The organism is Legionella sp. 16cNR16C (assembly GCF_021297775.1).
GTDB lineage: Bacteria > Pseudomonadota > Gammaproteobacteria > Legionellales > Legionellaceae > Legionella_C > Legionella_C quinlivanii_A.
The window spans coordinates 403700-634385 of sequence record NZ_JAJTMX010000002.1 but is presented as its reverse complement, the minus strand read 5'-3'; the positions used below and the strand labels follow the sequence as shown (position 1 = coordinate 634385).

Below are 230686 nucleotides of genomic sequence, written 5' to 3'. Positions count from 1 at the left end.
GACGAGGGATGCTTAATCAGAAATTCATTTAAGCTGACATAGGCTTCAATGTAATCATCCGCCGGTGAAGGAAATCCAGCTTTCACTTTACAGCTGTATAAAGGAATGGACGCTGGATTCGCCCCTGTAATCAAACATTTTACTTCCTCAATGCGAGACATCGGAATACGCATCGCCTTGGTGGATTCACCATACTGGTTGCTGCCCCTGGGTCGCCCGGAACCTTCACGCTTCCCGCCTCTCATCAACTATATCCGCCCAATTGATAACTGTACTTTAATCAGATTATATTGAATGCATACGGGCGTGTAAAGCAGAAAGCATTCAGGGAGTATGGATGCAATACGCACTGAACATTTCATCTGTGGCCGCCATATCGTTATCGGGCAGAACCTGATGTAAACCTTGTAATAGTGATAAATGATTTAAAACATCCAGCAGCTGATCGGCATACAGAACAGACATACCCGGATCGGTACAATAGTCAAACCGGCTTGAATTTCCATCATCAAGGCGCCAGCCCCGCGTGGTTAAATAGCATCGGAGCGATAAGGATTGCCCGTCTTTTTTATAATCGATAGTTAATACCCCTTTTAATGAACTGGTACGAATCAGCCATTCGTTCTCTTTTAATAAATGGAATCCCCGTACCCGGCCATCTTTTCCGTGGCACACTTCATGGCGGAGGCTGCTGGAGATTAAAGCTGAGGAAAAGACTAAATACTTGGTATCAGGCTCTCCATGCTCTTCTGGCTCAATGAAAAAAAATTCGTATTGGTGCCTTCTCATAATGTTTCCCTCGTCTATTAAAATATTCATTATTACAAGCAACTGATTACAAGTCGCTCTTAATGGTTCTATTTTAATCAAAAAGCAACTTTTATAGAATTAGCTGATTTGGAAACCATTTCTTTCCAAATATGAAAACAATTATTCACTAGTGTTTGTGGCTCTGACAGAGATAGCAGATTGAGAAATGTCTGGGCAGTCTCTTATTCCCTTTAATTATCAGCATTTCTGAAAACTATGCACATGCTTATCCACAGTTTTTGTGGATAAGTGAAATTGCAGGAATTAAATAGGAAAATGTAAAATAAACGAATAAATACAGGGGGTTATGAGGTTGATTTATAAAAGGAGCACTGGAAAATACAGAAGAAGAGAGCAAAATTATCCACAAGGAGAAAATAATGCTTTTCGGGCGTGCATCTTATCCAATTTTCTTATAAAGAACCAGTCTTGACATTTCATGATTATTATTGTGGCTTAATAATGTGAATACACCCGTCCAGTACGTAGCATACCTGGAGCATAAGCCATTAGACCGCCTATAATTTAATGACCGTATTTAAATCAGACTCAACATGCCAGAATCCTTAAAAATCATGATAGATGGGCCCAGCGCCGGATTGGTGGAAATAATTATCGATACTGTTTCATCTGCGATTACCGCCGCCTTCATTTACACCCCAGACACTGCAACTCCTGCCCCACATGAAATGTTATTGGGCTATCATGATGCCGCCGGAGAAGCGCATCAGCTCCCCATGACCCTCGAAAAAAATGGTCAATGGACGGCCAAAAGAACGATGGCTCCTAATGAGAGCAGCGATTTTTATATGCACCCGAATGTAAAACCGGGAAAATTAACTCAGAAACCCGATATTATCAGCAAAATAGCATTGTCGAATGCAAAAATTATAGCTTCGGTTTATGAGAATCCTGAGTTGCCCACAGAAAGCAAAGGCAGTATCCAAAGGCGAGCCCTTAACGCTGAGGGAATTTTAAGTGAACCCGTGGATGAGCATCATCAGATAAAACCAGGAGAGCAGTTAATAGAAGTTTACATTCCAGCAGGATATGAGGCTTCAGACTCCAAAGACTACCCAGTTCAGGTGATGCTGGATGGCGGCATGCATTTGCGTCAGGATGCTTTTGGAAACAGTATGGGTACTAAAACCATTCTGGATAATTTGATTGCAAACGGCCGCATGCCCCCCATTGTTGCCGTCTTTGTCTCCCCTTCCCCACCCACTCAGAAAGAGGGGCAATGGGTTTCTATGCCAAGACTTGGAGAATATGCCTGCGATTTAAAAACCGATTCGATGCTAAAAAGCATTCCAGGCGCACTGAAACAAGCAGGGATGAAAACAACTGACGATCCCAGAAAAACAGGATTATGTGGTCAAAGCCTGGGGGGCCTTCAGGCACTTTACACTGCCAGAATGCATCCTGAAATTTACGGACAGGTGATTGCTCAATCTCCGGCTGTCTGGTGGGGCCCTCCTGCCTCACGCCTGAATAATGAAGAAAATAAATCGCCTCCGCGTTATGAAGACGATGACACCTGGCGAGCTCCCCTGAACAATCAGGAAGAGCAGCAATACTTATTAAAAATGCTGGACACAGGATATGACCAGTTGTCCAGACAGACTGTTCCCCAAGGGGAGGTAAGTATTTATCTGCAGGCTGGAACCCATGAAACAGGCGATAGAAACCAGGGTGACGAACCGCTTACTCAGTCGGTTATGACTTTAGCCAGAAAATTAAATATTGGATGCAAGCTTCATAATGGCGGCCATACAGCTGAGTCCTGGGCCACGGGACTGGCAATACTTCTGCCTCAGGCACACCCTGCACAGCCGGCATTAAAGACAACTGAGGAAGTCAATGCTGTTAATGAAATCACTCGCAGCTCCACCGAAGAATTAATGCGTTCGGCAAACATTCAAGGAGCGGCTATTGCTTCTTATAGCGATGCACATATTTCAACTCTGTCGATAGGAACAACGGCCAAAACCCCTTTTGGGGTAGCCTCACTTAGCAAACCCGTTTTTGCTTATCTGGTCCTCAAACTTTTGGAAGCTAATAAGGCCGATGAGGCGATCCCCGGTTTTGGCAAGTTTAATTCATCGGATAGCCAATTTGATTTGGATACTCCGTTGTATCAAGTGTTTCGAGATGCGGGCGGTGAAACATTAGCAGATAATGACAATCCTTTTCTTAAGAATTTCAAACCTGAGGATTGGGATCTGGCTAAACAGTTGAATGCAAGGATAATTCTTTCCCATCGGACTGGCCTGCATATTGTGGAGCAAAAACCCTACTCCTTTCAGTTTACGCCAGGAGCCTATTATGCTTATTCTGGTCCAGGAATTGATTGTTTACAAACGGCGATTGAAGAACTCACTCACAGTGATCTGGAAACGCTGGCCTGGGCAAATGTGTTTGCGGCTCATGCTTTAAATATGTCTCACAGCAGTTATGGCGATGAGCCCGTTGCTGCGAATAGCTTAAAAACAACAGCTGAGGACTATGCAAGCTTTGTCAGCTCCTGGATTAATGATGATCGCCTGAATTATGCCTTCAAACCTCAGGAGCCGATTTATACGATGGAAAATGATTATTTTCCCCAATCAAAAGATATGCTGGTGGAAGAAATTAATATAGATGCAAGTGACAGAAAACAAGTGAGCTGGGGGCTGGGCGTAGGGCTTGTAATAAAAGATAAAGAGGTAGTAGGCGCTTATCACACGGGGGATATGAACCAGTGGCGCTCAGGATTTGGAGCTGAAATTGATCCTGAAACCGGGCGTTGTCAAACTACCCGGGTTTATTGTGCCAATGGCGCGAATGGGCATATTCTTGCTGAAAAGATTTTACCCAAAGCGCTAAGCCCTGCATTAAATTATTTTTTCCCAACCTATGGTTTTGCTCGAAATGTAAAAGAACTGGACGAAACCAGTTTCCATGGGATGAATCCTCAGCTTTTAAAACCCGATTTAAAGGAAGAGGCTTATCAAACAAAAAATATCAGCAATCGATACAAGGAACTCTTGCAAGGCAGTAAATCTGAGAAAACTGATGTAGCAGCGGCTGAGGTATTGGATTCAGCTCAACAGGCAAAGCCAACAACACCCAATCCATTCTCGATTGAACCTAAGCCCCACTGAAGGTTGAAACAGCCTGTACCCGGCTCGCTTCATCGCTTTCAATACCCTGCTTAAACATTTTTAAGCGTTCTTTACAATAGCTGACATTATTGGTCTTCGTAATTCCATCCAGCCAATCGCTAAATTTAGACAGTTGAATTCCAATGCTGAGCAGTATTCCGGGAGCCTGCCCTCTCTTTTCTTTCATTATTCCACGGACTCCAAAAGAAAAATCGGCGCCAGCATCTTCAAGGGCTTTTAAAACTGAATAATCAGTTTCCCTTGCAGTCTCAACACTTAAATAAATTGATTTAAACAATCTCTCGCGCGCTTCTTTGGCAAGGTTATTCGAAATGGTATCGCATAGCAATTTTACCAGATGCGGCTGATTGGTCTTCACGGCAAGCAATGTATAATGGAGCAGCACTTCATCATCAGGGAACCTGTCGGCCTTCTTCAATCGGTCAAGCAGCAAGGATACCGATTTGGTGTTGCTCATCCCACAGTTTCCTTTTTCTCCAATTGCGGCTTCAATAGCATCCTTACCCTTATATTTATTTAGAATATGATCAGCCATTTGCTCATTAGACAACATTGGGTGCGATTTTTGCTGATAGTCATTGAGTAAATCACTCAGGATTTCCGGACTACCTCCAAAGGCAGCCTGATTCAGATATTGCGTGGCATTTTGACCGGATAAAATTAAATCAAAATAATTATTCTGAGTGGCGTCATTTTCAATTAAACACTTAAAACTGCCGTATTTACCACGCATTAAGGCAAAATCAAAAAGCAGTCGGCTAATTTCAGGTCGTTTAACCAGGCTTATTAACTCCTGATTGCCACTCTCCAGCATATAATCAATTACTTTTTCATTATTACTCATTACGGCATAGGTTAATCCCTTGAGCAAATCGGTACCGACAGGATTCGACTTTTCACAAATTAATTTCACAGCCCTGGCATTATTTTTTCGGCAGGCAAAAATGAGTTGGGAAAGTTTTTCCTCTTTTTTAAGCTCATTATCCCATCGGCTACAGACGGCATCTGCATCGAGATAGCGGGAAAAAAGTTCAGCAGAAGAAGGCAACGGAGGAATTCGTATCTCAGCTATGGGGTGCCTGACTACTTCCAAATCAAGACCTAAATCCCCTTTCCAGCCGCATTTTATGGCAATTTCACGAATACCTGCTATTAAAGACTTCTCATCGGCACAGTGGATAAACCCCTCAGGATCATTAGGATCCGCCAGACGATACTGGCCATTTTCCAATCTTGAAACACTTACAGCATGATTGGTGAGGGTTAATAACATTCCCTCCCTGGGCTTAAGATCAATATCCTGAAGTACTGAAACCCACTTCTCATCTTTCGCGATCAGGCTCATTTTCAAAGAAGGTTTCAGAGGATGACCATTAATCGACAGATTGGATAGTGAATGCCTTTGTTCTTTGGTCGAATCAAAAAGATGGGGAGAAAAGGCAACGAGAGTCTCAACTACAAAATGATTTACTTCATTTATAGAGTCTTTATCGAGCTTTTCCAGATTAGCTATTTTATCTATTATTGAAAAATATTTGCTTTCACGGTTTTCAAGAATATATTTGCACCGCAGAACTGCTAATCCCCGGCATATGCCATCAATAGGCATGCGAACAGGCAAATTCTGACTTTCCAGATATTTATTCAAATTCTTAATGACATTCGCCTGATTTCTTTTGGGAATGTTGAGCTGTTTTCTGGCAACCATTTCAGTTCGCAATAAATAACGATTAGGGTTATTTTAGCGAATTTAGATTATTGAAATATTAACAAGTGAATGATAGGGCATCAGGAGATTTCAAAGCGCCAGAAAAACAAAAACCATCTAAAAAGATGGTTTCTGTTGCAGGTCCAAGAGACGCCCTTTGGCGTTTCTTTTCCTTACACTTTAAGTATAGTACAGACTAAAGACCTGTCAAATTCTGGCTATATACTCACAGGCACGGCGTCATCTCGAACGCCACGCCACGCCGTCATCTCGAACACAGTGAGAGATCTCCCAAATCTGACATGTCATGCCTCAGTTGATGAACTCTTTACTCTAGTCCAATTAATTTAGGCGGACACAAATAAGCGTTTCCAAGATTGGTAACATTAGTTTGCTCTGAACCCCCGCTCATATATCCACTGCGTCGATCAAAAGAGCCGCTCATTGAACCTGTCACTCCGGCACGATTGGTAACTAATTGAATATAGTTTGCACCTAATTTTGCAGCTCTGTTCTTAAGGTCATTCATTGCACCCTCTTCCAGGTTTCGATTGGAAGTAAAGCCTCCAGTGAAAAAGTTACCTTGATTGCCAACCACTTGTCCCAAGTACTTGCAACCCTTGGGTACAGGATTTGGCGAAGCAATGACACGGGCTGTTTGCGGGTCGGCCGGAATGGATGCACAGCTGCAAATCAAAGTGCCAAGAGCAAACAGTGACAAAATCTTTTTCATTTTTACAACCTTTGTTTTTGTTTATGAGCAATTAATGCGCACCAATCATAATTTATCTACACTGCAAATTCAATAAGCGAGTCTCGTTGTCAGTTTAATCAGTTTGTGAAAATCATAAACGAGGCTTAAGTACTATAATTATTCTTAGCTAACCATTAAGAATAACAATGAAAAATGATATTCTCGATTGTATTATCATTGGCGGGGGTCCCGCAGGTCTTACCGCAGGCCTTTATCTGAGCCGCTATCGCCGTAATATACTCATTTATGACGGCGGAATCAGCCGGGCTGAAAAAATCCCGCTCTCTCATAATTATCCCGGATTTCCGCAAGGTATCTCGGGCCCGGAGTTACTCACCCGATTAAGACATCAACTATCTCATTATGAGGCAACCATTATTCATGAATTCGTTGAATCCATTGAAGTGCTCGGTGATTACAATTTTCAGGTAAGCACTCAATCGGGATTTCAATACGCAAAAAATATTATTCTGGCAACCGGGGTAAAGGATATAGAACCTCGCCTGGGCAACATAAACGATGGTATTCAAAAAGGATTAATCAGGCATTGTCCGGTTTGCGATGCCTTTGAAATAATTGATAAAAAAGTAGCTGTTATTGGTTATAACAAATCAGGATTAGGGGAAGCATTATTCTTACGCGAGTATACACCAAAATTGTCTTTACTGACCCTTGGAGAAACAGAAGCATGGAGTACAGCAGATTTTAAAAAAATCAAAAAAGCTGATATCACTTTAGTTAACGATCATTTGCTGGAAATTCAATTAACTTCTGACTCGGCCAAAATGACTTTCGATAATAAGAAAATACTTAAATTCGATTGCCTCTATTCAGCGCTGGGTTCAGTTTATAATAACCGACTGGCGAAAGATGTGGGTGCGAAGTTAAAAGAAGGTGCGGTTATTGTTAACAAACACCAGCAAAGCTCAATCAAAGGATTCTATGCGGCAGGCGATGTAGTTCATGGACTGAATCAGATCTGTGTCGCTACCAGCCAGGCAGCCATCGCCGCAACTGATATTCATAATAGATGCAGGGAGCTAACCTAACTTGCTCAGGCCACAAACTCATAACGCTAGGGCAAAGCAGGCAAGGCTGAAGCAGCAGGGAGAGCCAGAGTGCAAGAGGCATTAATCATTGTATTTGAAATCAATGCGCAGGACTGGTTTGAAATCGCTGACCAATAATTTGGATATTGTTTAGGAAAATAACTCTCACAGTCAGCAGTCAGATCTGCGGCGACGTCTAATGATTTTTCCAGTAGTTTCTCACCTAACTGACAAACTTTTTCTTTTGCCAAAGAGAAAAAGCTATGTCTTGAACATACTATTGAGGAGTCGTTTCGGCTAAGTGTACGGCTAAAAAACTGAGGGTATTCTTTGATAAGATCTTGAACAGCCTCAAGATTTAAAAAGTCTTCTGCAAGAAAATGATTATAAAAGCCTGGTTGATATTCAATACCTGCTATTTTCGCAACTGACATGATTTCATGGGCAGTGTGAAACCCGCCTCCGCCAATGAACCCAAAGATTGCTGTGATATACTGCTTTAGTTCTTCCTTATTGAAATTTCCAATCAATAGCGCCTGCAATAACGAATCGGCTGTACTACCTGAAGGTCCGGCAAGAAATGGCTGGTTTAGCCGTGAAATTTCTTCAGCCCATGCAGAATCAGGTGGTGGAATAAAAATACCTAAAACATTGGTATGCTCCTGGATCTCAAAGTTTGTGGGACACTCTTTTGGATCAGCAATCCCTGTGGTACGGACTTTCTGTCCCTGATCCTTTACTTTAATACGCATTCGCGGTATTAAAAAATTTTCCTGAAATATTTGCTTATGAATAGCCTTTTTGCAGGCATCAATATCCTGTGGCCTTGCGCTTAATTTTTTCGCTACCCGCTGTGATACACTAAGGTTTCTAGTCTCGGTTTTCTCAACAATATGCTTCACATGTCGATCAGGTAAAAAATCAAAAATTTTTTCGCTAAAAAATTGATGCAGATGCATAATTCGCGGAAGGTTTGTTATCGGTGAAGTAGTCAGATCCTCAATAATTAATGCCATAATTTCGCTTTGCAATGGGCAATAATCAAGAGCAGGGCCAAAAGTGCCAAAATGCGTATCGCTATAAAGATCGTTAACACCCTGATCGGTTAAAATATCATTGTCCATGAGAAATCGTCGGTTTTGCGGGCGAGTCAATAAATCCGCAATGGTTTTGGACATCTTTTCTACAGCAGGCAAAGTCTGTGGATTCTTAAGAATTAAGGCAGTTAACCTGGTTTCGAGGCAGAAAATTTCTTTGTCTGATCTTGATTTAGGCATGATAGCGGCTTGGTATCTCATTTTCACCGAACAGGAATGTACATATTTTATACTGACAACATTAATTGAATATTAACTGCGAAGATGATGGCCTGATTACTCTATTAACCAGTATCTGACATTCTATTCACACAGTTATCAACAGATTTTGTGGATAAGTAGACACATGATTTAAAGTAAATTCGGGATGACAAGCCTTTGCTGGTAAGGGTTTTATAAACAGATGAGGAAATTACAGGATTTGAAACTATTCGCCAGGAATTATTTTATTCACAGGACAATAAATCCGAATAGATTTTTCGGAAATGCATTTTAACTCTTTTTTTTTGGAAGAACCAGTCTTGACATTACAATACTTTTTTAAGAAAAGAGTTGTATAAGAATAACGTAACTCCCTGGGTACGTCATCCTGAGCGTAGCCAAGGATCTCCTGAGTCTGGCTCAGCTCTAAGCAGCTTGAGATCCTTCGCATGCATGTCATCTCGAACGCAGTGAGAGATCTCCCAAATCTTGGTTTGTGCCAGCATTCGGAGATCTCTCACTGCGTTCGAGATGACGGCGGGCCTGTGAGTAATGACACAGTTAATGAACACTCCCCCCTAATATCAGAGAGCCCCCAAGTAATCCTGACCAAATTGTTCGAGATACCCCTGATAATTTCCTAAATAATTCTGCGCGCCATAACGCTCGGTTAACACAAGTACTCTAGTGGAAATATTATCGATAAAGTGCCGATTATGGCTAACAAATAATACAGTTCCCGGGTACAGGCTTAAGGCATCAATTAAAGCATCAATGGACTCCAGATCCAGGTGATTGGTTGGTTCATCCAGAATGAGTACATTTGGCTTTTCCAGGATGATCTTCGCCATAACCAGGCGTGCAGACTCCCCTCCGCTGAGCATGGCAATTTTTTTATCTACATCCGTACCACGAAATAAAACCTGGCCGAGGATATTGCGTATTTCCTGGGAAGTAGCCACCGCATTAGCTTCCATCCATTCTAATATAGTCATCTCGGGATCTAATAAAGTACGGTAGTCCTGTGAAAAATACCCCACCGTTACCGTTTCGCTCCATTCAAAGCGCCCATTATCCGCAGAAAGCTCGTTCAAAAGAATTTTCAAGAGAGTGGATTTTCCAATACCATTAGGCCCGATGATGGCACATTTATCATTACGGTAAAGTGAAAAATCAACTTGATTTAATACCTTTTTCTCACCAAATGTTTTATGAATATTTTCAACATTAATAATCGATTTACCTGAAGGCCTTCGCTGCTGGAAATTAAAATAAGGCTTCTGGATATTGGAATCTTTGATTTCAACCAATTGAATGCGATCAATCATCTTTTGGCGAGAAGCGGCCTGAGCGGCTTTGCTTGCTTTAGCACCAAAGCGATCAACAAAGGTCTGCATCGCATTGATTTTCTTTTCCTGATTCTTTAGCTCACTTTGTTTTAATATCAATTGCTCTTCTTTTGTCGTCACAAATTGATCATAATTTCCTGTGTAGTTGGATATTGTATCGTAATCAATATCCAGAATATTGGTGGATACTGCATTCAGGAAACTGCGATCATGCGAAATGAAAATAAGAAGGCCTGGAAATGATTTTAAAAATTCCTGCAGCCAGGCGATAGAAACAATATCCAGGTGGTTGGTGGGCTCATCCAATAACATAATATCTGGTTGCTGATAAAGAACCTGGGCCAGCAATACTCTTAATTTATACCCCCCGGATAAGGCACTTAGGGGCTTATCATGGTATTTTTCTGCGATCCCAAGACCAAGCAGCAAATTTTTTGCCGAATGTTCTGCATCATAACCGTTGTGATGCATTACAATTTCTTCCAGTTCACCCAGACGATATCCATCTTCCTCAGTAAACTCTTCTTTAGTGTACAATTCATTTTTTTCAGTGAGCGCATCCCATAAAACGGCGTTCCCTTGAATCACCACATCGATAAGCCTATCTTCTTCATAACGAAAATGATCTTGCTTTAAAATACCGACATTTAAATTTTTTGCCTTTTCCACAGAACCTTGAACAGGCGTTTCTTCACCAGCAAGAATTTTTAAGAAGGTTGATTTTCCTGTACCATTGGCACCTACCACACCATAGCGCTGTGAAGGCAATAAAATTAAATCCACATCCTGGAATAAGGATTTTTTACCAAAAACCATACTTAAACTGCGTACATCTAACATAGAAAACGGCCCATCTGTATTTAATCGATTACTTGTACCTGAGTAGCAAACCTGCCTCGCTCCCCTTCATTTAAGGTAAACGAAACCCTCTGACCAATGGTTAATTCTTTATATCCTGTGCCCTGCACTTCAGAGAAATGTATAAACACTTCCTGCTTATCCTTATCGGAGATAAGAAAACCATAGCCTTTAATTTTATTAAAACGTTGTACTGTACCTGTTTGAGTCATCATTTACCTTATTATTTATGGCAGACGTTGTACGCCCACTTTTTTTCCTTTTATCTTTCCTTTCTGAAACTGTTCAAAGGCTTTCCCCGCATGACTTCGCTCAATAGCCACATAGGAATGAGAACTCAAAATATCAATTTTGCCAATTGCCTCCGCCTTTAATCCAGCATCTTTGGTTAAAGCACCCAATATATCACCCGGTCGAATTTTATCTTTCCTGCCAGCCATCAGACGTAAAGTGACCATTCCAGGAGACTGACCTGAGCCAGTTTTGCCAGTTAATTCATCCTCTCTTCCCCAGACCATTTCGGTTGCCATGAGCTCTTCAATAGCACATAAGCGCCCGGCATCTTTAGGGGTTGTTATACTTAAAGCCAGACCTTTACAGCCTGCACGTCCTGTACGACCAATACGATGTATATGAACTTCCGCTTCGAAAGCCAGTTCATAATTAATGACGGCAGGCAGCTCTTTGATATCCAGACCTCGTGCGGCAACATCTGTCGCAACCAGAATAGAACGGCTGCCATTGCCAAACTGAATAATCGCCTGATCACGCTCTGCCTGTTCCAAATCGCCATTTATAAGAGCAGCGTTAAACCCTTCATGATTAAGCTCTGCAGCTAACTCCTGCGTTTTTTCCCTGGTATTACAGAAAATTAAGGTGGACGCGGGTCGATAATGAGTCAATAGCTTTTTCAATACAGAATACTTATCGTTTGGGCCGGGTACTTCAAAAAAGCGCTGCTCAATATCTTGTATGCTCTCCTGCTCCTCTGCCTTTACTTCTTGAGGATGGTGCATAAATTCTTGTGCCAGTTGTTTAATAAGTGGTGTAAAGGTTGCAGAAAACAACAGCGTCTGTCTTTTTGATGGACAGTAAGAAAGTATTTGCCTCAATGAATCGACAAATCCCATATCAAGCATTCGATCCGCTTCATCTAAAACCAGAGTATTCAGACGAGACAGGCTCAGGCTTTTCTGATCTAAATGCTTCTGAACCCTCCCTGGTGTGCCCACAATTATATGCGCTCCATGCCGTAAGGAGTCATATTGCGGTTTAATCGGGGTTCCTCCGGAAAGATTCAGAATTTTAATATTCGGTAACAGTCTGGCAAGACGGCGCAGGACCTGACTGACTTGTTCCGCCAGTTCACGCGTTGGACAAAGAATTAATGCCTGTGTAATAACTCGCTCAGTTTTTAAATGATTGAGTACTCCCAAACCAAAGGCTACTGTTTTACCACTTCCGGTTTGCGCCTGTGCAATCACATCAGTCCTATTCAGCATCAAAGGCAGGCTTTGCGCTTGAATGGGGGTCATCTGAGTAAAATCTAATGAAAGAAGATTGTCAGACAATTCTTTTCGTAAAACTAAAGAAGAAAAAGATAACTCCTCTTTCCAATCAGGGAGTACTTTTTCGGAGCTAATATCCATTTTGAGAGAACTGCGGATCGTAAACGAAGCATATAGTACCATAAATCAGCAGATTATTGAATCAATCGATCCAATTAGGCAAGCCAAATACCATCTTCTGTTTTATGCAGACAAGAACCAATTGCCCCCCTATTCTGAATAAAATAACTTGCGACCAGATTCCACAATTTCTGATATTCAATTTCTAACTCAGGCTTTATGTATGAACGGTAAATCACAGCAAACATACTATTTCCTTTAATTGTTTTAATTTATAAAATGAAGTATTAGTATTTAAAGACATTAAAATCTCAATGAAAGAAAAATACCGCCAATCGTTAATGAAATAGAAGTAGTATGAATTAAGATGAACATCTCCTCAATAATACCCAATGAAAATATAGCCGCAGATGTTGTCGCATCCATGATTAATGAAAAAGTGTTGTCTTCACATAGACTGGCAACAGGCGATCAGCATTTTGTTTATGCTGTTAAGACTTCAAACTCAGAGTATGTGCTGAGAATGACTAAGCAAACCAATAGAAAACACTTCATCTCGGCAGTGTATTGGCAGGAAAAATTGATTCCCCTGGGTGTGCCTCTGGCTCAATTTATCTGCTGCGATTTAGATGGAAAATATTCCTCATTTCCTGCTTTACTGATGATGCGTTTGCCAGGTGATGATTTATGCAATGTCTATCCGGAATTAAGCAATTCGGACAAGAAAAACCTGGCTCAGGAAATGGTGGCAATTCAGAACTGCACAAAAGCGCTGCCGGAAGGCTCAAGCTTTGGCATAACTCAGAGCTATGAAGAGAGAACTGGATTTCAATCATGGTATGACTTCCTGATACAGCGATTGCATTTATTCAAGGATATTATAAGCAAGCAGAATATTTTCGATGCAGTCTCTGTATCGAAAGCTATTTCTATTGCCACCCGTATGAAAAAAGATTTTCTTGCAATTAAAGCCACTCCCTTCTTGTGGGATGCCAGCGAGAGAAACGTGCTGGTTCACCAGGGAAAAATTTCAGGGATTGTCGATGTCGATGAGGTATGCTTTGGCGATCCCTTGTTTGTTCTTGGCCTCACCTATTCTGCCTTGGAAAATGATGGGCATGATACCCTATACACTGATTATTGGGCGAACGCCCTGGAATTAGAAAAAAAAGCAAAACGTCGACTTGAATTCTATCGTCTGTTTTATACGATTGTCTTTATGCGGAAACATTCCATGACCACGGCAAATAATCAAAAAATTGTTTTCCATGTTGATCGTTTGAAAAATATGTTTGAGCAATCGCTGAAACGAATATTAGAAATGGGAAATTAGTTGTAATAAAGTGAGTACATTAATAATGAAAAGAGAATCACATTTATTTGCCTGTCATAAATTTCTTGAAGAGCGAGGGGCTCAACTCTTGATCAGCTTAGCCAAAGTTGACTTTCGCGATACCCAGGAAGTCCAAATTATTTATCAACAGATTGAAAACTATGTGAGCACACTTGTGAATCATGCCCGATGGGAAGAAGAATTTATATTTAATAAATTCTTTCGTAAAAGTGAAGTGGTATTGCTCTTGACAAACCACTCTGAGCTTGAGAACTTTGGCATGCAAATAATTGGCGAGATGAAGGCGCTTTTAAACCTACCATCACAGGAAAGATGGCCCAATGGGAAACAGGTCTATTTAGATTTTAGAAGATTTTATGCTTCCAACCTTAATCATTTTTATGAAGAAGAAACAAGCTTTTTAAGTTTGTTGCAGGAAAGAGCAAGCGATGATGAAATCAGAGCTATTGATAAACCCATTTATCAGGATATGGGCAGCAATGATATTTTAGAAATGCTGGAACAGCTCCTGCCACCAACGAATATTTCCGAGAAAGAAGCGATTCTCAATGATATAAAACGCTTTAATAATGCTAACTTTGTATTTGCTCTTCCAGAGATTAAAAAGATTCTTAGTCCAGAGGAAGTCTCAGAGATTTTGTAACTTCCATGTACGTCATCCTGAGCGTAGCGAGGGATCTCAAACTGCTTAGAACTGAGCCAGATTCAGGAGATCCTTCACTGCGTTCAGGATGACGGAGACGATCCATAACCTGGGAGTTACGAAATTTTTTGATAGCTAGTATTTAATAATCGCTGTATTTCTTCATGGCTTTCCAGATCAAAAGAGTATGATAATGAAAATTACGCCAGACAAGTAACAAATCTCTCAGGAACTCCATTATCATATCAGGCAAACTCATTCAAAATGTTTTTAATTTTGCCATATGCATTTTCAAATAACCAACCTTTTGAGTTTAAATCCTCCTCACGTCATCCCGAGCATAGCGAGGGATCTCCCTGCATCCTGCACATAGTCGAGTTTACATAACCAATACCAGCATTTCATTCCCGTTACAGGCTGCCACCGTTATTTTCTGACCTATTCGACCCTATATAATCTATTTTTCTGATACTATCCCTGTGTTATGGAAAATCCGAGATAACAAAACAGTCCAACAAAAGAAGGAGTAGTACATGCAAATGGAATCATATGTCTACCTGCTGACAAATAAACACAATAATGTCTTATATACTGGTGTTACCAATAATTTGATACGCCGTGTATATGAACACAAGAATAAACTAGTCAAGGGATTTACACAAAAATACAATGTAGACCGCCTGGTTTATTATGAAGTTTGTTCAGGTATCATTGTGGCCATCGAGCGAGAAAAGCAAATCAAAGGATGGTCGCGAAAAAAGAAGAATGATTTGATTAATGCCTTAAATCCTGGGTGGGATGATTTGTATTCGTCCCTGCTTTAGAAAGCATGCCACTGCAGGGAGATCCCTCGCTGCGGTCGGGATGACGTGGGGACGTCTCAACGTCATCCTGAACACAGTGAAGGATCTCCTGAATCTGGCTCAGTTCAGGCAGTTTGAGATACTTGCTAAGTTCAGGATGACGTACCTGCGGAGTACAAATTGTTCTATTACAAAGCAGTGGAATTGCCGCGTGCCTCGCATCACAAAAATAATTTAATCAGGCAAAATTTTATGAATCATAATGATGAATTGCTAATAAATGAGGCTCTTGTATACCATTTGGTGGCAACTCAGTTTCCTCAATGGAAGAACCTTCCTGTTCGGCCCGTTGCGCGCAGTGGATGGGATAACCGTACCTTCCACCTGGGTAATGAAATGCTAGTGCGTATGCCAAGTAGAGTTGAATATGCCTTACAAGTTGAAAAAGAACAGAAATGGCTTCCAAAATTAGCAGCGCAATTACCTTTAGCTGTTCCAACACCAATAGCTTTGGGGCAACCCGCAACAGAATACCCCTGGCACTGGTCGGTTTATCGCTGGATTGAAGGTGAATCCGCTGCCACTGCACCAATAAATAATTTGAACGATTTTGCAATTAGTCTGGCAGAATTTCTGTCGGCCTTAGAGCAAATTGATTCACGGGATGGACCCTTGGCAGGTCCTCACAGTTTCTATCGTGGAGGCCCCCTGTTAACTTATGATGCTGAAACAAGGCAAGCCCTTGAAATTCTTAAAGACACTATTGATGTGAAAACAGCAACTGACGTTTGGGAAAAAGCGCTCGAAACCACATGGCAAGGCTCGCCCGTATGGGTTCATGGCGATATTAGCCTGGGTAATTTGCTGATAAAAAATGGGCAATTGAATGCTGTCATTGATTTTGGGCAATTGGCAGTAGGTGATCCCGCCTGTGATTTGGCAATTTCATGGACATTATTTAAAGGTGAGAGCCGCGAGGCATTTCGCTCAGCAATTAATCTTGACACAGCCACCTGGGCGCGTGGCCGGGCCTGGACTTTATGGAAAGCATTAATCTGTGTTGCAAACCTGACTAACTCAAATGCTGTAGAAGCCAGGCAAGCCTTGAACATCATTGCCGAGGTTCTTTCGGATCACCAACCAGAGTAATTCAGATAGCCTGCCTCCAACCAAAAGTACTATAATTAATCAATAAGGATAATTTGTTAACCACTAGCATCTCAGGATATTGTTCCTGGCATGCGGTCGTTACAGGAAGCTGAAATGAAATACCGGTTATGTTGTGCGATCGGTCTATTCCTGGCATTAGCCAGCACTTCGCTTAGCTATGGCTATGGATATCATCATCGCTATTGGGGAGGGCAAAAGGTTATCATCATCAATCCCAATAACCCGGGATACTACAATGGGTATTATAATGGTTATAATCCCTATTACGCTCCCAATCCCCAATATTACTATTACCCACGCTATCGTTGTATCGTAGTTCCACGCTGCTATTCTTCTGGTTCCTGCAATTATCAGAATCAGGAGTGTGGTTATTTCTAAACGCGTCTGAACTTGATTCATATCGAGTGGTGGAGGGAATAGTTTTTTCTGTGTTACTTGGTCTTTCTGCTTATAGAAGACTCATTATCACAGTCACTACTATTCTCTAGCTGCTCATAGCCATCTTTTTTATCATGATTGAAAAATTGTTTAACTTTATTATATTGAGATAATTTTTGTTGTGTGGGTATTTCACTCTCTGCCGGCCTGTTTCCCCGGCTAATGGTGGTAGAAATATCCTCAACTTTTGGCTTCCATTGCTCTTCACTTAAGTTGGCTCCTTCCGGTATGTCTTCATCAAATACTACATCTGCTGGATCAAATCCCCCAACTACTGGCGCATCTGTAAAAACAACAGAATTATATATAACCGATCCACGATCCGCTTCGCTATCCTCGGAATCATTATTTTCAGGGAGGGGATTGTCAGGAGCTACTGAGGTATCTGTATGGATAACCGAATTATTATCAGCATCACCAGAGGGCTGGTTATCGAGACTCGGTTTTTCCTCTACCGGCGGATCCTTATAAATAACTGAACTGTAAATGACTGAGTCAAGCCCCTCTTCATTGTCAGCATCAGGCCCTGGGTCAAGCCCTGCCTCCTGCTCCTGGGCAATATCGGGCATACCAACAGATTCCTGGGCTTTAGGTTTATTCAGGGTATCAACAGCAACCAGCATTTCGTTTAATAATAAACGCTGATGATTATTAAGTTTGGAGTCCTGCTTTATCCCTACGATCAAAGCTATCTGTAGATTAGAGTTCGTGTCCTGATTCATTTCTGGCAATTTGTTCTGAAGCACCAAATCTTGAACAGAGCTGACCGCAGGTACTCTGTATAACCCTCCTGTAACTGTATGCAGCAGCCGCCTGAAGAAGCCTGCCTTGTTAAAATCTTCTTGTAAAATCGCTTTTTCCACCTTGCTTAAATGCTGTTTGGCTGAGGCTATCTGTGTATCGAATCTGTCTGACTGCATTCTAGATAGCGAAGGAACTCTTGGATCGTTAATCTGTTGCAATGCCTGCACGAACATTGTATCCATTTCAGCTGTAATTTCTTCCCCGTTTAATACCTTGCTTAACAACTCAATTTCTTTACCAGTACTTAATGCTGACTGGGGTGCTAACTCTTCAATCCTGGCAAGAAATTCTTGTGGAGGGAGATTAATAAAATTCAAAAGCGTCTGTAAATGCTTAATGGGTAAGCGATCGGAAGGTTCTGAGCGAGTTAACTCCTGAATGAGTACAGACAAGTTCTGTATATCATTGACTGAGTTGCCTTCCCCCGCATCAAGGGGCTTCCAGTTTTCATATTCTTCCTCATCCTGCTGGGTCTGGATTTTACCGAAGCCATAAAACATAAATTCTTTTAACGCTTTCCCTAATTGAAACGACATGTATGCCGGCATATCTACTTTAGTCTTTCTCGCCCGAATTGGGTCAAGATCGTCACCTTCTTCGTTTAAACAGGCTTTATATTCCGGGGGGGCATAATTGGGCGAGCTTAGAATATCCATAATTGAAGGATTTTTTTTATCAGTTAATGTTTTTCTATCGCTAACAATAATCCGCTCTCCGTCGGTTAAAAAATTGGATAGTTTTATATCAGGATGATAATGTCCTGCCGCTTCCAATTTCAGGCAAAAGTCAGTTAATTGAATAAAAAAACGCTGGGCATCTGCTGCTATAGCTGTGGGCTGTTCCCCTTTAAGCGCTTGGGCGTAATTTAAGAGAGATCCTTCTTTAGCAAAATTACTAATAACTACTGGTTTATACTCAGTTTCCTCGTCTTCATTTTCAAAAGGCACCATCAAGGTGACATAATCTTCCGAAAAATATTCACTTACTTCATTGAGTTGAAGAAAAGGTTCTTTTCCCAAAGATTCTCTGTCTTCAACGCGGATAACCACTTGTTCTCTGATGCCGTCAATATCAAATGTAAAGTTCTTATTGTTCCCTGCAGGATTGCCCAGAACTTTAGTCGAATATTCGGGAAAAGCCTGTTCAACAAACCCCTGAATAGATTCTAGTTTAGCGTAACTTAAGGCTAAAAAATGTTTATGTCTTTCAATTTTTTCCTGTAATTTGGGGCTTGTCTGATAGTTTTTCATTATCGCCTGATTGGCATTTAGATAATCATTTAATGCAGTCTGTGAATAATCTTGTCTTAGGACAGCATTAGCTTGAGTCATCGCTTCATATAAAGACAAGTTTGTCTCGAATACATCAGCACCTGCATAGCGACTCACGGCTGTGGCAAATTCAATATTTTGCAATAATACCGAGGCATCGCGATGTATCCCATATTGTTGTAAATGGGCTTCCAGTCCGTCTTGAGATGATGAGTTTCGCCAGCTGGTGAGTTGAGGAGACAGAAACTGCTTGTTTCTAAGGTAAGTGGTTATTTGCTGCAAGTAATATAATTTGTCCAAAGAATTCTCATTCGCCTTGTTATAACTTTCAACAAATAGTTTGAGTTGTGTATCGGTAGCAGGTAAAGCTAAAGGCTGAGTCATGGCTAGAACCTCAAAACTAAGAACATAGATAGGTGCCAGGTATCTAATAGTGTGTATAATTATAGACCACGTTTGATGAAGTTTTCTTAAGATTACAAAGAATAAGAGATATGCATCAAATTATATCAAACACTTATGGTTTCATATATCGCCAAAAGCGTCAGAATACCTATACAATCTAAATCACCTCAATGATATAAGGATATGTCATGCCTAAACTGGGTGCCCAACAGTTTTTTGGTCAAAAAAACAACTTATTTAAATCCATTACAGCTGAAAATCAGATATTAATGGTGAACCGTTTTCAGCAATGCCAAAAACGCTTCTCAGAGGCCAACTGGTTACCCGCCTGGGTACGCTATAAATGGCAGGATCCCTATTATTTTGAGATGTTACATTTACTTTGTCTGGATGATTATTCAGCAGTTTTAAGAACCGGTAAACTGGACGCCTCGTGGATACAAATAGCGCTTTATTTGCCCGCCAATCAACTTTGTACACAATGGTTTAATGAGCATCCATATTTTGCCAAATATTTTTTGAATAGCGCCCTATCGGCAGGTAATTTGCCAATGGTTAACTATTTATTAGAGCGTTTTCCAGCGCGATTAACTAAAGAACATTTTACTCTTGCTTTAAATTCAGGCAATGTGGATTTGGTTGATTTTTTACTACAGCAATCCATTCAAGATATTGATTATTCTTTAGTATGTTATGAAGCCAGTAGTTTAAAGCTGGTTAAATTATTATATCAACATCAAAAAGCGCAGGGAGGTAATTTATCCAGTGTGGATGAGTTTGCGCTAGACTCTCTGGAATCGGGTGACCCGGAGTTATTCGACTATCTGCACCAGCGTGGTTTTCCGGCTAAAAAATTATTCGCCAGATTTTATTACTCTGGAAATGTTGAAGCAGTAAGCAAAATTGTAAAAGAGCATAATGATTGTTCACTGGAAATGATTGATTTGGGCATTCTGGCCGAAGCAGGCAAAGTAGAACTTTATGCGCATTGCCTGAATCATGGTAAATCGATTGAGGCCTATCATTTTAATCTGGCATGCCAGATTGGCCATGTTCGTCTGCTTCGATTTTTACTGGATAAAAATTGCCAGGTTACAGCTAAATCCCTCCATCTGGCACAAAATTCTGGTCATCGAATCATTATTGATTTATTACTTGAACGTTCAAACTTATCTGAAAATGAAACCAGTATTGCTCGCGCCTATCAAACAGGAGCTATGGATGTTCGCATCGCTTTTTTATATCTCTATCGCCCCTTACTTAATTCACGCCCAGAAATTTATGCAGAAATTTTGAAAAAACTCATTCCGCTCCCTTTGACAGGAGGCGAAAAAAGATTACACCAGGAAACACTTGAATATGCTGTCCAGATGGGCCATTTGGGCTTGCAATTTGAGTATTTGGAACTGCACTCCTGTCAGGAAATTTTCTTAGCTTTTGACCTTAGTTATAATAGCAGACGACGATGGGGTGATATTGCCAAAGCAGCGGAATTTTCGCGGCATTTGAATACGAGCAAAGACGGCTTTTGGAAAACTGATACGATTCCCAGGCTACTTCAGGCAATTGATATGGGCTTGGCTGCCGATGCCTATCATTGCCTGATATTCGCCAAACGCTTATTGCAAAATCAGTCCATTGCCTTTTTAAAAGCGGTACACCACCAGGCAAAACCTCCGGAGTTAAGAAAAATTCTGCAATTTCTGATTCAGAAAAAAACCTGGATTAATGATTTACAAATCCCTGATATTCTCCGTTGTGCCTGGCAAAATCCCCAGGAAGAACAATGCTTATCTCGTTTAAGTAATGATGAGTTCAGCAGCGAAGAAATCAAGACAGTCTCATTTTTAACATTTCTCGCCGCCTTACACATGCAAAAAAACAATTTTTGCCAGCAGTGGATTAAGGAGCATAACGCTGACCTCGAAACAGTCACTGAAGCAGCCGCCGAAGCGGGAAATCTTTTCCTTTTGAAATCCATAAGCCAATCACAAAAGTTTACACCCTCTGACAAACTATTGGCTAAAGCAATTCATTCAGGCGAGGTAAATCTGGTGCAATGGCTCTTGCAATCATTTCCCCAGTGTCGCATTGACACACGCATTTTAAACTTGAAAAGCTATACCAAAAGCAGTATTCAGCTCATCGATTTGCTTGCCTCTTATCGTAATACACCACAATGGCAACTATCTGAGGAAGAGTTTTTCACATTTAAACGACTATCGCTGCAATGCGGCGATCAGAATATTGTACCAAGACTCGAGGGGATCGACTGGTCCTTGGATGATGTAAATAACGCTTGTGCAGCGGGTAAAACACCTCTCTTGGAACTGGTGATTTGTAAACAGGAAAGTCCCTCGAAGGGAAGAATAAAAGCCTTTGAAGCCAGTGCCTGTTACGGTCATATTGAACTGTTTGATCACTATCGGCATAGTTGCGATTTAACCCCTTTATTTACGGAGGCAGCTAAACACGGACATCGTTTTTATATCCATCATCTGCTTGGCAATATTTATGAAAGAGGCTTCAGTTTTAATAAAACAGAAGAAGCTTTTAAAGCTGCCAAAGAATCGGTTCATCCCCTATTATGGGACGATGTATCAATATTCTTCGAAGAGGAAAAAACAGACACTGAAACTGAGTGTCACTTTGCAATCTCCCCAAACTAGCGGTTTACTATTGTAATAATGCCAATGCCTGTGACAGAAAAACAAAAACCACCCTAAGGTGGTTTCTGATGCAGGCTCAGAAATCGCTCTCGCGTTTCTTCTGCCTACACTATAAGTATAGTCTGCTCAAATAGACTGTCAAATCTGACACATGATACCAGGAGACCATTTCAGGAACCCTTAAAATTCAGGTATTACAGTTAAACACTCATTTTAGGACTGGTTATCACCTGTGGTGTGCTTTCTGTCGTGGCGCTGTCTTTCATTTTTATTAGCTGTTCCTTGAAATTATTTTTTGAGGCATCTTTGGCCAAAGAGTCCTCTTTTCTCATTTCCAACAATTGCTGTTTAAAATCCTGGCTTTTGGCTGGGGAAAATGTGGATTTCACTTCCAATTGCCTATCCCATGTAACGGTAATATCATTTGCCAGTTGTTCTTTTGCTCCGAATATTTTTTTCAGGAAAGAAAGAAAAATCCTGCTGAAGATGCTCTCTGTTTTTGAGGGAAGAGAAGGAACTGAAACCCCATGCTCTTTTAGCTCAATCAATATGTCATTGTTAACACGCTTTAAGGCATTCTGACTCAGTGTGGCCGTTTCTAGTAATTGCCTTGGGATTTCGTTTAAAAGTTTAGATACAACCAGGGCATTATTATTTTGAATAGCCGCAACTAAATAATTCATATTATCCTGAGGCTGAAACTTATATCCTGCGGATTTTAATTCATTCCAGATCAAGGTAAATGCTTCACTGTCGCCACTTTTTATTGCATTTGAAAGCACATTGACTTCGCGTCCTTGCTCAACATTGGATAAACAACGACATAGTTGTTCGTTTATAAGTTTTTCTTTTATATCCGGAGGGGCCTTTTCGTAGTATCGCTGGATCTCATTTTTCGTTATCTCCAGACACTTTTTTAGTAAAAGACCATTTCCCCCTTCTGCAGCAAAAAACAACATCGAGCCATAACCTCGCTTGAAAAGATTCACATTGGCTTCATTTTCCATCAAAAGGTCAAATGCGGCTTCTTTTCCTGAAGTCAAAGCGAAGATGAGCAGATCAGATTGATCTCCAGGCAATGTAGTTAACAAGACTGATAATGCTTCGGTGTTATTTGCATTGATTGCCATTTTTGCTGCATTACGGGAATCGTCAGCCCCTTGCCGAAGTAAATATTCAGTAACCTTCGGGTCAAAATTTATAGAGGCTGCAGCCCGAAGTGTTGAGAAAGAATTCCCTCGTACGGTTGCTGTGGCGTTTACGTTAGGCAGATAGCGATCATACAGGTCGGTAACAGCAGGATATTGTCTGGGGTTTACATCTGGTTTTCTGAAAAGATGAAGTTGCAGCCCCATATTAGCTGTTTCATAGCTAAAAACCCGTTTATGAAGCTCATTGATAACTTCTGATTCAGTAGAAAAGCTCTTTATGCCTGTTGGATATTCGGGATCATACACATGATACTGACCATTCTTTTTGCTGATTGTTATGGCATGATCAATACTGGAAACCTGGGCTATTTCATTATCATCCAGCGCGATTTCCCTAAGACAGTTCGCCCAATTTCTGTCATCCGCAACCAGAGCAAAGCTAAATGCAGGCAAAAATGCCTTGCTTTCTCCACCAGACTCAAGTCTGAGCATGCTAAAACTATTATCCTGGCTGATATTTTGGTTATATTGATTTGCTGCAAATGCTAACAATACCTGAGTTATAAATATATGGGCATTTTCAAGCGCACTATCAGATGACGGATGGGAAATATTTTTCAAAAGCCCCCAAAAATCTGCTTCTCTACCTTCCATGCAATACTTGGCATGCATCATTGCCAAACCTTGGCACACCCCTCCTTCATCAAATCTGATTGAAAAACCATTTCGTTCGAGGTATTGATTAACATTATGTATAATTCGACCTTGATCGATGCTTTCGCTCACACTCAATCCCCAAACCCAATGATTTTAGCGCCGCCATTATGATTAATGATAGGATATGATGAGCAATAATTATTCTTTCGTTCTTTTTTATTGATGTTAAATGCAATATTTACAGAAAGATAACGGCCACTGGATTCGCCACTTTCGGCAAAGAAAGAAAATATTGCCTCTATATTTATGAGCCGAGCACCCTGCTGTTTAATGAGCTAACTCACAAGCTACAAGATGAGCAGGCAAACGCTATTCAGCAAAAATTTCATGACCTTAGCATTAAATAAGCCCACCTCCCCGGAGTAAATGTATCCTGGCGACATGCGGCACTAACATTCTATACACATCGTTATCCACAGATTTTGTGGATAACTAACCCTCTTATTCCCGAAGAATCAAACGTTAAAAGCCTTGGTATTCATGGGTTTGACATGAAGAACGGAACATAAGATGACTAATAAAGAAGAGAGGCTAAAAAAACTTATCCACAGAGCGAATGAAGTGAATATAAGTTTCGGGAAGTGAATTGTATCCTCTTTTTTTTAAAAGAACCAGTCTTGACATTTTGCCACTGTTTACTTTGAAGGCATTTTTTTCGAAACCAACTGCAGATTCTAAATATGACAGGCATATTTAAGAAAATAACCAGCAGCCCAAGTTTAGCTCTGAGTGAAATTACAGCTGCCAATCTTTCCATCGGGTAGAATCGCATTGCAAAAAGAACTCAGGGACTTAAGCTGCTCCGGTGTGATCTTCGCATTGTATAAATTAGATCCAGCCAAACTGGCACCTGATAAATTAGCGCCAGAAAAATCTGAGGATGTAAAATTACTATTACTCATTCTCGCTTTTTTTAAATTTGCGAAACTAAAATCACTATAAGAAAAGTCAGCAGCCCCAAGGGAAAATTCGGTGGCCATTATGCGATTAAATTTTGAGAATTGATGATTACCCCAAATACTCAAACTGGAACGAATTAAATTGCTATCACTGAGAGTAATAGCGCCACTCTTATCGGTAAAAAGATAGAAATCATTGCTCAAATCACAAGCCTCACAAACTCCTGTCTTTTCAAATTTTTCAACCTGTAATGGATTAGAAAATTGCTGGGAATAAATTACTGTAGAAATGGAAACTAAAGATAAAAATAAACAACTTCTCATGACTCCCTCATTCAAATAACCAACTGCGTTCCTGCTTCATAAAGTATTTTACTTCATTATTCAACGAATTACACTGCGTAATTGGTATATTGTTTTACATCGGCCAGGAAATGTCTAGCAAGCTCTTTAATGGATTCAATAATCTTTACCTGTATTATACTGTGTCTTAATCATTGTAATAAGAAGCCTCTTTAAGCCCTAAAACCGCGCCAATTCTTTGAGAGGCCGAAATAAAACTACAAAAAGCTATTAACTCTACAACCTCCGCTTCTGAAAAGTAACTTTTTAATCCTGCTATTTCTTTTTCTTCAACCAGGTTGGAGACTGCAAATTTATTGGCAAATCGAAGTGCTTCGATCAAACGGTTATCCTCGGGGTTTTGATCGGGCGGGCCGGCTTTTGCCATACAGTATTGGCATTGGTTATTAAATGCTAACACTCGTCTCATTTGCTCAAGAAAATCTGGACTAAACCTAGAACTTTGAAAAAAACTCGATTCAAGCTGACTCCAATTCTCAAGTATTTCAGGCACATGGCCTAAAATACGTTCGAAGGGGGATGAACCAAACTCTGATAATTGAATTAATGCCATTTATCTCTCATTCTCTTCTATGTCGAATTTCGATACAGTGCGCCAGTCAATAAAGCGGTGTATCATGTTTTTGGAAAACTTAAAACCTATAATCAATATATTACCTGTTTGCAAGAGCTTAATTAAGAAAGCTGATGAAAAGAGAAAATTCCATAAGCAGTCTATCGCAGTTTTTACAATCTAAATGGCAATCGTTTATCGTGCTCCTTTCCCTCCTGGCTATCTGTATCTATCTTATACTACGCGCAGCTAATTCCGGGTTCGCCAATGTTCCTTTATTAGCTTTGATTATCATAGGAGGAATCCCGTTATTTCTGCAAATCTTTTTTAAACTGCTAAAGGGTAATTTTGGTGCGGATTCCCTGGCTGCAATTGCTTTAGTCACGGGGGTTATCTTGCAGCAATATTTAGCCGCATCGTTAATAATCCTGATGTTAGCCAGTGGACAGACATTAGAACGTTACGCACGGCATAAAGCATCTTCTGTCTTATTGGCATTGGTGAAACGAATGCCCACTTTTGCTCATCGTAAGATTGATGGTGATATTTCTGATATCCCCGTAGCTGACATTCATATTAATGATGAAATTGTTATTTATCCGCATGAAACCTGCCCTGTGGATGGCATAGTCATTGAGGGAAATGGTTCAATGGATGAATCTTATCTTACCGGAGAGCCTTACCAGATTTCCAAGGCACCCGGCGTGTCCGTTTTATCAGGGGCTATCAACGGTGAGTCGGTACTTGTCATTCAAGCGTCCAGACTACCAGTCGATTCACGGTTTGCGATTATTGTGAACGTTTTAGAAGAAGCAGAACAAAAACGCCCTTCGATCCGTCGATTAGGGGATCAAATTGGGGCAATTTTTGCACCTCTGGCTTTATTATTCGCAGCGCTCACCTGGTATTTTACAAATGATGCCATCCGTTTTCTTGCGGTACTGGTTATTGCCACACCCTGCCCTTTACTAATTGCTATTCCCATTACGATTATTAGCGCGATTTCACGCGCTGCAAAACAGGCTATTATCATAAAAGATCCAGTCGTTCTGGAGCGCTTACCTACCTGTAAAACTGCTATTTTTGACAAAACAGGAACACTGACCTACGGCAAACCCACTTTAACCCAAATTCATACCACTCCAAATTATACAAAAGAGCAAATTCTGCAATATGTCGGCAGTCTCGAGCGTTATTCAAAGCATCCCCTTGCCAATGCTGTAATTAAAGCAACAAAAGAACGACATATTGATTTATTAGAATCGACGGATGTATCGGAGAAGCCTGGACAGGGTTTAAACGGTATCATCAATCATCGAAAAGTAAATGTTACGAGCCGAAAAAAACTATTAGAAATGTTGCCTGATTCTCAATTATTGCTCCCTCCTGTTTCCCCAGGTTTAGAATGTATTATTTTAATTGATAGCGAATACGCGGCCACTTTACATTTTCACGATGCACCGCGGGCAGAAAGCAAATCATTTATCAGTCATTTGAAGCCAGCGCATCAATTTAAAAAAATTATGCTGGTTTCCGGAGACCGTGAGTCCGAGGTGAAATATCTTGCGGAATTAATTCCGTTTACAGAAATATATGCGTCTCAAAGCCCTGAACAAAAACTGGCTATCGTGCGCAGAGAAAGAAAAAACGCCCCTACAGTATTTATGGGAGACGGCATTAATGACGCCCCCGCTTTAACCGCAGCCACCGTTGGAATTGCTTTTGGGCAACACAGCAATGTGACTGCTGAGGCTGCAGGCGCTGTTATTATGGAAAATACCTTAAATAAAGTAGATGAATTGCTACATCTAAGTATCCATACAAGAACTATTGCCGCACAAAGTGCTGTAGGAGGAATGCTTTTAAGTCTTATTGGAATGGGATTTGCCGCAACGGGTTATATAAATCCGGTTTTAGGTGCAATTCTGCAAGAATGCATTGATATCCTTGCGATTGCTAATGCCTTACGCCTTGCATTTGGGTCCGAAATTAAAATTGATCTGCCAAATAGTTAAAAATAGGAGTACATGATTCTCCCCCATAAATTTGAACCCCCTGACTTACAAGCGATTTTGACCTTTGAGCAAATTATCGAACTCATAACCAGGCAAGATCAAGCTTAATTATTTGCGAGAATGTTGTATTCAAAGTACTTTTAAGGGTTACAATAATCGCAATATTGTGGCTCAGCTACTTTCACACCGTCTCCTCTTGGCCGCTTCTCTTGATAATCACACTGGATACAACCCCAAATCTCGTATTGGCATAATGAAGTCGGGGATGAGCATTCACCGCAAGGAAGGTAGCCTGAGACTTGTTTTAATCCAAAACCAGGAGCTAAGCAGTCAGGGCAACAGCATTGAATTCGATGAGCTAACTTTTCGGCTAGCATAGAAATCGCATTCATTCTGGTTGGATTCATCATGGCTCTCATATCCGTGGCAAGAAAGAGCTCCTTTTCGTTTTGAAACCCAAGAGAGAGGGCATTTTTCAGCGCTGTTCTGTCTCTAATTCCTTTCGCAAGCACCTTTTTATCACTATTGGTCTGCAAAGTGAGGCCATGTTCGGGGAAACCTGCTTTATCTAAAAAATCGCTTAGCTCTGTTTGTGCAGTTATTGTCATCATACGATAATTTGTTTTGGGTGTAGTATATTGCTCAGCAATCACCCAATTGTTTTTGCGATCAAGAAATACCATAATCTCATGATCAACAGGGGTAAATGGAAATGCTGGATGCGGCCCAAAACTTCCCTCACTGGCAATGACTAAATCATAACCGTAATCCTCTGCAGCACGTTTTGCCTTTAAAACACAGGTATCATAGGGGCTTAGTGTCCTTGGTATTTCACCAGTAAAGCTTCCAAATTGGTCGGTATCAAATTCGTGCACATCCAATGTGCACGAAAGTGTATCAAAAAATACCTTAGCAATTGCTTTTTCTTTCTCATGTTTTGAAGCAAGTAAAACCGACTGATTTCGATAATGCATGATTAAGCTCCAGTAATTGAGTGGAAATAATCCATTCGCGCCACATCAACATCAGAAACAAACATCACACCCGAGTTTGTCTGAAATCAGATACTATGATTTCTATTTTATTCATTGGATGTAATTCTACTAAACGCCATTCTCCAGATGGGTAGAGTTGATAAGCACTTTGACTATTCGGATCAATGACTACCAAATGCACCCACTCATTAAAAAATAAGGTTTTTAAAATGGAGTGTTTTTCAATCACTTGAGAAACCATCTTTCTGGGAGCGTAAACAACTGTCAATAAACGCTGTGGTTCATGATATGTTTTATCATCCGAGCTCATTACCGACTGCAGGGGAAGACCATGCATCAAATCGCTTCCATTGCCCTGCATGATCCCAATAGTTCCAACTACATTGTGAGTGACTTTGCTTCCACTTCCAAAAGCAACGTTATCTAAAGTAGAAAATAAGTATTGAGTATTTATCCATTCAGCCACCACCATGGGCGCAGTCAAAATCGTCTCGAGCAGTGCCCCGTCATGGTCGTGCTCAAAGCAGTATGAATGAAGAAAGCAACGGCCATCAAGGTTGATATTTTTTGTTAGATGCCGAGGTGCCACAATAAAGGCTGCATTTCGTGCCAAACCCCATTCAGGTCGTGTTTCAGACCAATCCAGGCTTCGTCGCATTATGTCTTTATGGGGCTTGTTACTCTGCAATTTTGTTCCCCGCTCCTGGTTGGTTATGCGCTTTGCTTCTTTCAAATCGGCTTGCAGTTGAGTCAGAAGTTCAGGATATATTGGTGTCTTCACTGCCTCTTCGGAATAAAGCTCAACGCAATCCGTCGTTGTATTATGCAGTGCCCCGTAAAATATCGTATCCAGGGGGATGTGCATGCCGCGGTCTTCCAGACCATTCCGAACTTCAGGCTTATTGAGAATCGCTGCCAATAAACGGGCATTGATACCGCCATGATTACCACCACAGGCCCCGCAATCCAGAGCTGATGCATAGGGATTATTTTCAGTAGTACTTCCATGGCCGCAAAGAATAATGAGCTTCGCAAAACCTGAAGTAAGTCCCATTAGACGCAATACCGTTTCAGCATAACTAATCTGCTCTTCCAGGGACAAGCCTTGCTCTGCATCAGTTTGGCTTGACTCATAAGCAACCCTGGTCGGCATACGGGGCTTTAACCAACTTTTGATGGCCGATACTGCATGGTTACTTAGTTCTGGCGATAAAGATTTAACAGTCATATTCAGACCGCACCAAAGACCTAAGGATTCAACTAAGGCAAAGGGGGTGGACACATTGTGTTTTAGTTGCGTATACAGACTTTTGCAGCGGTCAATGAAGGCCTTTCCTCGCTGATAATGCTCAAAAACATCTTTATTGGCAGCCGGTATTTCTTTAACGGCATATTTTGGTTTTAACAAGACCGGACAGCACTCTTTATTTCTATTGCTATCAAACTCATCCACACGCACAGGAAGACCAAAAAAACCGGCAAAACCAAAGGTTTCATAATGGCCCAGGGATTCAATGGCGCGACGAAAAGGCTCGGAACGTACATCAATACAAAAAACCAACTGCGCATTTCTTCGCGCAAGATGGGACTTTTCTTTTTCTACCTCCGGCAAAAGCTGGCTTAATAGCTTTTGCCGATAGGAGTTCTCGTTGCTTTTTAGTTTCGCCAACATTTTTTTAACCAAAGAACCATCGCCGAGACTTTTTTTTTCTTTAGCTGCGTCAGGCCAGAAAATACAGGTTAGCACCAGGCGCACTGCCAGAAAATCAGTGAGAGTTACATTAGTTTCTCCCGTTTTTTTTGAATTCTGCCAGTCTGTTTTCCATTTCGCAAATCCTGCCCATCCTGGTAAATAGGAAAGCGACTTTGAAAGAAATGCCTCTTCCTGCCCTTCTGGAACATGAAGTCTTTGCAGACAGATCCTGATTGCTTCTTCCGCAGACTCAGGTAATTGCTGTAGAAATTCCTTTGCTTCTTTTTTATTCTGGTGCACTTGCTTATCAAAATAAGCCAATTTTAAGAATCCAAAATAAAACCCTTTCTCCCTAAAAGGCATATCAATACTGCCTTGTCCCGCATCAAAAAAGCCTCCACACCATTTGATCATTTGAATATTGACGTCCTCCAGTTGCAGGTTACGTTCAGCCCTTTGGCGTTTAAAGTTACCTTTAACCTGAGCCAGGGCGTCTTCAAACGTTTGTCCTTCAAATCCTTGTAATGGATTACAGGCGATAAACGTTTCAAGCGGCCAGACAGGTGCGATACATTTTGCAGCATTGTGTACCAAGGCTTGAATTTCAAGCGCCTTGTTTTTTCTACCATGGAAGCTAATATCTGCATTTTTAATTTCTTTCGTCGCACTATTCTGTTTCAATGATATTTTTGCAGCGGTCATAAATACTCCTTAATATCTTTAGTAGTTGTAATCGTTTCGTAAAGCGGTGACAGTTTTTACAGAGGGCTGGCTTGAATTAAATAAGCTCATATAAAGCCAACAGCCTAATCTTGATTGGCCAATTGTTTGATGCATACCCAGATTAAAGAAGGCCCATAACGCCGCAAATGAGGTCATAATCGCCCAATGGATTATTGATAACTGCGATGCTTTCAATATTGAGATGCCTGGTATTAGCCACTGAATCAATTGGATACTCGCGCCATACATTAGGCCGGAAATCATGGCAAGAAGAAGCGCCAACACGAAACTTGACACCGTTTGGTGGGCCCTGATCCAGGTGAACATGAGTTGTGAGCCAGCTATAAAGGTAAAAAACAAAACAAAGCTGCTTGCCTCATGCACGGAGAGCGGCTTATTTGTTGCAAACGCAAAGGAAACCATTGCCACTATCCCGCCAGAAAGAGAAATCATAAGCATAATGAGAGACCCTTTAGAGCAATTGGTCTCTGATTTTCTTTGTTTCACCGCAGAGCCTGAACTTAAAAAAAGATAGGCCTTGAATAATCCATGCCAACACAGATGCGCTATAGCTGCAGCAAATAAGCCAACGCCGCATTGCATCATCATGAACCCCATTTGTGCCATAGTCGAGCAGGCCAACATTTTTTTTACATCATGCTGCATCAACTTCCAGGTAGTACCCAGTAATGCGGATATAGAACCGACTATGAATAATAGCGTTAGCAAGCCGGGGCAAAGTATCATCAGTGACGCCAATTTGACGATTAGAATTCCTCCGCCATTAACAAGGCCTGCATGCATCAAAGCAGAAACCGGGGTTGGTGAATTTAAAGAGCTGATTAACCATCGATGAAAAGGAAATAATCCGGATTGGACAACTGCGCCAACCATGATTAGGCCCATTGAAATGGAAAATAAGGATGGATTGCCGAATTGAGTTATCTGCACTAATGATGAAATAGAACTTGATCTATAATTTACAGCTAAAATAATAAAAGCGATTAATAGACTTAAACATCCTGAGGCCAGTGTATAAAAGGCCAGGCGCGCAGAGTTTTTTGCAGCCGCCCATTCAGATTTATGTACCATCAGCAGTACTAGAAATACATTGGAAGCAGATAAGGCACACCAGAATAAAAACAAATCATCGGCAAGCACCATGATAAGCGCTGTCAATGTAAGCGTTGATAACAGAAGAAAAAAACGTCTGTAGAGCCTATCCCCATGCATATACCTTAGTGAAAAGCGATGCACGATAAAGCTCACTAATAAAATTAAACAGCATAACAACAGGCCCAAGGTATTGAAGCTAATTAAGAAGTACACTGCTGAATTCTGAGATAAGGATAAATAGGAAAGCAGCCCTAGCCCAGTTAAAAAGCCGCCACCAATACTGTAACCTGCCATGCGGGCTGCAACAATTGGCCGCGAAATTAAACTGCAGTTTAAAGCAAGTGCGATAATTGGACTGGACAACATGAGACATAAAAAAAATAAAACTATAGTATTCACATCATTCCCCATTAGAGATTGTTTTGTTACAATGAGAATATATTAGATATACTGATATAAGTGAAATTAAAAATATTTATCTTTTCTATTAGGAATTCTAATGTCATTAGATACAGTAACCCTGCAATGCTTTCTGGCTGTGGCCGACACGCAAAGCTTCACTAAAGCAGCTGCCCGTGTAGGCCGAACCCAATCAGCGATAAGCCAGCAAATTGCCAAACTCGAAAATTTAATTGAAAAACAGTTGGTTACCCGTGGGCGAGAACTATCCCTTACCCCAGAGGGCGAACTTTTTTTAAGTTACGCTAAAAGGATATACGAGCTGCATCGCGAATCACTAGACCGATTTAAGACACCGGAGCTACAGGGCGAGCTTCGATTTGGCCTTCCGGAAGACTTTGCCTCCATGATGCTTTCTGAAGTACTGGTGGAGTTTTCCAGGCTTCATCCCAGAATAATGCTCAATGTGGAATGCGATTTAACATTGAATCTTATCAAACGATTTCATCAGGATGAATTTGACTTAATTCTGATAAAGACCAATGAAAAAAATCTGATTTCTGAGGGCGTCAATGTATGGAATGAGCCCGTAGAATGGGTAGGCAAAAAAGAGTTGCTGCCAGCGCTCAATGATAAAGCAGTAATCCCCTTGATTCTTTCACCCACCCCATGCGTCTATCGCGGTAATGTGATTGAGTCCCTCAATCAACATAATCTCAAATGGCGCCTGGCATTTAGTAGTCCAAGTTATGCGGGCAAAATGGCGGCTGTCAAGGCGGGCCTTGGGATCACAGCCATACAGCGAAGTATGATTCCCAATTATCTGGATAGACTCGATGATTATTTTCTTCCCTCTTTGAAAGACATTCATGTATCGTTAATTAAAAAAGAGGCTGCAAGTAAAGCGATTGATTCTCTTGAATTTTTTATCATGGATAAATTAAAACTTAAATAAAGGATTTGGAACGCTGATGAAACAGGGAATGAGTTCGATTGCTGAGGTATTAGATAAAGCGACGATTGCATCAATCGTGATGATAAGTGTGGTCGTAAGCCTGCTTAGCTTAAGCATACCTATTGCAGCCCAAACTTTAGTCAATCTGATTGCCTTCGGCAAGTTACTACAGCCGGTAGTCACACTAAGCATCATCGTACTTGTATTAATGATAGCGCTGGGGGCTTTAAATATATGGCAAACGGTTATCATCGAAGTCATTCAACAGAAACTAATGGTTAACATAAGTCTGAGCCTGACCCGTCAGTTTACTCATTTGTCACTCGATAATTTCTCTTCACATCATGGACCTGAGCTCGTTAATCGCTTTTTCGAAGTGGCAACCATTAACAAAGCATTATCAAGTCTTTTACTCTATGGAGTAAATTTGGGTCTGCAGCTTTTTTTTAGTTTAATCCTGCTCCTTTTTTATCATCCGCTTTTTCTCATATTCGATGGATTTATTATATTAAGCATTGTTTTAATCGTTTTTTTGCCCTACCGTAAAGGTTTGGAAAGTGCTGAAAAGGAATGTACTGAAAAACACCAAATAGGTGCCTGGCTGGAAGAGCTGCTGACCAATCGCTTTTTATTTCGTTTTAATCGCTATCATCGCTACGCTATTCTGCAAACGGATAGACGCCTGGTTCATTTTTTAAAGGCTCGCAATATCCATTTCAGGCAACTTATTAAACATCAGATTGGATTTTATCTTCTCTCAGCAATCGCCAGCAGTTTATTACTCGGCCTGGGCGGCTATCTTGTGATTAACAACCAGTTAAGCCTGGGCCAGCTCGTTGCAGCAGAAATTGTACTTGGCGCGTTAATTTATGCTTTCAAACGATTTGGTGTCCTTTTAGAAAATTATTACGACCTGCTGGCTTCCGAACATAAAATTGATCTGGTATTAAATCTTCCAACGGAACCTGTCAACACCGAGTTAAGCGAACTTATCAATCCCATAAAACACATCACGCTAGTCACCAAAGAACAGAAAAAAGGAGCGAGCTCGCCTGGAAACCCTCTGGTTATCTGCTTTAATGAGACACTCAACCAAGAGTCACTTGTCGATTTTATCTTGGGTTTTAAAAATAATATCGATCTCAGCGTGTATATCAATCAGACTCTCTGCCATCAGGAATACAGGCGCTCCCTTCGTGAACACACCCTGTTACTTCGAGATAAAGACTGGTTTGCCGGCAGCATTTATGACAATCTGCGCCTTAACCAGGCGCCTTTTCCGATACAGCAATTAAAAGAGCTTTTAAAATCTTTTGGAGTGATGGATAAAATTATGAGTCAGTCTCATGGCTTAAAAACCATGATTTATGATTGGGAGCAGGTGTTTACTGAACTCGAGCTCATTCAACTCATGGTGATTCGCGCATTAATTGCAAAACCCAAGCTTATTATCATCGATAGCCTCTTTGATAGACTGGCCATAAATGACATTGAATTACTGCTCTTCCATTTAGCAAACCTCAATGAGACGCTTTTGATAATAATCACTCAATATCCGAATCATATTCCCTTGTCTAACTGTCTGGTGCTTTCATGAAGCTACATGCCTATCAAATGATTGGCAAATTACCCAATCCGCGCAAAATCGCCAAGATTATCTTTTTAGTACTTTTTATCTTAATTTTACTATTGAGTTTCACCCCTTGGCAGCAATTTGCCCTGGGGAGCGGGAAAGTGATTGCATTCTCCCCTACGGAGCGATTACATACTGTCAACTCACCTATCTATGGCAGAATTAAAAAATGGTACGTCGACGAAGGGATCCGTGTTAAAGCGGGAGACCCCATTGTAGAGATTAGCGACAACGACCCAGAGTTACTCAAACGATTGGAGATGGAAAAAGAAGCGATTTTGCTTCGCATTAAAGCGGCACAGCAATCGTTAACCGCAGGAAAAGCCAATGTTGAACGCCAAAAGAATTTGTTTCTGCAAGGTATAAATTCAAAACGTCAATATGAACTGGCTCAAATAGAATATGCCAAATATCAAAATGAACTGGCACAAGCCAATATTGATAAGGTCAGCATCGATGTTCGCATTGCCAGACAACAGACTCAACTCATCAAAGCGCATGTCCCGGGAGTGATAGTCAAACGCCTGGCCGGACAACAAAGTGTTGTTGTCAGAGAAGGAGAGATCTTGGCTGAGATTATACCTGTCACCGAATCCAGAGCGGTAGCCCTTTGGATTGATGGGAATGATATTCCATTTGTTTACCTCAATCAAAAGGCACGTCTTCAATTTGAAGGATGGCCGGCGATTCAATTTAGAGGCTGGCCACAAATCGCCGTAGGCACTTTTGGCGGAAAAGTGGCCTTTATAGATCCGACAGATAATGGCATGGGATTATTTCGCGTCGTAATTGTACCTGATGAACCCTGGCCTGATCCAAACTTTTTAAGACAGGGAGTTCGTGTTCATGGTTGGGTTCAATTGGGTGAAGTACCTTTATGGTACGAGCTATGGCGCCAATTTAACGGCTTCCCGCCTGAAAGCGTAGCACAAAAGGCGAATTTATGAGGGTATCAGCATTACACGGGCTTTTCACTATACTAACTGGCATAGGCCTCTTATTGGGGTATTCATGGTCCTATGCCTCCCCCAAAACGCAGGAATTGAGTTTAATGCAAGTGTTGCAAAGTATTGACACTCACTATCCTCAAGTAAAAATAGCACGTCTCGAAGTCATAAAAGCCAGTGGGGCCTTTGTTAATGCCAATGGAAAGTTTGACCCAACCCTGGAAGTCAGTACCCGCTCACAACCCGCTGGTGGTTATATTAATAATTTTGGTGATACTCAACTCACCATCCCAACCCTCTACAACGGTTTGAAACTTTTTGCAGGCTATCGGAACGGGCAAGGCGACTGGCCCATTTATTATCAAAACTATTTGACGAACTCAGGTGGAGAATATCGGGCTGGGTTATCACTTCCCTTGCTTCGCGACCGGCTAATCGATAAAGAGCGCACCGGATTATTTTCTTCTGCTCAATTGATGCTCATGAAGGCACAGGACGTCGAAGCAATCAAAATAAAAATTTATCAGGAGGGAATTAAAGCCTATTGGCAATGGGTAGAAGCAGGCCTTCAAATAAAAACATTCAAGCAACTGCTGCGATTGGCAAAAAAAAGGCAACGGGCAATTGAAAAACAGGCAAGTCTTGGGGATTTGCCGGAACTTGCCATCAGTGAAAATTTACAGCAAATAATTCAACGAGAACAGTTACTCAATCAAGGCCAAATGATATTTGAACAAGCAGGCATTAATTTGTCTCTATATTTTCGGGACCCACAGGGAAACCCGCAGGTCCCCGGGGAACAATCCTTACCTGCATTGAGCAGCACTTCAAACAATAAAGCAGAAATACAAACATCGCTCAGAGAACACCCTGGTGTTAAAAAGCTTAACCATTATGCCAATATGATAAGGCTCAAACGCGATCAGGCACGTAACGAACTCCTGCCTCAATTAGATGCAACTGCGTACACCTTCAAACAAAATGGAACAGGAGGATACCCTTTATTAATTCCACAAGCCGCAATGGTCGGATTATCGTTTAAATTTCCCTTATTACAAAGAGAAGCCAGGGGAAACCTGATCCAGGCTGAAAGTGAATTGCGACAAATTCATGCAGAAAAGCGATTTTTTTATGAACAACTTAACAATGAATTTGCAAATATACTGATTGGTATAAATAGAAGCAGGCAGCAAGTCAGCCTGTTAAAACAAGAATTGCGCTTGGCTAAAAAGGTACAGGAAGGAGAAACAAAAAAATTTTATGGCGGCGACAGTACTTTATTTTTAGTCAATCAACGCGAGCAAATGACGACACAAATACAACTTAATACCTTACATGCTCAAGTACAATTGGAAGAATTAAAAGCCAGAGCTCGCTTTTTCAATTCAACCTGCAGAGAAAGCCGGACATAAAGTCAGCAGCGTGATTATTATATATACTATAGAAATAAGACCTGTTAACTAAATCGATTTATGTGAAAATATTAATAACTACCGCTCCTTTTGAGGCCGAAAATACAGGCGACATCAGCTACGCGCGTCAGATGGAGAGATGTTTAAGAGATTCAGGACATGAAGTAACTTATCTGCGTGCTCAAGGGCTTGGCTTAGCCGTTGAAGTGAGTAAAGCGCTTGATACCTCTATTAGGTTAAGTGAAACCTACGCTGCACTAAAAAAAATTGGCGACTCATTACTGCATTATATCTTGACCACAATTTCCAAAGACACAGTTCTTTTCATGCATTTCAGAATTCCTCATACTGGATTTAGCTTCTCAGCAAAGCATCTTTCCCAGCTAAAAGCAGCTGGATTTAAAATATGTGCATTGATTAATGAACATAGCTGCAATAGAGAGGAACCTACCGAGATAGATAGAAATTATCAGACAGCCCAATTAATTCCTTTTTTTGATCGTATTATTACATTTAATCCTATAGATAAAGCAGGCTTACTCCAGACAGCAGAAACCAAAAATTTTTATCACTGTACAGATACCAAGATGTCTTTAGCTAAAAGCAATGCATGGACTCTTTTTCAGGTCGGTGATGAATACCCTGCACAATTCTCATTGGAAGAAAGAATATCTCTTATTCCAGCCCCTATACTAAGCGCTAAAAAATATGATCCTGGTCCTGCAGACAGACCAGATAATATATTGATGTTTGGAACTATCCGACGAAACAAGGGAAACACCGCCACGCTAAATTTAGCCCGATTGCTGGCTGAGAAAGGAGTTTCAACTATTCAGATTAAAATTGTAGGTAAAGTACTGGCTGATATGAATGGTTTTAGTTCCTTCAGACAATATGTATTGTCCACTTTTCCTGACCGCCTGGGATTTTGTGCTGATTTTAAGCCTCTCGAACGCATGCTCGCTGAAAAAGAGCACAGAATAGCAAAATTATCATCCTTAGATGACTATGAAAACGAGTTCAATAATTTATGTAGAGAAATAGTCAAGGATTTGGATTCGCAGGTCACGAAAAAAAGACCTAAAGCCCTACCCATTGAATTTCATATCGATGTGAGTGAGGAAGCTTTCCGAAGATTGTGCCATCAATCTCGCTACGGTATTAAATTCGACAAAAAAGGGTTTTGCGATAATGCCTCAACTATCATTAACATGATGGGTTTCGGATTGATTGTGATTTCAAACAAGACCCGTATGCTCAATCCTGTTTTCGATGATTGTCCCGCAGAGGAATTGCCTTTAGTTTTATTGGAGACGACTGAACCCGAAGCAGAACTTCTTTTTCAAACCATCTTTTATTTAAAAAGAGATGTACCTGCAAGACAGAGGATTCAGAAAAATCTGGAACGGGTAATGACCACAATGTATGATCCAATGCGCGTGACGGCTCAGGTTGTGAGAGTGCTTGAAAAGGCATTGAATATTGAGCGTCATGCCAAACAGGAAGATGAGGAGACAGATAAAACTGAAAACAAGCTCTCATCAAACTGTGTCACGTCATCTCGAAGGCAGTGAGCGATCTCCGAATGCGGGCACAAACCAGGATTTGGGAGATCTCTCACTGCGTTCAAGATGACGGCGTGCCTGTGAGTAATGGCACAGTTTAATGAACCCTCTCTAAAAATTCCTAGCTATCAATTATCATAAACCTTCCAACCAGAGAATCATCACTCGTATTGTGTTTCTTGTTCATAGAGTTGGAAGCATAGAAGCGAGACAAACCAGGAGCTAGTTTAATAGCCCCATTTAAATCCGTCTGGGTTCTTCTGTGATATTCAGAAGAAACACGCTCCCGTAGGGCTTCTGGAACTAAAGTAGCCGAAACGCCGATATGATAATAGGGCATCTTTTCTTCGCTTAATCCTGTATCTTCACCAGGGCCTAGAGCCTCAAGATGCCGAACGGCTTCGTAGTCAATTAGACGATTATATATTTCTCCAACTTCAATTACGGAATGGTGGCCGTTATAAACAATGACTCCACATAAAACTATCGCTAGATAACCTGCGGATCGGGATTGGAAAACTCCCAATGAATCATGAAAAAAACCGAGATCAAGCAGCGCAACAAACACTCTAGCCGCAGTTGATGAGGCACTGGCAATCAAGGGTAAAGAAGATCCATTCCCTGAACCCCAGCTTGCGAGATGTTGAATATAGGGCACCGGCACTCGTTTTATAAAATCTTTTGGACGGTCCGCGGGGTTTAAAGGGATTTTGTAAAAGGCCATTTTTTCTTCAAGAGCTTTCAGCGCCTGGTTCGCTTCTGGAAGGGTTCTATGAGAGGCAGATATATCGTTTTCAAATCTTCCAGCAGCGACTGCGGCATCATATTTTTCAACGACCACCCTTGCCTTCTGATACACATCCGCAGCGGCAAAAGCAGCCTTTCCAGATCGATAAGCCCGAGTATGAAGAGCCGCACGTGGAGCGATGTCAGTGTCAATCTCCATGCCTAGGCCGCGGGTTATGGCAAGATGCTCCGGGGTGCGGCGTACTCGCATATCGAGCTCTGCCTGGGTTGGCATTATCCACCTGTAAATGCTTTCAAACTCCAGTTTGCTTTCACCAGTCTTAGTCCGTGCCAGTTGTTCTACATAGCAGAAAGAGCAATCAGTGATCATCTTCACCACCTTGCTTAAGCAATTTACATCGGTAGTTCTCCTTATTCTTTCGGGCTCCATAATTGCCGAGAATCTTATTAAAAGCTCTTTCAGCAATTCCTTACTGCTCTTGATTTCAGCAGTAGAATATTCCTGCATCACCCCGTCCCACTGCGGATCATCCGATGAATGTTCAGAGATAAGAAAATCCAGTGATTTCTCCTCTGAGGCATTCAATTTAACACTTGTCTCTAGTTTATTTAGAATGGGAGTAATAACTACGGCTCTCAATTTCTGAGCTGCGTTCGCAATCTCTATTTTACAGTCAGCATCATCTTTAATAACGTGCAAAACAGACTCTGCAAAATTACTATCTTGTTTCGCGGTAGGCAAAAGCGTCTCCCTGGTAAAAACAATTTCTTTGGTTATCAAGTCTTGGACCTGATTTTAGAGTTGTTGTACATATCCTGAAAAATGGCTATCCCGTTTAACGATAGACAAACGCGCCTCGCTAGTCATTGTCGAGCTATCTTTTTGGAAAAATGCACAATTATTCTCCCCTACTTTAGAACTTGTTGGCGATTGTAACTCGTTGACCCAGCTATTTTTGTTCGTTAATAACATGATAATCGCATCTAAACTGTTTTTTATTTTGCTGGCATCTTCATAAGAAAGGGTTGCAAGTTCGACATTTAATTTATCTTTAACATCTTTAAAAACTGTTTCATCCTGAACAAGACAACAGGATACGATAAGTTTTTTTAATATCGAATGTATGTGAGCATGAGGCCCAGATAAGGAATTCAAAATTTTATATAACGCTAAAATAGCCGCAGCAGCTTCATTTAAATTATGAACAATCCTCAGTCGAGCACCAGCAGACAATCCAGTAAATCGTCCCTGATATTCATCTAGTTCAACACGACATAAACTAAGAATTTCAGCAACATCAAGTGCTGTAGGAGTACTCCTGACTTGATAAAAATCGCTGGGCTTTTTTAACAGATCAAATAAAACATTATTCCTATCTTTTACACTGGTGGTATAGCCACTTTTATCCGTTAATTCCCGGACTTTTATTTCAATCATTTGCTTTAGTTCATCATCAATCGATTCAAAACGACATTCCTCTTTAAAATCATGAGGCGCCAAAGGATGAAGTCCTAAAGCATCCAGTTGAATTATTTTGCTTTGAAATGTTCCGCATGAATCATAAACGGCATAACAGACAGAGGAATAGTAGCCACTCTTGCTTACATCTTTGGGGTTTAAATAAACGTATATGGTTTGTTTTGAGGGGGCTTCTGGTGGAGGATAAAATTCAAACTGATACTCGCCCAACCAGTCCCCGAAAATCCAGTCTGTATACCAGCGAATACGATCTGAAAATGAGGTAAAAAACACATGCAGCATTTTAACAATATCATCTCGCCATGCGTCAGCATCGGCAACATCATAACGCCTGGCTCTTCCGTAATCGATTAAATGAGGAGTACCTTCTTCATCAACTACAATGTTTTTTCCATGGATATCACCATGTATATAAGCTGTCTGTGAAAGAGAGTTTTTTCCAGTATGTATTTCTTGCAGAGCAAGCGCAATTTTAATTGCTAGCTCATATCGCTGATCGAGCGAAGCCTTATGCCTGTCAAGGTATTCAAATAAACGGATGCCGAGAAATTGATAGGCAATATAATGCTTCAGAGGGTATTTCTTTGAGCAGCTTGTCCGTGTCGCTCTTTGGCCAGCTATTCCTAAATCCTGAGCCACTTTCGACTCCTCAGCAGAATTAGCAGCTTCCTTTTCACTCGTAACTACTTTTAAGGCAATTAAATGGCCGCTCTCCTCTTCAGCAAGCTTGGCATGCCCATTTATTCCTGCCCCTAAATAGCTCCCTTTCCCTGACATAGCCACAATCTGACGATCTATAATTATAAATGAGTGATTTAAAATATTGGGATAATCTTTCCTGCGCAGTTTATTACCGTCCGGCAATAGCCTCCCTTCTGGCATTAATATTTTTTTGGCAAAATCCCATTCAAATGCCTTTTCTTTTGCTGACCATTCAATTTCAGGCATTAAACAATTTTCCTTTAAGATGTTTCTTTGTCAAAAAAGAGCGATTAATATACCATAAGCGGCCTTATTGATCAATTTATGATCACCCAGGCTTACTCAGTCATCGCGTAAGTAATTAGCCTGAATTTTAGTGATCTGATTATAGCTCCGGGAGCTGCTTAATCCGGAAGCAAAAGAGTGAATATGGATAGAGGGGCTTATTTGTGTTTCTTTTTATTTTTTTTCTTGTCTTTCTGTTTGCCGCCACCAGTCTTCAGCCACATCTCGCTACTCCCCATGTCGCCAACCCCCAGGTCGCCGCCGCCAACCCCCCCTGAGAGTTTTTCCAGTTCAGTATCTGAAACTTTATCCAGTTTTTTATCTTTTGGTGTAGATTTTTCTGACATAAGTATCTCCTGTGGCAAGATATCTTGCTTAACTAGTATAGAAAATGTTCAAATATTTATCAACTAAACGGTGGCAATTTACTAAATAATCACAAATTCACTACTTATTGATTGGGGCAGTTTTCCGATGCTCATTCACTCTGATTTTAAGCTGCCCAAAGGCTAATGGTGGCAGAAAGAGATTAAGCAGCATAGAACATGATGATGTAATTAAAAATGTCCTGTTGAGCTTCCCATCGGTTTTGATAATTTGTGTGATTCATAGACATCGTTTCAATTAACTGATGAGATTTACCGGTCTTATGAAACAGCAAATTAAAGCTAGATTAACTTGGGTAAATCTTTATCTAGAAACTAAAGATGCAGGATATGTTTGCCGTAAATGTGGCATTACTCGCCCTACCCTGAGGAAGTGGTACAGACGATATTTAGAGGCAGGGATCGATGGATGGAATGATCAAAGCAGAAAGCCTCATTTATCACCAAATAAGAAGTTAAATTCAGAGCTGATTGGACTAATTCATATTATACCAATTGTTGGCCTTGCTCTGAAATCCCACTTTTTGTCAGTTCTTCCAGTATCTAAGAGAAGGATGGCGAACTATTTGTTTCTAATACCTCTTCAGCTGCCGAAGGTTTTACCTCCTCACATCTAATATTGCCCACAGCTTCTCGAAATCGTTGATTTAAATCCCGAGCGGATTCTAAATCAACCATTTCTTGTGTTTCATGCATAGGCACATCAACCCTATCAGTAGGTTGTACCAGCACTCCATGAGCAGTCTGATGGTCTGACAATTCTGAAAGAGCAGCAAAAAATGAAGAGTGCTCTCGAGATTCTGGTAAAGATCATTATCTACTTCATCCTGACCAGCATTTGTAGTTTTTCCAACAGCGAGTGAAGTGCTTGAAAATTCATGCCTGCTTCCTTCTTTGGGTTCGACATAAGCATAACTTACGCCTGGAATATGAGCGGGCCCAGCTATATTTTTTAATTTATCTTTGGATGGTGTAGGCATAATATGTAAATAGCTCTAAAGATATATTCATTATAGGGCATAGCTTTCTACTGGATTGATATCTTCATATGGCAAGTAAAATTTTGCTTAACCACACGCGAAGCCTAATTTGCTAATACTCCTGCACTCTGGATGGGCATTTACTGTACTTTTCCATCCATCGACATTCCACTTTTTTTCATCCCTATCTTTTAAGATAATTCATTTGCTCTAATAACGACGGATTTATGGGATTCACTTTAATGCTGAAGCTTTTACTTCTCACTTTAGCAGCGTAGCGACCACTACAGTACATTATGAATATATCACTGACCGAAGGATATCTAATTGGCTCTGGTGGTGTGGCTTTTACAAAAAAACTTAGAAATTTGTCAATTTGCCGATCAAATATAAATTCATCAAAGTATTTTTCTTGTTGCTTTATTGAATATGTATGAATTGAGTTTGGAAGCCCAATTTCATCTTGATTAAATTGGTATCTTTTCCATAGCTCATATAACCATTCTTCAGGTGTTCTGGATTTATTATAAAATTCATCGTTATACCAGCTTGGCCTTGTTAATTCTTTTGTCATACTTCATCTCTTTGCTTTGGAGTAGGCTCCATTTTGGAACCTACTGCGAACATCTGAATATAAGTCTGTGCGGGTTAATCTTACGACTGATTATTATCTCAATATTCTGCCATATGAAACCTTGATTGCGCCTGTCGGCTCCATCAAGGCTACATTTTTATTTATTTTAATTTCGATTAATGATGGTTTTTAAACTTCGACACATATTCGACACAACAATTTGAGATTTTCAGATCTTTACGTAACCCATTGATTTTATTATGCCGTTGTGCGGAATCGAACCGCGGACCTTCTGATTACGAATCCCGATCCATACTATAAGTAGCAAGCATACACCATAAATAAAAACAGTAAAATCAATTAGTTAGGTTATTGCGATTATTATGGTGTATTGCAATGAATTGCCTTTTCTTGCCACCTAGTGCCACTATAGTGCCACTAAACCACACGCTAGAAATATAACCAAATATAACCTATAATAAGCATTAAAGAATAATAACAATGGTTTTAAAGGATGTCGTACACGTTACTCATCAAAAAACAGGCTAAGAAAGCCCTGCAAAGTGTACCACAACCAGATAAAACCCGAATAACTGAAAAGATTGTGTTACTGGGAAAGAATCCTGATGACACAAGTTTGGATATTAAGAAGTTAAAAGGTGAACCCTATTTCCGATTACGTGTGGGGTCATGGCGAATTATTTTCGATAGAGATGATCAGGTGAGGATTGTTTCTATCGAAAAAATCAAACCACGTGGAGGTGCTTACAAATGAACCTACAAACGATTAAATCACTCGATGGTAAAGTGGAGTATGTTTTATTGCCTGTTGCTGCTTATAAAGCTCTGCGCCATCAGATTACTGAGCAATTAAGGCATACACAGGAAAATGAAGACTATGAAATCTTTGATCCTGCTGATTACGTGGACAATCCAGTAGCATTGGCTCGAATCCAAGCGGGACTCACTCAAGAAGAACTAGCCAAGCTAATGGCAGTAACTCAGGCTTATATTAGTAAAATTGAGAATCAAAAAAACGTGTCTGTAAAATTATTGAATAAAGTTCACGAGGCTTTGAAGGGATGATACCTTAGTGAGTTTCATTATTTGGGCTCTTAAGCTCTGAAAGTGATGGTATCAAAAATCCTACCTCTACATTCAAGGCAAATGCAATCTGTATTAAGTTCTGAATAGATATATTTTGCTCGCCCGTTCTACACGCCCATATAAGTGCGTCCCATACCAGCAGCATCCGCAATACCCTCTTGTGAATAACCTTTGGATATTCGTAGCTCTCTGATTTTATTACCTAATTTAATAAGGTTTGGATGTTTTACTTTCGTACAGAAAGTAAATGACATTGCACCCAATAGATTCCACACCTAATAGGTGGCATTAATGAATATTTGGTGTATTATTACTCAAAAGATCATATAATGTGCCACCATGGTCATTTTCTGATGGTCTATAATGATAGTTAAATTAAAACCTTATGTGGAGATTAACAATGTCAGAAACCAAAAAGAGAAAATTTCTCAAACCAATTGAAACGGCAGTAATAGCCTTGCTGGCTACATCTCCATCTTTTGCAGGAACAGTTGATGTTAATTCGGCTTTTAAGAACCAAATAGTACAAACAAGTGCGACAACACAAAATAATGGCACGGCAGAAGCATCACCAGATCCATTGTTGATTAAAAAATCAGATGCCCATTTTTCAACACAAAGCAATCATTTAATTCTAATTTTTGGCATTAGGCTTCCAGTTTGACTGGCGGAGAAGTTCGGAAAGTTATGCCCCACCGGATGACCCTATTGAGTCCAAAAACCCAGACACCCCCTCCCACCTTCTGTCAAATCTGATATTTGAATCTCAATCATCAAGCGTGGTTATTCAATATTCTGTAAGAATTTTTTACTACGCTGAATTGCCTGCCTAATCTCTTCTCTGAACGCCTTGGCCTCTCCAGTTGTTTCTCCATGCTTTAAAGCGTTGAGGTTATAGCGTGGAGCACCAGAGACCCGTGCGCCACCATGTACGCGACAACGAGCTTTTCCTCTAACAGCAGGGCAGCGACAAGGCTGACCATGATTTCCTTTTGTTTTTGCTTCACATCTAGCCGCGGATTCGAAAGCATAGCGTATTTTCTTGGTTCTTGAGGTTGTTTTCATGATTTTTCCTTATTACCCATACCCCCTTGAATATTACCTACCACAGCTTGGCCTCCTTGGTGGACGTCAGTGCGGTCCGAATTGAGAATAAATATTTAATTTGGATCGCAATGAGATCCAAATCATAAGTAAAGTTATAACATAGATTCGGAACGCACTGCGTTCCATATTTAAATCATATCTAATTTGGTACACACCGTGTACCAAATTAAATAAACAAAGAAAAATGGATAGAAAAGTTATCTAGGATTTAGCAGACACTTTCTGTCAAATTGAAAATTCCAAGCATCAGTATGTTCCATTTTGGAACTCACTGGTTAAATTTTCAAAGTGAACTCTCCGGGATTTCCGGAGTGTTCAAAATTAAAGAATATAATATTATCCAGCAGCACTATATTGAATATTAAAATCTAAGGCCTTAGCAATTGGTTTAGAATTTTTCCCAATTTTCTTCATTTCAATAATTCCGTAGCGAGCCATTGTGCTAATTGTACGACTCAAATTACCAGGTTCACGTTTACTTAAGGCAGCAAGCTCTTTAATTGACTTTAAAAGAGGTCGAAGCAGGCCGATTGGTTAAAGAGATTTGTCGAGAATACGGCATTTCTGATGCGACTTATTACAATTGGAAAGCAAAGTATGGCGGCATGGAAGCATCAGACGTGAAGCGTCTTAAAGATCTTGAGGAAGAAAATCGCCGTTTAAAGCAAATGTATGCTGAGCTGAGTCTTGACCATAAAATTCTGAAGGATGTTATTGAAAAAAAGCTCTAGAGCCGGCGGTACGGCGGGACTTGGCTCATTATATAGTGAACACTCACGAGGTAAGTTTGCGCCGTGCTTGCCGAGTTGCAGGTATCAGTGACTCTGTTTATCGGTATAAGCCAGATAAATGGCGTGATGAACAGGTTATTGTGGCACTGCAACTCGCTTCAGAACGCTACCCAGCCTATGGTTTCAGCAAGTTGCTTAAGGTTCTGGGTCGCCAAGGCCACGTCTGGAACCATAAGCGTGTTTATCGGGTGTATTGTGAGCTTAAGCTCAATATGCGTCGTAAAGGCAAAAAGCGGCTTCCCAATCGCTCACCAACCTCTGAGCGTGCCAGCAGCCATAAACCAGTGCTGGTCAATGGATTTTATGTGCGATGCATTAATGTGCGGTCGGCGCTACAGAACGTTTAATGTGGTTGATGATTTTAACCGGGAAATACTGGCAATTGAGATAGATTTAAGTTTACCAGCACAAAGAGTGATTCGGGTATTAGAACGTGTTGTTGCCTGGCGGGGATTACCTGCCAAAGTACGCATGGATAATGGTCCTGAATTTATCTCAAGTACGCTTGCTGATTGGGCAGAAAAAAATAAGGTGCAATTGGAATTTATTAAGCCAGGAAAGCCAACCCAGAATTCATTTATTGAGCGATTCAATAGAACTTATCGCACAGAAATACTGAATATGTATGCGTTTAAAAATTTACAAGAGGTAAGAGAGCTAACAGAAAAGTGGATGAAGGAGTACAACGACGAGAGGCCACATGATTCTCTAGATGACTTAACACCATGGGAATATCTGGCAAAAAAACAGGCAATGAACTCTAATTTAGGTTGCCACTAAAAATGGGGGGTTTACATTGGCCGAGTGGGATAGCGAATTGAATAAAGGATTAAATCCATCTGACTTCACTCCGCATGTAGGCAAGAAAGTATGGTGGAGATGCAAAGAAAACCACACTTGGCAGGCTACGATTTATAATCGAACGAAAAATAAGTCGAGATGCCCCCCCATCTGTGCGCAAAGAAATTCTCGAAAATATTCAATAGACTATTTCCACGAATTCGCTAGCAGACATGGTGGTATATGCTTAACAACAGAGTATTTGAACGGTAAATCCAAAATTAAAATGGTGTGTAAAAATGGTCATAAATGGGAGTCTCGTGCCGATAATATATTATATAAGGAAAAGTGGTGGAGCAGCTGCAGCAAGAATTAACAACTTTTTTTCTTCAAAACTTACATTCTCCTTTTCTTGTTGCGGGATAGTAATACCAAGAGCCGATAAAGTAGTTACCAGGCATCGGATAAATATAAAGTTTTCTACAGCCATACCTACCAGTAATGTGATTTTTTCTATAACGTCCTTTTAGCCAACCTCCACCAATCTTAGCTTTTTCAATTTCCTCCCTAACTGCAAAAACTCCAGTTTGGTCCTTAAAATTGATTTGATTTGTTCCAACAGTCTCAGGGTGTATTGGAGAGGCCAGAACTATGCCATCAAAATTAATTGCAAAAATACGACTGGACTTTTTCCGAAACTCTAAAATTGCATTTTCTTTTCCATGATGTGCAACATGGTTTTCTGCTTTCTTAACACGCTCAATTACTTTGTTTTTATTCAAATTTATAGGATTTGCTACAGCCGAAACATGAACAGGAAGTAAAACAAAAGTCAAAAATGAACAAATGCACAAGATTAGATTGACACTCATAAATGATTACCCATATTCCACATACAATTGCAACGAACATCTAATTTATTACAATATTAATGTGCTTAAACCTTCAAAATACCAAATCTGAGGCAAATAGACATTTGTTTTTACTTCTTCTTGGTTGATGGATTAATCCGATATTTCAACTGAACAAAACCCCCGCCAATACATCGTGTTTCAGAATGTTCCAGCTCAAGGTCTTGCATCAAAGGTCCAAATAATGAACGACCAGAACCAAGCAATACCGGTGCAATGGTTATTGTTAATTCATGGATTAAATGCGCAGCTATAAAATTTTGGACCGTTATACCACCATCAATATAAAGATGCTTAAACCCTTCATCAGTTAACCGCCTAACGAGCTCAGTGGGCGTTTCAGAAGAGGTTGAAACATGTTTTAGTTGAGCTGGAATTTCTATAGGGTTGCTACTCATCACCACAACCGGAAGCTCCCCATAAGGCCAAGTGTCAAATGACAATACTGTCTCAAAAGAATTCCTACCCATAATTAGTCCATCGACCATGGATATGAATTCTTTATAACCACCATCCTCACCTGAGGGCACCGGCCCATTTGCTTTCATTAACCAGTCAATAGAACCATCATCTCTTGCAATAAAGCCATCAAGGCTTGTAGCAATAAAAATAGAGCATTTAGCAAGCATCATTGGTTATATCCTTTGTATACAGACTTATTTATGGAGTTCAAGCAGCGAAACAGCATTTCCTTCAGAATCGATGATAATTGCCATTCTACAGACTGGTAATGAGAAAATACCCAGCTTGAATTTTACGCCATTCTTTTTTAATTGTTGCGTGTTTTTTTAAAATTGATTGCAAACCAGATAATAAGTCATTAAATAAATGGTGAACTACCTTAAACTCTGTATGTCGTTTATTCATTTGCTACCTCATTATTCACTAAATCTTGAGACTCTTCTTTTTGTTCATCTGGTAAAAATCCACCTACCTGCGCATCCCACAGTGTTTTGTACAAACCACCGCGATCTAGTAGTTCAGCATGGGTCCCGTCTTCAACGATATGGCCTTTATCGAATACTAAAATTCGGTCCATATGCAACAGCGTCGATAAACGATGCGCAACAACCAGTGTTGTTTTTCCTTGCATCAACTCCCAAAGACTGTCCTGAATGTTGGACTCTGTAATGGAATCCAGCTGAGACGTGGCTTCATCCAACATTAAAATGGGCGCATTTTTTAAAATCGCGCGAGCAATGGCAATACGCTGGCGCTGACCACCAGAAAGCTTCACGCCACGTTCACCGAGTAAGGTTTCATAATCTTCTGGCAAAAGACTGATGAATTCATGCGCATGGGCTTTCCTGGAAGCTGAAATGACCTCCTCATCCGAAGCTTTTGTCCTGCCATAGCGAATATTATCCATGAGGCTTCGATGAAAAAGAGTGGGGTCTTGTGGAATCATAGCAATGGCTTGCCTTAAACTCTCTTGAGTCACTTCGGATAGATTTTGACCGTCGATGAGGATCTGTCCATCCACTACCTCATAAAGTCGTAAAATCAAATTAACAAAAGTGGACTTGCCGCTTCCTGAGTAGCCCACCAACCCCACTTTTTGACCCGCTTCAATTGTTACGGACTTATTCTGGAACAGGGAGTAACCACCTTGGTAATGAAATTTCACCTTGTAAAATTCAATTCGACCTTGCGTGACCACTAATTGGGATGCATTGTTTTTATCCTGTATCTCATGAGGCATGACCAATGCATTTAAACTTTGCCTTGCTTTGCCTAAAGCTTGGTTAAATTGGTCCACTTGGTACATGGTGTACCACATCATATGCCCCAATTCCATGGAAAGCCCAAGAATCAAAGCAAAATCACCAATGCTCACTAGTCCCTTGCCATACAAGTGAATTAAGCTAATCGAGGCCAAACCCATCATTACCGCAATCATTCCACCTTGTGCGCAGCATAGCAAAACAATAAACAGCTCTTTTCTTTGAAAAGCTCGTTGTACCAAGCTAAAAAACGTGTTCATACGTTCCACTTCATAGATTTTTCGCGAAAAGATGCGAATATTGGATTGATTCGCCAGGCTATCGACTAATTGCCCAGAAAGCTGCGATTCAGAATTTGCATGGTCATCGGACAATTGAACCAATCGTGCCGACATCCAAATACTAAATGAGGCAAAGGCAATAAACCAAAGAAATAAAATATAAAAGAACAGAACATTAACAAAATAGGCTGTAATAAATGAAACCACTAATAATGAAGCACCACGAAGAAAATCAACAGACACGCGATGCAAAATAATCTCAAGATTATCAGCAAGAATGGTAATTTGTGTGGCAATTCGCCCAGATAGGTTATCCTGAAAAAATTGCGTACTACTTCCTAGCACATACTCAAACATTTGGCTAATAATTTGGTTTTTAATCACCGCTTCATATTTATAGTTCAAGTACCCGATTGTTCGCCAGGTGATATTGTCAAAAACAATAAAGTTCACTACCAGTAGCCCAGCAATCCAATACAAAGAGGAAAAGTTCATACTTGTTTTGTCCGCCAAGGTATTAATAAAGGATTTAATCAATAAACTATTAAACGGTCCCCAAAATCCAGCCATTAAAGCAAGCAGAATAAATAAAAAAACCATGCGACGATACGGTTTTAAAAAATGCCACATAAAAGGAGCTATGTGATTAGGCAAACGATTAGTCATAGTGAACACCCTCTAATTGTTCCTCATTGAAATGATGTATCTTTCGTCGATGAACGTGATACCTGGTCTCAATGTGAATGGATTCTAAAAAATCATGGTCGTGAGAAATAACCAACATTGCGCCTGGAAATTCACGTAATACTTGAATGATATGAGCACGTGTTTCCAGATCTACATTGTTGGTTACCTCATCTAAAATAAGCAGCCTGGGCGGATTGGCAGCGATTAAAGCTAAAGAAAGCTTTGCCTTTTCACCACCAGAAAGATATTTGACTTTTATTTCAACTTCTTCATTTTTACGAAATAAAAAGTCATTCAAATGGGCACGAAGTTCAGTGTAAGAAGCATGGGGCATCTGACTTTTCATCAAATCCAGAACTGTTTCGTTACGATCCAGATGTTGATAATGCTGATCGAGATACCCAACTGTATTGCGCTGAGGAATAGTCCACTCACCTGCTCTCTTAATTTGACTATCCCCCAAGAGCGCTTTAACAAAGGTGGACTTCCCTGATGCGTTGTCCCCATACACGGCCACCCGTTCGCAGCCATTCAAGTGAAAATAAATCTCTTCTAGAATTACATCTCCAGTCTCGTAGGCAATAGAAGCATCTTGGATCCTGATTAAGGATTTACGATGGTCAAGACCATTTAATTTAAATTTGGGTTTAATCGTTTCCGGAAAATTTAGAGAAGAAAGCTCTTCAAGCAAGTGTTGTTTTTTATGATTAATCTGACTTAATCGTTTATTTCCTGTGGTCATTGCATTGGCAAGCTTTGTAGGAGAGCGAATCGTTGGCCATTTACGCTGCACTATCTTTTTTTCACCCTGAACACTAGAGCGTTTATTACGCTCTTGTTCTCTCATTAGAGCAAGATGTGATTCTTTTTTCTGATGCGCAATCCGTGTTAATTCCTGTTCAATTGATGCCTTCTTATCTTCAAGCATTTGCTGATAATCACAATAAGCTCCTCTAAATACAGTCACTTGGCCTAAATCAATATGCCATAGAGTATCTGCGACTGCATTGATGAGTTCTTTATCATGAGAAGCGATAACCAACGTTCCAGTATAATGCAGGAGCTTGCGCATTAAAGAACGACGATTACGTCTATCCAGATGATTCGTCGGCTCATCTAATACCAAAACATTAGGATTTTTAGTCAATATTTTGGTCAACATTTGGTTTAATCGTTGACCACCACTTAAGTCAGGATATTCTTCAATCACTTGGGGTAGATAACCAATACGAACATCCTGAGGCATTTTAATTTCGCCATCAGAGGCCGAACAAAGACCACCAAGCATCTTAAGCAAGGTTGATTTTCCTGAGCCATTTCGGCCAATCAGTGCAATACGCTCACCAGAGCGAATTTCGCCACTGAAGTCTTGAAAACAGGTTTTATGCGGATAGATAAGACCTAGGTCTTTAAATTGAATCGGTTTATGGTGCATGGATTACTCTTAAGCATGTCTTTTAGGACAATAAAAAATAGAAACCAAAAATGGTTTTCTCTATTTGCCCTATAGATGGGCGTACTTAAGATGTAATTTTCATGGCGTCACAAACCTGCTTTTGTAGGATTTTAAAACAAATTGGAATTTTAATGCAAGATAGTTACTGACGTCAATATAATTTTTGGCTATCTAGAGAAGGTATGAAGCTTATTGAAAACATTATCACCGGCGCCCCGATAACCCTTCTGGGCCGTTTTTTTACAAGACAGTTGATGCATTAGGCCATGATATCGCTATAATTTTCAGAACAGGTTCTCATTTATTTATTAATATATGTGATTAGAGATTCAATCTAATGAGCAATAAATATGACCACTTTAAAAAAAATAATAACACTCCATTCTGACGATCATTTTGAAGTTGAACTTTACGGTAATACTCTTCAAGCTAAAACTGCAGTTATTTTTGTACACGGCTTTGGCGTAAAACGTCAATCCAGAGGATTGTTTGTAGATATAGAATCTATCTGTCTTGATACTATGCTTTCAGTGCGAGCTGAGTATTCACACGTGTTAAATGACCGATGCATTGCTTTACCTTTTCAGATTCAGCGCCAACGCTTAAATAAAATTATCCAATATATTCAGGATCATTATAATATCGATAACTTCATTTTTGTTGGTCATTCCCAAGGTTGTATTATTATTGCTCTCGAGCGCCCCCATAATGCATTAATCCTATTGTTGGCTCCGCCACTTTTCTCTCCTTTTGAAGAATTTATTAATACGAAAGGATGGAAAAATCCAGGCTCACATCTAAATATTCAAGGCAACTCTCGTTTAGTTCGTTCCGATCTAATTATTGAGGTTCCTACGCATTTTTGGTCTGAATTCAAAACCATTGATGCACAATCATTATACAGCGATCTTGCTAAACACAATGATGTTCGTATTGTTTTTGCTGAAAATGATCAAGTTCTGGGAAATCAACAGCCAATCGATCATATCCCAACCTATAGCATCAAAGAAGCTAATCATGATTTTTCTTCAACACCTCGTATGAAGTTATTGCAATTGATTTCAAAACTAATCTTGGACAGAGTCTAATCTAATTTTTTTGTAGTTGTAATCGACCTAAACTTACTTTATCGTTTACTAGCTACAAATGTTGGTTGTTCTATGCGCAATTACACAGCTTTAATTAAAGCATCTAAGAGAGGGATGGCGAACTTTTTGTTTCTAATACCTCTTCAGCTGCCGAAGGTTTTACCTCCTCACATCTAACATTGCCCACAGCTTCTCGAAATCGTTGATTTAAATCCCGAGCGGATTCTAAATTAACTACTTGTGTTTCATGCACAGGCACATCAACCCTATCAGTATGTTGTACCTGTTGAGCAGGCTGACGGCCTGACAATTCGGAAATAGCTGCAAAAAATGAAGAGTGCTCTCGAGATTCTGGTAACGACTGTTCAAATAAAAATTTCGGATTGCTATGGATAAACTCAATAGTCACTTGCTCTCCATTAATGCTAATTTTGAAATCTTGATTCTTTTCAGGTAAAAAGTCAGTGTCAGAGATTCGCACCAGTTTTATTTCACGGTCGAATTCTTTGCATATTAAAGCGCCCTCCTATTCAACCCTGGGTTACAAAAATCCCAACCAATTTGAAATGGAGTATGGAGGACGGGGTGTAAAGAAAGTTGCTTAACTGGTGTGTCTTAAATTACTTGACCACGTCAAAGAGCTTGCTCTACCACTACTTTCATAATCGGTCGGATTAGTGATTTCCCCAGGCCATTCAATATTATTCTTTAATCTTTTCTCATACTCAGGTAAAAATCTTTGCCAGTTTTTCAAATATGGCGTTTCACAAATAAGATATAGCTTTCCACCCGGTTTTAATAATTTGGCCGCAAATGAAACCGCCTTATCTATTTTTTCTCCTTTAAAAAAATGTAGGACGCGACTAATTAATATTGCATCGAAATATTTCTTGGGTAGGCTTAATAATTCATCTGGAAAATCACCTGGTATTAATATGAACTCAGAAGCATCTCCAGAGGCAGTGATGCCTTCTTTTGTCTGGTTTAGATGAAGTTGCTTAACTACAGCAAGATTTTCTGCAGAAATATCATTGCAAAAAACTTTAACACCCTTTGAACCCGCTAAAAGTGATGCAGCTCCAAAACCAGCTCCAATTTCCAATACAGCTCCATTGTTTTGATAGCATTGTCCAGCATGTAAAAGGAATTGCTCTGAAATAATGTCACATGGTTTTACAACAAAACCGCCCAGCGGATTATGGGTTTTGATAAAAGCTTCGTTTGACTGTAAAAGTTGTGGTATAGCAACTTCAAATATTGAATTAGGTTTTACCAACACCTGATTTATATGATCTATGGTATATGAGTGGGAGGCTTTGAGAGCCTCTAAATTGACAAGTGTTGAACCTCCTGACCTGAGAGAGTTGCAAACTTGATTAATCTGAGAGCTAAATGTAAGAAGAAACGGGACTGTTGGCGTTCCATAATGATTAGACCATCTTATCATTCTAAGATTATTTAATTGTTCAGGAGAAAATAAAGTCCAAGAATGTTTATATAATCCCTCCAGTAAAATAGTAAGACTTGTCATTTTTTCAATGGAACTAGTCAAATTACAGTCCAGAATCCGATTAATTGAATCCATTAAAAGATTGTACTTATTCTGATGATAGGCTGATATGATTTCTTCTATAATGTATTTAAACTCATACAATGTCATGAACTACATCCATTTACTACAGCTAGCGCAATCATAAATTCAAAGAAATGAATTTTCAACAAACACGAGAAAAATAATCCCCGGGCCGAGATATTTAGATCGTATTTTTTTCAATCTTTATGCTAATCCTATATTCTTTCACCATTTTTTAATGCAATTAAGCAACCCGTTCTTAGTTACTAATTTTCATTCTTTTACTGAAGTGAGCATTAATTTATATTAAAAATAATTTTATATGACATAACCCTGTGCAGGATGTTTGCGATAAACTTTAATCGCACTTCAGAAAGTACAATCTAGCAAGGCTGATCAAATCTTTCTAATAAAGCTAACTTCAATTTATCATAATACTCAAAGTTTTCGCTCATATAGATTTTTTTCTTATTTTGAAGTTTAATCAATAAATGATTCTTGTCCTGCATAAACAGATTTGAGTCTTCTGTGAAAAACCTAGTATTTTTTACTTCCTGGATTGAGTTAATTTCGGAAAAAAAATACTTCTTAGTACATCCTGAAAAAAATCTAATTTTTATTGAGTTATTATCAATGCTCACATTCTGTGCCGTTTTAGTTGCAAGAAATATTGTGCGCATACTTAGTACAACAAAAGCCATCGCCAATAGAATACCCAAAATAATCACAATACGTTCAACAGCATTCAAGCTGCTAGTAGAAAAGCATACGATTCCGCAGAAAAAGACGAGAATAAAAAATACACAAGAGGGGAGGGCCAGCCAAATTTGCCTACCTTTTGAACCATAAATATGGTCAACAAAGTTTAATTCCTGATAGTCTAGTTTCAACCTCTGATTAATTTTTTCACCTAAAATAGCTTTCAGCTTACTGTATCCATCTAGGTTATCCCCTATGTAAACTGTCGATTTAGGCTTGAATAATAATTCTATGTGTTCACCACCAACTTTAAAAATAGGTGATTCTGTAAACAACCAATTATTTTTTAAATAGGTTACGTCCAATAGTGCATCGATGTGGAGTCGATTCTTCTTTCCCAAAAAAGATCTTAGACAGATGTAATCTCCATCAATTATTATTTCTTGGGCACTTTTCAAAGCGAATAACAACGCACAGTTCACTCGGAAAAGAAACCAAGAAACCATTGAACCACCTATCAACTCTCCCAGAGCCTCTTCGACTCCTCTAATGTGTATCAATGAATTAATATATAGCGTTAGTATAAATAAAATGAAAAATAAGGCAGGAAAAAATACCCATATCAGGAACCCTTTCGGTCCAAGACTTACATCAATAAACTTAAGCTTTTGTTTGGTTAAATCTGTCATAGAGCTCTTCCCCTATTTTTATGGATGGCGTTTCTGTTTGAAATCTAAGCATCGCCGCGGTAATTACAGGCATGCCAAAAGTCCAAGCAGCTCCCAAGCTTGTAAAAGTAGCGTTTATTATAACTTTTGTTACACTTACAGGTTTTCCAGTTTTGTAACTATCAATTTTCTGATTAATGGAGCTTAAAGTCCCCCCTGCAAGAAAATTAATTTTAGCAGCATTGCTTCGACTAGGGTTTACTTTGTACCCAACTGCCAATCCAATAGCTGAAGCCAGTATAGCTGTTTGTATGGGATGCTCATCTCCCGTTGACACAGCTGCACCATAAGAACTCCCACCAGCTATAGCTGCATTTGCTGAGTGTCTTATGATAGTTGCTTTATATGTTGAAATCACTTTTCCAGCCTTAGTTTTACTTAAAAATTTAACTGGTTTGATCGCTAGCGCTGTCCCTGGAATTAAAGATAGAACGGCCAGGCCGCGGTTTATTTCTTGGCCAGTTACTAGGTCATAGCCGTAATAAATTTCTGTGAGGGCTTTGGCCTGGCCTATTATTGGTATGCAATCCATTGCAAGTGATCCGATTGTATCTTTCCAAGTTGGACTATCATCAATCGGTTCTGGCTTTAGATCTCTTAATATGTCATAGAAGTGGGATCTCACGTTGTATTCTTTTTCAAGGTCATTTAAACCTTGGGTTAAGCTGTTGTATCTATCCATTACTGAGTTCTTTCCATAATTGTATAGATCCGTGAGGGTGTTTCTTAAATCTAATTCGTTGTTGGTTGCCAAGGATAATGGATCTGTCGGCGGAAGGATAGATTGGGCGGTTGAATTTTCGTTGAGATTCAGAAGAATACTCTCTTCATTGTCGAGGTAGAGGGATTCGATGCTGTCTTCAGGGCTTGAGCTGGAATTGTCGGTGTCTAGCTCATTAGTTTCAGAATCTTGAATTGCTGATTTCATAATGCCCTGACCTATGCTATCTCCCAGATTGTCTTCCAGTATCTGCAAAGTGTTGATGCTTTGGCCGGTCAGGAGGGCGTGGCTGCCTTGATTTAGTAATGAATTAAGCTCGGTGTTAATCATTTCGGTTTTATCGATTGCTCTTAAGGCATTACTGACTCTCCCTCCTGCTTCTCCTCCCATTAGACCTGCTGTTACGCCACTGGCGGCCAGCCGTTGCCAGTCGAAATGTTTTTGCTGGTTGGCAGCGAGCGTTATTCCCTGGCTGAGCGCATTTTGACTCATCATTTCTGCTGCAGAGGAAAAGTTGAATAGCGCAGGCGACTTGTCACTTAAAAAGCCGAGGGCATCTTTTGCCAATCCATCCATTTTCATGCCGCGCATTAAACCGGCACTTGCCATTGTGGCCAATGCGGTGGTCAATGCAGCGCCCCAATGCATTCCTTCCTGTAAGCCGGCCATACTGGCAACGCCCTGGCTGGCCATATTGCCAATAAAACCGGCACTTAAGCTTGCTCCTAAACTGACACCCAGAGAAGATCCGCCCCACAGAGTGGATAATCCCAGTTTAAAGATACCTCCCAGGCCGTTAATCGCCAGAGCAGAAGGGGCAAAAATACTTGCAACGGCTGCCGCGGCCAAAACGGTAATAATAGTACCGACTACTGCAGTCAATACTTTGCCAAGTAATTTATGATGCTTTCGTTGAACGGGGGATGAGTCCGTTGATAAAGGCTTGGGCATGGGTGCAGTCGCACTGGTGTTGCCTATAAAATAATCTTCTCTGAGCACGTTGTGCGTATCGGCACTATTATGCTGATTTGAGAAGACAGGAGGCAAGACCAGCCGCTGTCCTGCGTGCATTTGTGAAGAACTTCCTGCCCGCTCCTCACGACTGGTGATGCCATTGGCATCTGCAATTAAATACCATAGACTGCTATCGCCATAGACCTGAAGGGCGATTGACTCCAAAGTATCGCCTGCACTTACGGTGTAACTTCCTAAATTATCCTGGGGACTATTGGGGCTTATTGTATCATTCGGCTCGTTTCGGGCTTGCATGGATTCCGCAGTCGTTCTGCCGTTCTGAAAAAAGGCGTTGAAATTTCCATAACCAGCGCGGGGGTTCCATATCCAGGGGTTGGTTTTTTGTGAAGGATGGGCGCTGCCTTCCGGAGTAAAACCGCCATAGACTGTCAGCGTTTGCCTGCCGGTGGTGGCATCCAGTTTTATATCCGCAATGTGTTTCCCATTCACACTGAGATAACTGGTTTTACCGGTTTGGTCTTCCCGCGAGCGGATGCCGTCCACAGCACTGCTGGAGTAATGTGCGCTGTTGGTTCTGCCGCTGGAGTCGGGCTGTTGATCAATGGCATCCTGTAGTTGACCATTGACATCATAAATCCGCATACTCAGACCGTGGGTTGAAGCCTGATTGTCAATACTCAATGTAGCCCGATCTTCCGAGCGGCGATAATCATCCCACCAGTCAAAACTATATACATGCGTGAGTGTATATCCCGCATTTTGCCCCTGTTTCTCCACCCGCAGCATTTCTGCAGTCAGGTTTTCTGCAACGTCATAGTAGAACTTGTTTTGGCTCACCAGATGCTCAAGGTTTCCTACAGGGCGGGTGGTAGTCACATAATCCAAAAAGCCGTTTTTATAACTCGAGCGATTAATCTGGGCGACATTCCCCTTCGCATCAAAGAGGCGATCCTCAATGACCTGTCCCGCCTGATTATACTTTCTTGACTCCAGGGTTAGATTATCTTTTTGCGTCCATTTCAGTTGGTTGCCTTTATTGTATCCATATAAATAATGATGCAGGATCCCCTCCTCATATTTATCCGCACCGGTTAAATTACCAGCGGCATCATAATCAAGAAGGCTTCCCTGATCTTTATCAATTTGTATATTACCCTCGATCAATTTTCCTTTACTGATTTTAATGCGATTATTTTCATCATAACTGTAGTATTCATCACTACTGGCTTTTTCATATCCTCCATAGTTAGCGGTGATAAGACTATGCCTTAAATTACCGGCCGCATCGTATTGATAATCGATTGATAACAGGCTTTTATCCTGCTGCGGGAAACGGCTATCCACATCATCGGGATGGGCTCGCCTGACAGAAATTAATCGTCCAAGACTGTCATATTCATAATGATCAGACTCAAGCAACCAGCCGTCCTTTCCTGGATTGATACGAGAGCTTTGTTTGCTGCTGACATTTCCCTCATTGTCATACTGGTAATTCAACACCTCGCCGCGAGCGTTATCCACGTATTGTTTAAGACTTCCATCGCCCTGGTAATGGTATTCTATCGAGCGTCCAGAACCCGATTCCGAAAGCAGCAAACCGTTACGGTTATACCGATAAGTGGTCTGGTGCTGCCCCAGATCAGTGTGCGAAATCAGTCGCCCATCCTGATAGCTCCAGCTTTGAACATGGCCAAGCTCATCCGTTTCGGCCAGTTTATGACCGGCATCGTCATAGGTCATTGATCGCCAATACCCAAAGGTATTTCGTTTGCCAATTAAATTTCCCAATTCATCATACACAAACAAAGAAGAATTGTTTTCGCCATCTGTTTGCTGCAGAAGCTGGCCAGCCTCATCGTAGAAATATTGCTGTTTACTTCCCGAAGTCTGAATGCCGGTCAAACGATTCGCTTTGTCGTAAAGATAAACCGTAGAGCCGCCCAACTCATTGATGCTCTCTTTCAGCCGGCCGAAAATATCATAGTATTTCTGCCTCAGCCCTCCTTTCGCATCCCGTTCCTGTATTACATTCCCTGAGGCATCCAATACTTTTGTTACCGTATGTCCATTGGCATCCGTAAAACCAATCAATCGACCCAGGCGATCGTAGGCATAGAGCAGCCGAGGATTGATTAATCGACCGACACCATGTTCATCATAAGCCATTACCTGGGGGAGCTCCTGTTCAGTGAGCTGGTTTAAGCCGTTATACTGATAGTTCGTTTCATAGCCATTGGCATTACGATGGCTTAACACATTTCCCCAGCGATCATAGCTATACGTCTGATTTATGGTTTTCAGATGGACACTATCGTTAATCGTTAGCGGATTTTCTGTCGACTCACGGTTCTGCGCCAGCAAATTGCCCAGTTTGTCATAGAGATTATTCTGCCGCTGAAGATCAAACTCCCAGGATTCCGTTTGAAAAGATCGCGCAGTTTCAAACTGTTTATCCGACAGATCCACACCATCTTCTCCGGCAGCCGGACGAAAGGCGTTGGTAGAGGTTATGATTTGCGTCACTTTGTCGCTCAAATCATAGATGAACAATTGATAATAGCCCGCGGAGTTAGTGCGCCATAAACGCCCCGCCTGATCGTAGTCATAATGGATATTAAGTTGTCCATTAATTCCCTTATGAGCCACTTCGCCAAACACATTATATTGGCTATCCTCACAAGCCCAGTCACCATTGGCTTTTCGAGTAGCCGCTCGCAGCAAATGGCCGCCGGCATCATAAAAATAGCGCTTGTCTATAAGCCGCTGGCTTCCGTCAATCTGGGAAAGTAACTCCCAGGCACGGGCTATATTCCCTTGTTCATCATAGCTATAAAATTTAAGATGCCCCATCGCATCCTGCTGCAGGAGCAATTGATCATTGCTGTCATAGAAATCAAGCGTATGAAGGTCATTGGCTGATGCTGCGGGGAGAATAAAACCCTCACTGTCGAGTTTAGCTCCATTCGCATATTGAATAGTTTCGATAAGATGCCCAAGGCCATCATAGGTATACGAGACAGCAGCACGCCCAGATTGTGTTTGCGGGCCCATTTTGGCTTTTAACTGCCCAAGCGCATCATAGCTGAAATAACTGCTCTGCCCCTCGGCATCGGTCATTTTTACCAGGTGCCCCATGCTGTCGTATTCGTAGGAATTAACAATATCAGCGGTTAAATTCACCAGTTGTCCATTGCTATTCAACTGTTGATACGTCACCTGACGCTGTGTTTTTCTCTGAACTCTTCCCAAAGCATCATATTGATATAGAAACACTCGATCCAAACTGGTACTTACCGGTGATTTAACATCAAAGTCATCAAAGCAACTGGCTCGCTCGGCGTACTCGGTTTGCTGGCTTAATTCACCAAAGGCATTGTATTGATACCGGGTTAAATAATTTTCAGCATTTAGTTCTCCAGTGAGCAAGCCATCTTTATCGTAGTATCGACGGCTGTAAGCATAGACTCCCTCGTGCAGCAAAACAGCAGTATTGATGACTTCCCCGAAGGCATTGTACTGATAACGAGTTGTTGGAGTAGAAAACTCATAGCTGCGGCTGGACGAGTTGAATGACCGCATACTGTCTTTTTCTGTCTTAATTAGCCGATTCAGCCGATCATATTGATAAAACTCATGGCGATCCAGGACGTTGGTTTTACGAGCATCGGCAAGCTGTGTACCGTTTACCTCACTACCGGGCTTGAGGTAAATGCCTGTGGCGTAAGTGGTTTTTCCAGCCAGCTGGCCCAAATCATTGTATTCATACTCAGTTAAAGCGCCCAATTGATTCAATGAAAACCGTAAATGCCCTTCGCGATCATAGGTAAAATATTGCCAGTTACCAGCCCGATCAGACTGAGCCTCGACCTCACCGAAAGCATTGTAACGAAATGTTTCGTTCAAGGTTTCCCTTAGCTCCTGCCGGTTCATTGAGCCGTTTAAGTCTGCTTTATTGATGGCTACATCGGGATAACTGATTTGTACACAATGATTGTTTGCATCAAAAGTATATTCACGAATTTGGCAAAGTCCTTCTGCATCCTTGACCGTTTTAATAATATTTCCAAAGTTATCGTACAGGTTTCGAGTTATGATCGAACGGCGCTGCGATTGATAACCCAAGGCGACATCGACTTCGGGGGAAATGGTGGTAATTAATTGATTGGACGCATCATACTCGTAACACCAGATCGCTTTATTCGCTTCTGTTTTGGAGATGAGATTGCCATTCGCATCATAGTCATATACTGTCTGCTGATTTTCGGCATCTGTTTTATTCGTCAGGCGCCCATTGCTGTCATATTGATAAGCCGAGGTTCGCCCCTGGATGTTTTGCAGCGCCAGCGCCAAGCTCTCTTCAGAGTATTCTGATAGATTGAGCCTGGCGGCATAGCTGGTTTCGGAGATAATATTTCCAACCGCATCATATTGTCGGCCAATCACACGTCCCTCGGCGCTGATTCGATAAATTTCCCGGCCAGCCGCGTCAAACACTGAACGAGAAATACGATCATGACTATCTGATTTGAGAGCAGACAGCCAGTTTTCATCAAATACGCTGCTTACTGGTATTGCAAAACCCTGCGTGGCAATAAGATTACCCAGACGATCATATTGATATTTAACGGCAAAGCCTTCAGCATTTAACTCAGCAAGCAGTCGGCCTGCCTGATCATAGCTATAACGGCTGGTTTGATCAGACTGCAGATTTCTGGATATCGATTTTTCAATCTTAGCCTGATTGAATTGATTTAAATCGAAGAGAAAGCGATTGGCAAATCGGGTTTTAGAAACCACTTCGCCAGCTTGATTATATATAAACTCAGTCAGATGATGTTCGTCATCCAGCTGATAACACAGGCGGTTTAAACTGTCATAGGCCAGATGCTGTACCCGACCAGCTTCCGTTTTTCCAAAAACCGGAATGATACCGTTCTTTAAATCCTCAAGTGATGCCGGTTTTGCATAACGTATTATCCGAGTGGCATTGCCTTGCACATCATAGGTGTATGCAGTCGCATAACCCATTGGATCAAAGCTTAATAGCACATGTCCATCGGAATCAAATTGCTTGAAGCTGTAGCGATCCGCGCTACTGCTTTTAAGCAGCAGTTTCATGTCATTTTCTGTAGCCGCTGCATTTAGCCGCACTTCATTGGCATATTGGATAGTGCAAATATTGCGGCCATTCTGATCATATTTAAACTCAGTGACACAGCCCCGCGCATCAATTTGGAACCGGCATTCATCCATGACATCATAGATCCAATACCGGGTATTGCCCCGAGGATCGGTTTCACTGCAGAGATTGCCCTTGGCGTCGTAGGTATATTGCGTCACCAGGGACAGACCTTCAGGATCAATTATTTTTTGGGTACATCGTCCTAAAGCATCCCATTCATAGGCAGTAATCTGGTTTTTGCCGCCGGAATTAAGGATTGTTTGCCTGGTCAGCTGATTCTGACTGTCATATTCATACTCGGTGATTAAATTTAAACCCAAAGGATCAATGCAACTACGAATACAATTTCCAGCATTGTCGTAGCGGTATTGTTTAACAATCTGATCAGGGCCAATGACCTCCAGTTGACGACCTATACCATCAAAATGATAGCGCGTACTGAGATTCAAACCCTCTGGATCGATGGTTTTACTCAATACTCTTCCCGCCGCATCATAACTGTATTGAGTAATACGGCCGTCTTTTGATTCCTTGATTAATTGCCCGGCGCGGTCATAGGTATAAAAAGACTGAAGACCCAAGGGTCCATTTTTTTCGATTAATTGCCCATTCACATCATATGTGAAAGAGGTAATCGCACCATTGAAGTCAGTGAAGCTAATCTTGTCTCCAAAGGCATTAAATTCTGTCTTGACTTCTCTGCCTTTATCCGGCTGTCTGATAGTTACGCTGTTGTTGCTATCATCATATTCATAAATGGTCCGCAGCTGATCAAATTCATACACTAGCCTTGAAAACGCGTCATAGCGCATGGTTTTCTCTTTACCTTTCGCATTGATGACGGCGGTACATTCCCCTCGCTGGTTGTATTTATAACTGGTCTTATTTTGATTGGCGTCAACTGCGATCATCAGCCGCCCAAAACGATCATAACTCCAGGATTGCGGCTTATAAATTCCTGTGACACTGTCCTGCTGCAAAACCAGAAGCCCCCTCTTATCATAGAAATAACTGGTTGTGAGCGGGGATTTTCCCTGTGCATCCTGAATCAGTTGCTCCACTTCGCCAAAGGCATTGTAGCGGGTCGCTGTTTCCAGGCGAGAACCTTTACAGGTTCTGATAACCTGCCCGAGATGGTTGTACTCATACTCGGTTACTTCATCTGCGGGATCTTTATGCAATGTCAGGTAATCGTGTAAATTGCCAGCATTCATTTCAGGAGGCAGATTTTTAAAATGTTTGCTGTATTGGATGTAACGGGTCAGATTCCCGAAGTCATCATATTGCTGTTCCCTGATTTCCCCATCGGCATTGAGAATAAAGGCCAGCCGGCCCTGCTCATCATAAACATAGCGCTCTGTTTGCCCAAGCGCATTGGTTTTAGTCAGTAAGGAATCATTATTACTGTAACTATAATGGACAGCATGCTGCTGCCAGATAGCGGCAATTTCTTCCTTTGAAAGCGCGATATTGCGCAATAACTTTTCGCCTTCTGCACTGAGACTTGCTATCAGTCGACCTCGCTCATCGTATTGATAGCGTGCACCCCTGATTTGATCCCGGAAACGATCGAAAGCTCTTTTTTCGAGCATTAAACCGCTATTGTCGTAGAAATAATTTATGGTTAAACCGCCTGACTGATTTTCCTCGATTAATAACTGCCGTTCGTCATAGCGATAACTGGTTATCCGGTCTTTGGGATGACAGTTGGGTTTTTGATCCTCCCAGGGTTTATCAAAGCTCAAACGCAATGGCTTGGATAAAGCGGTAAAATATTGTCTTTTTTCAAGCAACATACCCGCGTTATTGTAGTAATAACTGGTGGCAAACCCTTCGCCATCAATATCCGCTTCCTTTAAACCAGCCGAATTATAAAATGAGTAATTAACAATGTCTTTGTCGGAAGCAGCCGGCTCAATCTCCCCCCAGAATTTCAGATCGCTGGTAATTGCCTTGTTGTAAAATTTACGAACTTCAATACAGTTTCCCAGGCGATCATACTGATAGGCGATTGTCGCTCCCTCAGCATTAATTTCGGCCTGCAAATGCCCGGCAATATCATAGTAGTATCGGTAGCGCCGATCATGAGCATTTTCAACCGGGGTTATCGTTCCCGATTTTATAGCATCAAACAAATTAGTTATTGCTATACGCTCTGCATAGGCGATTTTTTCAGTCAATTGGCCTTGTGCATCGTAGCGGTAACCAATAATTGCCCCGGTGGCATCGACCTGATAAGCAATTTGGTTGTATTGATTATAAAAAGTCCAGCTGTAGCGATCTTTACTTGAATGAGTTGGGCGAATTTCTTCAAGCTTTAAACCGTCAAGCTCCTGTTCGTTTACTCTTTGGGCGTATTCGATGGACTGTATCAGGCGCCCCTCGGCATCGTAGCGGTATTCCTTCAAATGACCATTGTTATCGACTTTAGCGCAAAGCAACCCTGCCTTGTCATACAAATACCAGCTTTTCCGTCCTTCCCAGTCAGTTTCCGAAATCAGACGTCCTGCTTTATCATACTCAAACCGCTGTACTCCAAAATCACGGTTATTGTTACCTAGCTGCTGCTTTGACAAAAGAAGCCCGCTTCGATCATAGAGATAAAGTGTTTTTAAGCCCCTGCTGTCCGTTTGAATAATTCGTTGATGACTGTCGTCATATTCATACTGATTGATAAGACCCAAATTATCTCTGGAACAGGTGAGACGACCCAAATCATCATAAAAAAAATAGGTTTTGTTATCACCCCATTCAGTGGGTACTGTTTTTTCAATCAAACGTCCGCGCGCATCATATTGATAGTAAGTTCTTAATGCATTTTGCTCAAAACCGTTTCCTGCTGCGTCCACGGATTGATAGTGGATTTCCTGCTGCAGTTGTCCGCGCCAGTCATATTGATATTCGACCAGGCTGATTTGCGCGGCAGGCTGGCGTTTGCTCCAGGACTCTAAATCATTTAAATCAGGTTGGCTTAAATCCGAAAAAAGGCTTGAATCAAAAGCTGATTTTAAATAGATGCGGCGATTGAGGCATGCACCCGCCTCGTTATAGCGATATTCAGTAACCGTTCCATTATCAGAAATTGCAAAACGCAAATGTCCCTTTGAATCATAGATATAATGGGCTGTCGCTGTCTGGCCAGAATGGTTATCTCCGTTAAACACGGATGATTTGCTTTCAGACAAGAGGCGATGCTCGGCGTCAAAGGTTCTTTGAATAATCTGTCCATCAGGTTCCTCAGTACGTATACAGTCTCCTGCCTCATTATAAATAAAGTTCCATGCCAGTCCGCCCTTCACAATACGACTGAGATAATTGCCCTGGTATTGATAACTGATTGTATGATTGTCCGGACCTCTGATTTCTGTGAGGCGATCCTTATCATCAAATGAATAGCACCACGTTTCTCCCAATTGATTGCTTACTTTTGTGCAGCCTGGTTCATAATTGAATCGAGTTATCCTGCCCTCTCCATCAGACATACTGCTTACCCGGTTCTGCTCGTCATAGCTGAAATGCAGCGCACAGCCATCGCTTTGACGTATTGACTCGATGAGATCTGAATCATCCTGATAATCGTAAGCCACCCAGGAGCTCTTTCCATCCCCCTGATCCTGGATAACTAATCGAAGACGGCCTGAATCGTCATAGTTATAGTGGAGGTGATGGACTAGCAAACCCTGATCATAAAAACTGATATCCTGTAGTAATCCCTGCTGGAATTGCCAATGGATATTTTGCTGGCCAGTGCAATCAAATATATCGCTTAGCTGGCCATGGTTATACACATAATTCAAGCGATGCCCATCCCGATCGCTCCAGGCTGTCAGCAAGCCTTCCGCATTGTATTCACAACTGACTGCCAAGGCGCCTTGGGAATACGACCATCCACTGCCCGTCCATTGTATCCTTTCAGTACCGCCGTCCTCGGGCAGATAGGACTTGCTCGCCGAATCAAAAACAAAGCGGCTGTGATGCCCATCCTCACCGATTCGGGTCAGGCTCCCACCCGCACTGTTTGGCTCGCCATCGATAATCAGATGAGTTTGGGTATTAAACAGCCAGCGATCTGCTTTTTTTCCTTGAGCGTTATAGGTTGAAAATAAGTTGAAACCGATTCCCTGACTCGCCAGGAAACCATCGGATTGTTTTAGTATCAGATTGCCATTGGCTGCATTGATATACAATGAAAGGCCATTCTGGCCAAAAATAGCATTACCCTGCGGGCCGTAAGCACCTAATTGGCTCAAAGAGGAGCCTTGCAGGCCCAGGCCTGTACCTGTAAAAATCTGCGACATTTCTCTTCCTTTTGTCTACAAATTGTTTGCGATGTAAGATTTGCCTTCCAGACTTATCGGACATCGCCAGTATTAGAATACCAAACCGTTAAAAACGCGTGGATTTTCCAACTGAGCTAACAATACAGGGAGGTACTATTTTTTATAAACGAAGAGATAAAATTGAATAGAAAAATGTGATAAAGAGGACTTGCAAAGCTCATGATTGTTCCTAATTTCCATAAACATATCCGGTAACAGCGGCATGATAATGAAAGTATTTTTGGAAATCAATTCTGAAAAAATGTCCAATCAGGATATAAAATATCACTGTGCACACAACGGATATTTTGTGATTATTTTAAGCGCATATTTGGCCGATTTAAGGTAATTCCGGGGGCTTATTTCCAGGAAGAACTCTGGTTACATTTTTTTCCTCTGAACTCCAGAATGTAACATTGATGACAGAGGATATTTCACTTGCCTTGGTATTGACCACTCCGTCTGATTCCTCAATCACTGATTCAGCCGCCTCTTTAGAATCGTCCGGTAAACTATCATCTGAAGGCGGGAAAAAACTCAGGATGACCCCATCGCTAACGTCCTGATTATCACGCAGAAAATCAGCCTCCTGTTGGATAGCACTTTGCTCTTGCTGGGCATATTCTTTTTCAGAGAGAAGCAACTGCTTCTTGATAATATCCCCAATGTGATCTGCGGTGTAATGCGAAGCCTGATAGCCGCCGTGGCCATCGTAAATACCAGACATCCCGTAAAAAAAGGCATATTGACCGCTGCGTTTCACAAGTTGAACAGACACGGATATATTGTCTCGAGATCCCCTGGCAAAAGCCGTTCGGGTGAGATAGCTGGCTGTTTCTATAGGATCACAGCGTCCCGGTTTGCCCTTGTTCAAAGCCTTTAAACAAGAATACAACAATTTTTCATGGCTGCTTTGTGTGTCATCCTTTGCAGCATCGGTAAATCCATCACAGCTGCTAATAAGATGTACACTGTATTCCTTCGGAATATCCCCCACATAGGTAATCATTAAATCAGGATCAGGAATAATCCCTTTAACGTCTTTATCGCCAAAGGCTCGCGAGATAGCGAGTCGACCCTGTACCCGTCCTTCGTCACCTTCTATAGATGAGCCGGCTGCATAGATCCTGTCTCGCTCAGATTGCACCTCGGGTTTATGGACGCGTTGATTGAGCCTGCTAACACCAACAAGCTCCCCTTTTTCATCATAAATAGCGATAAAAACTGCTGCATCAGCGACTAGAGCGCTAATCAGATACTCCCGGTTAAAAATGGTGGTTATAGCGGTAGTGCCGCTTTGATTTATTTTGTTTAAAATTTCCAGGTTAATGAGACGATAAGAAGTCCATAAGCGTTGAGCTATTTGAAGCGGTGTCAGATCCTCAAATAGAGATGGCTCGAAAACTTCCCAGGCTAAAGCATCTTCCTGTTCATATCTACCACCCTTTATTTCGTCATATCCAAAGCCATAGAGTAGACTTTCACCTTGGCTATTGGTTACAGGTTTTGAAACAATCCTTTTTTTATCCAAGTCATGCATTTAGCTATCCTAATGCCCATTGTTTAATATATTATACCAAATTTTAAACACCCAATATTGGCGAATATAAAATTTTTCCAAATGCATGAGGCGGTGAGATTAGGGCATTGATATACTTCAGAATACGCTTCCATTATGTTCGGTTCATTTATGAAAGAAATCGTTTTGGCGACTGCCAACCAAGGAAAAATTAAAGAAATTCAAGCTATTCTTTCCCCCCTTCAATGCTTAAGCATGGCTGATTTTGAAATTGAAAGCCCTGAGGAGAATGGTTTAAGCTTTATTGAAAACGCCCTGATTAAAGCTCGTCATACCAGTGCACAATCAGGAAAAGCAGCGTTGGCGGATGATTCAGGTTTAGTGGTTCCTGCGCTAAATGGCGCTCCAGGAATTTATTCCTCCCGCTATGCGGGAGAAGACGCAACGGATGGCGACAATATCCAGCAACTCTTACACAATATGAAGGATTTAAAGCAAGAGCAGCGGTATGCGTATTTCTTTTGCGCCATTGCTATCCTTCGCTTCGCAGACGATCCTGTACCTCTTTTAGCTTATGGGAAAATCGAGGGGCAGATCATTTTTGAACCCAGAGGAAGCAAGGGATTTGGTTATGATCCAATATTTTATATTCCAGAGCGGCAGTGCACTGCCGCTGAATTATCTCCTGAAATAAAAAACAAAATCAGTCATCGGGCACGCGCCTTATCTCAGCTTCGGGATCAGCTGAAGGAGCTACTATGATTACCAGCATCCAATCATTCAATGAACTTTCCACCCAGGATTTATATGACATTCTGCAATTGAGAAATGCTATATTTATAGTGGAGCAGCAATGTCCATATCAGGATCTGGACTATAAGGATCAGCAGGCCTTACACCTGTGTATGCGCGAAGGCGAGACTTTATTAGCCTATGCGCGAATTCTACCCGACTATGATGCCAATATCTTAAGTTTTGGCCGTATTGTCACTGCCGCAATCGCGCGAGGCCAGGGATTGGGAAAACAATTGCTAAATAATGTCATGGATTATCTGCAAACTCATTTTGCCGGCAAAATGGTTCATATTCATGCACAGCTTTATTTAAAACGCTTTTATGAATCTTATGGATTTTCGAGTGAGGGAGAACCTTTTGATGAGGATGGAATCCCGCATATTTTAATGGTCAGATCACTATGAATGATGATGAACTATTTGAGAAAGCTTACTCGCTTCATTATGGGGGACAATTGCCGCAGGCGATTACCCTCTACGAGCAGCTGCTCAATATCAATCCTCAGAATGAGCGCGCCCTGCAGTATTTAGGCTTAGCCTATGCACAGTTGGGCGATATGGCCAATGCGGTGCTCTTCATGAAGCAATCCCTGCAATTAAAACCTGATAATCCGGTGCTTCTTAATAATCTGGGCAATGCGTATAAAAATATACATGATCTTGATCAAGCCATTTCCCATTACAAGGAAGCACTTCATTATAATAAAGAGTATGCCCAGGCCCACTGCAATCTGGCAGGTGTCTATGCTATTCAGGGAGATTATCTTCAAGCGCTGGAGCATTATCGTCAGGCCGTTCATGCCGAGCCTGATTTTATATTGGCTCACTTTAATTTAGGCTTGTTATTACTAAAAAATAATCAGTTAACCCCCGCAAAAATTCAATTTAAAAACGTCCTGGCATTGGATCCTTCTCATGTTGAGGCGCAATTTTATCTGGGCGTACTGGAACTCGAAGCCAATCGACTGAAAGAAGCAGAACATGCTTTTCAAACCGTTTTACAGGAAAATGAAAATCATGTGCAGGCGCTGACTAATTTAGGGGTGGTCGCCTTGAAGCAGAATAATGGACAGTTAGCGGTTGATTATTTCACCCGTGCACTAACTATTGATAATGATCACATTGAAGCACGTAACAATCTGGCCGCGACATTTATCCATCACGACCGCTTCGAAAATGCATTAATGCATTATGATGTTTTGCTGCAACAGTTTCCTGATAATAGTGAATACTTATACAACTCAGGCGTTGCGCAAATGGCTTTAGGTCATTTAAACGAAGCCATTGCTCATTTTGAAAAAATTCTCGAAACAGATCCTCGTCACTTTGCCGCTCTTAATAATCTCGCCGCTATTTATCTCCGTCTTGAAGATAAAGAACGGGCCAAAAAATTACTGCAGCAGGCCTTGCTTGTCGAGCCGGAGGATAAATCAAGCCGGCATATGCTGAATGCTTTGATGAATAATCAACGAGCGGAAACAGCGCCAGAATATGCGGCCAATTTATTCAATAATTACGCGCTTTATTACGATCAGCACCTCAAGGATTATCTTGGTTATTCTTTACCAGAACGAATTCGAAAATTCCTGAAAGAGGCCGATATTCAGATTGTCGAACGGGTATTGGATTTAGGCTGTGGAACCGGACTTTCCGGAGCCAGTATTCGTTCATTTTGCCAGGAATTAATCGGCGTGGATATCGCTGCAAAAATGCTCGATCAGGCGCATGAAAAAGGGATCTATGATCAGTTGGTTGAAGATGAAATTATCCACTTTTTGAAAAAAGATACAGCCTCCTATGATTTGATTATTGCAGCAGATGTCCTGCCTTATTTTGGTGATATTTCGGAGTTATTTGAGCTCATAAGCCAGCATTTACTTACAGGAGCCTATTTCATTTTCAATACCGAAATCAGCTTCGAACCGCCCTGGCAATTACAGGCGAGCGCACGTTTTAGTCATCATCTGGACTATTTAAAGCAATTATCCTTAAAATCTCATTTTCGCTGGATAAAACAAGAGGAAATAGCCAGCAGAAAACAGGAAGATAAACCTCTGTTGACCCGTCTCGTTATTCTTCAAAAAGAAGAAGCACAATACGAAACTTGCCAGGTACGTCATCCTGAGCGTAGCTAAGGATCTCAAACTGCTTGGAACTGAGCCAGATTCAGGAGATCCTTCACTACGTTCAGGATGACGTTGAGAGGATGGTTCAAGATGACGTTGAGAGGATTGTTCAGGATGACGTACCTGGCGTGTCGTAAAGATATTGTAAAATTCTGCTGCTCCTGTGAAGTTGCATTGGCTTTTTAAATATAATTTCAAACATTGCTAATCAAGTTTAAATCAGGATGCCCCATGCCAGAAGCCCAGCAAAAGACTACCCCAAGCCTGAACGAGAACGCCTCAAGCTCCTCCATCACCATGGTTTTACAACGATTCAGGAAAAGTGAAGAAGAAAAAGAAGCGGCCGCGGAGTCAGCTAAAGTACGCTGCAAGACCTGTTTTAAAGAAATTGCGCCAACTCCCCGTTGTTTTGGACATGGCGGAGGCGGCGGTGGTGGCGACGGAGCTGAAGAGTCATCAGAGAATACCAGCAGCCAAAGCATTGAGCTATCCCTGACAAATTTATCTCCCTTAGCCGATGATGAAGATTTCCTGGTTGAGTTTAATCCAATAGAGAATAGCGAAGAAGCTGAGTCAGAGGACGAGTTATTTGATCCTGAGGTAATTGCTGAGTTAATCGAGCAAGGCTTATTGCTGGTCAATACTGATCCTAAATCGATGACGCTGACTATCAAGCTGCAATGCGAGCCCGATGATTTATCTGAAAAGCAAAGAAAAGAATTAAACAAGTTTATGACCGCAGTTATAAAAGAGTTCAATTCATTTAAAAAACAACATCATTTAAGTGATGATTGCATCCACCTGGTTGAAGATACGAAGAAAAATATACTCTCCTTACGTATTAATCTTCCTTCCCGTTCCTTATACGATGCCTTTATTCAACAGTTAGCGAACAATCTCTTACCGGTTCCGAGACCCGCAGTAATCAATGAGAGCTCGCGCGAGGAAAAGAAGGGTTTAGTTTCATCGCCATTAGCAATGGAACCAAAACCCGATTTGAAGAAGGACGACGTAGAGCAAGACGAAGAAAGGGCAGAGGATAAGCTGACAAACTTTAATCCCTCCCCTTTTTCAATCGACTGTAAGCCCTGGTAATCCAGGATTTACATTAGGTTCTGTGAACCTAGCTAAGAGGGGGCAATGGTGCTGGAGTTGCTGGCGGCCTTCCCTTCTTTCTCCGGCCTTCTGCGTTTGGGAATCGTCTGTAAAGGGCTATCCCAATGCCCATCGCTTTCAATTTCAATATCCCCGGATTCCCTTTTAGCACCCCCCCCCATTTCTGCAGTCATCTTTTCATAAGAGCTTGAGGGAGTATTCTCTTTATTTGCTGCCTTCCATAAGTCACGGTAAAATTGGCAATTCCCTATTAAGTCATCATGCGTTCCCTCCGCTATGACCCTTCCGCCGTCGATTACAATAATCCGATCGGCAAAGTCTCGTGCTTCGCTCAATTCGTGCGTAATCATCAAAGCTGCATAGGGCTTGAAATATTTCTTAAAGGCTTCCATCACCTTTCTGGCTGAGGTAGCATCCAGAGCAGATGTAATTTCATCCAGGAGAAAAATACCGTCCCTGTTTTTCATTAAGCCGCGAAGGATAGCGATCTTCTGTTGCTCGCCCCCTGATAAGCCCTGCCCCTGGTCACCCACATCCGTGTCCAGTTTACTGGACAAGCGATTTAAGAGTTCATCAATACCCAATAATTCAGCCAGGTTGAAGATTACAGTATCCACATCCTCTACCGGCTCCTGAGCACCAAACAGGATATTCTCTTTGACTGATCCTTTAAATAAGCCCGCCTTTTGAGAAAATAAGGTGATAAAAGCCTGCCGCGCCCGAAGGCTTATACCATCGACATCCTGCCCATTAATATAAATAGAGCCTCCACTTTGTGTGGAATGGCCAAATAACAAATTGAAAAGGGTACTTTTACCCCCGCCACTGGCACTGACAACCGCAACCCACTCTCCTTTTTGGATCCTGGTTGAAATCCCTCTTAATATTTTGCGCTCTTGCTCATTATCCTCGTTTTTGGGATATCTGAAGCGAATGTCTTTAAACTCAATGGCGGGATGATCGTTTTCAGTTAAGTCCAGTTTTACATCAGGATGTTTGTCTATTATCTGTTTGCTGTTGTCTATAAATTGACCATAGACCGTTTGTAAGTCTGGCATTAAAGACAATAGACGCGTGAAAGCCGCCCCAAAATCGGGGGCCATTTGGCATAATTGATTTAGATAGCCAAGGATGAAGATAAAGCTTTGAGGGCTAAGCGCTCCTTCTCTTAGCTGATAGGCGGCATAAACAGCACCCAAGAGCATACCTGTTCTCGAGATTGCGGTATATCCCTGGCTGGTTCTATGCTTTATTTTATCCATTTTAATCAGTGCTTCACCGAAGGTTTTGTTTGCCCCTGAAACAAGCGCCCTGGCGGCAGCTTTTTTATCAAAATTGTCTATTATTCCCTTGTTGGCCAATGCGCCAAGAAATGTTTCCCATACTTTATTATTTTTCTGTATATATTCTGATTTTGCCTCGACTATAGTGTTTACCCTGGTAGCAGCAAAAAGCCCACAGGCAGTAAAAATGGACACGGCACTGATTCCCAAAGCCGGGGAGTGAGTCAGTACTGCCATGAGGGCGCTTCCCAGAATAGCGATATCGGCGGCACTGAGCGTCTCGCCAAATAGAGCTTCAATCAACTCTTCAATCCCCATGCTTTTTTGAATAAGCTGTATCTGAGGATATGAACCGAGTCGAATGCTCTCTTCAAGAGTAAGCCCTACTTGTCTTTCAGTTGCTTCGGTGACCACTCGTTCAAAGGTATCGGCACGGGGCCCTGTTAGAAGTATTTGCGCCTGTGTTTTTGCAAGTCCTCCTAAAGCATAAATACAGGTAAGTGCTGCAACCAGGGACTCAACTGAATACTCTACCCCCATTATTTCAATTGATTTTTCATCCGTGAACGATGCCTCGGCAATTTTGGCGAACAAAAAAGAACTGGAACCATTTGCAAGCGCCTGAATCAGATTCATGACTTGCGCAAGGCTTATGTCTGGAAGATTTTTTCCAGTACAAATATAAGAAATGAAATAGGAAAATGCACTCCAGAGTGATGCCTTTTTTTCTGTTCCGGGAGCAGACTTTGCTCCATCCAGAATGGGATTGGATTCTCCTGAACTTTCAGCCTGAGGGGGATTATTTTTTTCTAAATTATTTTCAATGTCGTCATCGAGTTCATCAATGAGATTAGACCGACCGCCAAGCTTAACAAACGATTTGACCCATTGCACAATTCGCATACGCACTCCTGACTTGCCCCCCTATCTCCTGGGAATGACATTATAATGACCTGTGTGAGCAGCAATAGTACCTTGCCACAATTGATTTGTAAAAAAAATCGGCATTACTTTCAACTAGCTCTAATTCCATGATTCACTGCGGCTGATTTCGGACTATACTTCGTTTAAACAACAAGGACAGGATAGCTATGAAAGGTTTTTTTGGACCAGCGAGCTGGGAAACACGCCTTCGGCAATTGCAGATCAATCCTGATGAAATCAATGAGCGCGATCTGGAAACAATTATCAATTATTTTCGCAGAAATATTAAAAGTGATTTACAGCCCCAGCAGACTATCACCGCCCTTAAACACTTGTATGAAAGTTATGAGCGAATAAAAAATAAAAACGCTTTGGATGAAACCCTTGATTTCGATTCATCTCTGATAGTATTCAGCTATGCCGCTAAAAATGGGATGGATCGATTTCTGATACAGGCCTGGCCGCACAGTAATAACGAGGTCAGAAAAAACTGCCTGCAACATGTGAATAACTTTAATAATTCAGCGCTGCATCTGGCTTCAATTAATGGTCATCCTCAGGTCATACGGTTTCTGCTGCAACTGAATATGTCAGCCATGCAAGCGAATATGGCAGGTAAGCTGCCAATCATGCTGGCTTTGCAATGCCACAATATCGCCATGCGACAAGAGTGTTACCGAGAGTTCTCTCATATCTTGCCTGAAATTGTTCAGCGATTGGATGCCGCAGGTGAAAATATCCTGTTCTATTTGCTTCGAGCCCAAATGGAGGATGAAGCATTGGACGTGCTTCAGAAAAATCCGTCGACATTGCAGGCAATCAATGATGAAGGCGAAACATTACTGCATCTGGCCTTGTTACTTGGATTAAAAAAAATATATCAGCCCTTGTTAAGAAATAAGGCGATGGTTGAATATCAAACGCTTCACAATCAAACTATTCTGCATTATGCAGTAGCCGGAGGTTATGTTGAAGCAGTAACAGCGGTGTTAACGGGTAAATTCAATTTAATTGATAAGCAAGACCGTAAACTCAATACCGCTCTTCATTTAGCTGCCGGGCAAAGCAATGGAAAAATGATTGAACTACTTCTTGCACATGGCGCAAGAACCGATTTATGCAATGAGCATAATAAGCTGGCAGCCGATCTTGCATCCAATGAGTATCAGCATCTGTTACAAAATAGAACACCCGGTATGAGTATTCATTAATAGCAAACCTGAATCCGTATTCTACACTGTAGTTAAGGGAATGAATCGGAGTATGTATGCTCACACCAATCCAGACGTCCGGAAAACTGGCCGAAATAAACACACTGAACTCGCTTATCCGTTTGTATGATCAGAAAAAGTCAGACAGGCGGGAACAGGCTATGCTTCTGGCGCAGATACATACTTTATCTGAAACAGTTTTTATAGACATGCAAACGAAACATGACCCTAACTTTGTGGACAAAGATATCGATAATTATCTTAACTGGTATTCAAGCAGCCTGGTGATGGAAGAACTCGCCTCATTTGAAACAAGCGTTTTCCCTGGAACCTCTGGCGAAAAAAGCGTTCTGGAATTGGCTCAGCATCCCACACCTCTTCCAACCGTTAAAGAGTGGACGAAGCACACAACGCCTCGGAATTTTTTAGCTGCAAGGAATGAATTATATGAAAAAATAGACCCTTTACTGCTGGCGGTTCATCAGCAACGTGCAGGGCAGCATGAGAGTGAGCAAGCGAAGATCAGTTACTACAATGCCCTTGAACAACTAAAAAATCATATACTGCTTCAGCTAAACCACCCTACTGAAACCAATAGAAAGCCAGTTGCCCAGCATCGGCTACGTAATTTATTGAGTGCCGTTCTTTTTGAAATGAATTATATTTTTGAAACCCTGGAAGATAAAAAAGTTGAGTTCGAACATCAGAAGCATGTGGCAGCCGAACTATTGGGCTTCCGCTCTCCTCAGAATCGAGCACTGCTGGAGCTATCAAAACAATTATCCAGCAACCAAATGGATATTATACCTGGTTTTGAGACTAGGCGATTGGGGCCTCAAGGGGGTGGCAATAACAAAAACTGGGTGACCACCAATCTGGAAACAGGGCAATCTTATTTAATCCGCATGGCTGACGGGAATGATTACAAACCCGGTGTGATTAACCAACTACGCCGGGATCCAGAGATTAGCAAGTTTCTTACTCAGGATTATTTGCGTGCCGTCACCCCTTTATTGGCAATGGGGAACAATAATCTGATCACCGTATCTGAATTTTGCCAGAATGGTGATATTTTACGATACCAATCCCGGCACGCCAAAACAACGCCCGAGCTTTTAGTAAGCATGGCTTTGCAAAGAACTCTGGAGGTTGCGGAATTTGTTGCTCTGTTGGCGAAGAAAGGCTATGGTCATCCGGATATCAAGGCAGAAAACTTTTTAGTCAATGACAAATTGCAGCTGGCGGTTTCTGATATAAAATTTATTCGCCCTTTAAAAGCTGATGGCACATTGGAAAAATATGAAGGAGTGAATACTACTTATTCTTTTGCCGCACCCGAATATCTTAGGGATCTATCAAGCAATGTGCATATAAACATGGATAAATTTTCCAGCTATCAACTGGCAGTCATGTTATACGACTTACTGACCATGCAGCAAGGCGATGAAAAATTATCCTGGGCCTCAAAACTTCAGCTTGCAGGCTGTGACGCAGCGGTCAGTAATACAGCGGATGCCCTTGACTTTTCAGCGGAAATTTTCCAAACCGAGCCAGGAAAGGCAGCCAGAGAACTCATTCAAATGAGCTTGCAGGCCAATCCAGAATTACGACCTGGAGTAAATGATTTTATGAGTTACTTAAATCAAATTTCTCTTATTCAAGACTCAGAAATAGCAGAGGATTTGCCTGCAAATATGAAGCCGACAACAGCGCCTGCGAGTTTGATTATGAAAGAAAATCTGAATCACTTAAAAAATCAGGGTGCTGAGCAAAGCCTCTCATACGAGCATTCAAATAAAACTATGTAATATTTTAGGGCGAAAGTGTATGGTCATAGGCCTTTTCGCCGTGCTCAATGATATCCACCCCCTGAATTTCTTCCTCGGGGGTTGAGCGGATGTTTATCAGCTTTTTTAAAGTAAAGAGAATCAATGCCGTGCCGATGATGGACATGGCAATTGCAACAATGACTGCTATCAACTGGTAAACTATCAGCATAGCGTTTCCAGCCAGTAAACCGTCTTTACCAGCGGAATTCATAGTTACCGTGGCAAATACACCGGTCAGAACAGAACCAATCACACCCGAGATACCATGACAGACAAAGACATCCGCCGCATCATCGACCTTCTCGAACCGATTGAGGAAATCCAGGCAAAACTGCGCAATGATTGCTGTAATACTTCCAATAACGATTGCTCCCATCGGGGTAACGAAGCCCGATGCAGGCGTGACAGCAACAAGGCCAATCACCGCGGCAGCTGATGCGCCAACTGCAGAGGGCCTTTTTCCCCGCGCCCATAATAGCAATGTCCAGGTTGTAACCGCGGAGCTTGCAGCCAGCATCGTGGTAATGGCTGCGCAAATAGCTAAATCATTGGCAGCGGAGGCAGAGCCTGCGTTAAATCCAAACCAGCCAAACCATAACATTGAAGCACCAAGAACCACAAAAGGGATATTGTGGGGACGATTTTTTTGCTGCGATAAGCCAATTCTTGGTCCAAGAATAATCGCAGCAATCAATGCAGAAAATCCGGCACTAATATGAACCACGATCCCGCCGGCAAAATCAATTGCGCCAATTTGTGCTAACCACCCATTACCCCCCCAAACCCAGTGCGCCAAAGGAATATAGACAAGAATGGTCCAAAAAAATACAAACAAAATGTAACTGCTGAATTTCATTCGCCCTACCAGCGCACCGGAAATTATGGCCGGAGAGACGACTGCAAACATCATTTGAAATAACATAAACAGTGGAATGGGAATAGGTAAACTCTTATTTTCCGCAGAAAATAAACCCGCAAGTCCCAGATAATCCATATTTCCCAGCCATTGATTACTTCCGCCGTAAACTAAAGAGTAGCCAAAGACCGCCCATATAAGAGGGATGATTGCCAGACAAATAAAACTCATTTTGATTGTATTTAATGTGTTTCGTACTGGGCTTAAACCAGAGTAAAAAAAGGCAAGGCCAGGCGTCATTAACATTACCAGAGCACAGGATATTAGCATCCAGGCTATATTTCCATGATCCATAAAATATCCTTATTCATGAAGGCCTGCTTACATAAGCTAACCGGACTCACACTGTTAAAAAGGCAGCTCCAATCCCGGATTAATCTGATTAATCTGTTTACGAAACAGCGTTTTGATTTTTTCCAGAGCATTTTCATCCTCAGCCTCAAATCTTGCAATTAGACAAGGTGTGGTATTGGAAGCTCGCAATAAACCCCATCCGTCCGCAAACTCCACCCGTAAGCCATCAATTCCAATTACGCGCCCTTTGGGAAATTCTGCTTTTTTTTCAAACTCCTGCATAAACAGAAATTTGTCTTTTTCTGCCATTGGAATTTTGATTTCCGGCGTATTGACACTTATCGGGATTTGCGCAAACTGCTGACTGGGGCTTAGCGGGCTTTGACTTAAGAGCTCCAGCAAGCGGCAAGCACTGTATAAAGCATCATCAAAGCCAAACCAGCGATCTTTGAAAAATAAATGCCCGCTCATTTCACCAGCCAGAATAGCGCCTTTTTCTTCCATTACTGATTTCACAATCGAATGGCCCGTGGGACACATTTGCGCCACGCCGTCACCCTGTTCAATAATCCGGGTTAGAAACGCAGAACATTTCACATCAAAAACGATGGTCGCATTTTTCGTTTTCTTCAATAGATCGCGGGCGTAAAACATCATCAAACGATCGGGCCAGATCATTTCTCCCGTTTCGGTAATTACACCCAGACGATCCGCATCGCCATCAAAAGCTAGGCCAATATCAGCCTGATGCTTTCTGATCGTATGCTTTAACTCTGTTAAGTTTTCTTCAATAGTGGGATCGGGGTGATGATTGGGAAAATGGCCATCTACCTCGCAATGCAGAGGAATCACCTCACAACCCAGGCGCTCCAAAACTTTCGGGACAAGCGGGCCTGCGATACCATTGCCGCAATCCACAACTATCTTGAATGGTCGAGCGACATGCACATTTGAAACAACCAGATCGGCATAGGCATCCAGAATATTCAGGAAAGAGCTTTTCCCCTGCCCCTCTATGAATTGGCCATTCTGAATGATTTTGTATAAATCCATGATTTCAGATTTGGTCAGCGTTTTACCCGCCAGGACCATTTTAATCCCATTATACTCCGCTGGATTATGACTTGCGGTCACAATGAGGCCTGAATCCGATTGCGGCAGATGAGTGGCATAATACAGCACAGGACTGGATACCGCCCCGAGTTCTATCACATCGATTCCACTGCTAAGCAGACCGCATTTTAATGCTTCTGCCAGGCGCTCACTGGTCAGGCGACCATCACGAGCAAGAAAAATACTGCTGCGATTCAAAGCTTTCATGCGTACGCTGAGTGCTTTACCAATGCTATAGAAAGCATCCTCATTAAAGTTTTCATCAATCACGCCGCGAATATCGTAAGCACGAAATACCAGCGGGCTTACTTCTTTTTCAACATAAGGCATCAGCCTCTCCCCGAGCTGCCAAAACCGCCCTCACCTCGTGGGGTTTCGATAAAAGCATCCACCAATTTAAACTGGCACTGAACAACCGGCAGGAAGACCAATTGGGCAATACGTTCACCAGGATTCACAGTAAAATGCTCCTGATTGCGGTTCCAGCAGGAAATTTTTAATTCCCCCTGATAATCAGAATCAATAAGCCCAACGAGATTACCCAGCACAATACCGTGTTTATGCCCTAAACCAGAACGAGGCAGGATAACCGCCGCCAGTTGCGGGTTTGCGATGTAAATAGCCAGACCGGTAGGCAAAAGAACCGTCTCACCGCCAGCAATTTGCAAAGGTTCATCGATACAGACCCGTAAATCAAGACCAGCAGACCCTTCAGTGGCATACGATGGCAACGGGATACTGTTCCCAAGGCGGGGATCCAGTATTTTAAGTTGAATTGCGTGTTCCATCAGTTATCTCCAGAAACTTCAGATGAGGCGACATTTTGAAGAGTTGAAGCCAGGATTGCAATAAGATCAGCCGCCAATCGCTGTTTATTGTTCAAGGGCAAATGAATTTCTTCTTTTTGCGAGATAACCACCACCTCATTTTCCATTCGATCAAACCCCAAGCCGTTACCCACTTGATTGGCCACAATCAAGTCAAGCTGCTTGTTTTTAAGCTTCTTTCTGGCATTTTCGATTAAATTATTAGTTTCTGCAGCAAAGCCCATCACCAGCCCCGCCTTTTTAGACTGCGCAACGCTGCTTAAAATATCCGGATTAAGCTGTAATTCAATAACTGGCTTTTGGCCCTGTTGTTTCTTGATTTTTTGCGAAGCCACGGCAACAGGCGAATAATCAGCAACAGCGGCGCATCCGATAAATAAAGTTCCAGGTATTAAATGCTGCATCACCTTGTCAAACATTTCTTTGGCAGAAATCACCCGATGGCATTCGATATTGGATGGAGGCGGCAAATCAGTGGGCCCGCTGATCAATACCACCTTAGCCCCTGCCATACAGGCCGCTTCAGCCAGCGCATAGCCCATACGTCCGGAACTATGATTGCTGATGTATCGTACAGGATCCAGTGCTTCCCGGGTGGGGCCAGCGGTGATAAGAACGTGTTGCCCTGCCAGAAGCCGGCGAACTTTCAGCAGGCGTAAACTGCTGATTACAGCCGGTGCTTCCGCCATTCTTCCCGGACCAAACTCCCCACAAGCCTGATCTCCTTCATCGGGTCCGACAAAAACAACGCCACGCTGCCTCAACAGCTCACAGTTATCGCGAGTCGCCGGATGATTCCACATGCTGTGATTCATTGCCGGGCATACAAGGACAGGAATATTGGCCACCAGATACAGGGTAGAAAGTAAATCATCAGCCAGCCCCTGAGCCATTCTGGCCAGACAATTCGCGGTCGCCGGTGCAATGACTAAATAATCGGCCCAACGCGCCAATTCGATGTGTCCCATTGAACGCTCGGCTTGTGGATCGAATAAATCCATTCGTACTTCATTGCCGGTCAGGGCTTGAAAGGTCATGGGGGAAATGAATTCTCTGGCGGCCCTGGTCATCACCACCTGCACCTCTGCACCGAGTCGGGTCAGTTCACGAACTAAATAAGCAGATTTATAGGCGGCAATACCCCCGCAAACACCTAACAGTATTTTTTTATCTTCAAAATCTTGCATGCTTGAACAGTTTTGATAAGAATAATCCCCGATCAAAACACAAACCTCGCTATAAAGGAATAAGAATGACAAATTTGTTTAACGCGCAATCCCTGGATTTGCGCGAAAAACTGGCAACTATTGGCGCTGAAAAGCTGTCTGATACGGAGTTGCTTGCAATTTTTATCAGCTCTGGTAACGGCAAACGCTCTTGTCTGCAGTTAGCTCAGGATTTACTTAAAACATTTGGTGATTTGCGTGCGATTCTTAATGCAGATATACAAGGATTCAAGTGCATTCCAGGTCTTGGGCAAGTGAAATACCTTCAGCTACAGGCGGCGCGTGAGATCTGCCTGCGCAGCGAATTTATCACTTTGAAAAAAGACCAGCAGCTTGGCAATACAGAGCAAACTTATCGCTATATCAAACGTCAGCTACGCGACAAAAAAAATGAGATTTTTGCAGCTTTATTTCTGGATAGTCAATACCGGGTTATCTGCTATGAAGAATTATTTCACGGTACTATCAATGCAGCTACTGTGCACCCGCGTCCCCTGGTAGAGCGCGCACTCAAACTGAATGCTGCCGCAGTCATCATTGCCCATAATCACCCTTCTGGATTATGTGAAGCTAGCCAGCAGGACTATCGGGTTACTGAATGCCTGAGTCAGGCGCTGAAGCTGATTGATGTCCAGCTGCTCGATCATCTGGTGATTGGTGATAATGAAGTGTTTTCCATTCTGGAGCAGAGGAAACAGGCTTGTCATTAGCCTGATAACAGTTTTTTTGTCAAATTCAAAACCAATTTGCTATAATTTATAACATGATTATTTTCTATCTAAAGCGACTATGGATAATTTATCACGAGAGGGAATATTGGAGTTATCGGAAGACAATCCGGTAGGGCTCATTTATTCGCCGACTGAATTACATCAATACCTGGTTGAGTTAATCGCAAACCACAAGACAGATTATTTGCACAAGGGAACTGACCTGGCTTCATTCTCAACGCTGGATGATGCCATGCGGGAAGCCAGAAAGCGGGGCGCAAAATCTTTTTTTCTTTGTCTGGATAATACTTACGATGAATGCGGTTCTGAATGTCTGCAAAGTTATTTCAACTACCTGCCCGTTTATCCTCATTAATCTTGATTATTTCCGGAAGAGTTTGTAGAGTCTGTCCTATCGAACTGCTATAACAGGAACTATTAATGCGGACCTATTTATTTCTAATGTTATCTACCTTGTCTTTCCTGGTCAAAGCAGACACCATTGATCATTATATCAACATTTCAAATAACATCCCGCAGATGGAAATGAAAGCCGATGCCCAATCCCAGGCCTGGGCGCGTTCAGCCCGGAATGTTCTTATTATTACTGCAGAAAGTATTGCCGAAACACTGACTCAGGCCAATGATTTAGCAAAAAGCCAGGGGCGTCAGTTATTCTGCCTGCCCGAAGGAAAAAAACTGGATGCAATGACGATGAATAACATCATTGTTCAAACCTATAATGGTATCTCAAGCCAGGAAAGCGACAAAAGTAAAATGACCGTGTCTCAGGTGGCCTGGCTTGGTGTAATGAAAAGCTTTCCCTGCCAGGGCAATGCAGCCGCTCCAGCTGCTTCATCCAATTCAGCTACCGGAAAAACAGCGCGCATGCAGCATATGAGTTCAGTTCTGGGCTTGCCTTCCTAAAGTCACTGTCATTAAGGATCATTGTAGGTTGGGCCCTTGGCCCAACAAAAGGATTGAAACACTCCATAACTCAATGTTGGGCCAAGGGCCCAACCTACATGTAATCGCAGAATTCCCTTGACTTAATGGCAGTGAGGGCAGCCTGAGCCTCTAGGCACTAAACTCTTCAAAGGCTTCCAATGCTTCTGCGGCATACATTAAAGACGGCCCGCCGCCCATATAAATAGCCATCGCCAAAGTTTCCATCAACTCTTCACGTGAAGTTTGTAATTTAACCAGAGCTTGTGAGTGGAACCCGATACAGCCAGGGCAATGATTGGCGACAGCCAGTGCCATTGCGATGAGTTCTTTGGTTTTTTTATCCAGCGCGCCATCTTTGGTAGCGGCTTGAGCTAAAGAAGAAAATCCGGCCATAACGTCAGGCATTTCTTTGCGCATTTTCGCGAGTTGAGTGCTGATTCCTTTGGTTACGTCATTAAATTTTGACACAAAATTCTCCTGTTAAATGATTACCCTTCTGATTTATATCATGGCAGCAACCCGTCGACAAATCCGGCTTGCTGAAAAGTTATTAAAAGAGAAAATTTCGATGTTGCCAGCAGGCTAGTGAAGCCCGCTGCTCGTCGTAAATGTTTTGGAATGCAATTCGACACATCCCTGATGATAGGCAATTGAATAATTGTTTTTCATAAAACCGACATGCGAATTTAACAACTCGCCTAATCTGCCGCTTGAAGCAAAAAACGCCCGATCTACTACTTTCTCATTCACTTTTTGCGCGGTTACCAGCATTTTAGCCATCAGTTTGGCCCGCGTCTGCTCAGGTAATTCTTTTTGATTGAGTCGGGTTAAATTGGTGAGTAATGTTTCAGCAATATTCAGCTTTTCATGCATAAGATTATAGTGAACCATATATCGGGGGCTGAAAAAGCGAAACTGATTTTTTTTATAATTATTCAAGTCAGACTTCATACCTAGAATATACACTTTTAAAGCATCTTCCAGTTGCCCGGCTGAAGATAATAATCTGGTCTTAGGTTCTCCGTGCTCACCAATCAGGCTTCCTCCCCGACTTTTGGTTCCGGGTTTTGGATTTAAAAGAAGATAATTTAACTCCTGTACATCCGAACGGGTTTGCAGGCGTTCGGCGAGACAATTACAAAGAGCGTAATATTTCTTTAGATTATCATTAGTCGTGCCTTTCGGTGGAACGGCTGAGGATAATAATTGTTTTAAGCCCTTCAAATCATTCAGGCTGGCTCGCTCAACGATACTAAGTGATAATTTGGTCGCAATATGCAACTCTTTATCTGAAAGACTTTGCTGTAATTCCAGCATTCTCAAAATGATACTTCGCAGCACCTCTTTGGTGATAACAGGCTCAGCCAACTCAGGATGGCTTAACTTATTTAGCCAGGAATGGGTCAGTCGTTCCTCACTTAATAAGTTATTCAGCACAATTTCCCAATTTGCACGACTTTGTCTGGTAGTACAGCGCTTATAGCCTGACATGATTTGCAGCAAGCGTTTTGGCTCTTCCCTAATCAGGGGATGAGATAAAAGGGCCACAAAATCTTCAAGGATAAATTGATTAAGATAGGGTAAAGATTGACGGAAATTGGCTGAAAATTTAATGGCTTTCTCAAGATGCTCATTTTTTTCAAGTAACTGCTTGCGGTTATGAGTCGACAGCACGGGCTGAGCGTCCCTCAATTGCGCCTTAAAATTATTTTCTATCCGAATAAGCGCGGCATGAAGCCTGGCTCTGGGGATTTGTGATTTTGCCAGCTTAGGTGAGGTTTTTTTACACTCAATACCCTGCTGAGATAATGCCTTTATCAAGCGGTCAACATTACAATCTTCCCAGCGAATGCCAGATGTCAGTCTGGTTTCATCCAGGCTGCCATTATCCGCATGATGAACCAGAATGGTTTGCTCAGGGTTATGGGGCAAAGCCATTCCTTCCATCACACTAACCCCGCCGCCCCGCTGAATGACCAGATTGCTTCGGGTAAGTAATGGCGTTAAACTGATATCATCCTGATTTGTCGATACAGGAATGATAAGGCTGCTGAGATGCGGATAACGCGAACTAATTTCCTCTATTTCTTTTTTAAATTTATGACCACCCAGGACAAAGATTTTCTCATAGCCATTTGTTAAAAGGGTTTCAATGTATTTAACTGTGTCATTACCCGCCTGGCTACCGAGAAGAATAGTCGCGATCTGCTCGTGGGCAGCGACAGAATAATCAGATTCGCTATCATCCGGATTTTTGAGACTTATTTTGCAAGGCTCATGAAAATATCGACTATAATCCAGGTCAGGATTTTTAAATCCTGGACGAACCATCGGATTGTCCTTCGCAGGCACATCATAAATCCCGGCAAAATGTTCTCCCTTGGGAAAATGAAAACGAATGATATCGTCCGTCATTCCAACACCATACAACCGCATTTGCTGCTGCTGCTTTTTATTCAGGCGAGCTAAGGGATTAAAAAAATGAACCGCCCCCTCAGTAGGTAAATCTGTAAAATACTGCTGGACTAATAACTGATTATAACTGGGGTAATTTAGCATGATCCATTCATTGTACTCTCGTGCTGCATCACAAAGCGCTGGCAACCCCATTGCCTGGGTACTAATGATTTCAGTGTAAGGCTCACCTTTAATTGCTGCCGCCTTTAAATCCCTCAGCAATCGTTCTTTAACTGTAGAATAATTTTGATCATCGTTACTTTTTTGTAAGTCAATCAGCTTTCTTAACTCAGAAACGGCGTCCTCTCGTTGTAATATGTTCCAGATCCCTGCACTTTCATATCCGGCGTCATAATAATCCAGCAACATATCGCGATAGTATCGATTGAGCTTCTTTTCAGCGTCATTTAAACGGGTAGTTTCTTCGAGCAAGCTTTCCCGTGACGGAATTATTGGGATAGGTGTGAGCGCGCTGATTTTTTTTAGCAGAGGAGATATTCGATAATCATATAGCAGACCCTGGCCTCTGAGGATCAAGTCGCGAGACGCGTTGTTGCCTTTGTGTTCCAGTAATACCGGCTCATATTCGGGAAAATCAAACTCAATTCCCGCTTTCGCATATTCTCTTACTAAATACTTATGAATCCCTTTAATCGCTGAGATGTGTCCACCGCCACCGCTGCAACCCAATAGAAAAGGTCGTCTCTTGCCTTCACGCTCAAGGCTGATATAGCTAGCCCTAACAACACTCATTCAATACTCCTAAGTTTTGAAGCAAGGATTCTAACGCATTTTTAATGTTCCTAGTTTATACGCTTAGTATTATCAAAACATTAACTGAGTAACATTTTTCTATTAGTTTGTAAATGAACAAATTGGAGTAATTGTTACAACTATATTATTCTTAGCAGAGAGGGAAATCCCTGACTTTCAGGGATGCACATGTTTGTAAACTTTCGCAATTGAACACCTGAGACACTACTTGCTTAACGGCAATTAAACATCAATTTACCAATTCAAAAAAAGATTCATGGCTAAAACATTGGCTTGGAAATTATTCGTATTCACACGTCTGATGTATTGATTCAAGTAGCCGATTTCCGTTGTGAGCGCGGAGTTTAGCTTGTAATTAAAACCAATAAAAAAACGGTTCTGATCAAAACCACGATTGTTCAATCCATTGAAATTATTCAAATGCCAGAAAACCTCTTCGGTGCTGGCAAGATTTAGTTTGGCCGTCGGAACCAGTGGAACCATCAGCTTAAAATACTGTCGATAACGATAGGAGGTATTATCGCTGGTTTCCAGATAACGCTCCTCAAGACGGCAACGTATTGAAAATGTAAGCTCCTGGAATTTCTTCGTCCAAAAAAGCTGCTGCCAGATACGGTTCTCATGAAACGGATGTCGCGTTAAAGGTTCTTCAGTATAAACCCAGGCATAACCGAGCCAAAGCGTGGTATCCTGATTTACCGCATAGCCCAAGCCAGTTCTTAGCAATGTTTGCGAGGATCGTTCTACATTATCCCCTGCGCGCTCTTGCGCTTCCAGCCAGAGTTTAACCGGTTCAAGTTGTCCTTTTCCCAAAGATCCCATGCCAAGTACTGTCAGCCAGCTTTGAAAATCCTTGACTGTATCCGCCGCAAAAGCAGCTTCCGCACTTAGACAGATTAAAAGTACGCTTTTTAAAATAAAACCTGCTAATTTACACATAGTACTGATCTATTTGAAAATTTCTTGAAGAAAATTTTTCATGGCTTGCATGGATCGTTTGGCAGCTATCGGATTGTAAATCGTTCCCAAATCAGGATCATGAGCGTTGGGATTGGTGAACGCATGTTTTGTCAACCCATACTGATGAACTTGCCAGTCAACCTTTGCTTCCGTCATTTCCTGACAAAAATCACTAAGTTGTTGCGGGGGTACCATCGGATCGTCATAGCCGTGCAGAGCAAGAACTTTAGCCTGAATCTTTTGATTGGGAATGTGTTTTGGTTTATCGAGTAATCCGTGAAAGCTGACCACACCAGCCAGTTCCGCACCGCTACGCGCCAAGTCCAGAACACATAAACCACCAAAGCAAAAACCAATAGCCGCAACCCGGGTACTATCCACCTCAGACATGGCAATCACTGCATCAAAACCCGCACGGATACGATCACGCAACAAACGCCGGTCCCCCGCCAATGGTTGCATCAAAGCGATTTTTTCATCGGTGGTGTAGCCGATACGTCCATGCCCATACATATCGAGGGCAAAACCAACATAGCCTAACTCTTTAGCCAGCATCTCCGCCTTATGGCAGGCAAATTCGTTTCGCCCGCTCCAGTCATGAGCAATAATCACCGCAGGACGAGGCTGGTCAATGGAATCATCATAAGCAAGAAAACCATGTAACTCCTGTTCACCATGATGATAGAGATAATTTGAGCTGTGCATGAAATTTTCCTTTTTGAAGCAGTAGGTATTGCTAAAGTCTAAATTGAGACTGGCTAAAAGTCCAATACCATTCTTAAGATAATCCTATGAATTTGAAAGAAATATAACCTCATAGTTCTCATAATGGTCAGCAAAATCAAGATTTGAGACAGGGCCTTGCAGTTTGCAATTATCAATCGGTTTGGCTAGTCATAAAACAAAGTGCTAAACTTTAAATTAAAGAATGAATGATAAAAAATACGTCTTATATCATCTGAATGAATTAACCTGCTAGCGGGAAATCTCGATTTCCACGTGCTAATTAAACGTTAATTACTGACAGGACAGTGATCATGATAGTCAATACTTTAACTGAAGTGAAAGATTTCTTACAGGCACAGTTCTGCTATCATTTTTTTATTACCCCCTTACCTCTGCCGCTCGAGAAAGAATATCGGGATTTTGCAGCTCGTGCCTGTGAGTTTGTGGCTTCTAAACGAACCGCCGTGATACATAGAGACAAACCGCGCCATCATGTAATACATCGCTTTGAGCAGCCAGGTAATCCGCAAGCGAAAAAAGTATTGGTAACTCATGGCTGGATGTCCAGAGCAGCCTATATGGTTCGAGTAATACGGGCGCTCCATCAACAGGGCTATGATGTCTATGCAATTGATTTTCCTGCGCATGGCGAAGCCCGCGGATGGCAGTTAACCTGGCTGGATGCGGTAAGTATTTTAAAAGAAACGCTTAATGAACTAGGGCCTTTTTATGCGGTGTTAGGACACTCCTTTGGCGGCTCTATGTTGCTAAACACTTTAAATCTTGCTCATCAACTACCCGAATGGGAAATAGAACACATGCCTGACAAGGCCATTCTCATTGCCTCACCCACTCAGATGAGAACGCCGGTGAGTAAATTAGCCAGACGTTTGGGGTTAAACGGCTCTGCCTTTTTGCAATTGCGAAATGTGATTCGGCAAAACTCCAAAACCAGCATTGATCATTTAAACTATCGGCGAATGATTAACAGCTGTGAAATTCCTATTTTATGTATTCATGGAAAAGAAGATGACTCGATTAGTCCGCAGGAGTCCATTATTTTTTGTCGGCGATATCCCTTTGCAAGCCTGACTTTACTGCCTGGAGTGGATCATGTGGGCGTTTTGATTGATTCGCGAGTTGAAACACGAGTTGTCCAATATCTCGAATCAGATTAAATAAAAGCACAATGTTAATCCAGGGTTTGCCTGTATCGCTTAAATGCAATAAGCAGAATAACTACAGTAAAGATCATAATCGGGATGGTTTCTCGCCATACATCAAGGAAACCATTGCCCTTGAGTAATATCCCCCGAACAATGATCAGATAATGCGTCAGGGGTAAAGCACTCCCTACCCATTGAGCCCAAACAGGCATGCCCCGGAAAGGGAACATAAATCCTGATAATAGAATGGAAGGCAAAAAGAAAAACATAGCACTTTGTACTGCCTGCAACTGGTTGGTAGCAACAGTTGAAAAGGTCAGACCCATTGCAAGATTTGCAGCAATAAATGGCAAACTTAAGAAAAGAAGAAGAAAGATGTTTCCTTCCATTGGCACATGGAATAAAAATCTGGCCATCAATAAAATCAATAAAGCCTGGACGTAACCGACTATAATATAAGGCAGCAGTTTTCCGACCATCACTTCCAACGGCCTTAAAGGGGTAGCGAGCAGATTTTCCATTGTACCCCGTTCATACTCGCGGGTAATTACCAGAGCCGTTACAATTACCATTGTCATTGTTAAAACAACACCTAAAAGCCCCGGCACAATATTATAGGCAGTAATCGCCAAAGGGTTGTAAATGGTATGAACAAGAGGTTCGTAGGGGGGACCCTGAACAGCTAATGATTCCAGAGGCCCCTTAAGCTCTTCCGTTAATGCCAGTGAAGCCATCTGCGTGAATACATCAACAGCGCGGCTGGTCGCCGCAGGATCAGTCGCGTCCGCTTCCAGTAGAACACCAGGCTTGAGCCCTTTGACCAATTGCTCCGAAAAATCAGGAGGAAAATTCACTACGAACTGCACTTCTCCCCTTTTAATCAGCCGCCTTGCTTCTTCCTCTGAACTGGAGGGACTGATAAACTGAAAATAGGTTGAGTTTTGCATACTCAGAAGAATACGCCTTGTAAACTGGGAAGGTTCAGGATTAACAACGGCCGTAGGGAGATGACGGGGATTGGTGTTAATCGCATAACCAAACAAAATCAATTGCATAAGAGGAATAGCCAGAATCATCCCAAATGTTGCCTTATCGCGTCTCATTTCAATGAATTCTTTGACCATAATACCCAACAAACGAGAAAACCCCTGATGAATCAAGCGCTACCTCCTTTTGATTTTTTAACCAGACTGATAAAGGCGTCTTCCAGTGTGGAGTCAATTGGCTGCCATTTTATCCTATGGCGTTGGGCAAGCTGCTGCAATTCGGCTTCAATCTCTTTTGCCTGATACCCGCTTACATGAATTTGATTGCCAAACAAGGCAGCCTGCATCACAGCCTTCATTTCTTTAGCTTCCTGTAATAAGCTGGTAGTTACATCACCAGTAATCTTCCAGGTTAGTAACTTTGTAGATGCAATGACTTCACTCACTGTTCCAGTAATCAGCAAATCGCCATAGGCCAGATATGCCAGACGGGTGCAGCGCTCAGCTTCATCCATATAATGTGTTGATACCAGGGTGGTAATGCCTTGCTGACTTAGTGAGTGTATTTTATCCCAGAACTCGCGGCGTGCCAAAGGATCAACTCCGGCTGTAGGTTCATCGAGAAGCAGTAACTCTGGCTCATGCAAGAGACAGGCTGCCAAGGCTACACGCTGCTTCCAGCCACCCGACAGCTCACCGGTTAACTGCTTGCGCCGATGAGTCAGTCCTAAATCCTCCAAGGCCCGTTCAACCCGTTGTTTTCGATTATCCAGATTATAAACACGGGCGACAAAATTAAGATTTTCTTCGATACTCAGATCAGTGTAATAACTAAATTTCTGAGTCATATAGCCAACATGCTCTTTAATCCTGGCCGACTCTCGCAAAATATCGTAGCCTAGACAAGTTCCGCTGCCAGAATCCGGTGTCAGCAAACCGCAAAGCATACGGATGGTTGTCGTCTTCCCACTGCCATTAGGGCCAAGAAAGCCGAACACTTCTCCTTTTTTAACATACATGTCGACCCCATTGACCACCACTTTGCCATTGAAACTTTTGCATAAATCATGGACATCGATAATGGCTTCAGCAGTCATGGTATAAACACCGTCACCGGCTGACCCGGCTTAAATTCATTAAATTCCCGCAGATCGGCCTTGATTCGGAAAACAAGCTTATCGGTGTTCTCCCGGCTATATACCAGAGGAGGAATATACTGAGCTTCTGGCGATATATAGCTAATCAGCGCTTGCGCACGCGTACGGCAGCCATCACAAAGAAAGTCAATTTTCTGCCCTACTTTCAGTGTGGCCAGCAGTTCCACTGGAACAAAAAATTCAATGCGAACATTGGCAGGCGTTAACAGGGATAGAACCGCTTTCTGGCTGCCTACAAACTCACCAACGCGATAATAGGTATCAAAAATTAAACCATCTGCTGGTGCATACAGCCGCTTTTGCTCCAGCTGCCATTTGGCAACTGACAATCTTTCGGCGAATGAAGCAATCTGGGCTTTTTGCGCATTGATCTGCTCTTCTCGACTGCCAAGTCTCGCCAGACGAAGATTGGATTCATATTGCTCTTTCAGCTTGACCTGCTCCTGATAGACAGCAACGGCCTCATCAAGGACATCCTTTGATGCCGCCTGCTTGCGATATAATTCCTGGTAGCGTCTGACTCGCACCTCGGCCAGTTTAATTTGCGCTTCGGTTTGTTCAATTTGTGCCTGAATAGCCGCTATTTCCGGCTTTCGTCGTGGATTTTCCAAATCCTTCAATAGATTTTTAGCTTGCTGTAAATCGGCTTCAAACTGTTTAATTTGCAGGAATTCAGGGTTTTTATCCAGCTGGAAAAGTAAATCGCCTTTTTTCACCATTTGTCCGCGTTGCACCGCAAGAGTCTCCAGAATCCCTGAATAAGGCGATGCCAGATAAATATTTTCACCTTCCACATAACCTTGTATCTGGCGTTCTTGTGATTGGTGGCAAGCTATTAAACTGCATATAGTCAATAAAAGGAAAAATTTCCGCATAATGATTTGATAAAAAAATGATTGCTTTATAGTGACCTGAATTTTTTATTTGAGCAAATTCTATTTATACTAAAATACTTATAATTGAGTTTAACTAATAAGGCGCATAGATGATGAATTTTGATTTAATCGTTATTGGTGGGGGCAGCGGGGGAATAGCGAGTGCTGTTCGAGCTGCAAAACACGGGGCGAAAGTCGCCGTTATTGAACAGCAGCATCTTGGAGGAACCTGTGTTAATCTGGGCTGTGTTCCTAAAAAAATAATGTTCAATGCCTCAAGCATCGCCGAAATCATGGAAAAAGCCCCTGATTATGGATTTGACCCCTGCTCAGTTAAACTGGATTGGCCAACATTAATCGCCAGACGAACAGCTTACATTGAGCGGCTTCGTGAAAATTATCTTGCGCGCTTCAAGCAATTTAATATTATCCGGCTAAACGGGCATGGACGCTTTGTCGGATCAGATCAGGTTGAGGTAAACGGGCAGATTTATCAGGCACCGCACATAATTATTGCAACTGGAGGACAGCCCTCTATGCCGGCTGATCTTGAGGGAATTGAACTCGCAATTAGCTCGGATGGTTTTTTTGCTCTGGAAAAACTTCCTCAAAAAGTAGCGGTCATTGGCAGTGGATATATTGGGGTTGAACTCGCAGGAGTACTCAATGGTCTGGGTTCTGAAACACATCTGTTTTTACGAGGTAAAGCACCCCTTAGCCGATTCGACTCTATGCTGGGCGAGACCCTTATGGAGATAATGCTCAAAGATGGATTACAGGTTCATACGAACCATCGTGCCCGAAAAATTGAGTTACAAACCGATGGCAGACGAAGTATCCATTGCCAGAGCGGTTCTGTTCTCAGTGATTTTGATGTCGTCATCGCAGCCGTTGGCCGTTCTCCCCGTACTGATCAGCTGAATCTGGATGAGATTGGGGTTAAACGGGATCCGCGAGGGCTTATTGAAGTCGATAAATTTCAGCAAACCAATATTAAAGGTATTTACGCTATTGGAGATGTCATCGATGAGCCTGCGCTTACACCAGTTGCCATCGCTGCCGGCAGAAGACTGAGTGATCGTCTTTTTGGAGGCCAGGCTGAAGCCTTTCTCGATTACAGCAATATATGTTCAGTTGTCTTCAGTCACCCCCCGATAGGCAGTGTGGGCATGAGTGAAGAGGAAGCGGTCGCAAAATATGGAGCAGAGCAAATTAAAACCTATCAAACCCGATTTAATCCGATGTTTGATGCGTTTAGCGAGCATAAAAAGCCCACCGTTATGAAACTAGTTACCTTGGGTAAAGAAGAAAAGATCATTGGCTTACATATGATTGGTTACTATGCCGATGAGATACTGCAAGGATTTGGCGTTGCTGTAAAAATGGGGGCTACCAAAAAAGATTTCGACAACACAGTCGCAATCCACCCTACGAGCGCCGAAGAATTGGTAACGATGGTTTAGGTGCGAGTGTGAACTGATGAATTTAAGAGCATTTAATAAGATTTCCCCCTCCTTGGGGGAACGAGTCTATATTGATCTGGCTGCCTCGGTAATTGGCGATGTAAGTATTGGCAATGACAGTTCTGTCTGGCCAATGGCGGTGATCCGGGGCGATGTGAACTCCATTGAAATCGGTCATTCATGCAGTATTCAGGATGGTGCTGTTTTACATGTGACGCATGATGGTCCATTTACTGCCGGTGGCAGGAAGTTGATTCTGGGAAATGGGATTACAGTAGGCCATCAAGCCGTTCTGCATGCCTGTCATATAGAAGATTACTGTCTGATCGGCATGGGAGCATTAATACTGGACGCTGTTCATGTGGAGCATCATGTTATGATTGCTGCAGGCAGTGTAGTGTCACCCGGGAAGCGCCTTTTATCCGGCTACTTATATCTTGGTAATCCTGCGCGGCAAGTTCGGCCGCTCACCGAGCAGGAGTTGGAACAACTCGAATACTCAGCGAAACATTATGTCAGATTAAAAGATATGTATCTGAGAGACTGATTTGCCCTCTCCCCAACCCTCATTGCCATTAAGTTAGGTAAATTCTGCAATTGCAAGTAGGTTGTGCCCTTGGCACAACAATCATCGACACATCCATTCCACCAAATTTAGAACGCCATTTGTAAAAAGTAGCGGCGCTGATCACGTGCTCTCGGCAGAGCTCTGGGACAGGGGTGCCGCTTTCGGCTTGTTTTAAAATCGACAGTATTTGGCTGTCTGTAAATTTTGATCTTTTCATGCAGAATCTCCTCTCGTATAGGTTATGAGAAAATTCTACTTTTGGCATCAGTTATTTTTTGGGGGGATTACCGGCCGCTTTATCTTTTAAGAAATTGATTATCAACAGTTTTTGGGCAAGCTATATTAACAGTAATTGTTGATTTACTTAATTACTCTGGAGTTATTAAAGGAAGTGATTTAATTTGGATGATGTTATGTGGTTTTTTTTGGAAATTTTGTTGTGCATTAATTATGGTCTTTCCATCCTGGATTTTAGTTAAGTATTTAAAAAAAATTGAAAATGTAGATCATTATGATATCCACACCAATTTCAATCCATTTGTTTTAGAAATGAAGGAGGTTAGGTTGATTTAATACTGGATTCTTACCTCTATCAATATACCAATTATTTTATCAGATTTATTGTCGAGCTTAATTAAGCTCATGTTTTCACTGGTTTCTTGCATTTTGATGAAATAGTTCTGTTGTTCAATAAATAGTCTATTAAATAGAAGTCGATCGCTTTCCTTTCTATAAACAATTACAAAATCTCTATCTTTAGGAGTTTTTGCTACATCAAATATTAAAAAAGAGTTTAAAGGAAACAATGGCTCCATTGAGCTGTTATTCATAATCAGAGCAAATGAGTCTTGTGAGACTTGTTGGTTAATCAATAATGTTTCATCTGTGTCAGAAAAACATGCGGGCCATAATTTTAATAGTTCCCAATCAATGACTGGAACAGTTTGTATCTTCAAATCAGACTTTAGTTCTTCTGATATTTTTATTGTCATTGGTGTAAAGCCTAATAGCTCCTCTTGAGTAATGGAGAAATAATTAGCTATGGCCAATAATGCTCTCTTTCGTGGCTTTTTTGTCGACCCTGCTAAAATGTGGTGAATGGTTGGTTGAGGTATTTGGGTTAATCTGGCTAGCTCACTAACCGTCAAATTCCCATGAATACGCATCAAATGAGTCAGATTAGTAATTAGGTCATTTTCTTTCATGAATATTTAATAAATTTATTCTATTCCGATTGACAAGTAGTATTGCATACTTGTAAATTATGTCAATTTGAATAATATTATTCAAATTTATTCAAAATAATTTAATAAGGAGAAAAAAATGGATGAGCAACCAGAGCGTGTTTTGGCGTACCAATTGGCTTTAACGATTGATGATGAAGCATTGATGAAAGTGGCTCGGCGTTGTGATCGGCGTAGTTTTCGTCATTTGTTGGAGGCTCGGGTCAGGGATAATCAGAAGAAGATGTTGACTATGATTTTTCCTCCCTCCAGTCATTTTTATTTTATATAAGAAAATTGTCACAATTAGCTTTAAGGAAGAAGTAATGAAGTTTTTAATTCCCACCGATTTGAATGATACCCATACCTTGTTTGTGAAGTTTGCTCTTGAGCGTGTTAATCATGAAGTGAGATTGCTCTATCCAGCTGATTTCCCCACTCGGCAGACCAACTCAGTGTATATCAAAAAAGGGGAATATGAGTGGCGTTGTTCGGATTGCTATGAGTCGGTCCTCAATAATCACTATGATGTAGTATGGTGGCGCGGAATTAGAACATTCATTCCACGGGAGGCCTTGCATGCTGATGATTATGAGTTCACTCTGAAAGAAAATGCCTTGTTTTATGATTCTTTGTTTGAAAACTTGAATGATGATGCCTGGTGGGTAAATAGTAAAGAAGCCTCTAATCGAGCACGTTCCAAATTATTACAATTAAAATTAGCTCAGGAATGTGGGCTATTGGTACCCTACACCTTATGCTCCAATGATCCTTTGGAGATTCGTCACTTTGTCATTCACAACGAAGATAAGACTGGAGTCATTTATAAGCCCTTGACTACTTCTTGCTGGCATGAAGAAAAGCAAATCAAAATGTCTAATCCATCACAAGTCAGATTTTTGGGATTACCTCCCAATAAGGTTCTGCAATTGACTCCCGGGATTTACCAGATGGAAGTTAAGAAGGATTATGAGATTGTAGTTAATTGCTTTGGTGATTTTATGGTTGCCGCGAAACTTGTAGATCGCTCTCCTGAAAAATCTACATTAAATTGGCAGTCGATTGCTCAAGGCCAAGTTGAAGTTGAGCCTTATGAAGCCCCTGAAGAGTTACAAAAGAAATTGCGTTTGCTGATGTCAAAATTAGGCTTGGTTTATGGCTCTTTCAGTTTTATCCGCGATAGTGAAGGACAATATATTTTTAATGAAGCCCATGATGACAGGCAAATTCTCTGGCTTGAGGAATGCAATCCGGAATTTAGAATACTGGATATTTTTGTGCAGTTTTTACAATCAAAAACTATAAAATTCAAATGGCAGCCGAAAAAATTTCAGCATAGCCTCGAGCGTTATAGGGCGCAAGTTAGCAGCGCATTTACCGAAAACAGAGATTATCGATTGGATTTGAACAATTTGCCCTTCGAGTCGATGGATTATGTTATGAAAATTACCTATGACAAAGATTGGTGGCGCCCATACGACTAGAACCTTTTCAATATTTATTAACTTTGATTAAGTTCAGGATTAATAATGTATTGCCCTTGAGTGGGTGTCCATTCATGGAATTATAGAGCTGATCACCATATGGATACCCCTTTTCTGAATATAATGATTTCTTAATTCTTGAGCGAGATAGAGTGTAGAATAACCTGTTGTACGTGGTTAACGACACCCATGGTATATAAATCAAAGGCCGAAGAACTAATCATCGGCCAGATGCCAACAGATTTTAATTATCCAAAACAATACGATATCGTGCTTTACCTGAGCGCAGATGATCCAAAGCTTGATTCACGTCTTTCATTGCAAAGTGTTCAGTCATGGGCATGATGTTGTGTCGTGCGCAGAATTGCAGCATGTCTTGAATGGTAGCGGGGCTGCCGAGAGGGGAGCCTGAGATACTGCGCTGAGTCATAATCAGTTGCATTGATTGTGCAGGAATAGGCGCGGAGGTTACGCCAACTGTATGAAGGCGTCCATGTGGAGCAAGTGCATTAATGTAGGCTGACCAATCCAGATTAGCATTAGTGGTGTTCATGATAAAGTCAAACTGTCCTGCAAGTGCTTCGATTGCTTTTGGATCTTTTGAATTAACGACATGATGCGCGCCCATCTCTTTGGCTTCTGCTTCTTTGCCAGGGGAAGACGAAAAGGCTGTAACTTCGCATCCCCATTTGTTGAGAAACTGTAATGCCAAATGACCTAGCCCTCCAATACCAATAACGCCTACGCGATGAGTAGGGCACACTTCAAATTGCACAATGGGATTGAATACAGTAATTCCGCCGCAGAATAATGGACCGGCATTTTTAGCATCAATCGTTTCGGGTAAAGCGATTGCCCATTCTGAGTTACAACGCACCGTATCTGCAAATCCACCGTGTCGCCCGATTATCGTTTGTTCAGCCGTTCCACAAAGATTATGATCACCACTGAGACAACGATGGCAATGCATGCAGCTTCCACTAAACCAACCCAGGCCTACACGCTGTCCGATTTTCAAATTTTTAACATGATCTCCGACAGTCTTGACTGTGCCTATGACTTCATGACCAGGAACAATCGGATAATTACTGAAACCCCATTCATTATCAATCATAGCCAGATCTGAATGGCAAATGCCGCATGATTCCACTTTAATATCAACTTGATCTGCACCAATTTCACCTAAATCATATTCGAAAGGAGAAAGTTGACTGGATTTTTCTCTGGTTGCATAGGCATGGACTTTGGTCATGATAATTCCCTTTGAGATTTGGAGTGGATATTTTTTTAAAGCCATAGAATTTATTAAAAATAAGATTGGCAGAGCATTGACTGCTTGTCAAATTAGAATAAACGCATCTACAAGCACATTTTCGCATCTGATGCCTTCGTAAGCGCTTTATGCAACACCCTATAAAAAGGAACTGAATAACATTCCTGATTGCCATTCCAAGGGTTTCAAAAGATAATGAGTTTTTTAATAGTTAAGGATATCTATGTTAAGTCTGTTTCGGAAAGCACCTGCGGCTTCGCAAGCTACGGTCATGCCTGTTCATGACAAAAATCCCAAGGGAGAAACTGCACTTCATCGCGCAGCGAGAGTTGGGAATAGTAAACTTATGGATGAGCTGTTAAAGGATGCCGCCTTGGTTGATGCTCAGACCGATCTTTGGGATACCGCATTACTTATTGCAGCCCGCGGGCATCATTATGAAGCCGCGAAAACGCTGATAAATCATAAGGCTTCCGTCACAATAGCTAACAAACAGGGCGAATTGCCTATTCACTTTGCAGCAACTGCGGCTGATGTGGATTTAAATGTCTTGATCTGGAGCAAAGAGACGCTTAACGCATTGAACACGCAGGGTGAAAACCCTTTGCATTACGCGGTTGCGGCTGGAAGCCTCCCAAATGTAAAAATGCTCTTGGCGAATGGCATCAATACTAATCAGGCTACTATAAAAGCTTCTTCTTTTGCATCAAAAGGACTTCATACCTTCCCTGGATTGAGTACTCCCGTTCACTATGCTTTACATAGAGAAGATTTAGGCATCTTGCGGGAGTTGATGCGATACGACTACAACAGGAATTTGCAGAATCAACGAGGGGAGACTGCCGCATTTCTGGCTGTAAGCCACAAGCAGGCTGACAGTCTGACGGATGAGGAGCTTCGCAGTTTGCTAAAAGGTCTTCATCTGGAAAAATTAACCGGGAACAAGGAAACAGTGCTTCATGCGGCGTCAAAAAATATGAAGATCACTGCTTCGCAATTAACCACTATTTTATCCATAGTTAACCCTGAAGCTGAGAATAAGAGCCGTCGGGTTAATCATACGATAATGGACGCTAAAAACGATTCAGGAAAAACCGCTTTAATTCAGGCGGTTATCCAGAAACAAGCAGACAAAGCAGAGCTTTTATTAAGTCATGGCGCTAATCCAAATATCGAAGACGCATCAGGTTTTACCGCTATCGTCTACGCCGCTCAGAAGGGCGATAATGCGATGCTTGAAAAACTGAAAGCAGGAGGGGCTGATTTTACCGGGCCAGCGGGTGAGCTTGCTATTAAACAAGCCTTGTTAAATAAACATATCTCTACTGCTACACTGCTGATTAAATCAGGAGCGAAGGCCCAAACGCCTGTTTATCCAAGCGTAAGAATGAAAACACATTCTAGCATCAGCTCATATAGTTCAATCAGTGAATCTGTAAAAGTCAATGATGGTAAAGATCACCTGGGCTGTATCAAAGCAGGGGATACTGCTTTACATATTACTGCCAGACGAAGCAGCTTGAATGAGGCAGAGAAAGCAGAGAATCTGGCATTGGCCACTGCTTGTCTGGAGCAAAATAAAGGGCTGGTGAATGTGGGTAATGCCAAAGGGAAAACGCCTCCCTTTTATGCCTTAAAGACACTTAATGAAGATATCGCTCCTCAGTTATCCTCCAAAGGAGCGCAATTTATAGAAAGCAGTAAGGAGCCTTCGAGCAGTCATCGAGATCCTCGTTATTACTCACTGGACATGGCCGCAGCGGACTCATTATTTACCAGGGAAACAAGAGCTCTCTTTTTCAAGGGGGAATACGTATTAACTCCAGAGCAGTTATCTATTAAACAGAAAGTGGCGGAAAAATACCATTTGTCCGGAAAAGATGTACCTCCACCGACTAAAATGGCTGACTTGGGAGCAGAGGAGATGTTGGTTCAGGAAGGTGAGGAGGCCTCTCAGGGACCAAGAGCGCTAAGCTGCTAGGGATGGGACAGATGAGCCAGAATTAACCTGATTGAATTTGGTAATTTTAAAGCAGCCAGTCAGGCAATGCCTGTCCTTGCCTTCGCAAAGGACGGGCATGTGCTTTGAACTCTGATCCAAAATTTAACCGGCGTAACCTCTATCCAGTTCCTGAGCTGGGTGTGGCTGATCTTTTCTTTGTATGAGATAGGCACTTAAAGATTCTGCCCGGCTTAATATTTCCTGACTTATTGTTTGCAAATGGCCAGAAAACTTCTCTTCTTTTAAGATTTGAATTAAGCCGGCCAATTCTTCGCCGCCCATATCATTCAGGTTCCCTTCATGGGTTCGGATAAATTGATTAAGTTTATTCCTCAGGTTTGATACCTTGGAATTTTCCTTTTGATTGGCTGTTCTCCAAAAAGTTCTGTCCATAAAGCCGTTTCTGGAAAAAATATCATCAAGATAATCTTTAGCCATTGTCTCAAGTTTAGCCGTCAACTCCATAATGTCTTCTTTGCAACGAATTTCATAAGCCTGAAAATCCTGCAGCACCGTAATATCCTGTACCCAGTGTCGTACAATTTGATCTTCCATCTGGTTTATTGTACTTAACAAGCGGCTATGCCCGCTTTGATTGAGTTTACGTCCGCTTCGTTGCTGATTTTTTGCGATATCATCATCGAGTATGTTATTTCGGGTTTCACGAAGAACATTCAAAAGTTCAATATAGCGATTGGGACTTGCTGCTCCTTTACTATTGAGTCTCACGAGTAAAGAATTGATTTGTTGATCACGCGTTTCAGATTTAAACCAGGCTCCTTTGTATTGTTTACCCAGGAGAGTCAAGTTCTTTTCGAGATCGGTTAATAAAGCTTTACTCTCTTTTTCGCCATGAAGAGCATTTAAATCCAGATTGGGTTTGCCAATAATGGCTAATTCATTGGCTATCTGGAATAAGCCTTGCTGCTGCACCGGACTGAGGTCGCGCACCAGACGCAGGTTGCTCGAGGGCTTTTGCGCTAAAATCCGTCTGCTTTCCTGAGTATAGTGTTTAAGGCCATCTTCCAGAAGCATTTCATTTTTCCTGTCGGACCAATTAATGCGTCGGGTGTCATTCTGTTTAGCATTGACAAAGGCCTGGTGATTTAGCATATGCAGCCACATCACGCGGTTACGGGTCTGATTGACAGTTTTGTTATCAAATTGATACCAGCTTTCCTGTCGAATATTTTCTTTCATCAGCTCCACGTCACCACGACAATCAGAGGCTTTTTTGTAAAACCACTCAGCCATATCTTTTACTGCGTCTTGATGCGCATCAGGAGTATCGCTCAGATAGACCGCCAGATTATCGTGTAAATATTGTTCTTGCGGCAGTTTATTGGTGCTTTGCAGAATAGCATTCAGTTTTCCAATTTCGGCAAAGTTGTTTTGTTGGAAACGATCAATTCCTTCAAAAATGTAAGCCAATTCCTGCGGGCTGGATTGAGGTTCGCTGCCCACGGCCATAAACAATGCTCTTAAAAGAGGCTCTAATTCCCTGTCTTTAATGTTTCTGTTCTCAGCATAACGCAGCGATTGCATCAGACTGGCTGGATTGGCTTGTATATTGACCTGAAAGCCGCCCCATGCTTTAAGCAAAATTGCTAAAGAACTGGCAGGTAATAATTTTAAGCTCTGATCAAAGGCTTTTTTATCGGCAAGGTTGAGAAGAGCGTTTTCTTCAACAATTTTTCTGATGCTGTTTAATGATTGACAGCAAGCCGAGAATTCGTTGAGATTTTGATTTAGCTGACGGGCGACTCTCAAGAGGGCGCTGACATCGGTTTGAGTTATTGAAAGATCACCCATCGCGTTCTGCCAATCTTCGAGACTGAATAAACAATTGGCTGCATGGGATTGCAATTCTTTGCTTAAAGCAGGCATCTTATAGAATAACGAGACAAACCACTGAGCGCCTTTGATCAAATCACTGTGCCTTTCATGCCTTGCTCTTTGCAGGAATTGTTCTAATACCTGCAAGAACTCTTTGAGTTGCTCGCTGGATTCCTTCTGCAATGACCAGTTGACAGAGGCCAGGACCTGGCAATAAGTTTTGAACAGTTCGGCAGTCATATGTTGTTGATTAGCCAGGAGCAACAGATGTTTTGTGCCCGCATCACTAAATGAATGCTGTGCAAGGATTTGCTGTAATGTTTCCAGGCTGAAAGGGGGATTATTCGTAAAGCGTACTAATTCCTGCCTGGATACTGGCATTTTTTCAAGCATGGACAGATACCACTGCGAACCATCGGCCAAATTGGAATGACCTTGAGCTTTCGCAGATTGCAAAAATTGAGTATAGGTTTGTAGACCTTGCCTTAGCTTTTCTTTAGTTTCTCCTTGTTTAGACCAGCGAGTCTCAGCTAAAGATTGACAGCATAGGCAAAAGTCTTCGAGACTCATCAATTGCTCATTTGCTTTGTGAAGTAAAATCTCGATTCCAGCTTCGTTAAAGGAGTGTTTCTCAAACTGCGCCTGCAAATCCTGCAGCTTAAATGGCGGTCTGAGAACAAAGCAATCCAACTCTTGCCGGATAGAGGGCATTTTTTGCAGGCTGGATAAATACCAGAGCGAGGCATTGCCAAATTGGGTATTGCCTTGCTGCTCTGCGGCCTCCAGGAATTGTTGATAGCTCTTAAGCATCGACCCCGTCTGTTCTCTGACGTTTGCTTCCGATTTCCAGGTGCTCAGTATCTGATTTATCACACTAGCCGATTGTTTCTGTTGTTCTAGAGAGAAATGGTATTTGCTGACCCACAACTGGTTTAATAGTTTTAAGTGAGAAACCTGCAAATTGCCAGCCATTTCCGGTGAGATAGCCGCTAGTTCCAAGCCCTGATACCAGCTTTTTCCTTGCTCAGTCAGGAGACTGCCAATCACCGGCAGTGCTGCATTTGTCATGCCTTCGGCAAGGAAGCCCCACAGCGCTCGCAGTTCGGCCCGATAATGACCTTCATTAAGATTCCACCAGCGTTCGGTTTTTTTCACCAGGGTGTTGAAAGAATCCCAGTTAACGCCCTCCGAAAACTGTTGCATGACCTTGGCAAACTGCTGGAGAAATAATTCACGATCTTCTTCAGGCAGCTGAGTCATCAAGTCTTCACAGCGACGGAGCATTCGAATGCGCTGAACATAGTTACTTTGGGTCGCTTCTTTTAGTTGACTAAACAATTTTCCTTCATCATTGGGGAAGCTATGCGCCAAATGCCAGAGGCTTTCATTGTCTTCATAACTCATTGCTCCACCGGAAAATCGGTGTGACATATCCGCCATCGGAGTATCATGAAGCAGATTATCAATGTTTTCCAAATACAGCTTACCCCAGCGCAGTTGTTCATATTCTGAAAACTGACCCAAATAATTGAGCAGAGGCAGGATCTGGCTTACCCGGTCTTTATCTTCCAGAAGACCAGGTCCGGTCATCCACTGGCTTAAGATGTGTTGTAGCGAGGGGTGTAATTTTCCACTGGAGCGTATAAATGACTGGCGAATTTCGGATGACACCGCTTTTAAAATATCATCCGCGTTGGGGGTAAGCAGGCCGCCGGCTTTGATTTGGCCATGGATTGGGGAGGCCTTGGTTATTTGCTGTACGCGGATTTTTAATTGTTCACTGAACTGCTCAACACTCGCGAATTCCTGAGCATCATGGGTGAAACTTTCTAAAATATCCGCCTGAGTTGCCAGGATTGCCAGCTGTTCGGGAATGCTGTTAAGAATCTCATGGCTCTTTGTGCCAAGAGGCAGGGCAGAGAGGATTGCACCCAGATTGGCCATGTTATAAGTGCTCTTGTCAGCGGGTTGGAATTGTTCCAGCTGAATAAGCAAAGTAACTTCCGCAGCAGGTGTGAAGTTGAAGGGAGTGATATTCACTTTGCCCATTAACTCCTCATAATTCGCCTGTAAATCTTTGGCTGCTTCACCAATTCGCTCTTCGATAAGACGAATCTTTTCTAAAGAAGTTAAGTGATTCAAGGCGGAAATACTCAGCCATTTTTTCTCAAGACTATTGAGATGACGAGTCAGCATGCTGGTAAACTCTGAGGCTTGTCCGGGATCAATGAAAGTGGAAATCAGGCGCATTCCCCAAGCGGAAAATTGAGCGATGCCGGTACGAAAACCCTGAGTGGCTGCATTTTGCAAGCTAAATACATATTCACGCAAAAGCATAACCTGCTCAAACAGTTTTTCATTTTCAGAATTACCAGGAACTTCCTGTAAACTTGCTTTGATCTTGTCGTGTTCGAGTCCGGGGGTGGCCTCAATAATCCGCAATAATTGCTTGCGTTCCTGTTGCAGCTCGTCTTCGAGATAAAACTGAAACACTTGTCCTTCTTCGCCGTTTCGTGCGGTACGACCGCCGGTCTGTAATAAATCATTGACATCACCGGTATCGAAAATAAATACGGCTTCAACGCCGACGTTATCACCGCGGCCAAAGCCTGATGCTACCAGAGCGATCCCTTTTTGCTTTTTACCCCCCTTCCATTCTTCCATCCTTTGTTTGTTCGCAAGCACTTCGCTGCTAGTCGCTTTATCTTCATTGGTATAGAAAATGAGATTTTCCAATTCTTCCTTGCTTAATCGCGCGCTAAGAATGGATTGGATTTCAAGAACCTTCTTATCGTTTTTACAAGCAAAAAGGACCGATTTCTTTTCTGCCATGCAAAGCTTGAGCTGTTGCAGCATGGCCTCAATCCGCTGCTCCTGATTTCGGTAAAATTTGGCATTATGCCAGTATCGCAAATCGCTTTGATTGGTGGATACATGCAAAACCTGCGTTCCATGCTCCTTGTTCAGTGCCTGCGCCTGTGATGTGGAAATTGTTGCAGTGAAGCCTTCCCAGCGTGTCCATAAGCGGGGTATGAGTGTAGCGGCGACTTGTGAGCTGATAATGTGACTCTCTGGAAGCACATGATAGTTTTGAGCTTCATTCTGTTTTTTGGCTTCCTCGTTGAGGTTGGTTGCGACTAACTGATGCACTCCTGCGCTAAAAGTAGAGCCGGTCGCTTTATGATTGTTAGTTGTGAGAGGAACAATTTCTTTTAGGAGATAAGAAGCGCCGCCTATTGGCACATTGTCTTCCAGGACTGAATATTTTTCGCCTCGCTGCAGTGACATGGCTTCATGGGCAGATTGAATCCAGCTGACCAACTGTAAACCGTCACGCGCCAGTAAAACCAGGTATTTGGTTTTTTCCTCATCATCCTGCGCTTTTTCAATCAGAAATTCTAATAATGCTGTAACACTTTCCCTGGTGATTTCTTCTATCTTAAAACGATCTTTATTTGCTTCATAGAAATCATTTAATGCCCGGTAAAACCAAATCATTTGTTTAGGAGTACGTCCGGTAGGGCGGGCATAGTTAAATGCCATTTTTCGGCCTTGACCAAAATAGGTGTCATCGAATTCATCGCCCAAGCCTTCCGACTTATCAGGATCAATGTCAATCGGTTGACCCTGGAAGCTTTGTTCATCAAGAAACAGAGATAGATCTCCCAGTGTTGTATAATGAACCTGGGCCCCGGTATAACTTTCACGACTGGATTTGGGAGTAATTGTCGAAGTGCTTATATTTAAGTAGTCATAAAAGGCCTGATAATCTTCCAAATCCCGCTCAGCCAGACTGCGTTTGGCGGTAAAGACGGTGGCAGTTTGACCTTGAGCTGCTTTTTTGGCGGCGCGCATGGCTACGAAATGGCTTTTTCCTTCACCAGTGCCGAGACGCAGCACCCGGCTGGATGCGGTGACAGCCACATCATTGGCAATCAAGGCGAATTGCTGAGCCATATGCGGGTATTTTCGGGTGGTTAAGCCAAGAGCATGAAATTCCAGCGCCCAGATTTGCACCTGGCGGCTATCGCTCGCAGGGCTTTTACACAGGCGATGGAATGCTTCAGCTAATTCATCTCGGCTCAGATCTGCAATCGCCTTGTTGCAACCCTCAACAAAGGCCTCACCGGTTTCCAGTCGCTTTAATTCAGCAAACATCAGGCTGATTCTGGCAATTTCAGTTGCGGTCAAAGGACGATTGACCTTCCCGTCAGTGACTCTGGTTGAAGTAAACATACGCCGCAAATCAGCTGCGCGCGTTTTAGGCACATGACTATGGTCTGGCCGTATTTCTGGATGCGGCTTTTTAAGAAAGCCTGATAATTCCTTTTTGAAATCATGGCTGGTATCGGCTCGTTTGAGCAAACGTATTAAATCATCCGCACCAGGTGATGGCTGTTTGGGATAAGTAGAGGCCAGTGCTGTCAGTTCATCTAGGGACAAACGGCTTAAGCGCTCTATGAGTTTAGGTGCTTTGCGGTCCAGTTCATATTCATAGGCTTCCTTGTCACGCAAACCGGGTTGCAGACAGCTCCAGGCGATAATGTGGAATACCAGGGCACGTTCTGCACTTCGCTCATCACCCAGTTTCGCCATGACTTGATTGAATAGGTTCTCTTCACGAGGATCTGCGGCGATTGCCTTTAACCACAGGGCTGTAGATTTGGGCCAGGCCTCTTTTACAGAAGGGTTGGGCATAGGATGGTTCAATAATTGCCGTAGTTTGGCAAAACGATTTTCCATGCTCACTTTATTGAGACTGCTATTCAATATTTGCAAAGCCGAATCGCGACTGGTTGCATGCTGCTCGGAGGATAAAAGATTGATGGCCTCAGTCAGCAGGCTGGTTGTGCGCGCGTACTGATATTCATGCAGTGCCAGCTGGCATAGCGCGGTTTGCTGTGGTCTTGTAAAAACGGTGTTCTTCAGGATGCCTTTTAACGGAATAATCAAGTCCTGTGGAAAATCTTTTTCCGCATTATCAATAGGTTTTGCTTTTAATAGCTCGTCGGCAAGAATAACTTGCAACATATCCAATGGAAAAGGGACCTGTTCATCTTCAGGTTTTAATACATCCAGAATCTTACTGAAGTAACTGGCACTCCACACCTGATCTTTCGCCGTTTTTTCAAGAATGGCCAGTAGAGGCTCCACCTCATTTAAATAGGTACGGTTAAGCTGTAAGCTGGTAAAAAAAGCAAGCAGGGGTTGTAAAGCCTCTGCGGCATCACCTTGGGTGGGAATAACAATATGGTTTTTAAGAAAAGTCCACAAACGATGTTGATGGTCGACAAACAGGCCTAGTTTTGCAGGGCGCTCTTCTTCAACAAGATTGCGAAATTCTCCTGAACGCGAATATTTGAACACAATGTTTTGATCAGAAAGTCTGCTAATAAACTGCTTGCGGATCGCTGTGCGGTTGACCGGTTTATTATTCATTTCCCCGATAGTTCTGAGAAAATCGTCCCAGTTTTTCGGCTGATGCAATGCCTGGGGATTACCCTGATTAAAATTAACGGAGAATAAATGGTTTAGTAACAAATCCAACTCATTCATTACAGCTAAAGTTAAACCGTCTGTCGCTTGTATAAAATCTCGTAATTGCTTTTCGGTAAATGCGCCAAATAAGGTAGCTGCTTTGTAGGCCGCCAGTTGCAGGAATTGAGGATGACTGACTTTAAAGGCAAGTTTAATTTCAAAAAGATTAAGGAAATCCGGCATTTTTACCTGATTGCCGCCTTCCATCAATAAATCCAGCGCTTCCAGGAAATTTCCATGCGGGTAAGCTGCCAGTAAAGCCTGTCCCCGCCGAGTTTGTAAAATATCCTTGGCTGCATCCAAAGTATTGAGTGTAATGCTGAGTTGAGCATGGCCCAAACGAAAAATAGCCTCATGTAAATGGCTGGCAATACTGGTCACTAAGGGAACTGGAAGGCTTTGCACTCGATCAACTATGGCAGCCATCTGACGCGCGTCATATTGAGTATAGAGAAGCCAGAGCAGTTGATGGCGGGATAGTAAATCATTGTTGGCGAGTTTTTCACTAATCAGACTGTAATCTTCATGGCTGAATTGTGCGCGTGACGCTAATGTTCTGCGAATATTCAAGGCTGCCTCATGTGAGGTCCAGTTGAAAATTGAAGATAATTCCGGGGCGTAAGTCGGCTTGCCATGTTTAAAATGAGATAATGCAAGTTCCTCATCAAAATATTTGAAGTGTTCTTGCTGAATAGCATAGTGTACGCCGCCATGCGTTAAATCCATTCTATGCAGCGATTTTAAAAAGCGCGTTTTCTCCTCCTGGGCAGGAAGGCTGCGCAGGGAATCCAGTATACGATCGACTTCGACCAGCATATTTCGCGGTTCAAGCTCTGAAAACTCATCGCCAGATAAAGAAAGATCCATTTTAGCGAGTTCTTTGACCAGATAATCAAAGGCTTTCCATAGTACTTCAGTGTGTTCAGCAGGCACATGATTTAAATGTTTACTGCAAAAGCCTAACCAGGCTTCTCTGTGCGGCTGGGCTCTGGCGGGAGCCAAATGCTCAATCATGCTGTCAATAGCACTGAAGAAAGCAGGACTAATATAGAAGTTATAGTTTTCAGCTTTACTTAATACCTCAGAGTGAAACGCATCGAAAAATTGTATGCCTAACTGGTTTTCAATCTGACGAAACTTGGCAATCAGCAAGCCAAGTGTTTCCTCGCCATTACGATAATAAACCTGACCAAGCGCTCGGAGGGTGCTGATATCCGCTTGCTCGCGCTTAGCCCACATTTTAGTCCATTCAGCCAACTCAGGCTGCCGGGAGAATAAAATGTCACAGGCGCGGGGAAGTTTTAGCAGAAGATCCTGCTCTTTTAGTTTGAAAAATGCAGTGATAGCCTCGGGTCCACCGTATTGCCAGGCTTGAATAAACACCTGCCAGTGTCGAAGCACACGGGGAACGTCTTTTACCATAGCTGCAATATCAGGATTTTTTCTCGAAAAGGTTTTCCATTCTTCTGAATAGTCTTTAACCGGCTGCAACACTTCAAAGAGAACGAGAGGCTGGAAATCATCTGCAGTTTCCAGTTTGGCCCTGTGTTCAAGATAATAATCAATATTGAATTGGCGAAAGTCTCCTTCCCAAAACTCCTGAACGGGTTTAGTCACTTGCAAGTCAACTGTAAGCGGGGTTGGAACGCCGCAGACATAACCCATTTCAATATTGTAACAGAGAATCAGCTGACCATCTTTGGAGCGCTGAGTGTAAATACCTTTCGGTGTGTTATTTGTTTTGGGACCAGAAGAAAGGCGCGTATGATGACGCAGCATCACCTTTGCCGCATCGAGAGTCATTGCCGATATTACATGCGGGGCTTTGACTCTGGGCTCTGCATTAATCCAGGTATGGAAAAACGCCTGCAAAGGAGTTTCTTCAGGTGTACCAAGTGGTGCATAACGTTTAACATCACATTGATTTTCTGCGATGTAGTCCTGATAGTATTTCCCCAGTAAGCGGTCGATATTGTCATAAGTGACCAGCTCACTGGTAATAACTTCTTCAACCACCTGAAGCCCCATCCGCTGTTGTTCCTGCTGTATCTGGCGGTTTTGCTGAATTTCCTGCTGCTGTTGCATTTGCAATTGCACACCGCTGCCTCGCTGCAAAGGCCAGGGGCCTTTATCTGCGTCGTCAAAGTGCAGTTTAATTGATTCAGCCGATGTGTTGAGGGCTTTGGGTTCAGCGAAGGCATTATCTGATTTGGCGTAATCGAAACGACTATTCTCCCTGATTTGCAATGAAAGCATTGCCCCCTGTTTCAGGTGTCGGTTATTAAGAATCACATTATTCAATTGACGATAACGGGAACGCAGCTCACGATATTCTTCGGTGGTGGTCTCTTCCCCTTCAAGTTCGGGAATGACAATCAGCCCAGTCCAGCGCCCTCTCTGGGCGGCTCTCGCCAATTCACTCAAAAAGATGGCGAATTCGCGTTTATGACGCAGACATTGAGCCAGATTAATTTGTTCAAAACTGTCTTTTTCATTAATGTGCTCAAGCAAGGCAATATAGGCTTTGTCATTGCCTGGCTGGTAGGCTGCACTGATTTGATTAAAGGGAAAGGAATAACCATTACGTAAATGATCTGATAATAAGGCAAGATACTCCCTGACTTCATGCTGCTGGCAGGAGAGATAGAATAAGGGGCGGTTGCGGCCATAGATGCTTAGCAGATTTTCACTGAGATCTGAATCTCTCAAAAAAGACAGCACTTCGGATAGTCCTTTGACGCCCATGTCTTCAATACACTGCTTGAATATTTTATGCTCTTTTTTATTGGCAGCCAGATCATCTGCTTCATTCAGATGTAGTAACCAGAAACGTGCGACCCGTTGCCAGTAGTTGTCGACCATGGGCGGTAAATATCCGGATTCTTTAAGCCAGCTGTTACGGCCAAGAACTGGTAATAGCTCATCTCGCAGTTGTCTCAGTGAGTGATTTGCTTCATTAATTAGCAACTCAGTGATGTGTGCATTATCCTGCACTTGTTTTTTGATGAGTAATGACTCTTCAAGATTGAGATTAAACTTCGCTGGCAGGTGAATTTTAAGTTTTGGCTGCTTCGACTGACCGCGAAATGTATTGAGCACCATCGCAGTTGCCATATCTCTTTGAGGAATAGCCCGTGAACTTTTATCAAGCGACATGTAATTAAAGAAAGCACTATTGGTTTCAGTTTCGCGGCAAGCATTTTTATGCTCAAGCTGAAAAGAGGATTGATCAATGTTGTCTGGTACGGTCAAAGTGGTCAATTCGTTTTCAATTCTGAGAACAGGAGGATAGCCAAATCGAGTCATTGCAGGTACCAGACCTGGGATATTTGAACGATAGGCAGGTTTCCAATGCGCATCGAATACATTTATCTCATATTCATTTTCGCCAAAAATGCGAATGACATCGACCAGACTGTTGGGAGTGATAGGTTTTCCAGCGACATTGGGCAAGGCGGAAATGGCTGTTAATTTTATGGGGAGGTAGCCAGACCACTTCCCTTCAGGAGTTGTGTCCTGGAGCGTCTTATTTATTCTTTTAAATGCCTCGGTACAGAAGCGATTATATTCCTGTTCATAACAGCTGTAATGCACGCCTTTTGCGTCATCATCCCCACGAAACTGGGCAAATACATAGCATCCTAATAAGAAATTAAAATCTGAGGATACATCAAAAAGCCAGGTCTTACTGATATTCTGATCCAGCCAGGCAATTGCGGTATAGCCCGTTGAAATGAGATTAATTGCTTTTCTCGCGCTCACTTCCTGAAATTCAATGGCCAGTCGTTTCTCCAGCTCTTTCTTTTCTTCTTCAAGAAGAGGGGTTTCACAATAAATCTGAGGATTCATTTTATTGCGCAGATCCACAACACCCCATTTAGCAAGGCCTTTGGGATCTCGATTAAAATTGACGATGAGCGCATTATTACGTAATTTGATTGCCTGTGCGTTTTCGGACTGAATATTCAAAAGATTGAATACACTGAGCTCGAAATGCCTGCCTTTATGAGCGGCTCGGTGTTTTATGTGTTCAGTTAATCGCAGCATATCCAGGTAGGTGACGGGCTCCGCTGGTTTTAATTGTCCGGTAGCGGTTTTCTCCAAAAAGCCTAATTGTGAAGAGGGTTTTCCTTCAAAAGGGGGAACAAAAACCATTTTTTCAAGAAAGCACGTCCTTACGGATTGATCTGCTTGAAGAATTTCTGAAATTTTCTGGCTGATCTCGCCAACAGTAAACAGTTTTCTGGAGTTGAGCTGAGAGATAATCTTGTCAAAAAATTCTGTATAACTTCCTTTTCGTTTATGTTTGATTTCTTCTTCCAAAACCGTGAGGTTGAAAAGCCCATGAAAATGAGTTTCGAGCGCCTCAAAGATTTCTTCAAAATTATCGAAATTATACTTTTGGCGAAGTTTGGGAAAAGAATCAGAATACATGAGATACCTCAAAGCTTGGAAGTAGGCTAAGTTTAGAGAGGTTTCCTTAATGAAATATTAAGAACTCGGTGGCGCTAAATTATGTCATATCTATCGGTAAACTGACCTCCCTAAGGCTCATGATGACAAGAGGCTAGAATCTAGATCCTGGCATATCCAGTGACAGAATTGTGTGAGCAGGATTTTTAAACGAATGTGCTTGTACCAGGCAATCTATTGTTAAAGGAATAGACATCATCACAATTAAGTTTCTCGCTAACGAAACTGAGCACTGAGGCAGGGATCTCATAATTAATAGAAAGAATCCTGAGTATCTTCTCCAAATCAGATTGAGACTGAGGAAGTTTAATAGCCATTTCTATATCATCATCACAGGACACTATTAACTGAGGGCCCAGTGCCTGATACAAAGAGCACCTTAACGTTTTCTTTAAAGCGAGATTATTATTTATTGGTAAAACAAGAGAAGCTTTCGATGTATTTATATACCAAAATATAATTTCATCACTACTACATCCGAAGAATGCAGGATGAGAAAGGCATATAGTTGACTCGTTGTGCTTAATTTGCCAAGTGAGTATAAATTCTTTTCTTTGAGATTTGGGAGCAAAAAAGCCAAATATATCACTGTCATCTTCTTCTGATACATAATTATAATTTTCTTCGCAAGAATAGAGATTATCGTCTTTAATTCGGGTCTTATTCTCTTCATACCTTACTAATATTTCATAAGCCGTTTGTAATGCTTGAAAATCAGTTATTGCTTGCTCGTTATTTTGATTTTTATCAGGGTGGTATTTTAGAGCCAGCTTCTTATATTCTCTTTTAACATCGGTAAGTGTGGCAGAAGAATTTAATCCCAAAAGCTGCAAATAAGGTTGAAGCGATGATATATAAGGCATGTGATTTAGTAACCGACTATTTTGTTATTCAGGATAATTTTAAAAAAAAGCGTGTCTACTCAACGCTGTTAGCCCTCCAATCAAATATATCAGGACCAGATTGAGAGCCTTGGAAAATTATTCTTCCCCTTCCAATGCCTGTTGCCGGCATTTATTTTTCCATTCCAGATCGACGGTGCCTTCTTCCAAAGGTTCGAGTTCTGCATTGACCGCTACGCGATTATCAAATACAAAACAACTGCCTTCCCATAAGGAATTTTCCTGGATAGTTTCAAGATAATTAAGGATGCCGCCTTCCAAATGATAAACCTGTTCAAAGCCCAGCTTCTTAAGATAAGCGGTTGATTTCTCACAACGGATACCGCCAGTACAAAACATGGCTATTTTTTTGTGTTTGTCCTGTATCAGATTATTCTGTACGTATTCAGGAAAATCTCTGAAGTTTAAGGTCTTTGGATTAATTGCGCCTTTAAAACTGCCAAGACTGACTTCATAGTCGTTTCGCGTATCAATAGTAAGTACCTCTGGATCCTGAATCAGCTGATTCCATTCCTCAGGTTTTACATAAACACCCGCTTGAGTGGCCGCATCGATATCGTCAATTCCGAAGGATACAATTTCCTTGCGCAGTTTAACTTTGGACTTGTCAAAGGGATTAGTCTCGTCATAGCTTTTTTTAAAGTGAAGATCAGCAAAGCCGGAATAGCTTCTTAAGTGTTCAATGAATGCTTCTACCTCATTCTCCAATCCTGCGAACGTACCATTAATGCCCTCGTGGGCGAGAATGATTGTGCCCTTAATGCCATGTTCCACCATTTTATCCAACAAAGGTTCTCTTAAGGTTTCATGGTTGGGTATAGAAACAAATTTGTAAAATGCTGCGACTAAGTATGACTTCATGACTGCTAACCTAAATGTACAATAACGCGTTAATGATGAGATTGTATCAAATTTAATCTTATCTGTGCTAATGAGGGGCTAATTATTATAAAAAACTCCTGACATGAAAAGGGGTTAATCAGTAGTTTCCCCTGTTTCCTAACTGGAAATCATTGGCAGATGGCGTTATCATTTTGGAAGTTAAGTATAAAAGGAATCAGCATGCCTTATGTGTTGTGGATATTATTATTCACGGTTTGCCCAATGAGCTGGGCTCTCGAGGATTTTGATCGTCAGCAGGTTGAGGAGCGGATCAAGCCGATAGGCAGTGTGGATATTGAGGAGGATGCAGGTAGTGCCTCCACTCAGAAAACGGCACCTGCGGCAGAGAAAGCCGTTGCTAAAAAGCCAGGCCAGGATACTTTTGAACAATTTTGTTCAGTATGTCATCAGGCGGGTGTTGCCGGGGCTCCCAAACTGCATGACGCCGCTGATTGGAAACCGCGTTTAGGCAAGGGAATCGACGGCTTGACGGCCTCTGCTATCAAAGGGCTTAATGCAATGCCGCCTAAGGGCACATGCCAGTCCTGCACAGAGCAGGATTTGAAAGAAGCCATTCAATACATGTTGCCGCCATCATGAACCTTATAAATCCTAAACGGCTGCAATATGTATTGGTATTAGTCAGTATGCTGGTTTTTGGCGCTTCTCTGTACTTTCAATATGTGAAAGAGATGGAGCCTTGCCCGCTTTGTATTATGCAGCGGATTTGTGTGCTCATCATAGTTTGCGTCGGTATCGCTATGTTGTTTGTCAAGGCAATTTTGCAGCTGCAAAAAATGCAATTGCTGCAGATTGTATTTGCCGGCGCCGGGCTTTTTTTCGCAGGTCGGCAATTATGGCTTCAGTCTTTGCCTGCAGATCAGGTTCCAGCCTGTTTACCCGGGCTTGATGTGATGGTGAAATATTTCCCCCTGAAAGATGTCATGCACGCTCTGTTCTGGGGATCGGGTGATTGTGCTGAAGTAAACTGGCAATGGCTGGGTCTATCAATGCCTGCCTGGTCTGCTTTATATTTTTTATTCATTATTATCGGATCAATGATTATTTATTATCTGAATGAAAAGTCATTATAAAATCAGGCTTGCATAAATTCCCAACGATTGACGTATAATGTCCGCAAATTGGAATTTAAATTGAAATAGTGTTTATTCCATTGAAATGCGCTATTGGGAATTGATATAACAGGTTAGATAGTTTTCATGTCAACATTTAATTGTGAAGTAATTGCCAGATATTCCCGCAACAATGCGCGTATTGTTCGCGTGTGCACTCCTCATGGGGAGTTTATAAGCCCGGTATTCATGCCCGTAGGCACTCGCGCAGGCGTTAATAACATGATGCCTTTAGAGCTGAAAGAAGCAGGCAGCCAGATTATTTTAGGCGGTAACACCTATCATATGCTTTGTGCTCCGGGTATGGAAGTTATTGAACAGGCCGGCGGCATGCATCCCTTTATGGGTTGGGATGGCCCGATGCTGACCGACAGCGGCGGCTTTCAGGTTTTTAGCCTGTCCAAAAACAAGGAAATCTGTCGTATTGATGAAGAGGGTGCTCATTTTCAATTGCCGGGGGATTTCCGTCTGATTCATATGACACCGGAAATGTCCCTGGAAACCCAGAAAATAATTGGCGCGGATATCATAATGGCATTTGACCAATGCACACCTGATGCATCCAGCTTTGAAGAAGTACGCCTTATTATGGAAAGGACACATCGCTGGCTTTTGCAGTCCATTGATTATCACCAGCAATATCCTGCTTCGCGCTACGGTGCCAGACAGGCGCTTTTCGGGATCATTCAAGGCGGTATTTTCCAGGAGCTGCGCTCTGAAAGTGCAAGGTTTGTAGCCGGTATGGATTTGGACGGTATCGCTATTGGTGGTGAAACCGTGGGTTTCGATATGAAGAAAACAGTCGAGATTATCCAGTGGGTGAGAGAATATCTCCCTGAACATAAACCCCGCTATACAATGGGGGTTGGCATGTCGCCCCAGGATTTGCTCGATGTAGTAGCGGAAGGAATCGATATGTTCGATTGCGTAGCCCCCACCCGTAATGCAAGACATGGAGCCTTATACTCTGGTAAAATTGTTAAAGATGGCCATTGGCTGCGTTTTGCTAGTGAGTATGATAATCATCGGCTGCAAATCAAAAAATCCTGCTTTGCCAATGATCTGGCTCCGATCATGGAAGATTGCCTTTGCTATACCTGCAAAACGCATTCACGAGCTTATCTGCATCATTTGTTTAAACAGAAATCCAATGTCTTCACCGCACTGGCCAGCATTCATAATGTGCATGTCATGCACGAGGTTTGCACGCAAATGCGAAATCTGATTCTTAACGAAACTCGCAATTAAAACTATTTCAACAGGAGATTTCATGATCATTATCAACACATCAAAGGGTGATATTCACTTGCAGTTACACGCAGATACAACCCCCGAGACGGTGGAAAATTTCAAAAATTATGTAAGCAGCGGTTTTTACAGCGATACCATTTTTCACCGCGTTATCCCTGGCTTTATGATTCAGGGAGGTGGATTAACCGCTGATATGCAACAAAAGAAGACCAACAGTCCGGTCAAGAATGAGGCGAAAACAGCAAAGCTTAACAAGCGCGGCACCATCGCTATGGCAAGAACAATGGATCCCCATTCCGCTACAGCACAGTTCTTCATTAATGTGGTCGATAATGGATTTCTTGATTTTAAAGCAGAAAATGCCCAGGGTTTTGGTTACTGCGTTTTTGGTGAAGTGGTAGAAGGTATGGAAGTAGTTGACGAAATTGCCAAGGTGAAAACAGGCAATAAAATGGGTCACTCAGACGTGCCGGTGGAAGACGTGATTATTCTCGGTATGCGTGAAGAAGAATAATAGGAGATGAGAGGTCAAGCCTAATGACGCTGCCTTAAGGCTTCACCCCCTGCTTCTACGTCCCTCGGACAAGCTGTACACAAGCCGAGGGACTTAGGTAAATATCTTAAGTAGGTGCCATTAGGCTGCCAAGCCCGGCCTCTTAGTTCCCTTTTCTCCTGGTTCCCATTATTTCAAACTTTGGCATTTCGATGTGATAAAAAATAGCGAGTAAACGGGCAGTGAATATGCTCATAAAAGTGGCTACGATATTGATATTGACGGGCACCTGAAAATGCTCCAGAGCAATAAAAAGCAAACCGCCAGCCAGTGCAATCATGGCATAGAGTTCCTTTCTTAATACCAGTGGAATATCATTGCATAAAATATCCCGCAGCATCCCTCCGCTGACACCTGTTAACATACCGCCAATGACCGCGACCAAGGGTGGGAAACCGCTGGCTAAAATTTTCTGTGTTCCAATAATCACAAAAGTGGATAATCCCAGAGCGTCGAGGATTAAAAATATTTTCATAATTTTGAGCAAGGAATTCGCGATAAAAATTGTCATAACCGCGCATGCTGCAGTAAAAAGAAGGTATTCAGGATGGGTAACCCAGGTAAGTGGATAGGTGTCAAAGAGGACGTCTCTGACCGTGCCGCCGCCTAAGGCGGTGATACAGGCGATAACAATCACACCAAAAAAATCCATTTTCTTGCGGCCTGCTGAGAGAGCGCCAGTAATGGCTTCAATTCCAATACCGATAATGAATAATCCATCAAGCAACATATTTTTCTTAATGCTTAAAAAAAGGGCATGATAGCATTATTTGTGAAGAGTAAGAAATTCATCTACGATATAAGAAAAAATAATAAAATTTAATTATAGGCTCGACAAGTGAAGCAATCCTTAGGTAATCTGGAGCAGGTATGGTAAACGATGAACAGCAGGAACCCGAATTGTTTTTAAATCTAATGGATAGCGACGCACAGCTCAATATTGTCAATCTCGATAGCAAATTAGAGAGCATGGCTGTGGAAGTTCAGCAAAAACTTGCTGTTATAGCGGAAGGTGATGCGCTGGTGCTTCCTCTCCAAACACTTCTGAGCGAAATTGATAAGGCTCGGGAGAGTATCAGGGGATTGGTATCGATGGTGTTGGAGGAAGGCGTGACAAAGGAAAGCTTCCAGCAGCAGAATAAAGAGCAGTTAGAACAATTCAACGATGTCATTCTCCAGGCAGTGAACAATATTGATGCCGTTAAGCAGCGATTTGATGAGATGCAATAGCAGGTATTGCTCCCTGGATTTTAAATGATTATTGTAGTTAAGGTTGGTACACAAAGCATTCTGACAAACGATGGAACGCCCAACGAGCCTGTCATTCTGCATCTGGTTGAGCAAATTGTTCCCCTGCAGGAGCAGGGGAATCATGTCATTCTGGTCAGCTCCGGAGCCGTTGGTGCGGGGCGAAAAATAAGTAAAGATTATCTGGCCCGCCAATATGGGCATTCCATCGCTGAAAAACAGGTGCTGGCATCGATTGGTCAGCCTGAACTGATGAAAACCTACTCTTCTCTTTTTGGCAAGTACCAATTACTCACGGCGCAGCTGTTGTTAACCAAACAGGATTTTCATACCCGTCAGCATTATTTAAATATTGCCCGACTAATCAGAGAATTATTAAATCATCGCAATATTATTCCCATTATTAATGAAAATGACAGCGTGGCGATTCAGGAATTAATGTTTACCGATAATGATGAATTAGCCGGATTAATTGCCGCACAGGTTAACGCTGACAAATTGATTATTCTGAGTAATATTGCAGGTGTTTTTAGTCATCATCCGGACAGTCCGGAGGCGCGTCTTATTTCTGAAATTAAAAACGACAATGATTGGCCAAGCGTTTCCAGGCTCAAAAGCACGATGGGGAGAGGGGGAATGGCTGGTAAGTTGTCCACTGCACGTAAAATGTCAAAACTGGGTATCACCACGCACATCGCCTGTATGGATGAGCCCAATATTCTTTTAAAAATTCTGGCAGGCGAAACTATCGGCACCAGGATTTTACCGCGAAAAAATGCGTCCAACATAAAACGATGGATGGCTTACAATGCGGAAAAGCCGCATGGGGCGATATCTATTAATAAAGGCTTATTTGAGATTTTTAAAGACAATCGCCGAGTGATTAGCCTGCTGCCTGTAGGGATTGAAAGTTGTATCGGCGAATTCAGGAAAGGGGATTTAGTCGAAATTTTATTCGAGCATATGAAAGTCGGCATTGGCATTGCCCGCTATGACGCGAGTAAATTGAAAGAATTTCTGGGCCAAAAGGATAAACCCGAATTTATTCATTATGACCATTTACATATTTTTTAGTAATCTGTCATTGATAGTCTAAATGTCGATAAAGCCGCGGCAAGTAGGGAGGGGATTTAAAATGCAGCAGGATATTATTTCTGAATTAAAAAAACTGCGACAGGCTAGCCGAAAACTTTCGGCTTTAAGCGAAGCTAAAATCGACGCGATTCTGCATTCATTGGCCAACACTTTACGACAATTGATTCCAGAGGTTTTATCTGAAAACCAAAAGGATCTGCTGCAAATGTCCTCCTCGGACCCACGTTATGATCGATTACTACTGACTGAAGAACGGCTCCATTCGCTGGCTGATGATGTCATCGCTGTAGCCAATTTTCCAAGCCCCTTGCATCAGATTCTTGAGGAGAAACAACGGCCGAATGGGTTAAAAATTCAAAAAGTCTCGGTTCCTCTGGGAGTGGTGGCGATCATTTATGAGGCCAGGCCCAATGTCACTATTGATGTATTTGGCTTGTGTTTCAAGTCTGGAAATGCCTGTGTTTTGAAAGGAGGGAAGGAGGCAGAGCATAGCAACCGCATGCTGGTTTCAATTATCAAGAGAGCTCTGCGTGAAAATGATGTGGACGAAGATGTTGTGTATTTGTTCCCCAATGAGCGGGAAGTATTGCCGGCTTTGCTCAATGCCAATGACTATATCGATGTATGTATCCCGCGTGGTAGTCAGAGCCTGATTGATTTCGTAAGAGAGCATGCGCGCATCCCGGTTATTGAAACTGGTGCCGGGATTGTTCACACCTATTTTGATAAAAGTGGTGATTTGGAAAAGGCAGTTCCGGTTATTTATAATGCCAAAACCCGGCGCGTCAGCGTCTGCAATGCGCTGGATACACTTATCATTCATGCTGAGCGGCTTTTCGAACTTCCGCAAATTGTTGCAGCGATGGCAAAAAAGGATGTAGAAATTTTCGCTGATTCGCCAAGCTTTGAAAGTCTACACCAATTTTACCCAGAACACTTGCTTCACAGGGCCGAAGATAAGGATTACGGACAGGAGTTTTTAGATTATAAAATGTCGATTAAAACAGTGGATTCTCCATTAAAGGCCATCGAACATATTAATCGTTACAGTTCAGGTCATAGCGAAGCGATCATTGCCGAAGACTCCGACGTAATAGATCATTTTCTGCAGACGGTGGATGCTGCAGCACTTTACGTCAATACGTCTACCGCTTTTACTGATGGCGGGCAATTTGGTCTGGGTGCGGAAATCGGCATCAGTACGCAAAAGTTGCATGCCCGAGGGCCCATGGGCCTAAATGCCCTGACCAGCTACAAATGGCTGGTCTGGGGAAATGGTCAAATAAGAGCTTAACGGGTGTTAAAAATCGTGATGTGTTTCCTGATCAATAATGGAGAGGGCTTTCACGGTTTCCAATCCGAAGCTCATTGCAAAATCAATGCTTTGTTTAATTTTCTGTTTATCATCAGAAAATGAGGTTTTATCCCCTACAATAGCAAGTATACAGCCGCAAAAAATGGGAATGGGATTGGTTTCTGTACTAATTAATTTAGCACTCATTAATGAACTTAAGGTAAATAGCTGCGCACACTCCATCTCGGTTGCCAGAATACCTGCCAAATGCATGGTTTTCATATACTGATCATTCTCTTCCATGAATGAATAGTGAAACTCACGCGCATACAGCGAGCTTTTAGAATGGACAATACCGAAATGAACAGGGAATTGATGAGCCAGAAGTCTTGCGGCACGGTGGGCGGCAATCAGGCATTCCATGGAAGCAATCGCCGGATATTCTCTATAAATATAATCCCAGGACGCCTTATCGTCACGAACCGCTGCAGTGGCCACAACAATATCGCCCACATGAATAGTATCCGGTTGCAGTGAGCCCGCAGTACCGATACGAAGCAGCCGCCGAGCGCCGAGCATAATGAGTTCATTAATAATAATGTCGGCGCTAGGTCCTCCCATTCCTGTGGAAATGGCTGCGACATCAATCGCTTTGCCCTGGTTTAGTAATTTTCCCATGTAAAAATTATGCTGTCGGGGATGTTTTCTGACAATCACCTCTTCAAATTGCTCGCTGAGCTCTCGTGCCCGTTCATCAGAGCCGGTCAGAAAAATGTATCGGCCAATACCGTTATTACCTGAAAAATCTTCATGGCTTGCATTAATATGCTGCGTTTCAATGAGTGGCATATCCTTACTTTGTCCTTAGAAATCGGTGAATTAATTTCATCCTAGCTTTAGTCTGACTCACTGGCAAGTAAACTGCTGAACCGTATCGATTTTTGCTCAAAATAAGTCTATAACTTAGTAATAAAGAGATTGGAGAGGCAGACATGCGCCTGTTAAAACCTTCCGCTGAGCAAGCGAAATCCGGACTGAAAGTGCTCAGAGCGATAATGCTGGCCGATCCTGAAATTAAGGAGTTAACGGAGCTTCAAATCAGAACCCTCGAAGCTGCTCAAAAATTCATTACCGATACCCATTTTCCTTTAGAGGAACTCAGCGAGCCGGTTGAACCCGAAGAGCTGGCGCAGCAATTTATTGATCCTGCGTTAAGGAAGCAATTTGCTGAGGCAATGGTGGTTGTCTCTACAGTCAATGGAACCCCTAAAGCGGAGCAAGTCGATCTGGTACGAGCTTATACAAAAGCGCTTCAGGTCGATAGCAGTTTAGTGGATGCACTGCAAAAGCTCGCTAATCAGCATCGAGTTCTTTATGCCTTTGATGTGGTTCGTCATATGTATATTGGTGAAACAATCTCCAAGGCCTGGGAAAAAGAAAAGTTCAAAGGGATTTATAAAATTGTAGGCGGAATGAAGGGTTTTTATCAGGATGCCGAACTCGCTAAAAAATACCATGAATTAAAAGAATTTCCTGATGGTACGCTGGGAAAGGAGTTCTGGCGATTTTATGATGAGCATCAGTTTATATTTCCGGGAGAAAAATACGGCACTCCGGTGATGATGACTTATCATGACATGGCGCATGTTGTAGGCGGTTACGACACGACACCTGCCGGTGAGCTTAAAGTGGCCTCTTTCACAGCCGGATTTAGAAATGTGGGCAGACCCTGGATTTTATTATTTATTATCAGCCAGTTCCATTTAGGCGTTAAAACCGTTCCCATTGATGTTCCGCGCATGACCGGTAATTTTAATCCGGAGGAGCAATTCCTTGCTTTAAAAAGAGGAAGTCTGATGAACATCGATTTGTTTGATAACTGGGATTACTGGGAAGTAATGGACCAGCCTCTCGAGCAAATTCGCAAGACTTTTAATGTCTTGCCGCAAGAAAAAGTGTTGGAAATTGTACAAAGCGAAAACTAAATGGCGTCTTTGCTCTGAAAACTCATGTATTCAATTTGTTTGCTGGCTTCTTAGCTGTTATCATTTCATAACCCTGAAAAAGAGATTGCTCTTAACGCCTGTTATTTCTGCACAGGGGGAATGCTATTTTTTTGCGGCATGCCTCGTTACGGGACGGGACTTGCTATTAAGTTATATTAAACTGTCATCCCCGCGCAGGCGGGGATCCAGCTCTGAGCTAGCTATAATGCCAGTTGACGAATGGATTCCCGCCTCCGCGGGAATGACAAATTCCTTAACCTTATGGCACCGATGGCAGGTCCCCGGTTATCCGGAAACAGGAGCGCTGCATTTTCTTTAAGGTTTGACGACATGCCGCCAAGGCAGTTCAACAATGATAGTATTTATGAAAACAGTTTTACAAATTTTAATAACTTTAATGGTTTTTACTTCCTCTGGTTACACGCAGCGTCAAATAGCGATTACCATCGATGACTTGCCTTTTGTAGGCGAGTATAAAAATTTTCACCTGGACCGGATTATCAAGCTTGTTAAGGATAATGAGATTCCAGTCACAGGCTTCGTAATTGCTGGGAATGTGCGGCAGGACAACTGGCCGATGCTTCATAAATTCCGAGATGCGGGATTTGGGGTGGGTAACCACACCATGTCTCACATTAATTTAAATAAGGTGAAGACTGAAAGGTATATCCAGGAGATCGAGGAGGCCGACAAGATACTGGCGCCGGTGCTCACAGAGCCTAAATACTTCCGCTACCCCTATCTGGCGATGGGGAAACAGAAAAAAAAGGAAAAGGTATTGAAATACCTCGCATCGAAGCATTATAAAATTGCTCCGATTACCATTGACAGCAAAGACTTCATATTTAACCAGCGGCTTTTGTCGGTGCCGCAGGATGACCGAAGAGCCTATTTGGAAGAAGTGAAATATGATTATCTGGAGTTCATCTGGAAGCAGACTTTGATTGCCGAAGAAAATAATCGTTATAACCATAAAACGGATCAGGCACAGATTCTATTAATTCATGCCAATATCTTGAATGCTTATGTGCTGCCCGACATTATTAACCTGTATCGTGAACATGGTTATACCTTCGTCACCCTGGATGAAGCCTTGCAAACATTTAACTTTGCACAACCGCAGCAAAAACTGGTAAAGAAAGATAAAACCACGATTGAAAAGTTAATCGACGAATATTTTGAATGGGATTAGATTGATAAGGAGTCAATTTTCATGGACCAGAAAACAATTAAATGGGGAATTTTGGGTACAAGTTCTATTTCTCAGCATATGGCAGCGGCTATTGCTGAATCAAGGAATGGGCAGGTTCTCGCGGTAGCCGGGAGAGACGCGGAGAAGTCTAAAGCCTTTGCCAATGAATTTTCCATTTCCAAACCGTACAATCATTACGCTGATTTACTGACTGATCCGGAAATTGATGCGGTCTACATAGGCTTGCCGAATCATTTGCATAAAGAGTGGGCAGTCAAAAGCCTGGAGGCTGGTAAGCATGTATTGTGTGAAAAACCCCTGGCCCTCAATGAAGAAGAAACGCTCGATATAATGGCCACTGCGCAAATAAAAGGTCTGGTTTGCATGGAGGCAATTATGTATCGTTGTCATCCGCTGATACAGGAAATTAAATCCATTTTGCAGCAGAACCTGATTGGCCACGTTCAACTATTCCAGGCAGTTTACACAGCCAAAATAGCTCATCTGGCTAACCCTGTAGCAGGTGGAGCTATTTTTAATCTGGGTTGTTATCCATTGTCCCTGATCCGCTATTTATCAACGGCTAATGTAGTCAATTTGAAAACAATTGGAATAAGGAACGCGAACCATTCCCATAATGATACTCGCTCATCAGCTATTCTAAGTTTTGACGATCAATCCCTCGCTGCCATCACTGTTTCTGATGATCTGGATATGAGCTGGCAATTTGCTATCTGGGGTACCAAGGGACGACTGGAGATGCTTAGCAATCCCTGGTTCCCGAACAATGGGGAGCAGGTTTTCCGCGTTTATCGTTCTAATGAGGATAAGCCGCAGGAAATAAAGCTGACAAGTCCATTGTCTGCATATACCTATCAGATTAATACGATGAATACATTAATTATTGAGCCTTCTGCCAAATTACTGGAACGAGTAACGCTTCAGGAAAGTCTGGAGAATGTCAGATTATTGGATGAGTGGCGAACCCAGGCACTTAGTCTGGCGAAAGAGGAATTGGATTTTTGCTCCTGAGCTTGCGCCGCGTCCTATAAAAAGGTATCAATATAAATTTGAGAGGAATTAATGCATATGAAAAGGATTTTGGTTTCTGCATTGTTAAGTTTATCATCGTTTTCCTTGAGTGCCGCCAGCACCGAAACACTCCATTTTGCCCATCAGAAAATTCAATCCACAGTGGATAACTATCTTGCCACAAGAGGGAAAGTTGAGCATTTAACCGGGATTGCTGTTGCCATATTTCTGCCGCAGAAAATGGGGTCTCAGGAAGGCACGATTCAGAGCTTTTATGCCGGCAATGAAGGACAGGCGCCATTTGATAAACCAGTTACTGCAAAAACCTTGTTTGAAATTGGGAGTATAACCAAATCGTTTATAGCCGCCCTGCTATTACAACTGGAGGGTGAGGGCAAGCTGTCCATTGAAGATCCCGTGGGTAAATGGTTACCGCAATATCCACAATGGAAGGATGTCAAAATAAAAGATCTATTGAATATGACCAGCGGTATCCCGAATTATAGTGCTAATGAACAATTCGATAAAATTATGGAAGAAAACATGACCCGCCAATGGTCAGATGCCGAATTGTTACAATATGCTGATCCCGCTAAACCGATTGCTCCGCGTTCCGAAACCCATTTTGATTACTCCAACAGCAATTATATCCTCGCGGGAATGATTGTGGAAAAAGTAAGCAATACGAAAATTGCAGATCAACTGCAAAAGCGTTTGTTAACGCCTTTATTATTAATGAACAGCTACTATCCTGCCGGAGAAAACGGCCAGGCGCTTTTGGAGAAATTAATACCGCAGATGGCGCATGGATACACTTATGATGAGAAAACAGAAAAATTAATTGATATCACCAAAAATAATTTATCCTGGGCGGGAGCTGCCGGTGCAATTGTATCCGATATAAGCGATGTAATTCACTGGGTGCAGGCGCTGTACAATGGCAAAATGTTTGGTGAAAATTATCGCCAGAAAGCCTTGAGAGAACTTAAGACAGTAGTTTCCATTCCTGGCGGCAAGGAGATTGCAAATATCGATGCCCAACAAAAAGATGGATTTGGCTTAGGCGTCGGATATTTTTATGAGCCAAAACTTGAAAACCGTTTCTGGGCTTACGAAGGCAGCACCCTCGGATATCGGGTGGCCTATATATGGAGTGAATGCAGTAATCTGACAGTGGCCGTCGCGCTAAATAGCAAAGCGGGTGAGGGCAATCCTTCTTCGCCGCAAGGGGATGGCATCAAAGATTTAAGTTTGCAAATCTATAAAAATATAATTGAGATGCATCCGGAGTTTAACTGTAAAAATCTATAAATGGACGCTCTTCGCTTAAATAATAACTTTTTAACATTTTGAGTTGACCCTCGCCAGGTACCGTGGCTTATGTTCGCGGTATCCTTTTCAGGAATCGCCAAGCGGAGAGCATGCATGCAAAATCCCTATTTTCACCTGCTTAAAACCGTCTGGGCGCATGGCCAGACCTGGCGCCGAGTTATTATCGGATATTACCTCGCCTATATTATTGCCCAGGCCTGTATGAGCTTAAGTCCTTATGCCTTTGGAAAAACCATTGATGTTTTGCAACATTTTGAGCCTGGGCGGTTACAAGAAGTCTTGTACTGGCTGATCATGGGAGTGCTGCTAGTGCCCTTGTTCTGGCTTTTTCATGGTCCGGCGCGGGTTGTAGAGAGACGGGTTGCGCTTCGGATACAGCAGGCGTTCCAGTTGCAAATTTATGAGAAGCTCACTGAATTACCTCTTAAATGGCATCAGGATCATCATTCAGGAAATATTATCACCAGATTAAATCGCGCCTCGACAGCCCTTAGACGCTTTGCAGAAGAACAATTTATTTATATTGAGACGATTATCAAGTTTCTGGTGTCTATAGCCTTCCTGTTCTGGCTCTCTTTACCGGTCGGAGTATTCAGTTTTCTTGCCTGTCTAACCGCAGCACTGATGGTGATCTTGTTTGATCGCAAACTAATTCCGCTTTATGAATCAGAAAATGAGGTGGAGAATCATGTGGGCGCTGGTCTTTTTGACTATATCAGTAATATTACGACTATTTTAACACTTCGACTGGCTCAGTTTACACGTAATAACCTCTCACAGCGTCTCATAGCCATCTGGCCATTTTTCAGGAAGGAATCGGTTGTCAACGAGTTGAAGTGGTTCATTATGGGCATGCTTCTGACCGTGGTTCAATCGATTATTCTGATTGTGTATATCGTTTATCATTTGCAAACCACTGATGGCATTTTGATTGGAACGGTGGTGATGATTTTTCGTTATCAGTGGGATCTGGCCGAAGTGTTTTATGCGCTGAGTATGCACTATAGCGACCTGGTTCGCATGGATACAGATGTAAAAAGTATTAAACCGATTATTCAGGATCTTGAAGCTCTGTCCCATCCGGTACCCGGAGAAGCCCTGGCTCAGCAATGGCATAGTTTATCGATTAAAAATTTAACATTTAATCATTCTGAGTCTAATAAAAAAATGCCTGCTCAACCTATCAGCATTGGTATTAAACGCGGCGATAAAATTGCATTAATCGGTTCAAGCGGTGCGGGAAAAAGTACGCTGCTCCATTTATTGTCAGGCTTATATCACCCGCAAACGGTTGAACTTCAGATCGACGGGGTCAATTTTCATTCCCTGGAGCCGCTTCACGCGATCACTACCCTAATCCCTCAGGAGCCGGAAATTTTTGAAAACACGATTGAATTTAATATAACGATGGATATTGAGACGAGTCGGGAAGTGATTGATAAAGCAATTGAGCTGGCCTGCTTCAAGCCTGTGCTTGAAAAACTGCCGAAAGGATTGTTAACCGATATACGCGAAAGAGGGCTAAATTTATCGGTAGGGCAGAAGCAAAGGCTGGCTTTGGCAAGAGGGCTATTTGCGGCGCGATTCAGTTCTCTCATTCTGATGGACGAGCCAACCTCAAGTGTCGATTTGCCCACTGAAAAGCAAATTCTTTCGGGTATTATCGAGACATACCGCGAAGCAACGCTTGTAGTCACTCTCCATCGTCTGCATCTGTTGCCGCAATTTGATCGCGTTATTTTGCTCGAGCAGGGGGAGATTATTGCCGATGGATGTACTGATGAATTGTTAAACAGCAGTGGTCCTGTGCAGAAGCTCTGGCAAAAATATCAGGCTAAAGCGAATTGAGATTGTATTTTTGACAGGAGCGGGTTAATTTTTGCATAAATTTAATTCAATATTCTATCAATTATTTCAGTCAAGCCGTTCTGAATTTGGTCTATACTATACGTTAAAATTGATTTGGGCGGGTATTTCTGGTAATCTGCACAGTCTTTAAATAACTGGGTATGGTGCCTGACTTTCAGGTTCAGGTGGCGATACCGTAATGAAAGTGAGTAGTGATATGAATGCCAAAGTGAGTAGTGATACAAATACTTCTATTCATCCCCAATACGAAATAGTTAAAGTTACCTGTAGCTGTGGTCACAGTTTTGAAACTCGTTCCACACTGTGCAAGCCTTTAAATATTGAAGTATGTGCTTATTGCCATCCTTTTTACACCGGTAAACAAAAACTGGTTGATACTGGAGGACGTGTTCAGAAATTCCTGGATCGTTATAAGAAACGTGAACAATAATTGGCTGAGAATATTTAAGAGAAACGTGGAGATTACAGGATCCATAAGGGGGCGCAACACTATGCGCCTTTTTTTTGCAGAATGACTGTTCTTTCTCTTGCTTTTTCTATATGATTTTTTCCGATTTCCCGAAAAGTGAGTGAGAATTTTGGATAAAGAGGTCTTAAAGCAACGCGCATTGGAATATCACGAATTTCCAACTCCTGGAAAACTTGGGGTTTATGTAACCAAGCCGACCAATTCTCAGGAGGATTTGTCCTTAGCATACACACCTGGAGTCGCAGAGCCGGTACTGGCGATCGCAGAAGATCCGGAAAATGCTTTCAGATATACAGCCAAAGGCAATTTAATTGCAGTTATGACCAACGGCACTGCTGTTTTGGGGTTGGGAGATGTAGGCGCATTAGCCAGCAAGCCCGTTATGGAAGGAAAAGCAGTCCTCTTCAAGCGTTTTGCTGATATCGATGTGTTTGATATTGAAATCGACGCAGAAAATCCACAGGCCTTTATTGCTACGGCCAAACGAATTGCGCCGACTTTTGGTGGTATTAATCTTGAAGATATCAAAGCCCCTGAGTGTTTTGAAATTGAACAAGCTTTAGTGGAACAATTATCCATTCCCGTATTTCATGACGATCAGCATGGCACTGCCATTGTAGTAGCGGCTGCTTTATTGAATGCCCTGGAACTTCAGAATAAGAAACTGGCAGACGCGCGTATTGTCTGTATTGGTGCAGGTGCTGCAGGTATTGCTTCCATGCGATTATTAGTTGCTTTAGGCGCTAATAAAGAAAATATGACGCTTTTAGATACAAAAGGCGTGATCCATACCGGGCGAGATGACTTAAATGCCTATAAGTTTGCCTTTGCCAGAACAACGGAAGCGAGAACCCTGGCGGACGCCCTGGTTGACGCAGACGTATTTATCGGTGTCGCAAAACCTGATTTACTAAGCGGTAATTTATTGAACCTGATGGCTCCGAAACCGGTCATCTTTGCTTTATCCAACCCAATTCCCGAGATTTTACCTGAAGTGGCGCATGCCATCCGCGATGATATCATCATTGCAACCGGCCGAAGTGATTACCCTAATCAGGTTAATAATGTCCTATGTTTCCCTTACATTTTTCGTGGTGCTCTCGATGTCAGAGCAACCTGTATTAATCAGGCCATGCAAGTGGCGGCAGTCGAAGCAATTCGGAAGCTGGTGCATGAACCTGTACCTCAAGTAGTGAAGGATAACTATCCCGGGCTTGATCAATGTTGGGAATTTGGTCCTCATTACATTATTCCCAAGCCTATCGATCCTCGCTTAAAAGAACAAGTGTCCACTGCTGTGGCGAAAGCAGCAATAGCAAGTGGCGTTAGTCAGATCAAAAAGCGTTAATCCATCTTTTTGAAATTTGTGCTTAACCGTCGTTAAGGAGCTCATTTTGAGTAGTAAAAATGATAAAAGGTATTTATTGAGTGCCTGGTTGATTTGTGGTCTTGGTGCTATTTATTATAGCTACGAGTATTTTTTAAGAATATCACCGAGTGTTATGGAACCTGCTTTGCGCGAACATTTTAATTTGTCCGCCAGCGGCTTTGGTTTGTTATCTGCGTTTTACTATTATGCCTATGTTCCATTACAGATTCCTGTCGGAGTGCTGCTGGATCGATACGGTCCACGACTGCTCATTACTATCGCTTGCTTTATATGCGTAATTGGTACCTTTATTTTCGCAGGAACCAATGTTTTCTGGGTAGCGGCAACAGGTCGCTTTCTGGTTGGTTTTGGTTCTGCATTTGCCTTTGTCGGCGTTTTAAAACTGGCGACTATCTGGTTGCCTGAAGATAAGCTGGCAATGGTATCCGGTATGGCCGCTGCTCTTGGGACGATTGGTGCCATGATTGGCGACAATCTTCTGGGTATTCTGGTTATTAAGATGGGCTGGAAGTATACCGTGCAATTGACCGCCTATGTGGGCATTGCGTTGATCTTTGTTCTATGGTTCGGTATCAAGGATAAAAGAAGTCACCAGCGCCGTAGCGGAACGGTTGATAACTTCCGTAAAAGCATGATTGACCTGGGTATTATTGCGCGCAATCGCCAAATCTGGATTAATGGTCTGTTTGGTTGCCTGGTTTATTTGCCTACCACCGTATTTGCTGAACTTTGGGGCATACCCTATTTGAAACACGCCCACGGGCTCACTCAGGAAGGGGCTGACTTCGCTAACTCCCTGCTGTTTTTAGGTTTCACAATCGGGGCGCCGATGATGGGGCTCATCTCTGATAAAATCAAACGCCGCAAGTTGCCGATGTTAGTGGGAGCAACAGGTGCTGCCATCGTTATGATGCTTGTGCTGTACTTCCCCGGCCTTAATGAGGGCAGCATCAGTGTTCTGATGTTTATGCTGGGTCTTTTATACAGCGCGCAATGTATTGTGTTTGCAGTAGGCCGTGAATTAAGCCCGACTGAAGCAGCGGGTACAGCGATGGCGATGACCAACATGATTGTTATGCTGGGTGCCATGTTCCTGCAGCCGCTGGTGGGCGAGCTATTGGATATGAGTTTCGCTTCACATGCGGGCGTAATCAATATCGACACCTTATCGCTTGATAAATTGCAGCAGCTTTATACAGCGGATGACTATCAGTTTGCGCTGTCAATTATTCCGCTTGGAATAATAATCGCAGCTATCCTGACTTTTTTCCTCAAAGAAACTTATGCGAATACAAATGATTGAATCTATTAGTAGAAGACAAGCCCTGTTGGGAATATTAATTTGTACTGTAGGAGCTTTCTTCTACTGCTATGAATTTGTGTTGAGAATTATACCAGGCGCATTGCAAAGCGAGCTTAGTGCTGCGTTTGGTCATATTTCAGCTACCACGTTTGGCCAATTATCTGCCTTTTACTATTTTGCCTATTCACCGATGCAACTTCCTGTAGGCATGCTGATGGATCGCTACGGTCCACGCAGACTGTTAACCTTCGCCTGCCTCTGCTGTACACTGGGCTCATGGATGTTTACAAACACCTCTTCCATGCTTATCGCGGGCAGCGGTCGTTTTCTGGTGGGATTTGGCTCCTCATTTGCCTTTGTGGGTGTCCTGTCTCTGGCTTTGCGATGGCTGCCCCGTCGTTATTTTTCACTGGTTGCCGGGTTAATCACTACTCTGGGCATGCTCGGATTAGTGTATGGCGAAGTGAAAATTACCGATATGGCAGTGTCCTTAGGTCTGATGCATGTATTGTGGATGATGATCATTATTGGCGCAGTACTTAGTGTAATTACTTTCCTGGTCGTGCGCGATGGTCCTCAGGGACATATCGCTAACAAGCAACCGTGGCCAGAGTTTTTCGCGAATGTCTGGCATGTTTTATCGTCTCCGCAAGTCTGGCTTATCGGCTTTGTAGGTGCTTGTCTTTATACCTCCCTGTCTGTCTTTGGCGAGTTATGGGGGAAAACCTACCTTGAACAGGCTCATCACCTCACGAAAGCGCAGGCGGCAAGAACCGTTTCAGCTATGTTTCTGGGATGGGCTGTCGGTGCGCCGATAGCCGGTTATTTCTCTGATATTAGTGGCAGAAGGGTGTTTCCTCTGGTGGCCGGTGCTATTTTAAGTCTTATTTGCATCAGCATCGTGCTGTATTATCCAGGCCTATCGTATACCACCTTAAATATTCTGCTCTTTCTCTATGGTGTATTCAGCGCGACAGAGATTATTGTATTTATTATGGGTAAGGAAAATAGCGGCGCCAAATTATCCGGCACTGTGTTTGCAGCAGTTAACATGATTGTCACTCTTGGCGGTGTGGTGTTTCAGCCTCTGGTTGGTAAATTACTGGATACTTTTGGTGATAGTCATGTGGTCGCAGGGGAGCATATCTACAGCATCGTGGATTATCAGCTTGCTCTTTCAGTTCTGCCGCTTTCATTGCTAATGGTGATGATTCTCGCTTTCTTCATGAAGGACTTTCGCTCAACTATTCAATAGGCGAAGCTGGCAACCAGAATTTTACTGGTTGCCATGCAAGAAAGCTCCTGGTCAATATTACAGCTTTTGGCGTTAGCTGGAATAACCGTTAAAAACCGCAATCAGTTCCTTAGCCATTTGCCTGTTTTCGGCATTACAGCTAATCATACGGGGAACTTCAAGGGTGATAATCTGGCCCTCTTTATAGTGATGACGAGTAAATTCCGTATCATGATTTGAAATAAGTACGGTAATTCCTTGTTCTGCGCTTTGCTTAGCCAGAATAGCCAGGTCAATCTGGTCCTGCTCATAAAATTTAGTCCTGGTGTAAGAGGAAAAATTGGAGCTTCTCGAAAGTGGAACATAGGGGGGATCACAATAAATGATGTCACCCGCTTTTGCCTGAGCAAAAGTACTTCTGAAATCTGCTAAAAGAAATTCAGCTTTCTGACTTTGCTGATAAAAATTCAGTAATTCTTTTCTGGGAAAATAGGGTTTTTTATAGCGTCCAAAGGGTACGTTATAAATACCGCTCTTGTTATAGCGGCACAAGCCATTATAGCCATGCCGATTGAGATATAAGAACAAAGCACCGCGTCTTTTGATGTCAGTACAGTGATTAAATTCATCACGATACTGATAATAGAGACTTTCCACATTGTTTTCCGCTGTAAACAATTCGGCACAATCGCTAATAAACCGATCGCCTTCATTCTGTACCATTTGATAAAGATGAACCAGGTCGGGATTATTTTCTGCTAAAAGGTAACTGTCATATACAGAGTTTATGAACACTGCCCCAGAACCCGTAAAGGGTTCTATTAAACGCCTGGCTGGTTTCAGATGAGTTAGTATATGGTTTAAGCAATGGTATTTATTGCCTGCCCATTTAAGAAAGGGACGATATTTAACCATAAGCTTTCAGATCGAATAAAGTATTCAAATCTCAGTCCAAAAGGCTGAAGTATCGCCTACCAAACTCTAAAACGCAATGGTCAGTAAAAAAATTGCAGTCAAAGCCACCAAGCTCAACATAGCATTGCCGCCAGGCACAATTTGCAGGCTGTCTGAGTTATCAATTCTGCGCGCACTCCAGGTCATTATTGCGGGCATAAGCAATAATAAGATAACACAGCAAACCCCGGCATAACCCAAGGCATGCAGGTAAATTCCTGGATTGATTAGCACTACGAAAAGGGGAGGCAGAAAAGTCAGCGCCAGAGTCCCTTTACCTTGAAGTCCGGATTTCTTTAAGGACAAGCCATCAGCCAGAAAATCAAATAACCCGATTGAGACTCCCAGGAATGCGGTAACCATACAAATGGAGGTGAAAAAGCCAAAAAAGCCGGTGATCCATTGGCTATGAACTGCACTACTCAGCGCATTAGTTAAGCCGCTAGTCGCATGTTCGGTTGTCATCAGACTTAATAAACCCTCATCACCGTCACGAGATACGACACCCATAATTACCGCATCCCATATAATGTAGCAAACCAGGGGAATTAGTGAACCGTATAAAATAACTCGTCTTAAAGAAGCAACATCTTCATTAAAATAGTCGCGCAGGCTGGGTACTATCGATGCGAAACCAAATGAGGTAATCAGAATCATAAGGCTACCCGTAATGGCTTTCACTGAGCCGCCGCTTAAACTGCTGGTATCCACATGCGGGCTGATAATAGCCACTAATAACAGATAAACCCCGAGTTTTCCGAACATCAATCCACGGTTCACATAATCAACCGCACGGATCCCTGCATAAACCACCAGACTGAATACTAAAGTAAAAATCAATGAAGTAATCCAACTGGGAAAAGCGATGCCCAGTCTTGCCAAAATGCCATTTAATACATCACTGCCCCCTGATATGTAGGCTGCCAGCAGCGTGTAAAGCAAGAATAAGTAGGTTATCCAGGCGATAATTTGCCCTGGCAAGCCCAGCGTTGACTTGGCCATAGATACCATATTGCTACCGGGAGGAAGCCGTAAATTGACTTCGAGAATTAGAAATGCCCCCACAGTCATAATCAGCCAGCAGAGTATTAGAAAAAAGATGGAATTGGTAAATCCAACTTCAGCGGTTGACACTGGGAGAGCCAGCATACCACCACCAATAGAAGTTCCTACAATAAGAAGAATTCCGCCGAGTAATTTTGAGTTGGTCACTAATTTATCCATATTGATCAAATTTCATTCAGAAATGTTAAATAACAATGGATGCAATGTCAATAGGATTATTCCATAAACAATGTGTTCTTTGCCATAACAAAAGAAAAAACTATCCATTGCGCTCTTGTTTGAAACTTATCGCCCAAGCCTGAGTCTTCCTTTAATGCCTTAGGCGTTAAGTTATGATTTTAGATTAATGACTGAGTAATTGCCAAATTGCATTTATCATTAAAATAACGGAAAAAATAATTACTAGCCACTGAGTGATTGCTCCTCCTGGGACAGTATAACGCCCTGCATAGCGCTTTCGACCATAAACCGTCATCAACGCGGGCAATAAAAGAAGCAGTATGACGCAAAAAATGCCGGCATAATTAAGAGCGCGTATATAGATACCTGGAGAGTAAATAACCAGGAGCAGCGGGGGCAGAAATGTCAGTATAAATAGCATTAGGCCGGCACGCCCTTTTTGCTCTACCTTAAATCCATCGGCCAGAAAGCTGATTAAACAGAGCGATACTCCCAGAAAGGCGGTTAGCATGCAGACAGATGTAAAAAAATTAAAAATGGAAGTGATTAACTGGCTATTGACGGTTCTGCTTAATATATCAGCCAGGGCGCTGGTTGTATGATCATCATGTAAAAGAGCGGCAAGGCCCTGATTATCCTCGGTGGGTACAGTTCCCATGATAATGGCATCCCAGGCCAGGTAACAAAACAGAGGAATACAGGAACCGATTAGAATGACTTTGCGTAGCGTCTTTAAATCATCATTAAAATAATCCCGCAGATTAGGAATGATAATCGCATATCCGAATGAGGTAATCAGAATCATCACCGTACCAGTGATGAACCGGTAATCTCCCGATACCAGATGCGCAGGTTTGACGTGAGGGGCGATGAGTAAGACCAAAAGGCAGTAAGCCCCCAATTTACCAAACATTAGCAGACGATTGAAGAGGTCCACTTTTTTGATGCCGCCATATACGATCATGCCAAAGATGAAAGTAAATAAGACAATGGCCTGCCATTCGTGCAGATGAATGTTAATAAAGCTGAGCAGGCTTGAAAATACATCTGCTCCGCCTGAAATGTAGCCGGCAAGCAAGGAATATAATAGAAAAAGATAGCTAAGCCAGGCAACTAAAAGTCCGGGAATCCCCAAAGTGGCCTCAGCCATAGAAACCATGTGTTTGCCTGGTGGAAGATAAAGATTCGCCTCAAGAATAAACAGAGCGCCAAGCGTCATTAAAGCCCAGCAGAACAGTAGAAAAAGAGAAGACTGCCAGAATCCGGTTGCAGCATTCGCTACCGGTAAGGCCAGCATTCCGCCGCCTATTGATGTTCCTACAATAAGTAATATACCGCCAATAAATCTTGAGTTCATCATAATCAATCCATCAGAAACACTCCATGTCAGTTATTTGGTTGCTGCAGCAGCAGGTTGGCTCAGCGCAGAGCAATTAAACCATTGAATTTCCAGGCGACGGTTCTGGGCGCTGCCATGAATAATCTTATTATCTGAAACCGCATGTTTATCGCCATAGCCCTCTGCATTTAACTGCTGCGCCGGGATGCCATTCGCCCACAGGAACGTTAACATCGCTTCGGCACGTGCCTGGGATAAATTGTTTTTATGCTCTCGTGAGCCAATATCATCTGTGAATCCCGCCACATAAATTGAGCAATTAACATGGCACCGAAGCAGTTTAACGATATTTACCAATCCTTCATAACACAAATCATTCAGTTTGGGCGAGTTAAACATAAAATAGCGATCAGTGGGAACGACTAAAGTCATCGTGTCCCCATACTGGATGTATTGAATATCTTCTCTTTCCAGAGCTTTCAGCAGCGAGCGTCGACTGTCTTTATAAATACTGTAGGATATGCCGGCGGCAGCGCCAATCCCTGTTCCAGTTAAGGTTGAACCAGCAACGGCTCCTGCGACAGTTCCAAACCCGCCAATCGTAGCGGTATCTTTGTACATTCGATTATAAGGCTTAAAATTGTTATAGGGAGGCTGATAACAGCTGCTTAAACCAAAAGCCAGCAGACCTGCAAAAACCAAACGCCGGGCATTTCGCATTAAAGGCATTCCTAATCCTGAACAGAACAATTTTTCCATTATTAAGGATCCCTTGCAATTTCGCAACGAGCAGAAGTGCTTTCCTTGAGAAATAAGGAAAAATTTTTTGATTAAACTACGCAGAAGCAAGGAGTTTGGGTATAGTTATCCTTTCATTAATTAAAAAAGTCGAACAATGACTGAAAAAAAAGTAACGTTTTCTACTGCACTCGCTGCCCTAGGCATCGTGTATGGCGATATTGGAACTAGTCCATTGTATGCAATCAAGGAAACATTGGGTGATCTGCCAATCAATCGAGTTGATGTGCTTGGCGTTTTATCGCTTATTTTTTGGTCGCTGATTATTATTATCTCAATTAAATATTTAATTGTTATTTTCCGGGCGGATAATGAAGGCGAGGGGGGAGGCCTGGCATTACTTGCCTTGCTTAAACAGCAACAGAGCAAGCATCGGCACTGGTTTTACCTCATTGCGATTTTTACAGCGGGTTTATTGATTGGGGATGGCATGCTAACCCCGGCAATTTCCGTAACCAGTGCGATGGAAGGCCTTGAGCTATTGTCGCCCAAATTCGACAGCTATATTACCTTATTATCATCCACTATTCTGATTTGTTTGTTTCTAATGCAATCCAAAGGAACCGGGCGCATCGGTGCTGCCTTTGGTCCTCTGATCTTACTATGGTTCATAACGATTGGCGTATTAGGTTTAGTGCAGATTTTTAAATACCCGCAAGTGCTTCAGGCAGTACATCCTTACTATGCCTATGAGTTCTTTTATGAAAACGGTTGGCGAGCGTATTTGCTATTGGGTGGGGTTTTCCTGGCGGTAACCGGTGGAGAAGCTCTGTATGCAGACATTGGCCATTTTGGTAAAAATCCAATTCGCTATAGCTGGTTTTTTGTAGCGCTTCCAGGCTTATTACTCAACTATTTTGGCCAGGGCGCCAATCTGCTCCTGCATCCTGAAGCAATAGAAAATCCCTTTTATCTGCTGGCTCCTTCCTGGTTTTTCCTGCCCTTGTTGATTATTTCCACGCTGGCTACAGTTATCGCATCCCAGGCAGTCATATCGGCTACTTTTTCATTAACCAAACAGGCAGTTCTACTGGGTTTGTATCCCAAACTGCCGATTGTGCAGACTTCATCGGAACATCAGGGGCAGATTTACATTCCACAAATGAATTTCTTTCTGCTAATCGGTACGATGGCCTTGCTGTTTTTCTTCAGGAGCACCGATGGACTGGCCAATGCGTATGGGATCGCGGTCAATCTGGATATGTTATTAGTAACAACAATGGTGGTTTATGCGGCTCGTACTGTCTGGAAGTGGTCAATCTTGCGCATTGTCCTGGTTTTCACCGCGTTTTTAATTATTGATCTAGCATTTCTGGGAGCAAATTCACATAAGTTTCTTACCGGAGGCTGGGCGCCTGTATTTTTTGCCTTATTGGTTGCCATTGTCATGTACACCTGGAGTACAGGTCTTAAGCATCTGAAAGAACACTATTACATGCAAAAAGGCGATTTGCTAAAGATAATCAAGCAGTTACATTATAAAAGTTTAAATCATCTTCCGGGTGTTACTGCAATTTTTCTTACCGACATTTATGATCGCAGCGGCGGCAGCTTTTTACATTTTCTTAAACTAAGTCTTGCAGTTCCTGAGAATATTCTGATTGTGAATTATCAGGTGGAAAATAAGCCCAGAGTTCACTACAGCAAACGTTTTGAGCTGACCCAGCTTGATGAAAAAATCTGTCAGCTGACCCTGCATTATGGATTTATGGACAATATTTCCATTCCTCATGCCCTGTCAGCCCTTAATGAAAAAAAACTGCTGCCTTATGAGCTGAATGTCGATTCTGCAACTTATCTGGTTGAGATCCCAAATGTGATGGCATCCAAGCGAATCAAAACGCTGACCTTCTACTGGCAGGAGAAATTGTTTGCATTTCTGATGCGAAACTACTCGGCTAACCTGAATATCGAGTTCTATAATTTACCCTACAACCGTACGATTGCTATCGGAACTTACTTTTTCATATAGGCTCGTCTGCTATTTTGTCGAGCACTGTGCATTCAAGGGCTTCTGGGGTAAAACAATCTGTACGTTAATCCCTTTAATAGTTGGGCTCGGCAAGGCTTCTTTAAGATAATCCATTAATGGCACATCAACTACCTTTCCAAAATTGGAGGATGCTTGTCGGAAAATTAACTGATCACCTTTCCAGAAGGCGAATCCGAGATGGGAAACGTTTAAATGGGTGCCAATAGCCTGTGTCAAATCCCAGTTCGGTCGAACAATTTCGATAATCGCTGCATCAGGAATCTGCTTGAAAAGATGAAGGTTGGGGACGCCCTTGGCATCAAATAAAGCAGTTAGAGGCAGATAATCAATCTGTTCTTTGGCCACAGCCAGCTTGCTGCCCCGCTGTTTAAGTCTGCTTAAGCGTTTCTCGGTTTCTTTAGCGTCGGGAGAGTTTAAACGAATGGATTTACTGCTTAAGTGCTGATACCAGGAGGGCTTATCTACTATAGCTTCAGCTACTTTGTACACTGGCTGATTGTTTTTATCAGTAAAATTGCGCGTGATGTCTTTTACATACCCCTGCTGCTGATTATTGGTATTCCAGTCCAGGGCGGTGAAATGATTTCGATTAATAAAACCAATTTTACCATTCTGATATCTTAATTTTTGCAGGCAGACTTTATACTCCGAAGGGTTATTTGCAAGTGCGAGAGCCAAAACCGAAGTCACGAAAGTTTCGCAATCAAAACCATCGAAACGGTAGAGTGTCATCTGATCAAAATAAGCGTTATCTCCCTCCCCCAGCGAACCGAGAATATAGGGTTTTCCTACAAAAGAGCTGCTTAGTTTATCCAAACGGGCCTGCATGTTTAATTTAGAGATGTCAGGGATAGTGTGATATAGTTTCTCAATGCTTAGGTCTAACTCTTTACGGGGAAGATCATTTATAGCAAAGACATTAAAGGTCAGCGTTAAACAGCTGGATAAAAGCATCAATTTTTTTAAAGAAGCCATAGTTCGCTTGAAGTAATGTAAGTGTAGCAGGCAAACAGTTTGAGGGAAATTTATGCTAAATGCAATATGGCTCGGAATGATCCTGCTTTCAGTATGCGTTGCCGTGATTCAAGGGCGAGTGGATCAACTGGTCAATGCGGTGACAGACTCCGCCAAGCTGGGTTTTGAAATTGCGATAGGTTTAACCGGTATTATGGCCTTATGGCTTGGGATAATGAATATCGCCACCGAGTCTGGTCTGGTTAATCGTTTTGCTAGGTTATTGAAGCCTGTCATGAAACCTGTATTTCCGGAAGTCCCGGTGGATGATCCGGCGATGGGCGCTATGGTGATGAATATTGCCGCCAACATGCTGGGCCTTGGCAACGCCGCAACTCCTTTTGGATTAAAGGCGATGAAAGAATTACAGCGTTTAAATGAGCATGCACAGGAAGCCAGTAATGCGATGTGTACTTTTCTGGCGATTAACACTTCCAGTGTTCAGTTAATTCCGGCAACTGCAATCGCCTTTCTGGCTGCTAATGGTGCTTTGCATCCCAGCTCTGTCATCGTCAGCTCGCTCTTGGCTACTACTTGTTCAACGATAGTGGGTATTTTAGCTGTCAAACAGCTTGCCAAACTTCCGGTTTACCGAATAAATAAATTAAGTGTTTCTCATGAGTGATTTTGCTAATCAACTATCCAATTGGATGCTTCTTGCTTTTGTGGTGGGAATACCGGCTTACGCTGCTCTGCGAAAAGTCGACGTTTTTGAAGCATTTATCAATGGGGCAAAGCAGGGCTTTGAAACCAGTGTCAGCATTATTCCTTATTTAATCGCGATGATGGTCGCAATTGGCATGCTTCGAGCCTCTGGCTTCTTTGAATTGCTAAGCAGCCTGTTGTCGCCTCTACTTTCCAAGCTGGGTATGCCTTCCGATTTATTACCCCTGGCATTAATTCGCCCATTTTCCGGCAGCGCATCAACAGGTTTAATGGCGGAACTGATCCATGATCACGGCGGCAATTCATTCATCGCCAAAACTGCTGCAACTATGATGGGTAGTACGGAAACTACATTCTACGTGATTGCAGTGTATTTTGGAGCGGTAGGAATTAAAAGAACAAGGCATGCTATCCCCGCTGGCTTACTTGCCGATTTGGCCGGAATCATCGCTAGTATTGCTGTTTGCCGTTATCTATTTGCATAATGATGTTTGTATTGGATATTCGTTTGCCTCTTTTGCCAATTTCACAAACGCGAAATTGGCTGAATAGAAATAGTAGAAGAAAAGTGCTTTTCTGTATCCTTAATCAGAGTTCGAATCACTGTTCCCGATCGATGGCCAAACTGCAAAGCATGATCACCACGTGAAAAAAAACGCACCGGCTTATGATGTGAATTAGGCAGTGATTCGAATTCACTGTAATTCACAGAAGCATCCTTTTTGCCAGAATAGATATGCCAGTGACTATGTCCAGATGAATCCTTCTGATATAAATGCTTTAAAGCGCGGGCTGCTTTGAGCATTAAATTTAAAAGACCAAATAGAGAGGGGCCGTTGCCGCCAAAACGTGGGGAAGGCCCAGTAGTTTGAGCAGAATATACATCGGGATGCATATTTCGGTAGAACAGTTTAAGCGGACTTGCCATTTTATGAAATCCGCTCATGACAGCTGGCGCAAGTAAGGAAACGCATTTCACGGCTTTTCCATTCTCATTAGTGAGATTATTAATGAAAGCATTCTCTACGGTTAAAATCGCGCCTCCCATACTGTGTCCCACCAATGCCAGTTCTGCCTGTGGATTTTGAGCATTGATGTGACTTAGAAATTTGCGAAAATCAATTCGCAATAAATCAGTAGAAATATTTCTTTTCTCTCTTTGGGCATCATTACCATGACCTCGATGATCATAAGCTATTACTTTAAAGCCATTTTTTACAGCTTCTCGTGCCAATTTATCCGCTGAATTCACACTATCATGCCATCCATGCAGAAACACCATGATTTTTTCAGGAGTCGATGGAAGGTCAGGCTCCCATATACGGGTAATAAATGTTTTGGATGGGTTGGATTGAAAGAGCTGCAGCGACTGTCTGAGATACTGTTTTAAATAACTATTAAAAGGATGGGTAAGCTCATTTAGAAACTCCTCGATTGTCTCAATCTTTTTCAAGTCGTTTTGCTCTCCATCCAGTATTATCCTTAGTTTTTCAATATCATGCTGTCTATATTCGGATATATTGCCTTGTTTCTCACTGATATATTTATCAATAGCAAAATGAACAAAATCATTTAGAGAAGAACCCAATGAAATGTTTCCATCTTTTGCCCCTTCAGGTGTCTCATGTTTCGCGGAGTGTGGTTGTGGTGAATAACCGAATGTATTGAATGATCGCTGAAGTTCTTTATTAATCTTAAGGATTTCTTCTACTATCAATTCTTCCAGTACGCTTTTGTCGGTAATACCGGTGTAGTAAGAATCGCTGCTAAAGTAATCCTCCAGTTCTGATAGTAAATCGTCAGGGTTGGCAGCAGCATTCACTGTTTTGCTAATGTAGGCAATGTCAGTTGCTCTATGAGGAGAAGCCGCTCGTCTTGGGTATTCCGTTTTATAGCGATGAAGAGCTGCTATTATTGTATCCTTTAAGACGGGTAATCCGTCTGTGTTGTCACTTTCCGACATCTTATGCCCAATCTGATGGTGAGTTAAAATTATACATCGTGGATGAGGTCGAGGCAATCTTTCGTTATTGTAAAAGACCTGTCCTGAGTCGATTGACTTAATTTGTGAGGGGGAAAGGCAAGATTAAAGCGGGCAAAGGGTCGTCTGGTATCGTTCATAGTACGCAAACGACCATTTAGTAGAGAAGATACTCAGTTATTAGTATCAGTTCTCTGGTTTAGAATAGGGCAGAACCAACACCGTTGTTCCTACATCGATAAAGTTCTGATTCAGCCATTTGGCCGCTCCTGGCAAAACGCGTATACAGCCGTGGCTGGAGTTGCGGCGTGGTACTTCATAGGCTGCATGAATGGCATAGCCGTCATGGAAGTGCATGCAATAGGGCATTTTAGCGCCACCTTCTTTGCCGCCTGGAGTTTTGGCAATTGGGAATTCACTGGATTTGCAGTCAGCGCCCTTCTTATTAAATACCTGGAATGTGCCTACTACGGTTCGGCATGATTCATCAATATCCTGGCAAAAATCCATACCGCCGGACGCGCTGCCAGTCATCACCCGATTTCCCTGTGCATCATAAGCTGCCCAGGCATAGGCTTTGGGATCAAACACAAACAGCTTTTTACCGTTCGTATTCCAGGTCATTGGAAAAGCATTCTGGCCGCGGGTATCGTCCTGGTAGGGAGTAGTGTAATGAGGATATCCGGCATCATCGGTTATCACATCAGGTTTGTCGAATGTATCGCATGAAGTCAATAATCCTAAAGCCAGTGGGGCCGCCAACAACATTTTTTTCATTCGTTTGTCCTTAAATCTTGATTATGCTTTTTTATTGTTACTGTTTTTTCTAGCTGCACTTGCAAGCTGTGCCTCTTCAAACATCTTTAATTGTGCAAGAAGGGTTCTGGTGTTTGCCCTAAAGTTTGCCATTTCTCTGGCAGAAATTTCCAAACCTCTGGGCAAGTCAACGGTAGTAGGATTTCTGGGAAAATTATTGACATGAAACTCATAATGGCAATGAGGGCCAGAGGCAAGTCCGGATTGGCCCACGTAACCGATCACCTGACCGCGCTTGACATAATCACCACGTGATAAGCCTTTCTCAAATCGTAGCATGTGGCCATACACACTGCTGTAATTTTTGTCATGCTTGATTTTAATCATATTGCCATAGCCATTCTGGCGGCCAATAATTTCAATCTTCCCTGAGCCTGTGGCCATGATTGGTGTGCCAATAGACGCAGCGAGGTCGACGCCTTTATGGGCGCGTCGATAATGTAAAATTGGATGATACCTGGAGAGACTGAAGGAAGAGCTGATGTGGCTGAAACGAACCGGATAGCGGTTGAATGCTTTTTTCAGACTTCTGCCTTCCGGGGTATAATAATCAGACTGGCCGTCACGGTTAGTATGTCTCACCGCCTGAAATGTTTTTCCACGATTCTTGTAAGATACCGCCACAATATCGCCAGTTCCGACTTGTTTACCATCGATATAGAACGCCTGATAAATAATAGTGAATCGATCCCCGGCACGAATATCTTTGGCAAAATTAATATCCCAGGTAAAGATATCGGTCATTTGTTTAACCAGTTTTGGCGGAATATTGTAACGCTTGGCCGTTCCATAGAGGGAGCCATTCACGACGGCAGTTGCAAAATGATTATGGCTGTTCATTTTCTTTGCATCAATTTTGCTTCTATAATGAGTGCCGTCACGATAGACGACCAGAAACTGGGTGCTGGTAAAAGGAAGCATCATTCGCTCAAGAACCTTATTCTTGATTTGAAGCTGAATATCCTGTCCTGGCTTCAGCCGGGTGAGAGCAGAGGTATGCGGATTATCATGAAGAATCGTTTGCAACACTTTCTGGCTTATACCGGCGCGATTAAATACCAGTGCCAGGGAGTCACCCGGACGGGTTTTAATGATTTTCCAATCTTTTTCAGGGGGCAAAGCCGCTGGCTTATTCGGTTTAGCCGTTTTGATTTCCGGTTTTTTTACCTCGGCCAGTTTTTTAGCTGCTTCCAGACTGGTTTTCGGCGGATCAGCTTTCTCTATTTGCTCTGCTTTCTCTATAATAGATGAGGGCGCCGGAATGGTTTCGCCTGCTTCAGCTTCTTCTGTATCCTCTTGCTCTTCCTCATTAACCGGAACTTCCTCTTCATCAGGAATATCCTTTTCCTGTTCTTCAAGTTCAGATAAGGTCGTTGATTTGCTGCTTACAGGTGGCTTAATCTTGTGTGGAAATGTCTTGACCAATATGAAAGGCAAGGCAAATGCAATCGCCAATGCGATAAGAGCCAACAGCTTGGATGGCTTGTTTGTATTATTTATTGAGACATTGGGTCGTTGATCCATGTTTCGCCTTTTGCTACTGCTAACCTCTAGAGTGATGTTAAAATTATTATTACAGTGATAATTAGGTTTATTATTACCATCCCAATAAAACGGCGAAATAATAATCGCACGTTTTTTAAAATTTGGTTACCCACTGAACATATAATCTGTTCTGTTATACGGTTCGCCAACTGGGGCATTCATGCCTAAAAAGCTGTCCTGTTTATTCATCCTCTAGCGAGAACACAATAACCGGGCTAAGATACTCGCTGGAACAACTTAGGTCAATCACTAAAAAAGGTTTTACTTGTATGATTATTGATGAATCGATGAATGCCGAACTGCAAAGAGGCTGTGAAGAAATCCTTCCTGTTCAGGAATTTGAAAAAAAATTGCTCAAAGATAGACCTCTGATCATTAAAGCTGGATTTGATCCGACTGCTCCTGATTTACACTTAGGCCATACCGTATTATTGAATAAACTTCGGCAATTTCAACAGTTTGGACATCAGGTTGTTTTTTTAATCGGTGATTTCACCGCCATGATCGGTGACCCGACAGGAAAAAATGTCACACGCATGCCCTTAAGCCAGGAGGCAGTACTTGAGAATGCCAAAACTTATGAAGCACAGGTATTTAAAATTCTTGATCCTGAGAAAACAATCGTTCGTTTTAATTCTCAATGGATGGGAGCAATGAATGCAGCCGACCTAATTCGTCTTGCCTCCACGCATACTGTTGCCAGGATGCTGGAACGCGATGATTTCAGTAAACGTTATAGTACAGGACAGCCGATAGCCATTCATGAGTTTCTCTATCCATTAGTACAGGGCTATGACTCAGTGGCGCTTAAAGCAGATATTGAACTGGGGGGTACGGATCAGAAGTTTAATCTGTTAATGGGCAGAGAATTGCAGAAGCATTTCGGCCATGAGCCGCAAGTCATTATGATGACTCCATTAATAGAAGGATTAGACGGTGTTAAGAAAATGTCGAAATCTTTAAACAACTATATAGGTATAGAAGAAACTGCCGATAGTATGTTTGGAAAGATTATGTCGGTTAGCGATGAATTGATGTGGCGTTATATTAATCTGTTAAGTTTTAAATCCTCTGCCGATATCGCAAAAATGAAACGAGCGGTTGAAGAGGGCTATAATCCACGAGATGTTAAAATCGGATTGGCCAAGGAAATTATTGAACGCTTTCATAATAAGGAACAAGCCGATTTGGCGGAACAGTCTTTCATTGAGCGTTTTCGCAAAAATGAAATTCCTGATGATTTACCCGAACAAATTATTATCTGTTCAGAGCCTTTAAGTGTTGCCCAGATTTTAAAGCAACTCGATTTAACAAAAAGTACTTCCGAATCCATTCGAATGACCGCACAGGGCGCAGTCAAGTTAAATGGTGAGCGTCTGGCGGATGCGGCATTGTTAATGGAAATGGAAAAAAGCTTTATTATTCAGGTGGGTAAGCGAAGAATTGCCAGGGTGCTTCTTAAAAAAGCAGGGTGATAAAAAAGAAATTTAAACTTTTTTGCAAAAAGTGTTTGACATGAGATGCGAAATCCGTAGAATACGCATCACGCCTTCGGGGCGAGTTGATTAAGAAGATGCCGCCCGTCACACCATGGGAGTGGGTTGCACCAGAAGTAGATAGTCTAACCTTCGGGGGGACGTTTACCACGGTGTGATTCATGACTGGGGTGAAGTCGTAACAAGGTAGCCGTAGGGGAACCTGCGGCTGGATCACCTCCTTAACATGAAATAAGAGCATGAGAGTTGATTCGAGCGCCCACACAGTTTGTTTTCAGAGTGAAAAAGAGACGAGACTCGGTTTGGTAGGTTAAACCTACAGAAGCGATTTGCGAAAAGCAAAAAAGCCAAGCAAATTTACCACAATTTAAAATGGAATCGCAAGCGCAGCAAGCGATACCAACAGAAAGGTTCGGAGAAAGTTTTTACGAGGATTTTTGCTTTAATCGAGGCATCTTGCTAAGCAAGTGAAGGAGCGTACTACTGTACGTGACTGAGCGCGCGCAGCAAGATAACGAAGAGTAAAGCAAAAAGCCGAAGTAAAAAAAATTGGGTCTGTAGCTCAGCTGGTTAGAGCGCACCCCTGATAAGGGTGAGGCCGGTGGTTCAAGTCCACTCAGACCCACCATATCTTGTCTCAGATAGATCAGAAAAGATAATATTCAAGAGTATTATGTTTTCTGGACTATCCAGAAGTTCATTAACAATTAGGTAAAGAGAAGAAATACAAGCGCATTAGTATTGCAAGTTTTTGTTGTTGTCGTATGACTTTGAGATAATTGAGGTTATATGGTCAAGAAGAGAAGCGCAAACGGTGGATGCCTTGGCAGTAAGAGGCGATGAAGGACGTGGAATCCTGCGAAAAGCTCTGGGGAGTTGGAAACATGCGTTGATCCAGAGATGTCCGAATGGGGGAACCCAACCGCTACGGCGGTTATCCTTAACAGACTTGCGCCGATGATAGTGTGGAGTTTCTCCATGTGAAAGTAGGTCATCGCCAGGGTTTTATTAAATAGTCACGAAAGTGATGAACCACTTTCAAGTGAAAGTGAAAATTGATAATGCTGGCGTAGCTCAGTTGGTAGAGCAACTGACTTGTAATCAGTAGGTCCTGGGTTCGATTCCTAGTGCCAGCACCATCTTAAATGAAGTCAGGTACAGTAATGTACTTGACTTTAATAAATTCCTGAAAGAAAATGGCATTCTTTTTGGAGGGGTTCCCGAGCGGTCAAAGGGATCAGACTGTAAATCTGACGGCTCAGCCTTCGAAGGTTCGAATCCTTCCCCCTCCACCATTTTTAAAAAAAGAAAAAAGCGGGTGTAGTTCAATGGTAGAACTTCAGCCTTCCAAGCTGATAGCGTGGGTTCGATTCCCATCACCCGCTCCAAATGAGCTAATAGATTAGAGGATCAAATCAGTCTGTAGCTTAAAGCCCACATAGCTCAGGCGGTAGAGCACTTCCTTGGTAAGGAAGAGGTCGTTGGTTCGAGTCCAGTTGTGGGCACCATACAATTATCAACTTTCTATAGGGGAGATTTTCCGATGGCAAAGGAAAAGTTTGAGCGAAAAAAGCCGCACGTAAACGTAGGCACGATTGGTCACGTTGACCACGGTAAAACCACACTGACTGCAGCTATAACAACGATTATGGCGAAAAAATTTGGTGGTACAGCGAAAGCGTATGATCAGATTGACGCAGCCCCTGAAGAACGTGAGCGTGGAATTACAATTTCTACAGCGCATGTTGAGTACGAATCAGCAAACCGCCACTATGCACACGTAGATTGCCCAGGACACGCGGACTATGTCCAGCGCTTTGCTATTCGCGAAGGCGGTCGTACTGTTGGTGCCGGTGTCGTAGCAAAAATTATCGAGTAAAGAGTAAAATGGTGTGAGAACAATAGTTCTCACGCCAGGAAGTAAGGAGTTAGGCCAGTAGCTCAATTGGCAGAGCGGCGGTCTCCAAAACCGCAGGTTGGGGGTTCGATTCCCTCCTGGCCTGCCAACTACCAAAAGCGTGATTGTGATGAAAACAAACCTAAGCGTTAAAGAAATTGTTTTATGGACAGGAATGCTGTTAGTAACTATAGCAGCCTTCTTTTGTACTTATTACTATACTGTTTCATCTCCAATCAAAGTTATGATTTGGATTGGTTGGCTAGTTAGCATATTCGTAATAGGTTTTTTTACCAATAAAGGACAGCAGGTTTTTGCATTCGCACAGGAAGCAAAGATTGAACTTCAAAAAGTAGTTTGGCCTACACGTCAAGAAACTGTGCAAACTACCTCAATAGTTATGATCATGGTTGCAGCAACTGGATTTATTCTCTGGGGAATTGATTCAATAATGATGTGGGCAATCGCAAAAATAACACATTTGGGCTGACAATAGTGGAAGAACAGAAATCAAAACAGTGGTATGTAGTTCATGCCTATTCAGGCTATGAAAATTTCGTTATGCGTGAGATAAAAGCACGCGCACTTCATCAAAATCTTGAAGAAAAAATTGGCGAAGTAGTTGTTCCTTCCGAAGAAGTCGTAGAAATGCGCGCCGGACAGAAGCGTAAGAGCACAAGAAAGTTTTTTCCAGGTTATGTTTTAGTTAACATGGTTATGGATGATTCCACGTGGCATATGATTCGAGCAATACCTCGAGTTCTTGGTTTCCTTGGTGGCACTGCAAAAGGGGATGCCAACCAAAAGCCGACACCAATTTCAGATAAAGAAGCAAGAGCTATCTTGCAAAGGGTTGAAGATGGCGTGACCAAGCCGAAACCCAAAATCCTGTTCGAACCAGGTGAAGTAGTTCGCGTCAAAGAAGGTCCGTTTGTTGATTTCAATGGTGTGGTTGAAGAAGTTAACTATGAGAAAAACAAATTGAGAGTGGCCGTTCTGATCTTTGGGCGCTCTACACCTGTCGAGCTTGAGTTTAGCCAGGTCGAAAAAACCTGATAACACCAACCGGGGAGCTAATGCCGAATTTGTGTTAGCGTTGACCCACTAAGGAGTAAATAATGGCAAAAAAAGTCGAAGCTTATGTAAAGCTACAAATACCTGCTGGTAAAGCAAATCCAAGTCCACCAGTCGGCCCTGCATTAGGTCAGCGCGGTGTGAACATCATGGAATTCTGTAAGGCATTTAATGCGGCTACACAGAATATGGAACCAGGCTTGCCAACTCCAGTTGTCATTACTGTATATAGTGATCGCAGTTTTACGTTTATTACTAAAACGCCTCCTGCTTCTGTACTAATCAAGAAGAAAGCTGGTATTGCCAGTGGTAGCGGAAAACCAAACACCAATAAAGTTGGCCGCCTGAATCGTGAACAACTTGAAGAAATTGCCAAAACTAAAGAACCTGATCTGACTGCTGCCAGTTTGGATGCTGCTGTTCGTACTATCGCAGGTACAGCAAGAAGCATGGGCGTAGAAGTTGAAGGCGTGGAATAAGGGGACAGATCATGGCAAAGTTAAGCAAAAAAATACAACAAATTCGTGAAAATGTTAAACCTAACCACTACTATAACGCTCACGAAGCAATTGAACTCTTAAAGAAATTTGCAAGTAAAAATTTCAGAGAAAGCATTGATATTAGTGTTAACCTGGGTGTAGATCCCAGAAAATCAGACCAGGTAGTCAGAACCTCAACCAACCTGCCCAAGGGAACTGGCAAAACAGTTCGAGTAGCTGTATTTGCGCAGGGAGACAATGCAACTAAAGCTAAGAATGCTGGTGCGGATATTGTTGGTTTTGAAGATCTGGCTGAAAAAGTTAAAGCTGGAGAGATGGATTTTGATGTCGTAATTGCAACTCCAGATGCGATGCGAATCGTTGGTCAGTTAGGCCAAATCCTCGGTCCGCGTGGACTTATGCCCAATCCAAAAGTTGGCACAGTAACCACTAACGTCGAAGCGGCTGTTTCCGATGCGAAGTCAGGTCAGGTTCGTTACCGTACTGATAAAAATGGAATTATTCATTGTACAGTTGGTAAGTTAGATTTCAGCGCTGACGATATAATCGAAAACATAAGTGCGCTGATTGTTGATCTTAAGAAAGCGAAACCCGCTTCTTCAAAAGGCGTATATCTGAAAAAGATTACATTATCTTCTACAATGGGACCTGGATTGCCTATTGATATTGCATCATTACCCGTGTAATATAAACGCCCTTTTAAAAGCTTTCACGGCATAGACTTGGTTCAATGCCGTCGAAGACCGCAGGTGCAAAAGCTTAATACCCTGCGCAGACGGTGAACCGGCTCCGGGATCTCTCTGAGACGGCCACCATAACTGTCAAATCGATTTATTGATTTGAACAACTTAGGAGGTCATTAACGTGACGATAACATTAGCTGCAAAAAAAGCGGTAGTCGACGAAGTGAGTGAAGTTGCTTCCAAGGCTATATCTGCTGTTGTTGCGGATTATCGTGGTTTGACTGTTAATCAAATGACCCAATTGCGTTCTGAAGCACGCAAATCCAATGTTTACTTACGAGTAGTAAGAAACACATTAACTCGACGTGCTTTCGAGAAAACGGAATTTGCCTGTCTGAACGACAAATTGGTTGGTCCTTTGTTTATTGCTTTATCACTTGAAGCACCAAGTGATGCAGCTAGATTACTAAAGGAATTTGCCAAAACATTTGATAAGCTTGAAATCAAGGCATTATCTGTAGGTGGAAAAGTATACGGTGCAGAACATCTGGAAGCCGTAGCAAGTCTGCCGACACGTGATGAAGCATTAGCTAAGCTGATGTATGTGATGAAAGCGCCAGTCGAAAAATTTGTACGTACACTTGCAGAACCTCATGCCAAATTGGTTAGGACTATTGCTGCAATTAAAGATACAAAATAACCACATTTATTAATTTTAAACTTAGGAGCTAGTAATGGCTGTTTCAAAAAATGAGATCTTAGAAACTATCTCTAACATGACCGTGATGGAAATTGTAGACTTAATCGAAGAAATGGAGAAAAAATTCAACGTTTCTGCTGCCGCTGCTGCTGTTGCTGTAGCTGCTCCAGCTGCCGCTGCTGCTGCTGTTGAAGAAAAAACTGAATTCGATGTGGTTATGACAAGCTTCGGTGCTAACAAAGTTGGCGTTATTAAAGTCATCCGTGGTATCACTGGTCTGGGTCTGAAAGAAGCAAAAGACCTCGTTGAAGGTGCTCCTTCTACTGTTAAAGAAGGTGTTTCTAAAGACGAAGCTGCTACTATCAAGAAAGAGCTTGAAGAAGCTGGCGCTTCAATCGAAGTTAAGTAATACCATTGATTTGGTTTTAGATAACCCGGCCATGTTTACATGGCTGGGTTTGTGCGTTTGATTATCTCAATAATTTTACAGAGGAACTACCATGGCAATTGCAGAAGCTCAACACTATTCACATGCTGAGAAAAAAAGATTTCGCAAAAGCTTTGGGAGGCAGTCTGACAAGATGGAAATCCCCAACCTTCTTGATATTCAGCTAAAGTCATACACCGATTTTCTTGATGCCAATTCAAAGGCCAATATACAACAAAAAACTGGCCTGCATGCTGCATTTGCATCTGTATTCCCCATTGTAAGTTTTTCAGGAAATGCTCGTCTTGAGTATGTAAGTTACAAATTGGGTGAGCCGGCATTTGATGTTAAAGAATGTAAAATGCGAGGATTAACTTATTCTGCTCCTCTACGAGTAAAGATTCGACTTGTAGTACTCGACAAAGATGCAGCTGGCGAACCAAAACCAATTAAAGACATTCGTGAGCAAGACGTATTTATGGGCGAAATTCCCTTAATGACCGATGTCGGTACATTTGTGGTAAACGGAACCGAAAGGGTTGTTGTTTCCCAGTTACATCGTTCACCTGGCGTTATATTTGAGCACGATCGTGGCAAAACGCACTCATCAGGTAAACTTTTATACTCTGCACGAATTATACCATACCGTGGTTCCTGGCTTGATTTTGAATTTGATCCCAAGGATTGTGTATTTGTCCGTATTGACCGTCGCCGCAAGCTGCCAGTTACAATTCTATTGCGTGCGCTAGGTTTTGAAATAGAAGAAATTCTTTCTGAATTTTTTGAATCCACCATCTGCCAATTAAGAAACGGTGAATTTCATATCAATCTGGTTCCTTCCAGATTAAGAGGTGAAATTGCTTCCTTTGATATTAAATTACCTGATAGTGGCGAAATCATTGTTGAACAAGGCCGTCGCATAACAGCTCGCCATATCAAGTTGATGGAAAAGAGCAACATGCAGGACCTGGTTGTTCCAAGAGATTATCTGATAGGCAAAACACTGGCAAAAAATGTCATTGATACAAGTACAGGTGAAATGCTTGCTCAGGCAAACGATGAAGTCACTGATCAACTGCTTGATCAATTAGCAGATCAGGGCATTCTAAGCTTTGAATTAATTTATACAAACGACCTCGATCATGGTTCGTATATATCGGATACATTAAAAGTTGATCCAACCACGAGTCAGCTGGAAGCACTGGTTGAAATTTATCGCATGATGCGCCCAGGCGAACCGCCGACTAAAGAAGCAGCTGAAGCATTATTTAAGAACTTATTCTTCGCAGAGGACCGTTATGACCTGTCTGCTGTTGGTCGAATGAAGTTTAACCGTCGGGTTGGAAGAAAAGAAGATACTGGACTAGGTATTCTGACAAAAGAAGATATTCTGGCGGTAATTAAAACACTGATTGACATACGTAATGGCATTGGCATGGTTGACGATATCGACCATTTGGGCAATCGTCGCGTACGAAGTGTAGGTGAAATGGCAGAGAATCAATTCCGTGTGGGTCTGGTTCGTGTCGAGCGCGCTGTAAAGGAACGCTTAAGTCTTGTCGAGTCTGAAAATCTTATGCCTCAGGACTTAATTAATGCCAAGCCTGTATCTGCTGCTATTAAAGAATTTTTCGGATCCAGTCAGTTATCGCAATTTATGGATCAGGTTAACCCCTTATCGGGAGTGACCCATAAACGCCGTGTTTCAGCACTTGGCCCAGGTGGACTTACCCGTGAGCGAGCAGGCTTTGAAGTCCGTGACGTTCACACTACTCATTATGGCCGCGTCTGTCCAATTGAAACACCTGAAGGTCCAAACATTGGTTTGATTAACTCATTGTCAGTTTACGCAAGAACAAATGATTATGGGTTTATTGAGACACCATGCAGAAAAGTAATTGACGGTCGAGTTACCGATGATATTGAATACCTTTCTGCAATCGAAGAAGTGGATCAGTACATTGCACAGTCCAGTGTGCCAGTAGATGAAAACGGAACCATTCTGGCTGATCTCGTTCCATGCAGACATCAGAATGAGTTTTCACTGACTACACCTGATAAAATTAATTATATGGATGTGTCACCAAAGCAAATCGTTTCTGTTGCGGCCTCATTGATTCCTTTCCTTGAACATGACGATGCGAACCGTGCATTGATGGGTTCCAACATGCAACGTCAGGCGGTTCCTACTCTTCGTTCCGAAAAGCCGCTGGTAGGTACCGGAATGGAAAGAACGGTAGCTTCTGACTCTGGAGTGTCTGTAGTTGCCAAACGAGGCGGTATAATTGATTTGGTTGATGCCTCACGTATTGTGGTGAGAGTTAACGATGATGAAACAACGGCTGGTGAAGCGGGTGTAGACATTTATAACCTGACTAAATATTTCCGTTCTAATCAGGATACCTGTATTAATCAGAGGCCAATCGTTTCTAAAGGCGATCTGATTCAGCGAGGAGATATACTTGCTGATGGTCCATGTACCGATATGGGAGAGCTGGCCCTGGGACAAAATCTGCTTGTCGCATTTATGCCTTGGAACGGCTACAACTTTGAAGACTCTATTCTGATTTCAGAAAGAATTGTACAGGAAGATCGATTCACAACCATTCATATCGAGGAATTAACTTGTATCGCTCGTGACACCAAGCTTGGCACAGAAGAGATCACAGCTGATATCCCTAACGTAGGTGAATCTGCTTTAGCAAATCTGGATCAATCTGGAATTGTGTATATCGGAGCTGAAGTAGGAGCGGGTGATATTCTTGTTGGTAAAGTGACACCAAAAGGCGAAACACAATTAACGCCAGAAGAAAAACTGCTTAGAGCGATATTTGGTGAAAAGGCCTCAGATGTAAAAGACTCTTCCTTACGAGTTCCCTCAGGAATGAACGGTACTGTTATTGACGTTCAGGTGTTCACCCGTGATGGTCTGGAAAAAGATGACAGAGCTAAAAGCATTGAAGATGAGCATTTGGCAAGGGTTCGTAAAGACCTTATCGATGAAAGACGGATTCGTGAAGAAGATATTTATCATCGTATGTATAATCTGCTCATTGATAAAAATGCAACTGGCGGACCAGGAAGTGTTAAGCCGGGTAGCGCGATTACCGCTGACTATTTAAATTCTATTCCCAGAGAAAAATGGTTTGATATCCGTATCGATGAAGATGTTGCGTCGCAACAACTTGAGCAGTTATCCAAGCAGCTTGAGATGCTCGGTAAAGAGATGGAAAAGCGTTTTAATGATAACCGTAAGAAAATTATTCAGGGCGATGATTTGGCACCTGGAGTATTAAAGATTGTTAAGGTCTATCTTGCTGTCAAACGCCGTATTCAACCCGGTGACAAGATGGCAGGACGTCACGGGAATAAAGGGGTAATCTCGATTGTGGTGCCCGTTGAAGACATGCCTTACATGGCCGATGGTACTGCGGTTGATATCGTACTGAACCCATTGGGTGTTCCTTCACGTATGAACATTGGACAGGTTCTGGAAACGCATCTTGGCCTGGCCGCCAAGGGTTTAGGCGACCGCATCGCCAATATGCTGGAAGCCAATCAGCAAGTTGCCGAGTTACGCACTTTCCTGAACAAAATTTACAATCATGACAGCATGGAGAGAGTCAATCTCGATGCTTTGAATGATGATGAGATTCGTATTCTGGCTGATAATCTGCGCGCAGGAGTACCTATGGCTACTCCGGTATTTGATGGAGCAACAGAAAAAGAAATCAAGTCTATGCTGGAGCTGGCTGGTTTGCGGCCCGATGGCAAAACCATCCTGATTGATGGACGAACTGGTAAGGAATTCGACAATCCAGTAACTGTAGGCTATATGTATATGTTGAAGTTGAACCATCTTGTTGACGACAAGATGCATGCGCGTTCTACAGGTTCCTACAGTCTGGTTACACAACAACCATTAGGTGGTAAAGCTCAATTCGGTGGTCAGCGTTTTGGAGAGATGGAGGTATGGGCGCTTGAGGCTTATGGTGCCGCGTATACACTTCAGGAAATGTTGACTGTTAAATCGGATGATGTTGGCGGACGAACCAAGATTTATAAGAATATTGTTGATGGGGATCATCGCATGGATCCTGGAATGCCTGAATCATTCAATGTTTTACTAAAAGAAATTCGTGCATTAGGTATAGATATAGAATTGAACCACGATTAATAAATAATCGTATAAATTCTCACTAATAATTTTTTTGGAGACATAGACTTGGCTGATCTAAGCAACAACCCGATAAGAAAACCACCAGTAATGAGTGATTTGCTTGGTATTCTCAAACAACAGGGTCAAAGTGAAGAATTTGATGCAATTAAAATCGCATTAGCATCGCCTGACCTGATTCGTTCATGGTCCTACGGAGAGGTGAAAAAGCCGGAGACAATTAACTACCGGACTTTCAAGCCTGAGCGTGATGGATTATTTTGTGCCAAAACGTTTGGCCCAGTAAAAGATTATGAATGTCTCTGTGGCAAATATAAACGTTTGAAACACCGTGGTGTTATTTGCGAAAAATGCGGTGTCGAGTTGGCGCTTGCAAAAGTACGTCGTGAGCGAATGGGCCATATTGAACTGGCTAGTCCGGTTGCCCATATCTGGTTTCTTAAATCCTTACCTTCCCGTATTGGATTACTGCTTGATATGACGCTGCGTGATATTGAAAGAGTTCTTTATTTTGAAGCGTTTGTTGTAGTCGAGCCAGGCATGACCGAACTTGAGCGTGGTCAACTGCTGAATGATGAAACCTATCTCGAGGCGATGGAAGAGTATGGCGATGAGTTTGACGCTCGAATGGGTGCTGAAGCGATTCGCGACCTGCTTCGTCAAATCGACCTTGAAGAAGAGATCAGAAACCTTCGAGAAGAATTGCCGACAACCAATTCCGAAACCAAGATCAAGAAAATTACCAAACGGTTGAAATTACTTGAAGCATTTTATGAGTCAGGAAATAAACCCGAATGGATGATCATGGATGTACTTCCTGTATTACCTCCAGACCTGCGCCCCTTGGTTCCTCTCGATGGCGGCCGTTTTGCTACTTCAGACTTAAACGATCTGTATCGGCGCGTTATTAACAGAAACAATCGCCTGAAGCGCCTTCTCGATCTTAATGCTCCTGACATCATTGTGCGTAATGAAAAGCGTATGCTTCAGGAGTCTGTAGATGCATTGCTTGATAATGGCAGACGCGGACGTGCAATTACCGGAACTAACAAACGACCATTAAAATCACTTGCCGATATGATTAAAGGCAAGCAAGGCCGTTTCCGTCAGAATCTGCTTGGTAAGCGTGTTGACTACTCTGGTCGTTCAGTAATTGTTGTGGGTCCTACACTCAGACTCCATCAATGCGGATTGCCAAAGAAAATGGCCTTGGAGTTATTCAAGCCGTTTATCTTCAGTAAATTAGAATTCCGTGGCCTGGCAACCACGATTAAAGCCGCTAAGAAAATGGTAGAGCGGGAAGAGCCGATTGTATGGGATATTCTGGATGATGTCATTCGTGAGCATCCGATTCTTCTTAATCGCGCACCGACCTTACACCGCTTAGGTATTCAGGCCTTTGAACCTGTATTAATCGAAGGTAAGGCAATTCAGCTTCACCCATTAGTCTGTACAGCATACAACGCTGACTTTGACGGTGACCAGATGGCTGTTCACGTACCTCTTACTCTTGAGGCACAGCTGGAAGCTCGTTCGTTGATGATGTCTACGAATAATATCCTTTCTCCTGCGAGTGGTGAGCCAATCATTGTTCCCAGTCAGGACGTGGTACTTGGGCTTTACTATTTAACACGTGAGCGGCTCAATGCCAAAGGCGAAGGCAAAGTTTTCGCCAGCCCGCAAGATGCACAAAACTTTTATGAAGCTGGCTATGTTGATATTCATGCCAAAGTTAAAATTCGTATGCCTTCGGAAGATAAAGAAGGGCAATATCAATTGGTCGATACAACGGTTGGCCGAGCCATTCTTTCAGATATATTGCCGAAAGGAATGTCGTTCACTGTCATTAACAGACCGATGACAAAAAAGGCTATTTCAAGAGTAGTGGATACCTGCTACCGAAAATTCGGTTTGAAAGAAACCGTCATTTTTGCTGACCAGTTGATGTATACCGGCTTTAAATATGCAACACGTGCAGGTGCGTCCATTGGTATTGAAGATATGGAAATCCCTGAAGATAAGGCGGATATTATCGCACAGGCAGACAATGAGGTTCGTGAAATTGAATCACAGTTCCGTTCCGGTCTGGTAACCAATGGTGAGCGTTATAATAAGGTTATCGATATTTGGTCAAGAACCAATGAAATGGTAGCCAAGTCGATGATGGCGAGAATCGCAACAGAAGAAGTAACCGATAGAACCGGTAAGAAAGTGAGACAAGAGTCATTTAATCCAATCTTTATGATGGCTGACTCTGGTGCACGGGGTTCTGCGGCACAGATAAGACAGCTTGCTGGTATGCGGGGTCTGATGGCGGCGCCAGATGGCTCAATTATTGAAACGCCTATTACCGCAAATTTCCGGGAAGGCTTAAACGTATTCCAGTACTTTATTTCGACTCACGGAGCTCGTAAAGGTCTTGCTGATACCGCGTTAAAAACAGCAAACTCTGGTTATTTAACACGTCGATTAGTGGATGTTGCGCAGGACGTTGTTATTACCGAAATTGATTGCGGAACTGAAAACGGCATTTTGATGCAGCCTTTAATTGAAGGTGGTGACATTGTAGAGCCATTGCACGAACGTGTATTAGGTCGTGTTGTTGCTAAAGATGTATTTATTCCCAATCAGAATGATGCAATTGTTACAGCGGGAACTTTACTTGATGAAGATTGGGTTGAGAAGCTGGAACGTTATGGTATTGACCAGGTTCTGGTACGTTCACCGATTACCTGTGAAACCCGCTTTGGGTTATGTGCCAAATGTTATGGCCGTGATTTAGCCAGAGGACATCTTGTTAACACCGGAGAAGCTGTTGGTATCATTGCAGCTCAATCAATTGGTGAGCCGGGTACGCAGTTGACGATGAGAACCTTCCATATCGGGGGAGCTGCATCCAGAGCAACCGCTGCCAATAATATTCAAATTAAGAATAAAGGGGTTATTCGACTCCATAACATCAAAACGGTAACGCACGAAAATAAAAATCTGGTTGCTGTTTCACGTTCAGGGGAAGTGTCAATTGTTGATGATTTCGGACGGGAACGTGAGCGTTATAAGCTGCCTTACGGTGCGGTACTAACTGTTCATGATAATATGGCAGCAGAGGCTGGCGAAATTATTGCTACCTGGGACCCGCATACCCATCCAGTAATTTCGGAAGTTAGCGGTCGTTTGAAGTTCATCGATCTTATCGAAGGTTTGACTATGAACCGCCAGACTGACGAGTTAACTGGTTTAAGTAACATCGTGGTCATTGACGCTAAACAAAGAAGCGCTGCAGGCCGCGATTTAAGACCGATGGTCAAATTGGTTTCTGATGACGGTGATGAGATTTATCTGGCTGGTACTAATGTGCCTGCTCAATACTACTTGCCGGTTGATGCCATTATTAATTTTGAAGATGGCAGTCTGGTAGGTGTAGGGGATGTTATCGCTCGTATACCACAGGAACGATCTAAAACCCGCGACATCACCGGGGGTTTACCGCGTGTTGCTGACTTGTTTGAAGCCAGAAAACCAAAAGACGCAGCTGTCATGGCAGAAACGTCCGGATTGGTCAATTTTGGTAAGGAAACTAAAGGTAAGCGTCGCTTGATCATCACAGCTTCTGAAAGTAATTTCCATGAAGAATTGATACCTAAATGGCGTCATATCTCCGTGTTTGAAGGGGAGCATGTCGAGCGAGGTGAAGTAATTGCAGAGGGACCATTGAACCCGCATGACATACTTCGTTTACTGGGTGTTGGCGCCCTTGCAAATTATATCGTTAATGAAGTACAGGATGTATACCGTTTACAGGGTGTGAAAATTAACGATAAACATATCGAGACAATTGTTAGACAAATGCTTCGTAAGCGAGTGATAACATTTTCTGGTGATTCCAAATTCCTGGTGGGTGAACAGGTAGAAGAAAGCATCATGTTGCAGGAAAATGACAAATTGCAAGCAGACGGGAAACAAGTTGCTATGGGAATACCTATTTTATTAGGTATCACCAAAGCCTCTCTTGCAACTGAATCATTTATTTCAGCTGCGTCCTTCCAAGAGACAACGCGTGTGTTGACGGAAGCGGCTGTTAGCGGAAAAGTAGATGATTTAAGAGGCTTGAAAGAAAACGTGATGGTTGGCCGACTGATTCCTGCGGGAACAGGTTATGCCTATCATCAAGGCCGCAAGGCAAAACGTGCAAAGACAGCTGGTTCTGAGCACATCTCGCATACGGTAACTGCCAGTGACGTGGAGCATGCATTGAGTGAAGCACTTAATGCAGATAACCATGATCATTGATCCGGGCTTGGAGTTTCAGTGGATAAGTCTTGACAAATCCGCTGAAACTATAATAGAATCCGGCCTCCTTATGCATACGAAATCACTATAAAAGAGATAGTTCGGAGTTAATAATAAATGGCTACTATTAATCAGTTAGTAAGAAAGCCTCGAGTGGACGCCAAAAAGAAAAGTAACGTCCCAGCTTTGGAATCATGTCCACAGCGCCGAGGTGTTTGTACACGTGTATACACAACCACACCTAAAAAGCCTAACTCAGCTATGCGTAAGGTGGCTCGTGTTCGATTGACTAACGGCTTTGAAGTGACCTCCTACATTGGTGGGGAAGGGCACAACTTACAGGAACACTCCGTGGTTCTGATTCGTGGCGGCCGGGTTAAAGACTTACCTGGTGTTCGTTATCACACAGTGCGTGGCAGCCTTGATACATCAGGTGTTAATGATCGTAAACAAGGTCGTTCTAAATACGGAACTAAAAAGCCGAAAGATAAAAAATAATCTGATTGTAGGAATTTGACATGCCAAGAAGAAGAGAAGTCCCCAAACGTGAAATTCTGCCTGATCCTAAGCATCATAGTGAGCTGTTGGCAAAATTCATCAACGTATTAATGATCAGTGGAAAAAAATCCATTGCTGAGAAAATTGTTTATGATGCCCTGGACGTACTACATGAGCGCGTCAAGAAAAATCGTAAGAGCGAAGACGAGTCAGGTGAGGCCGGAAGCGTAGGCGGCTCAACGACTGTACTGCAATACTTTGAGCAAGCGCTTGATAATGTTCGTCCAAGTGTTGAAGTTCGATCAAGACGTGTCGGTGGCGCTACTTATCAGGTTCCGGTTGAAGTGCGTACTGATAGAAGCATTGCATTAGGAATGCGCTGGATTGTCCAGGCTGCCAGATCTCGTGGCGAAAAGGGAATGATGCTGCGTTTGGCAGGTGAGTTGTTAGATGCTTTTGAAAGTAAAGGCTCTGCAGTTAAAAAACGTGAAGATACTCATAGGATGGCTAAAGCTAACCAGGCCTTTGCGCATTTTCGCTGGAATTAACAGAGAGAGAAAACTCCGTGTCTACTCCATTAGAACTTTACAGAAATATCGGCATTGCTGCCCATGTCGATGCAGGGAAAACGACCACGACCGAACGTGTTCTTTTCTACACTGGAATGTCGCATAAAATGGGTGAAGTACATGATGGCGCTGCTACAATGGACTGGATGGTTCAGGAGCAGGAGCGCGGTATTACAATTACCTCTGCTGCTACGACTTGCTACTGGGAAGGAATGGATAAGCAATTTCCACGACACCGTATCAATATTATTGATACCCCAGGGCACGTTGACTTCATGATCGAAGTAGAGCGTTCATTGCGAGTTCTTGATGGTGCTATCGTTGTGTTCGATGCGGTTTCAGGAGTTGAGCCTCAATCTGAGACAGTGTGGAGGCAGTCTGATAAGTACGGTGTACCACGCATTGTTTTTGTAAACAAAATGGACAGGATGGGAGCCAATTTTCTCCGGGTTGTAGCTCAGATTAAACAACGTCTTGGGTCCAATCCTGTAGTAGTCCAAATGCCAATTGGCGCGGAAGATGCTTTCATTGGGGTTGTTGACCTTGTCAAAATGAAAGCAATTCACTGGGATGAAGAAAGTAAAGGTATGTCTTTTGTTTATCAGAATATCCCAGCAGAGATGATGAAGCAATGTGAAGAGTATCGAGCTTTAATTATTGAAGCGGCAGCTGAAGCGTCTGAAGAGCTAATGGAAAAATATCTGGAAGGCGAAGAGCTTACAGAAGATGAAATTAAGCATGCCATTCGTAAACGAACGGTGAGTAATGAAGTTGTACCAGTGTTCTGCGGTTCAGCCTTTAAGAACAAGGGTGTTCAAGCAGTTCTGGATGGTGTGGTTGATTATTTACCTTCTCCTATTGATATCCCTGATATTAAAGGCGTTGATGAGTACGGAAATGAGCTGCATCGTAAAACATCTTATGATGAGCCATTTTCAGCGTTAGCATTTAAAATTGCCACTGATCCTTTTGTGGGAACGCTGACCTATTTTCGTACCTACTCAGGGGTATTAAAAAGTGGCGATACCATTTATAATCCCGTGAAAGGGAAAAAAGAGCGGATAGGCCGCCTTTTGCAAATGCATGCCAACTCAAGAGAAGAGATAAAAGAAGTTAAAGCTGGCGATATTGCTGCTGCTGTTGGTTTAAAGACAGTTACAACTGGCGATACACTTTGCGACATAGATCATGTTGTTACGTTGGAAAGAATGGATTTCCCAGATCCCGTAATAGCTGTAGCAGTGGAGCCTAGAACCAAAGCTGACCAGGAAAAAATGTCAATAGCTTTAGGTAAACTAGCACAGGAAGATCCTTCCTTCCGTGTTCATACTGATGAAGAATCAGGTCAAACAATTATCGAGGGGATGGGTGAGTTACACCTCGAGATTATCGTGGACCGTATGAAGCGGGAGTTCAATGTCGAAGCCAATGTGGGTAAACCGCAGGTTGCTTATCGTGAAACGATCAAAGCAGTGGTGGAGCAGGAAGGTAAATTTGTTCGTCAGTCTGGTGGCCGTGGACAATATGGTCACGTATGGTTGAAGATCGAGCCGCAACAACCAGGTTCAGGCTATGAGTTCGTCAATGCTATTGTTGGGGGTGTTATTCCAAAAGAATACATTCCTGCTGTAGATAAGGGAATTCAGGAGCAGATGCAAAATGGTGTTATTGCTGGTTACCCTGTAGTAGATGTCAAAGTCACACTTTTCGATGGTTCATTCCACGAAGTGGATTCAAGTGAAATGGCGTTCAAAATTGCTGGCTCACTGGGCTTTAGACAAGGTGCTCAAAAAGCAAAACCCGTGCTTCTTGAGCCAATAATGAGTGTGGAAGTTGTAACCCCTGAAGAGTATATGGGGGATGTCATGGGAGACTTGAACCGCCGGAGAGGCATGGTTCAGGGTATGGAAGATTCTCCTGCAGGAAAGGTAATTCGTGCGGAAGTTCCATTAGCAGAAATGTTTGGGTATGCCACAGATGTGCGTTCCGCGACACAAGGTCGAGCTACCTATTCAATGGAGTTCGCTAAGTATGCGGAAGCACCAATGAATATTGCTGAAGCGATTATTAAGAAACAATAAAAGTTAATGAGGTTATTTGAAAATGGCGAAGGAAAAGTTTGAGCGAAAGAAGCCGCACGTAAATGTAGGCACGATTGGTCACGTCGACCACGGTAAAACCACACTGACTGCAGCTATAACAACGATTATGGCGAAAAAATTTGGTGGTACAGCGAAAGCGTATGGTCCAATGCCTCAAACTCGCGAACATATTCTGTTATCCCGCCAGGTTGGTGTACCATACATTGTAGTATTCCTGAATAAAGCGGATATGGTTGATGATGCGGAGTTGTTAGAACTGGTTGAGATGGAAGTTCGTGACCTGCTGAGCAGCTATGAATTTCCTGGTGATGACATTCCAATTGTTGTTGGTTCAGCGCTGAAAGCTCTCGAAGGCGACACAAGTGATATCGGTGTTGCAGCGATTGAGAAACTGGTTGAGACAATGGATTCCTATATTCCAGAACCAGTTCGTAACATTGACAAAGCATTCTTATTACCGATTGAAGACGTATTCTCAATTTCTGGCCGTGGAACAGTAGTGACAGGCCGTGTTGAAAGCGGAATTGTTAAAGTAGGTGAGGAAGTTGAGATTGTTGGTATTCGCGATACTCAAAAGACCACATGTACTGGTGTTGAAATGTTCCGTAAACTGCTTGACGAAGGTCGTGCAGGAGATAACGTAGGGGTGTTGTTACGAGGAACGAAACGAGACGACGTAGAAAGAGGACAAGTACTGGCAAAACCTGGTACAATCAAGCCTCACACCAAATTTGAAGCCGAAGTATACGTGCTTTCAAAAGATGAAGGTGGCCGTCACACTCCATTTTTCAATGGTTACCGTCCTCAGTTTTACTTCAGAACGACAGACGTAACAGGTTCTTGTGAACTGCCACAAGGAATCGAAATGGTAATGCCAGGCGACAACGTTCAAATGACTGTCAGTCTGCATTCACCGATTGCAATGGATGAAGGTCTGCGCTTTGCTATTCGCGAAGGCGGTCGTACTGTTGGTGCCGGTGTCGTGGCTAAAATCATCGAGTGAGTAAAATGAGTAATCAAAATATTAAAATTCGTTTAAAATCGTTTGACCATCGTTTGATTGATTCGTCAACACGTGAAATAGTTGAAACGGCAAAACGTACTGGCGCACAAATCCGTGGGCCAATACCACTGCCAATTAAAAAAGAGAAATTTACTGTACTGATTTCTCCTCATGTTAACAAAGATGCTAGAGATCAGTATGAGTTACGCACCCATAAACGCCTGGTTGTGATAGTGCACCCCACTGAAAAAACAGTAGATGCATTAATGAAGCTGGACTTGGCTGCTGGTGTCGATGTTCAGATAAGTCTGGATGACGAATAACGTTCCAGATAGGAATACTAACGAGGTATTACAATGATAGGGTTAATTGGCAGAAAAGTTGGTATGACACGTATCTTTACTGAAGAAGGGCAGTCAATTCCTGTTTCAGTAATAGAAATTGCGCCAAATCGTGTATCTCAACTTAAAACGCTTGAATCTGACGGCTATATGGCTGTACAAATAACAGGCGGTGAAAAAAAGGCAAGCCGTGTAAACAAAGCGCTTACTGGTCATTTTGCAAAAGCTCAGATAGAAGCTGGAGATATGATCGGAGAATTCCGAGTCACTTCTCTTGATGGCTTTTCTGCTGGGCAGACTATTTCAGTAGCCGAAATTTTTACTCCCGGTCAATATGTTGATGTGACAGGTACATCAAAGGGTAAAGGCTTTGCTGGTACCGTAAAACGACATAATTTCAGAACGCAAGATGCAACACACGGTAACTCTGTTTCGCATCGTGTTCCTGGATCAATTGGTCAGAACCAAACGCCAGGACGAGTGTTCAAAGGTAAGAAAATGGCCGGCCATATGGGTAATGTCAGATGCACTACTCAAAACCTTGAGTTGGTTAGAGTTGATGCTGAACGAAATCTACTGTTGATAAAGGGTGCTATTCCTGGATTCCCTGGAGCCAGAGTCGAAGTACGACCCGCAGTTAAGATCAAAGCAGGGGATCAATAATGGAACTTATTACTAAAGATACCAACACTTCATTAAGTGTAAATGAGCAAGTGTTCGATTATAACTACAACGAAGGCTTAATTCATCAAGCTGTAGTCACTTTTATGAATAATGCTCGCAGTGGAAACAGTGCCCAGAAAACCCGATCTGAAGTAAGTGGCGGCGGTAGAAAGCCTTGGAGACAAAAAGGTACTGGCCGTGCACGCGCTGGTACAATCCGCAGCCCAATTTGGCGTTCGGGTGGGGTTACGTTTGCATCAAAAAAACGTGATTATAGCCAAAAGCTAAACAAAAAAATGTATAAGCGCGCTATAAGAAGTATCTTATCTGAGCTTATCCGTAATGAGAATCTGATTGTCGTTAGTGACTTTCAATGCAGTTCTAACAAGACCAAAGACTTTATTGTCAAGATGAAAGAGTATGATTTGACAAATGCTTTAATCATTATGCATGAAGTTGGCGAAAACGAGTACCTGGGTTCACGCAATCTGATTGATTTCGACATTTGCGACGTTGCTTCAGTTGACCCCGTGAGTTTACTGCGCTTTGAAAAAGTACTAATCACAGGTGAAGCACTTAAAAGCATTGAGGAGTTGCTACAATGAACGCAGAACGTTTACTAATGGTATTAAGAGAGCCACACACATCTGAAAAAGCAACTGTGATGGCTGAAAAATACAAGCAATTTACATTCAAAGTTCTCAAAACTGCCACCAAAAACGAGATTAAAAGAGCAGTAGAGGAATTGTTTAATGTTAAAGTCAAAAATGTTTCTGTAATGAATGTCAAAGGCAAGTCCAAGCGTTTTCGCCAGTTAGCTGGTAAAAGAAGCGACTGGAAAAAAGCGTTTGTTTCTTTACACGAAAACTATGATATCGATTTTAGCGTAAAAGAATAAGGTAGACGACGATGGCATTATTAAAATCAAAACCAACGTCACCCGGAAAGCGCGGTGAATTAAAGGTTGTACACCATCATATCCATAAAGGACAACCTCACGCTGCTCTGGTTGAAAAGTTAAATAAGACTGGTGGAAGAAACAACCAGGGACGTATTACTGTTCGACACATTGGTGGTGGTGTTCGCAGTAAATATCGTATAATTGACTTCAAACGTAATAAAGATGGTATCGAAGCTCGAGTTGAGCGCATCGAATATGATCCGAATCGATCAGCTTTAATTGCATTACTTGTTTACAAAGATGGCGAACGGCGGTACATTATTGCACCTGCTCAATTAGAAGCTGGCGCAACTGTTGTTAGTGGTGAAGATTCTCCTATCAGTGTGGGCAATGCTTTACCATTAAGAAATATTCCGGTTGGTACAACTATCCACTGTGTTGAATTAAAACCTGGAAAAGGTGCTCAGTTCTTACGTAGTGCTGGATGTGGCGGACAAATTGTTGCTAAAGAAGGCGCTTATGCTACTTTAAAACTGCGCTCTGGTGAAATGCGAAAAGTATTGGCCACTTGCAGAGCAGTTATTGGTGAAGTTAGCAATAGCGAACATAGTCTTCGTGCTTTAGGTAAGGCAGGAGCCAAGCGTTGGCGAGGAATCCGACCCACTGTACGTGGTGTTGCGATGAACCCTGTTGATCACCCGCATGGTGGTGGTGAAGGCCGTACTTCTGGCGGAAGACATCCAGTGACTCCTTGGGGCGTGCCGACAAAAGGTTATAAGACACGCAGTAATAAACGAACTGATAGATTCATTGTCAGATCTCGTAAAAAGAAATAATTAGCTAAGAGGATATTAACGTGCCACGCTCGATAAGAAAGGGTCCACACATTGATCCACATCTGCTTGTCAAAGTTAAAGCAGCAATTGATGCAAAGTCTAAAAAACCAATTAAAACCTGGTCACGACGCTCAACCATTACCCCTGACATGATAGATTTAACTATCGCTGTCCATAACGGGAAAGATCATGTTCCAGTGTTTATCACTGATAACATGGTTGGCCATAAATTGGGCGAATTCGCTATGACCCGCACATTCAAAGGCCATTCTGGTGACAGAAAGGCTAAAGGTAAGTAGAGGCAATGATGGAAGTTACTGCAAAATTAAAAAATGCGCCCCTTTCTGCACAGAAAGCCCGGTTAGTCGCAGACATGATTCGTAAAGTGAGCGTATCAAAAGCGCTCGATATTTTACGTTTTACACCAAAAAAAGGAGCATTTCTGATGCTCAAAGTTTTGGAATCAGCCATTGCAAACGCAGAAAATAATAATGGTGCAGATATCGATGAGCTGCATGTAGGCGTTGTCTGTGTTGATGAAGCATCTACACTGAAGCGTATCAGAGCTCGTGCCAAAGGACGTGCGAATCGTATATCCAAACGTACTTGCCACATTACAATTAAAGTATCTGACGAGGTATAATAGAATGGGACAAAAAGTAAATCCTATTGGTATCCGTTTGGGCATAGTAAAAAGCTGGAATTCAAAATGGTATGCCAGCAAAAATTACGCACAACTCCTGAATGAAGATATTAATTTAAGAAAAGATCTGAAAAAGAAGTTGTATGCCGCAGCGATTAGCCGTATCCAGATCGAAAGACCTGCAAATAATGCAGTAGTCACGATTCATACAGCTAGACCAGGTATCCTTATCGGAAAGAAAGGTGGCGGTATAGAAGGTCTGCGAAGCGAGATTTCTTCCAAGTTAGGCGTTCCAGTACACCTTAATATCGAAGAAGTTAAGAAACCGGAACTTGATTCTACTCTGGTGGCTGAAGGTATTGCACAGCAGCTCGAGCAACGTGTTATGTTCAGAAGAGCAATGAAACGTGCAGTTACTTCTGCAATGAAATCAGGCGCTAAAGGGATCAAAATTTGTGTCAGCGGTCGACTAGGTGGCGCTGAAATTGCTCGAAGTGAATGGTACCGTGAAGGACGTGTTCCTTTACATACATTCCGTGCTGACATTGATTATGGTACTGCTGAAGCCAAAACAACTTACGGTATCATCGGTGTTAAGGTTTGGATCTTTAAGGGAGAAGTTCTTCCGCAAAAGAATCGTAACGCTGACAGCAGTAAATGAGTGAGGATTTATAATCATGCTACAGCCAAAACGTACTAAATATCGTAAACAAATGAAAGGCCGTAACCGTGGTCTTGCCCAACGTGGCTCCAATGTTAGCTTCGGAGAGTTTGGTCTAAAAGCGGTTGAACGTGGTCGCTTGACTGCCCGACAAATTGAAGCGGCTCGTCGTGCCATGACACGCCATATTAAACGGGGCGGAAAAATTTGGATTCGTGTATTCCCAGATAAACCAATTACACAAAAACCTCTTGAAGTTCGTCAAGGTAAAGGTAAAGGTAGTGTTGAATATTGGGTGGCTCAAATCCAACCAGGCAAGATCCTGTTTGAGATGGAAGGGGTATCCAGAGAGCTGGCATTAGAAGCTTTCAATTTGGCAAAAGCCAAATTACCTTTTAAGGTAATGTTTGAAGAACGTAAGGTGATGTAATGAAAACTTTAAATGAATTGAGAAACTTGTCTATCAAGGAATTAAGTGAGGAATTACTCCAGTTACGAAAAGAGCAATTCAATTTGCGTATGAAAAGAGCAAGTGGTTCTCTTGAAAAAACACACCTGGTTAGTCTGGTTAGAAAGACTATTGCTAGAGTAAAAACAGTTATGACTGAAAAGGTTGGAAAGAGTCATGTCGAATAGTGAATCAAATGCAAGAATAATGGTTGGGCGAGTTGTTAGTGACAAAATGCAAAAAACCATTGTTGTATTAGTAGAGAGAACAGTTAAGCATCCGAAATATGGTAAAATCATGAAGCGCAGAACTAAGCTCCATGCTCATGATGAACAGCAGGTTTGCAAAATTGGCGATACAGTCAGAATTAGAGAGACGAGACCTCTTTCTAAGACAAAATGCTGGGAATTGGTTGAAGTTATTTCCTGATTCGTTTGCAATGACTTTTAAAATTCCAATTAGGCTGGTATAATCAGCAGCCTTTTTCTGGTCGAAATTAGAGCTGGAGAGTAGAATGATACAAATGCAGACAGTGCTCGATGTAGCTGATAATAGCGGAGCGCGCAAGGTAATGTGTATCAAAGTGCTAGGTGGATCTCATCGTCGCTATGCGAGGGTAGGAGATGTCATCAAAGTGAGCATTAAAGATGCAATACCTCGAAGTAAAGTTAAGAAAGGTGCGGTGATGAAGGCTGTTGTCGTTAGAACCAGCCAAGGTGTCCGCCGTGATGATGGTTCGTTGATTCGTTTTGATGGCAATGCTGCAGTGCTATTAAATAATCAAAACGAGCCCATTGGGACTCGTATCTTTGGTCCAGTAACACGCGAATTGAGAGAGCGATTCATGAAAATCATCTCTCTTGCAGCAGAAGTATTGTAAGAGGGATTAATTATGAAGCGCATCCGATCAGGCGATACAGTAATTGTTATCACTGGTAAGAGTAAAGGCCATATTGGCAAAGTAAAAAAGGTTTTAGGTGTGGCCGTTGTGGTTGAAGGGGCAAACATGATTAAAAAGCATGTAAAGCCGAACCCGCAGATTAATCAGCCAGGCGGCATAGTATCAACAGAGGCACCCTTTAATATCTCTAATGTAGCTATGTACAATCCTCAAACCAAAAAGGCTGACAAAGTTGGTTTCAAGCTCATTGATAAGAATGGCAAGAATCAGAAAGTCAGATATTTTAAATCAAACAATGAATTAGTTGATATTGTTTAGTCAGGGTGATTGAAATGGCAAGACTTAAAGAGCACTACAAATCGAATGTAGTCGAATCATTAATGAAGAAATTCGGCTATAAAAGCGTAATGGAAGTTCCCAGGATCCTTAAAATAACAGTAAATATGGGTGTTGGCGAAGCGGTTGGCGATAAGAAAATTATGAATCATGCAGTCGATGACATGACTCTGATTACAGGCCAGAAGCCAGTTATCACTAAAGCAAAAAAATCTATTGCCGGCTTCAAGATCCGCGAAGGATGGCCTATTGGATGCAAAGTGACGTTAAGAAAACAAAAAATGTATGAGTTTCTTGATCGTTTAATCACCATTACCTTGCCACGTGTAAGAGACTTCCGCGGTCTTAACCCCAAATCTTTCGATGGAACAGGCAATTACAGCTTGGGAATTCATGAACAAATCGTTTTCCCCGAGATTGATTTTGATAAAACTGATGGGATCCGTGGCTTAGATATTTGTATTACTACAAGTGCTAAAACGAATGAGGAAGCAAGGGCTTTGCTAGAAGCATTCAACTTGCCATTAAAAGACAGAGACAAACATTAAGAAGGGTATTTACTGTGGCCAAAACATCAATGCTCGAACGAGAAAGAAAGCGTTCAAAGCTTGTAAATAAATATAGAGAAAAGCGTAGTGAGCTTAAAGTTCTGATCAAGTCATCTAATGATTTTGATGTTATTATGGACGCTCAGGCTCAACTTGCTAAATTACCTGTTAATTCAAATCCAGTTAGACAGAACAAGCGTTGCCAGCAGTGTGGGCGCCCTCATGCAGTCTATCGGAAATTTGGCTTGTGCAGAATTTGTCTGCGTCAACAATTAGTTGCTGGAAACGTCACCGGTGGTAGAAAGTCCAGCTGGTAAACAAAGGTTCTATGGAGAATAAGTGTGAGTATGCATGATCCTATTGCTGACATGTTGACGAGAATTAGAAATGGTCAACTGGCTAAGCATCAGAGCGTAACCCTCAACTCATCAAAGTTGAAGGAAGAAATCGCTCGTGTATTGAAAGAGGAAGGTTACATTCTCGATTACTCAGTACAAGCTGAAGAGAATAATCACAAGACTCTTACAGTCAAATTAAAATATTATCACGGCCGCCCTGTTATCGAGCGTATTTTACGTATTAGCAGACCTGGTTTACGTGTTTACAAACCTTTTAATGAGTTGTCATCAATTCCTGGTTTTGGTATTGCCATTTTATCAACTTCAAAAGGTGTAATGACTCACATCGCTGCCAAAAATAATCGTGTTGGCGGTGAAGTGCTTTGTGAAGTAGCTTAATTTTTGCGAGGATTAATATGTCAAGAGTAGCAAAAGCTCCGATACAGTTACCTGCAAATGTGGAGCTAACTTTATCAAAAAATGAAATGACTGTTAAAGGTCCAAAAGGTGAATTGACACAACATGTCAATAAGCTTGTATCTATTACAAGAGATGATGCTAAAATCACTTTTAGCCCAGCCTCTAATGACCCTAATGCCTGGGCGCAGGCAGGTACAGTCCGTGCGCTTCTAAACAATATGGTTAAAGGTGTAACTGATGGTTTTTCCGTTACCCTGGAACTCGTTGGTGTTGGATACAGAGCGCAAGCTAGCGGAAAGTCTGTCAGCTTATCATTGGGATATTCACATCCCATCGAATATGAATTGCCTACTGGTGTGACTGTTGAATGTCCAAACAACACTACGATCATCATTAAGGGCATTGATAGACAATTATTAGGTCAGGTTGCTTCTGAAATTCGTGCATTCAGACCACCAGAGCCCTACAAAGGAAAAGGTGTGAAATATGCTGGTGAACAAATTGCGCGTAAAGAAGCCAAGAAAAAATAGGGTTTAAATTATGAGTAAGATTAATGCACGTGTAAGACGCGGAGCCAAAACAAAAGCAAGACAGAAGTATTGCGGTCGTCCACGCCTTGTGGTTTATCGTAGTACTACACATATCTATGCTCAGATTATAGTACCCGGTGAAAATGGTGACCGTGTAGTGGCTTCCTGTTCCACAGTTGATAAAGAAGCAAGAGGTTCTATTAAAGGTACTAAAGTTGAGCAGGCGACAATGGTAGGAAAACTACTTGGCGAACGAGCTAAGGCACATCAAATTACCGATGTTGCATTTGACCGCTCTGGGTACAAATATCATGGCCGCGTTAAGGCACTTGCTGATGGTGCCCGTGAAGCTGGTTTGAATTTTTAAGGAACAGTGATGGCATTTGAAGAATCCAAAATGACTGAAGGGTATCAAGAGAAACTAGTCTCTGTGACCCGAACAGCGAAAGTAGTAAAAGGTGGACGAGTATTCGGGTTTGCTGTACTTGTCGTCATTGGCGACGGTAAGGGCAAAGTTGGTTACGGACGCGGTAAAGCCCGTGAAGTGCCGATTGCTATTCAGAAAGCGATGGAACAAGCACGTAAGAATATGACTTATATTCCATTGGCTGGAAATACAATTCATCACGAAATTACCTGGAGCTATGGTGCATCCAAGGTATTCATGAAACCTGCCAGTGAAGGTACCGGAATTATTGCTGGTGGTGCAATGAGAGCTGTTCTCGAAGTACTGGGTGTCCAAAACATTCTTGCTAAAAGTATTGGTTCAACTAACCCAAGCAACATCGTCAGAGCAACTATCGGTGCTTTGTCAAATATTGGAACTCCAGATTATGTCGCTGCTAAACGCGGTAAAACTGTTGAAGAAGTGATGGCAGGCTAATCATGAGCAAAAAAATTAAAATTACTTTGGTAAAAAGTACAATAGGTAGAAAACCCAAGCATATTCTGATTGTAAAACAATTAGGTCTGGGTAAATTAAATAGTTCTGTTATTCATCAGGATATTCCAGCGATCCGCGGTCTTGTGAATACTGTTCACTACTTGTTACGTGTAGAGGAGTGTGCCTAATGAAATTAAATACACTTTCGCCTGATCCAGGTTCAAAACGTCCAAAGCAACGTTTAGGTCGTGGTATTGGTTCTGGTCTGGGTAAGACAAGCGGAAAAGGCCATAAAGGGCAGAAGGCCCGTGCTGGCGGTTATCACAAGATCAACTTTGAAGGCGGTCAGATGCCTATTCAAAGACGTTTGCCAAAAATGGGTTTCAAATCTCGTATAGGCAAGTACAATGATCAAATCACACTTAGTGAACTTGCTTCCATTGAAGAAGAAATCATTGATATGGATACTTTGCGTCGGCACCGACTGATTAATACAGCTGTTAAAAACGTTAAAGTGATTCTTTCTGGTGAGATCAGTGTTGCTGTCAAACTGAAAGGGATTCCTGTGACCAAAGGAGCCCGTGCAATGATTGAACAGGCTGGTGGAAGTATAGAAGACTAATTATGAAAAACCGGAAGCAAATAGCAGGTCAACCCAAAAGTGGGTTGACTGAATTAAAGACCAGAATATTTTTTGTCATTCTTGGGATCCTTGTTTACCGTTTAGGTGCGCATATACCTGTACCTGGACTTGATCCACAGAAACTGGCCAATTTTTTCGGCGAACAACAAAATACTATTTTTGGCCTTTTTAATATGTTTTCTGGTGGGGCATTATCCCGAGTTACTGTATTCGCTATTGGTATAATGCCTTATATTTCCGCATCGATTATTATTCAGCTTTTTTCAGTCGTTTCTCCCAAGTTGGAGCAGTTGAAGAAAGAAGGTGAACAAGGGCGTCGTAAAATCAACCAATACACGCGCTACCTGACATTGTTATTATCAGTTTTTCAATCATTAGGTATGGCTCGATGGTTAGCTGGACAGCACATTGCTTTGCATGCTGATTTTACATTTTATTTTACGGCTGTTGTCACATTGGTTACTGGTACAATGTTCTTGATGTGGCTAGGTGAACAAATAACTGAAAAGGGCGTCGGGAATGGTATATCTCTTATCATTTTCTCTGGAATAGTCTCCAGTATGCCTAATGCAATTGCATCTGTGTTCCAGCAGGTTAAAGAGGGACAAATGCAGGCCTTGAGTCTGATTTTGATTGCATTAATCGTAGTTTGTGTAACCGGGTTTGTTGTATTCATGGAGCGAGCTCAAAGGCGAATCAGGGTTAACTATGCTCAACGTACTCAGGGCCGCAAAGTATATGCCGCCCAGACCAGTCATTTGCCGTTAAAAATAAATATGTCTGGAGTCATCCCGCCTATTTTTGCTTCCAGCATTATTCTGCTGCCTGCGACACTTGCACAGTTTTTTGCTAAAGGTAAAGGAATGGACTGGTTAGCTGATATTGGAATGGCTTTATCGCCCGGTCAGCCTTTATATCTGATCGTCTATGCGGTAGCGATTCTGTTTTTTGCCTTTTTCTATGCTGCTTTGGTGTTCAATCCTAAAGATACAGCTGATAATTTGAAAAAGTCAGGAGCTTATATTCCAGGCATTAGACCTGGTGAGCAAACGACAAAATATATTGATTCGGTAATGACCCGGCTAACATTAATTGGCGCAATTTACCTTGTACTGGTATGCTTGCTGCCACAGATATTAATGTACACCTGGCATGTACCCTTCTATTTTGGCGGAACTTCACTTTTAATCATCGTTGTTGTGATTATGGACTTTGTCGCACAGGTTCAAGCGCACTTAATGACTCAACAATATGATTCACTGATGAAAAAGGCCAATTTTAAAGGTACTAAATTACCTGGTCTTTTATGATTATTACTCGGAGTTATGAATGAAAGTTAGAGCATCAGTTAAGCGTATTTGCCGTAACTGCAAAATTATTAAGCGTCATGGAAATGTCAAAGTTATATGTAAAGATGCTAGACATAAACAAAAGCAAGGTTAATCTTGCTTGATTTTAATCCAATAAAATAGTATTCTTCTGTCCCTTTCCGGCAGAGCAAAGTAAACATACGGAGAAATTAATGGCTCGTATTGCAGGTGTAAATATACCAGATAATAAACATATAGTGATTGCACTGACATCAATCTTTGGTATAGGTAAAACAACTTCTAAACATTTGTGTAAAACAGTGGGTATTGAAGAGTCCACTAAAGTATTTCAGGTTCCTGAAGAGAAGCTTGAAGCTTTGCGTACCGAAATTGCTAAAATGACTGTGGAAGGTGACCTGCGTCGAGTTGTTTCCATGAATATCAAGCGATTGATGGATCTCGGATGTTATCGAGGACTCAGACATCGACGTGGACTCCCTCTGCGTGGACAACGAACTAAAACCAATGCTAGAACCCGTAAAGGTCGACGCAAAGGCACAAGTAATTAATAATTCAGGATAGTAAGATGGCTACAAATAAAGCTAAGCAGCAAAAGACAAGAAAAAAAGTAAAACGTGTGGTTTCCGATGGCATTGTGCACGTTCATGCTTCTTTTAATAACACAATTGTTACTTTTACTGACAGACAGGGTAACGCTCTATGCTGGGCAACGTCAGGCGGTTCTGGTTTCCGTGGATCGCGTAAAAGCACTCCTTATGCTGCACAGGTTGCCACTGAACGTGCCTCTGCTGTTGCAAAAGAATATGGTATGAAATCTGTTGCAGTATTCGTTCATGGCCCTGGCCCAGGACGTGAGTCAACGATTCGAGAGCTGATCTCTCAGGATTTCAAAATTGTTGAAATTACTGATGTTACAGGGATACCCCATAATGGGTGTAAACCTCCCAAGAAACGTCGCGTATAAGATTCAGGAGTAACTAATGGCAAGAAAATTAGGCCCAAAGTGCAAATTGTCAAGACGAAGAGGCACTGATCTATTATTAAAAAGTGGCGTTCGTGATTTTAAATCCAAATGCCGTTCTGAAAAGAAACCTGGCCAGCATGGTGACAAAAAAGGTCGCTTGAGTGACTATGGTCTGCAGTTAGACGAAAAACAAAAAATCAGAACTTATTATGGTATTCTCGAACGTCAGTTTAGAAACTACTATAAAAAAGCCGCTCGCATGAAAGGCTCTACCGGTGAAAATCTGATGGTTCTTCTTGAGAGCCGATTGGACAATGTTGTTTACAGATTAGGTTTTGCCAGCACTAGAGCTGAAGCCAGACAACTTGTTACTCATAAAGCTATTCTGGTGAATGGCCAACTGGTAAATATTCCATCATTCATTTTGAGTGCTGGTGATAAAGTTGAAGTTAGACAAAAAGCTAGGGAACAAGGTCGTATTAAAGCAGCTATCGCTTTATCCGAACAACGTGCTCCTTGTGATTGGTTAACTGCTGACTCTGGTTCAATGAAAGGTACATTTACATCTGCACCTACGTTAAATGATATATCATCTGATTTTAACGTTAATCTGGTTGTTGAACTTTACTCTAAGTAAGCTCGGAGACATAGCTGAATGTATACTGAAATAAACGAAATGCTGACGCCAACAGTGCTTAAGGTGCAAACTGATTCAATCAATCGTTCACGAATCGTACTTGAGCCTCTCGAGCGCGGTTATGGCCATACACTGGGTAATGCGTTAAGAAGAATTCTTTTGTCTTCTATGCCAGGATGGGCAATCACTGAAGTATCGATTGCTGGTGTTCTGCATGAATACAGTACTATTGAAGGTGTACAGGAAGATGTTGTTGACATACTGCTTAATTTGAAGCAAGTGGCTATTAAAGTTGCCTCTGGTAATGAAGCCACTTTAAGCCTTGTAAAAGAAGGTCCTTGTGTAGTTACTGCAGGTGACATTCAACTGAATCAAGGGCAGGAAATTGTTAATCCGGATTTGGTCATTGCCACTTTGAACGAGAATGGCAAACTCGATATGACGCTTAAAGTAGAGCGTGGTGTTGGTTTTCATTCCACTGACTCATTTGTGCGTGACTATGAGAATGATCTGGAGCGTAAATCTGTAGGTAAATTGAAGATTGACAATTCCTTTTCTCCTGTAGTGAAAGTCGCTTATTTTGTGGATAGTGCTCGTGTTGAAAACCGTACTGACCTTGATAAGCTAACCATTGATTTACAAACCAATGGAACATTGGATCCTGAAGATGCTATTCGTATTTCAGCTTCTATCCTGCAGCGTCAATTACATGCTTTTGTCGATATGAAGTTCGAGGAATCAAGAGCTGATAACAAAGAAAGAAATGATTTTGATCCTATTCTATTAAGACCAGTTGATGATCTGGAGTTGACTGTCAGATCAGCAAATTGTTTGAAAGCAGAGAATATATATTATATTGGGGATTTGGTTCAAAAAACTGAAAATGAACTCTTGAAAACCCCTAATTTAGGAAAGAAATCCTTAACTGAAATAAAGGATGTTTTAGCATCACGTTCTTTATCTTTGGGAATGAAATTAGAAAATTGGCCGCCAGCTAATCTAGGCGATTAATAGGAGTCTTATCAAATGCGTCACCGTAATTCAGGCCGAAGTTTCAGCCGTACAAGTAGCCATAGAAAGGCAATGTTTTCTAACATGTGCAATTCTCTGATTGAGCATGAGGTTATTAAAACTACCTTACCTAAGGCAAAAGAACTCCGTAAGTATATTGAACCTCTTATTACTGTTAGTAAAAAAGATTCAGTTGCTTCACGACGACATGTCTTCAATCGCTTAAGATCAAAAGAGGCAGTAGGTAAATTATTTACTATCCTGGGGCCAAGATTTAACAAACGCCCAGGCGGCTATGTGCGTGTTCTTAAATGTGGTTTCCGTGCAGGCGATAATGCACCAATGGCCATTGTTGAGTTCGTTGATAGACCTGCTCAAAATGAAGAATAGGTTCATTGCATAAAAAAGCCCACAGATGTGGGCTTTTTTATTTGTACCAACTAGCAATATTCAGATTAAAGCATTTGCCCAATTATTTTCTTCTGCTACAGCGGACTCTTCCTCATGATATTTCAATGAATGCCTGATTGAGAAGTCATAAACATTCGTAACTGCGATTTCTTCGTTTTCCGTCGTTATCCCGGGAATTACCATGAGCTTACTTCTCAGTTCCTCGTGATCATACCTTTCAGCTCCATTAACTAGTGTGCCAGTCCAAATGGCAATATTGCGACTGCGGTAAAAGTACCATAAATACGGATTTCCATTCATGGAAATTGAAGGGAAATAAATCTCTTCAGAGCTTCGTCTGCGCTCAACCTGAGTAGATTTTTTTTCTGCGGGGGCGTTGCGATGCGCAGTGCCTGTTTTTCCATATATTGAAATTGCCGGATATTTAACTCGAAGCAGCCTTACATCATTAATGATTGCGCGTGTCTCTGTTACGGTTATATCTGCCTTATGATGACTTAAATAACGATACAGATCTTTTTTATCATATTCCTCGTTACCCAGGAGTTTAAAGTCCGTGGTAGCTGTATTGTTATGTCGATTATATTTCCAGATAAAAGGATGACCCTTATAAGCAACATCCGGAAAGTAAATATGATCAGCCAATGGAGAGCGAACCGGTTCAGATGATTCTCCTCTATTGGATCTGCTATTCGCTATACAAAAAAAACTGAGAAAACTCTTTGGCATATGGCCTCCTGCTCGGATTAATTAAGTAATTCTATTGCAGTAGAACCACAGGAAATACTGGGGCTGGCTCATCCTATGTTCTAAGTGTATCTCTCCTGATTAAAGTCTATCAGTGGTAGAACTTCTGGCTTGACTATGGTTCCATGTCATAACCTGTTTTTACCGAGAATGCAAGATCTGTTCTTAGTGTAGGCTCCTGCTTTGCGAGTAACCATGCCTGGTAAATTAGGGCAATTAATTATGGTTGCCAAAAGCCTGAGTTACCCATGAAGGAATCCTTTCACGCTGTCAATCGTGTCGACTGTGATTTTCCTGAATTTTTCAGCAGTTAATTCACTTCCTTTTCCTGTCTTCTTTTTGTTGTTTATGAGTATTTCTTCGTAAGCGTTTTTGCCTAATAAAGTAAATAAATTATTTAATTCCGGGATTGAAAGCCTGGATACAGCCGGATTTTCTTCTGGCATCGTTGGCGAAATTCTGGAGGTCTGACTTTCATAAGCATACGCCATTTCTATCAGAGTCCCTTCCTGAAATTGCCTGCTAATTAGTTCAACTCCAACAGGCATATGTAAATCATCGCTATATCCAACATTAATACTAATTGAGGGTAAGCCGGCATTGGATGGGATCGGCGCACGCCAGGTATTTACTGTCATGGCATCGTAGGTGGCGGTTCCCTGACTAGTAATGGGCATTAGTAGAGCATCCAAATGGTTTAGATCCATTACGTTTTGTATATAGGCTCTGTTCCGGGCAAAAATAATTAAAGCCCGTTGATATGAACTACTTGAGTTGTCGGCCATGCTTGCCATAAAGTGTAGACAATCTTTGATTGAGCCGAAATTTCTTGTGCGATTGGATTGGCAGATGTCACGGAAACTTTCTCTGGTCGATGGAAAAGAGGCAAGATAAGCGTCTATATCCTCAATCTCTCCCGCCTGATTATTCTGACGATCATTATTGAAAGCTGGCAGATTAATATCAACGATGGTTGCGCCCATTTGCTGCATATTTGCAGTAGCATTCTTTATTATCCTGTTGATACTCGCTGGCATTTTATTGAATGGATCAAGGCCATTAACATTACGTACAACAGCAATTCGTTTATTAGCCAAGCCCTTCTTATTGAGAAACGCGGTATAGGTTTTTACTCTGGGAATATTCATTGTTTTTGGATCCCTGGAGTCGGGTTGAGCGATAACATCCAGTAAAATTGCCAGGTCCTGTACGGTACGTGCAATAGGACCAGCTGTTCCATCGAGATTGCCCATAGGGAAAATACCGTGTTGGCTAATTAATCCGGTGCTTGGACGAAGCCCTGCTAAACCATGGAAAGCAGCTGGAATTCTGACCGAGCCGCTATTATCAGTGCCAATAGCAAGCAAGGCAAAGCTCGCACTGACAGCAGCAGCTGGCCCGCCACTAGAGCCCCCGGGATTCTTACTGGTATCATAAACATTCCCGATTCTTCCACTGCGACTGCTGATTCCAAACATGCCCCAGGCAAACTCATCCATCCCTCCTTTGCCAAGGATAATGGCTCCCGCCCCTCGCAATTTCTCTACCAGAAAGGCATCATGTACGGGTTGACTACCTAATAGAGCGTAAGAGCCAGAGGTGGTAGTCGTATCGAAGGAATCGATATTATCTTTTAAAATTATGGGGATACAGTGAAGTGTTCCTGACATTTGGCCAGTTTTTTCGAAAATCAAATCCAACTGCTGTGCCTGCGTTAGAACGGAAGGATTAATTTCAGTCCAGGCATTAATAGGTGCATGACCATTGACACTTAAATCATATTTTTTAATACGCTCAATATAGGCGCTTACTAGCTGCAGGCAAGAAAATTGCTTAGTTTGAATGCTCTCATGGATGGAGGCTATGGTCTGCGATTCCAGATGAAGTGGAGAGTTGTTTTGAGAGGAGAAGGATGCACCGGCAAAGAATAAAATAATAAACAGGACGCTGATTGGAATATATTTCATAATTGATTCAATCTTTTGATAATTAATCTGGCATTCTCTATATCAACGATACTGGTTCTTCTCATGAAAAAAAAGCCCATTGATATGGGCTTTTTTAACAGTTTGCAGGTTCACTCCAGTGCTCTCTAAAACGGGATATCGTCATCCAGTTCGTCAAAGGCATTATGAGCAGCAGGGCTCATCTGCGGCTTTCCCATTCCTTGTTGAGCAGGTGCCTGCTGTGGCATATCACCGTAGTTAGAGGGGGCACTGCCTTTGCCGTCAAGCATTTGAATGTCATTGGCTACTATTTCGGTAGTATAGCGATCCTGGCCTTGTTGATCCTGCCATTTTCTGGTGCGCAGGCTGCCTTCCACATAGACTTTAGAGCCTTTACGAAGGTATTCACCAGCGATTTCGCCCAGTTTATTAAAACAGACTACGCGATGCCATTCGGTGCGTTCCTGTTTATCACCAGTTTGTTTATCTTTCCATGCTTCACTGGTAGCCACTGATAAGGTAGTTACCGCGTTTCCATTGGGCATATATCGAACATCGGGATCACCGCCAATATTGCCTATTAATATAACTTTATTAATTCCACGTGCCATTTCTACATTTCTCCTGAGGTTCTTGCGAGTTAGGAAAGGATTATAACGAATTTAAGCCAACAATTCATAGAGCTTCAGTGAGTTGATCTTCTGCTTATCGAGATCAGGATGATTCTTTATTGCCATTAAAGAGTTTTGATCTCTGCCCTTGAATGAGCTTTTTTTATGATTCATATACGGCTTTGAATTTCACTATTTTGCACTAATGTCATTCATTGGCCAGCTAATAAGAAGCCAAATCAGGCTGTATATAGTATTCATAATGAATAAACCTGTAATCCCGACATACTGGTAGCTAAGACCGGACAGCAAGCCACCGGCAAAAATTCCTAGAAACTGGCTGGTTGAATAAACACCCATCGCAGTGCCTTTATTGCTTTTACTCGCCTGACGGGAAATGATCGATGGTAATGACGCTTCAAGAATATTAAAGGCGACAAAGTAAATAAAAATCAGAATAAACAATGCGAGAAGCGTTGATGGAACAAATGCCAGTAAGAGCTGTGCCAGGGCTGTGAGGCTTACTGCTGTCAGAAAGACTAGACGCATTTTTTTCATGCGCTCTGCAATATAAATGAAGGGAAGCATGACAATAAAGGACAAAAGTAATACCGGTAAATAAAAATGCCATTGCTGGCTTAGATTACCTAGCTGTATTTGTGCTTTTAAAAGCATGGGGACCACATAGAACGTGGAAGTTAAAACCAGATGTTGAAAAAAAATACCGGCGTTTAAGCGCTGTAATCGGGTATCTCTTAGTACAGTACGCAGCAATTGGGGATTGGTTTCGCTTTCTGCATGAAAGCGCTCCTGTTCAGGGGAAGGAACAATAGTATAAAGAAATATCAAGCCAAGCAGCGATAGAACAAAGGTCAGATAGAAAATACTCGAAAGCCCATAGTGATGGGTAAGTACGGGACTTATTATCATTGCTGCAATAAAGGAGGTGCCAATGGTTAATCCTAAAATGGCCATGGCTTTGGTACGATCTTTATCTTCAGTCAGGTCAGCCAGCAAGGCAATCAGCACGCTGCCGATAGCGCCCATACCCTGTACAATGCGTGCTCCAATCATTCCATAAATAGAATGGGTCAATGCGCCCCAGAGGCTGCCTGCGGCAAATAAAATCAGGCCAATGGTAATCATACGCTTTCTGCCATAGCGATCTGAAAGGAGGCCGAAGGGAATTTGTAAAATACCCTGACTTAATCCGTAGCTGCCCAAAGCAATTCCAATCAGGCTCGCTGTGGCTCCGGACAATTGAACTGCGAGAACAGAAAATACAGGAATGAGCATGAAAAGACCAAGCATGCGAAAAGAAAACAGCATGGCAATGGGAACAACAGTTTTAGGCAGAGAATAGTTCATTCGGACAAAGCCAATGATTACAAAGCACAGATGGTACAAATTTGATGCCCTTGACACAAGCCCTTTGAACGATTGACAGTATTCATTAATCAGGGTAGCTTGCGTCTTTTTTATATTTGGGGAATTGATATGTCCTTAGTGTTTCGCGATCGAGTTGCTTTGATTACTGGCGGCGCCAGAGGTATCGGCAAAGCCTGTGCCCTGAAATTGGCAAAAGCGGGTAGTGATGTAGCAATAGTATATTATAACAGTTCGGATGAAGCCCTGGAGCTCGTGGAAGAGATTAAGTCATTAGGAAGAAAAGCCTGTGCCATTCAGGCGAACGTCGCTGATCACGCCTCGGTAAAGGACATGTTTGCAATTTTTCATGAGCATTTTAACAAGCTTGATTTTCTGATCAGTAATGCGGCCAGCGGCGTATTGAAACCCGCTTTAAAAATGTCTACAAAACACTGGCGCTGGTGTATGGAAACCAATGCTCTGGCCCTTAATCATTTAGTGTCTGAAGGACGTGAGCTGATGCAGCGCGGCGGTCGGGTAATTGCATTGTCAAGCCTTGGTGCTCATCGTGCGATACCTAATTATGCCTTTATTGGTGCTTCAAAGGCTGCCCTGGAAGCCTTAGTCCGCTCCCTGAGTCTGGAAATGGCGGAGTATGAGGTAACGGTTAACACCGTCTCAGCTGGGGTAGTGGACACTGATGCTCTGAAACATTTTCCAAACCGTGAGCAACTTCTTGATGAATATCAGGCTCATTCCCTGGCTTCCAGACCTCTGACGACAGAGGATGTGGCGAATGCGGTTTATCTTCTCTGTCTGCCTGAGGCACAAATGATCAATGCGCATACATTATTTGTTGATGCAGGTTACAGCAAGGTCGGTTGATTAGAGGAGCCTGGGCTTGAAAGGTAAAATTTACCTGATAGCTCTGAGCTTCGTCAATTTCGTAGCTGATTGCGAAAATTTTATGTTATAATCCTGAAATTTGTAAGCTAGAAGACTGCTGAGGAATAAGTATGAATGTAGAAAGCGTTTACCCCAAGGTTCGGGAAATTATCGCTGATGTATTGGTTATTGATGAAGAAGATGTTGCGCTTGACAGCCGTTTAATTGCCGATTTGGGCGCAGAATCAATTGACTTCCTCGATTTGGTATTTCAGTTGGAAAAGGAATTCGGTATTAAGATTCCGCGTGGCCAACTGGAAAAAAACGCACGGGGAGACTTGCCTGAAGACGAGTTTGAGAAAGGCGGTGTCTTAAGCGTCAAGGGAATGCAGGCATTGAAAAATTATTTAAGTGAAGTTCCTGCCCAGCATTTCAAGGCGAACATGAAAGTAAATGAAATCCCAATGCTATTTACTGTGGAAACGTTCTGCAAATTGGTTGTCAGTGCAGTACAGGAACAAAAAACCAGCGAATCTGTAGCCTGATGCGTTTTCTATTTGTCGACAGGATCTTGCACTTATCGCCGGGTGAATTCATTCGCGGTATCAAACATATCACTGCTGATGATGGCTACTTACAGCAAGATGAAACAGGACGCTTTGTGTTTCCTGCTTCATTTATAGGCGAAACCCTGGGGCAGCTTGCTGCCTGGAATGTCATGCATACCCAGGGCTTTGCCAATCGGCCGGTTGCCGGGGTAGTTGCCAGTGCCAGCCTGCATCGTCCAGCCTATCTTGGAGAAACCCTGTATCTCGAGTCCTTTATCGACTCGCTGGACGATACTGCAGTTCAATATCACAGCATTGCACGTGTGGATGATGACCTGGTGTTTACAGTGGATGGCGCTTTGGGCCCCTTGCTGCCTATGAGTGAGTTTATTGCCGAACAAGAGGTAAGAGAACAGTTTGCTGAAATTAATCGCCCCGGTGACTGGAATGCTGGCAGTAAGGCTATTGAAGAGAATCTCTTTCATGCGACTCGGCAACCGATTGCCTATCCGATGACTTTTGACCGCGTGTTGAAGGAAGAGCCTGGTCTGGCGTTGACTGCTGAGAAGCGCATTACCCGGGCAGCGCCCTGGTTCCCTGATCATTTTCCCCGCAATCCAGTACTGCCAATGACCGTCTTGCTGGAGTGTAAAATCCATTTGGCAAGGTATTTCATTGAAAGAATGGGATTATTGAATCAATTCAAAATTAAAGAACTCCGTAAAATCAAGATGAATGATTTTGTGCATCCTGGCGATACTGTGTTATGCCAGCTTCAGTTAAAAAAACAGGATGAAGAGCAGCTGGTACTTGTTTTCCGCAGTGAAGTTGAGGGGAAAAGAGTCTGTGTTCTTGAAATGGTTTGGCAGCGAAAGGTAAATTAATATGTCTAAAAAACGAGTAGCGATTACCGGATTGGGCATTGTTTCCCCATTGGGAAACGATGTGAGTTCCACATGGCAAAATCTAATGGCGGGTCAGTCGGGAATTAGTACAATTCAACAATTTGACGCCTCCGGATTTCCAGCACATATCGCTGCCGAAGTAAAATCCTTTGAGCTTTGCGAATCGCTGCGCAGCAAAGATACCCGGTTTGCGATGTCATTTACCCGCTTTGCACTGGAGGCGGCGCGACAGGCGTTTGCTGATGCCGGAATTCAACCGCAGGCTGATACTGCAGCGCGCTGGGGAGTAGTCACTGGCAGCGGTATGATGACTGCTGAATTTGAATACTTGCAACGCTTCCAGAAAGCCTGTGCTGCTGATGGAAATATCAACTGGACAGAGCTAAACAAAAACACGCAGGATTTCTATAAGCTGACAGATTTTGGAAAAACCACCTCCAACTCAGGGCTTTCTCTTTTGATTCAGCAATTTGGAATCAAAGGCTATGCGAATTCAGTTCATACTGCCTGTGCTTCTGGAGGACAGGCGCTTGGCCTGGCATTACAGGTACTGCGTCGAGGTGAGGCCGATTATATGCTGGCCGGTGGTTTTGATTCGATGATTAATCCTTTGGGCTTATCCAGTTTCTGTCTTCTGGGCGCTTTGTCTACCTATAATGAGCATCCTGCAACTGCCAGCAGGCCTTTTGATGGCACTCGCAATGGCTTTGTACTTGGTGAAGGTGCCGCATTTCTTATCCTTGAGGATTGGAACAGAGCGAAGGCCAGAGGTGCCAGGATTTACGCGGAACTCGCCGGAGAAGGCAATTCGCTCAGCTCTTATCGCATTACAGACTCTCACCCAAATGGTGATGGAGCCCGCCAGGCAATTGAACGCGCATTAGCTGATGCTGGCGTAACAGCCCGCGATGTGGATTATATTAATGCACACGGTACGTCTACCAAGATGAACGATCTTAGTGAAACCAATGCGATTAAAGCTGTTTTCAAAGAAAGAGCTTATAGCCTGCCTGTCAGTTCAACCAAAAGCCAGACCGGACACCTGATTGCAGCGGCAGGTGCGCTTGAAGCTGCATTATCCGTACTTGCCATACAGCATGGACAAGTTCCCATGACGGCCAATTTAACCACTCAGGATCCGGATTGTGATCTGGATTATGTGAGTGATGGCCCTCGCGAGAAGTCTCTTGGCGTTGTGCTGTCCAATTCATTTGGATTTGGTGGCTCCAATAGTTGTCTTTTATTTAAACATCCTGAGTTTGGCGGATCTGTTCATGAATAACGAAAAAAAACGGGTTTTTATAACTGGTCTGAGTGCATTGACCGCCTGCGGTGAAACCCTTGATAAAACCTGGAATGCTATTTTAGCTGGCGAAACAGGAATTGAAGAAATTCGCCAGTGGGACTTGTCTTCGTGGTCCGCTCGTTTAGGCGGCGAGCTGAAAGATTTCCAACCCGGCCGAGCCTTACCTGATCGCAAATTAATGAAGGTGATATCCAGACATGATGCAATGGGCATTCATGCTGCTGTGGAGGCGATTAAGCATAGCGGCATGATTGACTATCGGGATAGTCTCGAATCTGCTGAGCACTTCAATGAGCAAACTGCTGTTTTTGTGGGCTCACCAGGAAACAAATATTTCCAGCAGTATGATTTTCTGCCCTTGCTTGCCAAGTCAGAAGGCAATATGCAGGAATTCGCCGCACAATTGTTTAATGAAGTCCATCCGATGTGGCTCTTACGCATACTGCCAAACAATGTGCTCGCTTATTCAGGAATTACCTACGGCTTTAAAGGCCCGAACCATAATATAACCAACCATGCGGCAGGCGGAATCCAGGCTTTGATTGAGGCCTATCATTCAATACAGCAAGGTCAGGCTGACAGAGCGGTCGTGGTTGCCTATGACGCCGGGGTTGAGCCGCAGGCCTTGTTCTATTATAACCAGCTGGGTGTTTTAAGTGAGCGTCATCTGAAGCCCTTTGATAAAGACCATGACGGCACCGTATTAGCGGAAGGCGCTACCGCGTTAATTCTTGAAAGTGAAGAAAGTGCGAGGGCGCGTGGTGCGGTATGCCTGGCCGAAGTCGCAGGCGGGCTGGCCTCCACTGAGGCTGCTGGACTGTTTTCCCTCGAAGCAGAGGGGGCGTCACTTGCCATCTTACTGCAGCAAGCGCTGGCATCCTGTAATCTGAATGCTGCTGATATCGATTTAATTGTGGCTCATGGAAATGGCAATGCCAAATCTGATCTGAGTGAAGCCTTTGCCATTCAGGAACTGGTTCAGGGAGCGCCTGTTCCGGTAACTGCCTATAAATGGGCGATGGGACATACCCTGACCGCCTCCGGGTTGCTGGATACGGTTTTAACGACCAGGGCGATTACTGAAAAATGCATTCCTGGTATTGCCAATTTGACCGAGCCAGCCGCTCAGTGTGCCGAGTTAAACTTAAGCGCAAGCACTCGGGAGTTTGCGAATCAGCGCACTGCGCTGATCATCAACCGTGGCTTTGCCAGTATGAATGCTTGCGTGGTGATTAAATCCTGTGACTGAATCAGCGCATACAATCAAAAACTTGCCGACGACTCGTTTGGGCCGTTTAATGTTCAGATACTTTCCCTATCGGAAAGCGGTAGTAATGGCCAATATTGATCAGGTTTATGGTGAGCAATTAAGCATTTCTGAAAAACAGCACCTGGCAAAGGCATTCTACTCGCATCTGCTGATTTCCATTAAGGAAGGCCTGCAATTACGCTTCATGAGTCAGAAAAGACTCAAGGAATGTGTGGAAGTCAGAGGACATGAGCGTATGTTAGCCGTTGCCGGCGAGGGAAAGGGGGTGCTGGTTTTAACGGGTCATTTTGGCAATTGGGAATTTGCGCCGCTTGGTGGAATCCTTAATTTCCAGGAATTTCAGGGACAATTTCATTTTATTCGACGCACCCTGGGTAATAAAACCATTGAGCGAATTCTGTTTGGCAGATATTACCGTGCCGGACTGAACGTTATTCCTAAAAAGAATTCATTACAGCAGGTCTGTGATGCCCTGGATAATAACCATGCGGTCATTTTTGTATTGGATCAGCATGCGTCGCTGGTGAATCGGGATGGGATTGCTGCCGAATTTTTTGGAAAAAAGGCAGGAACCTATCGCAGCCTGGCCAGTTTTGCCCGCCATACAGGCGTTCCGGTAGTTCCGGCTGCTGGTTATCGTTTGCCGAATGGCAAGCATGTTCTGGAGTTCTATGAGCCTATCGTCTGGCAGGATCATGGTAATACCCAGGAATCACTTTATCAAAATACTTTGGCATACAATCAGGCTTTGGAAAAGATAATTCTCGCCAATCCGGCACAATGGTTGTGGCTGCATAAGCGTTGGAAATTGAAGGATCAGGTTTAGGACTTATTTTGTAACTCTCCTGAGACGTCATCCTGAGCGTAGCGAAGATCTCAAACTGCTTAGAACTGAGCCAGCTTCAGGAGATCCTTCACTGCGTTCAGGATGACGTTGAGACGATTTGATTGAATTAAAGTCCACAATCTGGAGAGTTACCTTGTTTTCAACATGGGGCCATATGTAATAAATTTGAAAAAAAAATATACTTACTGGCACAAACTAAAGTATTTGAGCTAGAATGATTCTTTAAATGCCTTTGAACAGCCAAAAATGCCTGCATTACATTTGTTATTTACGCTTGTAGTTGTCGTAGTTTGGGGAGTCAACTTTCTTTTTGTCAAACTGGGGTTGCAGGAAATTTCCCCGCTCATGCTTTGTGCGCTTCGCTTTGGGCTGGCCAGTATACCGGCAATTTTCTTCATCAGGCCGCCTGCCATTCCACTGCGCTCTATTATTTCCTATGGGCTGATTACCTTTGCTCTGCAGTTTTCCTTTTTCTTTATAGGCATGTATATGGGAATGACGCCTGGAATGGCCTCCTTAATCATCCAGACTCAGGTTTTCTTTAGCATGTTGTTTGCCTTCCTGATTATTAAAGAAAAACCGGGACTTTGGCAAATAATTGGGGCGCTGGTATCGTTTATTGGAATTGGCATGGTTGCCTTGCACTTTGACAGTCAAGTCTCCCTTGGGGGATTTCTATGTTTACTCGGTGCTGCCGCGTCCTGGGGACTGGGTAATTTAATTATCAAAAAAGGCCCTAAAGTGAATATGATGGCAGTTGTGGTATGGGGCAGTTTTGTTGCCTTTATCCCCATGCTCATCCTGGCCCTGGCTTTTGATGGCATTCATTCATTGGGCGATACCCTCAATCATCTCAGCTGGAAAGGATTTGGTTCATTACTTTATATCGTCTATATATCGACCTGGGTGGGCTATGGGCTTTGGAATTGGCTATTAAGCCGTTATCCCATTGCGGTAATTGTACCCTACACTTTACTGGTCCCTGTTGTAGGGATGATTAGCTCTTCCTTGTTCCTGGATGAGCCTTTTCAGGATTGGAAAATAAAGGCCGCTTTATTCGTGCTCTCCGGCCTTGTGATTAATATTCTTAGCATCAAACTTCGCTCTCAGCTTAAGGCGAAATCTGCGGTGGCTGTGAGATTATCACCCATAGCCGGCAAAGAAGAACCCGAGCCAAACAAATGATTGCCAGAACGTGACTGACTTGCACTCCTTGCCGGCGCCGGTTGAGAGCCTGAGCTTGTTTTACGGGTCACATCCTGCACAAGCTTTAACTGGCTGATCACAGGGCCGAATGAGGAAAGCTCATTTTCCTGTTCCAGTATTGATTGCATAGCGTCCAATTGATTATTTTGTATATACAAGCAAAGTAATTGATGACGATTGCCAATGAATAATTCCTTATGATTAGTTAGCCAGCGCTCTATCTTTGGATTGTCAGGCATTAGACCGCCCAGTTTCTGGTAAGTTTTTTCAATCTGCTCACGCAGGTTCAGTTCATTGGATGGCAAAGACTGCCATTCAAACAGGCGCAATGCTTCGTATAAGGCGTTCAGGCTCCTCGGTGAGACGTCCTGACGGGTATGCTTCAGCAATTGCTCCAGATCCTTGGGTAAGACTGAACCTTCGGCAAGAACATCCATTTTCTGATAACTAAAGCGGGATGAATCCACTGGATTTTCAAATGGAAGCACATAACGGGGTGCCCTCGGTTTGAACCAGCCTTCCCAACCGTAGAAAAATGACCGCCTGCACCATAATCGGAGCGATAAGAGCCATCCTGATTTAGTCATTAATTTGCGTTCAAACTTTGCTTCCTGTTTTGCGCGTTGCAGATGAGCCTCGACCTCGGGATTGGCTTTAGCGAAAGGTTTCATTTCTTTACAAAATTGAACCAGCTCATCATATTTTTTCTGCATTCCTGGAATTTGTAAGTATTTTTCCGCATTAAAACAGAGCAAATGAAATTTAATTCGGTTATTTAACAACTGCGGGTAATTAGTCAGACAGTTGAACAACACATTGCCTGTCTCTTTATTTAAGTCAGGCTGTGTTAACAGCCAGCTGACTTTTTCGAGCAGCGCTTGCTGATCTGATGGAATCCTGCTTTGAGGATGAGAGTCCAGATAATCTTCCAGAAATAATTGCAGCATTTCTGGCCTGCCATGGAAATGAATCAGAAAATAACTTAAAAAACTGATGGTTTCTTCAGTCTGACTTATTGCGCTTAATAAGGTCTTATTTTCCCAAGGCGATTGGAATTCGCTTTCTGTAGTTTCTGTTGCAGGGAGATTACTGGTTTGCCAAAGTCTTTGGGCTGGGCTGGATGCTGTTGTGCCCTGGCTTTTTGCTTTAAGCCAGACAGGCTCAAGCATTCTTTTGGTATTAATTCGTCCATCATCATAGAAAATTGAGCAGTCTGAAAAAACGGTGTTGCTATAGCGATAGGTTCTTGTAATCTCAATAATTGATTCTTTGAGAGAGTCAAAATGATTATCTTCATAGAGGCTGAGTAATAGTTGCATACTCTGATTGGTCAATTTGGCTTCTCTTTCCTTCAGGGAATAGATGAGCTCGCCAATAAACTGAACCAGCGCTGGTTCTTCTTGATTTCGGTGCAGGTATAAGTGAATACAGTGATCAAGGTGAACCCCGCTGCATAAGCCCGTCAGAGAGGCGGGCTGCTGTATACCAGGCAGTTTGTTCTTAAAACGCGCGTCAATGATCCTGAAAAGGAGCTCGTCCCGTATCGTATTTTCGAGTTGTTTCATGAGTTCCGCAAAATCAGGGAGAATATTCATCAGGATGATTAATGGCTTTTGAGCTCCTGGCAGGCGGGCATAATGTTTAAACCAATAGAGAAGGAAGGATGATCTCTGTTCAGCGATACATTCGAGCAGATTGTTCAATATTTCAGGCGTGAAATGATTAAATTGTCTGAATGAACAAAGTATTTCGGCTGCGGCCTCTGCCTGCAAGCTGCTGAGACTCGCTTCAGGGATTAGTAGCAGCTTGATATGATTCGACAGTGAGCCGAGGCGCAGGGAACCAGGACGACTTGCGGTTAAGCTTGGACTGTCGAGCAGTGTTTGTCCCGGAAATTGCAGCAGGCAATCTGCACGGCTCAGCAGATGGCAGACTAGTAAATTATTTAAACTGGTATTGTCAATTCTTTTTGAGAGAGCCATTAGCGCATCAACCGGGAATTGGCAGACCATTAACAGATTTAAAAATTCCTTAATCGATTGCTCGTCTTCTAAAACAGCCTGCTGATGCTGCTTTTCCAACAAGGCTGTTCTTAGCCAGGCAGGATCCGCCGCTGTCTTTTTTGCCAGTAACTGCTCTTTGATCCACTCCCAGCTGAGTAATGGAGTAAATAATGTCAAAATCCGGTCATCAATAGCCGTTTTCTGGTCCAGGCTAATCAATAAGCACTGACGCAATGACTCAGGATACAAGTGCAATTCATTGCAAAATTCCTCTACTAATCCCGCATGAATAAGCAGCCCAATTAATTTATCCAGCCATTGGAGTTGCTCAGCCTGCTGTTCACCGATATCAAGCATCCATCGCTTGAGCTTATCCAGCAAATCATGCGGTTGTTTTGTTCTGTTAAAACATAATGCCAGATAATGAAAATACACCGCGGGATAGTCTCGATAGACTGAGGTGCAAAGTTCATCTACTCTTTGCAAAAACGTTTCATCGTCAGATGACAGCAAGGTTTCCACTAGCAATATGTTTTCTGTTAATTGAGCCGATACCTCAATGTTATTGTGCTCCTTCCAATGCTGAAGAATGGAATTCATAGAGGCAATAGCTGAGAAATCAATGACGTCTTTTTTTATATCGGCTGACGCTGTATTCCGCCAAATAGTGAATTCAGCAGCGGGTTCTACAGAGAAAATCAGTTTTTGCAAGGTCGTAAGCGAAGCGACAGACTCTCTAGTTAATTGTCCAAACTTTGCTGCAGTCAATTCGGCCACACAAGAGGGGACAGGTACCGTTTCTGGAAAATAATTGGCTAAGTGTTGTTGTAAACGGTTTTTGATGTGCTCAATACAAAACCTGCTTGAGCTGGGATAATGGCTCAGGGTATTCAGAAACTGATAGTGGGAGTCTGGGTTTTCAAGCGCAATTCTAATGGTATGCTGTAAAAGCCGCTCATTAAGGGCCTGAATCAGATTCAGATTTTGCTGATTTTCAAGCAAATAACTCAGGCTTAGTAAAAATTCCAGGGTAATCGCCTCATTAGGCGGGTTAAAGGCTGGTGCATAACTGTTAAAGATGATAGCAAGCTCTGCCGCGTCAAGCTTAAGACCAGGGCTTCTTAATGCAGCCAGGCGTTCATTATCATAATGATTATGCCCACTTTTTAATGCTTCAGCAGCAATCAATCGCCCGTGTTTTTTTAGTCTTTCCTCATTGATGTGTAAATGCTGAATTTCCGTTTGCAGCCATTGCAGTTCCAAATTCTGGCTTAAGGATTCGGGTAGAGTCACAAGCCCGGTCTGCCTTTTTGAAATGCCCGAAGCCTGGGCTTTCTGTACCATGGACAAAAGTAGGGGGGCATAAGCTAAACGATAAAAACGGGTGCAGGTCAATAATTCTTCGAGACTTTGACTGTCCATGCCATAAAGTACCGAAACCAGCTCCTGGATACTTGGATATTTTGTTAGCAGCTTGCTGAATTTAGCCAGATTCGCTGCGTGGATGGGGTTTTCTCTTTGCTGCAGATGAGTTATCAGTAATGAAGGGGATACAGCGCTGAGTAGTTTGTATAACAAGGGAGGAATGATGTTTATGCCTGATTGGGTAAACAAACAGTTGTCCAAAATCCACTCCTGGACTTTTATATCCTGTAGAATCTGGGGATCTCTAAAAAAAACATCCAGCAGCTCATTAAATTTTGTGCTGATTAAAAACTGCTGTTGTTCCTGCCATTCTTTATGAAGAGTCTGGGCATTAGCCAAGGCATCACTTTCTGCTTTAGGTAGCAGGCTAATGCGCTTCATAGTAATTCTGGCAAAATAAGACTCAGGATTAAACAAGGCATGCAAACGAGGTGAGGAGTAATATTCAATTGCTGTGAGATGGAGCTTAAATTTTCGCCACGCGCTTTGAATGGTTTGAATTTGTTCCTGTGTAAGCGCATTAAGCGGCAGACCCTGGGATTGACCGAGTGAATCGAAGGAGTTAATTAGTTCACTGACTGATTTGGGCAAGTCATTGATGACCTGTTCTGCGATTCCTTTTCCCTGTTTCAGCAATGGTTGTATTATATTTTTAACGAACCCGGTATTTGCCAATGGATGAGAGGGATTTGCCGCTTCCTCCCCAAGTTCCATCAGCACGCCTTCAATCAGGGGCAGTCTTTGCAGCCAACGGGCTGACACGAGGGTATTTTCAGAAACATTCCCGGTATTGGCCAATGGTTCGTAAAATTCATTGAGCTTTATGATTTCCTCAAGAAATTCCATTTGGGCCTGCATGGCGATAACTTCGTCAGCAAAACCTAAATACTTTAAAAGAAGAGGATGGCATTGCCAGCCTTTCCAGGGATGGAGCCAGGCATCACGCATGTACTGATTTAGAAGTCCTGCGCTCTCGATGGGCATTTCCCAATCCGGGTTTTTTAAAAAACTCTGTATCTGCTGGCGTCGTGAAACGGACTCCATTATGAGTTGATGCAGCTGCTCCTGACAGGCGTTTTCTTCTGTATAATTTGCCAGAGCAGCCAATGCCTGCTCGCCGGCGTTAATTTTATTCAACCAGTCGGCAAGAGCCAGATGATTGCGCTGCAAATATTGGAACAGACTGTTGACGAAATTAAATTTTAGTTTGGGCTGTGTCTGGCTATTCAATATCCGGCACAACTGTTCCGCAGAGGTTAGCTCAGACAGTAATCTATCGATCTGTGCGGGCGCCAGGGTGTGAATCCCTTCCGGGTGTCTGGCAATTAAATCGACAAAAACGAAAAGTGTCTGGCTGTGTAAAAAAATCTCATATAATGCCTGTACTGATAGCACTCTGGCCAGAGTAATCAGAGAAGACCATTGAACGTCTTCAAGTTTGCTTTGCTGTAACACATTGACGGCCAGTTTTTTTTGCCTTTCGAGTGTAAGCTTATGAAATAAGAGAACATATTGCTCTTCTGTGATCTTGGCAGGAGGTTTCATAAGCAGGGATTGGATAAACTCCTGGCAGCAATCGCTATCCATAAAGCCTTGATTCTGGATAATATCAAAATGCTCCAGCAGCGTGCTGGTGAACGGATGATGCTCAATATCAGCCTCGGGCAGATCGGTAAGCCAGATATTGACTGCCTGTGAAAATTGCTGGCTGCCAAGGATAACCGACGTCCAGGCGGTATGCCGTTGCCGCAAAATTTCCATACTGTTAAATGTAACCTGCTGGAACTCCTGAACAAACTGATAGTGGTTAGCTTTATGAACCGCAGAGTTAGAGGATAGTTTCGCAAAAAATTCAATCTGGCCTAAAACCAATGCCCGATGAGATTCCTGCCCATGATTTAAATCGAGCTCCATTAACATTCGGTTAAACACGGGAATCACATCCAGGTTCACTGATTCCGGTTTAATTTGCCGTTGTGCGTCTGCAAGATGACGCTCTCTATCTGCTGGGGTGAACAATTTTAACTGTTCAGCCAGAATTGGATAATGCATGGCCGGCAGTGATTTCTGTGCTAATTCAATGAAAAGTTTCGGCAAATAAAACTGTAGTTCAGGCAACGCATAGACCGTTTGCAGAAAGCCTTGCTCTCTTGGCAATAAAGAGAACAGGCTTGCCCGGTCAATCGTATCCAATTGGCCATTTTTGATAAGCTGCTTCAGCCAGTCTGGGAAATTTTGAACAATTTCCTCTGTCTTGCCAGTATCAACGAGCCAAAATATTTCCTCCTGGGAAAGTCCTGACATGGCTTTTTTAAAATGGCGAAGGCTTACAATAAATTGAAAAACCTGATTGTCCAAAACCGGATTTTCAGCCTGCGAATTGGTTTGATTAATGAGTTGATGAATAAATAATTGCGGTGTTTCCTGTAAGTCTACGGTCTTTCTTACCTTGGCCCAGTTATTTAAGGTGGGGCCTTCCAGTGATTGAAGAAGTATGTTGATGAGATCCATATCGGGAATTTTCTCGAGCAACTCATCATCAATCTGGCTTAGGTAATCAGGGCTTAGTATGGATCCTGACTGGTTTGTAAGCGTGATACTTAGCTCTTTGAGGGTTTGGGATTGCCCTAGTTGTGTACAAAGTAATAATTGGCATGCGTTTTCACTATATTGTCCAGCATGCAGTAATTTCCAGCAACTATGCTTTAGTGCATTAAAATTATTCTTTCCAGCAGCGCTTAACAAATGCTCCACTTTGTAGAGATTCTTAAAGATCTTTTGCAATACAGAGGCTTGGTTTTTGTAGAAATGTAAGAGACGCAAGGCCCGCTCATCCATTTTTTCAGGATTATACGTAATTAAGTCGAGGATGCGGACTGCGCGTAACTTCAGGTCATTGTCCGCATTATTAACGAGTAAACCCTGAAGAATTTGCGGGGTGTAGTCTTGCAGTATGGACGAGCGTGAGCAAAGAGAGTGAAAACAGGCCGGTGTCGTAAACAGCTGTTCTGCAATGAGGGTAACAACATTGTTGTCATCCTCATTATTATATTTAATCCATTGATGTATTGGAGCTGAACTATCCAGTGTCGCTTGCATGCGAGTGCAAAACTGTATCAGTAACTGATGTAAGGGAGCCAGATAACTGCTGTCCTGTTTTGATTTTCTAATTAAACTGATAATGAGCTGAATGAGATGGGCTGGTTCAAGTTCTGGCAGTACGGCATCGAGAATTTCCTGATGGACCTGAGGAGTCAACAGTATTAAATATTCAAAAAATGAATGCTTATCTTTCTTCTTCAGATAATCACTTAAGAAAGTAAACTTTTCGTCGGTATTCTGATTACGGAGTAAATGGATATAAAAACGATAAAACTCCTCTTTGCTGAGCAATTCAAGCAGTTGCTGTTGTTCTTTGGCCGATATTGTCCTTATCAAATTTAAAAGAAAGGGAAACAGCAGGACTTTTTTTATATCGGTTTCAAACAGAGCAGAAAGCCATGCCATTGATAATTTGGTAAATCCATTAAGATGCGAGGAAATGAGTTCCAAAGGTTGTGCTCTGGATTTCTTGGGTAAAATGGCAATCGTCTGCGCTATCCGTTTGCAATCAGCTGCCTGATTGGCCGATGATTTCAATTTTTCACACAGCACACGGCAATATTGTTTACAAAGCGATTCCTCCGGGTGAAAAATCTGCTGCAAAGCCAGAATGTGGCTGCAAATGGGAATTAACTGTTCTAATTCGAGCAAATGGAGCAAGCTTTCAGTTAGCCGTTGGGATTGACCTGAGTTCTGGGTTAAGAAATTGATGGTGAAACTCTGGTCCGGAGTATTCCGGCTTATGTCTTTCACGAACTGGAGCAATTGCTCCAGTTCCTCAGTTTGCTTGTAATACTCACTTAAAAAGCGGATACAAAAAGCAGTATTTAGTTTATCGCGTTTGAAAAACTGTTTGAACAGCTCTTTTCCGCTGGCTGCTTTGGAGACGGCAACCATTACCGGAATTACTTCGGCAACAAATTGCGTGTCTTCCCAGTTAAACAGGGAATAATGAGTAAGAACTTCTGAGACCAGGCTTTCCTGGAGAGGTTTTTCCGCAGAGCTTTTCAAGCGGGCGATCATTAGCCAGTTAGCCAGATTCGGCCTGTCCGCTATAATTTTCTGATAAGCGCTTTCCGAAGCTTTGGCTCTGATGGCGAGCGCCTGAATAAGATTTTCATATTTGTTTAGATAAGTCTGTCTGGATGAGGCAAATCGTCCGTGAGCCTCCTGATTTTCCTTGGCGTAGGTAGAGGCTATGGCGCGCAGTTTTAAAATGCTGTCAATAAGCTCCTCATCCTCGAGCAAGAGTGACAGGCTGTTAATGGATTGGGCAGGTATTTCCGCTGCAGAAAGCAGGAGGCAACTGCTCAGACGCTGCAAATGAGCTTTGGCTTCGGGTTCCTGGAGTGATTCATTTTTCAGGATATAGCCAATCAATTCACCAAGCCAGACGGCATCCTTTTCGGGTCTATCGGTCAGTGCGGCATAAAGCGTTTCCCGCTGGGTATTGGATAAGATGGACAGCAAGCTGGTTAAGGCCGTTCTGCGCTCGCCTGACTTAATCCAGGTGCTTAGAGCAAGAAGACATTGAGGCCATAAATCAGGGGTTTCATTGATTCTGTCGAAGCTTGCTTTAAGTGCTTGCTGTTGATCTCGCTCCAGAATCTGTGAAAGAAAATGAATGGATATCCTGGTGGTAATCACCTCCAGTCTGTCATCGCTTCCACCGGTTTCGATCACCTTTAATAAAGTTTCCAATAAATCAAAAGAGTGCTGCTGAGCCAAATCATCAACAAGCTTGCTTAACAGGCTAATATCCGGTTTATCTGATTGATAAGCAATGAGTAAAGCAGGGAGATCGGCTTTGGCCAGTAATGAGTCGACAAATTGATTGGGCATTTAAAACCTCCTTGTTACAGCGCAATCTAGCGTTCCCAAAAGCGAGGGGAAAATAAAATCAATAACGAAAAAATTTCCAGGCGTCCGGCAACCATAGCAAAGATAAGAACCCATTTGCTCCAGTGATTTAAGACGGCCATATTTTCACTGATTGCTCCCAAACCTGCTCCTGAATTGGAAATAGAGATGGCAATTGCGGAAAATGAAGTGAGAAAATCATTGCCAAATCCCATAAAAATTAACAACAAGAGAATGAATAAAGCAATAAATACCGAAATAAAACTCCACATGGATTGCAAAATGGGTTCAGGCAGACAATGCTTGCCAATTTTGATGGGCACGATCGCATTGGGATGAACCAGGCGAATCATTTCTCGCCTGGATTGCTTAAAAATGAGCAGGGCGCGAATGACTTTGATGCCGCCACTGGTTGAGGCTGCGCAGCCGCCAATCAAACCAAGCATTATTAGCAAGATAGGTGTAAAAGTGGGCCAGTCATTAAATGGTTCGGCAATAAAGCCTGTGGTGGTTGCCAGGGAAATAATGTTAAACAATACGGTAATCACGGTATTATGGCTGATATCAAAGAAGTCATAAATGACCAGGCTGCCGGTCACAATCAGAGTAGCAATTAAAAGAAAGCTGATATATGTGCGAAATTCCTCATCCTGCCAGTAATGTTTTAAACTTCGTTTTTTGAAGGTAAAAAAATGAAGTGCAAAGTTTGTCCCTCCCAATAGCATAAAAAAGCAGGCGACCGACTCAATCAATTCACTTTGATAGAATGCAAAACTGTTGTCATGCATGGAAAAGCCGCCTGTGGAAACGGTGGAGAAACTTTCGCCCAGTGCATCAAACCAATCCATTCCGCTTATCCAATAGCAAAGCATACACAGCAGGGTTAATAAAACATAGATTGACCATAGCGCCTTGGCTGTTTGGGCAATCCGCGGGGTGAGTTTGCTATCCTTCATTGGGCCAGGGGTTTCAGCTCGATACAGCTGCATACCACCAACCCCCAGCATAGGCAATATGGCCACCGCGAGGACTACGATACCCATACCTCCCAGGAATTGCAGTTGCTGGCGGTAAAACAAAACAGCATGCGGCAGGCTGTCGAGATCACCAATAATTGTAGCGCCGGTTGTAGTCAAGCCCGAAACCGATTCAAAAAAAGCGTCAGTAACTGGATTAGGGCTTTGTATTGCAAACAGAAAGGGCAGCGATGCAAATAAACAGAGAACGCTCCAGAAAAGGGCGACGATTAAAAAGCCATCTCGTGTCTTAAGCTCGTTTCTGCTTTGGCGAAAGAGCAGCCATAACAAGCCGCCTGTACCAAAAGTACAAAGGAAGGCGATTACAAATGGCCATAGGAAATCTTCCCGGAAAATGATATTAAAAAGGATAGGAGTGAGCATGCTGATACTAAACAGCATGAGCAAAATGCCAAGGATGCGTAAAATCGTTTTAATTTGCATAATTAACCCACAAAACTCAGACTCACCTGGAAGAGCGACTCAATGTTGCTAATATATTTTTTCTTTAAAATCAGAAGGATGATGTGATCTCCTGATAGCAATATCAGTTCAGGATTAACCATTAATACCTGGCCATTACGAAATAAGGCTGCTATTGAACAGCCTGCCGGTAAATTCAATAAACTCACTGGGCGTCCAACTACTTTCGAAGTGTGCTCATCGCCATGAATGACTAATTCTACAGCTTCTGCTTCACTATGTTGAAAGCGATAGACTTTAACCATATTCCCGCGGCGCAGTTTGGTGAGGATACTGCCAATTGTAATCAGCTGCGGTGAAATTGCCTGATCGATATTGCTGCCCTCAATCAGATCTACATAGGCATTGCGGTTAACCAGGGCCATTACCTGGCGGGCGCCCAGACGTTTTGCCTGTAGGCATGACATGATATTGACTTCATCATCATTAGTTACTGCACAGAACACATCAGTAAACTCGATATTTTCATTGACTAAAAGATCACGATCGGCGACATCACCCTGTAATACAGTGCCCTTGTGCAATTGAGTCACCAAATCATGGGTTCGATCGGGGCTTCGATCAATCACTTTAATTCGATAGCGATGCTCCAGAGCCTGTGCCAGTTCGGTACCGATATGCCCGCCGCCAGCAATGATGATACGTCGATTGGGGTGAGTGTAGCGTCCAAGCGCAATCAGTGCTTCTTTAATTGCTTCCGGGGAGGCAATAAAAATGACTTCATCACCGCTGGCAACCTGCATCTCATCCTGCGGTGAGAGTACGTCCTTATCGCGAAAGATCATCACAACGCGCGCTTCAATCCCCTGGAGATGTTCATGAAGTTGCCTGATAGTCTTGCCTACCATTAAACCAGAGGATAGCGGCTTGATAGTCACCATTAATACATGGCCCTCAGCAAAGTCGAGAACCTGAGATACCCCGGGATAATCAATAAGACTTTCGATATGGTCAGTTACCAGTTTTTCCGGACTGATGCATACATCAACCGGAACATGCTCATCCTGAAATAGCTGCGGGTATTTATAATAGTTATGCGATCGAATACGAGCTATTTTGGTCGGCGTGCGAAAGAGACTGTAGGCTATCTGACAGGCCATCATGTTAATCTCATCGCTATTTGTAACCGCAATAAGCATATCGGCTTGTTCAATACCTGCTTCGATTAATACACTCGGATAGGCTGCATTTCCGCGTACGGTCTGTATGTCAAGACGATACTGCAACTCCTGCAGGCGGCTTTCATCCTGGTCGATTAAAAAAATATCATTATTTTCTCTGGCCAGATTTTGTGCCAGCGTTCCCCCGACCTGGCCTGCTCCCAGAATGACTATCCGCATAACAGTAAAGTTCCTTCATAGACAAAAGTGGCAGGACCAGTAAGATAAATAGGAGAAGCCTGGTTTTGCCATTTTACGAGGAGCTCACCGCCAGGCAGATCCACCTGAATAGTTTCTTCCATCTGGTAAAAAAGGCGGCCGATGGCTGCAGCAGCGACGGCTCCACTGCCACAGGCCTGGGTTTCACCGCAGCCGCGCTCATAAACACGAACCTGCAGGCGATCATTGGTAATTATTTCCATAAACTCTGCGTTGACTTGCTCCGGGAACAGGGGATGAAAACTGATTTCCTCGCCAAGGGTATTTACCGGGGCTTTCTGAATGTCATTTACCAGAGTTACGGCATGGGGATTCCCAACGCTAATTGCATGAACGGCGACATTGTTCCCCTTGGCCAATGATAATACATAAGAGTCTTGCTGCTGGCTCACCAGGAAAGGGATCTCTTTGGGATTCAGACTCGGTGGCGGCATTTCAATGGTTACAGAGTCATCTTTATTCAGAATTAACTGCATGGTGGTTGTATGCGTACCGACGCGTATTTTCTTTTTGGTAGTCAGTCCATAATGGTAGAGAAAGCGGGCAATGCAGCGTGCCCCATTTCCGCATTGCCCCACCTCCTGCCCGTCCGCATTAATGATGCGATAAAAGAAATCAAGCGATTTATCTTTTGACGGTTCAACGATGAGACATTGATCAAAGCCAATGCCTCGATGACGATCGCTCAGCGCAATAATCTCTTTGGCAGTTAAATTGGCAGTTTGGTTAATTGCGTCTATGACGATAAAATCATTGCCTAAACCGTGCATCTTTGTGAATTTCAGACTCATGTTTTGGCTCTCGGGTTGGTCAGGATTCAGGGGCTGTTTGCTCTGGTAAATAAAGCGGTCCCTTTTGGCCGCAGGCTGACACATTGGCTATCAATACAACAACTAACAGCACTTGCCCAAGGATCTTTCCTGATAATTTCATAGAAAACTCCACGTCCGTATTTAATTATAATCATCGTCAGTGTGATATAAAAGAGCCGCGGTGTAAATGATTCACAGTCTGTTTAGTGTGCGATCCATAAAACAAGGCATCTTCTGAGCGGTTCGGCAGGGTATGCAGGGTTCGAAAAGATTAGGCCATCACGAGTGAACTGATTCGCTCGGTTTCCAGTTGATCCAGTGTTTTAAAGGTATCGAGCATTGCCTTGTTGTAACGCTGATGAGAGCAGGCGTTAATAAAATGCTCTTTTTGACGTGCAACTGTCACTCCATGCGAGTTGGTTTCTGTCCAGCTCAGCATAAAGTGCAGGGTTTGAGGAATTAAATTATCTTGCTGATAGTGAGGGGTTACCTCAATGCGTACACTCGGAACGTTTGGCCATTGCTGTTTCAGTTTTTCAGCGGTGTCGTTTTCGATAGCTTCCAGTATATTGAGATTGGCTGCTCTCGTTGCTGCGGTAATAGACTGCTGATCGTGCTCGCCTCCGAGGAATAAGGCAATTAAATGCGTCCAGTGAAACATATGACCTGTGGACTCGGCATCAATTTCTACGCCATGGGCTTTAAACACGTCCTTGCAGGCCGCTCTGAAGATTGTAAACTGATTGCATGGACGCTTTTTATTCTGATTTTCTTCAATCTGGTGAAGGGTTGCCGTAAATGTAACTTTGCCAGCTCGTTCCCAGATATGCTTGAATCGTGTTTTCAGGGTGGCCACAGACTGCCCGGGCACCCTGAGCGCGCCGTTAAAACGCGGGTTATTATCAGGAGTCGTATGAGTCCATAACTCTGAGGTCTCTGTTCTATAGGCCAGGCGCGCCTCTCGGCCACCCGGCGTTCTTCCTACTTTCAGATAAGTGCGGCAGTTCTCCGCAGGGCTTGTCGGCTGAATTTCAGCTATGCGAACGCCTTTGTCTTTTAGCGGCGACTGACAAAATGTATTGGAAGCGTTTTTCGCCAGAATAAGCCGATTGGTCGAATAATCGATTTCCTCCTGGTTATGTCGTTTTCTTTTACTCGGGGGTTGAGAATGAAAGAAGGGAGTACAACTTCGCCGCGGTTTTTTTTCTGCCAAAGCGGCAATCAGATTATCATGATTAAGATTTTGAAGACGAGCTAAATGCAGCTGTAAAAAGGGCCTTGATAATCGCTCCCTTTCCTGTGTATCAAAGCGTTTGTATAATTCAAACCAGACGTAGGGCGTCAGGTTTAAACCATTTTCAGCAGGCAGCAGGAACGAGGACTGTATCGCAAATAAAGCCAGTTTTTCCTGATTATAATTCTCCTGCAGGTAATTGAAATGATACCATTTAGTGTCGCTGCTGCAGTCGGTTTTTGAGATGTATTGGTCAATGCAGTCTTCAGGGAGATTTAATTGAGCGGCAAGTCCTTCTGTCAGGCGTTGAGCGGAGTCTTTTGTATCGGCAGTCTGGTGTAAGCGGCAAGCCTCATTCCAATCCTGAGGAGATAATTTTCTGGATTTTTTTTCTTGCAGGGCCAGAAGGAAGGACTCGATTTGTTCTATCATTGGGCTGGTTGATTACAAATAATACATCAAGGAGGTTATTTTATCATGCTTTTAACGATCCTGCCAGATGGCTGAGCTTTAAAACGGATATCAATTTGTCCAGGGAGAAATCCAGGCCATTTTAATCAATAAGCCAGTTTCATCAGGAATCATTGCTTTTTCTTGCACTGGGATAGCGCATTGGTGATAATTTCCCTTTTTTCGGAGAGCTTTGTTGAACGTTTACACAAAAGAGCCAGATACACCGCCGTTGGCTTCGGTAATTTGGATGCATGGTTTAGGAGCTGACGCCTCGGATATGTCAGGGTTAGCATCACAATATCCAATAAGCACGCTGCCCGTTCGTCATGTGTTTATGAATGCTCCCGTTCGGCCCGTGACGATAAATGGCGGCATGCACATGCCGGCCTGGTATGACATCGTCGGCTTTGAGTTAACCGATCGCGAAGATGGCGAGGGAATTAAGGAATCCGAAAAGCAAATCAATGCGGTTATCCAGTCGCAGCTTGAAACGGGAATGACTGAAAAGCAGATTATATTAGCTGGCTTTTCCCAGGGAGCTGCAATGGCTTTGCATACGGCCTTGCACCGCCCTCAGGCAATTGGCGGTGTCGTGTCACTTTCCGGCTATCTGCCTCTCGCCAGTGAATGCCAGTTCCATTTACCCCGCGAAACGCCTTTTTTTATAGGATATGGACGTTTTGACAATGTCGTTTTACCCGAGTGGACTAACTACTCTTGCAGGTTTTTAGAATCCAGGGGTTATCATGATCTGACCATAAAAGACTATCCGATGGAGCACTCTATCTGTCAAAGCGAGATTAATGATTTGGATAGCTGGTTAAAAAGATTGCTGGGAGAAAAGGCATGACGATTGTACAAAAGTCACGCATTGTGAAATTTAGTTGCGAGCAAATGTATACACTGGTTAATGAAGTGGAGCATTATGCCGAGTTTCTTCCATACTGCAGTCAAAGTATTATCCATCATCGAGACGCTGACGAGGTCCAGGCGACATTGGTCATCTCGGCTGCCGGAATGAATAAATCATTTACAACTCGCAACCGTTTGCAAGCAAATAAAATGATTGAAATTCGCTTGGTCGACGGGCCCTTCAGCCATTTAGAAGGTTTCTGGCGTTTTGATGAGGTTCCTGAAGGTTGCAAAATCTCTTTCGACCTCGAGTTTGAGTTTGCCGGCAGAATGTTTTCGATGTTGCTGGGTCCTATTTTTGAGCAAATTACCAATAAGATGGTGGATGCGTTTTGTGACCGGGCAGAGAATTTGTATGCTTGACATTGAGGTGGTGTTTATTCCTTTGGGACAAGAGATATTTCAGGTTAAATGTTCGCTGGCTGAGGGTACCTGTGTTGGCGATGCGATCCGACAATCTGGGTTATTGGACGTCTACCCTGAGGTTTTGGAATTGGATTATGGTATTTTCTCAAGAAAAGTATCTGCTGATACGCAATTGAAAAACGGGGACCGGGTGGAGGTCTATCGTAAATTAACCAATGACCCCAAGGAAAAAAGGCGTATTCGAGCCAAAGCGGTGAAATGAAATGGCTGTGCATGCTGGTTAAACCCGGCTTGCAGCCAGGCTTAACTGCTAAAGCCTAGGGAAAATGCTCAATACGAGTCAGCACGCCATTACTGAAATATAAGGAAACGTTTTTTACCTTGAGCGGTGAACTGCCTTTGCGCCAGGTATAAGCGTAATCCCAACGGTTATTATTAAAAGTTGGGCTCAAAAGGCTGCTTCCCAATAAAATAGCGACATCTTGTTTGCTCATGCCTATTTTAAGTCGGGATACAGTGGATTGCGGTAAAAGATTACCCTGTTGAACGATTCGTCTTGAAAAATCATAAGAGGCGCACGATGCAATGCCGAATGAAATTGTAAGAGCAAGTAATAAACGTAACAATCGCATAATTTTGCCTGTCCTGAAAAATTTCGCCATAATAGCATGTCATTCGTAGAAAGACACTCCAATCGATTAGCTTTTTAAGGAGCCTGTGTGGAAGAGAGCCAACAGTTAAAAGACGCTGGATTAAAAATTACCATGCCCAGACTCAAGGTATTGCAAATCCTTGAACAGTCTAAGGAACACCATCTTAGCGCAGAGAATGTCTACAAGGCATTATTGGACATGGGCGAGGATGTAGGCCTGGCCACGGTATACCGAGTTTTAACCCAGTTTGAAGCTGCTGGCCTGGTTGCCCGACACAATTTTGAAGGAGGGTATTCAGTTTTTGAATTGACTCAGGGTGATCATCATGATCATCTTGTCTGTGTTAAATGCGGGCGGGTGGATGAATTTGTCGATGAGGTGATTGAAGAGCGTCAGCGGCTGATTGCTGAACGTGCCAATTTTAAAATGACTGACCATGCGCTGAATATCTATGGTCTTTGCCCAAATTGCCAGGTGAAATGATTAGACTATTTATCATGGAGATGATGGATAAAGATAAATTCTCTTGATGACCGGTAAACTGCATTATACTTAGGCAAAAGATCAGTATTGCAAGGATGTTACAAAAATGAATGAGGAATTACGCAAAGCATATGCCGCCGCTGAGTTTCCGGTAATGGATATTGGTGGCATTCTGCTTGATAACAAGCTATTGCCTGACTCTCCGGTAAATCTGGTACTGAAATCCTTTAACCGGCATGGGCTGATTGCTGGCGCCACCGGAAGTGGTAAAACCAAAACCATGCAGGTGCTTTGCGAGCAATTATCACTCGCCGGCGTTCCCAGTCTGGTCATGGATATCAAGGGCGATGTTTCAGGATTAGCGGTACCGGGGGTGGAAAATGATTTTTTGCGTAAGCGCTGTCAGGAATTGAATGTATCGTTTACCCCGCGCGGTTTTCCGGTTGAGTTCCTAACGTTGAATGACGAACAGCAAGGCGTTCCTGTCAAGGCGACAGTCGCTGATTTTGGTCCCATTCTGTTTTCACGGATGCTGGACATTAATGAAACGCAATCCGGTCTGGTAACCGTTATCTTCCAATATGCAAAAGAAGAGCAACTGCCCTTAATCGATTTAAGTGATTTCAAAGCCTTGTTACAGTATGTACAGACAGATGCCGGTAAGACAGAGATAGAATCCCGTTTTGGGGGGATCCCTTCTTCGTCGATAGGTATTATCACCCGTAAAATTATCGAACTCGAAACGCAGGGCGGTAACAGTTTTTTTGCAGAACCCGCATTTAATGTGATGGATTTGATGCGCACAACGAATCAGGGATTAGGCATTATCTCCATTCTTCGATTAATGGATATGCAGGATAAACCCAAGCTATTTTCAACATTTATGCTGAAGCTTTTATCGGATGTATACCGTTTGATGCCAGAGCTAGGGGATCCCGATAAGCCGAAACTGGTGTTATTTATAGATGAAGCGCATCTTATCTTCAAAAATGCCAGTAAGGCCCTGCTCAATCTGCTGGAAACCATCGTCAAACTGATTCGTTCAAAAGGAATTGGGCTGATATTCAGTTCGCAAACGCCCAAGGACATTCCTGATAGCATTCTCAGCCAGTTAGGTTTGAAAATTCAACATGCCCTGCGCGCCTTTACCGCTAAAGATCGACAGGCCATGAAGCTGGTGGCTCAGAACTTTCCACCGACTAACTATTATAATACAGAGCAGCTATTAACCTCTTTGGGCATTGGAGAAGCGTTACTCAGTGCTTTGGATGGGAAAGGCCAGCCGACGCCATTAATTCAGTGCATGATTAGACCGCCCGAATCGCGTATGGGCGCTTTAACTGAGCAAGAGCTAAGTTCAGTGGTCCAACAATCCTCTCTGGTATCGCAATATCGGCGGAAGGTCAATACGCGTTCAGCAGCCGAAATTCTTGCACAGCGCAAAAAGAATACTATCGATATGACCATGGATGAAAGTAAGAAACGAAAACCAAAGGAGAAGGCAGAGCCTTCAATGATTGATCAATTAAGCAAAAACAGCTTATTTCGGCAATTGGTTCGTCAGTTCTTTCGTCAGCTTACTGATCAGCTGCTTAAAATTCTGGGCGTGAAGAAAAGCCGATAGTTAGGTGGAGGTAATATTGTCTATACTTAAGGGGAGTAATTGGTAAAAGCAAAAGCCTCGCGGCGTTAAAAATGGAGTGACACGGAAGTGCTCTTTTTAAATAATATGCAAAAATTTCGCAATATCATTACCATAAAAATATTTGCTTCACTATCTTTGCTAATCAGCCTTTTTGGTATGATGCTGTGGATTGTGGCTGCATCACAGATTTATATCTTTGCAGGAAGTCATTATCCCATGCAGTTTAACACTGCATTGTGCATTGCCCTGAGCAGCATCTCTATATTGTCCTTGCCTTCAAGGAAAAAGCTGGCGTTAATTTTGAGCCAGTTTGCCAATCTTCTGGCTGCTCTGACCTTTGCTCAATATCTGACCGATATGAATTTTCGTATAGATGACCTGTTTGGTTATATGGACTTAAACGTGACCTATCCGGGTCGAATGGCTCCAAATACGGCCTTGTGTTTAATTTTATTAAATACTGCTCTTCTGATGCACCTTAAATGTCATTCGAGAATTATACGCTTCACCCAACTCGCCCTCGTTTGTGTAGTCTTTGGCTTGACTTTCCTGTCGTCTATTTCCCATTTTCTTGAGATTAGAGCCGTTTATCTATGGTCGGGTTTGACCGCTATGTCGATTCAGACCGCACTGGGTATTATCTTTTTAAGCAGTTCCCTTATTATTTTGTTTCTTCTTCATTTTCGGCGTTTTTATGTGGGTTTGATCGAAACTATTGCGATAGTGGTTATCGGAACACTTGCGTCCATTCTGTTCTGGCAGTTTTTGTATATGGATTTTGAATACAATGTACAGAAAAAAATTCAAAATGAGGCGATGGTGGTCAGTAATGAAATCAAGACTGTTCTTGGATCTCAGGCTGAAGCGGCAAGGCGCTTTTTCTATCGGGTCAGCGATTCACCTATAGATGATGAGCGAATAAAAAAAGATGCTGTTCACTACCTCGAAGATATGCCCAGTCTGGTATATATTCAATGGCAGGCAAACCAGGGTTTGATGTCCAACAGCAGTCAATTGGTGATGAATCAGGCTGAGATGGCGCGGTTCTGTGATAATGCTCCTTCCACAAATTCAGGAATACGAACCGTAATTTCCCGAAAGCCGTCAAATAATCATTATTTTCTATGTTTGCTGAGTGCTAATGACTCAAACAGGCTTATGCTTTTCGATTTTACTAAATTTCTTTCCGATACCATTAACAGTCTTCTGCCGCGAGGCTTTAATCTCAGGATTTCTGATAATCAGCATATACTTTTTGAGCGTTTGTCTGCTGAACCCAGCAATAGCAGCAATTTGCGATTTGCCGATAAACTGGAGGTGCATTCTTTTGCGGGTGAACTGCGGTTCTTCATCTGGCCAAGTAACAATTATTTACGAAGCAATAGCCCTGTTTTGCCTGATTTCTTTTTATTTTTTGGCCTGATAATCACCGGCCTTTTGGCATTTATTAATTATTTGAAACACAGTGTCAATATGAAAAATGAAAAGCTGCGTAATACGATGCAAAACAGAAACCAGCAATTATCTGAAATGAAAGCCAAGTATGAACGCATCTATGAATACTCCCCTGATATGCTTTTATTCATTGATACGGGCAATCTAATTACGGAGTGTAATGAAACGTTCGTTGATTCAATGGGCTATTTTAGAAAAAATGGTGTTTTAGGACGTAGTTTATTTGATGTGTTGCATTTGAAAGATAAAAAAATTAAAAGGGATATAGCTAAAATACTGGCGGACAGAGGAGCAATAAAAAACCTGGAATTGTCGTTGACCAATCTAAATGGAGAAGAGTCCCTGGTAATGTTAAAAGCCAGCCCTTTTCTGAATGAAGAAAAAGAGTTCCTGGGATATTCTTTTAGCTTACGTGATATTTCGGATATCAACGCCTTAAAACAGGAATTAATGGCTCGTGAATACAGTGTCAACTTATTCCGCGAGAATATCGCTCTTTACGATCACATTCTTGACGAAACGACTGATGGCTGGTGGGATATTAACCTGGAGACGAAAGAATGCCGTTTGTCAAAAAAACTGCTGCGTTCTTTAGGTCTGGATGCACGTTATTCTCATTCACATGTGAATTTTTTTAGAGAGCATGTGATTCCTGAAGATTTTGCTATTGTCGAAAACAATTTAAAACAACATTTGATTTCCAAAGGCCGCTTTCCTTTCAAACAGGAGGTTCGTTACAGACATCAAAATGGAAAGCTGGTATGGATCTTCTGCCGTGGTCAAGGCATTCTCGATCCCGATGGTAAAATTCGAAGGGTTGTGGGTACACACGTTGATATTAGTGCCCTTAAGTTAACCCAGGCCAAATTATCAAAAAAAATCAAGGAAATGGACTTAATTGATCAATCAACTCATTTGGTTTTAATGTCTGATGATATCGATACGGCGCTGAGGAACTGCTTATCGCTGATTGGCCTTACAACTCCCTTTTCCAAAGGTATTCTTTATCGCTATCACCCCGCCGCCAATGTCATGGTGGCTACAGCTATCTGGTCTAAAAAAGAGATTGAACCTGAAATGTTAGGGGAGGGGGAGTTCCCTCCTTTTTCGCTGGCCTATGGTGAAGGGCTGGCAGGGAGAGCATGGCAGGAAGGAAAGTCACAATTATCCAGGGTTGACATTGAAAAATTCAAGGCGGTTCTGGTTAATAAATGGAATAAACTTACATTAAATCAGGTGATAGCCGTGCCTCTTTTTTTAAGTGATAAGGTGGAATGTATTTTTGAGTTTTATCCAACAAAAAAATTAGTCATCAATGAGAATGAGCTGGGTCTTTTTGATATTCTGGCCACACAATTAAGTCTGGCACTGGAAAGAAAAAAAGCAGATTATCTGCTAAAACATTTAGCCTTGCATGACGAGCTTACCCAACTGCCTAACCGTCGTGCCTGCCTTGAAATGCTCGAAATGAGCTTAAGCCGCGCGAAGCGGAGTAATAGCCGGTTTGCATTAATGTTTCTTGATCTGGATGGCTTTAAACAGGTCAATGACAGCTTTGGGCATCATATTGGTGATTTACTACTGATTGAAGTGAGTCAGCTGTTTAGAAAAGCCATTCGTAAGCAAGATTATCTGGCGCGTCTGGCTGGTGATGAGTTCATTATTATTGTAAATGATTTACTTAATCAGGAAATGTTGGCGGTACTGGCTAATCGGTTGATTCAATCTCTTTCACGCCCTCTGGTACTGGAAAATAATATTGTGAAAGTATCGGTCAGTATAGGCTGTGTTACTTATCCAGAAGCAGGTCAGAACATCGAGGATCTTTTACGAGGCGCGGATTATGCCATGTATAAGGTCAAACAGGGCGGTAAAAACAGTTTCTCGGGTTTATCCTGAGATTTTAAGCCCCTCTCTCTAACTCTCTCCCCAGAGGGGAGAGAGGATTCTCTCGGGATTGCCTATTTAACGCGAACCGATAGCTCTAGAATAAACTCCGCGATCTTTTCCGGTTTTTCCGGATAATTGACAAAGGCGTCGATTGTTACTTTCTTATTCACGCGCTCGCCACTATCTTTAGATTCAAATAGCGCTGCTCTGACTTCCTGGCCGCTATCACAAACAAAAAAAACATCCGATTCCGGACGTCGAAGGAATTCGGCATGGAAGGATTTGAAAACCAGAGAAAGGTTTAACTTCTCTTTATTGGCGTAATAAAAAGCGTGGAGTCCGCCGGCGACATCTGCGCCAACAGCCAGTGCACCGAAATACATGGAGTTAAGGTGATTTCGGCTTCGTCGACGCAATGGGATTTTCATTACAATCTGATCATCATTTAATACCAGAAGTTTGGGGCGTAAATGGCCAATCAGAGGCACCTGGAATGTTCCAAAATACCATAGGAAATATTTGAAGCGTTTAAATAAGGTCATGAGTCGTCCTTGTTTACCTGTAGTTTAGAAATAATCTTTTTTACACCGCGTACCTGATTGACGCGCTTGACAATTGCCAAAATCGATTTTTCCTGTTTTACCTTTCCACTCAGCGTCACCGTACCATTGCTGGTGCTGGCTTTAATACCCACTAAAGGGATGGATTCATCATCAAACACTTTGGCTTTTAAAACGGCTGCTTCAACCTTTGCCGTAATATAGGCATCCGTTAATCCCATATTGACTGGTTTGATTACCAGATTTTCAATCTCTACCGATTTAACGCCTTTGGTTGATTTGGCGAGCGTTAAGGCATCGACAAAGGCCTGTCGATCATTGACGTGTCCGCTTAAAGTGACGACCCCGTTTTCTGTAGATACCGAGATTTTTAAGGGGTTTAAATCTGTGTGTTTTGTGTATTTGGCCTTAATTTTCGCAGTGATGACTGAATCACTGATAGCTTGTTCAATTTCTTTCAGATTGGGTTCAGCATAGGCAGAAGGAATTGAACCTGAAAAACAGAAAGATAAAATAAAATATAGAAAAATTCGCATGGCAGGCTAAATATCAAATCCCATTTACGGAATTATACCATAGATTGTCATTGCCGCGCGGAAAGACAAGTCGGGGTGTAATCTGCGCATCTGGCGATGAATTCTATTATCCCGGGAAACTGTTTCATGCCAGGTCAGATTTGGGAGATCTCTCACTTCCTTCGAAATGACGGCGTGCCTGTCTGTCTGAGTAATGATACAGTTTAATGAACACTCTCATTATCCCCAGTAAAATGAACTGGCGAGACTTTTGGTTTCCCGGTAATTAATGAAGAAAATTTATCAGCGTGGCTGAATGAAGAAAATACAAGAAGACTTAAAAGAAAAGATTTTATCAGTTTACTCATCATAATCTCTGCTAATAGGCTATTATTGTTATCGTCAGTTGCATAATCCGCTTTAATTAACTCCACAAGCTGGCATCAAAAGGGTATAATTGATTGTTTTTTGTTTAAGCAGGTCAGGCATGCACAGGATTAGTATACGCGGCGCCAGAACACATAATTTGAAAAATATCGATGTGGACATTCCGCGAAATCAGTTAACAGTCATTACGGGTTTATCCGGTTCCGGAAAATCATCCCTTGCTTTTGATACGCTATATGCGGAAGGGCAGCGCCGTTATGTGGAATCTTTGTCGGCCTATGCCAGACAATTTTTGTCCATGATGGAAAAACCGGATGTTGATTCGATTGAGGGGCTTTCGCCGGCGATTTCCATTGAGCAGAAAGCGACGTCTCATAATCCTCGTTCGACTGTAGGAACTATCACTGAAATTTATGATTATCTTCGTCTGTTGTTTGCCCGGGTAGGTGAACCGCGATGCCCTGTCCATCATCATAATTTACATGCTCAGACCATCAGCCAGATGGTGGATCAGGTACTGACGCTTCCTGCGGAACAGCGGGCAATGATATTAGCGCCCGTGGTGAAAGAGCGTAAGGGCGAGCACTTACAATTAATGCAGCAATTGCAAGCCCAGGGTTATGTACGGGCTCGAATTGATGGTGAACTCTGCGAACTTGACGACCCCCCCAAGCTGGCGCTGCGTCAAAAACATACCATCGAAGTAGTGGTGGATCGATTTAAAATTCGGGAAGACATTGCGCAACGGCTTAGTGAATCTTTTGAAAACGCGCTCAACCTGGCAGAAGGTATTGCCATTGTTGCTTCCCTCGATGGTGATTTCGAGGAAATTGTCTTTTCATCCAAGTTTGCCTGCCCGGAATGTGGTTATAGCTTGAGTGAGTTAGAACCGCGCTTGTTTTCTTTTAATAACCCGGTGGGAGCCTGCCCCTCCTGTGATGGCCTGGGTGTTGATCAGTATTTTGATCCGGAGCGCATTATACATGATCGCACAGCAAGTCTTGGTGCGGGTGCAATTCGCGGTTGGGATAAAAAAACCACTTATTATTACCCCTTGCTAGAGTCTTTGGCTGAGCATTACCAATTTAATATCGAGCTTGCCTTTGAAGAATTGCCTGAATCAGTTCAAAACATTATTCTTTATGGAAGTGGTAAAGAGGAAATTGAATTTCGCTACCATCGCTCTCATGGCGGCTACCTGGTTAAAAAACATCGTTTTGAGGGGGTGATCCCCAACATGGAGCGCCGCTATCGCGAGTCAGACTCATCGATGATGCGCGAGGAGTTGGCCAAATATTTATCTTCCCGCCCTTGCCAATTATGCAAGGGCGCTCGTTTGAGAGAGGAAGCGCGCAATGTATTTATTAATGATATCAATTTGCCAGAAATCGCCAACTATTCCATTGAAAAAGCCTATGAGTTCTTCAAGCATCTTCATCTGAGTGGAAACAGGGGCGAGATTGCCGGTAAAATTAATAAGGAAATTTGTGAGCGCCTGGGATTCCTGGTCAATGTCGGTCTGGATTATTTGTCACTGGCTCGCAGTGCTGAAACCCTTTCTGGCGGTGAAGCGCAGCGTATCCGTCTGGCAAGCCAGATTGGTTCCGGTCTGGTCGGCGTCATGTATATTCTCGATGAACCATCAATCGGTTTGCATCAGCGCGATAATGATCGCCTGCTAAAAACTCTCACCCATTTGCGAAATCTGGGTAATACCGTCATCGTGGTCGAACATGATGAAGACGCGATTCGTTCTGCGGATTTTGTTCTTGATATCGGACCTGGAGCCGGGGTGCATGGCGGGCGTATTATCGCCGCCGGAACCCCGGAAGAAATCATGGCAGAAGAGAAATCCCTCACCGGGCAATACCTCTCGGGGGTTCGTTCTATCGAAGTGCCCAGACAACGCAAACACCTGGACGATGAGCGCATGCTGCATCTCACCGGTGTCTGCTGCAATAATCTGGTGAATGTCAATGTGAGTATTCCATTAGGTGTATTGACCTGTGTAACGGGGGTATCTGGTTCAGGTAAATCAAGTTTGATTAATGACACTCTCTATCCTTTGGCCGCCAATCAACTCAATCGAGCCAGTGTGATGACCCCAGGCTCGATTAAGAAAATAAGCGGCCTCGAACATTGTGACAAGGTCATTGATATTGACCAAAGCCCTATTGGGCGCACCCCGCGATCCAATCCCGCGACCTATACTGGTTTGTTTACTCCTATTCGTGAATTATTTTCAGGCACTCCCGAAGCCCGGGCTCGGGGCTATCAACCTGGGCGCTTCAGCTTTAATGTGAAAGGCGGACGCTGCGAAGCCTGCCAGGGCGATGGGATGATTAAGGTGGAAATGCATTTTCTACCCGATATTTATGTGGCTTGCGACATCTGTAAAGGAAAGCGATATAACCGCGAAACCCTGGAAATCCAATATAAGGGTAAGAATATTCATGAAGTGCTGGATATGACGGTTGAGGATGCGCGCAGCTTTTTTGATGCAATTCCAGTCATCGCCAGAAAGTGTCAGACCTTAATTGATGTGGGTTTATCCTATATTCGTCTGGGGCAAAGCGCGACTACATTGTCGGGAGGCGAAGCCCAGCGCATCAAATTGGCTCGTGAATTATCGAAACGTGACACAGGAAATACTTTGTATATCCTGGACGAGCCGACCACTGGTTTGCATTTTCATGACACAAGACAACTTTTAAGCGTTTTATTCCGTCTAAGGGATCAGGGGAATACGATTATTATCATCGAGCATAATCTTGATGTCATTAAAACAGCCGACTGGATTATTGATCTGGGACCGGAAGGGGGCAGTAAAGGAGGGCAAATCATTGCCACAGGTACCCCGGAAGAGATTACCCGAAACAAGGCATCCTATACCGGAATGTTTCTGAAGCCTCTGTTAAAGAAGAAAAAAGAGGCGGTAGTTTCCTAGTGCTCGCCTCTGACTCCAACTAACCGAGGGTTGCCGTCATCTCGAACGTAGTGAGAGATCTCCCAAATTTTGGTTTGTGCCAGCATTCGGAGATCTCTCACTACGTTCGAGATGACATGGCCTCAGCTTGTCCGAGGCATCCAGGCAATGCTTGAACCAGAGTCCAATTCGAGTTAACGGTAGTTAAACGGTTCTTATACCCATTGCAATGCTGGCGATACCAATTCATCTGCGTCTCTTTCTGGCCTGAGACTAAAAAAAGAAGGACTGTAAAGATTTAATCGTTCATGGCAGCGCAAACCAAGGCATACAAACAAGCCTAAGCCAAGCATGGTCAGGGCGGGTGTTGAGGTGGCTACACCGAGGTACATGAATCCAAGCCCCCAGAGCATTCCTGATGGGTGGGGCTGAAAAGAATCGCTCGCCCCCTGAATATACTGGGCGTGCTCAATAACATCATTGAACGATGTAGTAAAGGAGTCTTGCTCGCTGTGAGTACGAAGTTCGCTCATAGAAGAAAAATTTTAAAAATTGTCATTTTATGAACCAAAAAAACTAAAGTCAAGTCACTGTTTTTGGAAGCCGCTGTATCGTAACAAAACAAAGCAATTTGATTTTTATCTAAAAATAGCTATAACTTGAATATAAAACAAAATTGGATGAATAACATGGGAAAGTTTCTGCTATTCGTTTTGGTGATCCTGGCGCTGCTGGCATTTTGGCTAATCAGCATCTATAACACCCTCATCGGAATGATTGAGGCGATTAACAATAATAAAAAGCAAATCGATATCCAGCTAGATCGCCGTTTCAAGGTGTTTGAATCCTTGATACAAACCGTTAACAAATATATGGATTATGAGAAAACGACATTGAAAGATGTAGTTGCCTTACGTAATCAGGCACAGGCCGCAAGAGCTTCTGGCGATGAAAAAGCGAGAATGGATGCAGAGAATCAGATTTCGCAAATCGCATCAGGAATCAATCTGGTATTTGAACAATATCCTGATCTGAAAGCCAGTCAGAATATGCTTCAGCTGCAAGAGGAAATTGTGAATACAGAAAACAAATTGTCCTATGCCAAGCAGGCCTACAATGACAGCATCGAGCGCTATTATGCCAAGAAAAAATCCTTCGTAGAGGCAATGGTGGTTAATTTCTTCTCCGATAAGCTCAATAAAGAGTTCGAGTATTGGTCTTTACCGGAAGATCAAATCAAGGCACGCGAAGATTACACTGTCAAGTTTTCCGAGTAAGCCATGCCGCTATCAGACTACCATGCTTCGGTAGGTGACTGGCGAGCCCAGTTACAGAAAAACCAGCGCAAAACGAGGATAGTCATCCTCCTTTTCATCCTGATCTATACCGGGGTGGGGTTGGTGGCGGATGTATTTGTTCTGCAGTCCACTAATCCCAATCTGACTGTTGGCCAGGCTTTTCATGCCTTGCTGACCCTTCAGGTCATTCCTTATGCAACATTGATCATGGGCGGTATCGCCGTCATTTCCTTGCTAATTACCTATGCCATGTACGACCGGATTATGTTAATGGGCACCGAATATCGGGAAATTACGCCGGAAACAGCACAGAATCTACAGGAAAAGCAGTTGTACAATGTGGTGGAAGAGATGCGCGTTTCTGCGGGACTAAAGTATATGCCCAAAGTATTTCTCATTGAAGCGAACTACATGAATGCCTTTGCCAGCGGCTACAGCGAAAAATCGGCAATGGTGGCCATTACCAGAGGTTTAATAGACAAGCTTGATCGCGCCGAATTGCAGGCGGTGATGGCGCATGAATTAAGCCACATCCGTCATCAGGACATCAAACTGACATTAATGGTTGCTGTGTTGAGTAATATTTTATTGCTAGTGATTGATGTGCTTTTTTATTCGATGATTTACAAACGAGATCGCCGAAACCAGGATAATCGTCTATTGCTGATTATTATGGTTTTGCGCTGGGTGTTGCCCATATTAACTGTCGTTCTGGCATTATTTTTAAGCCGTACCAGAGAGTACATGGCCGACTCAGGGGCTGTCGAACTCATGCGTGATAATGAACCGATGGCCAGAGCATTGCTTAAAATTTCGGAAGATCATGCAGCCAATGCCGAGGAATACACCCAGGAATATGGACGAACTGCGCACGAACAGCTAAGACAGGCTTCGTATTTATTTGATCCCTCCAGTATTGACCCGGTTAAATCACTGACCAGTGCTTTTTCAACGCATCCCCTCACCGAGCAGCGTTTAGAGGCCATTGGATTTAAAAAGAAAGATAAGAGGTAACGTTTAGGCGATCGCTCTCCATGCCGGGATTTAAAACCCTCTCTCTAACTCTCTCCCTGAGGGAGAGAGGATTTGGAGGGGAGATGATTCTTTTTTTAAAATAAAAATCCCCTCTCCCAACCTGGGAGAGGGCTAGGGTGAGGGTTGATTCCAAAACCTCTCTCTGAAAGAGAGTAAGGACCATGCCTTGTCAACTAATCGGTTGAATCCTGCAGGCAATTGAATATTCTTTATTGCTTTGAGGTTCAGTAAATTGCAGCTCATTCGTATTGCTGAGCGTGATTTTCCTGTCATGATAGGAAATCCCGTCATTTTTCAATACATTAATTAAATTACCCCGTTGAAACAGCACAATGATATGTTTAATCAGAGCTCTTGATGAGCTATTGTTGAATAACCCATGATATCGGTTAATTACCTGGCTTTTATCCAGATAAGTATTAATTTCCCTCTCAATATCCTGTTCTGAATGTTCAGCCAGATGATTTTTCAAAAACTGCTGATTACTTAACACCAGCTCGATAAAATTCAGAATGTTTTCCGTTTTTACGGTGCGATAGGAAGACCAGAAGCTTAAACGTGAGCTGAATTTATTTTCCAGAAAGTCAAAAAGATTGGAAAAATTATGAACGATTACTCTGGCCTGATCGGCCTTAGCCTCATAAAAATCAGCGCGATCCTTTTGTTTTTGCAATTCAACCAGGGCTTCATTCAATTTTAGTTCCAGCGCTTCAATCAGTTCCTGTTCTCTGCTCATGCTTAGTTTCAGGGACTGAAAATCATTTCTTAAATTCTCGCTCGCTCTATTAAAACTTTCTTCGTATAGCTTGAACCGCTCGAGAATGCTGCCAATTCTGCCCTGCATGTTCTCTTTGAGCAGAGATAACTCTCTACTTGCTTCCTGGGCTACTTTTGAATTGTCACCTGAAAGAATTTCCCGTACATCTTTTAATTTATCATCCAGAGTGCTTTTCAGTTCTTTAATATCTTTCACGTTGCGATGAAAATCGGCAAGGATAGTCGTAAAGAGATCTTCATTGGCCTTTTCAATTTTTTTTACATCTTCCAGATGTTTTTTATTACTTGCCTTTAATTGCTGGACCAAATCCTGTGTTTCGCTAAATTGCCCCTTTACCTTGGCGATATCACTTGAAAGGCTGACTATCTGCGTCTGCTGTTGGATATTTTCCTTTGTTAACAGCTTGTTTCGGGTTTGCAGTTTTTTAACTCGCTCACCATTGATATCAATCTGCCTGATAAGCTCCCCCATATGGGCGGTGATATCTCCGAGTGCCTGAAAAAACTGGTGCAGGGGAGGGGCAAGTTCTTCCCGGCATTTCTCTCTGATTTTGCTTTCAAAATCCCGCAATCGTTTATAAAACTCAATAAACGAAAGCAAACTGCCATGTTTGGGATAAAGTAAAACGAATTCCAACTGCTCAGATCCAAGACCGAGCAGCGAGCTGGTCGCGTTCCACTTATATATGGGACTGTTCATTTGCTTGAGGAATTGATAAAGGCCGTCTGGTATTTCAGCTTCATTTCCTCCAAAGCTGATTTTACAGCTGCTGACCTGACCTCCTGCAATTTTTCCAGTAGTATATGATGAGGAAATATGCAATTTACCGCATAATTTATTGATGGCGTCATTCACATTCATCAATTGCAGTTGGGTAAACTTGAGAGAAGTAAATACTTCATTTTCAGACTTATCTATTTCTGAAAATTGTGAGGGTAATTCAGGATTTAAGCCAAGTAACCGGGTTAAACCATATTCTTCAAAGGTTCTGGCAATATTAAACAGATAAATTCGGTCTTCTTTAGTGAGACTGTTGGCATCAAAGGGCGTTTTGTGTTCATCCGGCTCATAGTTCTTAAGCTTATCAAGCCCATCATGAAGATACTGCATGCGTCGGCGCAGAAACTCCAGTTGTTCAAGGTTGTTTTGAAACACCGAATTAGTAATGAAACTGGTGCGTTTTATCAGTTTATTGTCATCGAGAGGTTCCGTAATCGACATGAAAGATTGTTTGGGATTGACGAGCGGCATCTTCTTGCTTTTCATCCATTTGGTATCATTCATCAAATCCAGCAATTCCTTAACCTGCGCATACTCAAAGAAATCGGATAAGCGCCTCATTGCCTCTCGGTAAAAAATATGTATCACAAGACGCCTGGCTTTGTATTCCCCTTTTTCAGACATCCCTTTGAAGCCATACTGAATTGCAGACTCAAGGAAATCCTTCTCGAGCGCCTGACAAATAAATAAAAGCTTGAAAATAGCTATCATTTCCCGCGATAACTGATCTCTGCAATTTTGATCAATAGGGGCTTTAAGTAAGAAACCATACCTGGGATCCCAGGATGTAATGTCTGCCATTACCTTGGGATTATCAAAAATATCCTGGTAACGCACAAAAGATAATCCATCCTCCTCTTGGGCAAGACGATTAAGTCCTTCTGAAACTTTTGCCAGAGGTTTCAGTAATTTGAAGATACCATATTCGTTAAAGGGAACTTTTCCGGTTGCCTGGGACGTATCTGCTCTTAACATATTCTGGGTTATTTTATAGGCAGAAAGCTGCGTGGCATCTGCTCCTGCCTGTGCATCAAACAAGCGGGCAAATAATTCCATTAAATGATTATTCAAGTCATAGAGATCGCGGGTGCAATGGACAGACATGGTCTGTACGCTAATTTCTCGCTGCTCGACAATTAATTGATCAATTAGATCGCCAAAATGTTTCTGTACTTCCTGGGCGAGCGTGGTGCGTTGCTTCTGAGTTTTTACAAAATAATCCGCAATCGTTTTATTATAATTTTCCGTAAGACCTTCATTGTCTAAAATATTTCGAAAATAGCTGGTGATAATAGTTCTGAACTTTTCTAGACGCTCTTCATTTTCATATCCTGGCAACTGGGCTATTCCCTTCATTGCCTGGATTAGGAGCACTGTAGTGTTACGCATGATTTGAACAGTGGCCTTGGCGAGGGCGCGATTTTCAGAGTTAATCACCTCGCGGTTTTTCAGATAGCTGTCGAAATATTCATGAATAGTGCGCTCAATGGAAGAGGCCAGTGTATCGGGTGGAGTCATAAGCTGGCTGCTCTCCTGCAGCATATGAATCTGGAAAATATTCCCGTCTGCAGGACTCTCATGAAGCAGGCAGAACTTGTCCAGTTCTGGCTTTAATAAGGTTCCGAGATTTAACTGCAACTCACAGCCTTTATCCAGCAGGTTTAATTCTTTGACAGTGATTTCAAGAATGCTTGCAAAATTGAAGTTTATGAATTCTCCGGCTGCCTTGTTCAGGCCGCTCATTTGCATAATAAGCTTTTTTTGGTCAGATTGCGCTTTTAAAGAGGTTAAATAGCTCCCCAGAAATGTTCCGGCCATCACACCAGCCGTGCCTGCGATAACTTCACCGGAAACCACCTTGGTGCCGATCATTGTCGCCAAAAGTCCAAACATGTTCATCTCCCTAAATGCATCAATGAATGCTCTCTTCCATGAAAACGCTTAAACAATTCATCGAATTTTTCAACGTATTGTCTAAATCAGCATTGATTTGTTAACCATATAACAGGTTTAATGAAGACGTCAACGCTTGCGTTGAGAATAAAAAAAACAATTTATTACGGGAATAAGCAGCTCGATTTTATAGTGTAGCAAAGTCACTCTAATCCCTGTAGTGGGAATGAACTTTAATTTGGAGATGGCTTTAATATAAGCATATTGGGGTTATCAGATCGTAATTATCCCAATATGCTATTGTTTAGGAGACTATGCAGCAGGGCCGTTCATCGTCCTCATCCGGTTGTTGAACTGTCTGGATGGTTGGTACCGGGAAAACATTGTTATAAACAATTAGAATGTCCTGCATGAAATCATTGGCGTCACTGTTTAAGGCATGCTCAGGCAAATGCCGGAAAGAGTATTTGGCTGAGATATTAGCCATCAACTGCAACCCCTCTGCATGTAAGGAGTTTCTGGGGGTTCTCGCCAGTATGTCACCGGGCCTGAGTATGACCGGAAAATCTGAGTTTTCCAGAGCGAGCATATAATCTGCCAAGACCGGAAACTCGGGTTTGTTTAATCGTCCGATGATTGCATTAAAGCGGCATTCCAGAATACAATTGCTATTGTCCAGTAACTCAATGCAGAGTTTACGTAATGCTCCAGCTTCTGGTGGTAAAGAAATCTGGGCGATTTTAGTGAGGATTGCTTTTCTGTTAGCCTCGTTCGTGGTCAAAGATCTTTCCCATCGTTGAACGATACCTGACAGCGACAGGGGGGCAAAATGAGTAAATGGACTGGTATTCGTTTTATTCTTGGTGTAGGTGCGAAATAGCGCCAGGGCCGCCTCGGGACTGGTAATTTTTTCCAGGTCAGTTTTGAGCTCTAAAGCACGTTTGCAGACTTGTTCATCTTCCTTGTGCTCTCTGATGAAGCGTGTGAGCTCATCCGCATAGCCTGCCAAAATGTTTGCTGCCATCTGACCTCCCTTGTGAGCTTACTCACGCAATCCGACCCCTTTTTTCAGTAATATCATATTAGCTGCAATTAATAATACGATCAAGACAAAAATAATGCACATCGACAAAGACATGCTCATCTCTTGTTTGCCAATCATTGCACCACGTAAAGCACTAACCATATAAAGTATAGGATTCAAATGCGAAAGCTTCTGCCAGAATGTTGGCAGCATAGCGGTCGAATAGAACACGCCTCCCAGATAGGTCAGGGGAGTCAGCACAAAAGTAGGAATCAGCATGACATCGTCAAAATTTCTGGCGATCATTGCATTGGTAAAGCCCGCCAGAGAAAAGATGGCAGAAACCAGCAGCACTACAAGCAAAGTCAGGGGCAGATGGTGGGGATCAATAGGCACGAAATACCAGGATACCAGGAAAACCAGAAAGGCAACAATTACACCGCGAAGCACACCGCCAATTACATATCCCAATAGCAACAGGCCATCATGCATGGGGCTGACCAGTATTTCTTCAATACTTTTCTGAAAGCGAACGGTAAACAACGAAGTCGATACATTGCCATAGGCGTTGGTAATGACTGTCATCATAATCAAACCAGGGGCGATAAACTCGGGATAGCTGACCCCTTGGATATCTCCAATTCGCGGACCTATTAAGGTCCCAAAAATTAAAAAGTACAATGCGGTGGTGATAACCGGAGGTAAAAATACCTGTGAGCTGATGCGAAACATACGCACTAACTCGCGTCTTACTACGGTATAAAAAGCAATCAACTGTTGATTAATGGTCATGATTGATTAAATCCAGAAAGAGTTCTTCAAGCCGATTGGTTTTATTTCGAAGGCTTTGAATTTTAATCCCATTCGCCGAAAGTTCTGCGAATACCTCGTTCAGAGAGACACTGTTATTCACCCGTAGTTCAAAAGTAGTACAGTCAATCAGGCTGGTTTCAAACAGCGGCATTATGGGTAATTGTTCAATGGGTTCCTGTGTGTTAAATACAAAGGTCTGATGATTCAAGCTATTAAGCAAACTGCGCATCGAGGTGTTTTTTATAATCACTCCCTCATCAATTATTGCAATGTGTTTGCAGAGCTGCTCTGCCTCTTCGAGATAATGGGTGGTCAAAATAATGGTGGTTCCTTGTGCATTGGTTTGCTTCAGAAAGTCCCACATGCTTCGTCTGATTTCAATATCCACTCCGGCGGTTGGTTCATCCAGAATGAGCACTTTCGGCTGATGCATTAAGGCTCTTGCAATCATCAGTCGGCGTTTCATACCTCCTGATAAATGCCGCACAATACTGTGGCGTTTTTCCCATATTCCTAATTGTTCAAGCAGTAAATGCGCACGAGGTCTCGCCTTAGAGCGTGAAATCCCGTAAAAGCCAGCCTGATTAAGTAAAATCTGCTCGCAGGTCTCAAAAATATTAAGATTAAATTCCTGAGGTACCAGGCCAAGACAGGATTTGGCAAGATAGGGATGTTCATCCAAATCATAGCCATAAATGCGAATGCTGCCAGAGGATTTGGTTAGTAATGTGGTGATAAGTCCGATGGTGGTTGATTTTCCAGCCCCATTAGCTCCCAGTAAAGCAAAAAAATCGCCTGTTTTTACAGTCAGGTCAATTCCTTTTAAGGCTTCTACTTTATTGCCGTAGATTTTACGTAATTGTCTAATTTCTAAAGCGTTCATGCCAGGTTCCGTGAGCAAATTCATTATAAAAATGTGGCCTATTGAAAAGGAAAAATAACGTTGAATGGGGCGAATAGCAAGCACTATTAGTGTAATACCTAACTCGGCTGTAATGAATTGGGATCATCACTAAATTCATCAGACTCATCGTCGGTATCATTGCTTGTTAATCCCGCATCGATGTTGGCCTGTCTAATTTGTTCCATTTTGCTCATAAACTCAGGGGTGATCCATTCTGGCAGGATTTTTTTTTTTCGCCTTTTTTATCTTCCGGTTCTTTTACTGGAGCAGAGTTTCTGGTTTTAAGTACAAAATCCAGCTCTTCTTGCATACTGGCAAAAAACGTTGGTTGCCCTGGCTTTAAGGCTGCTTTCTTTAATTTCAAAGGGGGCTTGGTGTTGGTACTTCCACCCTCTGTTTTTACTGGCCGGGGAGGCACAGGCGGCGCTGGCGGCGCTTTACGCTGGGTTGGCGGTTCAATTTCTGTTTCATTCTTTAAAACAGGTGAGGGTTTGGTCTGTAAATCTGAGCCTGTCATCGCAGGGGAGAGGATGGGTGACTGTTTAATCGACGATTTATTTTCTTTGATTATTGGTTCAGGCACCAGCTGAGCGGGCGCATTTGCAATAACTTTTTGTAAATTAACTGCATGGCTCGCTTCTTCAATCATATCCCAGGCATGTTCATAGCGGGTTACTTTTTCCCTTAATAAATGCAATTCTCCCTCATTGTCATTTTTGTGCCGCTCCAGTTCTTCATTATGAGTTTGTGATTCACGTAGCTCCTTGGTTAGCTTGGCTATCTGAGCCTCCAGCTCCTGGATTCTTAATGTATAGACTTCTATTTCCAGACAATGTGCTTCTCTCTCTTTGGATATCGCCTGCATTAAATTGCCAATCAGGCTGACTTTGGAGTTTTTAGTATTGAATTTAATGAAGAGGTTGACGCCAATATGATGCTCTTCTTGTGTGATCTCTGCACGTTTATTGGTGAATGTGCCCATGTGGGCAAGAAAAATGGGGTCCTGGCTAAACAAAATAACAGCGGAGTTGTTTAAAAAATTTAGCACGTCGTCTTCGTCAAAAATATCCGGGGTTTTTACAAAACAACTTTGCAGAAATTTAAGATTTTCTAGAATCGTATCAGCATGAGTATCTTTATTCCATTTTAAATACCGGCTCAGGTTATTGTTTCCGTATTGCTCAACTAAATCGTTAAATAACGAAATAAACTCTTTGCTTATACTCATTTCCGGCTCCCTGGATTGATGTACAATAGCCTATCAATCCATTTAATAGCAACCGGCCAATAAATTCAACAGACTGAATTAATAATTTGTTGAGAACTTACTCGTTTTAGCCATCCGGCAATGCTGACACGGGTCTGATGGGTCAGCTCCACTTCATGAGGAAGATCGCTTGTAAAGCAGATGAAGCGATCAGCCTGTGGTAAAATCGATACCAGGAGTTGTTCTTCCTGGTTATACACCTTCAAAGCACCTCCATTTTCAGCCTTCCAGCCCTCATTCAGGTAATAGACGCAGGAAATACGTCTATCCTTGTTATTTTGAAATTGATCCACATGCTTTTTATAAAATGTACCGGGCTGATAAATGGCATAATGGGTTTCAAACTGATTCAAGCCCATGAACAGGACATTATTTAATTCGCGGCTGATTTGATTTATTTTCTGAAAATAATAGTTTACCGCCAAATCAAATTCATCGGGGTCAAGCCAGAGAATACTATCACCTCTGATTTCCTGCTGCCGGCTAACAGAGGAATTACCTACTCGGGCTTGTCTAAAACGTTGATCAGCATCCCCGCACAAGGCATTAGTCCTAAGTTGCCTCGCATGCTCTTCACCCAGAAAATTTTCAATAATATGAAACCCTTGATTACAAAGATTATCAATCAGATTTGAATCGACCATGAACATCCAGAAATACTAGAGCTTTCCACAATAATTATTGCGATTGTCTCGAAAAAAGCAGAAATCATAGTCCATTTTGTGAAGGAGAGCGAGAAGATTTAACGTATGGCCAATATTAGTCTATTTTACCATTGAGCAGGCTTCTTCTTTCTTTCCAGTCTGGTAAAAATTGCGTCATCAGCTGTTTAAAATAATGGTTATGGCTAGCTTCAATCAAATGAACCATTTCATGCACAAAAACATATTCAATACACTCAGGCGGATGATGAATCAAATGCAGACTTAACCAGATGCGGCCCTTGCTGGTATTGCAGGAGCCCCAGCGGCTTCGCATCGCGCGTATGCCAATGAATTTGGGAAACACCTTAATGATCGGTTGCCATTTGCTTAACAGGGTATCCATTAAACGTTCCAGTTCCTGCCGATACCATTTAGCCAGTATCGTATTAAGATTTTGAGCGCTATCTAAAGTGCTTGAGAAATGCAGTTGTTCGTTAACGATGCCCAGAACCCGATTGCCTGAGCTACCATCTTTCACAAGAGAGTAAACTTTTCCCAGAAATTTAATCTGATTTTCAGAAAGAGTCTGCTGAGGCGAACGCCCTGCAACCTCCTTTTGCTTCTCAATAATCCAGGACTGGCGGCTCAGTAAAAATTGCTCAATCGCTGCATCGCTCATTCTATGCGGTGCACTGACGATGATTTCACCAAGCGGCGCCTTAATTCTTAAATACAGATGTTTAATTGACTTTCTAATAATCGTCACAGGCAGTTGATTCTTTATACTCTTCAGAGTCACTCAGTGTCCAGATAAAGAAAAAATCGATTATACTCTAACTGGCCGCTGTTCCCTATCTTTCTGCAGGAATACAGGGGCTGTCGACATATTCACCATTAATTTTGAGCACCATGTTGATACTGCGCCGATGATAACGTGACAAAATATCATACTGGGCTTTGCTCATATAACCGTAACTGTTTCCACAATAAACCAGTGAATGGGCAGACGCTGAAGGCTTGGGCTTTAAGGGCAAATCACACTCCCAGCGAAATCGACCAGGATCACAGTTTGCAAATGTTAAGGAAACTGGCAAGATGAACAAAAGGATCGCTATACTTTTTTTCATGGCAGGCTCTTTTTTTATTATTGTTTGACTTGATATCGGCGGTTGTCATTATTTCTTTAACGGGATAATTAATTTTGCAAGGAGTAGCAGCGTGACATTAACGACTAAAGATTATCTCGATTTTCTAAGGGATGGTGACTATCTCCGTGCGCTGGACTGGACGGCCTACCTCGAGAAAAAATGCGGTGTCAAGGCGGGAGGAGGCGATGATTTGCTGCCGATAGGCGTATTCGAATTAATTCGCTATGGATTTCGTCCTGAAGATATGAAGCATATTGAACTGCTTTATGCGGCCCAGGGTGTCAATCTTTTCAAAGGAGTTGCAGGATACGGCTGTACTAATCTTATAAGTGCCGCCCTGCAATATATGGTTTATTTCAAACACCAGCTCCTGATGTTCTATGCGACAAATGAAGACTGGGGATCGAATGAGTCCTGGAACAACGCTGCCGTAATTAAGCATATGGAAAGAGAATGTCCGGTTTTGTCTGCAGAAGCCAACAGTAAATTTTTACGTAAAGAATATAGGGAGCTCGATAAACGCACGCAAAAACTGCTAAAGGAAGTTCAGGAACTAAAGGGAAACAGCGAAATTCAAAAGCTAAGGGCGAATATTGAGTCGCTTGAACCTTACCGTGAACTTTGTAATGAGTATGCAGACTTATTATCAAAAGCACTCGACTCCCTAAATCCTGGAAAAGAAGAAAACCCGCTTGAGCAGCAGGCTTCACCTACATCCAAGAACCGTGCGGATGAGGCTAAAGTGACTGCGGTGCGTTTTGGATTAGTTAAAATTCTGAATGAGTATTTCAGAGTTTCGATGGCCAACAAAATCGATTGGGATAAGGTAAGGTTGCAGCTTGATGAAATTAAGGCACAACAGCCGCTTGACTGGGAATTTAATTATCTTAAAAGGTTGCAACCGCCTTTCAGCCTGGGAAAAGCGATTGTCGACAAACAAAATCAGCTTTTGTTTTTTGGTATGCACTGTTTACAAAGTATTATTGGCTGTGATTCATCTTCTCTTCGCGCCTCATCGGAAGGACCTCAATCTTAAGAGCATTTGCTATCTACATCACAAGATGCTTGATATCTGTGCAATATTGCGTATAATAGCGCAATATTTGTTCACCATTATGAGGTGGTTATGGTTGATGTGGTTATAGTGGGTGCAGGTCCTATTGGTCTGGCTCATGCCTGGGCAATGAAGAAATTAAATCCGGAATTAAGAATTGTCATCTATGAAAAATATACCGAATACCAGCGTAAACATACACTGAGTATGCAATGGCAGCATCTAGCCTCATTAATGAAAGCAACGGGAACCGAAGAACATCCCACGCTAAAACCTCTGCTGGTCCGACTCAAAAAAGATCCGCATATTCGCACTAGCGAACTTGAAAAAATATTCAAAGAGCTGGCTCTGGAGTGTGAAGAAGGATGTGAGCCTACAAGGATTATCCATGAGGCCATCACACCGGAAAATATTGAAGAAAAAATTCTCGAAGGACATCCTGAGGCAAAACTTATCCTTGGCGCGGATGGAACTCACAGTGTCGTCAGCAAGCACTTTTTTGGAGAAGATAATCAGGTTAAGCAGGAATTTGATTATGTATTGCAGCTTCGTTACGAAGTCAATGGCTCACATAAGAATGAAGGAGTTGCCACCGTCAATTTTTATCAGAATATGGCGCGTGGCGGGATGATTGCCAGCGAATATGTGGGGCATTTCGCAAAAGGTCAAACTCCTGTTACCATGCAAATGATGATTTCGAAGGAAGTCTTTGATCGTTTGAAGTCCATCGCCACCTCGCAAAAGCCTATTCATCTTAAAAACAACGATCAGGCAAAGGATATACCCCAGGACATTCGTAGTTTTCTCACCCGCTATCTCGAGCTTAAAATCGAAAAATGCCATGAAGATTCTTCTCTTATCGATTGGAACTCGGTGCGGGTTAGCGTCAACGAAGCGCCGGCGACTTATGCCAGACAAATCAGTACGCAGGTAGTAAGAAAAGACGGCTCCAAAGTCCATGTTAAGCTGGCGGGTGATGCCAAATTAGGACTTTCTTATTTCAAGGGGTTGAACGCAGGAAATGAGGCAACTGCAATTTTTATTGAGCAGATGAAAGAGCA

General features: G+C 42.6%; 194 protein-coding genes, 6 tRNA genes, 3 pseudogenes and 2 other annotated features (2 of these 205 cut by a window edge). Of the genes and pseudogenes, 121 read left to right on the top strand and 82 right to left on the bottom strand.

Annotated elements, in window-relative coordinates; translation table 11 throughout:
* On the bottom strand, positions 1 to 248 hold the 5' end (the start) of the coding sequence (locus tag LXA66_RS06730; RefSeq protein ID WP_370637198.1) for a LexA family protein. Its footprint begins 274 nt before the window's first position; 248 of the gene's 522 nt are visible here — the first part of the coding sequence; its start codon is at positions 246 to 248; its stop codon lies off the left edge, out of view.
* Between the two features lie 76 nt (positions 249 to 324).
* Positions 325 to 789 carry a hypothetical protein gene (locus tag LXA66_RS06725; protein ID WP_233012505.1) on the bottom strand — a complete coding sequence of 155 codons (465 nt, stop codon included), beginning with the start codon at positions 787 to 789 and terminating at the stop codon, positions 325 to 327.
* Positions 790 to 1364: 575 nt separating this feature from the next.
* Between LXA66_RS06725 and LXA66_RS06720 the strand changes: the two genes are divergently transcribed.
* The gene (locus LXA66_RS06720) at positions 1365 to 3953 is read left to right on the top strand and encodes an alpha/beta hydrolase-fold protein (protein ID WP_233012504.1); all 2589 of its coding nucleotides are present in this window, start codon (positions 1365 to 1367) and stop codon (positions 3951 to 3953) included.
* On the opposite strand, the gene LXA66_RS06715 is transcribed toward LXA66_RS06720, so the two are convergent.
* Positions 3940 to 5682: a hypothetical protein gene (locus LXA66_RS06715; RefSeq protein ID WP_233012503.1), complete on the bottom strand. Its 1743-nt coding sequence runs from the start codon at positions 5680 to 5682 to the stop codon at positions 3940 to 3942. The genes LXA66_RS06720 and LXA66_RS06715 overlap by 14 nt on opposite strands.
* Before the next feature lie 328 nt (positions 5683 to 6010).
* Complete coding sequence (locus LXA66_RS06710) at positions 6011 to 6415, bottom strand: DUF4156 domain-containing protein (protein ID WP_112218121.1); 405 nt, start codon at positions 6413 to 6415, stop codon at positions 6011 to 6013.
* A 167-nt stretch (positions 6416 to 6582) separates the two neighbouring features.
* Between LXA66_RS06710 and LXA66_RS06705 the strand changes: the two genes are divergently transcribed.
* Positions 6583 to 7485 (top strand): NAD(P)/FAD-dependent oxidoreductase, encoded by a 903-nt coding sequence (locus tag LXA66_RS06705; RefSeq protein ID WP_233012502.1) that lies wholly within the window; start codon positions 6583 to 6585, stop codon positions 7483 to 7485.
* A 26-nt stretch (positions 7486 to 7511) separates the two neighbouring features.
* Here the strand turns inward: LXA66_RS06705 and LXA66_RS06700 are convergent, their stop codons facing one another.
* The 5 genes from LXA66_RS06700 to LXA66_RS06680 form a co-directional block, all read right to left on the bottom strand.
* On the bottom strand, positions 7512 to 8762 hold the full coding sequence (locus tag LXA66_RS06700; protein ID WP_233012501.1) for a hypothetical protein: 1251 nt from the start codon (positions 8760 to 8762) through the stop codon (positions 7512 to 7514).
* Positions 8763 to 9367: 605 nt separating this feature from the next.
* Entirely contained in the window at positions 9368 to 10972 is a 1605-nt protein-coding gene (locus LXA66_RS06695) for an ABC-F family ATP-binding cassette domain-containing protein (RefSeq protein ID WP_233012500.1), read from the bottom strand.
* A gap of 20 nt (positions 10973 to 10992) precedes the next feature.
* Positions 10993 to 11205 (bottom strand): cold-shock protein, encoded by a 213-nt coding sequence (locus LXA66_RS06690; protein WP_370637197.1) that lies wholly within the window; start codon positions 11203 to 11205, stop codon positions 10993 to 10995.
* Positions 11206 to 11217: 12 nt separating this feature from the next.
* On the bottom strand, positions 11218 to 12639 hold the full coding sequence (gene dbpA / locus LXA66_RS06685) for an ATP-dependent RNA helicase DbpA (protein ID WP_233012499.1): 1422 nt from the start codon (positions 12637 to 12639) through the stop codon (positions 11218 to 11220).
* Between the two features lie 74 nt (positions 12640 to 12713).
* Positions 12714 to 12866: a hypothetical protein gene (locus LXA66_RS06680; RefSeq protein WP_233012498.1), complete on the bottom strand. Its 153-nt coding sequence runs from the start codon at positions 12864 to 12866 to the stop codon at positions 12714 to 12716.
* A 119-nt stretch (positions 12867 to 12985) separates the two neighbouring features.
* On the opposite strand from LXA66_RS06680, the gene LXA66_RS06675 reads away from it, so the two are divergent.
* From LXA66_RS06675 to LXA66_RS06655, 5 genes are all read left to right on the top strand, one after another.
* Positions 12986 to 13951, top strand: a complete 966-nt coding sequence (locus LXA66_RS06675) for a phosphotransferase (RefSeq protein ID WP_233012497.1) — start codon at positions 12986 to 12988, stop codon at positions 13949 to 13951.
* Between the two features lie 25 nt (positions 13952 to 13976).
* Positions 13977 to 14615, top strand: coding sequence for a hemerythrin domain-containing protein (locus LXA66_RS06670; protein WP_233012496.1), 639 nt, complete (start codon positions 13977 to 13979; stop codon positions 14613 to 14615).
* A 533-nt stretch (positions 14616 to 15148) separates the two neighbouring features.
* Positions 15149 to 15439: a GIY-YIG nuclease family protein gene (locus LXA66_RS06665; RefSeq protein WP_233012495.1), complete on the top strand. Its 291-nt coding sequence runs from the start codon at positions 15149 to 15151 to the stop codon at positions 15437 to 15439.
* A gap of 231 nt (positions 15440 to 15670) precedes the next feature.
* A complete protein-coding gene (locus LXA66_RS06660) occupies positions 15671 to 16567 on the top strand; it encodes an aminoglycoside phosphotransferase family protein (protein ID WP_233012494.1) in 897 nt (298 codons plus the stop codon).
* A 114-nt stretch (positions 16568 to 16681) separates the two neighbouring features.
* Positions 16682 to 16966, top strand: a complete 285-nt coding sequence (locus tag LXA66_RS06655; protein ID WP_112218131.1) for a hypothetical protein — start codon at positions 16682 to 16684, stop codon at positions 16964 to 16966.
* 53 nt (positions 16967 to 17019) lie between these two features.
* On the opposite strand, the gene LXA66_RS06650 is transcribed toward LXA66_RS06655, so the two are convergent.
* A complete protein-coding gene (locus LXA66_RS06650) occupies positions 17020 to 19485 on the bottom strand; it encodes a hypothetical protein (protein WP_233012493.1) in 2466 nt (821 codons plus the stop codon).
* Between the two features lie 209 nt (positions 19486 to 19694).
* Between LXA66_RS06650 and LXA66_RS06645 the strand changes: the two genes are divergently transcribed.
* Positions 19695 to 22175: a hypothetical protein gene (locus LXA66_RS06645; RefSeq protein WP_233012492.1), complete on the top strand. Its 2481-nt coding sequence runs from the start codon at positions 19695 to 19697 to the stop codon at positions 22173 to 22175.
* A 200-nt stretch (positions 22176 to 22375) separates the two neighbouring features.
* On the opposite strand, the gene LXA66_RS06640 is transcribed toward LXA66_RS06645, so the two are convergent.
* From LXA66_RS06640 to LXA66_RS06630, 3 genes are all read right to left on the bottom strand, one after another.
* The gene (locus LXA66_RS06640; RefSeq protein ID WP_233012491.1) at positions 22376 to 24112 is read right to left on the bottom strand and encodes a hypothetical protein; all 1737 of its coding nucleotides are present in this window, start codon (positions 24110 to 24112) and stop codon (positions 22376 to 22378) included.
* Positions 24113 to 24762: 650 nt separating this feature from the next.
* A complete protein-coding gene (locus LXA66_RS06635) occupies positions 24763 to 25266 on the bottom strand; it encodes a pentapeptide repeat-containing protein (protein ID WP_233012490.1) in 504 nt (167 codons plus the stop codon).
* A gap of 166 nt (positions 25267 to 25432) precedes the next feature.
* The gene (locus LXA66_RS06630) at positions 25433 to 25858 is read right to left on the bottom strand and encodes a hypothetical protein (RefSeq protein ID WP_233012489.1); all 426 of its coding nucleotides are present in this window, start codon (positions 25856 to 25858) and stop codon (positions 25433 to 25435) included.
* Between the two features lie 134 nt (positions 25859 to 25992).
* Between LXA66_RS06630 and LXA66_RS06625 the strand changes: the two genes are divergently transcribed.
* Positions 25993 to 27873 (top strand): heavy metal translocating P-type ATPase, encoded by a 1881-nt coding sequence (locus LXA66_RS06625; RefSeq protein ID WP_233012488.1) that lies wholly within the window; start codon positions 25993 to 25995, stop codon positions 27871 to 27873.
* A gap of 140 nt (positions 27874 to 28013) precedes the next feature.
* Here LXA66_RS06625 and LXA66_RS06620 read toward each other — a convergent pair whose 3' ends face one another.
* The 3 genes from LXA66_RS06620 to LXA66_RS06610 form a co-directional block, all read right to left on the bottom strand.
* Complete coding sequence (locus tag LXA66_RS06620; RefSeq protein ID WP_233012487.1) at positions 28014 to 28847, bottom strand: DUF6671 family protein; 834 nt, start codon at positions 28845 to 28847, stop codon at positions 28014 to 28016.
* 64 nt (positions 28848 to 28911) lie between these two features.
* Positions 28912 to 31263, bottom strand: coding sequence for a DUF2309 domain-containing protein (locus tag LXA66_RS06615; protein ID WP_233012486.1), 2352 nt, complete (start codon positions 31261 to 31263; stop codon positions 28912 to 28914).
* Positions 31264 to 31281: 18 nt separating this feature from the next.
* Complete coding sequence (locus tag LXA66_RS06610) at positions 31282 to 32799, bottom strand: proton-conducting transporter membrane subunit (RefSeq protein WP_233012485.1); 1518 nt, start codon at positions 32797 to 32799, stop codon at positions 31282 to 31284.
* 100 nt (positions 32800 to 32899) lie between these two features.
* On the opposite strand from LXA66_RS06610, the gene LXA66_RS06605 reads away from it, so the two are divergent.
* The 5 genes from LXA66_RS06605 to LXA66_RS06585 all read left to right on the top strand — a co-directional run bounded on the left by LXA66_RS06605 (position 32900) and on the right by LXA66_RS06585 (position 39320).
* Entirely contained in the window at positions 32900 to 33754 is an 855-nt protein-coding gene (locus LXA66_RS06605; protein WP_233012484.1) for a LysR substrate-binding domain-containing protein, read from the top strand.
* Positions 33755 to 33767: 13 nt separating this feature from the next.
* Positions 33768 to 35351: an ABC transporter transmembrane domain-containing protein gene (locus tag LXA66_RS06600; protein WP_370637231.1), complete on the top strand. Its 1584-nt coding sequence runs from the start codon at positions 33768 to 33770 to the stop codon at positions 35349 to 35351.
* Positions 35348 to 36334, top strand: coding sequence for an HlyD family secretion protein (locus LXA66_RS06595; RefSeq protein ID WP_233012482.1), 987 nt, complete (start codon positions 35348 to 35350; stop codon positions 36332 to 36334). The genes LXA66_RS06600 and LXA66_RS06595 overlap by 4 nt, the downstream gene beginning before the upstream one ends.
* Entirely contained in the window at positions 36331 to 37746 is a 1416-nt protein-coding gene (locus tag LXA66_RS06590; protein ID WP_233012481.1) for a TolC family protein, read from the top strand. The genes LXA66_RS06595 and LXA66_RS06590 overlap by 4 nt, the downstream gene beginning before the upstream one ends.
* Positions 37747 to 37808: 62 nt before the next feature.
* On the top strand, positions 37809 to 39320 hold the full coding sequence (locus tag LXA66_RS06585) for a hypothetical protein (protein ID WP_233012480.1): 1512 nt from the start codon (positions 37809 to 37811) through the stop codon (positions 39318 to 39320).
* A 112-nt stretch (positions 39321 to 39432) separates the two neighbouring features.
* Here LXA66_RS06585 and LXA66_RS06580 read toward each other — a convergent pair whose 3' ends face one another.
* The 3 genes from LXA66_RS06580 to LXA66_RS06570 all read right to left on the bottom strand — a co-directional run bounded on the left by LXA66_RS06580 (position 39433) and on the right by LXA66_RS06570 (position 42872).
* Positions 39433 to 40800 carry a hypothetical protein gene (locus LXA66_RS06580; RefSeq protein ID WP_233012479.1) on the bottom strand — a complete coding sequence of 456 codons (1368 nt, stop codon included), beginning with the start codon at positions 40798 to 40800 and terminating at the stop codon, positions 39433 to 39435.
* A 54-nt stretch (positions 40801 to 40854) separates the two neighbouring features.
* The gene (locus LXA66_RS06575; protein ID WP_233012478.1) at positions 40855 to 42486 is read right to left on the bottom strand and encodes a phosphotransferase; all 1632 of its coding nucleotides are present in this window, start codon (positions 42484 to 42486) and stop codon (positions 40855 to 40857) included.
* Between the two features lie 197 nt (positions 42487 to 42683).
* On the bottom strand, positions 42684 to 42872 hold the full coding sequence (locus LXA66_RS06570) for a hypothetical protein (RefSeq protein WP_133138819.1): 189 nt from the start codon (positions 42870 to 42872) through the stop codon (positions 42684 to 42686).
* Between the two features lie 302 nt (positions 42873 to 43174).
* Between LXA66_RS06570 and LXA66_RS06565 the strand changes: the two are divergent.
* Positions 43175 to 43372 (top strand): annotated as a pseudogene (locus LXA66_RS06565) (helix-turn-helix domain-containing protein); the annotation flags it as partial.
* 204 nt (positions 43373 to 43576) lie between these two features.
* On the opposite strand, the gene LXA66_RS06560 reads toward LXA66_RS06565, so the two are convergent.
* Both LXA66_RS06560 and LXA66_RS06555 read right to left on the bottom strand, forming a co-directional pair.
* Complete coding sequence (locus LXA66_RS06560; RefSeq protein ID WP_233012477.1) at positions 43577 to 43891, bottom strand: hypothetical protein; 315 nt, start codon at positions 43889 to 43891, stop codon at positions 43577 to 43579.
* A 184-nt stretch (positions 43892 to 44075) separates the two neighbouring features.
* Entirely contained in the window at positions 44076 to 44465 is a 390-nt protein-coding gene (locus LXA66_RS06555; protein ID WP_233012476.1) for a hypothetical protein, read from the bottom strand.
* A gap of 514 nt (positions 44466 to 44979) precedes the next feature.
* Here LXA66_RS06555 and LXA66_RS06550 point away from each other — a divergent pair.
* The 3 genes from LXA66_RS06550 to LXA66_RS06540 all read left to right on the top strand — a co-directional run bounded on the left by LXA66_RS06550 (position 44980) and on the right by LXA66_RS06540 (position 46236).
* On the top strand, positions 44980 to 45240 hold the full coding sequence (locus LXA66_RS06550; protein ID WP_233012475.1) for a type II toxin-antitoxin system RelE/ParE family toxin: 261 nt from the start codon (positions 44980 to 44982) through the stop codon (positions 45238 to 45240).
* Entirely contained in the window at positions 45237 to 45551 is a 315-nt protein-coding gene (locus LXA66_RS06545; protein WP_233012474.1) for a helix-turn-helix domain-containing protein, read from the top strand. Before LXA66_RS06550 ends, LXA66_RS06545 begins: the two co-directional genes overlap by 4 nt.
* Before the next feature lie 421 nt (positions 45552 to 45972).
* Positions 45973 to 46236 carry a hypothetical protein gene (locus LXA66_RS06540; protein ID WP_233012473.1) on the top strand — a complete coding sequence of 88 codons (264 nt, stop codon included), beginning with the start codon at positions 45973 to 45975 and terminating at the stop codon, positions 46234 to 46236.
* Positions 46237 to 46355: 119 nt separating this feature from the next.
* Here the strand turns inward: LXA66_RS06540 and LXA66_RS06535 are convergent, their stop codons facing one another.
* Positions 46356 to 46637 (bottom strand): hypothetical protein, encoded by a 282-nt coding sequence (locus LXA66_RS06535; protein ID WP_233012472.1) that lies wholly within the window; start codon positions 46635 to 46637, stop codon positions 46356 to 46358.
* A gap of 542 nt (positions 46638 to 47179) precedes the next feature.
* On the opposite strand from LXA66_RS06535, the pseudogene LXA66_RS06530 reads away from it, so the two are divergent.
* Positions 47180 to 48250: pseudogene (locus LXA66_RS06530) on the top strand (IS3 family transposase).
* 16 nt (positions 48251 to 48266) lie between these two features.
* Positions 48267 to 48626 (top strand): zinc-ribbon domain-containing protein, encoded by a 360-nt coding sequence (locus tag LXA66_RS15905; protein WP_370637195.1) that lies wholly within the window; start codon positions 48267 to 48269, stop codon positions 48624 to 48626.
* Between the two features lie 13 nt (positions 48627 to 48639).
* Here LXA66_RS15905 and LXA66_RS06525 read toward each other — a convergent pair whose 3' ends face one another.
* The 5 genes from LXA66_RS06525 to LXA66_RS06505 all read right to left on the bottom strand — a co-directional run bounded on the left by LXA66_RS06525 (position 48640) and on the right by LXA66_RS06505 (position 53288).
* Positions 48640 to 49122: a cache domain-containing protein gene (locus LXA66_RS06525; protein WP_233012471.1), complete on the bottom strand. Its 483-nt coding sequence runs from the start codon at positions 49120 to 49122 to the stop codon at positions 48640 to 48642.
* Positions 49123 to 49232: 110 nt separating this feature from the next.
* Positions 49233 to 49790, bottom strand: a complete 558-nt coding sequence (locus LXA66_RS06520) for a dihydrofolate reductase family protein (RefSeq protein WP_233013024.1) — start codon at positions 49788 to 49790, stop codon at positions 49233 to 49235.
* A gap of 88 nt (positions 49791 to 49878) precedes the next feature.
* Complete coding sequence (locus LXA66_RS06515; protein ID WP_233012470.1) at positions 49879 to 50028, bottom strand: hypothetical protein; 150 nt, start codon at positions 50026 to 50028, stop codon at positions 49879 to 49881.
* A complete protein-coding gene (locus LXA66_RS06510; RefSeq protein ID WP_233012469.1) occupies positions 50021 to 51832 on the bottom strand; it encodes an ABC transporter ATP-binding protein in 1812 nt (603 codons plus the stop codon). Before LXA66_RS06510 ends, LXA66_RS06515 begins: the two co-directional genes overlap by 8 nt.
* Positions 51825 to 53288, bottom strand: coding sequence for an ATP-binding cassette domain-containing protein (locus tag LXA66_RS06505; protein WP_233012468.1), 1464 nt, complete (start codon positions 53286 to 53288; stop codon positions 51825 to 51827). Before LXA66_RS06505 ends, LXA66_RS06510 begins: the two co-directional genes overlap by 8 nt.
* 371 nt (positions 53289 to 53659) lie before the next feature.
* On the opposite strand from LXA66_RS06505, the gene LXA66_RS06500 reads away from it, so the two are divergent.
* Positions 53660 to 54397, top strand: coding sequence for an alpha/beta hydrolase (locus LXA66_RS06500; RefSeq protein ID WP_233012467.1), 738 nt, complete (start codon positions 53660 to 53662; stop codon positions 54395 to 54397).
* A gap of 103 nt (positions 54398 to 54500) precedes the next feature.
* Here LXA66_RS06500 and LXA66_RS06495 read toward each other — a convergent pair whose 3' ends face one another.
* The 5 genes from LXA66_RS06495 to LXA66_RS06475 all read right to left on the bottom strand — a co-directional run bounded on the left by LXA66_RS06495 (position 54501) and on the right by LXA66_RS06475 (position 70134).
* Positions 54501 to 54806, bottom strand: a complete 306-nt coding sequence (locus LXA66_RS06495; protein ID WP_233012466.1) for a hypothetical protein — start codon at positions 54804 to 54806, stop codon at positions 54501 to 54503.
* A 192-nt stretch (positions 54807 to 54998) separates the two neighbouring features.
* Complete coding sequence (locus LXA66_RS06490) at positions 54999 to 56057, bottom strand: class I SAM-dependent methyltransferase (protein ID WP_233012465.1); 1059 nt, start codon at positions 56055 to 56057, stop codon at positions 54999 to 55001.
* A 296-nt stretch (positions 56058 to 56353) separates the two neighbouring features.
* A complete protein-coding gene (locus LXA66_RS06485) occupies positions 56354 to 57358 on the bottom strand; it encodes a hypothetical protein (RefSeq protein WP_233012464.1) in 1005 nt (334 codons plus the stop codon).
* On the bottom strand, positions 57330 to 68573 hold the full coding sequence (locus tag LXA66_RS06480; RefSeq protein WP_233012463.1) for a pre-toxin TG domain-containing protein: 11244 nt from the start codon (positions 68571 to 68573) through the stop codon (positions 57330 to 57332). The genes LXA66_RS06485 and LXA66_RS06480 overlap by 29 nt, the downstream gene beginning before the upstream one ends.
* 361 nt (positions 68574 to 68934) lie before the next feature.
* Positions 68935 to 70134, bottom strand: a complete 1200-nt coding sequence (locus LXA66_RS06475) for a PP2C family serine/threonine-protein phosphatase (protein ID WP_233012462.1) — start codon at positions 70132 to 70134, stop codon at positions 68935 to 68937.
* Positions 70135 to 70284: 150 nt separating this feature from the next.
* Here LXA66_RS06475 and rdgB point away from each other — a divergent pair, with 150 nt between their 5' ends.
* The 4 genes from rdgB to LXA66_RS06455 all read left to right on the top strand — a co-directional run bounded on the left by rdgB (position 70285) and on the right by LXA66_RS06455 (position 74128).
* Positions 70285 to 70875 (top strand): RdgB/HAM1 family non-canonical purine NTP pyrophosphatase, encoded by a 591-nt coding sequence (rdgB, locus tag LXA66_RS06470; RefSeq protein ID WP_233012461.1) that lies wholly within the window; start codon positions 70285 to 70287, stop codon positions 70873 to 70875.
* Positions 70872 to 71312 (top strand): GNAT family N-acetyltransferase, encoded by a 441-nt coding sequence (locus tag LXA66_RS06465; RefSeq protein ID WP_233012460.1) that lies wholly within the window; start codon positions 70872 to 70874, stop codon positions 71310 to 71312. Before rdgB ends, LXA66_RS06465 begins: the two co-directional genes overlap by 4 nt.
* Positions 71309 to 73042 carry a tetratricopeptide repeat protein gene (locus LXA66_RS06460; protein ID WP_233012459.1) on the top strand — a complete coding sequence of 578 codons (1734 nt, stop codon included), beginning with the start codon at positions 71309 to 71311 and terminating at the stop codon, positions 73040 to 73042. The genes LXA66_RS06465 and LXA66_RS06460 overlap by 4 nt, the downstream gene beginning before the upstream one ends.
* Before the next feature lie 222 nt (positions 73043 to 73264).
* Positions 73265 to 74128, top strand: coding sequence for a hypothetical protein (locus LXA66_RS06455; RefSeq protein ID WP_233012458.1), 864 nt, complete (start codon positions 73265 to 73267; stop codon positions 74126 to 74128).
* A 32-nt stretch (positions 74129 to 74160) separates the two neighbouring features.
* On the opposite strand, the gene LXA66_RS06450 is transcribed toward LXA66_RS06455, so the two are convergent.
* On the bottom strand, positions 74161 to 76335 hold the full coding sequence (locus tag LXA66_RS06450; RefSeq protein WP_233012457.1) for an ABC transporter ATP-binding protein: 2175 nt from the start codon (positions 76333 to 76335) through the stop codon (positions 74161 to 74163).
* 188 nt (positions 76336 to 76523) lie between these two features.
* On the opposite strand from LXA66_RS06450, the gene LXA66_RS06445 reads away from it, so the two are divergent.
* Positions 76524 to 77567 (top strand): ankyrin repeat domain-containing protein, encoded by a 1044-nt coding sequence (locus tag LXA66_RS06445; protein WP_233012456.1) that lies wholly within the window; start codon positions 76524 to 76526, stop codon positions 77565 to 77567.
* Positions 77568 to 77623: 56 nt separating this feature from the next.
* A complete protein-coding gene (locus LXA66_RS06440; RefSeq protein WP_233012455.1) occupies positions 77624 to 79375 on the top strand; it encodes a protein kinase in 1752 nt (583 codons plus the stop codon).
* 4 nt (positions 79376 to 79379) lie between these two features.
* Here the strand turns inward: LXA66_RS06440 and LXA66_RS06435 are convergent, their stop codons facing one another.
* Genes LXA66_RS06435 through coaBC form a run of 4 tightly spaced genes read right to left on the bottom strand, consistent with a single transcriptional unit; the run spans position 79380 to position 83733 of the window.
* Positions 79380 to 80606, bottom strand: a complete 1227-nt coding sequence (locus tag LXA66_RS06435; protein ID WP_233012454.1) for an ammonium transporter — start codon at positions 80604 to 80606, stop codon at positions 79380 to 79382.
* Positions 80607 to 80660: 54 nt separating this feature from the next.
* Positions 80661 to 82049 (bottom strand): phosphomannomutase/phosphoglucomutase, encoded by a 1389-nt coding sequence (locus LXA66_RS06430; protein ID WP_233012453.1) that lies wholly within the window; start codon positions 82047 to 82049, stop codon positions 80661 to 80663.
* Positions 82049 to 82507 (bottom strand): dUTP diphosphatase, encoded by a 459-nt coding sequence (dut, locus tag LXA66_RS06425; protein ID WP_112220558.1) that lies wholly within the window; start codon positions 82505 to 82507, stop codon positions 82049 to 82051. Before dut ends, LXA66_RS06430 begins: the two co-directional genes overlap by 1 nt.
* Positions 82507 to 83733 (bottom strand): bifunctional phosphopantothenoylcysteine decarboxylase/phosphopantothenate--cysteine ligase CoaBC, encoded by a 1227-nt coding sequence (coaBC, locus tag LXA66_RS06420; protein ID WP_233012452.1) that lies wholly within the window; start codon positions 83731 to 83733, stop codon positions 82507 to 82509. The genes dut and coaBC overlap by 1 nt, the downstream gene beginning before the upstream one ends.
* A 65-nt stretch (positions 83734 to 83798) precedes the next feature.
* Here coaBC and radC point away from each other — a divergent pair, with 65 nt between their 5' ends.
* The 3 genes from radC to LXA66_RS06405 all read left to right on the top strand — a co-directional run bounded on the left by radC (position 83799) and on the right by LXA66_RS06405 (position 85409).
* On the top strand, positions 83799 to 84482 hold the full coding sequence (radC, locus tag LXA66_RS06415) for a DNA repair protein RadC (protein ID WP_233012451.1): 684 nt from the start codon (positions 83799 to 83801) through the stop codon (positions 84480 to 84482).
* Between the two features lie 79 nt (positions 84483 to 84561).
* Positions 84562 to 84858 (top strand): hypothetical protein, encoded by a 297-nt coding sequence (locus tag LXA66_RS06410; protein ID WP_233012450.1) that lies wholly within the window; start codon positions 84562 to 84564, stop codon positions 84856 to 84858.
* A 65-nt stretch (positions 84859 to 84923) separates the two neighbouring features.
* Positions 84924 to 85409 carry a phosphatase gene (locus tag LXA66_RS06405; RefSeq protein WP_233012449.1) on the top strand — a complete coding sequence of 162 codons (486 nt, stop codon included), beginning with the start codon at positions 84924 to 84926 and terminating at the stop codon, positions 85407 to 85409.
* Positions 85410 to 85559: 150 nt separating this feature from the next.
* On the opposite strand, the gene LXA66_RS06400 is transcribed toward LXA66_RS06405, so the two are convergent.
* The 4 genes from LXA66_RS06400 to LXA66_RS06385 all read right to left on the bottom strand — a co-directional run bounded on the left by LXA66_RS06400 (position 85560) and on the right by LXA66_RS06385 (position 90326).
* Positions 85560 to 85847, bottom strand: coding sequence for a carboxymuconolactone decarboxylase family protein (locus LXA66_RS06400; RefSeq protein WP_058508053.1), 288 nt, complete (start codon positions 85845 to 85847; stop codon positions 85560 to 85562).
* Positions 85848 to 86012: 165 nt separating this feature from the next.
* Positions 86013 to 88640, bottom strand: a complete 2628-nt coding sequence (locus LXA66_RS06395; RefSeq protein WP_233012448.1) for a hypothetical protein — start codon at positions 88638 to 88640, stop codon at positions 86013 to 86015.
* Between the two features lie 255 nt (positions 88641 to 88895).
* Entirely contained in the window at positions 88896 to 89600 is a 705-nt protein-coding gene (locus tag LXA66_RS06390) for a DUF2490 domain-containing protein (RefSeq protein ID WP_233012447.1), read from the bottom strand.
* A 9-nt stretch (positions 89601 to 89609) separates the two neighbouring features.
* Positions 89610 to 90326: a dienelactone hydrolase family protein gene (locus tag LXA66_RS06385; RefSeq protein WP_233012446.1), complete on the bottom strand. Its 717-nt coding sequence runs from the start codon at positions 90324 to 90326 to the stop codon at positions 89610 to 89612.
* 332 nt (positions 90327 to 90658) lie between these two features.
* Here LXA66_RS06385 and LXA66_RS06380 point away from each other — a divergent pair, with 332 nt between their 5' ends.
* Positions 90659 to 91525 carry an alpha/beta hydrolase gene (locus LXA66_RS06380; protein WP_112220565.1) on the top strand — a complete coding sequence of 289 codons (867 nt, stop codon included), beginning with the start codon at positions 90659 to 90661 and terminating at the stop codon, positions 91523 to 91525.
* 14 nt (positions 91526 to 91539) lie between these two features.
* Here the strand turns inward: LXA66_RS06380 and LXA66_RS06375 are convergent, their stop codons facing one another.
* The 3 genes from LXA66_RS06375 to LXA66_RS06365 are packed head-to-tail and all read right to left on the bottom strand — an operon-like array spanning position 91540 to position 94531.
* Complete coding sequence (locus LXA66_RS06375; RefSeq protein WP_233012445.1) at positions 91540 to 92673, bottom strand: ABC transporter permease; 1134 nt, start codon at positions 92671 to 92673, stop codon at positions 91540 to 91542.
* Complete coding sequence (locus LXA66_RS06370; RefSeq protein WP_112220566.1) at positions 92670 to 93596, bottom strand: ABC transporter ATP-binding protein; 927 nt, start codon at positions 93594 to 93596, stop codon at positions 92670 to 92672. Before LXA66_RS06370 ends, LXA66_RS06375 begins: the two co-directional genes overlap by 4 nt.
* Positions 93593 to 94531: an HlyD family secretion protein gene (locus tag LXA66_RS06365; RefSeq protein WP_233012444.1), complete on the bottom strand. Its 939-nt coding sequence runs from the start codon at positions 94529 to 94531 to the stop codon at positions 93593 to 93595. The genes LXA66_RS06370 and LXA66_RS06365 overlap by 4 nt, the downstream gene beginning before the upstream one ends.
* A gap of 110 nt (positions 94532 to 94641) precedes the next feature.
* Between LXA66_RS06365 and gorA the strand changes: the two genes are divergently transcribed.
* The gene (gene gorA, locus LXA66_RS06360) at positions 94642 to 95994 is read left to right on the top strand and encodes a glutathione-disulfide reductase (protein WP_233012443.1); all 1353 of its coding nucleotides are present in this window, start codon (positions 94642 to 94644) and stop codon (positions 95992 to 95994) included.
* A gap of 16 nt (positions 95995 to 96010) precedes the next feature.
* Positions 96011 to 96541 (top strand): gamma carbonic anhydrase family protein, encoded by a 531-nt coding sequence (locus tag LXA66_RS06355; RefSeq protein WP_233012442.1) that lies wholly within the window; start codon positions 96011 to 96013, stop codon positions 96539 to 96541.
* A gap of 79 nt (positions 96542 to 96620) precedes the next feature.
* Here the strand turns inward: LXA66_RS06355 and LXA66_RS06350 are convergent.
* Together LXA66_RS06350 and LXA66_RS06345 are read right to left on the bottom strand one after the other, a co-directional pair.
* A pseudogene (locus LXA66_RS06350) lies at positions 96621 to 96779 on the bottom strand (transposase); the annotation flags it as partial.
* A gap of 352 nt (positions 96780 to 97131) precedes the next feature.
* The gene (locus tag LXA66_RS06345; RefSeq protein WP_233012441.1) at positions 97132 to 97767 is read right to left on the bottom strand and encodes a LexA family transcriptional regulator; all 636 of its coding nucleotides are present in this window, start codon (positions 97765 to 97767) and stop codon (positions 97132 to 97134) included.
* A 118-nt stretch (positions 97768 to 97885) separates the two neighbouring features.
* Between LXA66_RS06345 and LXA66_RS06340 the strand changes: the two genes are divergently transcribed.
* The gene (locus LXA66_RS06340; protein ID WP_112220541.1) at positions 97886 to 98077 is read left to right on the top strand and encodes a hypothetical protein; all 192 of its coding nucleotides are present in this window, start codon (positions 97886 to 97888) and stop codon (positions 98075 to 98077) included.
* A gap of 34 nt (positions 98078 to 98111) precedes the next feature.
* Complete coding sequence (locus LXA66_RS06335; protein WP_233012440.1) at positions 98112 to 99269, top strand: hypothetical protein; 1158 nt, start codon at positions 98112 to 98114, stop codon at positions 99267 to 99269.
* Between the two features lie 244 nt (positions 99270 to 99513).
* Here the strand turns inward: LXA66_RS06335 and LXA66_RS06330 are convergent, their stop codons facing one another.
* Positions 99514 to 100521 (bottom strand): NAD(P)-dependent alcohol dehydrogenase, encoded by a 1008-nt coding sequence (locus LXA66_RS06330; RefSeq protein WP_233012439.1) that lies wholly within the window; start codon positions 100519 to 100521, stop codon positions 99514 to 99516.
* 244 nt (positions 100522 to 100765) lie between these two features.
* Here LXA66_RS06330 and LXA66_RS06325 point away from each other — a divergent pair, with 244 nt between their 5' ends.
* Positions 100766 to 102523, top strand: a complete 1758-nt coding sequence (locus LXA66_RS06325) for an ankyrin repeat domain-containing protein (protein ID WP_233012438.1) — start codon at positions 100766 to 100768, stop codon at positions 102521 to 102523.
* 123 nt (positions 102524 to 102646) lie between these two features.
* Here the strand turns inward: LXA66_RS06325 and LXA66_RS06320 are convergent, their stop codons facing one another.
* The 3 genes from LXA66_RS06320 to LXA66_RS06310 all read right to left on the bottom strand — a co-directional run bounded on the left by LXA66_RS06320 (position 102647) and on the right by LXA66_RS06310 (position 116154).
* A complete protein-coding gene (locus LXA66_RS06320) occupies positions 102647 to 114352 on the bottom strand; it encodes a hypothetical protein (RefSeq protein ID WP_233012437.1) in 11706 nt (3901 codons plus the stop codon).
* A gap of 185 nt (positions 114353 to 114537) precedes the next feature.
* Positions 114538 to 115254 (bottom strand): J domain-containing protein, encoded by a 717-nt coding sequence (locus LXA66_RS06315; RefSeq protein ID WP_233012436.1) that lies wholly within the window; start codon positions 115252 to 115254, stop codon positions 114538 to 114540.
* A 117-nt stretch (positions 115255 to 115371) separates the two neighbouring features.
* Positions 115372 to 116154: a rhodanese-related sulfurtransferase gene (locus LXA66_RS06310; protein WP_233012435.1), complete on the bottom strand. Its 783-nt coding sequence runs from the start codon at positions 116152 to 116154 to the stop codon at positions 115372 to 115374.
* A 201-nt stretch (positions 116155 to 116355) separates the two neighbouring features.
* Between LXA66_RS06310 and LXA66_RS06305 the strand changes: the two genes are divergently transcribed.
* The 4 genes from LXA66_RS06305 (at position 116356) to LXA66_RS06290 (ending at position 119073) form a co-directional block, all read left to right on the top strand.
* Entirely contained in the window at positions 116356 to 116775 is a 420-nt protein-coding gene (locus LXA66_RS06305) for a cytochrome c5 family protein (protein WP_233012434.1), read from the top strand.
* A complete protein-coding gene (locus tag LXA66_RS06300) occupies positions 116772 to 117269 on the top strand; it encodes a disulfide bond formation protein B (protein WP_233012433.1) in 498 nt (165 codons plus the stop codon). The genes LXA66_RS06305 and LXA66_RS06300 overlap by 4 nt, the downstream gene beginning before the upstream one ends.
* A gap of 126 nt (positions 117270 to 117395) precedes the next feature.
* Positions 117396 to 118556: a tRNA guanosine(34) transglycosylase Tgt gene (tgt, locus tag LXA66_RS06295; protein WP_233012432.1), complete on the top strand. Its 1161-nt coding sequence runs from the start codon at positions 117396 to 117398 to the stop codon at positions 118554 to 118556.
* Between the two features lie 22 nt (positions 118557 to 118578).
* Positions 118579 to 119073 (top strand): peptidylprolyl isomerase, encoded by a 495-nt coding sequence (locus LXA66_RS06290; protein ID WP_233012431.1) that lies wholly within the window; start codon positions 118579 to 118581, stop codon positions 119071 to 119073.
* A 142-nt stretch (positions 119074 to 119215) separates the two neighbouring features.
* On the opposite strand, the gene LXA66_RS06285 is transcribed toward LXA66_RS06290, so the two are convergent.
* Positions 119216 to 119842, bottom strand: coding sequence for a trimeric intracellular cation channel family protein (locus tag LXA66_RS06285; RefSeq protein WP_233012430.1), 627 nt, complete (start codon positions 119840 to 119842; stop codon positions 119216 to 119218).
* 140 nt (positions 119843 to 119982) lie between these two features.
* Between LXA66_RS06285 and LXA66_RS06280 the strand changes: the two genes are divergently transcribed.
* The 3 genes from LXA66_RS06280 (at position 119983) to LXA66_RS06270 (ending at position 122749) form a co-directional block, all read left to right on the top strand.
* On the top strand, positions 119983 to 120342 hold the full coding sequence (locus LXA66_RS06280) for a hypothetical protein (RefSeq protein WP_112220528.1): 360 nt from the start codon (positions 119983 to 119985) through the stop codon (positions 120340 to 120342).
* 24 nt (positions 120343 to 120366) lie between these two features.
* On the top strand, positions 120367 to 121434 hold the full coding sequence (proB, locus tag LXA66_RS06275; protein ID WP_233012429.1) for a glutamate 5-kinase: 1068 nt from the start codon (positions 120367 to 120369) through the stop codon (positions 121432 to 121434).
* A gap of 61 nt (positions 121435 to 121495) precedes the next feature.
* The gene (locus LXA66_RS06270; RefSeq protein ID WP_233012428.1) at positions 121496 to 122749 is read left to right on the top strand and encodes a glutamate-5-semialdehyde dehydrogenase; all 1254 of its coding nucleotides are present in this window, start codon (positions 121496 to 121498) and stop codon (positions 122747 to 122749) included.
* Positions 122750 to 122755: 6 nt separating this feature from the next.
* On the opposite strand, the gene LXA66_RS06265 is transcribed toward LXA66_RS06270, so the two are convergent.
* Positions 122756 to 123598 (bottom strand): nucleoside phosphorylase, encoded by an 843-nt coding sequence (locus tag LXA66_RS06265; protein WP_112220525.1) that lies wholly within the window; start codon positions 123596 to 123598, stop codon positions 122756 to 122758.
* Between the two features lie 143 nt (positions 123599 to 123741).
* Here LXA66_RS06265 and LXA66_RS06260 point away from each other — a divergent pair, with 143 nt between their 5' ends.
* The 9 genes from LXA66_RS06260 to LXA66_RS06220 all read left to right on the top strand — a co-directional run bounded on the left by LXA66_RS06260 (position 123742) and on the right by LXA66_RS06220 (position 134597).
* Positions 123742 to 124734, top strand: coding sequence for a ubiquinone biosynthesis protein COQ4 (locus LXA66_RS06260; protein ID WP_233012427.1), 993 nt, complete (start codon positions 123742 to 123744; stop codon positions 124732 to 124734).
* 385 nt (positions 124735 to 125119) lie between these two features.
* A complete protein-coding gene (locus LXA66_RS06255; protein ID WP_233012426.1) occupies positions 125120 to 125947 on the top strand; it encodes a polysaccharide deacetylase family protein in 828 nt (275 codons plus the stop codon).
* A 21-nt stretch (positions 125948 to 125968) separates the two neighbouring features.
* Positions 125969 to 126979, top strand: coding sequence for a Gfo/Idh/MocA family protein (locus LXA66_RS06250; RefSeq protein ID WP_233012425.1), 1011 nt, complete (start codon positions 125969 to 125971; stop codon positions 126977 to 126979).
* Between the two features lie 57 nt (positions 126980 to 127036).
* The gene (locus LXA66_RS06245; RefSeq protein ID WP_233012424.1) at positions 127037 to 128290 is read left to right on the top strand and encodes a serine hydrolase; all 1254 of its coding nucleotides are present in this window, start codon (positions 127037 to 127039) and stop codon (positions 128288 to 128290) included.
* Positions 128291 to 128404: 114 nt separating this feature from the next.
* Positions 128405 to 130159 carry an ABC transporter ATP-binding protein gene (locus tag LXA66_RS06240; RefSeq protein ID WP_233012423.1) on the top strand — a complete coding sequence of 585 codons (1755 nt, stop codon included), beginning with the start codon at positions 128405 to 128407 and terminating at the stop codon, positions 130157 to 130159.
* Between the two features lie 199 nt (positions 130160 to 130358).
* On the top strand, positions 130359 to 130610 hold the full coding sequence (gene rpmE / locus LXA66_RS06235; RefSeq protein WP_370637194.1) for a 50S ribosomal protein L31: 252 nt from the start codon (positions 130359 to 130361) through the stop codon (positions 130608 to 130610).
* Positions 130611 to 130758: 148 nt separating this feature from the next.
* Positions 130759 to 131997 carry a malic enzyme-like NAD(P)-binding protein gene (locus LXA66_RS06230; RefSeq protein WP_058506339.1) on the top strand — a complete coding sequence of 413 codons (1239 nt, stop codon included), beginning with the start codon at positions 130759 to 130761 and terminating at the stop codon, positions 131995 to 131997.
* Positions 131998 to 132043: 46 nt separating this feature from the next.
* Positions 132044 to 133342: an MFS transporter gene (locus tag LXA66_RS06225; RefSeq protein WP_233012422.1), complete on the top strand. Its 1299-nt coding sequence runs from the start codon at positions 132044 to 132046 to the stop codon at positions 133340 to 133342.
* Positions 133335 to 134597 carry an MFS transporter gene (locus LXA66_RS06220; RefSeq protein ID WP_233012421.1) on the top strand — a complete coding sequence of 421 codons (1263 nt, stop codon included), beginning with the start codon at positions 133335 to 133337 and terminating at the stop codon, positions 134595 to 134597. Before LXA66_RS06225 ends, LXA66_RS06220 begins: the two co-directional genes overlap by 8 nt.
* 72 nt (positions 134598 to 134669) lie before the next feature.
* Here the strand turns inward: LXA66_RS06220 and LXA66_RS06215 are convergent, their stop codons facing one another.
* From LXA66_RS06215 to cmpA, 4 genes are all read right to left on the bottom strand, one after another.
* A complete protein-coding gene (locus tag LXA66_RS06215; protein WP_233012420.1) occupies positions 134670 to 135491 on the bottom strand; it encodes a Dam family site-specific DNA-(adenine-N6)-methyltransferase in 822 nt (273 codons plus the stop codon).
* A 66-nt stretch (positions 135492 to 135557) separates the two neighbouring features.
* Positions 135558 to 136742 carry an aromatic amino acid transport family protein gene (locus tag LXA66_RS06210; RefSeq protein ID WP_233012419.1) on the bottom strand — a complete coding sequence of 395 codons (1185 nt, stop codon included), beginning with the start codon at positions 136740 to 136742 and terminating at the stop codon, positions 135558 to 135560.
* A 196-nt stretch (positions 136743 to 136938) separates the two neighbouring features.
* On the bottom strand, positions 136939 to 138132 hold the full coding sequence (locus LXA66_RS06205) for an amino acid permease (protein WP_233013023.1): 1194 nt from the start codon (positions 138130 to 138132) through the stop codon (positions 136939 to 136941).
* Between the two features lie 33 nt (positions 138133 to 138165).
* On the bottom strand, positions 138166 to 138873 hold the full coding sequence (cmpA, locus tag LXA66_RS06200) for a C-OmpA-like family protein CmpA (protein WP_233012418.1): 708 nt from the start codon (positions 138871 to 138873) through the stop codon (positions 138166 to 138168).
* Between the two features lie 136 nt (positions 138874 to 139009).
* Here cmpA and LXA66_RS06195 point away from each other — a divergent pair, with 136 nt between their 5' ends.
* Complete coding sequence (locus tag LXA66_RS06195; RefSeq protein WP_233012417.1) at positions 139010 to 140884, top strand: potassium transporter Kup; 1875 nt, start codon at positions 139010 to 139012, stop codon at positions 140882 to 140884.
* A gap of 9 nt (positions 140885 to 140893) precedes the next feature.
* Here LXA66_RS06195 and LXA66_RS06190 read toward each other — a convergent pair whose 3' ends face one another.
* Positions 140894 to 141880 (bottom strand): N-acetylmuramoyl-L-alanine amidase-like domain-containing protein, encoded by a 987-nt coding sequence (locus LXA66_RS06190; protein ID WP_233012416.1) that lies wholly within the window; start codon positions 141878 to 141880, stop codon positions 140894 to 140896.
* Between the two features lie 52 nt (positions 141881 to 141932).
* On the opposite strand from LXA66_RS06190, the gene LXA66_RS06185 reads away from it, so the two are divergent.
* Both LXA66_RS06185 and LXA66_RS06180 read left to right on the top strand, forming a co-directional pair.
* On the top strand, positions 141933 to 142544 hold the full coding sequence (locus LXA66_RS06185; protein WP_233012415.1) for a nucleoside recognition domain-containing protein: 612 nt from the start codon (positions 141933 to 141935) through the stop codon (positions 142542 to 142544).
* Complete coding sequence (locus tag LXA66_RS06180) at positions 142537 to 143070, top strand: spore maturation protein (protein ID WP_233012414.1); 534 nt, start codon at positions 142537 to 142539, stop codon at positions 143068 to 143070. Before LXA66_RS06185 ends, LXA66_RS06180 begins: the two co-directional genes overlap by 8 nt.
* Before the next feature lie 41 nt (positions 143071 to 143111).
* Here LXA66_RS06180 and LXA66_RS06175 read toward each other — a convergent pair whose 3' ends face one another.
* From LXA66_RS06175 to LXA66_RS06165, 3 genes are all read right to left on the bottom strand, one after another.
* The gene (locus LXA66_RS06175) at positions 143112 to 144548 is read right to left on the bottom strand and encodes an alpha/beta hydrolase (RefSeq protein WP_233012413.1); all 1437 of its coding nucleotides are present in this window, start codon (positions 144546 to 144548) and stop codon (positions 143112 to 143114) included.
* 204 nt (positions 144549 to 144752) lie between these two features.
* On the bottom strand, positions 144753 to 145343 hold the full coding sequence (locus LXA66_RS06170; RefSeq protein WP_112220510.1) for a L,D-transpeptidase: 591 nt from the start codon (positions 145341 to 145343) through the stop codon (positions 144753 to 144755).
* Positions 145344 to 145364: 21 nt separating this feature from the next.
* Positions 145365 to 146906, bottom strand: a complete 1542-nt coding sequence (locus tag LXA66_RS06165) for a peptidoglycan DD-metalloendopeptidase family protein (protein WP_233012412.1) — start codon at positions 146904 to 146906, stop codon at positions 145365 to 145367.
* Positions 146907 to 147196: 290 nt separating this feature from the next.
* Here LXA66_RS06165 and tyrS point away from each other — a divergent pair, with 290 nt between their 5' ends.
* From tyrS to rplQ, 48 genes are all read left to right on the top strand, one after another.
* The gene (tyrS, locus tag LXA66_RS06160; protein WP_233012411.1) at positions 147197 to 148402 is read left to right on the top strand and encodes a tyrosine--tRNA ligase; all 1206 of its coding nucleotides are present in this window, start codon (positions 147197 to 147199) and stop codon (positions 148400 to 148402) included.
* Between the two features lie 8 nt (positions 148403 to 148410).
* Positions 148411 to 148647, top strand: a sequence feature (16S ribosomal RNA rRNA prediction is too short).
* Positions 148648 to 148974: 327 nt separating this feature from the next.
* A tRNA-Ile gene (locus LXA66_RS06155) sits at positions 148975 to 149051 on the top strand.
* Between the two features lie 209 nt (positions 149052 to 149260).
* Positions 149261 to 149392: a sequence feature (23S ribosomal RNA rRNA prediction is too short), on the top strand.
* A 94-nt stretch (positions 149393 to 149486) separates the two neighbouring features.
* Positions 149487 to 149562: transfer RNA gene (locus LXA66_RS06150), tRNA-Thr, on the top strand.
* A gap of 71 nt (positions 149563 to 149633) precedes the next feature.
* Positions 149634 to 149718, top strand: a tRNA-Tyr gene (locus tag LXA66_RS06145).
* 19 nt (positions 149719 to 149737) lie between these two features.
* A tRNA-Gly gene (locus LXA66_RS06140) sits at positions 149738 to 149811 on the top strand.
* A 44-nt stretch (positions 149812 to 149855) separates the two neighbouring features.
* Positions 149856 to 149931 (top strand) — tRNA-Thr (locus LXA66_RS06135).
* A 35-nt stretch (positions 149932 to 149966) separates the two neighbouring features.
* Positions 149967 to 150302, top strand: a complete 336-nt coding sequence (locus LXA66_RS06130) for a GTP-binding protein (protein ID WP_233012410.1) — start codon at positions 149967 to 149969, stop codon at positions 150300 to 150302.
* A 51-nt stretch (positions 150303 to 150353) separates the two neighbouring features.
* Positions 150354 to 150429: transfer RNA gene (locus tag LXA66_RS06125), tRNA-Trp, on the top strand.
* Between the two features lie 21 nt (positions 150430 to 150450).
* On the top strand, positions 150451 to 150810 hold the full coding sequence (gene secE, locus LXA66_RS06120) for a preprotein translocase subunit SecE (protein WP_058508188.1): 360 nt from the start codon (positions 150451 to 150453) through the stop codon (positions 150808 to 150810).
* 2 nt (positions 150811 to 150812) lie between these two features.
* A complete protein-coding gene (nusG, locus tag LXA66_RS06115) occupies positions 150813 to 151376 on the top strand; it encodes a transcription termination/antitermination protein NusG (RefSeq protein WP_172458309.1) in 564 nt (187 codons plus the stop codon).
* A gap of 62 nt (positions 151377 to 151438) precedes the next feature.
* Positions 151439 to 151873 carry a 50S ribosomal protein L11 gene (gene rplK, locus LXA66_RS06110; protein ID WP_058508189.1) on the top strand — a complete coding sequence of 145 codons (435 nt, stop codon included), beginning with the start codon at positions 151439 to 151441 and terminating at the stop codon, positions 151871 to 151873.
* An 11-nt stretch (positions 151874 to 151884) separates the two neighbouring features.
* Positions 151885 to 152580 (top strand): 50S ribosomal protein L1, encoded by a 696-nt coding sequence (gene rplA, locus LXA66_RS06105; protein ID WP_112220504.1) that lies wholly within the window; start codon positions 151885 to 151887, stop codon positions 152578 to 152580.
* Positions 152581 to 152758: 178 nt separating this feature from the next.
* Positions 152759 to 153277 (top strand): 50S ribosomal protein L10, encoded by a 519-nt coding sequence (gene rplJ / locus LXA66_RS06100; protein ID WP_112220503.1) that lies wholly within the window; start codon positions 152759 to 152761, stop codon positions 153275 to 153277.
* A 34-nt stretch (positions 153278 to 153311) separates the two neighbouring features.
* Positions 153312 to 153686, top strand: coding sequence for a 50S ribosomal protein L7/L12 (gene rplL, locus LXA66_RS06095; protein WP_233012409.1), 375 nt, complete (start codon positions 153312 to 153314; stop codon positions 153684 to 153686).
* A 91-nt stretch (positions 153687 to 153777) separates the two neighbouring features.
* On the top strand, positions 153778 to 157881 hold the full coding sequence (gene rpoB / locus LXA66_RS06090) for a DNA-directed RNA polymerase subunit beta (protein ID WP_112220502.1): 4104 nt from the start codon (positions 153778 to 153780) through the stop codon (positions 157879 to 157881).
* 90 nt (positions 157882 to 157971) lie between these two features.
* Positions 157972 to 162171 carry a DNA-directed RNA polymerase subunit beta' gene (rpoC, locus tag LXA66_RS06085; RefSeq protein WP_058508194.1) on the top strand — a complete coding sequence of 1400 codons (4200 nt, stop codon included), beginning with the start codon at positions 157972 to 157974 and terminating at the stop codon, positions 162169 to 162171.
* Between the two features lie 117 nt (positions 162172 to 162288).
* Entirely contained in the window at positions 162289 to 162669 is a 381-nt protein-coding gene (gene rpsL, locus LXA66_RS06080) for a 30S ribosomal protein S12 (protein WP_045098305.1), read from the top strand.
* A gap of 20 nt (positions 162670 to 162689) precedes the next feature.
* On the top strand, positions 162690 to 163217 hold the full coding sequence (gene rpsG, locus LXA66_RS06075; RefSeq protein ID WP_112220501.1) for a 30S ribosomal protein S7: 528 nt from the start codon (positions 162690 to 162692) through the stop codon (positions 163215 to 163217).
* Between the two features lie 17 nt (positions 163218 to 163234).
* Complete coding sequence (gene fusA, locus LXA66_RS06070) at positions 163235 to 165319, top strand: elongation factor G (RefSeq protein ID WP_112220500.1); 2085 nt, start codon at positions 163235 to 163237, stop codon at positions 165317 to 165319.
* Positions 165320 to 165341: 22 nt separating this feature from the next.
* Positions 165342 to 166343 carry an elongation factor Tu gene (locus LXA66_RS06065; protein ID WP_233012408.1) on the top strand — a complete coding sequence of 334 codons (1002 nt, stop codon included), beginning with the start codon at positions 165342 to 165344 and terminating at the stop codon, positions 166341 to 166343.
* Between the two features lie 5 nt (positions 166344 to 166348).
* On the top strand, positions 166349 to 166666 hold the full coding sequence (gene rpsJ, locus LXA66_RS06060; RefSeq protein ID WP_058507932.1) for a 30S ribosomal protein S10: 318 nt from the start codon (positions 166349 to 166351) through the stop codon (positions 166664 to 166666).
* Between the two features lie 33 nt (positions 166667 to 166699).
* A complete protein-coding gene (gene rplC / locus LXA66_RS06055) occupies positions 166700 to 167347 on the top strand; it encodes a 50S ribosomal protein L3 (protein ID WP_058507933.1) in 648 nt (215 codons plus the stop codon).
* Entirely contained in the window at positions 167347 to 167952 is a 606-nt protein-coding gene (rplD, locus tag LXA66_RS06050; RefSeq protein ID WP_112220497.1) for a 50S ribosomal protein L4, read from the top strand. The genes rplC and rplD overlap by 1 nt, the downstream gene beginning before the upstream one ends.
* Positions 167949 to 168245: a 50S ribosomal protein L23 gene (gene rplW, locus LXA66_RS06045; RefSeq protein ID WP_112220496.1), complete on the top strand. Its 297-nt coding sequence runs from the start codon at positions 167949 to 167951 to the stop codon at positions 168243 to 168245. The genes rplD and rplW overlap by 4 nt, the downstream gene beginning before the upstream one ends.
* Positions 168246 to 168256: 11 nt before the next feature.
* Entirely contained in the window at positions 168257 to 169084 is an 828-nt protein-coding gene (rplB, locus tag LXA66_RS06040; protein ID WP_112220495.1) for a 50S ribosomal protein L2, read from the top strand.
* Positions 169085 to 169104: 20 nt separating this feature from the next.
* Complete coding sequence (gene rpsS / locus LXA66_RS06035; RefSeq protein WP_058507937.1) at positions 169105 to 169383, top strand: 30S ribosomal protein S19; 279 nt, start codon at positions 169105 to 169107, stop codon at positions 169381 to 169383.
* Between the two features lie 8 nt (positions 169384 to 169391).
* The gene (gene rplV / locus LXA66_RS06030) at positions 169392 to 169727 is read left to right on the top strand and encodes a 50S ribosomal protein L22 (protein WP_112220506.1); all 336 of its coding nucleotides are present in this window, start codon (positions 169392 to 169394) and stop codon (positions 169725 to 169727) included.
* A gap of 4 nt (positions 169728 to 169731) precedes the next feature.
* Entirely contained in the window at positions 169732 to 170388 is a 657-nt protein-coding gene (gene rpsC / locus LXA66_RS06025; RefSeq protein ID WP_058507939.1) for a 30S ribosomal protein S3, read from the top strand.
* 16 nt (positions 170389 to 170404) lie between these two features.
* Positions 170405 to 170818 (top strand): 50S ribosomal protein L16, encoded by a 414-nt coding sequence (gene rplP / locus LXA66_RS06020; RefSeq protein WP_058507940.1) that lies wholly within the window; start codon positions 170405 to 170407, stop codon positions 170816 to 170818.
* Positions 170818 to 171024, top strand: a complete 207-nt coding sequence (gene rpmC, locus LXA66_RS06015; RefSeq protein ID WP_112220494.1) for a 50S ribosomal protein L29 — start codon at positions 170818 to 170820, stop codon at positions 171022 to 171024. Before rplP ends, rpmC begins: the two co-directional genes overlap by 1 nt.
* Positions 171014 to 171265, top strand: a complete 252-nt coding sequence (rpsQ, locus tag LXA66_RS06010; protein WP_058507942.1) for a 30S ribosomal protein S17 — start codon at positions 171014 to 171016, stop codon at positions 171263 to 171265. The genes rpmC and rpsQ overlap by 11 nt, the downstream gene beginning before the upstream one ends.
* Before the next feature lie 85 nt (positions 171266 to 171350).
* Entirely contained in the window at positions 171351 to 171716 is a 366-nt protein-coding gene (rplN, locus tag LXA66_RS06005) for a 50S ribosomal protein L14 (RefSeq protein WP_028388517.1), read from the top strand.
* A gap of 9 nt (positions 171717 to 171725) precedes the next feature.
* Positions 171726 to 172055 carry a 50S ribosomal protein L24 gene (gene rplX / locus LXA66_RS06000; RefSeq protein ID WP_233013022.1) on the top strand — a complete coding sequence of 110 codons (330 nt, stop codon included), beginning with the start codon at positions 171726 to 171728 and terminating at the stop codon, positions 172053 to 172055.
* Between the two features lie 14 nt (positions 172056 to 172069).
* A complete protein-coding gene (rplE, locus tag LXA66_RS05995) occupies positions 172070 to 172621 on the top strand; it encodes a 50S ribosomal protein L5 (RefSeq protein ID WP_112220493.1) in 552 nt (183 codons plus the stop codon).
* Positions 172622 to 172635: 14 nt separating this feature from the next.
* Positions 172636 to 172938: a 30S ribosomal protein S14 gene (rpsN, locus tag LXA66_RS05990; RefSeq protein ID WP_058507945.1), complete on the top strand. Its 303-nt coding sequence runs from the start codon at positions 172636 to 172638 to the stop codon at positions 172936 to 172938.
* A gap of 24 nt (positions 172939 to 172962) precedes the next feature.
* On the top strand, positions 172963 to 173358 hold the full coding sequence (gene rpsH, locus LXA66_RS05985) for a 30S ribosomal protein S8 (protein ID WP_112220492.1): 396 nt from the start codon (positions 172963 to 172965) through the stop codon (positions 173356 to 173358).
* A 17-nt stretch (positions 173359 to 173375) separates the two neighbouring features.
* Positions 173376 to 173909: a 50S ribosomal protein L6 gene (gene rplF, locus LXA66_RS05980; protein WP_058507947.1), complete on the top strand. Its 534-nt coding sequence runs from the start codon at positions 173376 to 173378 to the stop codon at positions 173907 to 173909.
* A gap of 10 nt (positions 173910 to 173919) precedes the next feature.
* Positions 173920 to 174276, top strand: coding sequence for a 50S ribosomal protein L18 (gene rplR, locus LXA66_RS05975; RefSeq protein WP_058507948.1), 357 nt, complete (start codon positions 173920 to 173922; stop codon positions 174274 to 174276).
* Positions 174277 to 174285: 9 nt separating this feature from the next.
* Complete coding sequence (gene rpsE / locus LXA66_RS05970; RefSeq protein ID WP_058507949.1) at positions 174286 to 174792, top strand: 30S ribosomal protein S5; 507 nt, start codon at positions 174286 to 174288, stop codon at positions 174790 to 174792.
* Between the two features lie 2 nt (positions 174793 to 174794).
* Positions 174795 to 174980, top strand: a complete 186-nt coding sequence (rpmD, locus tag LXA66_RS05965; RefSeq protein ID WP_058507950.1) for a 50S ribosomal protein L30 — start codon at positions 174795 to 174797, stop codon at positions 174978 to 174980.
* Entirely contained in the window at positions 174980 to 175414 is a 435-nt protein-coding gene (rplO, locus tag LXA66_RS05960) for a 50S ribosomal protein L15 (protein WP_112220491.1), read from the top strand. The genes rpmD and rplO overlap by 1 nt, the downstream gene beginning before the upstream one ends.
* Before the next feature lie 2 nt (positions 175415 to 175416).
* Entirely contained in the window at positions 175417 to 176745 is a 1329-nt protein-coding gene (gene secY, locus LXA66_RS05955; protein ID WP_112220490.1) for a preprotein translocase subunit SecY, read from the top strand.
* A 19-nt stretch (positions 176746 to 176764) separates the two neighbouring features.
* Complete coding sequence (gene rpmJ / locus LXA66_RS05950; RefSeq protein WP_083499241.1) at positions 176765 to 176878, top strand: 50S ribosomal protein L36; 114 nt, start codon at positions 176765 to 176767, stop codon at positions 176876 to 176878.
* 79 nt (positions 176879 to 176957) lie between these two features.
* Complete coding sequence (gene rpsM, locus LXA66_RS05945; RefSeq protein WP_058507953.1) at positions 176958 to 177314, top strand: 30S ribosomal protein S13; 357 nt, start codon at positions 176958 to 176960, stop codon at positions 177312 to 177314.
* Between the two features lie 17 nt (positions 177315 to 177331).
* Positions 177332 to 177730 carry a 30S ribosomal protein S11 gene (gene rpsK, locus LXA66_RS05940; protein WP_058507954.1) on the top strand — a complete coding sequence of 133 codons (399 nt, stop codon included), beginning with the start codon at positions 177332 to 177334 and terminating at the stop codon, positions 177728 to 177730.
* Between the two features lie 16 nt (positions 177731 to 177746).
* Positions 177747 to 178367, top strand: coding sequence for a 30S ribosomal protein S4 (rpsD, locus tag LXA66_RS05935; protein ID WP_058507955.1), 621 nt, complete (start codon positions 177747 to 177749; stop codon positions 178365 to 178367).
* An 18-nt stretch (positions 178368 to 178385) separates the two neighbouring features.
* Positions 178386 to 179378, top strand: coding sequence for a DNA-directed RNA polymerase subunit alpha (gene rpoA / locus LXA66_RS05930; RefSeq protein ID WP_058507956.1), 993 nt, complete (start codon positions 178386 to 178388; stop codon positions 179376 to 179378).
* Positions 179379 to 179393: 15 nt separating this feature from the next.
* Entirely contained in the window at positions 179394 to 179768 is a 375-nt protein-coding gene (rplQ, locus tag LXA66_RS05925) for a 50S ribosomal protein L17 (RefSeq protein ID WP_058507957.1), read from the top strand.
* Between the two features lie 60 nt (positions 179769 to 179828).
* On the opposite strand, the gene LXA66_RS05920 is transcribed toward rplQ, so the two are convergent.
* The 4 genes from LXA66_RS05920 to LXA66_RS05905 form a co-directional block, all read right to left on the bottom strand.
* Positions 179829 to 180518 (bottom strand): hypothetical protein, encoded by a 690-nt coding sequence (locus tag LXA66_RS05920; RefSeq protein ID WP_233012407.1) that lies wholly within the window; start codon positions 180516 to 180518, stop codon positions 179829 to 179831.
* 260 nt (positions 180519 to 180778) lie between these two features.
* Positions 180779 to 182503 (bottom strand): amidase, encoded by a 1725-nt coding sequence (locus tag LXA66_RS05915; protein ID WP_233012406.1) that lies wholly within the window; start codon positions 182501 to 182503, stop codon positions 180779 to 180781.
* Positions 182504 to 182628: 125 nt separating this feature from the next.
* Positions 182629 to 183093, bottom strand: coding sequence for a single-stranded DNA-binding protein (gene ssb / locus LXA66_RS05910; protein ID WP_112220487.1), 465 nt, complete (start codon positions 183091 to 183093; stop codon positions 182629 to 182631).
* 192 nt (positions 183094 to 183285) lie between these two features.
* Positions 183286 to 184461: an MFS transporter gene (locus LXA66_RS05905; RefSeq protein WP_233012405.1), complete on the bottom strand. Its 1176-nt coding sequence runs from the start codon at positions 184459 to 184461 to the stop codon at positions 183286 to 183288.
* A 129-nt stretch (positions 184462 to 184590) separates the two neighbouring features.
* Here LXA66_RS05905 and fabL point away from each other — a divergent pair, with 129 nt between their 5' ends.
* The 7 genes from fabL to LXA66_RS05870 all read left to right on the top strand — a co-directional run bounded on the left by fabL (position 184591) and on the right by LXA66_RS05870 (position 191407).
* The gene (gene fabL, locus LXA66_RS05900) at positions 184591 to 185346 is read left to right on the top strand and encodes an enoyl-[acyl-carrier-protein] reductase FabL (protein ID WP_233012404.1); all 756 of its coding nucleotides are present in this window, start codon (positions 184591 to 184593) and stop codon (positions 185344 to 185346) included.
* Between the two features lie 131 nt (positions 185347 to 185477).
* The gene (locus LXA66_RS05895; RefSeq protein WP_058507962.1) at positions 185478 to 185891 is read left to right on the top strand and encodes an acyl carrier protein; all 414 of its coding nucleotides are present in this window, start codon (positions 185478 to 185480) and stop codon (positions 185889 to 185891) included.
* Positions 185891 to 186778: a 3-hydroxyacyl-ACP dehydratase FabZ family protein gene (locus tag LXA66_RS05890; protein ID WP_233012403.1), complete on the top strand. Its 888-nt coding sequence runs from the start codon at positions 185891 to 185893 to the stop codon at positions 186776 to 186778. Before LXA66_RS05895 ends, LXA66_RS05890 begins: the two co-directional genes overlap by 1 nt.
* 1 nt (position 186779) lies before the next feature.
* Positions 186780 to 188081 carry a beta-ketoacyl synthase gene (locus LXA66_RS05885; protein WP_133140373.1) on the top strand — a complete coding sequence of 434 codons (1302 nt, stop codon included), beginning with the start codon at positions 186780 to 186782 and terminating at the stop codon, positions 188079 to 188081.
* Entirely contained in the window at positions 188074 to 189354 is a 1281-nt protein-coding gene (locus LXA66_RS05880) for a beta-ketoacyl synthase (protein WP_233012402.1), read from the top strand. Before LXA66_RS05885 ends, LXA66_RS05880 begins: the two co-directional genes overlap by 8 nt.
* A complete protein-coding gene (locus LXA66_RS05875) occupies positions 189347 to 190201 on the top strand; it encodes a lysophospholipid acyltransferase family protein (protein WP_370637190.1) in 855 nt (284 codons plus the stop codon). Before LXA66_RS05880 ends, LXA66_RS05875 begins: the two co-directional genes overlap by 8 nt.
* A 267-nt stretch (positions 190202 to 190468) precedes the next feature.
* Positions 190469 to 191407, top strand: coding sequence for an EamA family transporter (locus LXA66_RS05870; protein ID WP_233012401.1), 939 nt, complete (start codon positions 190469 to 190471; stop codon positions 191405 to 191407).
* Here LXA66_RS05870 and LXA66_RS05865 read toward each other — a convergent pair.
* The 6 genes from LXA66_RS05865 to LXA66_RS05840 form a co-directional block, all read right to left on the bottom strand.
* Positions 191329 to 199800, bottom strand: coding sequence for a hypothetical protein (locus LXA66_RS05865; protein ID WP_233012400.1), 8472 nt, complete (start codon positions 199798 to 199800; stop codon positions 191329 to 191331). The two genes, LXA66_RS05870 and LXA66_RS05865, sit on opposite strands and share 79 nt — an antisense overlap.
* 26 nt (positions 199801 to 199826) lie before the next feature.
* Positions 199827 to 201278: a TrkH family potassium uptake protein gene (locus tag LXA66_RS05860; RefSeq protein ID WP_233012399.1), complete on the bottom strand. Its 1452-nt coding sequence runs from the start codon at positions 201276 to 201278 to the stop codon at positions 199827 to 199829.
* Between the two features lie 2 nt (positions 201279 to 201280).
* Positions 201281 to 202657, bottom strand: a complete 1377-nt coding sequence (gene trkA / locus LXA66_RS05855; protein ID WP_233012398.1) for a Trk system potassium transporter TrkA — start codon at positions 202655 to 202657, stop codon at positions 201281 to 201283.
* Positions 202648 to 203487 (bottom strand): diaminopimelate epimerase, encoded by an 840-nt coding sequence (dapF, locus tag LXA66_RS05850; RefSeq protein WP_233012397.1) that lies wholly within the window; start codon positions 203485 to 203487, stop codon positions 202648 to 202650. Before dapF ends, trkA begins: the two co-directional genes overlap by 10 nt.
* A gap of 19 nt (positions 203488 to 203506) precedes the next feature.
* Complete coding sequence (locus LXA66_RS05845) at positions 203507 to 203629, bottom strand: lipoprotein (RefSeq protein ID WP_112220475.1); 123 nt, start codon at positions 203627 to 203629, stop codon at positions 203507 to 203509.
* 150 nt (positions 203630 to 203779) lie between these two features.
* Positions 203780 to 205174 carry a DNA/RNA non-specific endonuclease gene (locus LXA66_RS05840; RefSeq protein ID WP_233012396.1) on the bottom strand — a complete coding sequence of 465 codons (1395 nt, stop codon included), beginning with the start codon at positions 205172 to 205174 and terminating at the stop codon, positions 203780 to 203782.
* A 214-nt stretch (positions 205175 to 205388) separates the two neighbouring features.
* Here LXA66_RS05840 and LXA66_RS05835 point away from each other — a divergent pair, with 214 nt between their 5' ends.
* Genes LXA66_RS05835 through LXA66_RS05825 form a run of 3 tightly spaced genes read left to right on the top strand, consistent with a single transcriptional unit; the run spans position 205389 to position 206735 of the window.
* Positions 205389 to 206045: an alpha/beta hydrolase gene (locus tag LXA66_RS05835; protein ID WP_255665297.1), complete on the top strand. Its 657-nt coding sequence runs from the start codon at positions 205389 to 205391 to the stop codon at positions 206043 to 206045.
* A complete protein-coding gene (locus LXA66_RS05830) occupies positions 206042 to 206470 on the top strand; it encodes a type II toxin-antitoxin system RatA family toxin (RefSeq protein WP_233012395.1) in 429 nt (142 codons plus the stop codon). Before LXA66_RS05835 ends, LXA66_RS05830 begins: the two co-directional genes overlap by 4 nt.
* Positions 206463 to 206735: an RnfH family protein gene (locus tag LXA66_RS05825; RefSeq protein WP_233012394.1), complete on the top strand. Its 273-nt coding sequence runs from the start codon at positions 206463 to 206465 to the stop codon at positions 206733 to 206735. The genes LXA66_RS05830 and LXA66_RS05825 overlap by 8 nt, the downstream gene beginning before the upstream one ends.
* 55 nt (positions 206736 to 206790) lie before the next feature.
* Here LXA66_RS05825 and LXA66_RS05820 read toward each other — a convergent pair whose 3' ends face one another.
* Positions 206791 to 207135 (bottom strand): outer membrane protein assembly factor BamE, encoded by a 345-nt coding sequence (locus tag LXA66_RS05820; protein WP_370637188.1) that lies wholly within the window; start codon positions 207133 to 207135, stop codon positions 206791 to 206793.
* A gap of 57 nt (positions 207136 to 207192) precedes the next feature.
* Here LXA66_RS05820 and fur point away from each other — a divergent pair, with 57 nt between their 5' ends.
* The 3 genes from fur to LXA66_RS15900 all read left to right on the top strand — a co-directional run bounded on the left by fur (position 207193) and on the right by LXA66_RS15900 (position 212608).
* On the top strand, positions 207193 to 207609 hold the full coding sequence (gene fur / locus LXA66_RS05815; RefSeq protein ID WP_112220470.1) for a ferric iron uptake transcriptional regulator: 417 nt from the start codon (positions 207193 to 207195) through the stop codon (positions 207607 to 207609).
* A 106-nt stretch (positions 207610 to 207715) separates the two neighbouring features.
* A complete protein-coding gene (locus tag LXA66_RS05810) occupies positions 207716 to 209233 on the top strand; it encodes a helicase HerA-like domain-containing protein (protein ID WP_233012392.1) in 1518 nt (505 codons plus the stop codon).
* Between the two features lie 87 nt (positions 209234 to 209320).
* Positions 209321 to 212608, top strand: a complete 3288-nt coding sequence (locus tag LXA66_RS15900; RefSeq protein WP_233012391.1) for a diguanylate cyclase domain-containing protein — start codon at positions 209321 to 209323, stop codon at positions 212606 to 212608.
* Positions 212609 to 212670: 62 nt separating this feature from the next.
* Here the strand turns inward: LXA66_RS15900 and LXA66_RS05800 are convergent, their stop codons facing one another.
* Together LXA66_RS05800 and LXA66_RS05795 are read right to left on the bottom strand one after the other, a co-directional pair.
* Positions 212671 to 213141 (bottom strand): PaaI family thioesterase, encoded by a 471-nt coding sequence (locus LXA66_RS05800; protein ID WP_233012390.1) that lies wholly within the window; start codon positions 213139 to 213141, stop codon positions 212671 to 212673.
* Positions 213138 to 213695 (bottom strand): BON domain-containing protein, encoded by a 558-nt coding sequence (locus LXA66_RS05795; protein ID WP_233012389.1) that lies wholly within the window; start codon positions 213693 to 213695, stop codon positions 213138 to 213140. Before LXA66_RS05795 ends, LXA66_RS05800 begins: the two co-directional genes overlap by 4 nt.
* A gap of 466 nt (positions 213696 to 214161) precedes the next feature.
* Between LXA66_RS05795 and uvrA the strand changes: the two genes are divergently transcribed.
* Positions 214162 to 217008, top strand: a complete 2847-nt coding sequence (gene uvrA / locus LXA66_RS05790) for an excinuclease ABC subunit UvrA (protein WP_233012388.1) — start codon at positions 214162 to 214164, stop codon at positions 217006 to 217008.
* A 194-nt stretch (positions 217009 to 217202) separates the two neighbouring features.
* Here the strand turns inward: uvrA and LXA66_RS05785 are convergent, their stop codons facing one another.
* Entirely contained in the window at positions 217203 to 217520 is a 318-nt protein-coding gene (locus LXA66_RS05785) for a hypothetical protein (RefSeq protein WP_233012387.1), read from the bottom strand.
* Positions 217521 to 217676: 156 nt separating this feature from the next.
* Here LXA66_RS05785 and LXA66_RS05780 point away from each other — a divergent pair, with 156 nt between their 5' ends.
* Both LXA66_RS05780 and htpX read left to right on the top strand, forming a co-directional pair.
* On the top strand, positions 217677 to 218264 hold the full coding sequence (locus LXA66_RS05780) for a LemA family protein (protein WP_133140354.1): 588 nt from the start codon (positions 217677 to 217679) through the stop codon (positions 218262 to 218264).
* A 3-nt stretch (positions 218265 to 218267) separates the two neighbouring features.
* Positions 218268 to 219299 (top strand): zinc metalloprotease HtpX, encoded by a 1032-nt coding sequence (gene htpX / locus LXA66_RS05775; protein WP_112220462.1) that lies wholly within the window; start codon positions 218268 to 218270, stop codon positions 219297 to 219299.
* Positions 219300 to 219489: 190 nt separating this feature from the next.
* Here the strand turns inward: htpX and LXA66_RS05770 are convergent, their stop codons facing one another.
* The 8 genes from LXA66_RS05770 to LXA66_RS05735 all read right to left on the bottom strand — a co-directional run bounded on the left by LXA66_RS05770 (position 219490) and on the right by LXA66_RS05735 (position 228550).
* Positions 219490 to 222771: a hypothetical protein gene (locus tag LXA66_RS05770; RefSeq protein ID WP_233012386.1), complete on the bottom strand. Its 3282-nt coding sequence runs from the start codon at positions 222769 to 222771 to the stop codon at positions 219490 to 219492.
* A gap of 304 nt (positions 222772 to 223075) precedes the next feature.
* Positions 223076 to 223795 carry a hypothetical protein gene (locus tag LXA66_RS05765; RefSeq protein WP_233012385.1) on the bottom strand — a complete coding sequence of 240 codons (720 nt, stop codon included), beginning with the start codon at positions 223793 to 223795 and terminating at the stop codon, positions 223076 to 223078.
* An 18-nt stretch (positions 223796 to 223813) separates the two neighbouring features.
* On the bottom strand, positions 223814 to 224587 hold the full coding sequence (locus tag LXA66_RS05760) for an ABC transporter permease (RefSeq protein WP_233012384.1): 774 nt from the start codon (positions 224585 to 224587) through the stop codon (positions 223814 to 223816).
* Positions 224577 to 225491: an ABC transporter ATP-binding protein gene (locus LXA66_RS05755; protein ID WP_133140350.1), complete on the bottom strand. Its 915-nt coding sequence runs from the start codon at positions 225489 to 225491 to the stop codon at positions 224577 to 224579. Before LXA66_RS05755 ends, LXA66_RS05760 begins: the two co-directional genes overlap by 11 nt.
* Positions 225492 to 225702: 211 nt before the next feature.
* Positions 225703 to 226740 (bottom strand): V-type ATPase subunit a family protein, encoded by a 1038-nt coding sequence (locus LXA66_RS05750; RefSeq protein ID WP_233012383.1) that lies wholly within the window; start codon positions 226738 to 226740, stop codon positions 225703 to 225705.
* A 65-nt stretch (positions 226741 to 226805) separates the two neighbouring features.
* Complete coding sequence (locus LXA66_RS05745) at positions 226806 to 227423, bottom strand: 2OG-Fe(II) oxygenase (protein ID WP_233012382.1); 618 nt, start codon at positions 227421 to 227423, stop codon at positions 226806 to 226808.
* 115 nt (positions 227424 to 227538) lie between these two features.
* On the bottom strand, positions 227539 to 228222 hold the full coding sequence (locus LXA66_RS05740) for a SprT family zinc-dependent metalloprotease (RefSeq protein WP_233012381.1): 684 nt from the start codon (positions 228220 to 228222) through the stop codon (positions 227539 to 227541).
* 52 nt (positions 228223 to 228274) lie between these two features.
* The gene (locus LXA66_RS05735; RefSeq protein ID WP_233012380.1) at positions 228275 to 228550 is read right to left on the bottom strand and encodes a hypothetical protein; all 276 of its coding nucleotides are present in this window, start codon (positions 228548 to 228550) and stop codon (positions 228275 to 228277) included.
* A gap of 91 nt (positions 228551 to 228641) precedes the next feature.
* On the opposite strand from LXA66_RS05735, the gene LXA66_RS05730 reads away from it, so the two are divergent.
* Both LXA66_RS05730 and LXA66_RS05725 read left to right on the top strand, forming a co-directional pair.
* The gene (locus LXA66_RS05730) at positions 228642 to 229607 is read left to right on the top strand and encodes a hypothetical protein (protein ID WP_233012379.1); all 966 of its coding nucleotides are present in this window, start codon (positions 228642 to 228644) and stop codon (positions 229605 to 229607) included.
* A 90-nt stretch (positions 229608 to 229697) separates the two neighbouring features.
* Positions 229698 to 230686, top strand: partial view of a hypothetical protein gene (locus LXA66_RS05725; RefSeq protein ID WP_233012378.1) — the 5' portion only. 985 nt of this gene lie beyond the right edge of the window; only the first 989 of its 1974 coding nucleotides appear in the window; the start codon lies at positions 229698 to 229700; the stop codon falls past the right edge of the window.

Coding starts and splice junctions, on each gene's coding strand:
- LXA66_RS06725 (WP_233012505.1), bottom strand. CDS start 789: ATGAGAAGGCACCAATACGAATTTTTTTTCATTGAGCCAGAAGAGCAT.
- LXA66_RS06720 (WP_233012504.1), top strand. CDS start 1,365: ATGCCAGAATCCTTAAAAATCATGATAGATGGGCCCAGCGCCGGATTG.
- LXA66_RS06715 (WP_233012503.1), bottom strand. CDS start 5,682: ATGGTTGCCAGAAAACAGCTCAACATTCCCAAAAGAAATCAGGCGAAT.
- LXA66_RS06710 (WP_112218121.1), bottom strand. CDS start 6,415: ATGAAAAAGATTTTGTCACTGTTTGCTCTTGGCACTTTGATTTGCAGC.
- LXA66_RS06705 (WP_233012502.1), top strand. CDS start 6,583: ATGAAAAATGATATTCTCGATTGTATTATCATTGGCGGGGGTCCCGCA.
- LXA66_RS06700 (WP_233012501.1), bottom strand. CDS start 8,762: ATGCCTAAATCAAGATCAGACAAAGAAATTTTCTGCCTCGAAACCAGG.
- LXA66_RS06695 (WP_233012500.1), bottom strand. CDS start 10,972: ATGTTAGATGTACGCAGTTTAAGTATGGTTTTTGGTAAAAAATCCTTA.
- LXA66_RS06690 (WP_370637197.1), bottom strand. CDS start 11,205: ATGATGACTCAAACAGGTACAGTACAACGTTTTAATAAAATTAAAGGC.
- dbpA (WP_233012499.1), bottom strand. CDS start 12,639: ATGGATATTAGCTCCGAAAAAGTACTCCCTGATTGGAAAGAGGAGTTA.
- LXA66_RS06680 (WP_233012498.1), bottom strand. CDS start 12,866: ATGTTTGCTGTGATTTACCGTTCATACATAAAGCCTGAGTTAGAAATT.
- LXA66_RS06675 (WP_233012497.1), top strand. CDS start 12,986: ATGAACATCTCCTCAATAATACCCAATGAAAATATAGCCGCAGATGTT.
- LXA66_RS06670 (WP_233012496.1), top strand. CDS start 13,977: ATGAAAAGAGAATCACATTTATTTGCCTGTCATAAATTTCTTGAAGAG.
- LXA66_RS06665 (WP_233012495.1), top strand. CDS start 15,149: ATGCAAATGGAATCATATGTCTACCTGCTGACAAATAAACACAATAAT.
- LXA66_RS06660 (WP_233012494.1), top strand. CDS start 15,671: ATGAATCATAATGATGAATTGCTAATAAATGAGGCTCTTGTATACCAT.
- LXA66_RS06655 (WP_112218131.1), top strand. CDS start 16,682: ATGAAATACCGGTTATGTTGTGCGATCGGTCTATTCCTGGCATTAGCC.
- LXA66_RS06650 (WP_233012493.1), bottom strand. CDS start 19,485: ATGACTCAGCCTTTAGCTTTACCTGCTACCGATACACAACTCAAACTA.
- LXA66_RS06645 (WP_233012492.1), top strand. CDS start 19,695: ATGCCTAAACTGGGTGCCCAACAGTTTTTTGGTCAAAAAAACAACTTA.
- LXA66_RS06635 (WP_233012490.1), bottom strand. CDS start 25,266: ATGAGAAGTTGTTTATTTTTATCTTTAGTTTCCATTTCTACAGTAATT.
- LXA66_RS06630 (WP_233012489.1), bottom strand. CDS start 25,858: ATGGCATTAATTCAATTATCAGAGTTTGGTTCATCCCCCTTCGAACGT.
- LXA66_RS06625 (WP_233012488.1), top strand. CDS start 25,993: ATGAAAAGAGAAAATTCCATAAGCAGTCTATCGCAGTTTTTACAATCT.
- LXA66_RS06620 (WP_233012487.1), bottom strand. CDS start 28,847: ATGCATTATCGAAATCAGTCGGTTTTACTTGCTTCAAAACATGAGAAA.
- LXA66_RS06615 (WP_233012486.1), bottom strand. CDS start 31,263: ATGACCGCTGCAAAAATATCATTGAAACAGAATAGTGCGACGAAAGAA.
- LXA66_RS06605 (WP_233012484.1), top strand. CDS start 32,900: ATGTCATTAGATACAGTAACCCTGCAATGCTTTCTGGCTGTGGCCGAC.
- LXA66_RS06595 (WP_233012482.1), top strand. CDS start 35,348: ATGAAGCTACATGCCTATCAAATGATTGGCAAATTACCCAATCCGCGC.
- LXA66_RS06590 (WP_233012481.1), top strand. CDS start 36,331: ATGAGGGTATCAGCATTACACGGGCTTTTCACTATACTAACTGGCATA.
- LXA66_RS06575 (WP_233012478.1), bottom strand. CDS start 42,486: ATGCCTGAAATTGAATGGTCAGCAAAAGAAAAGGCATTTGAATGGGAT.
- LXA66_RS06570 (WP_133138819.1), bottom strand. CDS start 42,872: ATGTCAGAAAAATCTACACCAAAAGATAAAAAACTGGATAAAGTTTCA.
- LXA66_RS06560 (WP_233012477.1), bottom strand. CDS start 43,891: ATGCCTACACCATCCAAAGATAAATTAAAAAATATAGCTGGGCCCGCT.
- LXA66_RS06555 (WP_233012476.1), bottom strand. CDS start 44,465: ATGACAAAAGAATTAACAAGGCCAAGCTGGTATAACGATGAATTTTAT.
- LXA66_RS06550 (WP_233012475.1), top strand. CDS start 44,980: ATGTCGTACACGTTACTCATCAAAAAACAGGCTAAGAAAGCCCTGCAA.
- LXA66_RS06545 (WP_233012474.1), top strand. CDS start 45,237: ATGAACCTACAAACGATTAAATCACTCGATGGTAAAGTGGAGTATGTT.
- LXA66_RS06540 (WP_233012473.1), top strand. CDS start 45,973: ATGTCAGAAACCAAAAAGAGAAAATTTCTCAAACCAATTGAAACGGCA.
- LXA66_RS06535 (WP_233012472.1), bottom strand. CDS start 46,637: ATGAAAACAACCTCAAGAACCAAGAAAATACGCTATGCTTTCGAATCC.
- LXA66_RS06525 (WP_233012471.1), bottom strand. CDS start 49,122: ATGAGTGTCAATCTAATCTTGTGCATTTGTTCATTTTTGACTTTTGTT.
- LXA66_RS06520 (WP_233013024.1), bottom strand. CDS start 49,790: ATGCTTGCTAAATGCTCTATTTTTATTGCTACAAGCCTTGATGGCTTT.
- LXA66_RS06515 (WP_233012470.1), bottom strand. CDS start 50,028: ATGAATAAACGACATACAGAGTTTAAGGTAGTTCACCATTTATTTAAT.
- LXA66_RS06510 (WP_233012469.1), bottom strand. CDS start 51,832: ATGACTAATCGTTTGCCTAATCACATAGCTCCTTTTATGTGGCATTTT.
- LXA66_RS06505 (WP_233012468.1), bottom strand. CDS start 53,288: ATGCACCATAAACCGATTCAATTTAAAGACCTAGGTCTTATCTATCCG.
- LXA66_RS06500 (WP_233012467.1), top strand. CDS start 53,660: ATGACCACTTTAAAAAAAATAATAACACTCCATTCTGACGATCATTTT.
- LXA66_RS06490 (WP_233012465.1), bottom strand. CDS start 56,057: ATGACATTGTATGAGTTTAAATACATTATAGAAGAAATCATATCAGCC.
- LXA66_RS06485 (WP_233012464.1), bottom strand. CDS start 57,358: ATGACAGATTTAACCAAACAAAAGCTTAAGTTTATTGATGTAAGTCTT.
- LXA66_RS06480 (WP_233012463.1), bottom strand. CDS start 68,573: ATGTCGCAGATTTTTACAGGTACAGGCCTGGGCCTGCAAGGCTCCTCT.
- LXA66_RS06475 (WP_233012462.1), bottom strand. CDS start 70,134: ATGCATGACTTGGATAAAAAAAGGATTGTTTCAAAACCTGTAACCAAT.
- rdgB (WP_233012461.1), top strand. CDS start 70,285: ATGAAAGAAATCGTTTTGGCGACTGCCAACCAAGGAAAAATTAAAGAA.
- LXA66_RS06465 (WP_233012460.1), top strand. CDS start 70,872: ATGATTACCAGCATCCAATCATTCAATGAACTTTCCACCCAGGATTTA.
- LXA66_RS06460 (WP_233012459.1), top strand. CDS start 71,309: ATGAATGATGATGAACTATTTGAGAAAGCTTACTCGCTTCATTATGGG.
- LXA66_RS06455 (WP_233012458.1), top strand. CDS start 73,265: ATGCCAGAAGCCCAGCAAAAGACTACCCCAAGCCTGAACGAGAACGCC.
- LXA66_RS06450 (WP_233012457.1), bottom strand. CDS start 76,335: ATGCGAATTGTGCAATGGGTCAAATCGTTTGTTAAGCTTGGCGGTCGG.
- LXA66_RS06445 (WP_233012456.1), top strand. CDS start 76,524: ATGAAAGGTTTTTTTGGACCAGCGAGCTGGGAAACACGCCTTCGGCAA.
- LXA66_RS06440 (WP_233012455.1), top strand. CDS start 77,624: ATGCTCACACCAATCCAGACGTCCGGAAAACTGGCCGAAATAAACACA.
- LXA66_RS06435 (WP_233012454.1), bottom strand. CDS start 80,606: ATGGATCATGGAAATATAGCCTGGATGCTAATATCCTGTGCTCTGGTA.
- LXA66_RS06430 (WP_233012453.1), bottom strand. CDS start 82,049: ATGCCTTATGTTGAAAAAGAAGTAAGCCCGCTGGTATTTCGTGCTTAC.
- dut (WP_112220558.1), bottom strand. CDS start 82,507: ATGGAACACGCAATTCAACTTAAAATACTGGATCCCCGCCTTGGGAAC.
- coaBC (WP_233012452.1), bottom strand. CDS start 83,733: ATGCAAGATTTTGAAGATAAAAAAATACTGTTAGGTGTTTGCGGGGGT.
- radC (WP_233012451.1), top strand. CDS start 83,799: ATGACAAATTTGTTTAACGCGCAATCCCTGGATTTGCGCGAAAAACTG.
- LXA66_RS06410 (WP_233012450.1), top strand. CDS start 84,562: ATGGATAATTTATCACGAGAGGGAATATTGGAGTTATCGGAAGACAAT.
- LXA66_RS06405 (WP_233012449.1), top strand. CDS start 84,924: ATGCGGACCTATTTATTTCTAATGTTATCTACCTTGTCTTTCCTGGTC.
- LXA66_RS06400 (WP_058508053.1), bottom strand. CDS start 85,847: ATGCGCAAAGAAATGCCTGACGTTATGGCCGGATTTTCTTCTTTAGCT.
- LXA66_RS06395 (WP_233012448.1), bottom strand. CDS start 88,640: ATGAGTGTTGTTAGGGCTAGCTATATCAGCCTTGAGCGTGAAGGCAAG.
- LXA66_RS06390 (WP_233012447.1), bottom strand. CDS start 89,600: ATGTGTAAATTAGCAGGTTTTATTTTAAAAAGCGTACTTTTAATCTGT.
- LXA66_RS06385 (WP_233012446.1), bottom strand. CDS start 90,326: ATGCACAGCTCAAATTATCTCTATCATCATGGTGAACAGGAGTTACAT.
- LXA66_RS06380 (WP_112220565.1), top strand. CDS start 90,659: ATGATAGTCAATACTTTAACTGAAGTGAAAGATTTCTTACAGGCACAG.
- LXA66_RS06370 (WP_112220566.1), bottom strand. CDS start 93,596: ATGACTGCTGAAGCCATTATCGATGTCCATGATTTATGCAAAAGTTTC.
- LXA66_RS06365 (WP_233012444.1), bottom strand. CDS start 94,531: ATGCGGAAATTTTTCCTTTTATTGACTATATGCAGTTTAATAGCTTGC.
- gorA (WP_233012443.1), top strand. CDS start 94,642: ATGATGAATTTTGATTTAATCGTTATTGGTGGGGGCAGCGGGGGAATA.
- LXA66_RS06355 (WP_233012442.1), top strand. CDS start 96,011: ATGAATTTAAGAGCATTTAATAAGATTTCCCCCTCCTTGGGGGAACGA.
- LXA66_RS06345 (WP_233012441.1), bottom strand. CDS start 97,767: ATGAAAGAAAATGACCTAATTACTAATCTGACTCATTTGATGCGTATT.
- LXA66_RS06340 (WP_112220541.1), top strand. CDS start 97,886: ATGGATGAGCAACCAGAGCGTGTTTTGGCGTACCAATTGGCTTTAACG.
- LXA66_RS06335 (WP_233012440.1), top strand. CDS start 98,112: ATGAAGTTTTTAATTCCCACCGATTTGAATGATACCCATACCTTGTTT.
- LXA66_RS06330 (WP_233012439.1), bottom strand. CDS start 100,521: ATGACCAAAGTCCATGCCTATGCAACCAGAGAAAAATCCAGTCAACTT.
- LXA66_RS06325 (WP_233012438.1), top strand. CDS start 100,766: ATGTTAAGTCTGTTTCGGAAAGCACCTGCGGCTTCGCAAGCTACGGTC.
- LXA66_RS06320 (WP_233012437.1), bottom strand. CDS start 114,352: ATGTATTCTGATTCTTTTCCCAAACTTCGCCAAAAGTATAATTTCGAT.
- LXA66_RS06315 (WP_233012436.1), bottom strand. CDS start 115,254: ATGCCTTATATATCATCGCTTCAACCTTATTTGCAGCTTTTGGGATTA.
- LXA66_RS06310 (WP_233012435.1), bottom strand. CDS start 116,154: ATGAAGTCATACTTAGTCGCAGCATTTTACAAATTTGTTTCTATACCC.
- LXA66_RS06305 (WP_233012434.1), top strand. CDS start 116,356: ATGCCTTATGTGTTGTGGATATTATTATTCACGGTTTGCCCAATGAGC.
- LXA66_RS06300 (WP_233012433.1), top strand. CDS start 116,772: ATGAACCTTATAAATCCTAAACGGCTGCAATATGTATTGGTATTAGTC.
- tgt (WP_233012432.1), top strand. CDS start 117,396: ATGTCAACATTTAATTGTGAAGTAATTGCCAGATATTCCCGCAACAAT.
- LXA66_RS06290 (WP_233012431.1), top strand. CDS start 118,579: ATGATCATTATCAACACATCAAAGGGTGATATTCACTTGCAGTTACAC.
- LXA66_RS06285 (WP_233012430.1), bottom strand. CDS start 119,842: ATGTTGCTTGATGGATTATTCATTATCGGTATTGGAATTGAAGCCATT.
- LXA66_RS06280 (WP_112220528.1), top strand. CDS start 119,983: ATGGTAAACGATGAACAGCAGGAACCCGAATTGTTTTTAAATCTAATG.
- proB (WP_233012429.1), top strand. CDS start 120,367: ATGATTATTGTAGTTAAGGTTGGTACACAAAGCATTCTGACAAACGAT.
- LXA66_RS06270 (WP_233012428.1), top strand. CDS start 121,496: ATGCAGCAGGATATTATTTCTGAATTAAAAAAACTGCGACAGGCTAGC.
- LXA66_RS06265 (WP_112220525.1), bottom strand. CDS start 123,598: ATGCCACTCATTGAAACGCAGCATATTAATGCAAGCCATGAAGATTTT.
- LXA66_RS06260 (WP_233012427.1), top strand. CDS start 123,742: ATGCGCCTGTTAAAACCTTCCGCTGAGCAAGCGAAATCCGGACTGAAA.
- LXA66_RS06255 (WP_233012426.1), top strand. CDS start 125,120: ATGAAAACAGTTTTACAAATTTTAATAACTTTAATGGTTTTTACTTCC.
- LXA66_RS06250 (WP_233012425.1), top strand. CDS start 125,969: ATGGACCAGAAAACAATTAAATGGGGAATTTTGGGTACAAGTTCTATT.
- LXA66_RS06245 (WP_233012424.1), top strand. CDS start 127,037: ATGAAAAGGATTTTGGTTTCTGCATTGTTAAGTTTATCATCGTTTTCC.
- LXA66_RS06240 (WP_233012423.1), top strand. CDS start 128,405: ATGCAAAATCCCTATTTTCACCTGCTTAAAACCGTCTGGGCGCATGGC.
- rpmE (WP_370637194.1), top strand. CDS start 130,359: ATGAAAGTGAGTAGTGATATGAATGCCAAAGTGAGTAGTGATACAAAT.
- LXA66_RS06220 (WP_233012421.1), top strand. CDS start 133,335: ATGATTGAATCTATTAGTAGAAGACAAGCCCTGTTGGGAATATTAATT.
- LXA66_RS06215 (WP_233012420.1), bottom strand. CDS start 135,491: ATGGTTAAATATCGTCCCTTTCTTAAATGGGCAGGCAATAAATACCAT.
- LXA66_RS06205 (WP_233013023.1), bottom strand. CDS start 138,132: ATGAACTCAAGATTTATTGGCGGTATATTACTTATTGTAGGAACATCA.
- cmpA (WP_233012418.1), bottom strand. CDS start 138,873: ATGGAAAAATTGTTCTGTTCAGGATTAGGAATGCCTTTAATGCGAAAT.
- LXA66_RS06195 (WP_233012417.1), top strand. CDS start 139,010: ATGACTGAAAAAAAAGTAACGTTTTCTACTGCACTCGCTGCCCTAGGC.
- LXA66_RS06190 (WP_233012416.1), bottom strand. CDS start 141,880: ATGGCTTCTTTAAAAAAATTGATGCTTTTATCCAGCTGTTTAACGCTG.
- LXA66_RS06185 (WP_233012415.1), top strand. CDS start 141,933: ATGCTAAATGCAATATGGCTCGGAATGATCCTGCTTTCAGTATGCGTT.
- LXA66_RS06180 (WP_233012414.1), top strand. CDS start 142,537: ATGAGTGATTTTGCTAATCAACTATCCAATTGGATGCTTCTTGCTTTT.
- LXA66_RS06175 (WP_233012413.1), bottom strand. CDS start 144,548: ATGTCGGAAAGTGACAACACAGACGGATTACCCGTCTTAAAGGATACA.
- LXA66_RS06170 (WP_112220510.1), bottom strand. CDS start 145,343: ATGAAAAAAATGTTGTTGGCGGCCCCACTGGCTTTAGGATTATTGACT.
- LXA66_RS06165 (WP_233012412.1), bottom strand. CDS start 146,906: ATGGATCAACGACCCAATGTCTCAATAAATAATACAAACAAGCCATCC.
- tyrS (WP_233012411.1), top strand. CDS start 147,197: ATGATTATTGATGAATCGATGAATGCCGAACTGCAAAGAGGCTGTGAA.
- LXA66_RS06130 (WP_233012410.1), top strand. CDS start 149,967: ATGGCAAAGGAAAAGTTTGAGCGAAAAAAGCCGCACGTAAACGTAGGC.
- secE (WP_058508188.1), top strand. CDS start 150,451: ATGAAAACAAACCTAAGCGTTAAAGAAATTGTTTTATGGACAGGAATG.
- rplK (WP_058508189.1), top strand. CDS start 151,439: ATGGCAAAAAAAGTCGAAGCTTATGTAAAGCTACAAATACCTGCTGGT.
- rplA (WP_112220504.1), top strand. CDS start 151,885: ATGGCAAAGTTAAGCAAAAAAATACAACAAATTCGTGAAAATGTTAAA.
- rplL (WP_233012409.1), top strand. CDS start 153,312: ATGGCTGTTTCAAAAAATGAGATCTTAGAAACTATCTCTAACATGACC.
- rpoB (WP_112220502.1), top strand. CDS start 153,778: ATGGCAATTGCAGAAGCTCAACACTATTCACATGCTGAGAAAAAAAGA.
- rpoC (WP_058508194.1), top strand. CDS start 157,972: ATGAGTGATTTGCTTGGTATTCTCAAACAACAGGGTCAAAGTGAAGAA.
- rpsL (WP_045098305.1), top strand. CDS start 162,289: ATGGCTACTATTAATCAGTTAGTAAGAAAGCCTCGAGTGGACGCCAAA.
- rpsG (WP_112220501.1), top strand. CDS start 162,690: ATGCCAAGAAGAAGAGAAGTCCCCAAACGTGAAATTCTGCCTGATCCT.
- LXA66_RS06065 (WP_233012408.1), top strand. CDS start 165,342: ATGGCGAAGGAAAAGTTTGAGCGAAAGAAGCCGCACGTAAATGTAGGC.
- rpsJ (WP_058507932.1), top strand. CDS start 166,349: ATGAGTAATCAAAATATTAAAATTCGTTTAAAATCGTTTGACCATCGT.
- rplC (WP_058507933.1), top strand. CDS start 166,700: ATGATAGGGTTAATTGGCAGAAAAGTTGGTATGACACGTATCTTTACT.
- rplD (WP_112220497.1), top strand. CDS start 167,347: ATGGAACTTATTACTAAAGATACCAACACTTCATTAAGTGTAAATGAG.
- rplW (WP_112220496.1), top strand. CDS start 167,949: ATGAACGCAGAACGTTTACTAATGGTATTAAGAGAGCCACACACATCT.
- rplB (WP_112220495.1), top strand. CDS start 168,257: ATGGCATTATTAAAATCAAAACCAACGTCACCCGGAAAGCGCGGTGAA.
- rplV (WP_112220506.1), top strand. CDS start 169,392: ATGGAAGTTACTGCAAAATTAAAAAATGCGCCCCTTTCTGCACAGAAA.
- rpsC (WP_058507939.1), top strand. CDS start 169,732: ATGGGACAAAAAGTAAATCCTATTGGTATCCGTTTGGGCATAGTAAAA.
- rplP (WP_058507940.1), top strand. CDS start 170,405: ATGCTACAGCCAAAACGTACTAAATATCGTAAACAAATGAAAGGCCGT.
- rpmC (WP_112220494.1), top strand. CDS start 170,818: ATGAAAACTTTAAATGAATTGAGAAACTTGTCTATCAAGGAATTAAGT.
- rpsQ (WP_058507942.1), top strand. CDS start 171,014: ATGTCGAATAGTGAATCAAATGCAAGAATAATGGTTGGGCGAGTTGTT.
- rplN (WP_028388517.1), top strand. CDS start 171,351: ATGATACAAATGCAGACAGTGCTCGATGTAGCTGATAATAGCGGAGCG.
- rplE (WP_112220493.1), top strand. CDS start 172,070: ATGGCAAGACTTAAAGAGCACTACAAATCGAATGTAGTCGAATCATTA.
- rplF (WP_058507947.1), top strand. CDS start 173,376: ATGTCAAGAGTAGCAAAAGCTCCGATACAGTTACCTGCAAATGTGGAG.
- rplR (WP_058507948.1), top strand. CDS start 173,920: ATGAGTAAGATTAATGCACGTGTAAGACGCGGAGCCAAAACAAAAGCA.
- rpsE (WP_058507949.1), top strand. CDS start 174,286: ATGGCATTTGAAGAATCCAAAATGACTGAAGGGTATCAAGAGAAACTA.
- rpmD (WP_058507950.1), top strand. CDS start 174,795: ATGAGCAAAAAAATTAAAATTACTTTGGTAAAAAGTACAATAGGTAGA.
- rplO (WP_112220491.1), top strand. CDS start 174,980: ATGAAATTAAATACACTTTCGCCTGATCCAGGTTCAAAACGTCCAAAG.
- secY (WP_112220490.1), top strand. CDS start 175,417: ATGAAAAACCGGAAGCAAATAGCAGGTCAACCCAAAAGTGGGTTGACT.
- rpmJ (WP_083499241.1), top strand. CDS start 176,765: ATGAAAGTTAGAGCATCAGTTAAGCGTATTTGCCGTAACTGCAAAATT.
- rpsM (WP_058507953.1), top strand. CDS start 176,958: ATGGCTCGTATTGCAGGTGTAAATATACCAGATAATAAACATATAGTG.
- rpsK (WP_058507954.1), top strand. CDS start 177,332: ATGGCTACAAATAAAGCTAAGCAGCAAAAGACAAGAAAAAAAGTAAAA.
- rpsD (WP_058507955.1), top strand. CDS start 177,747: ATGGCAAGAAAATTAGGCCCAAAGTGCAAATTGTCAAGACGAAGAGGC.
- rpoA (WP_058507956.1), top strand. CDS start 178,386: ATGTATACTGAAATAAACGAAATGCTGACGCCAACAGTGCTTAAGGTG.
- rplQ (WP_058507957.1), top strand. CDS start 179,394: ATGCGTCACCGTAATTCAGGCCGAAGTTTCAGCCGTACAAGTAGCCAT.
- LXA66_RS05920 (WP_233012407.1), bottom strand. CDS start 180,518: ATGCCAAAGAGTTTTCTCAGTTTTTTTTGTATAGCGAATAGCAGATCC.
- LXA66_RS05915 (WP_233012406.1), bottom strand. CDS start 182,503: ATGAAATATATTCCAATCAGCGTCCTGTTTATTATTTTATTCTTTGCC.
- ssb (WP_112220487.1), bottom strand. CDS start 183,093: ATGGCACGTGGAATTAATAAAGTTATATTAATAGGCAATATTGGCGGT.
- LXA66_RS05905 (WP_233012405.1), bottom strand. CDS start 184,461: ATGAACTATTCTCTGCCTAAAACTGTTGTTCCCATTGCCATGCTGTTT.
- fabL (WP_233012404.1), top strand. CDS start 184,591: ATGTCCTTAGTGTTTCGCGATCGAGTTGCTTTGATTACTGGCGGCGCC.
- LXA66_RS05895 (WP_058507962.1), top strand. CDS start 185,478: ATGAATGTAGAAAGCGTTTACCCCAAGGTTCGGGAAATTATCGCTGAT.
- LXA66_RS05890 (WP_233012403.1), top strand. CDS start 185,891: ATGCGTTTTCTATTTGTCGACAGGATCTTGCACTTATCGCCGGGTGAA.
- LXA66_RS05885 (WP_133140373.1), top strand. CDS start 186,780: ATGTCTAAAAAACGAGTAGCGATTACCGGATTGGGCATTGTTTCCCCA.
- LXA66_RS05880 (WP_233012402.1), top strand. CDS start 188,074: ATGAATAACGAAAAAAAACGGGTTTTTATAACTGGTCTGAGTGCATTG.
- LXA66_RS05870 (WP_233012401.1), top strand. CDS start 190,469: ATGCCTGCATTACATTTGTTATTTACGCTTGTAGTTGTCGTAGTTTGG.
- LXA66_RS05865 (WP_233012400.1), bottom strand. CDS start 199,800: ATGCCCAATCAATTTGTCGACTCATTACTGGCCAAAGCCGATCTCCCT.
- LXA66_RS05860 (WP_233012399.1), bottom strand. CDS start 201,278: ATGCAAATTAAAACGATTTTACGCATCCTTGGCATTTTGCTCATGCTG.
- trkA (WP_233012398.1), bottom strand. CDS start 202,657: ATGCGGATAGTCATTCTGGGAGCAGGCCAGGTCGGGGGAACGCTGGCA.
- dapF (WP_233012397.1), bottom strand. CDS start 203,487: ATGAGTCTGAAATTCACAAAGATGCACGGTTTAGGCAATGATTTTATC.
- LXA66_RS05845 (WP_112220475.1), bottom strand. CDS start 203,629: ATGAAATTATCAGGAAAGATCCTTGGGCAAGTGCTGTTAGTTGTTGTA.
- LXA66_RS05840 (WP_233012396.1), bottom strand. CDS start 205,174: ATGATAGAACAAATCGAGTCCTTCCTTCTGGCCCTGCAAGAAAAAAAA.
- LXA66_RS05830 (WP_233012395.1), top strand. CDS start 206,042: ATGACGATTGTACAAAAGTCACGCATTGTGAAATTTAGTTGCGAGCAA.
- LXA66_RS05825 (WP_233012394.1), top strand. CDS start 206,463: ATGCTTGACATTGAGGTGGTGTTTATTCCTTTGGGACAAGAGATATTT.
- LXA66_RS05820 (WP_370637188.1), bottom strand. CDS start 207,135: ATGGCGAAATTTTTCAGGACAGGCAAAATTATGCGATTGTTACGTTTA.
- LXA66_RS05810 (WP_233012392.1), top strand. CDS start 207,716: ATGAATGAGGAATTACGCAAAGCATATGCCGCCGCTGAGTTTCCGGTA.
- LXA66_RS05800 (WP_233012390.1), bottom strand. CDS start 213,141: ATGACCTTATTTAAACGCTTCAAATATTTCCTATGGTATTTTGGAACA.
- LXA66_RS05795 (WP_233012389.1), bottom strand. CDS start 213,695: ATGCGAATTTTTCTATATTTTATTTTATCTTTCTGTTTTTCAGGTTCA.
- uvrA (WP_233012388.1), top strand. CDS start 214,162: ATGCACAGGATTAGTATACGCGGCGCCAGAACACATAATTTGAAAAAT.
- LXA66_RS05785 (WP_233012387.1), bottom strand. CDS start 217,520: ATGAGCGAACTTCGTACTCACAGCGAGCAAGACTCCTTTACTACATCG.
- LXA66_RS05780 (WP_133140354.1), top strand. CDS start 217,677: ATGGGAAAGTTTCTGCTATTCGTTTTGGTGATCCTGGCGCTGCTGGCA.
- htpX (WP_112220462.1), top strand. CDS start 218,268: ATGCCGCTATCAGACTACCATGCTTCGGTAGGTGACTGGCGAGCCCAG.
- LXA66_RS05770 (WP_233012386.1), bottom strand. CDS start 222,771: ATGTTTGGACTTTTGGCGACAATGATCGGCACCAAGGTGGTTTCCGGT.
- LXA66_RS05765 (WP_233012385.1), bottom strand. CDS start 223,795: ATGGCAGCAAACATTTTGGCAGGCTATGCGGATGAGCTCACACGCTTC.
- LXA66_RS05760 (WP_233012384.1), bottom strand. CDS start 224,587: ATGACCATTAATCAACAGTTGATTGCTTTTTATACCGTAGTAAGACGC.
- LXA66_RS05755 (WP_133140350.1), bottom strand. CDS start 225,491: ATGAACGCTTTAGAAATTAGACAATTACGTAAAATCTACGGCAATAAA.
- LXA66_RS05750 (WP_233012383.1), bottom strand. CDS start 226,740: ATGAGTATAAGCAAAGAGTTTATTTCGTTATTTAACGATTTAGTTGAG.
- LXA66_RS05745 (WP_233012382.1), bottom strand. CDS start 227,423: ATGGTCGATTCAAATCTGATTGATAATCTTTGTAATCAAGGGTTTCAT.
- LXA66_RS05735 (WP_233012380.1), bottom strand. CDS start 228,550: ATGAAAAAAAGTATAGCGATCCTTTTGTTCATCTTGCCAGTTTCCTTA.